Origin of the sequence: Psychrobacter sp. T6-5, from assembly GCF_052258485.2 — a bacterium.
Classification (GTDB): domain Bacteria; phylum Pseudomonadota; class Gammaproteobacteria; order Pseudomonadales; family Moraxellaceae; genus Psychrobacter.
In genome coordinates this window covers 2,133,846-2,364,531 of the sequence record NZ_JBQQEY020000001.1, presented here as the reverse complement: position 1 = coordinate 2,364,531, position 230,686 = coordinate 2,133,846, and the positions used below count along the sequence as shown (strand labels likewise).

General features: G+C 43.8%; 183 protein-coding genes (2 of these 183 only partly in view). 93 read left to right on the top strand and 90 right to left on the bottom strand.

The window, feature by feature from the left end; all coding sequences use genetic code 11:
* The 5 genes from ACTXGK_RS24700 to ACTXGK_RS24680 form a co-directional block, all read right to left on the bottom strand.
* Positions 1-597 carry the 5' portion of an ABC transporter permease gene (locus ACTXGK_RS24700; RefSeq protein WP_443515138.1) on the bottom strand. 594 nt of this gene lie to the left of the window's left edge, so the window shows 597 of its 1,191 coding nt (coding positions 1-597); it begins with the start codon at positions 595-597; its stop codon lies off the left edge, out of view.
* Positions 597-1,907: an ABC transporter permease gene (locus ACTXGK_RS24695; protein WP_443515140.1), complete on the bottom strand. Its 1,311-nt coding sequence runs from the start codon at positions 1,905-1,907 to the stop codon at positions 597-599. The genes ACTXGK_RS24700 and ACTXGK_RS24695 overlap by 1 nt, the downstream gene beginning before the upstream one ends.
* Positions 1,908-1,910: 3 nt before the next feature.
* Positions 1,911-3,110 carry an HlyD family secretion protein gene (locus ACTXGK_RS24690; RefSeq protein ID WP_443515142.1) on the bottom strand — a complete coding sequence of 400 codons (1,200 nt, stop codon included), beginning with the start codon at positions 3,108-3,110 and terminating at the stop codon, positions 1,911-1,913.
* A 48-nt stretch (positions 3,111-3,158) separates the two neighbouring features.
* Positions 3,159-4,025 carry a YihY/virulence factor BrkB family protein gene (locus tag ACTXGK_RS24685; RefSeq protein WP_443515144.1) on the bottom strand — a complete coding sequence of 289 codons (867 nt, stop codon included), beginning with the start codon at positions 4,023-4,025 and terminating at the stop codon, positions 3,159-3,161.
* A 165-nt stretch (positions 4,026-4,190) separates the two neighbouring features.
* The gene (locus ACTXGK_RS24680; RefSeq protein WP_443515146.1) at positions 4,191-5,858 is read right to left on the bottom strand and encodes a TolC family protein; all 1,668 of its coding nucleotides are present in this window, start codon (positions 5,856-5,858) and stop codon (positions 4,191-4,193) included.
* A gap of 498 nt (positions 5,859-6,356) precedes the next feature.
* Here ACTXGK_RS24680 and ACTXGK_RS24675 point away from each other — a divergent pair, with 498 nt between their 5' ends.
* The 4 genes from ACTXGK_RS24675 to ACTXGK_RS24660 all read left to right on the top strand — a co-directional run bounded on the left by ACTXGK_RS24675 (position 6,357) and on the right by ACTXGK_RS24660 (position 11,022).
* The gene (locus tag ACTXGK_RS24675; RefSeq protein ID WP_443515148.1) at positions 6,357-8,003 is read left to right on the top strand and encodes an FGGY family carbohydrate kinase; all 1,647 of its coding nucleotides are present in this window, start codon (positions 6,357-6,359) and stop codon (positions 8,001-8,003) included.
* Between the two features lie 248 nt (positions 8,004-8,251).
* Entirely contained in the window at positions 8,252-8,764 is a 513-nt protein-coding gene (locus ACTXGK_RS24670; protein ID WP_201599679.1) for a hypothetical protein, read from the top strand.
* A 308-nt stretch (positions 8,765-9,072) separates the two neighbouring features.
* Positions 9,073-10,092, top strand: a complete 1,020-nt coding sequence (locus tag ACTXGK_RS24665) for an endonuclease/exonuclease/phosphatase family protein (RefSeq protein WP_443515150.1) — start codon at positions 9,073-9,075, stop codon at positions 10,090-10,092.
* A 237-nt stretch (positions 10,093-10,329) separates the two neighbouring features.
* Complete coding sequence (locus ACTXGK_RS24660; protein ID WP_058025302.1) at positions 10,330-11,022, top strand: TetR/AcrR family transcriptional regulator; 693 nt, start codon at positions 10,330-10,332, stop codon at positions 11,020-11,022.
* Between the two features lie 73 nt (positions 11,023-11,095).
* On the opposite strand, the gene ACTXGK_RS24655 is transcribed toward ACTXGK_RS24660, so the two are convergent.
* The 5 genes from ACTXGK_RS24655 to ACTXGK_RS24635 all read right to left on the bottom strand — a co-directional run bounded on the left by ACTXGK_RS24655 (position 11,096) and on the right by ACTXGK_RS24635 (position 22,368).
* The gene (locus tag ACTXGK_RS24655) at positions 11,096-11,881 is read right to left on the bottom strand and encodes a hypothetical protein (protein WP_443515152.1); all 786 of its coding nucleotides are present in this window, start codon (positions 11,879-11,881) and stop codon (positions 11,096-11,098) included.
* Positions 11,882-12,004: 123 nt separating this feature from the next.
* On the bottom strand, positions 12,005-17,236 hold the full coding sequence (locus ACTXGK_RS24650) for a hypothetical protein (protein WP_443515154.1): 5,232 nt from the start codon (positions 17,234-17,236) through the stop codon (positions 12,005-12,007).
* Positions 17,237-17,435: 199 nt separating this feature from the next.
* Positions 17,436-19,538, bottom strand: a complete 2,103-nt coding sequence (locus ACTXGK_RS24645) for a hypothetical protein (RefSeq protein ID WP_443515155.1) — start codon at positions 19,536-19,538, stop codon at positions 17,436-17,438.
* 43 nt (positions 19,539-19,581) lie between these two features.
* Positions 19,582-20,046: a hypothetical protein gene (locus tag ACTXGK_RS24640; protein WP_058025306.1), complete on the bottom strand. Its 465-nt coding sequence runs from the start codon at positions 20,044-20,046 to the stop codon at positions 19,582-19,584.
* Between the two features lie 258 nt (positions 20,047-20,304).
* Entirely contained in the window at positions 20,305-22,368 is a 2,064-nt protein-coding gene (locus ACTXGK_RS24635; protein WP_443515156.1) for a hypothetical protein, read from the bottom strand.
* A 546-nt stretch (positions 22,369-22,914) separates the two neighbouring features.
* Between ACTXGK_RS24635 and aceE the strand changes: the two genes are divergently transcribed.
* Positions 22,915-25,728, top strand: coding sequence for a pyruvate dehydrogenase (acetyl-transferring), homodimeric type (aceE, locus tag ACTXGK_RS24630; RefSeq protein ID WP_371531271.1), 2,814 nt, complete (start codon positions 22,915-22,917; stop codon positions 25,726-25,728).
* A 25-nt stretch (positions 25,729-25,753) separates the two neighbouring features.
* Positions 25,754-27,451 (top strand): 2-oxo acid dehydrogenase subunit E2, encoded by a 1,698-nt coding sequence (locus ACTXGK_RS24625; protein WP_443515157.1) that lies wholly within the window; start codon positions 25,754-25,756, stop codon positions 27,449-27,451.
* Positions 27,452-27,613: 162 nt separating this feature from the next.
* Here ACTXGK_RS24625 and ACTXGK_RS24620 read toward each other — a convergent pair whose 3' ends face one another.
* A complete protein-coding gene (locus ACTXGK_RS24620) occupies positions 27,614-28,240 on the bottom strand; it encodes an OmpW/AlkL family protein (RefSeq protein WP_443515159.1) in 627 nt (208 codons plus the stop codon).
* Between the two features lie 751 nt (positions 28,241-28,991).
* On the opposite strand from ACTXGK_RS24620, the gene ACTXGK_RS24615 reads away from it, so the two are divergent.
* Positions 28,992-29,975, top strand: coding sequence for an ion transporter (locus ACTXGK_RS24615; RefSeq protein WP_443515161.1), 984 nt, complete (start codon positions 28,992-28,994; stop codon positions 29,973-29,975).
* A 133-nt stretch (positions 29,976-30,108) separates the two neighbouring features.
* Here ACTXGK_RS24615 and ACTXGK_RS24610 read toward each other — a convergent pair whose 3' ends face one another.
* The 3 genes from ACTXGK_RS24610 to ACTXGK_RS24600 form a co-directional block, all read right to left on the bottom strand.
* Positions 30,109-30,756, bottom strand: a complete 648-nt coding sequence (locus ACTXGK_RS24610; RefSeq protein ID WP_443515162.1) for a TerD family protein — start codon at positions 30,754-30,756, stop codon at positions 30,109-30,111.
* Between the two features lie 50 nt (positions 30,757-30,806).
* Positions 30,807-31,934, bottom strand: a complete 1,128-nt coding sequence (locus ACTXGK_RS24605) for a helix-turn-helix transcriptional regulator (RefSeq protein WP_443515164.1) — start codon at positions 31,932-31,934, stop codon at positions 30,807-30,809.
* Positions 31,935-32,128: 194 nt separating this feature from the next.
* Positions 32,129-34,864, bottom strand: coding sequence for an AAA family ATPase (locus ACTXGK_RS24600; protein WP_443515166.1), 2,736 nt, complete (start codon positions 34,862-34,864; stop codon positions 32,129-32,131).
* 410 nt (positions 34,865-35,274) lie between these two features.
* On the opposite strand from ACTXGK_RS24600, the gene rsmG reads away from it, so the two are divergent.
* The 10 genes from rsmG to ACTXGK_RS24550 all read left to right on the top strand — a co-directional run bounded on the left by rsmG (position 35,275) and on the right by ACTXGK_RS24550 (position 45,219).
* Complete coding sequence (rsmG, locus tag ACTXGK_RS24595) at positions 35,275-35,991, top strand: 16S rRNA (guanine(527)-N(7))-methyltransferase RsmG (protein ID WP_443515167.1); 717 nt, start codon at positions 35,275-35,277, stop codon at positions 35,989-35,991.
* A 261-nt stretch (positions 35,992-36,252) separates the two neighbouring features.
* Positions 36,253-37,032, top strand: a complete 780-nt coding sequence (locus tag ACTXGK_RS24590) for a ParA family protein (protein ID WP_443515169.1) — start codon at positions 36,253-36,255, stop codon at positions 37,030-37,032.
* A gap of 104 nt (positions 37,033-37,136) precedes the next feature.
* Positions 37,137-38,279, top strand: a complete 1,143-nt coding sequence (locus ACTXGK_RS24585) for a ParB/RepB/Spo0J family partition protein (RefSeq protein WP_371531278.1) — start codon at positions 37,137-37,139, stop codon at positions 38,277-38,279.
* Between the two features lie 101 nt (positions 38,280-38,380).
* Entirely contained in the window at positions 38,381-39,094 is a 714-nt protein-coding gene (locus ACTXGK_RS24580; protein WP_443515171.1) for a MotA/TolQ/ExbB proton channel family protein, read from the top strand.
* Positions 39,095-39,164: 70 nt separating this feature from the next.
* On the top strand, positions 39,165-39,596 hold the full coding sequence (locus ACTXGK_RS24575; protein WP_058024949.1) for an ExbD/TolR family protein: 432 nt from the start codon (positions 39,165-39,167) through the stop codon (positions 39,594-39,596).
* 76 nt (positions 39,597-39,672) lie between these two features.
* A complete protein-coding gene (gene msbA / locus ACTXGK_RS24570) occupies positions 39,673-41,460 on the top strand; it encodes a lipid A export permease/ATP-binding protein MsbA (RefSeq protein WP_443515173.1) in 1,788 nt (595 codons plus the stop codon).
* Positions 41,461-41,562: 102 nt separating this feature from the next.
* Positions 41,563-42,684 carry a tetraacyldisaccharide 4'-kinase gene (gene lpxK, locus ACTXGK_RS24565; RefSeq protein WP_443515175.1) on the top strand — a complete coding sequence of 374 codons (1,122 nt, stop codon included), beginning with the start codon at positions 41,563-41,565 and terminating at the stop codon, positions 42,682-42,684.
* 45 nt (positions 42,685-42,729) lie between these two features.
* Positions 42,730-43,542 carry a 3-deoxy-manno-octulosonate cytidylyltransferase gene (gene kdsB / locus ACTXGK_RS24560; RefSeq protein ID WP_443515176.1) on the top strand — a complete coding sequence of 271 codons (813 nt, stop codon included), beginning with the start codon at positions 42,730-42,732 and terminating at the stop codon, positions 43,540-43,542.
* An 86-nt stretch (positions 43,543-43,628) separates the two neighbouring features.
* The gene (locus ACTXGK_RS24555) at positions 43,629-44,759 is read left to right on the top strand and encodes a DNA polymerase III delta subunit-related protein (RefSeq protein WP_443515178.1); all 1,131 of its coding nucleotides are present in this window, start codon (positions 43,629-43,631) and stop codon (positions 44,757-44,759) included.
* Between the two features lie 112 nt (positions 44,760-44,871).
* A complete protein-coding gene (locus tag ACTXGK_RS24550; RefSeq protein WP_443515180.1) occupies positions 44,872-45,219 on the top strand; it encodes a PilZ domain-containing protein in 348 nt (115 codons plus the stop codon).
* 129 nt (positions 45,220-45,348) lie between these two features.
* Here ACTXGK_RS24550 and ppk2 read toward each other — a convergent pair whose 3' ends face one another.
* Both ppk2 and ACTXGK_RS24540 read right to left on the bottom strand, forming a co-directional pair.
* Complete coding sequence (gene ppk2, locus ACTXGK_RS24545) at positions 45,349-46,362, bottom strand: polyphosphate kinase 2 (protein ID WP_443515182.1); 1,014 nt, start codon at positions 46,360-46,362, stop codon at positions 45,349-45,351.
* Between the two features lie 268 nt (positions 46,363-46,630).
* Complete coding sequence (locus tag ACTXGK_RS24540) at positions 46,631-48,220, bottom strand: acetyl-CoA C-acetyltransferase (protein WP_443515184.1); 1,590 nt, start codon at positions 48,218-48,220, stop codon at positions 46,631-46,633.
* Between the two features lie 574 nt (positions 48,221-48,794).
* Between ACTXGK_RS24540 and ACTXGK_RS24535 the strand changes: the two genes are divergently transcribed.
* The 4 genes from ACTXGK_RS24535 to ACTXGK_RS24520 all read left to right on the top strand — a co-directional run bounded on the left by ACTXGK_RS24535 (position 48,795) and on the right by ACTXGK_RS24520 (position 53,667).
* Entirely contained in the window at positions 48,795-50,195 is a 1,401-nt protein-coding gene (locus ACTXGK_RS24535) for a 3-oxoacyl-ACP reductase (RefSeq protein ID WP_443515186.1), read from the top strand.
* Between the two features lie 306 nt (positions 50,196-50,501).
* Positions 50,502-51,413 (top strand): MaoC family dehydratase, encoded by a 912-nt coding sequence (locus ACTXGK_RS24530; protein ID WP_443515188.1) that lies wholly within the window; start codon positions 50,502-50,504, stop codon positions 51,411-51,413.
* A gap of 129 nt (positions 51,414-51,542) precedes the next feature.
* Positions 51,543-52,067 (top strand): protein tyrosine phosphatase family protein, encoded by a 525-nt coding sequence (locus ACTXGK_RS24525; protein ID WP_443515433.1) that lies wholly within the window; start codon positions 51,543-51,545, stop codon positions 52,065-52,067.
* Positions 52,068-52,221: 154 nt separating this feature from the next.
* A complete protein-coding gene (locus tag ACTXGK_RS24520) occupies positions 52,222-53,667 on the top strand; it encodes a serine hydrolase domain-containing protein (protein WP_443515189.1) in 1,446 nt (481 codons plus the stop codon).
* Positions 53,668-53,727: 60 nt separating this feature from the next.
* Here ACTXGK_RS24520 and ACTXGK_RS24515 read toward each other — a convergent pair whose 3' ends face one another.
* The 3 genes from ACTXGK_RS24515 to ACTXGK_RS24505 form a co-directional block, all read right to left on the bottom strand.
* Positions 53,728-54,975, bottom strand: coding sequence for a cation:proton antiporter (locus ACTXGK_RS24515; protein ID WP_443515191.1), 1,248 nt, complete (start codon positions 54,973-54,975; stop codon positions 53,728-53,730).
* A 256-nt stretch (positions 54,976-55,231) separates the two neighbouring features.
* Positions 55,232-57,118 (bottom strand): dihydroxy-acid dehydratase, encoded by a 1,887-nt coding sequence (gene ilvD / locus ACTXGK_RS24510; RefSeq protein ID WP_443515192.1) that lies wholly within the window; start codon positions 57,116-57,118, stop codon positions 55,232-55,234.
* A gap of 191 nt (positions 57,119-57,309) precedes the next feature.
* Positions 57,310-58,149, bottom strand: a complete 840-nt coding sequence (locus ACTXGK_RS24505; RefSeq protein ID WP_443515194.1) for a hypothetical protein — start codon at positions 58,147-58,149, stop codon at positions 57,310-57,312.
* 223 nt (positions 58,150-58,372) lie between these two features.
* On the opposite strand from ACTXGK_RS24505, the gene ACTXGK_RS24500 reads away from it, so the two are divergent.
* The 3 genes from ACTXGK_RS24500 to dusB all read left to right on the top strand — a co-directional run bounded on the left by ACTXGK_RS24500 (position 58,373) and on the right by dusB (position 62,337).
* On the top strand, positions 58,373-58,816 hold the full coding sequence (locus ACTXGK_RS24500; protein WP_443515196.1) for an HIT family protein: 444 nt from the start codon (positions 58,373-58,375) through the stop codon (positions 58,814-58,816).
* A gap of 322 nt (positions 58,817-59,138) precedes the next feature.
* Positions 59,139-61,184, top strand: a complete 2,046-nt coding sequence (locus ACTXGK_RS24495; RefSeq protein WP_443515198.1) for a BCCT family transporter — start codon at positions 59,139-59,141, stop codon at positions 61,182-61,184.
* Between the two features lie 121 nt (positions 61,185-61,305).
* Positions 61,306-62,337 carry a tRNA dihydrouridine synthase DusB gene (gene dusB, locus ACTXGK_RS24490; RefSeq protein WP_443515199.1) on the top strand — a complete coding sequence of 344 codons (1,032 nt, stop codon included), beginning with the start codon at positions 61,306-61,308 and terminating at the stop codon, positions 62,335-62,337.
* A gap of 76 nt (positions 62,338-62,413) precedes the next feature.
* On the opposite strand, the gene ACTXGK_RS24485 is transcribed toward dusB, so the two are convergent.
* Positions 62,414-62,821, bottom strand: a complete 408-nt coding sequence (locus ACTXGK_RS24485; protein WP_238037552.1) for a DUF1622 domain-containing protein — start codon at positions 62,819-62,821, stop codon at positions 62,414-62,416.
* A gap of 199 nt (positions 62,822-63,020) precedes the next feature.
* Here ACTXGK_RS24485 and ACTXGK_RS24480 point away from each other — a divergent pair, with 199 nt between their 5' ends.
* From ACTXGK_RS24480 to ACTXGK_RS24470, 3 genes are all read left to right on the top strand, one after another.
* The gene (locus ACTXGK_RS24480; RefSeq protein ID WP_201600931.1) at positions 63,021-63,908 is read left to right on the top strand and encodes an SDR family NAD(P)-dependent oxidoreductase; all 888 of its coding nucleotides are present in this window, start codon (positions 63,021-63,023) and stop codon (positions 63,906-63,908) included.
* A gap of 297 nt (positions 63,909-64,205) precedes the next feature.
* Positions 64,206-64,565 (top strand): hypothetical protein, encoded by a 360-nt coding sequence (locus ACTXGK_RS24475; RefSeq protein ID WP_443515201.1) that lies wholly within the window; start codon positions 64,206-64,208, stop codon positions 64,563-64,565.
* 320 nt (positions 64,566-64,885) lie between these two features.
* Positions 64,886-65,311: an immunity protein YezG family protein gene (locus tag ACTXGK_RS24470; protein WP_443515203.1), complete on the top strand. Its 426-nt coding sequence runs from the start codon at positions 64,886-64,888 to the stop codon at positions 65,309-65,311.
* 260 nt (positions 65,312-65,571) lie between these two features.
* Here the strand turns inward: ACTXGK_RS24470 and ACTXGK_RS24465 are convergent, their stop codons facing one another.
* The 3 genes from ACTXGK_RS24465 to lipB form a co-directional block, all read right to left on the bottom strand.
* On the bottom strand, positions 65,572-66,039 hold the full coding sequence (locus ACTXGK_RS24465) for a hypothetical protein (RefSeq protein ID WP_443515205.1): 468 nt from the start codon (positions 66,037-66,039) through the stop codon (positions 65,572-65,574).
* Between the two features lie 158 nt (positions 66,040-66,197).
* Complete coding sequence (locus tag ACTXGK_RS24460; RefSeq protein ID WP_057759479.1) at positions 66,198-66,728, bottom strand: inorganic diphosphatase; 531 nt, start codon at positions 66,726-66,728, stop codon at positions 66,198-66,200.
* Between the two features lie 193 nt (positions 66,729-66,921).
* A complete protein-coding gene (gene lipB / locus ACTXGK_RS24455) occupies positions 66,922-67,776 on the bottom strand; it encodes a lipoyl(octanoyl) transferase LipB (protein ID WP_443515435.1) in 855 nt (284 codons plus the stop codon).
* Between the two features lie 389 nt (positions 67,777-68,165).
* On the opposite strand from lipB, the gene ACTXGK_RS24450 reads away from it, so the two are divergent.
* From ACTXGK_RS24450 to pncB, 5 genes are all read left to right on the top strand, one after another.
* A complete protein-coding gene (locus ACTXGK_RS24450; RefSeq protein ID WP_443515207.1) occupies positions 68,166-69,650 on the top strand; it encodes a coniferyl aldehyde dehydrogenase in 1,485 nt (494 codons plus the stop codon).
* 361 nt (positions 69,651-70,011) lie between these two features.
* Complete coding sequence (locus ACTXGK_RS24445) at positions 70,012-71,943, top strand: glycine betaine ABC transporter substrate-binding protein (RefSeq protein WP_443515209.1); 1,932 nt, start codon at positions 70,012-70,014, stop codon at positions 71,941-71,943.
* 64 nt (positions 71,944-72,007) lie between these two features.
* Positions 72,008-72,901 (top strand): ATP-binding cassette domain-containing protein, encoded by an 894-nt coding sequence (locus ACTXGK_RS24440; protein ID WP_443515437.1) that lies wholly within the window; start codon positions 72,008-72,010, stop codon positions 72,899-72,901.
* A gap of 316 nt (positions 72,902-73,217) precedes the next feature.
* On the top strand, positions 73,218-74,963 hold the full coding sequence (gene msrAB / locus ACTXGK_RS24435; RefSeq protein ID WP_443515438.1) for a bifunctional peptide-methionine (S)-S-oxide reductase MsrA/peptide-methionine (R)-S-oxide reductase MsrB: 1,746 nt from the start codon (positions 73,218-73,220) through the stop codon (positions 74,961-74,963).
* Positions 74,964-75,266: 303 nt separating this feature from the next.
* Positions 75,267-76,493, top strand: coding sequence for a nicotinate phosphoribosyltransferase (pncB, locus tag ACTXGK_RS24430; RefSeq protein ID WP_443515211.1), 1,227 nt, complete (start codon positions 75,267-75,269; stop codon positions 76,491-76,493).
* Between the two features lies 1 nt (position 76,494).
* On the opposite strand, the gene xseB is transcribed toward pncB, so the two are convergent.
* The 3 genes from xseB to ACTXGK_RS24415 form a co-directional block, all read right to left on the bottom strand.
* Entirely contained in the window at positions 76,495-76,740 is a 246-nt protein-coding gene (gene xseB / locus ACTXGK_RS24425) for an exodeoxyribonuclease VII small subunit (protein WP_443515212.1), read from the bottom strand.
* 59 nt (positions 76,741-76,799) lie between these two features.
* Positions 76,800-78,332 (bottom strand): exodeoxyribonuclease VII large subunit, encoded by a 1,533-nt coding sequence (gene xseA / locus ACTXGK_RS24420; RefSeq protein ID WP_443515214.1) that lies wholly within the window; start codon positions 78,330-78,332, stop codon positions 76,800-76,802.
* A 227-nt stretch (positions 78,333-78,559) separates the two neighbouring features.
* Positions 78,560-78,928 (bottom strand): hypothetical protein, encoded by a 369-nt coding sequence (locus ACTXGK_RS24415; RefSeq protein WP_443515216.1) that lies wholly within the window; start codon positions 78,926-78,928, stop codon positions 78,560-78,562.
* 290 nt (positions 78,929-79,218) lie between these two features.
* Here ACTXGK_RS24415 and ACTXGK_RS24410 point away from each other — a divergent pair, with 290 nt between their 5' ends.
* The 11 genes from ACTXGK_RS24410 to purF all read left to right on the top strand — a co-directional run bounded on the left by ACTXGK_RS24410 (position 79,219) and on the right by purF (position 90,073).
* Positions 79,219-79,869: an alpha/beta hydrolase gene (locus ACTXGK_RS24410; RefSeq protein ID WP_443515218.1), complete on the top strand. Its 651-nt coding sequence runs from the start codon at positions 79,219-79,221 to the stop codon at positions 79,867-79,869.
* A 90-nt stretch (positions 79,870-79,959) separates the two neighbouring features.
* Positions 79,960-81,060, top strand: a complete 1,101-nt coding sequence (gene zapE, locus ACTXGK_RS24405; RefSeq protein ID WP_443515220.1) for a cell division protein ZapE — start codon at positions 79,960-79,962, stop codon at positions 81,058-81,060.
* Positions 81,061-81,194: 134 nt separating this feature from the next.
* Entirely contained in the window at positions 81,195-81,854 is a 660-nt protein-coding gene (locus tag ACTXGK_RS24400) for a nitroreductase family protein (protein WP_371531306.1), read from the top strand.
* Positions 81,855-81,977: 123 nt separating this feature from the next.
* Positions 81,978-83,294, top strand: a complete 1,317-nt coding sequence (locus ACTXGK_RS24395; RefSeq protein ID WP_443515222.1) for an NAD(P)H-dependent glycerol-3-phosphate dehydrogenase — start codon at positions 81,978-81,980, stop codon at positions 83,292-83,294.
* 60 nt (positions 83,295-83,354) lie between these two features.
* Positions 83,355-83,813 (top strand): SixA phosphatase family protein, encoded by a 459-nt coding sequence (locus tag ACTXGK_RS24390; protein WP_443515223.1) that lies wholly within the window; start codon positions 83,355-83,357, stop codon positions 83,811-83,813.
* 160 nt (positions 83,814-83,973) lie between these two features.
* Positions 83,974-85,269 carry a type II secretion system protein GspL gene (gene gspL / locus ACTXGK_RS24385; protein WP_443515225.1) on the top strand — a complete coding sequence of 432 codons (1,296 nt, stop codon included), beginning with the start codon at positions 83,974-83,976 and terminating at the stop codon, positions 85,267-85,269.
* A 33-nt stretch (positions 85,270-85,302) separates the two neighbouring features.
* Positions 85,303-85,872: a type II secretion system protein M gene (locus ACTXGK_RS24380; protein ID WP_443515226.1), complete on the top strand. Its 570-nt coding sequence runs from the start codon at positions 85,303-85,305 to the stop codon at positions 85,870-85,872.
* Between the two features lie 265 nt (positions 85,873-86,137).
* Positions 86,138-86,539: a DUF4870 family protein gene (locus ACTXGK_RS24375; RefSeq protein WP_071003577.1), complete on the top strand. Its 402-nt coding sequence runs from the start codon at positions 86,138-86,140 to the stop codon at positions 86,537-86,539.
* Between the two features lie 228 nt (positions 86,540-86,767).
* The gene (locus ACTXGK_RS24370; protein WP_443515228.1) at positions 86,768-87,802 is read left to right on the top strand and encodes a quinone-dependent dihydroorotate dehydrogenase; all 1,035 of its coding nucleotides are present in this window, start codon (positions 86,768-86,770) and stop codon (positions 87,800-87,802) included.
* A 30-nt stretch (positions 87,803-87,832) separates the two neighbouring features.
* Positions 87,833-88,330 carry a CvpA family protein gene (locus ACTXGK_RS24365; protein ID WP_443515230.1) on the top strand — a complete coding sequence of 166 codons (498 nt, stop codon included), beginning with the start codon at positions 87,833-87,835 and terminating at the stop codon, positions 88,328-88,330.
* 207 nt (positions 88,331-88,537) lie between these two features.
* Positions 88,538-90,073: an amidophosphoribosyltransferase gene (purF, locus tag ACTXGK_RS24360; protein WP_058024985.1), complete on the top strand. Its 1,536-nt coding sequence runs from the start codon at positions 88,538-88,540 to the stop codon at positions 90,071-90,073.
* A 122-nt stretch (positions 90,074-90,195) separates the two neighbouring features.
* Here purF and ACTXGK_RS24355 read toward each other — a convergent pair whose 3' ends face one another.
* The 6 genes from ACTXGK_RS24355 to yajC all read right to left on the bottom strand — a co-directional run bounded on the left by ACTXGK_RS24355 (position 90,196) and on the right by yajC (position 96,879).
* On the bottom strand, positions 90,196-90,555 hold the full coding sequence (locus ACTXGK_RS24355; protein ID WP_443515232.1) for a branched-chain amino acid transport AzlD family protein: 360 nt from the start codon (positions 90,553-90,555) through the stop codon (positions 90,196-90,198).
* Positions 90,545-91,276 (bottom strand): AzlC family ABC transporter permease, encoded by a 732-nt coding sequence (locus ACTXGK_RS24350; protein WP_443515234.1) that lies wholly within the window; start codon positions 91,274-91,276, stop codon positions 90,545-90,547. Before ACTXGK_RS24350 ends, ACTXGK_RS24355 begins: the two co-directional genes overlap by 11 nt.
* Before the next feature lie 141 nt (positions 91,277-91,417).
* Positions 91,418-92,827 carry an MATE family efflux transporter gene (locus tag ACTXGK_RS24345; protein WP_443515236.1) on the bottom strand — a complete coding sequence of 470 codons (1,410 nt, stop codon included), beginning with the start codon at positions 92,825-92,827 and terminating at the stop codon, positions 91,418-91,420.
* Positions 92,828-93,060: 233 nt separating this feature from the next.
* The gene (gene secF, locus ACTXGK_RS24340; protein WP_201600983.1) at positions 93,061-94,323 is read right to left on the bottom strand and encodes a protein translocase subunit SecF; all 1,263 of its coding nucleotides are present in this window, start codon (positions 94,321-94,323) and stop codon (positions 93,061-93,063) included.
* Positions 94,324-94,332: 9 nt separating this feature from the next.
* A complete protein-coding gene (gene secD / locus ACTXGK_RS24335) occupies positions 94,333-96,210 on the bottom strand; it encodes a protein translocase subunit SecD (RefSeq protein ID WP_443515440.1) in 1,878 nt (625 codons plus the stop codon).
* Between the two features lie 390 nt (positions 96,211-96,600).
* The gene (yajC, locus tag ACTXGK_RS24330) at positions 96,601-96,879 is read right to left on the bottom strand and encodes a preprotein translocase subunit YajC (protein WP_058024991.1); all 279 of its coding nucleotides are present in this window, start codon (positions 96,877-96,879) and stop codon (positions 96,601-96,603) included.
* Positions 96,880-97,409: 530 nt separating this feature from the next.
* Here yajC and ACTXGK_RS24325 point away from each other — a divergent pair.
* The 3 genes from ACTXGK_RS24325 to ACTXGK_RS24315 all read left to right on the top strand — a co-directional run bounded on the left by ACTXGK_RS24325 (position 97,410) and on the right by ACTXGK_RS24315 (position 102,642).
* Positions 97,410-98,708 carry a hemolysin family protein gene (locus ACTXGK_RS24325; RefSeq protein WP_443515442.1) on the top strand — a complete coding sequence of 433 codons (1,299 nt, stop codon included), beginning with the start codon at positions 97,410-97,412 and terminating at the stop codon, positions 98,706-98,708.
* 291 nt (positions 98,709-98,999) lie between these two features.
* Positions 99,000-99,494 (top strand): hypothetical protein, encoded by a 495-nt coding sequence (locus ACTXGK_RS24320; RefSeq protein ID WP_443515238.1) that lies wholly within the window; start codon positions 99,000-99,002, stop codon positions 99,492-99,494.
* Positions 99,495-99,639: 145 nt separating this feature from the next.
* Entirely contained in the window at positions 99,640-102,642 is a 3,003-nt protein-coding gene (locus ACTXGK_RS24315) for a LysM peptidoglycan-binding domain-containing protein (RefSeq protein WP_443515240.1), read from the top strand.
* Between the two features lie 145 nt (positions 102,643-102,787).
* Here the strand turns inward: ACTXGK_RS24315 and ACTXGK_RS24310 are convergent, their stop codons facing one another.
* Both ACTXGK_RS24310 and ACTXGK_RS24305 read right to left on the bottom strand, forming a co-directional pair.
* Positions 102,788-103,993, bottom strand: coding sequence for a transglycosylase SLT domain-containing protein (locus ACTXGK_RS24310; protein WP_443515242.1), 1,206 nt, complete (start codon positions 103,991-103,993; stop codon positions 102,788-102,790).
* A gap of 1,022 nt (positions 103,994-105,015) precedes the next feature.
* Positions 105,016-105,852, bottom strand: a complete 837-nt coding sequence (locus tag ACTXGK_RS24305; RefSeq protein ID WP_443515244.1) for a Nif3-like dinuclear metal center hexameric protein — start codon at positions 105,850-105,852, stop codon at positions 105,016-105,018.
* A 368-nt stretch (positions 105,853-106,220) separates the two neighbouring features.
* Here ACTXGK_RS24305 and ACTXGK_RS24300 point away from each other — a divergent pair, with 368 nt between their 5' ends.
* Positions 106,221-107,543 (top strand): S1C family serine protease, encoded by a 1,323-nt coding sequence (locus ACTXGK_RS24300; RefSeq protein ID WP_443515245.1) that lies wholly within the window; start codon positions 106,221-106,223, stop codon positions 107,541-107,543.
* A 120-nt stretch (positions 107,544-107,663) separates the two neighbouring features.
* On the opposite strand, the gene yfaE is transcribed toward ACTXGK_RS24300, so the two are convergent.
* The 9 genes from yfaE to ACTXGK_RS24255 all read right to left on the bottom strand — a co-directional run bounded on the left by yfaE (position 107,664) and on the right by ACTXGK_RS24255 (position 116,031).
* Entirely contained in the window at positions 107,664-107,933 is a 270-nt protein-coding gene (gene yfaE, locus ACTXGK_RS24295; protein WP_201600991.1) for a class I ribonucleotide reductase maintenance protein YfaE, read from the bottom strand.
* 156 nt (positions 107,934-108,089) lie between these two features.
* Positions 108,090-109,223, bottom strand: a complete 1,134-nt coding sequence (gene nrdB / locus ACTXGK_RS24290) for a class Ia ribonucleoside-diphosphate reductase subunit beta (protein WP_443515247.1) — start codon at positions 109,221-109,223, stop codon at positions 108,090-108,092.
* A 97-nt stretch (positions 109,224-109,320) separates the two neighbouring features.
* The gene (locus tag ACTXGK_RS24285; RefSeq protein WP_443515249.1) at positions 109,321-109,692 is read right to left on the bottom strand and encodes a hypothetical protein; all 372 of its coding nucleotides are present in this window, start codon (positions 109,690-109,692) and stop codon (positions 109,321-109,323) included.
* A gap of 33 nt (positions 109,693-109,725) precedes the next feature.
* Positions 109,726-109,851, bottom strand: a complete 126-nt coding sequence (locus ACTXGK_RS24280) for a hypothetical protein (RefSeq protein ID WP_443515251.1) — start codon at positions 109,849-109,851, stop codon at positions 109,726-109,728.
* Positions 109,852-110,156: 305 nt separating this feature from the next.
* Positions 110,157-110,819, bottom strand: coding sequence for a DUF4145 domain-containing protein (locus ACTXGK_RS24275; RefSeq protein WP_443515253.1), 663 nt, complete (start codon positions 110,817-110,819; stop codon positions 110,157-110,159).
* A gap of 246 nt (positions 110,820-111,065) precedes the next feature.
* Positions 111,066-113,342: a class 1a ribonucleoside-diphosphate reductase subunit alpha gene (gene nrdA, locus ACTXGK_RS24270; protein ID WP_443515255.1), complete on the bottom strand. Its 2,277-nt coding sequence runs from the start codon at positions 113,340-113,342 to the stop codon at positions 111,066-111,068.
* A 487-nt stretch (positions 113,343-113,829) separates the two neighbouring features.
* Positions 113,830-114,222, bottom strand: coding sequence for a YbeD family protein (locus ACTXGK_RS24265; RefSeq protein ID WP_443515256.1), 393 nt, complete (start codon positions 114,220-114,222; stop codon positions 113,830-113,832).
* Between the two features lie 168 nt (positions 114,223-114,390).
* On the bottom strand, positions 114,391-115,317 hold the full coding sequence (locus ACTXGK_RS24260) for a bestrophin family protein (protein ID WP_443515257.1): 927 nt from the start codon (positions 115,315-115,317) through the stop codon (positions 114,391-114,393).
* Between the two features lie 132 nt (positions 115,318-115,449).
* Positions 115,450-116,031, bottom strand: a complete 582-nt coding sequence (locus ACTXGK_RS24255) for a TetR/AcrR family transcriptional regulator (protein ID WP_443515259.1) — start codon at positions 116,029-116,031, stop codon at positions 115,450-115,452.
* Positions 116,032-116,212: 181 nt separating this feature from the next.
* On the opposite strand from ACTXGK_RS24255, the gene ACTXGK_RS24250 reads away from it, so the two are divergent.
* From ACTXGK_RS24250 to ACTXGK_RS24240, 3 genes are all read left to right on the top strand, one after another.
* Positions 116,213-116,593 (top strand): RidA family protein, encoded by a 381-nt coding sequence (locus ACTXGK_RS24250; protein WP_443515261.1) that lies wholly within the window; start codon positions 116,213-116,215, stop codon positions 116,591-116,593.
* An 84-nt stretch (positions 116,594-116,677) separates the two neighbouring features.
* Positions 116,678-117,676: a saccharopine dehydrogenase family protein gene (locus ACTXGK_RS24245; RefSeq protein WP_443515263.1), complete on the top strand. Its 999-nt coding sequence runs from the start codon at positions 116,678-116,680 to the stop codon at positions 117,674-117,676.
* 584 nt (positions 117,677-118,260) lie between these two features.
* Positions 118,261-119,760: a SulP family inorganic anion transporter gene (locus ACTXGK_RS24240; RefSeq protein WP_443515265.1), complete on the top strand. Its 1,500-nt coding sequence runs from the start codon at positions 118,261-118,263 to the stop codon at positions 119,758-119,760.
* Positions 119,761-119,830: 70 nt separating this feature from the next.
* Here the strand turns inward: ACTXGK_RS24240 and rpoD are convergent, their stop codons facing one another.
* The 3 genes from rpoD to bamD form a co-directional block, all read right to left on the bottom strand.
* On the bottom strand, positions 119,831-121,756 hold the full coding sequence (gene rpoD, locus ACTXGK_RS24235) for an RNA polymerase sigma factor RpoD (RefSeq protein ID WP_201600514.1): 1,926 nt from the start codon (positions 121,754-121,756) through the stop codon (positions 119,831-119,833).
* A 530-nt stretch (positions 121,757-122,286) separates the two neighbouring features.
* Entirely contained in the window at positions 122,287-124,479 is a 2,193-nt protein-coding gene (locus tag ACTXGK_RS24230) for a DNA primase (RefSeq protein ID WP_443515267.1), read from the bottom strand.
* Between the two features lie 138 nt (positions 124,480-124,617).
* On the bottom strand, positions 124,618-125,835 hold the full coding sequence (bamD, locus tag ACTXGK_RS24225; protein WP_443515269.1) for an outer membrane protein assembly factor BamD: 1,218 nt from the start codon (positions 125,833-125,835) through the stop codon (positions 124,618-124,620).
* A 725-nt stretch (positions 125,836-126,560) separates the two neighbouring features.
* Between bamD and ACTXGK_RS24220 the strand changes: the two genes are divergently transcribed.
* The 3 genes from ACTXGK_RS24220 to ACTXGK_RS24210 all read left to right on the top strand — a co-directional run bounded on the left by ACTXGK_RS24220 (position 126,561) and on the right by ACTXGK_RS24210 (position 129,627).
* Positions 126,561-127,802, top strand: coding sequence for an RluA family pseudouridine synthase (locus ACTXGK_RS24220; RefSeq protein WP_443515271.1), 1,242 nt, complete (start codon positions 126,561-126,563; stop codon positions 127,800-127,802).
* Positions 127,803-127,916: 114 nt separating this feature from the next.
* Positions 127,917-128,912 (top strand): purine nucleoside phosphorylase YfiH/LACC1 family protein, encoded by a 996-nt coding sequence (locus ACTXGK_RS24215; protein ID WP_443515272.1) that lies wholly within the window; start codon positions 127,917-127,919, stop codon positions 128,910-128,912.
* A gap of 103 nt (positions 128,913-129,015) precedes the next feature.
* On the top strand, positions 129,016-129,627 hold the full coding sequence (locus tag ACTXGK_RS24210) for a flavodoxin family protein (protein WP_443515274.1): 612 nt from the start codon (positions 129,016-129,018) through the stop codon (positions 129,625-129,627).
* Between the two features lie 89 nt (positions 129,628-129,716).
* On the opposite strand, the gene ACTXGK_RS24205 is transcribed toward ACTXGK_RS24210, so the two are convergent.
* Positions 129,717-129,842 carry a hypothetical protein gene (locus ACTXGK_RS24205; protein ID WP_443515276.1) on the bottom strand — a complete coding sequence of 42 codons (126 nt, stop codon included), beginning with the start codon at positions 129,840-129,842 and terminating at the stop codon, positions 129,717-129,719.
* A gap of 680 nt (positions 129,843-130,522) precedes the next feature.
* Between ACTXGK_RS24205 and ACTXGK_RS24200 the strand changes: the two genes are divergently transcribed.
* The 4 genes from ACTXGK_RS24200 to guaD all read left to right on the top strand — a co-directional run bounded on the left by ACTXGK_RS24200 (position 130,523) and on the right by guaD (position 137,489).
* Entirely contained in the window at positions 130,523-132,214 is a 1,692-nt protein-coding gene (locus tag ACTXGK_RS24200) for a xanthine dehydrogenase small subunit (RefSeq protein WP_443515277.1), read from the top strand.
* A 97-nt stretch (positions 132,215-132,311) separates the two neighbouring features.
* Entirely contained in the window at positions 132,312-134,885 is a 2,574-nt protein-coding gene (gene xdhB / locus ACTXGK_RS24195) for a xanthine dehydrogenase molybdopterin binding subunit (RefSeq protein ID WP_443515279.1), read from the top strand.
* The gene (locus ACTXGK_RS24190) at positions 134,878-135,921 is read left to right on the top strand and encodes an XdhC family protein (protein WP_443515280.1); all 1,044 of its coding nucleotides are present in this window, start codon (positions 134,878-134,880) and stop codon (positions 135,919-135,921) included. Before xdhB ends, ACTXGK_RS24190 begins: the two co-directional genes overlap by 8 nt.
* Before the next feature lie 137 nt (positions 135,922-136,058).
* The gene (guaD, locus tag ACTXGK_RS24185; RefSeq protein ID WP_443515282.1) at positions 136,059-137,489 is read left to right on the top strand and encodes a guanine deaminase; all 1,431 of its coding nucleotides are present in this window, start codon (positions 136,059-136,061) and stop codon (positions 137,487-137,489) included.
* A gap of 136 nt (positions 137,490-137,625) precedes the next feature.
* On the opposite strand, the gene ACTXGK_RS24180 is transcribed toward guaD, so the two are convergent.
* The 6 genes from ACTXGK_RS24180 to uraD form a co-directional block, all read right to left on the bottom strand.
* Entirely contained in the window at positions 137,626-138,153 is a 528-nt protein-coding gene (locus tag ACTXGK_RS24180; RefSeq protein WP_443515284.1) for an ureidoglycolate lyase, read from the bottom strand.
* A complete protein-coding gene (alc, locus tag ACTXGK_RS24175) occupies positions 138,153-139,271 on the bottom strand; it encodes an allantoicase (protein ID WP_443515286.1) in 1,119 nt (372 codons plus the stop codon). Before alc ends, ACTXGK_RS24180 begins: the two co-directional genes overlap by 1 nt.
* A gap of 102 nt (positions 139,272-139,373) precedes the next feature.
* Positions 139,374-140,354: an allantoinase PuuE gene (gene puuE / locus ACTXGK_RS24170; protein WP_443515288.1), complete on the bottom strand. Its 981-nt coding sequence runs from the start codon at positions 140,352-140,354 to the stop codon at positions 139,374-139,376.
* 82 nt (positions 140,355-140,436) lie between these two features.
* The gene (locus tag ACTXGK_RS24165) at positions 140,437-141,762 is read right to left on the bottom strand and encodes a urate hydroxylase PuuD (protein ID WP_443515289.1); all 1,326 of its coding nucleotides are present in this window, start codon (positions 141,760-141,762) and stop codon (positions 140,437-140,439) included.
* A 93-nt stretch (positions 141,763-141,855) separates the two neighbouring features.
* Entirely contained in the window at positions 141,856-142,224 is a 369-nt protein-coding gene (uraH, locus tag ACTXGK_RS24160) for a hydroxyisourate hydrolase (protein WP_443515291.1), read from the bottom strand.
* A 134-nt stretch (positions 142,225-142,358) separates the two neighbouring features.
* Complete coding sequence (uraD, locus tag ACTXGK_RS24155; protein ID WP_443515293.1) at positions 142,359-142,889, bottom strand: 2-oxo-4-hydroxy-4-carboxy-5-ureidoimidazoline decarboxylase; 531 nt, start codon at positions 142,887-142,889, stop codon at positions 142,359-142,361.
* Between the two features lie 471 nt (positions 142,890-143,360).
* Between uraD and ACTXGK_RS24150 the strand changes: the two genes are divergently transcribed.
* Positions 143,361-144,026, top strand: coding sequence for a TetR/AcrR family transcriptional regulator (locus ACTXGK_RS24150; protein WP_443515295.1), 666 nt, complete (start codon positions 143,361-143,363; stop codon positions 144,024-144,026).
* Between the two features lie 106 nt (positions 144,027-144,132).
* On the opposite strand, the gene ACTXGK_RS24145 is transcribed toward ACTXGK_RS24150, so the two are convergent.
* The 5 genes from ACTXGK_RS24145 to tolQ form a co-directional block, all read right to left on the bottom strand.
* On the bottom strand, positions 144,133-145,539 hold the full coding sequence (locus tag ACTXGK_RS24145; protein ID WP_443515297.1) for a nucleobase:cation symporter-2 family protein: 1,407 nt from the start codon (positions 145,537-145,539) through the stop codon (positions 144,133-144,135).
* A 489-nt stretch (positions 145,540-146,028) separates the two neighbouring features.
* Positions 146,029-147,321 (bottom strand): beta-propeller domain-containing protein, encoded by a 1,293-nt coding sequence (locus ACTXGK_RS24140; protein ID WP_443515299.1) that lies wholly within the window; start codon positions 147,319-147,321, stop codon positions 146,029-146,031.
* A 133-nt stretch (positions 147,322-147,454) separates the two neighbouring features.
* Positions 147,455-148,480 (bottom strand): cell envelope integrity TolA family protein, encoded by a 1,026-nt coding sequence (locus tag ACTXGK_RS24135; RefSeq protein WP_443515301.1) that lies wholly within the window; start codon positions 148,478-148,480, stop codon positions 147,455-147,457.
* A 57-nt stretch (positions 148,481-148,537) separates the two neighbouring features.
* Positions 148,538-148,999 (bottom strand): protein TolR, encoded by a 462-nt coding sequence (gene tolR, locus ACTXGK_RS24130; RefSeq protein ID WP_443515303.1) that lies wholly within the window; start codon positions 148,997-148,999, stop codon positions 148,538-148,540.
* Positions 148,996-149,718 (bottom strand): protein TolQ, encoded by a 723-nt coding sequence (tolQ, locus tag ACTXGK_RS24125; protein ID WP_201600559.1) that lies wholly within the window; start codon positions 149,716-149,718, stop codon positions 148,996-148,998. The genes tolR and tolQ overlap by 4 nt, the downstream gene beginning before the upstream one ends.
* Positions 149,719-150,273: 555 nt before the next feature.
* Here tolQ and ACTXGK_RS24120 point away from each other — a divergent pair.
* From ACTXGK_RS24120 to ACTXGK_RS24110, 3 genes are all read left to right on the top strand, one after another.
* Entirely contained in the window at positions 150,274-151,569 is a 1,296-nt protein-coding gene (locus tag ACTXGK_RS24120) for an NCS2 family permease (protein ID WP_058025341.1), read from the top strand.
* Positions 151,570-152,278: 709 nt separating this feature from the next.
* Complete coding sequence (gene putA / locus ACTXGK_RS24115) at positions 152,279-155,527, top strand: bifunctional proline dehydrogenase/L-glutamate gamma-semialdehyde dehydrogenase PutA (protein ID WP_443515306.1); 3,249 nt, start codon at positions 152,279-152,281, stop codon at positions 155,525-155,527.
* 11 nt (positions 155,528-155,538) lie between these two features.
* Positions 155,539-156,231: a 1-pyrroline-5-carboxylate dehydrogenase gene (locus ACTXGK_RS24110; RefSeq protein WP_443515307.1), complete on the top strand. Its 693-nt coding sequence runs from the start codon at positions 155,539-155,541 to the stop codon at positions 156,229-156,231.
* Positions 156,232-156,418: 187 nt separating this feature from the next.
* On the opposite strand, the gene ACTXGK_RS24105 is transcribed toward ACTXGK_RS24110, so the two are convergent.
* The gene (locus ACTXGK_RS24105) at positions 156,419-157,591 is read right to left on the bottom strand and encodes a JmjC domain-containing protein (protein ID WP_443515308.1); all 1,173 of its coding nucleotides are present in this window, start codon (positions 157,589-157,591) and stop codon (positions 156,419-156,421) included.
* Between the two features lie 130 nt (positions 157,592-157,721).
* On the opposite strand from ACTXGK_RS24105, the gene ACTXGK_RS24100 reads away from it, so the two are divergent.
* The gene (locus ACTXGK_RS24100; RefSeq protein WP_443515310.1) at positions 157,722-157,907 is read left to right on the top strand and encodes an NF038104 family lipoprotein; all 186 of its coding nucleotides are present in this window, start codon (positions 157,722-157,724) and stop codon (positions 157,905-157,907) included.
* Positions 157,908-157,911: 4 nt separating this feature from the next.
* On the opposite strand, the gene ACTXGK_RS24095 is transcribed toward ACTXGK_RS24100, so the two are convergent.
* Entirely contained in the window at positions 157,912-158,550 is a 639-nt protein-coding gene (locus ACTXGK_RS24095) for a DUF2238 domain-containing protein (protein WP_443515311.1), read from the bottom strand.
* A 32-nt stretch (positions 158,551-158,582) separates the two neighbouring features.
* Positions 158,583-159,974 carry an adenylosuccinate lyase gene (gene purB, locus ACTXGK_RS24090; protein WP_443515312.1) on the bottom strand — a complete coding sequence of 464 codons (1,392 nt, stop codon included), beginning with the start codon at positions 159,972-159,974 and terminating at the stop codon, positions 158,583-158,585.
* 312 nt (positions 159,975-160,286) lie between these two features.
* On the opposite strand from purB, the gene ACTXGK_RS24085 reads away from it, so the two are divergent.
* Positions 160,287-160,682 carry a hypothetical protein gene (locus ACTXGK_RS24085; RefSeq protein ID WP_443515314.1) on the top strand — a complete coding sequence of 132 codons (396 nt, stop codon included), beginning with the start codon at positions 160,287-160,289 and terminating at the stop codon, positions 160,680-160,682.
* A gap of 157 nt (positions 160,683-160,839) precedes the next feature.
* Positions 160,840-161,682, top strand: a complete 843-nt coding sequence (locus ACTXGK_RS24080; protein WP_443515315.1) for a hypothetical protein — start codon at positions 160,840-160,842, stop codon at positions 161,680-161,682.
* An 11-nt stretch (positions 161,683-161,693) separates the two neighbouring features.
* Here ACTXGK_RS24080 and mnmA read toward each other — a convergent pair whose 3' ends face one another.
* Positions 161,694-162,806, bottom strand: a complete 1,113-nt coding sequence (mnmA, locus tag ACTXGK_RS24075; RefSeq protein ID WP_443515444.1) for a tRNA 2-thiouridine(34) synthase MnmA — start codon at positions 162,804-162,806, stop codon at positions 161,694-161,696.
* 374 nt (positions 162,807-163,180) lie between these two features.
* On the opposite strand from mnmA, the gene ispF reads away from it, so the two are divergent.
* From ispF to ACTXGK_RS24050, 5 genes are all read left to right on the top strand, one after another.
* The gene (ispF, locus tag ACTXGK_RS24070; protein WP_443515316.1) at positions 163,181-163,684 is read left to right on the top strand and encodes a 2-C-methyl-D-erythritol 2,4-cyclodiphosphate synthase; all 504 of its coding nucleotides are present in this window, start codon (positions 163,181-163,183) and stop codon (positions 163,682-163,684) included.
* A gap of 118 nt (positions 163,685-163,802) precedes the next feature.
* Positions 163,803-164,153, top strand: coding sequence for a Grx4 family monothiol glutaredoxin (gene grxD / locus ACTXGK_RS24065; protein ID WP_201600586.1), 351 nt, complete (start codon positions 163,803-163,805; stop codon positions 164,151-164,153).
* A 266-nt stretch (positions 164,154-164,419) separates the two neighbouring features.
* Entirely contained in the window at positions 164,420-164,959 is a 540-nt protein-coding gene (locus ACTXGK_RS24060) for a hypothetical protein (RefSeq protein WP_443515318.1), read from the top strand.
* 260 nt (positions 164,960-165,219) lie between these two features.
* Complete coding sequence (gene mnmG, locus ACTXGK_RS24055; RefSeq protein WP_443515319.1) at positions 165,220-167,115, top strand: tRNA uridine-5-carboxymethylaminomethyl(34) synthesis enzyme MnmG; 1,896 nt, start codon at positions 165,220-165,222, stop codon at positions 167,113-167,115.
* Positions 167,116-167,354: 239 nt separating this feature from the next.
* Positions 167,355-168,314 (top strand): AEC family transporter, encoded by a 960-nt coding sequence (locus ACTXGK_RS24050; RefSeq protein WP_443515321.1) that lies wholly within the window; start codon positions 167,355-167,357, stop codon positions 168,312-168,314.
* Positions 168,315-168,446: 132 nt separating this feature from the next.
* Here ACTXGK_RS24050 and ACTXGK_RS24045 read toward each other — a convergent pair whose 3' ends face one another.
* The 5 genes from ACTXGK_RS24045 to katG form a co-directional block, all read right to left on the bottom strand.
* The gene (locus ACTXGK_RS24045) at positions 168,447-168,617 is read right to left on the bottom strand and encodes a hypothetical protein (protein ID WP_443515322.1); all 171 of its coding nucleotides are present in this window, start codon (positions 168,615-168,617) and stop codon (positions 168,447-168,449) included.
* Between the two features lie 30 nt (positions 168,618-168,647).
* Positions 168,648-169,667, bottom strand: a complete 1,020-nt coding sequence (locus ACTXGK_RS24040; protein WP_443515324.1) for an LLM class flavin-dependent oxidoreductase — start codon at positions 169,665-169,667, stop codon at positions 168,648-168,650.
* A 285-nt stretch (positions 169,668-169,952) separates the two neighbouring features.
* On the bottom strand, positions 169,953-172,481 hold the full coding sequence (locus tag ACTXGK_RS24035; RefSeq protein WP_443515326.1) for a membrane-bound PQQ-dependent dehydrogenase, glucose/quinate/shikimate family: 2,529 nt from the start codon (positions 172,479-172,481) through the stop codon (positions 169,953-169,955).
* A 203-nt stretch (positions 172,482-172,684) separates the two neighbouring features.
* Positions 172,685-173,614 (bottom strand): LysR substrate-binding domain-containing protein, encoded by a 930-nt coding sequence (locus ACTXGK_RS24030; protein ID WP_371531370.1) that lies wholly within the window; start codon positions 173,612-173,614, stop codon positions 172,685-172,687.
* A gap of 331 nt (positions 173,615-173,945) precedes the next feature.
* A complete protein-coding gene (katG, locus tag ACTXGK_RS24025; protein ID WP_443515446.1) occupies positions 173,946-176,129 on the bottom strand; it encodes a catalase/peroxidase HPI in 2,184 nt (727 codons plus the stop codon).
* A gap of 763 nt (positions 176,130-176,892) precedes the next feature.
* On the opposite strand from katG, the gene ACTXGK_RS24020 reads away from it, so the two are divergent.
* From ACTXGK_RS24020 to ACTXGK_RS24000, 5 genes are all read left to right on the top strand, one after another.
* Positions 176,893-178,521 carry an AmpG family muropeptide MFS transporter gene (locus ACTXGK_RS24020; RefSeq protein WP_443515328.1) on the top strand — a complete coding sequence of 543 codons (1,629 nt, stop codon included), beginning with the start codon at positions 176,893-176,895 and terminating at the stop codon, positions 178,519-178,521.
* Between the two features lie 52 nt (positions 178,522-178,573).
* Positions 178,574-179,470, top strand: coding sequence for a peptide chain release factor N(5)-glutamine methyltransferase (gene prmC / locus ACTXGK_RS24015; protein ID WP_443515330.1), 897 nt, complete (start codon positions 178,574-178,576; stop codon positions 179,468-179,470).
* Positions 179,471-179,548: 78 nt separating this feature from the next.
* On the top strand, positions 179,549-180,340 hold the full coding sequence (locus ACTXGK_RS24010; RefSeq protein ID WP_443515332.1) for a HesA/MoeB/ThiF family protein: 792 nt from the start codon (positions 179,549-179,551) through the stop codon (positions 180,338-180,340).
* 90 nt (positions 180,341-180,430) lie between these two features.
* Positions 180,431-181,774 (top strand): ABC1 kinase family protein, encoded by a 1,344-nt coding sequence (locus ACTXGK_RS24005; RefSeq protein ID WP_443515334.1) that lies wholly within the window; start codon positions 180,431-180,433, stop codon positions 181,772-181,774.
* Positions 181,775-181,900: 126 nt separating this feature from the next.
* Positions 181,901-183,157, top strand: coding sequence for a YbfB/YjiJ family MFS transporter (locus tag ACTXGK_RS24000; RefSeq protein ID WP_443515336.1), 1,257 nt, complete (start codon positions 181,901-181,903; stop codon positions 183,155-183,157).
* A gap of 23 nt (positions 183,158-183,180) precedes the next feature.
* Here ACTXGK_RS24000 and ACTXGK_RS23995 read toward each other — a convergent pair whose 3' ends face one another.
* On the bottom strand, positions 183,181-183,669 hold the full coding sequence (locus tag ACTXGK_RS23995) for an Lrp/AsnC family transcriptional regulator (RefSeq protein ID WP_443515338.1): 489 nt from the start codon (positions 183,667-183,669) through the stop codon (positions 183,181-183,183).
* Positions 183,670-183,889: 220 nt separating this feature from the next.
* Between ACTXGK_RS23995 and leuA the strand changes: the two genes are divergently transcribed.
* Together leuA and ACTXGK_RS23985 are read left to right on the top strand one after the other, a co-directional pair.
* Positions 183,890-185,674: a 2-isopropylmalate synthase gene (leuA, locus tag ACTXGK_RS23990; protein WP_443515339.1), complete on the top strand. Its 1,785-nt coding sequence runs from the start codon at positions 183,890-183,892 to the stop codon at positions 185,672-185,674.
* Between the two features lie 279 nt (positions 185,675-185,953).
* Positions 185,954-186,574, top strand: coding sequence for a hypothetical protein (locus ACTXGK_RS23985; protein ID WP_443515341.1), 621 nt, complete (start codon positions 185,954-185,956; stop codon positions 186,572-186,574).
* A gap of 151 nt (positions 186,575-186,725) precedes the next feature.
* On the opposite strand, the gene accC is transcribed toward ACTXGK_RS23985, so the two are convergent.
* From accC to ACTXGK_RS23965, 4 genes are all read right to left on the bottom strand, one after another.
* Complete coding sequence (gene accC, locus ACTXGK_RS23980; protein ID WP_075106156.1) at positions 186,726-188,087, bottom strand: acetyl-CoA carboxylase biotin carboxylase subunit; 1,362 nt, start codon at positions 188,085-188,087, stop codon at positions 186,726-186,728.
* A 125-nt stretch (positions 188,088-188,212) separates the two neighbouring features.
* Positions 188,213-188,641, bottom strand: coding sequence for an acetyl-CoA carboxylase biotin carboxyl carrier protein (accB, locus tag ACTXGK_RS23975; protein ID WP_443515343.1), 429 nt, complete (start codon positions 188,639-188,641; stop codon positions 188,213-188,215).
* Between the two features lie 242 nt (positions 188,642-188,883).
* Entirely contained in the window at positions 188,884-190,251 is a 1,368-nt protein-coding gene (locus ACTXGK_RS23970; RefSeq protein ID WP_443515345.1) for an MATE family efflux transporter, read from the bottom strand.
* Between the two features lie 354 nt (positions 190,252-190,605).
* On the bottom strand, positions 190,606-191,094 hold the full coding sequence (locus tag ACTXGK_RS23965) for an EVE domain-containing protein (RefSeq protein ID WP_443515347.1): 489 nt from the start codon (positions 191,092-191,094) through the stop codon (positions 190,606-190,608).
* Positions 191,095-191,477: 383 nt separating this feature from the next.
* Here ACTXGK_RS23965 and hemW point away from each other — a divergent pair, with 383 nt between their 5' ends.
* Positions 191,478-192,743, top strand: a complete 1,266-nt coding sequence (hemW, locus tag ACTXGK_RS23960; RefSeq protein WP_443515448.1) for a radical SAM family heme chaperone HemW — start codon at positions 191,478-191,480, stop codon at positions 192,741-192,743.
* Between the two features lie 107 nt (positions 192,744-192,850).
* Here hemW and ACTXGK_RS23955 read toward each other — a convergent pair whose 3' ends face one another.
* Complete coding sequence (locus ACTXGK_RS23955; RefSeq protein ID WP_201600641.1) at positions 192,851-192,991, bottom strand: entericidin A/B family lipoprotein; 141 nt, start codon at positions 192,989-192,991, stop codon at positions 192,851-192,853.
* A 262-nt stretch (positions 192,992-193,253) separates the two neighbouring features.
* On the opposite strand from ACTXGK_RS23955, the gene ACTXGK_RS23950 reads away from it, so the two are divergent.
* Positions 193,254-193,820, top strand: coding sequence for a tRNA (cytidine(34)-2'-O)-methyltransferase (locus ACTXGK_RS23950; protein ID WP_443515349.1), 567 nt, complete (start codon positions 193,254-193,256; stop codon positions 193,818-193,820).
* Positions 193,821-193,900: 80 nt separating this feature from the next.
* Here ACTXGK_RS23950 and ACTXGK_RS23945 read toward each other — a convergent pair whose 3' ends face one another.
* From ACTXGK_RS23945 to tusD, 4 genes are read right to left on the bottom strand one after another with little or no spacing between them, the layout of a single operon-like run.
* A complete protein-coding gene (locus ACTXGK_RS23945; protein WP_102092846.1) occupies positions 193,901-194,260 on the bottom strand; it encodes a TusE/DsrC/DsvC family sulfur relay protein in 360 nt (119 codons plus the stop codon).
* Positions 194,257-194,586: a hypothetical protein gene (locus ACTXGK_RS23940; RefSeq protein WP_443515351.1), complete on the bottom strand. Its 330-nt coding sequence runs from the start codon at positions 194,584-194,586 to the stop codon at positions 194,257-194,259. Before ACTXGK_RS23940 ends, ACTXGK_RS23945 begins: the two co-directional genes overlap by 4 nt.
* 53 nt (positions 194,587-194,639) lie before the next feature.
* The gene (locus ACTXGK_RS23935; protein WP_443515450.1) at positions 194,640-194,963 is read right to left on the bottom strand and encodes a hypothetical protein; all 324 of its coding nucleotides are present in this window, start codon (positions 194,961-194,963) and stop codon (positions 194,640-194,642) included.
* 52 nt (positions 194,964-195,015) lie between these two features.
* Positions 195,016-195,480 (bottom strand): sulfurtransferase complex subunit TusD, encoded by a 465-nt coding sequence (gene tusD, locus ACTXGK_RS23930; RefSeq protein WP_443515352.1) that lies wholly within the window; start codon positions 195,478-195,480, stop codon positions 195,016-195,018.
* A 399-nt stretch (positions 195,481-195,879) separates the two neighbouring features.
* Here tusD and glnE point away from each other — a divergent pair, with 399 nt between their 5' ends.
* The 6 genes from glnE to ACTXGK_RS23900 all read left to right on the top strand — a co-directional run bounded on the left by glnE (position 195,880) and on the right by ACTXGK_RS23900 (position 204,186).
* Positions 195,880-198,744, top strand: coding sequence for a bifunctional [glutamate--ammonia ligase]-adenylyl-L-tyrosine phosphorylase/[glutamate--ammonia-ligase] adenylyltransferase (glnE, locus tag ACTXGK_RS23925; RefSeq protein WP_443515353.1), 2,865 nt, complete (start codon positions 195,880-195,882; stop codon positions 198,742-198,744).
* Between the two features lie 309 nt (positions 198,745-199,053).
* Positions 199,054-199,983 carry a branched-chain amino acid transaminase gene (locus ACTXGK_RS23920; protein WP_443515355.1) on the top strand — a complete coding sequence of 310 codons (930 nt, stop codon included), beginning with the start codon at positions 199,054-199,056 and terminating at the stop codon, positions 199,981-199,983.
* A gap of 106 nt (positions 199,984-200,089) precedes the next feature.
* Positions 200,090-200,926 carry a glycosyl transferase gene (locus ACTXGK_RS23915; RefSeq protein WP_443515356.1) on the top strand — a complete coding sequence of 279 codons (837 nt, stop codon included), beginning with the start codon at positions 200,090-200,092 and terminating at the stop codon, positions 200,924-200,926.
* Positions 200,927-200,999: 73 nt separating this feature from the next.
* On the top strand, positions 201,000-201,866 hold the full coding sequence (locus ACTXGK_RS23910; RefSeq protein ID WP_443515358.1) for a glycosyltransferase: 867 nt from the start codon (positions 201,000-201,002) through the stop codon (positions 201,864-201,866).
* Between the two features lie 65 nt (positions 201,867-201,931).
* Complete coding sequence (locus tag ACTXGK_RS23905) at positions 201,932-203,011, top strand: glycosyltransferase (RefSeq protein WP_443515359.1); 1,080 nt, start codon at positions 201,932-201,934, stop codon at positions 203,009-203,011.
* A 65-nt stretch (positions 203,012-203,076) separates the two neighbouring features.
* Positions 203,077-204,186 carry a glycosyltransferase gene (locus ACTXGK_RS23900; RefSeq protein WP_443515361.1) on the top strand — a complete coding sequence of 370 codons (1,110 nt, stop codon included), beginning with the start codon at positions 203,077-203,079 and terminating at the stop codon, positions 204,184-204,186.
* Positions 204,187-204,252: 66 nt separating this feature from the next.
* On the opposite strand, the gene ACTXGK_RS23895 is transcribed toward ACTXGK_RS23900, so the two are convergent.
* The 4 genes from ACTXGK_RS23895 to ACTXGK_RS23880 all read right to left on the bottom strand — a co-directional run bounded on the left by ACTXGK_RS23895 (position 204,253) and on the right by ACTXGK_RS23880 (position 208,377).
* The gene (locus ACTXGK_RS23895) at positions 204,253-205,020 is read right to left on the bottom strand and encodes a hypothetical protein (protein WP_443515362.1); all 768 of its coding nucleotides are present in this window, start codon (positions 205,018-205,020) and stop codon (positions 204,253-204,255) included.
* 83 nt (positions 205,021-205,103) lie between these two features.
* Positions 205,104-206,117: an NAD-dependent epimerase gene (locus tag ACTXGK_RS23890; protein WP_443515364.1), complete on the bottom strand. Its 1,014-nt coding sequence runs from the start codon at positions 206,115-206,117 to the stop codon at positions 205,104-205,106.
* Positions 206,117-207,283, bottom strand: a complete 1,167-nt coding sequence (locus ACTXGK_RS23885) for a nucleotide sugar dehydrogenase (RefSeq protein ID WP_443515366.1) — start codon at positions 207,281-207,283, stop codon at positions 206,117-206,119. The genes ACTXGK_RS23890 and ACTXGK_RS23885 overlap by 1 nt, the downstream gene beginning before the upstream one ends.
* Before the next feature lie 83 nt (positions 207,284-207,366).
* Positions 207,367-208,377: a stealth family protein gene (locus ACTXGK_RS23880; RefSeq protein WP_443515367.1), complete on the bottom strand. Its 1,011-nt coding sequence runs from the start codon at positions 208,375-208,377 to the stop codon at positions 207,367-207,369.
* A gap of 312 nt (positions 208,378-208,689) precedes the next feature.
* Between ACTXGK_RS23880 and ACTXGK_RS23875 the strand changes: the two genes are divergently transcribed.
* On the top strand, positions 208,690-209,802 hold the full coding sequence (locus ACTXGK_RS23875) for a glycosyltransferase (protein WP_443515369.1): 1,113 nt from the start codon (positions 208,690-208,692) through the stop codon (positions 209,800-209,802).
* A gap of 11 nt (positions 209,803-209,813) precedes the next feature.
* On the opposite strand, the gene ACTXGK_RS23870 is transcribed toward ACTXGK_RS23875, so the two are convergent.
* The 4 genes from ACTXGK_RS23870 to aspS form a co-directional block, all read right to left on the bottom strand.
* Positions 209,814-210,671 carry a WaaZ-like lipopolysaccharide core biosynthesis protein gene (locus ACTXGK_RS23870; protein ID WP_443515371.1) on the bottom strand — a complete coding sequence of 286 codons (858 nt, stop codon included), beginning with the start codon at positions 210,669-210,671 and terminating at the stop codon, positions 209,814-209,816.
* Positions 210,672-210,776: 105 nt separating this feature from the next.
* Positions 210,777-211,571, bottom strand: a complete 795-nt coding sequence (locus ACTXGK_RS23865) for a glycosyltransferase (RefSeq protein ID WP_443515372.1) — start codon at positions 211,569-211,571, stop codon at positions 210,777-210,779.
* A 130-nt stretch (positions 211,572-211,701) separates the two neighbouring features.
* Complete coding sequence (locus ACTXGK_RS23860; RefSeq protein WP_443515374.1) at positions 211,702-212,682, bottom strand: lysophospholipid acyltransferase family protein; 981 nt, start codon at positions 212,680-212,682, stop codon at positions 211,702-211,704.
* A 67-nt stretch (positions 212,683-212,749) separates the two neighbouring features.
* Positions 212,750-214,576 carry an aspartate--tRNA ligase gene (gene aspS / locus ACTXGK_RS23855; protein WP_443515452.1) on the bottom strand — a complete coding sequence of 609 codons (1,827 nt, stop codon included), beginning with the start codon at positions 214,574-214,576 and terminating at the stop codon, positions 212,750-212,752.
* 374 nt (positions 214,577-214,950) lie between these two features.
* Between aspS and sohB the strand changes: the two genes are divergently transcribed.
* The 5 genes from sohB (at position 214,951) to ACTXGK_RS23830 (ending at position 220,747) form a co-directional block, all read left to right on the top strand.
* Positions 214,951-215,931, top strand: coding sequence for a protease SohB (gene sohB / locus ACTXGK_RS23850; protein WP_443515376.1), 981 nt, complete (start codon positions 214,951-214,953; stop codon positions 215,929-215,931).
* A gap of 270 nt (positions 215,932-216,201) precedes the next feature.
* The gene (locus tag ACTXGK_RS23845) at positions 216,202-217,449 is read left to right on the top strand and encodes an acyl-CoA dehydrogenase family protein (RefSeq protein ID WP_443515453.1); all 1,248 of its coding nucleotides are present in this window, start codon (positions 216,202-216,204) and stop codon (positions 217,447-217,449) included.
* 186 nt (positions 217,450-217,635) lie between these two features.
* The gene (locus tag ACTXGK_RS23840; protein WP_443515377.1) at positions 217,636-218,880 is read left to right on the top strand and encodes a phosphotransferase family protein; all 1,245 of its coding nucleotides are present in this window, start codon (positions 217,636-217,638) and stop codon (positions 218,878-218,880) included.
* A gap of 41 nt (positions 218,881-218,921) precedes the next feature.
* Positions 218,922-219,674: a histidine phosphatase family protein gene (locus ACTXGK_RS23835; RefSeq protein ID WP_443515378.1), complete on the top strand. Its 753-nt coding sequence runs from the start codon at positions 218,922-218,924 to the stop codon at positions 219,672-219,674.
* Between the two features lie 203 nt (positions 219,675-219,877).
* Entirely contained in the window at positions 219,878-220,747 is an 870-nt protein-coding gene (locus ACTXGK_RS23830) for an SDR family oxidoreductase (RefSeq protein WP_443515379.1), read from the top strand.
* A gap of 87 nt (positions 220,748-220,834) precedes the next feature.
* On the opposite strand, the gene ACTXGK_RS23825 is transcribed toward ACTXGK_RS23830, so the two are convergent.
* The 5 genes from ACTXGK_RS23825 to ACTXGK_RS23805 form a co-directional block, all read right to left on the bottom strand.
* Positions 220,835-222,535: an AMP-binding protein gene (locus ACTXGK_RS23825; RefSeq protein ID WP_371531401.1), complete on the bottom strand. Its 1,701-nt coding sequence runs from the start codon at positions 222,533-222,535 to the stop codon at positions 220,835-220,837.
* Between the two features lie 575 nt (positions 222,536-223,110).
* Positions 223,111-224,808 carry an AMP-binding protein gene (locus ACTXGK_RS23820; protein ID WP_443515381.1) on the bottom strand — a complete coding sequence of 566 codons (1,698 nt, stop codon included), beginning with the start codon at positions 224,806-224,808 and terminating at the stop codon, positions 223,111-223,113.
* A 572-nt stretch (positions 224,809-225,380) separates the two neighbouring features.
* On the bottom strand, positions 225,381-226,175 hold the full coding sequence (locus ACTXGK_RS23815) for an ABC transporter permease (protein ID WP_443515382.1): 795 nt from the start codon (positions 226,173-226,175) through the stop codon (positions 225,381-225,383).
* A gap of 75 nt (positions 226,176-226,250) precedes the next feature.
* The gene (locus tag ACTXGK_RS23810) at positions 226,251-227,087 is read right to left on the bottom strand and encodes an ABC transporter ATP-binding protein (protein ID WP_443515383.1); all 837 of its coding nucleotides are present in this window, start codon (positions 227,085-227,087) and stop codon (positions 226,251-226,253) included.
* A 6-nt stretch (positions 227,088-227,093) separates the two neighbouring features.
* Complete coding sequence (locus ACTXGK_RS23805; protein ID WP_443515385.1) at positions 227,094-227,666, bottom strand: thioesterase family protein; 573 nt, start codon at positions 227,664-227,666, stop codon at positions 227,094-227,096.
* Between the two features lie 231 nt (positions 227,667-227,897).
* Between ACTXGK_RS23805 and xthA the strand changes: the two genes are divergently transcribed.
* The 3 genes from xthA to ACTXGK_RS23790 form a co-directional block, all read left to right on the top strand.
* On the top strand, positions 227,898-228,722 hold the full coding sequence (gene xthA, locus ACTXGK_RS23800; protein ID WP_443515386.1) for an exodeoxyribonuclease III: 825 nt from the start codon (positions 227,898-227,900) through the stop codon (positions 228,720-228,722).
* Positions 228,723-228,893: 171 nt separating this feature from the next.
* Positions 228,894-230,117 carry a bifunctional glutamate N-acetyltransferase/amino-acid acetyltransferase ArgJ gene (gene argJ, locus ACTXGK_RS23795; RefSeq protein WP_443515387.1) on the top strand — a complete coding sequence of 408 codons (1,224 nt, stop codon included), beginning with the start codon at positions 228,894-228,896 and terminating at the stop codon, positions 230,115-230,117.
* Positions 230,118-230,514: 397 nt separating this feature from the next.
* Positions 230,515-230,686, top strand: the start of a protein-coding gene (locus tag ACTXGK_RS23790; protein WP_394210923.1) for a DUF4377 domain-containing protein. It continues 227 nt past the right edge of the window; 172 of the gene's 399 nt are visible here — the first part of the coding sequence; its start codon is at positions 230,515-230,517; its stop codon lies beyond the right edge, outside the window.

Genomic DNA, 230,686 nt, shown 5'->3' with positions numbered 1-230,686 from the left:
TTCAGTTTGATTATAAAGTGGCATGATTTGTAGTGGTACCGCTTGAGCACTCCGTGCTGCGGTGGGTGCATAAGCGCCTTTCGCGATATTTTTCTTTACCTTGATCCCCGCTGATACGGTACCAACTGCTTTAGAGAATCCCAATTGAACGTTCTTATTTAAAATAAAGTAGCCGCCATTGCCGAGGACGCTGACATATGCTTGCTGCCCTGACATGACTTGTTCTTCAAGGCCGCTTGGAATCACCATATAGCCTGCAATTTGATCGGACCATATGGCTTCTTTGGCCGCTTGTTCATTGATAAAGTGCTCAGTATCTAGATATGGGCTGGCACTTGCATAACGGGCGAGCGTGCGTGACAAGTTACTATTGTCATAATCAACAATACCCACTGGTACATGGTTGACCACTTCAGTTGAGTAGGGCCAAGGATAGAAAAACCCATAGATAATCGGGGCAATAATCAACATCAAAAGTACGCCTTTATCCCCAAAGACATCTTTGAAAGTTTGAATAAAGCTTGTCCAAAATGTTTGAGATGCTGGAGCGATGGCTGATTGAGGCTCTTTGCGCTTGATATTTGATTGTGCGGACATTAGCGTGCTCCCCAACGTTCAGGATGCGCCAATGCGCGTTTGGTCAATAAGGCTGCAAGTAGCATGGCTATCATGGTAGCAACCGCTAAACCATAGACAATGGGTAGAGATATAGCAAGCGGCGCTTGCATTTGTAACTGGGCAATATGCAGCTTGAGGTAATGTGTCAGTGGCAATGCATTCGACCAGTATTGCGCGCTATCACTGATTGCAATATAAGGAAAGGTCACACCAGCAAAGGCATAAGAAGGCGCTGAAATAAAACCAGTGGTTGACAAACCCATACGCAGTGAAAAGGAGTTCAAAGTAAAAATAGCACCAAGCCAGAATGACAGTATCATCAGGCATAACAGGCCGATATATACTGCGATGATTGACCCAATGCTTATATTTTGGTTCGACGTTACAAGCCACAACACCAAAGCTGACCATAAGCTATAGGCCAATATTGGCCAAAAATACTTGCCTAATAGACCGGATAGCAATACTGACATACTGACAGAATTGGGCGTTTTTGAGTCTGATGATGGTGCAGTGTTATTGGTGCTATCTTGTGTGGTATTCAGCGCAGCTGCTTTTTTAGAGGATTTAACCAAGGCTAAGTCAGGCGTACCTGTACTGATAAAGCGATACCAGCGACCAATATTTTTATCGCGCAGCTCGCGACCAATGGTAGTTGCCCCGACGACCATCGCTAATATATGTAGTAGTGCAGGTATGACGGTCGATGCCAAAAACTGCTGATAATTGGTTGCAGCATTGAACAAACTAATACGCTGGATACTGATAGGCGAGTAAGCAGTCATGGCTTGCGACGTCCCTACGCCTTGCTTTATTAATCGTTTGATCTCTACCCCTGCGGACAACGTGCTAGCGACTGCTTGGACAGCCGTTTGAATAATGCCAGAGTGCGTGCCGTACTGGGCGTTTACTTGTAGGACTAAAGGGGCAGGCTTGTTAGACAAAATATTACGCGAAAAGTCCTCAGGAATGATGACAACCGCATAAATATCACGTTGCAAGATTGCGGCTTCTGCATCCGCTTGTGAATAATAAAGCTGTCTAACCGTAAGCGTAGGACTGGCTTCTAAGTAACGTACGGTAGTATTGGCGACAGTACTATTGTCCTGATCGATCACTCCAATGGGTAAATCAGTAATCTGAGTCTGTGAAAATATCCACCAAATCAGCAGCACTGTGGCTAGTGGTATCCATACCACCATACTAAGGTCCCAATGGTTTTTGGCTAAAAAACGGCGCTCGTAAGCGGCGCTACGTAAAAAAGCCTCACTTAACTTAGTCAAGTGCATGGCTTACTCTTGGTTCTGATTGGTAGGATTAATATGCACAACCACACTCATTCCTGAGCGAATGCGAGTATCGGGCGTGGATGGTCGTGCTTTAACCTCAAAGGTACGCACATCAAAACCATCATCATTATTGGTCGGTCGCCAAGTAGCAAAATCAGATAAGGTTGATGTCGCATAAACAGTGAACTGTTTGTTATAAGGCTTATCTGCTGATGACAATGCGGGAATAGTACCTGTAAATGTCTGACCAATAGCGAACTGGTTTAAATAAGACTCAGTGACATTGAGCACTACCCATTGGTCACTGGTATCTACCAATGTCAGCAAAGGAACGCCTTGACCGATGACTTCTCCAGCACTAACAATGACATTGTCCACAATACCGGCAATAGGGCTCTTTAGATTGGCCTCTTCTTTTGCTGCTAGTGCTTCATCTAGCTGGGCATCAACTTGTGCGACTTGAGCGGTAGCCGCTGATTTGTCTTCACTGCGAGCACCTTCTAATGCCAAATCATATTGCAAACGTGCGGCTTCAGTTTGGTCTTGAGTGGCTAGGTATTGCGCGTAAGCCTCATCGCGTTTTTGCCGTGCCATTAATCCTTCTTCATACAGGCGATTGACACGTTGATAGGTGTTTTCTGCCAAATCAGACGCCGCCTTATTGGCTTGCCAAGCGGCTTTGGCTTGAGCGATCTCTTGCGGGCGTGCTCCGTTTTCTGCTTTGTCCAATTGGCTTTGTGCGATTTGCTTACCAGCACGTGCTTGGTTGATCTTGGCATTAATCTCAGGCGAATCCATTTCGATGAGTTGTTGACCCACCGTAACCGTATCACCTTCTGTCACCATAATGTTAGCAATGCGGCCTGCTACCTTTGCAGCGATAGAGGTTTGCTGCATTTGCATCTGCCCTTGAAGCGTAATGACTTCTGGCTCACTATGCTGATTGCTTTTATATAAACCGTATGCAATTGCACCAAGAACACCTAGTACAAACAGTATGAGCAATATCTTTTTCATACGAGCAGATTTATCAGCTTTTGCGTTACCACGACTATAAGCGGGTACAGATTGCTCTGGAGCGTCAGACCCACCAGATACATTTTCTACTGGATCGACGGAAGCTTTTGCATCTCGAGAGGTCACTGACTCGGTTGAATCAACTGATTTATTTAAGTTGTCTGATTCGTTTGGAAATTCAGTCATGACGGTGTGATTCCTAAAGCAGCAAAGTTGAGAACAAAGGATTTATGATTAGTACACTCGAACAGCATAAGGTTTGGCATTGTCTATGGCTTCAGAATTAAAAATCGCACCAAAAGCGACGATAAATGCCGAATAATACAGCCAAAGCATAATGACCACCGCCGCTGACAGCGCCCCAAATTCAGCACTATAGTTGTTGAAGTTTTGCACATAAATCGAAAACAATACGGACAATATAATCCAAAGAACGGTCGCGAGCGTTGCTCCTGGAACCAGTTTTTTTAGTGCAACGGCATCACGATTTGGTGCTAGGCGATAGAGACCTAAAAAGCTTAAAAAGATAATACCCGCTAATACAGGCCATCTGGCCCACAGTGCAACCGTTTCAGCCACTTGAGGGAAGGGGAAATAATTCGCTGCTACAGGGATAATAGCAATAGAAGACACCGCTATCATCAAGACGACTACCGCACCAAAGGTCAGGCTCACTGCTCGAATCGTGCCTTGTATGAAGCTGCGCTCTTGGGTGATATGAAAAGCGAGATTGACAAGGGCAATTAAAGATTTGATGCCTTTGGAGCCAGCATAAAGGGCAAGTAAGGTCGATACGATCAGACTAAACGTCAGCGTGGATTTGGTATTAGAGACCAACTCGCTTAGGCGCGAATTAAGGACTTCGTATACTGTATCAGGTATAAACGGACGCAAAATGGAGATGTGCTCCTGCATCTCAACAGGTGAAAATACGAGACCATAAATCAGCACAAACACCGCCATCGCTGGAAAGATGGATAAAAAACCAAAAAATCCGACACTGGCGCAATGTGCCCAAACATTAGTAGTATTCGCAATAGGCCACGTTTTTAGTAAAGTTTGTAGCCAGTTATTTATCGATTTGGACGTTGGTTTTTTCATAAAACAGTGATTCACTATAGTAATAGTATGGTTTATTGAGCGTTATTTTTTGGTAGCGTCATGCTGATTTGGTATATATCTTCGCACATTAGCCTTATAACACTTAAAATTGAAACGACGACATAGCGCTTATTCGTATACTTTATAAGCTTTCATATATAATCATCATTCAGTGTACAAGGTCGGCAGCTGGATATCAGCGGCATTAAGATAAGCGTTGAAAGCAAGCGGCGTACCGCAGCTTTGCATGAGTGCGGCCAATGACTGTACATAACTGTTGGCAGCTTGCGCTTGCTCAGTACGTGCTTTAAGCGATTGCGTTTGTGCTTGTACCACATCGACTGTGGTATTCACGCCTTCTTGCAATCCTAAGCGGCGCAATCTTAAAACTTCTGCAGCCAAATCAACGTTACTTTGTAGCGCTTGATAGCGTGATTGAGCATTATTAACATCGTGCCAGTTTTTTTCTACCAGCAGTAGCAGATTGTCGCTGACTTCAATCTCAGAAAGATCTGCCTGACGTATTTGAGCATTGCTTGATGCCAATGATGCGGTTTTATCAAGTCCGCCCCATAGCTTCCAACTGGCAGAGATACCAGCGACCCAGCTTGGGTCTTTTTCGAGCTGACTATAACCATATAGCAAGACTGTCGGCTTGTAGCCAGTATCTGATAATGCATGCAACTGCTGAGCCTGCGCGCGTTTGGCGGCGACCTTTTGTAATCCTGGATGATTATTCAGTGCCAAATCCTGAAAATAGCTAACGTCTGGTAGGGGGCGGCTAGAGACAAATAATGGCGTCGTCGGCTTAATACGGTAATCAGTACGTAACAATCGCTGTAGCGCAATCATAGCTAAGCGCGCATCATTATTGGCATTGACGGATTCGCTTTTGGCATCAGCAAGCGCAGACTGTGCTTCTAGTCTATCGACGCGCGAAATAAAGCCTTCTTCAAACAAGCGTTCTGCCATATGATCCGTTTGCTGCAAGGTATCGTAAGCATCCTCACGTAAGTAAGCAGCAATGATCGCCAATTGGGCCTTAAAATACCGTTCAATTAACGTATTATAGAGCTCGTTTTTATCAAGGATGCTATCGGCGACCGCTTCTTGGGTGCGTGCCTCTGAGGCGCCAGTCAATGCATCCGTACGCCCAGCGGTATAAATAGGCCAAACGACTCCAAGACCTGCGCCCGTTGTCGATCCTGAGCGCTTAACATTATAAGAGTCTGGAATTCGCTCACCGACCAACTCCCCAAAGTTTGGTAAATCTGGCAGGTCTGCAATCGGAGGAACCGCATTATCGACAGTATGATTTACTTCGTTGACGATACCGTTTCTGAGAGACGATAAATCTATATCCTCATCCAGATGGTATGCACTGGCAGAGACGCGCGCAAATACGAGGGGGTTGTCGATAGTTCTGAGGGCGTCAGTTTGGTATTCGCTGGCAGCGATGGCTGCTTGATTGGCCGCCATTTTGGGCGAGACTTGAACCAAAATCTTTTGCGCTTGTTCTAGGCTCAAAAAGCTAGAGACTTCTAATGGATAGCTATTATCCACGGCCTTGTGTGTGATTGGATCGATAAGGGTATCTAATGCGCTGTGCTCAGCATGAGTCTCTGCTAATGTATGACTAGGTGCCATTGCTGTCTGAGCTGTCTGATTATTAATCTGACCATCGGCATCTACAATTTTTGTCACAGTCACCGGTGTCATGTCATCTGATGATTCTATATTATCTGAGCCCGTACTCGCATAAGTCACTATAGGGCCGCTCATGAGTGCAACTGTCATCATAGCAGTCGGTAGCGCTGATAAAGTGAATTTCATAAGTCACATAAGCCATTAATTAGAATGTAAGGTATTATAAAATAACGGACAGCATCAATAGATTTTATTGCTCAAAATATAAAGCGGTCATACTATTATAAACGATTTGCTAGTAAGCGAATAAATGATGCTGAAATAAAATATTTGTACTGAAATATCAAAATGCTTGCTAATACGAAAGCGCTAAAAACGTATCGTGCAAAATAAGGCGTACACTGTAGAGCCACAATGGTGACGGGTCAATGCTCAGTATTCTGCTATTCTCTATTGTGTCATCCCTAGCGGTATGATAGAGGTTTGAGCTGTTTTTTAAATATTCGTTTATAAGTAATATCATAGCTTAGAGCTAACCAATTTAAATCAACGTGCTTTTATTTTTATCATTAAATAATTTAGCCAGTCATTTATAAAATATACAGTGATTGATTAACAGCAAATAATGAATGGCGACTGGTTTTCATCAAATAGAACCAACAATATCAGTAGAGGGTATGCGTAATGGCAGGATATATTTTGGCGTTAGATCAAGGGACAACATCAAGTCGAGCTATATTATACGATGATCATGCACGCCCTATTAAAATGGCACAACAGCCAACGACGCTCCAAACGCCAAAAGCGGGATTTGTTGAGCAAGATGCACAGCAAATCTGGCAAACTCAGATCAGCTGTGCGCATGATGTTATCAATCAGGCAGGATTGCTTGCGACTGATGTCACTAGTATCGCGATTACCAATCAGCGTGAGTCTATTGTCATGTGGGACAAGCAAACAGGAAAGCCGCTCGCACCCGCTATTATTTGGCAAGACAGACGCACGGCAAACTATTGCAAGACACTCGCTGCTGAAAGCGCCGATAACAGCATGAATAAAAGTGCCAATCAAAATACTAATCAAGGCACCAATCACAATGATGTTAACAATGACCTTCAATATGATATGGCAGCGGAAGTACAACGCATCACAGGTTTACGCTTAGATCCGTACTTCAGTGCCAGTAAAATTGCTTGGCTGCTCGAAAATAATCCCAAACTCAGCGTACGTGCCAGTAAAGGTGAGGTTGCCGTTGGCACCATTGATAGCTGGCTGATTTATAAGTTAACTGGCGGCGAGCACGTCATCGACGTGACCAATGCTTCTCGTACTTTGCTATTTGATATTCATAAATTGGCATGGTCAGAGACGCTTTGCGATCGGTTTGCCATTCCTATGAATATATTGCCTAAGGTACTGCCATCTGACGGTGATTTTGGCAAAACCAAAAAAGGCCTATTTGCAAAGCAAATACCCATTCAAGCGGTGCTCGGCGATCAGCAAGCCGCGCTCTTTGGTCAAGGCTGTCTTGATGCTGGCATGGCCAAAAACACCTATGGCACAGGGTGCTTTATGCTGATGAATATTGGTCAGCAGCCAAAACTGAGCGAGCACAAGCTGCTAACCACCATTGCATGGCAGCGAAAAATATCGCCAACTCGTCCAGACAATTTATCATTTGATCAAATCGTACAGTCAGGTAAGCGAATGCTACAGCCACCCAAAAAAGAAGTTACCTATGCTTTGGAGGGTAGCGTTTTTATGGCAGGAGCTATCATTCAATGGCTACGTGACAATTTAGGTATGATTCAACAAAGTAGCGATGTCGAAGATTTAGCTCGGCAAGTAGACAGTAGCGAAGATGTGGTGCTATTACCTGCTTTTACTGGATTGGGTGCGCCTTACTGGCGTTCCGATATCAGTGCCAGCATCACTGGCATGAGCCGCGGTACTACCAAAGCCCATATTGCCCGTGCTGCGTTGGAAGCAGTTGCCTATCAGACTTATGATGTGCTCATCGCCATGCAAAAAGACAGCCCTCATCCCTTGACTGAGTTGAGAGTAGATGGCGGCGCTGCAAACAATGATTTGCTGATGCAGTTTCAGGCAGATTTGCTAGATGTTCCAGTGCTACGTCCAAGAGATACAGAAATTACGGCAAAGGGTGCAGCACTACTTGCTGGTTTAAAAACTGGGCTATATGATGAATCGACCATGAAAGCCTCATGGCAAGTGGATCGTACTTTTGAGCCAAGCATGTCGATTGATGTTCGTGAGCAACACCTTGATAAATGGCAACGTGCCATTGCAAGGTCATTAATGCAGATATAGGGTTGATTTTTATAGTAAATTTATCAGTGCTAATCTCTTATGATTACCCAAAGTATGAGCGCACCGTACATGGTCGTCATAAAGATACAGGCTGTAACGCAATGCAATCGTAATACGGACACAGTTTACATAATCAGGCTATCTGTCTCTACCTATAAGTTTCTATACTTCAGTTGGATTTAGCAAGATCGCTAATCTTTTAGCAAATAAGTAATTCAACAAATAATAAATAATTTAGGGACAATACTATGAGTAACCATGACGCTATCGATCGCAGTGAAGTAAAAAACATGTCTAAAGAGACAAAAGAAGATTTGAATGCAGACATTATCACGGGTGAGCCAGGCTCACATCCAGTAGGTACAGGTATTGGCGGTGTAGGCGGTGCAGCAGCAGGTGCAGCCATCGGTACAATGGCAGGTCCATTAGGCACACTAATTGGTGGTGCTATTGGTGCTATCGTTGGTGGCGGCGCAGGTCATGCAGCAGCCGAAGCCATTGATCCAACACACGAAGAAGCTTACTGGCGTGCAGAATATGCAAACGCTGACTATCATAGAGAAGATTATGACTTTGATCGCGATATGCACCCAGCGTATGCGGTAGGCTATGCAAACCGCGCTCGCTATCCAGTAGATGCACGTTTCGAAGATCATGAAGCTGACTTAGAGCGTTCATGGCATGAAGTGAAAGGCGATTCTCGTTTGGCGTGGGATGAGGCGCGTCTAGCATCACGTGATGCATGGCATCGTGTATCGTAGTACGTGTTTTACAAAAAAGTTAGATGTTAAGAATATGACTACTGTTTACTCAATGACTTTAATAGATAGCCAGTTTGATAGGCGATCGGTCTTTTAAAAAAACTGACAAGAGATTACTATTTCGTTGCTGAAAATAGATTGATTGTACGATTGGTTCTATTAATGGCTTTGACCAGCAGTATTTATGTTATTTTAAAACTTCCAAAGTCAAACTTTGGGAGTTTTTTTTGGCATAAAATTTGCTATGAATCTATATGTATGAATATAATATAATATAATATAAGAAAAACAAGAATGACAGGGGACTTATGACTAATAATGACGGTAGTAAACAGTTTTATATTGCCACAGCTAATTTATTGAACTTTGCTAACCCTAATCGCATTTATTATGAGAATGCCCCAGCTTACGACAATAGAGCCTATGAGCATAAGCTAAGTGGTCTGACAGACCTACTGGCTAAAGCACACGCTGATATTATTGCCGTACAAGAAGTATGGGATAGCAATGCACTAGAAGCACTAGCTGTCTCACTAGGATTCAAACCAGAGCAGGTGGTCATTCCGCTTGCAAGTAATGATACTGCAAGCCCATATACTCAAGGTAGAGGCGCACAGGATACGCCAGCCGTTGGTATTATTAGTCGATTTGAGCAGTTAGAGACGACCTTATTAGAAGAGATTGCACCAAAAGCTGTGATTGATATCCCCGATATCGGGCCTCATCAGCATTTTAATCGTCCACCTTTGATATTGCGTGTTGACGCATATGGTCAACCAATAACGATCATCACGGCGCATCTAAAAAGTAAACGTGCGTTTTTCTTACGTGACGAAAATGGTCACCTATTAGAAGACATGGATGATCCAAATATCCGTATTCGTGCCAAGCTTCGTAGTTTGTGCATGCGTGCTGCAGAGGCGGCATCTATTCGTATGTCAATTATGGAACGTTTGCATCACACGCGTGAGCCATTGATACTGCTTGGCGACATGAATGATGTGACTGGTAGCGTAACGACCCAGCTGATGACTGAGACTGGCGAGGTTAATTATGATAAAAGTATGCGTGATGTCGCACTTTTTGACGCCGCTCGTATTCAAGCTCGCTATGGTTGGATGAAAGATGTGGCTTACACCCATATTCATCAAGGTATGCCAGAAGTGATCGATCAGTTGTTTGTCTCAGAAGAGTTCTTACCTGATAGTAAGTTTTCGCTCGGTCAGGTCGAAAGAGTTGATTATTTCAATGACCATCTTAAGTGGGATTATTCTGATAGGGTGACTGATCATGGTATTATAAGAGCGAAAATTAAACTGAATGATTAACTTCATAAAATTAGATAGTTAACTCTAGTAGAGTGTTAATCGATACATTAACTTTTAACCCATTCATGTCCCTTGCTTGATAGTGTACAAGCGTTTATGATGCCTCCTCATTGAGGTTAGTAGCGATAATATTGGCTTTGTATTGCAGTCGATAGCTCGTAATCCGGTCATTTAGGATAAATACTATTCGATGAAGATTATATTTATAAAATAGGGCGTAACATTAAGAGACTTATAATGAGTGATAACAAAGACGAAAAAATTGAAGATGTGTTGGTAGACTCGGAATTGGCAAAAAAACTTGTACCAAACAAGTTTAAATTTACCAGTCAGCAGGGCCGCGCACGTCGTCAAAAACTTTTGGCTGGTGCCAAAAAGTTGAGTGAAACACAAGCCATCAATGATATTACTTTGGCGGCTGTGTGTGAAGAAGCAGGCATACCAAGAGCTTCTGCTTATCATTTCTTCCCTAACATTGAAGCAATATTTTTAGCATTGCGTTTTTTGAATGCGATTGAAATATTAGAGATGGTAGAAACCGTTGATATCGGTAACTATGATAGATGGCAAGGATATCTAACCGCGCTGATTGATCAATGCGTGACGATATTCCACAACGATGAGACCAAAGCCAAACTCATTTATGACACCAATACGCCTGATTTTGAAGGTGATGAATTTGGCGAAGATATGGACCATCAAATTGTTGACTTGGTCTATAAGCGTTTATCAGAGCGTTATGAGATGCCAAATTTTGAGGATATCCAAAACACGTTATTGATTGCTTATAGCATTGTTAATGCGATATTTACCTTGTCTTATCGTCGTCATCAGAATATCACTGAAGACTATATTCAAGAAGCAAATACAGCATTTATCGCGTACTTACGCTGCTATCTACCAGAAAAACTACCACGTAAAAACCGCTAATTCTATTCATAGTAGACACAAAAAAGCCGACAAATCTGTCGGCTTTTTTACCTCCATCATTTAGTAAGGCGCTTTAATTATTTGGTGTTAGATCTTGTCCGCGGCAGATATCATCACTGGCATCTAAAGGCGCATACTGCTTGTAGTAGCTGACGATAGATTGTTCTAAAGCCACGTTAGTCTGTGAATCATGAGCATTCACATAAGCTTCGCGTGCTTGCTCAAGCCAGCGCTCTGCCATACGAAAATGTATGCCTGATTCACGCCACCCTCGCTTACATTGATTGGTTGCTGCCCAAATTAACGCCACTTCACTAAATGCCATTTCACGTGGCGCTGACTCTATACCATCGCTGTCTTTTAGCGCACTCAGCGTTGCCCATAGATCAGGTCGCATTAGAGCAGAAGTAGTAGGGATGTCTTGCTGTAGTTTGATGTTTTGTGCTGTATTATTTTTTAGTGGCTGTAATATATTCTCAGCCATTTCTACTGCTAATGGGCCCTCAGCTGAGCGGCTATTTATACTGTCTTGATGAATAGCATAAGTAAGCCATGCTTGTGCTTTGTAAGCGAGGTACTGCTGATGAGCGGTTTTGTCTTTTTGCTGATAGGGCTGTAGTTGCTCTACCATACAGTTGAGTACACGTTGCTGTGTGCTTTGATATTTATAAGAAGGCGCTTGAGTCTGAATATCATTACGACAGTCTACAACACTATTCGCATCAACGATTTGAGCCGTGTTGTTAGCGATGCTATCTTGTGCTGAAGCAAGGGATACGACACTCAAAAGTAACAGTGCCGAGAGTGCAGTATGTACTGGTTGTTTATAAGCAGTGGTTTTAATGGCAGCTTTAAACATGATGCAAACCTTATCTGAAGGTAATGAGTGTGGGTATTTACCATTATTAGGGCTGACTCTGCGACTCCTGTCTAATCGCTGATTATATTGCCATTAGACAGGAGTTAAGACGCTATCATTGGCTTACAAGGTAGTCGTATTAACTTGCGTAGAGTCACTGTTTAAACGCTTGTTCTTACGTGGGTCTTCACGCTTGAATAGATTTTCATCAAACTTAAAGCGCAATCTAAAGTAAGCCCCTTCTTGAGTACTGTCGTCGTAGGCGATGTCTTCATCTTCAAAGCCCATAAAATTGTAGCCAAGTGACAACCAAAGGTTGGTCATTGGGCTATAGCCCACTTCAGCACCTAACATATAAGACAGATCATCTGCTTGCTTATTCCAGTAAGTACCCGCTTGCAAGCCAACATCCCAACGTTCGCTAATGTCGTAGAGACCGCGACCATAAACAGCGTGAGCAGTGTTGTCACTGGTAATATTGTCTGCTTCATATTCTGTATACTTACCCGCATAGCGACCAGACAAGGTTAAGGCACGCGTTGGATGGTAGTTACCATTCCATGACCAAACGGTGGTGTCTTTTTGATAAGTATCATCACCCGTGTTATTGTCATCCAAACGATACTCAAGCTTTGCAAGCATGTCTAGTTGATTGCTGTCGTAATCACGATAAGCGGCACCAAGTTGGAAACGATTAATCGTGCGATCACCATCATTATAGTCGATGCGCGAATAGGTATCTTTGGCCAATAAGGTAATCTCATCGGTATAACGATAGGCAATACCTGCGCTACCCAGTAAAGTGTCGCTTGTTTCGCCCCAACGTTTCTCAACACGTCCTGATGCTTTGTAGTTTTCTTTGGCAAGATACTCAACGCCAAAACCTGCCGCAGTGGCGGTGTTGTTCTCTGCGCCTTCTAATGACTCAACGCGCTCAAGCAACGTGTTTAGAGTCAGGCCTTCTTGTACATACCACTTGTTTTTTAGACCGATAGCGGCTTCCGCTTCACGCGCACTGATCGCGTCACGCATGCGGTATTCGCTATATACTTTACCGTCTTTCATATAATTGGCGTCAAAGCCAACAACGGTACGTTGACGCTCATCAGTATCATCAAGACCATAGCTACCAGACAAGCTATTGATCAAATCATGACGTGCATACAGACGACCCAAGCCACCGATTGGCGTCTCACCACCGATGGACGTCGCGTTACGTGAACTATTCTCAATATCTTGCTCATACTCTGCAAATACCAAGCTATTATTTAGCTTTGGCAGGCGAGAGGTAATACGGGCACGAACCGTTGTGCCTTCGATATCTTTGTCCGCATCACTAACGCCATTCAACGCTGATTGGTTGATAATGTCGTCATTGAACAGCGTGTCATCAGTAACATCTACCACATCTGTGGCTGCTTGGTTATTGCGTGAGGCAGCAGTGGCATCTTGTTTGTAGTAACGCACACCGATTTCACCAACGACGTTTTCACTCAAACGTTGCTCGATACTGGCTTGTACGCCTTCACGACTCGCGTCAGTAGTATGATCCTTAGTACGTACACCTTCTAATTTCAACGCTGTTTTTTTGTCGTTGAATGTATGGATGACTTCTACGCCAGACTCCGTACGCCCAGCAGTAAGCGGTGACGCACCAGTGACAAATCCTTCATCTGCATCATTGTAATAAGCCTTGGCACGCGTGTCTTTCTTATTATCAAAGTCAAGCTCGACACGTAAGGCATTACCCTCAACATTGTTATCGTCTAATTCTGTGGTGTTGATCTGATTACTTGGCTGAAAATTCGGGTTATCAGCTTTGCTCATCGCATATTCAGCGACCAGCTTTAGCTTATCGTTGAACTTGATAACGCTATTGACACTAGCCAGCTCTTCTTTGTTCAGTGGGTCGTCGCTATTGATGTAGCTACCACCGATAGAGACTTTATTAGTCAGTTGCTGTTTGGCAGCGATACCACCAACCAGATAGTCCTCACCACCTTCGTCGACTTCTACTGTGACACGAATGTAGATAGGATTGCCTTCGAGATCTTGACTCGCAATCGGCGATTTTAAAAATAAGCTGCGGCTAATCGGGTCTATCTCATAATCAGCAAAACGAGTTAGCGTCTCACGGCTGATGATAAGACCGGGATTATTGGCATCACGAGTGATAACTTCGACGATTTCAGAATTTTCTAGTACCGCGTCAAAGTTCTCCGCCAGTGGGTAGGGACCTGAAATACCTAAGCCGCGAGTCTCATTAACGCGCTGACTAGTGCTGGTCTCTGCTAAAAATGCAGTTACGCGAGTATTGTTATCTTCAAATTGCGCTTTTAGACCAGTCAACGTACGGTTGTACTGACCCAGTTTGATGCCTTCATCATTGTCAATTTGTGTTTTTAGATCGCCATACATAGCAAACGAGCGGCCTTTGTCTAGACGGACATAGAGCTTACTGGTTGATTGCGCATCAAAGCCCTTAGCCGATGAGTCACCATAGACAGGATAGTATTCGCCAGGCTCGATATCACGGAATAATCGCTCACCTTTTTTGTCACTGTCATAAGCCAGCGTCAGCAAATAGTCGCCACGTACTTTGCCTTTCAAGAACATCGCCGCACGACCAGATGCTGTATAGTCATCGTTACCGGCAAAATCATTCAGCTCTTGTTCAAAGGCACCTTGAGCATCCGTAATACTGCTACCATCAAAGTCTTTGAGGGAGATAGCACCTTCGACGATACCCACAGCAATGAGTGGACGCAGCTTAGCCGTAAACTGTAGTGGAATTACTTGCTTATTGTTTCCAGTGTTGATGACCAGCTCCCCTTTGCCAGGTGCTGTTGGCGCAGTGATAGGAATGAGCAGCTCGCCGCCACTGACGGTTACTTGTATGCCTGCTTGGTCTTTGTTGGTGTCGGGTAAATTGATACGACCGATATTGGTATCTAAAGTGATGGGGGTATCGGCAATAAAGGGTAGGTTACCCAAATCTTTTAGGCTAATGACCACTTGATATTCGCTGAAGCCATCAGCCTCGACAAAGATGTCTTGGGTACGATAGTCAATGCGTTGCAGACTATCAGGGGCAATCACCTCGATACTTTGTTCGGAAATAATGCTACCTGTGACATCGGTTGCGACGCCGCGCAAAGTATTGCGGCCACGGTCGAGGGCCACGGCGTAATAGTCGAAAGCCGTGACTTGCTGTTTTTCTTGCTCAGCGGTCTTACCAATTTGACTATCAGATATGGCCTTGCCATTGACGTAAAGTGTGAAGCGACCCCCAAGCGGTGCCTGAACTTGTACCAACTGCTTATAAGTAGCCAGCTGTTGTCCGGATTGTAGATTGAGAAATAAGACCTCGTTATTAGGTACTTTTTTGAGGTATTCTTCAAGCTCGATGGCTTTTGGTGGCGTGATGGTGCTCACACTCATTTTTATACGCGGTGTGGTGCTGTTAGTATCTGCTACGATGGCTGAATCGCAATTTAAGCCACTATCTAGGTCATCGTTAGATTTGCAGCCACTAGCATCAATATTATCGTTATAGTCGCGGTTGTAGTCTGGCTCTAGGGTCAGATCACGCTTAATCGCCTGCTCTAAGGCATCGTTTTTGGCATCAACTTGCTTGCTACGTGCAAGAAGATTCTGGTTTAAAAGTTCTGTGCTGTCGCCCATGCCGCCAACGATAGCAAAATCAGCACGATGTAGCTCACCATATTTTAAATCGACAAAGCGGCTGCCTGCGTCACCAGTATTACGACTGCTTTGGGTAATCAGATGTGTACCAACAGGTAGTGTTGTACGGTCGACTTTGAGCACATGAGTTTTGGCGCTGACACCATAGAAGTTATATTTACCTTCAGGATCGGTCACAATGAAGTTACCGTTTTCCATGTAAATGCGTACGCCTGCCACACCTAGCTCGCCATCATCTTTTTGCTGGATGCCGTCGCGGTTGATGTCATGATATAGTTTACCAATGATGATACCGTCGGTATTCATTACGCCGCGATCGACATCGACATGCCATTGCGCCTCTCTTGAGCTTAGGATTTGGTTGTTATTCATGCGCGTGGTGGCAACAGCACGGTTGACTCCATCGCCACCCAGCGCTGATGACCCAATCAAAACGCGATAGGTAATCTCTCTGCTCGTGCCTTGAGGTAAGTCTCCCAAGTGCAGCACTTGGTACTTGCCTTCTGCCTGAAATTCTGTGGTTTGCATGCTATTGATAAGCAAATCGTTATCCACATAGCGTACACTGCCTTTCACATATTCAAAGCCGCGCGGTAGGGCATCCTTTAGTTGTACGTCATAAGCGGTAGCTGCGCCATTATTGGTAATATTAATAGTGTAATTGACATAGTCACCAAGCGCTGCCGATTTGAGATCGCCTTCTTTTTTGACTTGTAGGCTTGGGTTGTTATCGACAATACTAATCTCGCTGCTGTAACCACTGATATTGGTGGTAAAGTCGCTTTTGCTCGGCGTCTCATCTAAACCGACAGACGGATCGATACACGCAACCAATTTAGCTTGTAATGTATCGCCAGTCATCGTTTGGATAATGCTGTCTCTGATAGCATTGGCATTTTTTTCGGTCGGTGCTGACAGACGGTATTTGCCGGTATTATTGCCCGTCTCAATACCTTTCAATGAATAAGTGTCGCCCGTAGTAGGTGAGGTGATGGTCACCCAAATTTGATCAGGCTTATCCGCCTGCACATTACATTGCGCGTAACCAGCTTCAAGATATACATTATCATTGATTTGTGTGCTGCTTTTGTCAGATAAAAAATCTGGGGTGGTAAAGTTTACGCCTGGGGCAACAATGACGAAGCTATCTTTTACTGAGGCGGTTACTGAGCTGTCTTCTAATACTGTTGCGCCAACTTTAATGTCGGTGCTGCTACCATCACTGGCATTGCTATTGGTGACGGCTTGAATGATTAAATCAAGACGCTCACTTTGTCCCAATTTGATTTGGTCAAGACCTGTGATAAGGCGGTCACTTGCATCAATAATGCCGTTTTTATTAAGGTCTTGATAGACTTCAAAGTTCGATAGGCTGCTTGGGTAGTTAAAATTTAGGTTAATAGTAACCGCATCATAGCCTGTGTTGGTGATGGTGTTTTTCCAAGTAACTTTGCTACCTGCCATTACAGTTTGTTTGCTGCCAGCGTCAAAAGATATACTGTATTGGTCAGCATTGACAGTTTGTAGTTGGACGGTATTTGATGCCACGCTCAAAGTGGTTTGTGTGTCGTTAATAGTATAGCGCGCATCTGCAGTGTTATTGATAGTATCAATTATCACAGGTGCTGCAAATGCAGAATGTGATTGCATAAGCAACATAGCTACTGTCAAAACCGATAGCTTAGCTACTAAATGAGTAGACGGGACAATGCAGTTTGATATCATTATGCGTGCCTATGCAATCAAATCAGAGAATACAGCGACAATCATCATTATTTCATCGCTATGAGGTGGGTAGACTGTCCATAATCTATGCTATGGACAGTCTGATATTACAAATTATCAAGTCTTATGGCGTAGTACCATCTGGGTTGATTTTCACAGCAAATACCATTGCCGCGTATGTTTGTGGCGCTAGTGTGGTTACGGTACCATTTACTGCCGTACCATCATTATTGGCGGCACTGTATTTATTAGTTGCAGGTATCGCGGTAGCATTTGCCACATCGTCTAGCCTGATAGCGTATGCAGGAGTCGTGCTGCTGCTAAGCACCTGCGCTTTATTGTTAAAGCGGTCGGTGGTATCTTTAATCACGACATTGTCAAAGCTAAAGCGTGCATCAGTAGTTGCGAACTGGTTGAACGCTGTGATTTTGTACACAATGCAATCACCAGGTTTGGCCGCTACTGGTGACTGGGTAAAGGTCAATGAAGCTGTTGCTGAGCACGTGGTGTTCAATGCTTGTTCTTTGATCAGACCTAAGCCTTTGACTGTGGTGGTGTTTTGTACTGAGCGTTCACCGACAGCTGGCGCGTCTTGACCACCGACCACTAGGTTAACGGTTGTAGTTTCTGTTGAGTCAAGCAGTGCATTAGAGGATGAAACGTTGTACTGGATGGTTACGCTTGAATTTGGTGCCATACCTGTCCATGCTGGTGCGCCATCGACGGGCGTAGCGGTAGATAAGTCGTATTCACCATTACCATTTTTAACAAGAGTGTACGTTGCATTTGGCGTTGCTGGATTGTTATCCGCATCATAGACAATACGTACACTTCCATCAACTTGTGTAATCTTGTCGTTCGCACCCTCGGTGATGGTGAATTTGATTTCACCTGCCTGATCACCTTCAGTTTCTTTACCCGTGTTTTTAATCACAGCGGTTTGCGTGATTTGTGTACCTGTGGTGGTTGTGGTTGGGATTTGTTTACTACTTGGTGATTCGAGGTTTATGGCACGTTGGTTTGCCACCAAGGGTGCGGTCGAATCGCCACCGATCGCATTGTTCGCAGTACCGTTAATGACTTCACTGTCATCTGTTGATGGGTAGAAATTAGCAGTATTTTGATTGGTGTCTGTTGGATCAGTGGTATCATAAATGACCTGACCGCCACCCAAGTCAAGCGTTGCGACCGCATGATTGACTGTGCTCTTCAAATTGGCAAGGTTTTCTTCTGAGTCTTTTTGCACATCAAAGGTAATGATAGCTTCTTGACCTGGTGCTAGGTTAAGCAAAGTCACACGAATACTGTCTTGTTCAAAACCTGTGCCTGCACCATTAGTACCTGCAACGATGGTAGCGTTGTTGCTGGCGCTTAGGTTTGGCTGCTCGGCAAGACGTAAGCCTGCTGGCAGGTTGTCAATCACTACGATGTTATTTGCGGCTGTAGCATACGCAGCACGCTCGTCGTTACGAACTTTGATGGTGTACGTCACTTTCGAGGTTGGGTCGTTTAGGTTTAGCGTGCTGCTGACCGTGCTGGTAATCTTAAACACAGGTACTTTAGTTGTACTGTTATTGATGTTGGTTAAGGTCGCTTTGGTAGTGTCTGCACTACTGAAGAAAGTACTGACCGCAGATAGCGTTAGATTCTGGGTGTCGCCACCCACGTTACCCGAGGTTTTTGCCGCGACAGAGATGTCTGCATACTCGTTCGGACGTAATGTAATGGCGCGGCTTTGGAACTCAGTACCCGTAACCGTTGTCGTGCTCTTCGGCGTGCCATCAGCATTGTAGATGGTGTACGTGACGTTGCTCGTTGCCAAGTCATAAGCACCGCTGCCTTGTGGGCTACCTGGGATGTTGCCACCTTGAGCTAGGCTTAGAGTATAAGTGTCTTGAACGTTACCTGAGTTGGTCAAGGTGTGGTTAAAGGTCACAATACCTTTAGGAGTTACGGTAAGCCCCTTGTTATAGTCATCAGTCAAGTCGCCGTCATCATTCTTAGCAACTAAGCTGAACGCCGCGCTTTGGGTGATGTTTACGGTGACTTTGTTTGACTGTACAGGGCTCTGTGCGACACCAGCGATGCTGTAGGTCGCTGTTGCAATGTTGTCAATGGTCGGCGTCGAGTCAGCGGTAGACTTTGCCGCGTTTGCAGTACCAGCCAAGCCGAACGCGCTGATAACGCTGACGGCTAGTACGGATTGTTTGAATAAACGTTTACTCATGGGTTGGTTCTCCTAGGTGTCTGACACAAAATAACGGTTGGGTTTAGTTAACGACAGTATTTAGAGCAACGTCTGCTGACTTATTGGCAGGCAGCCATTTGATGTTCCAGCGAAGTGCTTTGTATTCTGACAATGGAACTTTCACCAGTTTGCCATTTACCTTGCGCATTAGCGGCATGTCGGCATAGTTTTTACCGTCTGTGCTTGCTTGTGCGCTGGCAGGAGACACTTCACCAGTAAAAGTCATATTCGCAGGAATAGGTAAGGTGACCGCAAGATCACTGATGTTTTGATTGGTAGTATTTGTATAGTTTGCTTTGTATTGAATCACTGTACCTGCTGGTGCATTACGTACCGAAGTGTAGCTGACTTTGCCATCTGCGTTTTTAGTAACCTTGTTGGCGGTCAGCTCCATCTGCAATGCGTCAGCAGCATAAGCACTATTGAGCAATACAGTAGAGGCGACAATCGCAATCAGAGCGTGGCGTAAACGATAAAACGGCTTCATACGAGATTCCTTGTTTAGTTCATTATTGTCAGACACAAGCCAGATAACTTCCTGTAAATATGGACAATCAATAAATAAACGTTGATTGATAGTAGTGAGCATTTATTATAGCTGGCATTATTACAAAACAATTACATACAGTCACTAAAAAAATGACAAAAGGTAGTTTCAGGTATGTAAATGGAAACACCTCAATAGTGCCTATTGAGGTGTTCTTATCAAAAAAATAAAATACTAAAATTAATTCATTAAGTTGACTTATGGGATGCTGGTCGTGGTGCCATACTTGCTATTAAAATAAAGCGAAGCTTTGGTCGGCATTGTTGTGGCTGTAGGCACTTTGACCAAATCAAACTTGTCTGACACGATAGTACCGTTGTTGCCCATAACAGCTGAAGTATTGCTGCTCTGATAAACATTGCTAGGATTACCTGTTGGTTTTGGCAACTGAAAGGTCGATATAACGGGTGCTGTTTGCAATATATCTTTAATCTGTACATCGACGATATCAATATGCCCACGGTTATAAGCATCAATCTTATAAGCGATACAGTTACCAGGTTTGACGTTGTTGGCAGCATTCATACTAAAGCCAGTATTAGGATCATTGGTGTCACCGATACTTGCATAATTGAGCGATGCGTTGCATTGATGGACGTACTGAGATTTTTTCAATACCAGCGTCGCGTTTTGTGATTTTAGCTCACCAAAATCAAGATTACGCGTAATAACCCCAGACGTATTTTTTTCTGTTTTGTAGTCGTAGACATTTGAGGCTAGCGTTACTTCTCTACTGTCTGCAGTAGTGTCTATCGGATATTCCCAAGTATTGGGCTCTGTCTCAATAATACAGACTTTGGTCTTATTCAATAGCACACTTGGTAATACCGTAAAGCTGTATTGGCCTAGTGTACCTGCAGCGTTTGAGACCGTTTGTGGGTTGGCAGATGTCGTAGAGAGATTGTTACCGCTACAATCAGTCAGTCTGACTTGTAAGCCACTGACATAAATGCCAGATTCGTTGCTATCAAATATGCCGTTAGCATAATTGCCATTGCCCGTAAAGGTCTCTGAAGTGTCATACTGAGTACTGCTACTAGCAGTAATCCCACCGTTGTCGTTAAAGACAAAGCCTGAGAAGTTATAATTGGATCTGTCATTTGTGATGATACATGTCCAATTATCCCCATAATTAAGTTTTAAGCTCTTTGGATCCAGAGCAGTAACGGTAGTACCATCCGATCTTTTACATGTATATAAGGCAGTATAATCTGCTAGATTTGTCGTTCCTGATACGGCTTCCGTCAATGTATAGGTCTTGGTAGGATTAACTTTGAAAGTCCCTGTAGTACCTGTACCAGTAGTGACAGTATTACTTGAACCCATCGTAGTGGTAGAAGTGATGCTGTTAGTAACTACTGAGTTGTCTGCGTTGTCCTTTATTTGGACAATAAATTGATCGGTATTTGCTTTACGAGGAGCTGAAAGCGCTTTCGTATATGTTAGACGTGGCTGCGGTTTGTAGCAGTAACTATCGAACTTAATATTCACAACTTGAATAGCAGGATCGTTATTAGCCAAATTATTAGATGAATAGTTTAGAGCTGGGTTATTTCCATAAACCACGTCTACGCGAACCACGGGATCAGTAAAAGTAACGGATAATTTACAGTTTTCATCTAAACCGTCACAAACAGCCGAACTCGTAACACTGTTCTGACGATAAGGTGCAGTACTGGTTATTCCCGCACCTTTAGATTCGACAATAGGAGCAACTGGAGCACCTGTGCTAGTAAAACCATTTATAGTAACTTGATCAAACCAGCTAAAATAACGTGTATTTTGTGAATCAAATCCTGCAATGGATGAATCTATATCATAGATACTCAAACTTAATTTATTTAGTGGTTGCGCTTGATCAGTAAACTTATTTTTAAAGGTGTATGAAACTGTACGAGAACTATTTTTATTAGCAAAATCTTGAGCGAGCTGAAAAACCTGAGTGTTCGCAACGGTGGCAGACTGATAAACATTAGTTGAATTTGGGGTCAAAGCGCCATTTAGGGCCAAACTATTAGATCCAATTAAATAACTTTCAGTACCGTTCCCATCAATAGCTTGGTTTGTTCTAGGAGCAGGTGGAGAAGAGATAGGTGCTAATCTAGTATAATCAGCTGCTGAGAAGCTATCAGTTTCAAACCCTGCATCACAAGTTACTGCTGCTAAAGCTAGATAATTGGGCAGCAATATTAATAGAGACGGTAGAGCTATCCAACGCGTTACCCTTGATTTTAGAGTCGATGATTTAACAAACGAGTCCATAATAGCTCCAATAAAAAAGATAGAATACAAATATAATTTTATAATAAGAATAATACCTAAATCACAATTAGTATACAAAAATTAGATGAACGTCCATTTATTAGGTACAGATAGAATGTGTGGGGAACGCTAAAGTCTAATAATCTCTTCACAGTTTTTATAAAAGAACAATAACGTTATATCCGATGTTATTTACCTAATCACTAATCATTATTTATTTAAAAAATACTTGTTATTTATCCATTTCTCTACAGCCATAAACAATTGCCTCGCAAACGCTTATAATAGAGTGTCAAAATCATCCATGACTGAATATACAGGGACAACAGTATGATCTGTTTTGCAGTTTCGTCCATTTGACGCATATGTCAGCTCTCAGTGGCACTATTTTGTATAATCTAGCTGTACCTCACCGTATGAAACAAGGGAATGCTTGGACATAGCAAGGAAGTCATAAGTAAACCGATATCTCACTTCACACCAGTATTTAACAAAGCCCTACCGTCTAAATAGGTAGGTATGACTGATATAAAAGGATCGACAACAATGAATTATTACAAGGATGCTGATAGCACCGAGACCAAAGAGTGGTTACAAGCCTTTGAGTCTGTTCTCAAACATGCAGATAAGGATCGCGCTCAGTTTCTTCTAAAAGCCTTGTACAATATGGCTGTTCAAGAAGGACTACCATTTAATAGATTGGATACCGCATATATTAATAGTATCGCTGTTGAAGACGAGCCAATGTATCCAGGCGATCTTGGTATGGAGCGTAAGATTCGTGCGTTGATTCGTTATAACGCTTTGGCAATGGTTATGCGTGCCAACAAAAACGATGATGATTTGGGTGGTCACTTAGCGTCATTCGCCTCTAGTGCCACGCTTTATGAAACAGGATTCAACCATTTTTTCCGTGCAGCAAGCGATCACTTCGGTGGTGACATGATTTATTATCAAGGTCACTCAGCACCAGGTATCTATGCACGTTCTTATTTAGAAGGTCGTCTAACCGAAGATCAGCTCGATAACTTCCGCCGTGAAGTGGGTGGTAAAGGCTTATCAAGCTATCCACATCCATATTTGATGCCTGATTATTGGCAGTTCCCAACGGTATCGATGGGCCTAGGTCCGATCATGTCGATCTACCATGCTCACGTGCATCGTTATATGGAAAACCGCAAACTGTTAGAGAAAGAAGGTCGTAAAATTTGGGCGTTCTTAGGTGACGGTGAGACGGATGAGCCAGAAAGCTTAGGCGCAATCTCTCTTGCTGGTCGTGAGAAGTTGGACAATCTGATTTGGGTCGTTAACTGTAATTTACAGCGTCTTGATGGCCCAGTACGTGGTAATGGTAAAATTATTCAAGAGCTAGAGTCGGTATTCCGCGGTGCTGGCTGGCGTGTGATTAAAGTCATTTGGGGTGGTAAATGGGATAGCCTGCTTGCCAATGATGATACTGGTGTTCTCAAACATCGTATGGAAGAAGTGGTCGATGGTGAGTACCAGCTATATGAAGCGCGTACGCCTGAATTTACTCGCAAAGAATTCTTTGGTAAATATCCTGAATTAAAAGAAATGGCTGATGCATTGACTGATGAAGACATTGCACGCCTAAACCGTGGTGGTCATGATCCACAAAAAGTGTATGCTGCGTTTAGCGAAGCGATGAAAACCAAAGGTCAGCCAACGGTCGTACTGGTCAAAACTGTCAAAGGATATGGTTTGTCCAGCACAACACAAGCGGTCAATAAATCGCATCAAATCAAGAAACTTGATCAAGAGGCGCTCGTTTATTTCCGTGATCGTTTTGATTTGCCATTTACTGATGAGCAATTAGAAACCCTACCATTCTACCGTCCTGAAGAAGGCTCGGCGGAAATGAAGTATCTAAAAGGTCGCCGTGAAGCATTGGGTGGTCATCTGCCAAACCGCCGTAGTGGACATATTCCACTGAATATCCCTGAGCTGTCGATATTTGATCGCGTACTAAAAGGCAGTAATGGTAAAGAACAATCAACGACGATGGTATTCGTGCGTTTGTTATCAGCTATGCTGAAAAACAAAGACATCCAAGATCGCGTTGTGCCAATCGTACCAGACGAAGCGCGTACCTTTGGTTTGGAAGGTATGTTCCGTCAATTGGGTATTTACTCTGCAGTTGGACAAAAATATACGCCAGAAGATAGCGAAGCATTGATGGGCTATAAAGAAGCCATCGATGGTCATATGTTAGAAGAAGGTATCAACGAAGCGGGTGCGATGAGTACTTGGATTGCCTTAGCAACCAGTTACTCTGTAAATGCGTTGCCAATGATTCCAATGTATATCTATTATTCAATGTTTGGTTTCCAGCGCATCGGTGATTTGGCTTGGGCGGCAGGTGACTGTCAGGCACAGGGCTTCTTATTAGGGGCAACTGCGGGTCGTACGACTTTGAATGGTGAAGGCTTGCAGCATCAAGATGGTCATTCACAGATTCTATTCAACGTGGTACCAAACTGCGTGACCTATGATCCTTGCTATGGTTATGAGCTGGCTGTTGTCGTACATGATGGCCTACGCCGTATGTATGGAGAAGGCGAGCGCGTTTATTATTACCTAACGCTAATGAACGAAAACTACGACCAGCCTGCCATGCCAGAAGGCGCTGAGGAAGGTATCAAGCGCGGTATGTATTTACTTGAAGATAATGGCTCAACTCAGGTACAACTATTGGGTTCAGGCGTGATTCTACGTGAAGTACAAAAAGCGGCTCAGATCCTAAAAGATGAGTTCAATATCACATCAAACGTTTGGAGTGTCACCAGCTTCAACGAGTTGACTCGTGATGGTATGGTTTGTGACGATTACAACCGTCTACATCCAATGGATGAAGAAAAAGTGCCATGGGTTACTGAGCAATTAGCACCGCACGAAGGTATCGTAGTTGCAGCGACTGACTACATGCGCAACTACTCAGAGCAGATCCGTGCTTGGTTACCAGACAACCGTCCTTATACCACACTTGGCACAGATGGCTATGGCCGTTCTGATACTCGTGAAAACTTACGCAGCTTCTTTAACGTTGATGCGGCTCACATCGTTGTCGCCACGCTTAAGCGCTTAGCGGATGAGGGTGAAGTCGAGATGCGTTTGGTTAAAGATGCGATTTCAAGCTTAGGCATCGATGCAGATCAACCACCTGCATGGCACCAACAGTCTTATTATGATCATTCTCCAGATGCACCTGCACCAGGCAAAGTCAACCCAAGTCCTGTACCTGAGTTCGTTGCTGAAGACGATGAAGAAATCAGCAATGAAGGCCGCGCCGAAGATCAAGCAGATGCGACCTTGCTCAATGATGGTGATGTCAAAGAATAATAATCATAAGACTAGGAGATAAAACATGGATATTAAAGCCCCCGATTTGGGTGTCGATAGTGCTGAAGTCAGCGAAATTATGGTAGCAGTGGGTGATGTAATCGCAAAAGATGACAACATCGTTCTGCTAGAGTCTGATAAAGCTTCAGTTGAAGTACCAAGCTCTGCTGCTGGTAAAGTCACCAAAATCAATGTTGCCATTGGCGATCAAGTCAGCGAAGGCATGGTATTGATCGAAGTAGAGAGTGCTGACGCAAGCGATGATAATGACGACACTGCCGAAGAAGCTCCTGAGGCAGAACAAGCAGAGGATAGTAATGAAGATGCACCTGTTGAAGATGACGCAGATGCAGAAGAAGCGACTGATGATGCTGGCGAAGGCGCATCGACTACCCATGCACTGCCAGACATAGGCGTTGATGAAGCGCAAGTGGCGGAGATTATGGTGAGTGTAGGCGACACGGTCAGTGCCGATGAGTCTATCCTACTGATTGAGTCAGACAAAGCATCAGTCGAAGTGCCTGCACCAGAAGCAGGCGTGGTCGAAAAAATCTTGGTTAATGCTGGTGACACTGTTGCCAACGGTCAAGACTTTATCGTTATTAAAGCGGCAGGTACTCCTAAGGCAAAACCGAAAGCGGATACTGCTAAAGCTGAAGATAAAGCGGACAAGCCTGCACCGAAAGCTGAAAGCAAGTCACAGCCAGCCCCAGCAGGTGAGCCGAAGCAAGCGTCTGCACCGACCTCAACTGCTGCACTTACAAGCAAAAAATTGAGCGAAGCGGAAGTGAATGAAAAGTTGGTTGATGTATATGCAGGTCCTGCTGTACGTAAACTGGCTCGTCAGCTTGGCGTGGATATCACACAGGTAAATGGTTCAGCGCTAAACGATCGCATTCTAAAAGAAGATCTGTTTGCGCATGTCAAAAATCGTTTGACCACCCAGCAAGCCGCGCCAGCTGCTCAGGGCGCTGTTAGCTCAGGTCTGCCAAAGCTACCTGATATGAGCAACGTTGAGATCTGGGGCGAAACAGAAACCCAAGATTTAAGCCGCTTGCAAAAAGTGTCAATCCCGCAGCTGAACTACAATACCTATCTACCGCAAGTGACACAGTTTGATTTGTCTGATATCACCGAAACTGAAAAACTACGCGGTGAGCTAAAAGGTGACATGAAAGCGCAAGGTATTGGCCTGACTATTTTGGCCTTTATTGTTAAAGCAACTGCGTACGCTTTGACTCAGCACCCACGCTTTAACAGTCATTTGAGTGATGACAATACGCAAGTAATTTTGCGTAAGAGCGTTAATATGGGTATTGCGGTTGCGACTGATGACGGCCTAGTGGTTCCTGTGATTAAAAATGCACAGGACAAAGGCATCAAGCAGATCGCCATCGAAATTGGTGAGTTGGCAGGCAAAGCACGTGACAAAAAGCTCACTACTAAAGACATGCAAGGTGCAAGCTTTACCATCTCAAGCCAAGGTATCTTGGGCGGTACAGCATTCACGCCACTGGTCAACTGGCCACAAGTGAGTATCTTAGGCGCCTCAGAAGCGACTATGCAGCCTGTTTGGAATGCGGCTAAGCAGACTTTTGAGCCACGCTTGATGCTGCCATTGTCATTGTCTTATGACCACCGCGTCATCAACGGTGCGGATGCAGCGGTATTTACGCGTTATGTAGCGACCTTGCTCGCTGATCCACGCCGTATTTTGCTATAGCTGATACGCTACTCTAAAAGCTAAAATCAAAAAAAGACTGCCTAAGGGTGGTCTTTTTTTTGAGCAGTACTGTATTTGAAATAAGCAAATGTTAGCCACAAAAAAGCCAGCATCAGCGCTGGCTTTTTATACTTAGATCATCGAGGTTAATACGGTTTGTGATTAAAACTGTTTAACAAATGCAACGCCATATACCCAAGGGCTGATATCGATTTCACCGATGTCACTGCCATCTAAAGTAGCATCTGTTTTGATGTCCATATAGCGCGCATCGATACGGAAAGCTTCAGTTGGAGCGAAAGGAATGTCTAAACCGACATGACCGGCCACACCAACGCTATCATCAAGATCTAAATCACCACCAGTAGAGATTCTTTCTTTAAAAAAGGTCGTATAGTTCACGCCAACACCAACGAATGGTTTGATATTCATTGGCATGTTGTCAGAGTCAAAGTGATATTGCACAGAAAGAGTCGGTGGTAAATGTTGGGTTTTACCTGTTAAAACTTGTGTGCCATCAGCACTATTTAGATCAAAATCATGATGAAATGGGAGTGCTGCGAGTAGCTCAACACCGACATTGTTGGCAATAAAATACTCACCACTGATAGTTGGTTGTATATCGCCGTTAACATCAACAGACAAACCATTATCTAGAGTGCCATTATCACTTTTAGGGTCAACATAATGTGCACCAGCCGCAATAGACCAAGTGCCAGCAGGTACAGCAAAAGCAGTAGTCATGGTAAGGGCAGTGGCAGCAGCTAAAACTAGGGATTGTAGTTTCATGATTTGGTTCCTTAATATATTAAAAGGCTATCAGTGCTAAATGAGGGATGACATTGCACACTGATACATAATGTTATAATGGATGATAAAGCGGTAACATTATGACTCTATTATAGTATAAAACCACAATTTCTGTAAGGTTTTAATTATGCTTTACTAAGTTTTATTTAATTATTTATAGTAAAGACGATAACTGTATAATTATTTTGATTATTTAAAAAAATGATTATTGTGATATTCTGAAAATAGGTAGCTAAGAATTATATTGATGATTGCTAATGTCTAAACGGTAGAATTGGAAATAAATGGTGATGGCTTACTGAATTGATATTCATAATATGACAAGAGGCGTAATATATTATGCTCGGTTATTGTAGCAACTCTCCACTACGCTGTGAGAATGCGCGTTCTGCAAAGATACTGAATCAGGTAGATTCTTGTTGCCCTGAATGTCATTTATTTTTGGTGCCTGCCCAAGACATAACCCAGCAATTGCTCGCTGATGAGCAGTTTTTACGATTTTCTGTTTTAGTAGTAGTATTGGTGCTATTAATAGCAGTCTATGTTCACTATTTGCATGTCACATGAGGGTTAATTGTGGTTGATGCTCAATGATCCAGTATTGGCAACTTTACACTACCTCTATCTTGATTAGGATGAGCTGTTTTGTGATAGAGCGTTCAAGGCATATCTTACGATAGTGGCTTTATTTTATTTATATAACATCGGTATTTCACCGAATAGGGATGGCATGCTACTCGAATCTATAAGGCGTTTACGTCATTTTGTTTATGATACTTTGCAAAATGATGAACATGACACTTTGTTTAGCCGCTATATTGATTATTTTCTCATATTCCTGATTATGACTAATGTGGCAGCTGTGATTGCCGAGTCAGTTGATAGTTGGTATTACCCTTATCAAGATTATTTTACTTGGTTCGAAAACTTCTCTATTGTGATCTTTTCTATTGAATATTTGCTGCGACTATGGAGTGTTGCTGAAGCCAAACCGGACAATACAACGTGGAAGCAGCGTTGGGATTGGGTGAGAAGTCCTTCCGCGCTTATTGATTTGGTAGCCATTGTTCCAGCCTTCTTAAACTTCTTCGTCAATATTGATCTGCGTTTCTTACGTATTTTGCGTTTGTTCCGTATTCTCAAATTGACCCGCTATTTTGCGTCCATGCGTATCCTGCTAGTGGTCATCAGTAAAGAACGGGGCTCGTTCCAAGCGGTTATTTTTATATTAATTATTATGATTGTGACTGCCTCGAGTGGTATTTATTTGGTCGAAAACCATGCGCAGCCAGAAGAGTTTGAGTCAATACCCAAGGCGATGTGGTGGGCTGTAGTAACGCTCACGACTGTGGGTTATGGGGATGTCACACCAATCACTAATGCTGGCAAGATATTGGGTGCTATTATTACGATATTGGGTGTGGGTCTAGCAGCGCTGCCTGCGGGTATTTTGGCAACGGGTCTTGCAAATGAGTTGGCGCAGCGCCGTGAAGAGTTAGAGCAGCATTTTCGTGAGCAACTGATCGATAGCGACTTTGATTTGGTACAAAATCAGATGATGATTGATAAGATTCGCCGAGAGCTAGGATTAGATAAAGAGCAAGCGCAAAATATCGTACTACAAGTACTGCGTGAACAAGAACTTGAGCGGCGAGAAAGAGAAGTAGAAGTGCGTCAAAAGAATTTTTGTCCACATTGCGGTGAGGTTTTATAGCTCAGTATCTATCAGGCAATCATAGAAATTTATGCTTAAGATTTCTAGAAACAAGTATGTTTGGCAGGAAAAATAAAAGGGTGCTGTGTGATTGAAACGCAGTACCCTTTTTAGATTTTATGATCGACTGACGCTATATTCCTTGAGGAATCGGTAGCGCCCGTGCCAATTCATGTGCGACTTCTTGCGCCGCGTTAGATAAGTCTTCAGCGCTCAGTGGTAAGTTTTGTAGGGTTAAATGCCAGTCATCAACGGATCGGCGCAAATGAGCCACCCAAAGCGTTTTACAATCACGTGGGAGCTGCTTTAGGTTGACTTCAAAACAGCGGTTACCCTCATCATCACTCAAATGAATCTCACCTTTTTTGACCCTAGAGAGTGAGTGTCCATGATAGGAGTTGGCAATCAAAGCGATATGAGTGATATGCGAGGGAATTTCCTCTAGCTCCAGTCTAATTTGTTCCTGATCAAGCGGAGCCAAATACATGGCTTGCTCCCCGCGATCCTTACCGTTTAGACTGTCTCCTTGGTGCTTGACGGATTCAGCTTTGTCACGTAATTGTTTGAACCAGACAATATCACTAATGATGCAATTGTCATCATACAATACGCAAGCCAAGTCGATATCTACCGCGCTTTTGTCCTTTTTAAAACGCTTCAACAACCCTTTTGGCTCGATCTTAGTAAATTCATAGTTGAGCGCAAAAAATAACGTTCCCGTATCCAAGCCCAGTCCTCTTAAACTGTCGGAAAGCAGCGGTGATGGGGCAGTGGTCGGCATAATATTCCTTTTTTAATTTTTAGTGGTTAACGATTATTATCATTTGAGTGTTATTCGTTATTTGTCATTGCAGGTTGGTCCAATACCGCTTGATAAAGGAGTGCAGGCTTGGCGTTTAACAGTCCACTGCCAAAACCGCGTAACCACCAAACCAGCTGTGAGGTCAAATTAACGGTCGCTTTTATCGTCAGGGTGTCGTCGTCGTTTGATGTGACGATTTGATCATCACTCAGCTTGCTCTCAGTGAGACTCCTGCCTGCTTGTTGCGTAAATTGTAGCTCAACAGCTGTATTTTTACCACGTTCAGCCAGCTCACCGAATAACGGATGGCTAAAGCCCATGCTGCCTTCATCCAAATAAGTATCGAGCTGAAAGTTATCTGGTGTTTGTGCTGCGCTCTCTAAAATCTCGACTCTATCAAATCGATGCAGCGCAAAAGTGCGGATGGTGGATTTTGGGTCATCGGTACGAGTTGCCAGTAGGTAAATAATCACGCCACGCTGGATAATGGCAATAGGATTTAGCGTGTATTCACTGGCCTCTGACTTATTGCTGCGAGTGTAGCAGGCATTGATCTGCAGCTGATAAAACAATGCATGGTAAATGTTGTCTTTGCTATCTAAATCTATATCTGGGGCAATAAGTGGCTGAGTAGCAGGTTCGATACGCACGCGGTCTATCCATGAATGCGTGACTTTACTGTTTTTGAGCTGTCGTCTTGCTAGATCAAACCACGGGAATAGCTCATCTAAAATCACAGGCGGCAATAGCTGAGTGAGATTGGCCTCGACCATATTAAAAGCAACTGCCTGCGATAGATTCATATGCGGCAAGCTTTGCAGCGGCGCATCCTCTTTCCAGCGCCAACCTTGTGGATTGGCATTGTTTTTTTCGATAGGAAAGCGTTTGGCCAATGCGTTCAAATCACGTTGCACGGTACGCAGGCTGATGTCAAAACCGGCCATCATGAGCTGTTCATAAATATGTGTCGTACCTACCCAGCGATTGCGCTGTAGCTGTGACAGTACTTGCCATTGACGAGCCGTTGTCGCTGCCCCGTGACGATTGTCTTGGGTCTCTTTTAACACATCATTTTCTGCCGCCTTTATTGCAATCGCTTGCTCATCAGAATCTGACTGAGCTTGGATGTTTTCGGCGTTAGTAGAATGTACAGTCATTAAAAAATACCCTTTATAAAGTCACAGGTTATTGTTCTACAGATTTTGGCTGGTTGTTTATCATCTCAGAAAAGCATCATAGCGTCTAGGGACGTTCGTATACATTTAGACATCGTTTAGGCACTGTTTAGGTGCTGTCTAAACATGGTCTAGACACTTCCTAATTATCATTTTGGTGTGTTGTCATTAACACTTTAAGCTTCATTTTGCTCACGGTTATCAGTGACGTCACTATCGTTATTTTCGCCTTTACGTTTTTCTTTTTTTATTTTGTCCTCTTTTTTTTGGCGCTTAGCTTTGCGTTTTTTCTTCTCTTTCTTTTTTGACTTTTTATCATCTACCTCACCGTCGCCGTCTTGGTTTTCATCCCATAGCATCAGACGATTTAGAACTTTGCCAAATAGGGTGTCTTTGCGGTAGCGACCTTTTTTATTCATGGTATCGATGGGTAGGCCTGTCATCAAGGTCAATGCTTCACTCAAGGTATAAACGCCATAAATATGGAAGTCGCCGTCTTTTACCGCAGCAATGATATCGTCACGTAGCATGAGTTGTTTGACATTGGCCATTGGAATGACCACGCCTTGAGCGCCCGTCAACTCTTGCTCACGGCACGCATCAAAAAAGCCAGCAATTTTGGCATTGATACCACCAACTGCTTGCACTTCGCCCAGCTGATTCATAGAACCAGTAATGGCAAAGGATTGATCAATGGGGACATTTGCTAAAGCGGATAGCAGCGCACAACCTTCGCTAACGGTGGCACTATCACCATCGATATGGGCATAGCTTTGTTCAAACGCGAGCGAAGCGCTGAAGTTTAGCGCATGGTGTTGGCTAAATAACGCACGCAAATAACTGGTCATGATCAACATACCCTTGGCGTGCAAGCTACCACCCAAGTCTACATCACGTTCGATATCAAGGATTTCACCTGCGCCAATATTTGGCTGGATGACCGCAGTGAGGCGTGCTGGCATGCCAAACTCACTATCAGCATAGCTGACGACGGTCAGGGCATTGACTTGCCCAACCGCACTGCCTTGGGTTTGAATCAGCTGCTGGCCGTTTTTGAGTTCGTCCCAGTATAGATCCCGCAAATATCCTGAGCGCTCATCCATGTCATCGATTGCTTGAATGACATGATCTGCTGTCACCATTGTCTCATCATTTAAACGAGCATGACGGTTTGATTCATGCAACAGTTTAATCAACAAATCACTGTGTAGGCTCAAACGGTCCTGCTCTTCAGCTTGCAAGCTTAAATGCTCAAGTAACGTGGCTTGGGCGCTACTATCGAATGGATAGAGATCAGCATAATCGATGATGTCTGCCATTTTCGCTACCAGTGCCAATTCATGTTCACTGGTGCGCGTCACATCATCATGAAAGTCCGCGCGAACTTTGAACACTGCATCAAACTCAGGCTCAAGCTCTAGCAGCTCATAATATAAGTCTGCTTCACCTAATAAGATCACTTTGATATCAAGATCAATGGGCGCTGGTGATAAAGACAAGCTACCTGTTAGCGTTAGCATTTGCTCAAGGCTTGAGAGCTTAATTTTGCGTGACTGTAGCGCGCGCTTTAGACCTTGCCATGCATAAGGATGCTCAAGTAAATGGCTGGCTTCTAGCAGCAGGTAGCCGCCATTGGCACGGTGTAGGGCACCTGCGCGAATCATACTGACGTCAGTCGTTACTGTCCCTAATTGGGTGATTTGCTCGACGTGACCCAACAAATTAAGGTGGGTTGGCAAGTCTTCAAAGACAACAGGCGCGCCACTGTCTGGTGCGTGACTGACAATGACATTGACCGCGTAACGGCTGGGTGTTGTGGTCAATACAGCTGTCACAAATTCTTCATCATCGCCGTTAACGATACGCTCTACATGAGTAACCATATCGGCGAATACCGCTTTGAGATAATCAACCACAAGCGGGTGCGTGGCAAATTGCTCATAAACAGGCGCAAACAAAGGCTGTAGTGCACGGCGCGCGATACTGCGATGCAGTGATTCTATCGCATCGTTGGCTTCGTCTTCTAACTGCTCTAACGCAATGGTCAGCTGACTGAGGCGCTTTTGCATATGGTTTTTCTGTACAAAGTTATTTAACTCAGCCTCGTACTCACTATTGCCATACTCAGAATTTTGAGCGTTGTTTTGATCTTCATCATGGTTAGTCTTATCGTTGTTCAGTATGTTGGGGTTTTCGTTATCATTTATTGGTGATAAATTTTCACTGTTGCTAGATGATTCTGAAGCCTTTACATGGTCGCTGCTACTGTCTGTCGTCAGTTGACTGGGATGGACAAAAACTGCCTTATTATCAAATGAGCGAAACGTCAAGGCTAGATCATACTGTTTACCTTCAGCGTTTAGCGCGTCGTAAGCATGACTCTCTTTTTGGTGCGTGCTGTTTTTGATTGCTTCGATTTTACTTTGGTATTGGTCACTACGAAAGCGTTGGCTTAGTCGCTTTTTCGCCTGTTGCCACAAGCTATTGACCTGCTGTTGTAGCAAAGCGGCTTGCCCCGCAGGTAGACGCAGAGCCAGTGGCGTACGTGGATCAGTAAAATTGTGCACATAAACCCAATCATCAGGCGTTGGTGCGTCGGCGGCAATACGGGCCAACAGGCGACTGATGACAGTACGCTTACCCAAGCCGTTCTCACCAGCAGCAAACACATGATAGCCACTTGCTTTAATATCTAACGCAGTGTGTAAGGCTTTGAGCGCACGCTGTTGACCGAAACCAACATCTAAGTCAGGCACAGTACGTGTGTCTGTAGGCAGCTCATCAGGGTCGCTATAGCGCTTTAGTTGCTCAGCTGAAATACGGCAACTTTTTTGAACCTCAGTAAAGATAGGGTTTGGGGCGTTAGATATTGTTTGTTCATCGTCTTGTGAGTCAGCGGTAGGTGGTACCATATTATTAGCGTCTTTTGATATTTGAGATATAGGGGTATAGGATTGTTCGGTCATAGGTTTTTGAGAGATCGTTTTAAAGGTATTGAAAGAGTATGAGGGATAATATATTTATTTTGGTCATGCGTGCATTGAACTTTTTATAATTAATAGTGACATCTTACAAGATATAGTCACATTTTAGCGAAGTCATTAAGCGCAGTTTTGTATCATATTTAGAAAAATCTTTGATCATGATAAACGAAAAATAAAGAAACTAGGCAAGGCGTTTTATGCTGTTAACGCAGAATAACGCGTCATGAACGGTGCAGATAGTATAAGATGTCCCACATTGGCGCAATCTGCAACTATTCAATGAGCAGACTGCATGATAAAATAGGCGGTTCACATGTCAAAACTGGATAACTCGTTGTATGTCAGCTTCCGCTAAAACCTCTTCGTCGTCTACTAGCATGGGTAATATCAATATTGATCCGACTGGCTTTGTGAAGCTTGGCTCACAATTGCCAAAGCTGGCCAGTATCTTAGCACAAGCCGTAAATGAGCTAAGTCTATCACTAAGTGAGAAACAGCAGCGCACGTTATTATTGTACTTAGACCAGCTTTTGTTGTGGAATAAGGCGTATAATCTGACCGCCATCACCGATCCAGAAGAAGCGCTGATCAAACATGTGATTGATTGCTTGTCTATTATAACGCATTTGCCGACAGGGTCGCTGCTCGATATCGGTACAGGTGCAGGGTTGCCTGCAGTGATTATTGCGATTTGTCAGCCTGAGCGCCCGTGTACAGCCCTTGATAGTAATCAAAAAAAGATTCGCTTTATTAAGCAGATCAGTAGTGAGCTTGGCTTACGTAATATGCAACCGATCGCTTCGCGTATCGAAGCGCACGAAGCCAGCTATGATGTGGTGACTTCTAGAGCGTTTGCCAGTTTGATAGATTTTGTGGAAGTAGCGCAGCCGAGATTGGCAGATGGCGGTTATTTGTGTGCTATGAAAGGCAAAACGCCGAGCGATGAAGAGCTGCAAGCGCTCGATAGTGATTGGCACATTAAGACGATTAAGCTGACAGTGCCGCGTCTGCATGATAGTCGTCATTTGATTGAAATGTCTGCTAAAAATGCCTGAATGGTAGATACTTCTCAGTCATGAAACAGCAGTCGTTTTTTGTGAAACGCAGTTTACGTTTGTACCTAAATGGCATAGTATTTAAAAGCACTGAAAATATACAAACGAAAATTGGGTAATTTATAAAAGAATTTTTTATAAATGGTTGCCCTTCATGAAGCGCTGAGTTAGTAGAAGCATATAAGATTGAGCGGCAAATTCTGCGTCAAATAAATTAAAAGAAAAAGTCAGTAACAGACCTTAATAAAATTGAGTGAGTGTATGGAAATCATAGCAATTGCGAATCAAAAAGGCGGCGTGGGCAAAACCACAACGGCGGTAAACTTGACCGCCAGTTTAGCTGCTAAGCGCAAGCACGTACTACTGATTGACTTAGACCCACAGGGCAATGCAACCAGCGGTACTGGTGTCGACAAAAACGATCTGACGCTTACCATAGCCGATGTTTTACTGGATGGTGTAGCGTTGTCCGAAGCAATTGTGACCAGTCCGGCAGGGTTTGATGTGATCGGTGCCAATCGTGATTTGGCTGGCATGGATATCACATTGATGGGTAAGACCGACAGTCATGAGTTGTTCAAAACGGCCATGGCAGATTTGGTTAGCGATCAAGCCACTACAAAAAAGCCGTCATACGATTATGTCATTATAGACTGTGCACCGAGTTTGAACTTACTAACGATTAATGCGTTGGTCGCAACTGATAGTGTGATTATTCCGATGCAGTGTGAATATTATGCACTAGAAGGGCTAGCAGATTTGTCGCAGACGATTGAGCGTCTCACTGAATTAAACCCTAAGTTATATATTCGCGGTGTTGTGAGAACGCTGTTTGATGCGCGTAACACACTTGCCCGTGATGTGTCTGCTGAATTAGAAGCGCACTTTGGCGATATCATGTATAAGACTCATATCCCAAGAAATATTCGCCTAGCAGAAGCACCTGCCCATGGTCTGCCAGTTATTGCGTATGAGAGATGGTCAAAAGGCGCGCGCGCCTATCAAAAACTGGCCGCTGAAGTGATGAAGCAAAGCAGCTAGTTTTTCTATAAAAGCTTTTGAACAACAAAGCACTTAACATTGTATTTAGTAAGCCGCAGCAGTAATCAATTGGCTTTTATTTTAGCGTTAGAGGATAGGTAATCATGGCGAAGAAAAGAGGGTTGGCTGCCAATCGAGGCTTAGATGCCTTATTGGGATCAATCAAAAAAGAAAAGCAAATCACCGCCTCTGCCTTGCAAGACGATATGGCTGCACGCGATATGGCCGTGCCAGCTGAAACGCTAGATACCAACATGCCTGTGAAAACTGCACCCGTCGATGCGGCTGCGCCCAAAGCCAGTAAAAAATCGGCTGCGAAATCCACTGATAATGACACTACTGTTAGTAACAGTACTCGTTCATCACGTGTGACGAACAAGACGGCTATTAACAAAACGCGTGGTAATAGCACAGACGTAAACGCTTCAGAGGATCAAATCAGCCTCGTGCAGATCGATGTCACGCGTCTACAAGCAGGTAAATATCAACCGCGCCGTGATATGAGTGAAACGGCGCTTGCAGAATTGGCATCTTCTATTGAGCAGCATGGCGTGATGCAGCCCATCGTTATCCGCCCATTGCTCGCCAATGAAGATAAGAGTGAAGCATTTGTCACTCATGAAATTATCGCTGGCGAACGTCGCTGGCGCGCGGCAAAAATGGCAGGAAAGTCGGTTATTCCAGCAATTGAGCGTGCGCTATCTGATGAGCTTGCCATTGCACTGGCATTAATTGAAAATATCCAGCGTGAAGACTTATCTGTGATCGAGCAGGCAGCGGCGTTGCAGCGCTTTCATACAGAGTTTGGTATGAGTCATGCCATGATTGCTGAAGTGGTGGGCAAGGCGCGTACAACGGTATCGAATTTACTACGTCTAAATCAATTGCATGATACGGTAAAAGATCATTTGGCAAATAGCGCGCTAGATATGGGTCACGCCCGAACGCTTTTAGCATTATCTTCTGAGCAGCAGCCGATCATTGCACAAAAAATCATTGATGGCGGTATGACGGTGCGAGAAGCGGAAAAGCTGGTCAAATCCATTTTGAACCCTGCACCCAAAGCCAACCGTGTCGAACAAGCACAGTCTCGTGATGAAGAACGTCTCACGCAAAGACTGACAGATATGCTGGGTGCTGAGGTAAAACTTAAGCACAAAAAAGACGGGCAGGGTAGTGTCGAGATCTTTTTTCACAGTCAAGACCAGTTAGCTGCTTTGATTAAGCACATAGAAGCACAGGCTTAAGACAATACGCAAGCTAGTAGGACTGATTTATTAATAACGACTATTTACGTATAAATCCATCTACGCAACAACTGTTTTCAAAAATATAGAAGAGAGCAAATATGTGGGAGTTAGTAAAGGCAGGCGGCTGGCTAATGACACCTATTGTCGTCTGTTCTATATTGGCGTTGGTTATCATTATTGAGCGTAGTCATACACTACAGTTTAGCAAGATTGTGCCTAGCAGACTGCGTGAACAGCTCATCACTCGTTTACGCGAAAATGGAGATATCGGCCGTACGCAATTGATGAATGTCAAAGAGAAGACAGCGCTCGGTGATATCTTGGCGACAGGTTTGCTCTATCGTCAGTATGGTCTAGAATCTATGACCATGCATATGCAAAATCGTGCTAGCGTACAAGTCCATCAGTTAGAAAAAAATATCAATATGTTGGGTACGATTGGTGCTATTGCACCATTGCTTGGATTATTAGGTACGGTATTAGGTATTATTTCTTCATTCTTAGCGATTACTGATGGTGCGATGCAAGATCCAACGATGCTTGCTGCTGGTGTTTCACAAGCGCTAATTACCACAGCTGCTGGTATGATCGTCGCTATCCCAGCGCTTGTCGCGTATAGATATTTTCAGCGCCGTATCATCGACATCAATGCACAGTTCGAGACTCAAGCAGGGCTGATGATTCAAGAGCTATACGACTACCAATTGCTCGACAATGCTCACGTAGCGGCACCTACTAATAGTATGACCACTATTGATGAGCGTGCTACTGATCGATTAGATGCAGATAAAACTAACATGGCAACAATATAATTATCATATTTTCTACCAAGTTTGATGCTCAAAGTACATTCGTAACAGCAGGTAAATATAAGAGATTCATATGCGTTTTAGAAAACCGACTGTTGAGCCGCTTGAAATTAATCTGACGCCGATGATTGATTGTTTATTGTTTTTAATCGTCTTTTTGCTACTGGCTACTTCCTTTAATCATTTTAGTCGTTTAAATATTATTCTTCCTGAAGCAGAAGGTGTGGCGCAGACAGAGCAAAAAAATAGCATAGAAGTGGCTGTGCAAGAAGATGGCAGTTACTTGGTCAATGGTATTACGCTCGCCAGTAGCAATGAGGCTGAACTGACCAGTATGTTGCAGCAAGAAGCAGGAAGCAATCGCGATATGCTATTTGTCATCGCAGCAGATGCCAACGCTACCCATCAATCTGTCGTACGGGTGATGGATGTTGCTGGTAAACTCGGATTTTTGAACTTAAATATCAGCACCGTTGTACCGCTTGGTCAAACTTTGCCGCAATAATATTTGCCGCATCATTATTATAAACTGTGTATCAAGCACAGCCCATTCATGTCATGACACCTACATTGAGGCTTTTATGAGCCAAGCTTATATACCTGACTCTACAAAACCTTCTGCTAAAAAACCTTCAGCAGTTCCTTCTAGTCCGCCAAAAAGTAAAACTTTACTGCGTCTACTAAAATATCTAAAGCCGTATTGGTGGGCTTTACTACTGACTGTTTTGGGCTTTGCTATCAACGCAGGAACTGAGATTTGGATTGCCAAGCTGTTGCAATACATTACTGATGCCATTAACCAAAGTGATCGAAGCAAGCAGGCGTTATTTCCATTACTCATCATTGCGCTATTTTTCGTACGCGGTTTGGGCAGTTTTTTGGGTAACTATTACTCTGCTTTGGTCTCACGTAACTTGGTTTATGAGCTACGGGTGGAGGTTTTTAATAAACTACTGCGCTTGCCAAGTTCATTCTATTTGGCCAATCCTGCTGGTACGATCTCATCCAAGCTGATATTTGATGTGGAGCAAGTCACCGCTGCCAGTACAGACTCAATGAAGACCTTGCTGCGTGATGGTTTGACGGTTGTGGCATTGATAGGGTTTTTGCTTTATAGCAACTGGCGCTTGACGCTCATTTTATTTGTCGTATTGCCGCCTATATTGTGGCTCATTCGCATCGCCTCTAAGCGCTATCTTAAGCTCTCTAAAGGTATTCAAAAAACGATGGGTAGTGTCAGTCATATTACCAATGAGGTCATCAGTGGCTATCAGGTAGTAAAAAATTATGGCGGACAAGCATATGAAGCCGAGCGCTTTGATAAGACTTCAAAAAAGAACTTACGTCAAGGCATGAAGGTGGTCGTCACCAATAGTATCAACACCCCAGCAGTACAGCTGCTGATGGCGATAGCCATGTCGGTGGTGGTATGGCTTGCATTGAGACCTTCAGTCATTAGTAATATCTCAGCAGGTGAGTTTATCTCTTATATTGCGGCGGCTGGTCTGCTCAGCAAACCGGTACGCTCACTGACTGATATCAATCAAAAATTGCAAAAAGGTATTGCCGCTGGTGAGTCGATTTTTGCATTACTTGATGAGCCAGAAGAAGAAGACACAGGCACTATTAGCAAGGCATTATCTGGTCAAATGTCGTTGGATAATATCAGTTTGGTATATCCAGACTCGACGGTTGCTCTGCGTGATTTTACATTAAATATAAAAGCAGGCGAGACAGTTGCATTGGTGGGACGAAGTGGGGCGGGCAAGTCCTCCTTAGTGAATCTTTTAACGCGTACTCTGGAGACATCCTCTGGGCAAATTACTTTAGACAATATACCAATTGAAGATATCAAATTAGAAAGTCTGCGTGCGCAAATTGCGATGGTGAATCAGCAAGTCGTACTATTTAATACGACAGTATTTAATAACATTGCTTATGGCGGCTTGGCTAATAAGAGCCAAGCTGAGGTCGAGGAGGCTGCAAAAGCGGCTTTCGCGCATGACTTTATCATGAAAATGCCAAATGGCTATCAAAGCGAGATTGGGGCAGAAGGGCTGCAACTGTCTGGAGGACAGCGTCAACGACTATCTATTGCTCGTGCGCTGTTGAAAGACGCTCCAATTTTGATTTTGGATGAAGCCACCAGTGCGCTTGATAATGAGTCAGAGTATTATATTCAACAAGCGCTCGATAATGTCATGAAAAACCGTACGACGCTAGTGATTGCGCACCGCTTAACGACCATTGAATCAGCAGATCGTATTGCTGTGATGGATGGTGGTCAAATCGTTGAGCTTGGAACACATGCTGAGCTGATGGCGCTGCAAGGGCACTATGCGCAAATGTATGCCCGAGATTTTGAATAGACTTTGGTAGAGCCGCTTTAATTGCTGGCATATTGAGATATCTTCAGATTGAACTATTTCTCATAATACAAAATCAAATCGATAGGTGAATGGCAATTATCCATGAGCATTGAGACAACAGTCACCCGTGCATGGCAGCGTAAGGCTGCTTGGTTATGGCTTTTGCTACCTATTAGCTGGCTTTATGGGCTTATCACATTGCTTCGTCGCCAAGCTTATAAAGTTGGGCTGCTATCAAGTTATCGCGCACCTATACCTGTCATGGTTATTGGTAATATTAGTGTGGGTGGTAGCGGCAAAACACCGTTAATTATCGCCTTGGTCAATCATTTGCAAAAACGAGGCATAAAGGTCGGAGTCATCAGCCGCGGTTATGGTGGTGATACTAGTCAAATGCCAGCATTGGTCAGCACGACCAGTTTGCCTAACGTGGTAGGCGACGAGCCATGTTTGATTGTTCATATGACAGGCGTTGCCATGGCAGTATGCCCCAATCGTCAGCAAGCGATTACTACCTTGTTGGATGCTGAACCTGATTTGCAATTAATTATCGCTGACGATGGTTTGCAACATTATGCGCTCAAGCGGGATATAGAGTGGATTGTGGTAGATGCCGCGCGAGGGTTTGGTAATGAGCAATTATTGCCAACAGGATTTTTGCGTGAGCCAATGTCACGACTAGAAGGTGCTCATGTTATTTATCATGAAAAACCAAATACAGACTCGACTAAAAGTAGTAATAAGCCACAGAATTCTGAGCGCTTGACCATGCGTTTGCAAGCTGATGAATTGCAACATTTATGGAGTCCTCAATCATCTACCAAGCAAATAGATAATGTTATCCCTGCCAGTAATAGTAGAGTACATGCAGTCAGTGGTATTGGCTATCCACAGCGTTTTTTTAATACGTTAGAGTCTCTTGGTTTTGACGTGATAGGGCATCCTTATCCTGATCACTATGACTTTAGTTTGGCTGAGCTTTTGCCATACAGCGATTATCCTATCGTTGTTACTAGTAAAGATGCAATAAAAATAAAAGCATTGTTGTCAGACTATACGGCAGAGCAAGCATCAAGCGATGAGTATACAGAACTCGTTAGCAGGTTGTGGGTTTTGCCTGTGACAGCCGTATTATCCGATAACTGTTATGATAATCTAAACCAGCAATTAAAAGCTTTGGGTATTGAGGCTGATCCTGATGTTAGTACAAAAACGCCATCATAGATAATAGTCAATACGTCAAACTGACACAATTTTTAGGAATAAATCATGTCGCTTGTCACCACACCTGCCAAAACCCATATTGTGATTCCTGCACGCTTTAAGAGCACACGATTACCTGGTAAGCCATTATTGAGCATTCATGGAAAACCGATGATACTTTGGGTGGCTGAAAAGGCAAAAACAGCAACCTTCGCTGACGATATGTGTATTGCGACTGATGATGAGCAAATTGCAAAAGTCTGTATCGATGCCGGCTTTGATGTCGTGATGACAAGTAGCGAGCATGCGTCAGGCACTGACCGCTTGGCGGAAGTGGCTGCTATTAAAGGCTGGGCTAACCATGATATTGTGGTCAATATGCAAGGTGATGAACCTCTTGTACCGCCATTACTGTTAGAGCAGGTGCAGACGCTTTTGATAGAGGATGAGGATAGCGTCATGGCGACACTATGTGAGCCTATCGATGATTACGATACATTCCAGCGACCTTCTGTGGTAAAAGTGGTCAGTCAATATACTAATAATCTACAGCGCGCGCTTTATTTTAGTCGAGCACCGATTCCTTGTGATCGTGATATCGTATTGGCGGATGACAATCAAAGACAGCCACCAAAAGATGCGTATCGCCATTTGGGTTTATACGCCTATCGCGTCAGTCTATTACAGCAGTTTGTGCATTGGCCACAGACGCCACTTGAGCTACTCGAAAGTCTAGAGCAGCTACGTATATTAGAAAATGGTGAGCATATCGCTATTACAGAAGCTGCTTGTCAACTGCCGGCTGGTGTCGATACACAAGAAGATCTAGACCGTTTAAATGCCATGAGCTTAGCTGATTTTCAAAACCCCGCTAAATAATGGTTTGAGCAAGCGCTCGCACATTATCCAGAACATCGTTAGCGTGCCGCATCCTAAATATCTAAAAACGTGATAGAGCCATTGTTATGAATGATCTGACAGCAAATGTAGGCACGCAAGAGCGTTCAGACAGTATCTATTTTGCGCCCTTATTGCCATGGCAACAGACGTTGTGGTCGCAATTGACGCAGCGAGTATTGACGCAGCAATCCTTGCCGCATGCATTGCTCGCTGCTGGTATGCAGGGAATGGGTAAACGCGCCTTTGTATGGCGGTTGGTGGCTTGGTTGTTATGCCGTGAGCGTGATACCAATCCATTAGGGGCGTGCGGCGTGTGTGAAAGCTGTCAATGGCTCAAGTCGGGCACTCACCCAAGCTTGCAAGTGCTGCCAATCGTGAGTATGCCAATCAATGCGGATAGCGACACCCTCCAAGACAAATCAAGCAGCGCAAAAGACAAAAAAGCCACCAAGAGCGCAAGCAACAGCGCGCTTAAAATCAAAGTGGATGACATTCGTGCCTTGCAGCCTTTTATTTATCAAGGCGGGCAAGGGATGCGCATCTGTGTGTTAGATCATGCTGAGCAAATGACCGTCGCCGCTGCCAATGCGTTACTTAAAACATTAGAAGAGCCGCAAGCACAAGTCCACCTATTTTTGATTAGTGATACGCCTGCTCAGCTACTTCCAACGATTAAGAGCCGTGTACAACAGTTGGCATTACAGACTATTGAGCCTGCTGTTGCTATCGATTATGTGACAAAAGCACTCGGTCATACGATCAATCGTGAAGCCGTTGGCAAAATGGCGATTGAGCAGCTGATACAGTTAGCAAACGGAGCGCCACTCGCTGCGATAGCGCTGGCACAGGCACCGTGGTATGGCAAGCGTGCTCTATGGCTGACCACATGGCAAGCGCTACGTAGTGGTAAGCGTAGTAGTGTGGCAGCAAGTGACTATTGGCAAAGTCAGTTAAATATAAAAGAGTTTATTCAGCTGTCTGAGCTGATGCTTCTTGATATGCGCCGTGTTTGTTTGGGGCTTGGTGAACTACAAAAAGATATCAAACTATCGGCTGCGCTAGAATCTTATCAACCTACCGATAGCGGATTAGAGACTTTTGCCACCAGCTTGCAGCAGACCAAAGTTGCTTTGCAACAAAATGTGCAAGAAAAATTTGCCTATGATAAGCTAATGCAAGAGTTAGCTGACTTGTAAAAGTCGTGATATAGCACTTCATTATCGCTTATTCACTCACAATCGCTTTTATTTATAACCTCTCAATAACTCATAAAAATATATTAGACCCAGTTGATAAAGGAAGCTGACTATGGCAATGCCAGGACGCGGCGGGATCTTAACCTGTCACATTGAAAGTATCGACACACTGTATGCCAGCTATTTATCCTTTGTGAATAACGGCGCATTGTTTGTGCCTTCTGATCAGCCGCAGCAGCTGGGTAACGAGGTGTTTATCGCTATCACATTACCCAACTCTAGCGAGCGCTTGCCAATGAATGGTAAGGTTGTTTGGATCAACTCCAAGACCCAAGGTGGTCGACCAGCAGGCTTTGCGGTGCAAATTGGTAGTGATATCGCTGGACAGAGAATTAAAAACGAAGTTGAACGCTTGCTGGCTGGAAAAATTGATAGCTTACAAGCGACTTATACCATGTAGTTCATATCACTTAATTCAAAAACCTAGGCGTCTCTATCGATAGCCATCATGGTGATACTTTATAATCGATAAAAAAGCCTTATAACTTTATAAGGCTTTTTTTAGGACATATGTTTGTATCAGTTAGTGCTAGTAGCGCGGCGGTACATACATATCGTCAGGAATAGGTTCGCGGTAATATTCATCATCACGTTTGCGGTTGGGCAGCTCAATCTCGTCACGAGGTATTTCTTTATAAGGAATTTGCTCTAGCAGATGTGCAATACAGTTGAGCCTAGCGCGCTTTTTGTTATTACCTTCGACGACCCACCATGGCGCTTCAGGGATATGAGTGCGCTCAAACATGGTTTCTTTTGCTTTGGTGTAGTCTTCCCAGCGCCTGCGTGACTGCAGGTCCATTGGTGAGAGCTTCCACTGTTTTAGCGGATCATATATCCGACTCATAAAGCGTGCATGCTGCTCATCGTCGGTGATAGAAAACCAGTATTTGACTAAGCGAATGCCTGATCTCACGAGCATGCGTTCAAACTCTGGCACCGATTGAAAAAACTCCTCATACTGCGCATCGGTACAAAAACCCATAACGTGCTCAACACCGCCTCGGTTGTACCAACTGCGATCAAACAGCACAATCTCACCTGCGGCTGGTAAATGCGCGACATAGCGCTGAAAATACCACTGTGTCTGCTCGCGTTCCGTTGGAGCAGGTAAGGCGGCAACACGGCAAACTCGCGGATTGAGCCGCTGAGTGATACGTTTAATGGCCCCACCTTTACCAGCAGAGTCTCGCCCTTCAAAGATAACGACGATACGCTCACCATTTGCGACCACCCAATCTTGCAGCTTGATAAGTTCTCGCTGCAATCGTACCAATTCATGGAAGTAGGTACGCCGATCCAGTTTTTCTTGCTCGCTCATCTCACGTCCGTTAAAACGAAAGTCACGCGCATAATCATCTATTTCATTTTCTAGTTCTTCATCATAGGTATCGATTAAATCTTGATGCATTTTTCGACGCAGTTCATCATCTAGAATGTCTTTTTCGATACGTTCAGACAGGATGGCTTGCTCCTGATTGTACCGATCTAAATCCTCCTTAGTGGTTAGAGACTGAAAATCACTGGTTGTAATGGGTTTTGTCATTACCAATTTTTCAGAGCCAAAAATGATTTGCCTCATTTTTCTTAATAGAAACTTTTTTTTAAGTAGAAATTCTGTCTTACCCATAAATATTACCTTTGTTTGGCGTATCGGCTTTTTTAAGAGGCTACTATCTAGGTCGGTTCTATCATAGCAAAGTACAGACAATAAAAAATGCCCTTTAAATAGTTAAAGGGCATTTTTTATGGATAGATATATGCTGATTAAAATAACTAGTCAGCATATATTTTAAATTCACAATTTATGGAACTTATTTTTCTAAGATGCAAGTCACGCCTTGACCACCAGCGGCGCAAATAGAGATTAGCGCACGGCCTGAGCCTTTTTGATCCAGTAGTTTCGCAGCGGTGGCTAGGATTCGACCACCGGTCGCGGCAAATGGATGACCTGCTGCTAGTGATGAACCATTTACGTTTAACTTGCTATGATCAATCGATCCTAGTGGTGCATCAAGACCTAGGCGCTCTTCACAGAATGTCTCATCTTCCCAAGCAGCCAGTGTCGATAATACTTGTGAGGCAAACGCTTCATGAATCTCATAGAAATCAAAGTCTTGTAGCGTTAGGCCAGCACGCTCAAGCATACGTGGTACTGCATAAGCGGGTGCCATGAGTAGTCCTTCTGTCGTGCCAGACTTACCGATGAAGTCTACCGCTGCTGTTTCTTGATGAACAATATAAGCCAGTGGTTTTAAGCCGTGCTCTTTTGCCCACTCATCCGTACCCAATAGGACACAAGAAGCACCGTCAGTCAGTGGCGTCGAGTTGGCGGCAGTCATGGTTGGGTTGGCGTTCTTTTTGCCAAACACTGGCTTTAATTTGCCCAGCTTCTCTAGCGTGGTATCTGGGCGTAAGTTGTTATCACGAGTCAGGCCTTTGTATGGCGTAATCAAGTCATCAAAGAAACCTTCATCATAAGCACGTGCTAGGTTTTTGTGACTGTTAAAGGCAAGCTCATCTTGAGCTTCGCGAGTGATGTTCCACTCAAGCGCGGTGATGGCTTGATGTTCACCCATTGATAGACCAGTACGCGGCTCGCCATTCTGCGGTGAATCAATCAAATCTTTTGGATTTAGACCCATCAATGCTTTTAGACGTTGCTTGTTGTCTTTGGCGGCACCAAGTTTGATCAATACTTTACGCAAGCCGTCGCCAATAGCGATAGGCGCATCAGAGGTGGTATCTACGCCGCCAGTGATTGCTGAATCAATAAGTCCAAGTGCGATCTTGTTGGCAGAAGCAAAGGTCGCTTGCAAGCCAGTACCGCAAGCTTGTGAGATATCATAAGTTGGCGTGTGTGGGTTCAGTGCGGTATTCAATGTTGCTTCGCGAGTCAGGTTGATATCGCGGCTTAGCTTCATAACAGCACCAGCAACCACCTCACCGATGACTTCGTCTTGCAAGTTGTAGCGCTCAACCAAACCGTCTAGGGCAGCTGTCAGCATATCTGTATTGCTAACGTCAGCGTATGAACCGTTAGAGCGCGCGAACGGGATACGGTTACCACCTAGGATTGCCACACGATTCTGGTTTGAGGCAGGTTTGGTCTTACTGGCTTTTTTAGCAGCAGTCGCTGGTTTTTTAGCCGCTGTGCTTTCTACTTTTTCATCATCTGATTTTTTGCTAGTGGTGTCTTTAGTTTCTGAGCCTTTGGTATCAGTTTCTTTAGCATCAGATTTTTTAGTAGCTGGCGCTTCTTTTTTTGTGTTTTCAGCTTGTGCGCTATCAGCCTTGGTGTCGTTGGCCTTAATATCAGCAGTTTCTTGTGGTTTTGCATCGCTGGCTTTAACGACAGTACTTTCGACAACTGGACTATCAGGGTGGTTGTTTTTATTACTCATAATATTATCCTTAAAAAGTATGGGCAGAAAAATTAAAATTGAAGGGTAAACATAAAAAAATTGGCAAAGTCATGTTAAGCAAAAATCAAATATTATCATTTATCACCTAGTATCGCTGTGTATGATAAGTCGTTTTGTGCTCGTTTAATGTATATCTTTAGCAAACGATGTGTCGCTTATATAAGTTCAATGACAGCTTTAAGCGTACTGGTCAAGGCGCTAATAGACTGGCGAGTACCAACGAGTATCAGATAGTAGCATTGCATAACGATACGTTTGATAATATATTGTTATCAATAATTATGTTTGCCATAACTTATAGGTCGGATTTTAACATGTTATGATGGTCAGTAAGTTGGTAAAAAGTCGTCAGCTTGTATACTGACTTGTTTACAGATTGTTGTAGACATTGTCTGTTTTTGGACATGTTTCTAATGGCAGTGTATAGTTAGGCTAGTTTTAAGATGATTTACCAAATATCAATAATTACAATGTTGATGAGCCTATATAATAGGCGTATTACATTTAGTGTTTACTATTATTTCAACCATTCATTATTTATAGGGAATATATTATGTCAGACCGTTATGGTGATTTTGTTCAATCTTCTATTGGTAAAAAAGTCGCAAAGAACTTAGGTTTGCCAATGCCAGCGACGCTTGATCGTTTTGAAAGCGGTGAGCGTTTGGTTCGTGGCAGTGTACTAGTTGGCCGTGCTAATGGTAAGGACAAAAGCATTAGTGAATCTGTTGCACGTATTTTGTTAGATGTGCATGCTGATGTATATGTAAACAGCCGTGATGATGTTAAAGACTCTCTTGCTGATGCAGGCGTTGAAGCAAAAGCCAATACAGGTGGTGACGATCAGTTCAAAGTGTTGCTTTTTGATGCAAGTAATATCAGCAACGCGGATCAGTTAAAAGAAGTGTACGAGTTTTTTCATAGCGTTGCGCGCCGCGTAGAAAAATCAGGCCGAGTGATCGTTATTGGTCGTACGCCAGAGGACATCACTGATATTGAAACTGCCATGGCACAACGTGCACTTGAGGGCTTTGTAAAATCAGTAGGTAAAGAATTCAAACGCGGCATTACAGCCCAGCTTATCTATGTAGAAACAGGCGCTGAACAGAACCTAGACTCGACCTTGCGCTTTTTCACCTCAGCACGTTCAGCTTATGTCTCAGGACAAGTGGTACGCGTGAGCAAGGGCGACTCAGTTGATGTCGACTGGAACCAGCCTCTAGGCGGCAAAACGATGCTAGTGACGGGCGCAAGTCGTGGTATCGGCGAAGCAATCGCTCGTGTCTTGGCTCGCGAGGGCGCGCATGTGATCTGTCTTGACGTACCGCAGCAGCAAGCTGACCTACAAAAAGTTGCTAGCGAAATCAGTGGCTCTGCATTGACAGTAGACATCACTAGCGATGACGCTGGCGCAGAAATCGCAGATGCGGCGCAAAAGCGTGGTGGTTTAGATTCAGTTATCCATAATGCTGGCGTGACTCGTGATAAGACATTGGCCAGAATGGATGAGAAAAAGTGGGACATGGTCATTGATATCAACTTGGGCAGCATTGCTAAACTGAATCGCTACTTGCTAGACAATGATGTGCTAAAAGAAAATGCCCGTATCGTATGTGTGTCATCTATTTCAGGTATCGCTGGTAACATGGGTCAGACCAATTATGCCACTTCTAAAGCGGGCGTTATTGGCTTGGTTGATGCGACTGCCAAGCAGTTAGAAGACAATGCCAAAGGCATGACCATCAATGCAGTGGCGCCAGGATTTATCGAAACACAAATGACGGAAGCAATTCCATTTGCTATTCGCGAAGCTGGTCGTCGTATGAACTCAATGAGCCAAGGCGGCTTACCAGTTGACGTGGCTGAGACCATCGCATGGTTGGCTTCACCTGCGTCTGGTGGCTTAAATGGCAACACAGTTCGTGTTTGTGGTCAAAGCTTACTTGGCGCATAATACTGATTTATTGGTGAGAGTATGTGGCAAACAATGAGAGGGTAGTGTGATGGTATCATCCCTTGTTTTTGATTTGCCTCACATATGCTTACGAAATATTTGCTGATAAATTGTAATAAAGCTGCCCACGGGTGGCTTTTTTATGATAAAAACACAAGAGCCATCAGCCAAACTATTTTTTGCTATTATAGATACTTGCAAAATTGATTGAATATAGTGCTTATTCATAATAGGTATCAGTCAATGACTGCTTAATGTCTTTAGATACGTTAAAAATCTTGTTCAAGCCACATTTAGGATTTACTTATGTCAGACACCCATTATGACGCGTTGCCAAAAGCGCACACTACCTATGCCAATATCGTCAAAAGCTTACTACCTATTGGTAACAGTGGCAAAGTCAGTAAAGATCAATTGCCACAGGCCACCTATTACGTCGATGATTTGCATATCGATCATGATAATCTAAACGACTATCGTAAAATTTGTGGCTTTGCTGATAATGGTAAAGTTCCAGCGACTTACTTTTCAGTACTATCACAGACTCTACAGATGAATATGATGGTCAAAGAGCCGTTTCCATTTGCGATGTTAGGTCTGGTACACGTAGACAATAGCGTCACGCAGCATCGTCCTATTGGTGAGCGTGAAACGGTGTCCATGTCAGTCACTTTTGATAACTTGCGTGACCATGCTCAAGGTCAGCAATTTGACTTTGTCACCACGGTAAAAGCAGAGGACAAAGTGATTTGGGAAGGGACGTCAACTTACCTATCACGCAGCAAAAAAACGGCCAGTAGCAAAGATAAAAAAAGCACGCCGCGTCCAGTTGCTGTGAAGCCAGAAGTAGGTAAAAAAGACGTACACAGTATTTTTGAAGTACCAGAAGATATCGGTCGCCGTTATGCTTTTGTTTCAGGTGACTTTAACCTGATTCATTTGCACCCACTATCAGCGCGCGCGTTTGGCTTCCCTAAAGCGATTGCACACGGCATGTGGTCAAAAGCTAAATGTCTTGCTCTAATGGATGAGCTGCCTGATGCTTATACAGTCGACGTCTCATTTAAACTGCCTATCTTTTTGCCAGCTGAAGTAGAGCTTATCGCTCAACCAGTAGCAACGCTTGAGAACGCAGGAGATACCTGTGATTTCGGACTATATAGCTCTAAAAATAGTAAGCCACATTTGGCGGGTGTCGTGACATTAAATAGCAAGTAGCAAGTATTGTACGACGTATCAGAACCTATATCTTAATAGCCATATTTAACCAACACATTTATCATTATGACTGCACAAAACATGAATTCACAAAATAGCGTGACAAGTACGGATCAAGCTGACAGATCAATGACTATTGATACAGCAGCTGCTAATGACAACGTTGTCACTGATATCTCAAGTGATGGCCATAGCGATTCTGATAATGGCGTTGATTTGTCCGCTGTCTTTGAGCCTTATTTTCGTCCAGATGCCAATACCATTGTGTGCGGCGCGTTAAATGAAGAAAAAGTCGCCGCTCTAGCAAAAGCTGGTGTTGAGTTGGTGATTAATTTGCAGCCAGAGGATGAGTTGAGTTTCAATGAATCAGCTGCCGTTGAGCGCGCAGGAATGAGCTACGAGCACTTGCCTATTAATGGCGCTGAAGAGCTAAAGCAGCTTAAGATATTGGCGTTTGATAATATATTGCGTCAGTATCATGGTAAAAAGATGGCCATGCACTGTGGTTCAGGCAACAGGGTAGGGGCTGCCATTGCACTACGTGCAGGTTGGTTGCGTGGGCGCAAGATGGATACTGCTATGGAGCGTGGACGTAGTCACGGCTTGACCAAGCTTGAACAAGAAGTCCATAATCGCTTGTTAGTGCCTCGCTAAATTATCATAATAATTGATGCATAAAAAGGCGACCAATAGGTGGCCTTTTTTATTGGTTATCAATACATTTATACTGATCTCCAATATCTCTATAACGTATGCACCCAACTGATTTTAATACTAGGACAGTTCACAATACTGGAGCAAGGTAGCAATGATGGACGACAATAAGCAAAACAATGATCAAAATAATAAAAATATCGATACATCTATGAGCATAGATTTACAACGCCGCTTACAGCAGTTATTGACAGATTTGCAACTTGATGACGCGCCAGCTGGTGGTGCTGTGGTTGTGTATCAGGCAGGTGAATGTATTGCGCAGGCAAGTACAGGTATGGCGCGTTTGTATACGTCATGGCAGTCTGATACGCTCGCCATTAATTTCTCTACTGGTAAAGGCATCTTAGCGACGTTAGCGCATGTATTGGTGTCACAGCAACTGCTTGGTTATGACGTACCCATTGCTCACTATTGGCCAGCGTTTGCCGCAACAGGTAAGGACAGCATTACCTTGCGACAGGTGATGTCACATCAGGCTGATTTGTTTTCGATCACCAGTATCGATGTCGATAGTGAAACGGTGCTCGATTGGCGCGTTATGCTGAGTCATATTGAAGGAATGCCTATCACAGCACCTGAGGACGCCGCTGCATATGGCAGTGCTTATAGTGCGTTGATATATGGTTGGGTACTTGGCGGTGTGATAGAAGCCGTGACGCATATGTCATTAGCCGAAGCATTACGTCAGTATCTAACTGAGCCTTTAGGTATTGCAGACAGTTGCTATTTTGGTGTGCCAGATAGCAAAGTAGATCAAGTAGCAAAACTTGCCAAAGACTTTGAGTCATCAAATGAGGATAGCGTACAACTGCGTAACAAGCGCCAAAAACCAACCTTAAAATCCGACTCACCAAGCACCTTACGTACTTATGCAAGTCTGCCTAGCTATCATTGCTGGCAACAGAAAATGCTAGATGATAAGCGTACAGCTGAAACGCAAAGTAGCCTTGATGACGATTTAGATAACAAAAATATTGATAACATACAATCTGTATTAAATACTGCGCGTATTAATAGCCTATATTTCAATACCAGCCAGCTCAATCTAAAAAATTACAAGGCAGCGCTCATTCCTGCCGGAAAACAAGCACTTGATTATCACACTCGCAACACACTACAGGCAATCATTCCCGCTGCTAATGGCGTCGCTTCAGCGGATGCGCTAGCCACTATCTATGCTATGTTGGCCAATGGTGGGGTTTGGCAAGGGCAGACGTTAATTGATAGTGCTACGTTTAAGCAGCTCTCCACAATTCAAGTCACAGGCCTAGATGCCGTCATGCCAGCGCCTATGCAGTGGCGATTGGGCTACCACAGATTATTCAGTATATGTAGTAAAGACACTATCGATAATAGCATTGATCCAGCATTATCAGGGTTTGGGCACATGGGATATAACGGCTCAGTCGCTTGGTGTGATCCTACGCGTCAACTGTCATTTTCCTTTATCCATAACTTTGATACCACCATGCTCAATGATGTCCGTCAGTTCGCATTGACAGAAGCAGTTTTGAGCTGGGTTGATGAAGTACGCTAATAAATGCAGTTCTATAAATGAATTCACTTTATCAATGATAATGGCAGCATAAATGATTAATTAATGATGCTTTTTTGGTGTCATTTTAAGTAGCCTTGTTGCGCTTAGACCATGGATGAAGATGGAGGTCAGAATCACAATCGAGCAGACAATCCACAGTTTGAGCGCATCATCCTCAGCAAAGAAATCTGTGTTGAGCGCATAAGATAGATAATACAAAGTACCAATACCGCGAATACCTAGTGCTGAAATTGCGTATTTTTCAGCACGGGGTAAATGGAGTCCTGATAACGCGATAAATCCACCAATTGGGCGTATGAGTAGTAGGAAAGTAAAGCTGACGACATAGACACGCCATGTTAGCTCAACCCCAGATTGCAAACCTTGACCTAAGAACATACCAAAAATAACCAGTACTAATGACATCAATAAACCTTCTGATTGCTCAGCAAAATCGTGTAGTTTTTGATGATAAGTGTGCTCACATTCTGAACGCCTAAATGCAAATGCAGCGACGAAGACAGCGATAAAACCATAGCTGTGCACATACTCTGCGACACCATATGCCACCAAAGTCAGAGCAATAACTACGTATCCTTGCGATATCGTGGTCTCACGGGTGTGTTTAGAAAATACCACTTTGGCCATCGCCTTACCAACCAGCACACCAACCAATACCCCTGCGCCAACCTTCCATAAAACATCATGGGTGAACCATGACCACAGCATCTCACTGGTAAAAGCGTTTCCTTCACTAAAAGCTTCCGCAATTTTAATCGCCAAGTAGACAAAAGGAAAAGCCAGTCCGTCGTTCAACCCTGCTTCTGAAGTCAACGTGAAGCGGGGTGTGTCTTCTCTTCCTGTATTAGGTGGCCCCACCTGAATGCTAGAGGCCAGAACAGGGTCGGTAGGTGCCAATACCGCACCCAGCAAAATAGCAGCGCCGAGGCTCAAGCCAAAGGCATAATAGCCTAACCCTGCCATCGCAAAAATACCGATGGGCATCGTGATGAGTAAAAGCATCACCGTGGGTCGCCACAGCCGCCAAGAGAATTCGGTATCAATTTTGATACCCGCACCAACCAATGAGACTAAAATGACAATTTCAGTCAGTTTTTCGATGATTACTCCATTATTGATAGGGTCCAAAAACGATAGAGACGTCCACCAGTAACCCATCATTAGACCGAAGCTCACTTGTAGCATCGGTAATGATATCGAGGTGCGTTTAAAGATAACAGGAAACAATGCCCCCAATAAAAAGGCGATACCGCAGATTAATAAAAATAAATTGTAGTTTTCAATCATAAGGTTTTCGCATGTTGTTATGTTTTAAGGGCTGGTTTTGAGAGGTTGGCTTTCGATATTGATAATGGTTGGTATGGATGCTTAATATCTAGTCTGCAATATGACTTATCATGACGATAAAAAAGAATTATTACCGAAAAAAATAGTTATCAGAACGACAGATGCGTTGTTTTTTGGTGAAAAAAAAGCCTGCATAGCGCAGGCTTGATAGATTTTTATAAGTAAGTTATGAAAACGAAGGGTTTAGATAGAATTATTAACGCTCTACTTGGCTTACGTCGCGCACAGCACCAGTGTCCGCACTGGTAGTCATAGCTGCATAAGCACGTAATGCTGGAGAAACGTGACGATCACGGCTGACGGGTTTCCATGCATCGCGACCGCGTGCTTCCATAGCTTCTCGGCGTGCGGCCAAGTCTGCATCACTGACTTGCATGTTGATAGTACGATTTGGGATGTCGATGTGGATGCTATCGCCTTCTTCAACCAGACCAATGGCACCGCCTTCAGCAGCTTCTGGGCTAGCATGACCGATTGATAGACCGGATGTACCACCAGAAAAACGACCATCAGTGAGTAGGGCGCATTCTTTGCCCAGTCCTTTTGACTTCAGATACGTCGTTGGGTAGAGCATCTCTTGCATACCAGGACCACCCTTAGGGCCCTCGTAGCGGATGATGACCACATCGCCTGCAACGATTTTGTCGTCTAAAACTGCAGCAACCGCATCATCTTGTGATTCAAAAATACGTGCGCGACCAGTAAAGGTTAAGATACTCTCATCGACACCAGCGGTTTTGACCACGCAGCCACGCTCGGCAATATTGCCATACAGTACAGCCAACCCACCATCTGCAGAGTAGGCGTGTTCGGCACTACGGATACAACCTGATTCACGGTTGACGTCAAGGTTTGACCACTCTTTTGATTGTGAAAATGCCTCGGTGGTACGTACGCCACCCGGTGCGGCAAGGAAGCGCGCGCGTGCCTCATGGTTATCATGATTCATGATATCCCACTTATCAATCGCTTCTTTCATTGTCGGACTATGGATAGTCGGCACGTCGGTTTTTAATAACCCCGCGCGATCAAGTTCAGCCAACAAAGCAAAGACACCGCCCGCACGATGCACGTCTTCCATATGGAATTTTTGTGAGGCAGGGGCTACTTTTGCTAGGCAGGGCACACCGCGGCTTAGACGGTCAATATCAGCCATTTTAAAATCAATCTCAGCTTCATTGGCCGCAGCAAGTAGATGCAAGATCGTATTGGTTGAGCCGCCCATGGCAATATCTAAGCTCATTGCGTTCTCAAAAGCTGCCTTGGTCGCGATTGAGCGTGGTAATACTGAATCATCATCTTGCTCGTAGCGGCGTTTCGCAAGCGAGACAATAGTGCGTCCCGCTTCTAAGAACAGCTCACGACGTAGTGAATGAGTAGCGAGTAATGAGCCATTACCCGGTAATGCCAATCCTAAAGCTTCGGTCAAGCAGTTCATCGAGTTGGCAGTGAACATCCCAGAGCATGAGCCACAAGTAGGGCAGGCTGAAGCTTCGATAGCGGCCACATCTTCATCACTGATGCTGTCATCAGCCGCGTCCATCATTGCATCGACAAGGTCAAGTTTGCGAACAGCACTGCTGTCATTACTATCGGTGTTGTGGCTCTTACCGACGGTGCTGGCTAGGATTTTGCCCGCTTCCATTGGGCCACCTGAAATAAATACCACGGGTATGTTAAGACGCATTGCCGCCATTAGCATACCGGGGGTGATCTTATCGCAGTTGGAAATACACACTAGCGCATCCGCACAGTGAGCATTGACCATATATTCGACCGAGTCAGCAATCAGGTCGCGACTTGGTAGCGAGTACAGCATGCCGCTATGACCCATGGCAATACCATCATCAACCGCAATAGTATTGAATTCTTTTGCAACGCCGCCTGCTTGCTCAATCTCACGCGCGACTAGCTGTCCAAGATCTTTTAGATGCACATGGCCGGGTACGAATTGAGTAAAAGAGTTGGCAATCGCAATGATTGGCTTGCCAAAGTCGCCGTCAGTCATGCCGGTGGCACGCCATAATGCGCGCGCGCCTGCCATATTACGACCGCCAGTAGAGGTTTTTGAGCGATAATCCATGTGATATTCCTTACAAATAGGCGAGATTTTTTTGAGTGTGAACTCGCAAGTGTGATGCTTATAGTTTGCTTTTTATCTGATATGAAGACTAGTGAATAATACTAAGTCTTTACCATACCATTAGATATGAATAATTGAAAATAGCTTAGTAATGGTAATGGGTTTAATATTATAAAAGTACAATTGAGGCACTATTCAATGCGAGCTAAAATCGCCTTATCAAACCAAGGTAGTTCAGCTTTGTTGGCTTCTAGCTTCACAATAACTGCCAGCGCATGAGTAGCTAGTAGCTGTTGATAGTCACTACTCGCGTCAATCGTCAATAGCGATTCGGCAGGTAACGCTTGAGTGTTGGCATTTTGCGCATCAATACTGATTAACGTCTGCTTATTATTTTTATAAAGGACGTCGACACGACCAAAAAACTGCCAGTCTTTAAAAGCGGCAATAATAGCGTCGGCGGCATCCTTAGTATAGATTTGCTGTGTCTCTTTGCCGGTATTGGTCCAATGCATCCGAACGGCTAACTGCAATGCTTCACTAAACACCACCAAGGAACCAATGACTTTCACATGCCAAGGACTGGTCAATAAGGCGTCATCAATGCCAATCAATTTAGCCGCTTCGTGAGCTGACATAGGAGTATTGAATTGCAGTAGTAGCTCAGGGGTGAGAGGATGTGTCTGTTTGATAGCACCATCTAGGCTATCGTAATGATAAAGAAAAGGCAGTGGCAAATCTTGCGTGACCGTTTTTTTGATGATTTTACAATTATGTATCTGCCAGCTGATAGCTTTGTCAGTCAAGGCCTCTGCTAAGATAATAGCGCTTGGATCGATAGTTTGAGCACTATTGTCAGGCTCAGTACTAAGTTGCTCTAAGCCAGTACTATCAGGCACAGAGACATTTGATTCAGACGTTTGGGCAATGTCATTGGTTTGGGCATTGTCATTGAGTGTCGAAGACGGGCCGCCGTTATCTAGGCTATCTGAGTTGTCTGATGTATTGGTCGGCAAAGTAGGCAAATCCATAAACATAGCGTTGTTAAAATAGAGGGTTAATATAACATTTAAAAGGCATGAATCGCCAATAAATTAGTGGGATAAGCTAGGGAGTATACAGCTTGATTTTATCAACGACGGAAATGATAGCAACTTGTACTAAACTTATATTTCGTCCACTATATGACAAGCGCTCTAAACCATTTTAAAAGCTGTTAAGCATCCAACAATCAAATAACCAAAGGAAAAAATAATGACTGACGTGAATCAACAAACTGCTTATGACGACAATAATATTTTTGCCAAAATGCTGGACGGTGATATTCCTTGTCACAAAGTCTATGAAGACGATAAGACGCTTGCCTTTATGGATATCATGCCGCAAGCCGAAGGTCATGTATTGGTGATACCCAAGCAAAAAGCAGTAGATTTGGCAGATCTTGAACCAGAGTATGCCGCTGCGGTATTAATGACGTCTAAAAAGGTCATGCAAGCACAGCGTCAAGTGTTTGAGCGTGAAGGCGTTATTCAGATGCAGTTGAATGGCTCACAAGCCGGTCAAACGGTTTTTCATTATCATGTGCATCTGATTCCATCGAGCATTCATGAGTTAGGACGTCATGCAGTAACGCAGGCTGATCAAGGTGAGCTTGCAGATATTGCTCAGCGACTTGCTACGGCTATTAGTGCCGCCTGATATCGAGGCATAAATTGCTAGGATGATAGGTATATAAGATTGAAGGGCAACTAACAAGTTGCCTTTTTTATTGCCCAGTAATAATTGTGTAAGAATCGTTAAGTTATTGTTATAAATACGCGCCCGTTCTAGGGTTTAGGCAAAGATTATGTTACACAGTATCCTTGTTTAACACTACCAAACATATGACTTGGCTGTCATCAGTCGGTATTACCACCGCTATGATGATTTAGCAGTCTCTATATTGATAGTTCTATGTTGATTATGTTTAGGGATATCGTTTTTATCTCCTATTTTCTTGGCTTTGAGGATACCACTGCTTATGAGTAACGGTTCACGCTCCACCATTTTATTGCCGGTTTTTATACCTGCAGCGGTCATTATGCTGCTGCTAGTCATCGGTACCGCGATCGATCCTGAGGCAGCAGGTGCTCTGTTTAGTGATGTGCTTAGTTTTACGACTGAGACATTCGGCTGGTTTTATATGCTGGCAGTGGCACTGTTTTTGATGTTTATTATTGTACTGGCGTTTTCGTCTTATGGCAGTATCAAGCTAGGCCCTGATCATGCTGAGGCGGAGTACGGATTCCTTGAATGGTTTGCCATGCTATTTTCGGCAGGTTACGGGATTGCGCTACTGTTTTATGGGGTAGCAGAACCAGTGATGCACTTTTCTAGTCCGCCAATGTCGGATCCGCAGACTATTGCTGCGGCAAAAGAGGCGATGCAAATTGCGTATTTTCATTGGGGTTTTCATATTTGGGCAATTTATGGTGTCGTTGGTTTATCACTGGCGTATTTTGCGTTTCGTCATGGTCTACCACTATCAATACGCTCGACGCTGTACCCGATTATTGGTGACAGGATTCATGGCCCTATCGGTCATACGGTCGATGTGTTTGCGATATTGGGTACGATGTTTGGTATTGCTACCAGTCTTGGCTTGTCAGTGTCGCAGATTAATGCGGGACTCAATTATCTGTTGCCAGATATCATTCCAGTGAATACGACCGTACAGGTGATTGCCATTGCCTTGGTGACAGCCGCGGCATTGGTATCGGTATTGGCGGGAATGGATAAAGGCGTAAAACGCTTATCTATTTTAAATATGCTGTTGGCAACTGCGTTGATGCTGTTTGTATTTGTTGTCGGTCCGACCATTTTTATCTTGAACGCCTTTATGGAAAATACGGGTAGCTATTTGGGTAATATTGTCGAGCGTACCTTTAGTTTACAAGCGTACGAAAATAGCGATTGGATCGGTAGCTGGACCTTGTTTATTTTTGCATGGACGATTGCATGGGCGCCTTTTGTGGGTCTGTTTATCGCCAAGATTAGCCGTGGTCGTACCATCCGTGAGTTCGTATTGGGTGTGATGCTGGTACCGACTTTCTTTACGTTCTTTTGGTTTTCGGTGTTTGGTGATACCGCGCTACACATGATTATGGTCGATGGTTATACCTCATTGATCAGTGAAGTACAGAACAACCAAGCGATTGCTCTGTTTAAATTGTTAGAGAACTTACCATTTACTGAATTTGTGTCGTCATTAACCATTTTATTGATTATTACCTTTTTTGTGACGTCATCGGATTCTGGCTCATTGGTGATCGATTCGCTAGCAGCTGGTGGTCGCAGTGATACGCCATGGTGGCAGCGTAGCTTTTGGGTAGTGACCGAAGGTGCTGTGGCTGCGGTTTTACTGATTGCTGGCGGTTTAACGGCGCTACAAACGGCAGCTATCGTCAGTGCGTTACCATTTGCGATTATTATTCTGATCTCAATGTTTGGCATGTGGCGTGCGCTGCGTATCGAAGGACATCGTAATCAGAGCCTTGGTAATGACAACAGACTACCGCCGCATCTACTCAAACCGTCTGCATGGCGTGAGCGTATTGATTATATGACCGACAAGCCGACGCGTGAAAAGGTCTTGAATTACATCAAAGAAGTGGTGATACCATCAATGATGGAAGTGTCGTCTAAATTTGCAGAAACTGGCTGGACGACTGAGGTCAATTATGACGCGGTCAATAACCGTGCGGTGCTTGAGTTGCAACGTGGTGATGATGTCGAGTTTTGGTATGAAGTGCGCTTATCTGAGCATGATGCGCCCGATTATTATACTGAAGACAGCGCAGATACCTTGCCACAAGAGCACCATCATCGCGCTGAGGTGTATCTACGCCGTGGTGGTCAGACCTATGACTTATACGGCTACAAATCTGAATCAGTAATTAATGACATCATCGATCAGTTTGAGAAGTATTTACATTTCCTCAATGTATCGCCTGATAGTCTACCGTGGCGCATGCAAGAGCATGATGACGACATCACGCTAGAGCAGGGTAGTGTGCTTGATAAATAATGCATGGCATGTATCAAAAATGACCAATGCTTATGCAAGCTATTCACGTTAATCGCTTGCAATATATCCATGAATGCTTAGAATAACGGCTTGTTTTCCTTACCAATCAAGCCGTTTTTTTATGTCTATTGATTCTCCTGTGTTACCTTCGTCCTCGACTTTGTCCGACCATCCCTTGTTGCAGCCATTGAACATAGGTGGCCTGACGATTGAAAACCGTTTGATGGTCGCACCGATGGCAGGCGTGACGGACAACCCTTTTCGCCGATTGTGCAAATCATTTGGTGCAGGTCATGCGGTCAGCGAGATGATCATCGCTGATACGGCGCTCTATGCACGCAAAAAATCTCTGTACCGTGCCAACTTTGATAATGAGATTGCGCCTATTTCAGCGCAAATTGCGGGGGCTGAGCCAGATAAACTGGCTGAAGCGGCTCGTTATCAAATTGATAATGGCGCGCAGATTATCGATATCAATATGGGCTGTCCTGCCAAAAAGGTTTGTCGTAAGCTGGCAGGCTCAGCGCTGCTACAAGATGAGGATCTAGTAGCAAGACTGCTTGATGCCGCTGTAAATGCTGTTGATGCGCCTGTCACGCTAAAAACACGATTGGGATTTGAAAATGGTCGCGAGAATATTCTGAGAGTCGCCAAGCGGGCAGAGCAAGCAGGTATTGCCGCGATTGCCATCCATGGGCGTACGCGCGAGGATATGTATACGGGCGAGGCGCGTTACGAGTTAATACGCGAAGTCAAAGACAGCATTAGCATTCCTGTCATTGCGAATGGCGATATCGATAGCGCGCAAAAAGCCCAGCATGTTTATGAGATGACAGGCTGTGATGCGGTGATGATTGGGCGAGCCGCGCAAGGGCAGCCGTGGATATTTCGCGATATCGAGCATTTTTTGCGTACTGGCGAGCGTCTAGATGCCCCTAGTGTCAGTGAGATAAAGGAAATCGTACTGTCACATTTGCAAGAGCTGTATGACTTTTACGGTGAGTACTCTGGCTGTCGTATCGCTCGCAAGCATATTGCGTGGTATACGACAGGCATTCCCAACTCCAACGCCTTCCGTCAAGCGATGTATGGCGAGGAGAGTACCGCCGGACAGTTCCGCGTGGTTGAGAGTTTTTTGCAGACGCATGAGTAGTAATGGTCTGCACAGTTTCATCACGCTTATCATAAGCATAAATCACTGCTACCTCTTTCAGCTCTAGTGATTCAAGCTATGTTTTATCAATAGGGGCGGCTTCATTGAAAGGCATAGCATCAGGATTTTTCTCAGGTGTGGGCTTTTCTTTTTGCCAGGGGAATCGGCCTTCTAGCTCAACTTGTAGCGATAAGCTCAAAAACGTACGAATAAGCACGATAATACCCAACACCAAGACGCTGCGTAATGTCGGCTCTGTCACCACTGTTGCCATAATGTCTGCGGCAATCAGTACCTCAAGTCCCAAAAGAATGGATTTGCCAACGGTTTGCCTGATCTCTACGTAGGTATTGTGGTTCAGGCCGCCCGATATCCGAAATGCTTTATAAAAAGCAAAGAGGAGTCCAAAAAACATAATCAAGACACCAATGACTTCGACTATCTTGGCAATCAAGTCAATATAGTGGGTTAAGTTTCCGATCAAAATAAAGTCTCCTCTGTATCAGTCAGCAAAAAGTATGGCGCTAAACATCGTCACTATTATATGATGATATATCACTATAAACCTCTAAAACCGTCAAATTAACTATCAGCTACTGGCGTTTTGTTCACTGTATGCGATATTTTTTTGCTATGCTGTAAACGAATATTCATCGGCATAGGACAGACAAAAAGGACTTTTTATGGCTAATCCCTCGAAAAAAGCAATAACCAAAGCAGTAAAAGGTAAAAATATTATCATTACAGGCGCGTCAAGTGGTATTGGCGAGCGTACGGCTTTTTTATTAAGTGAATGCGGGGCGCATGTTATTTTGTTGGCGCGTACCGAAGACAAACTAAAAACCGTCAAAGAAAATATTGAAATATTGGGTGGCAGGGCCAGTTATTATCCATGTGACCTTACCAATATGGATGAGATTGAAAAAACCAGCGAACAAATTCTTGCTGATTTTAAACATGTGGATGTATTGGTCAATAATGCTGGTCGCTCGATTCGCCGTTCAGTGCATGAGTCGGTCAACCGTTTTCATGACTTTGAGCGCACCATGGAGATTAATTATTTTGGCGCGGTCAAAATTATTCTTGGTTTCTTGCCGACGATGATTAGCCGCCAAACGGGCCAAGTCGTCAATATCTCTTCGATTGGTGTATTGGCCAACAGCCCTCGTTTTGCTGCGTATGTGGCGTCAAAATCTGCGCTAGATGCGTTTAGTCGTTGCTTAGCCGCGGAAGTCAAAGGCGATAATATCAAGGTCACCAATATCTTTATGCCCTTGGTACGTACCCCTATGATCGCCCCAACCAAGCTATACCGTTATATGCCAGCTTTAATGCCTGATGAAGCTGCATTAATGGTCGCAAAAGCGATTGTCCATAAGCCAAACAGTATCGCCAGTAATATGGGCAAATTTGCCTCAGCCACTTATTCGTTGGTGCCAGCATTTAACGTTGGTATTCAATCAATTGGTTATCGTATCTTCCCAAGTTCCACAGCGGCGCAAACTACTGATAGCAAGCCTAACTTTGCTCAGCGTGCCTTTGCCAGAATTCTCCCTGGTGAGCATCACTAAAATTGGTTTATTCTTAATTATTACGAAAACAAAAAAAGGATACGATGGTATCCTTTTTTAATGCTCTATCTATTTGTATTAATGTTCCTATAATATAGATAGGTAAGGCGTTAGTAGCCTTCTGTCCTTAGCAACTTACTTCGGTTAAAGTCCATTTACCATAATGCACCTTTGTGCGAACATGTTCCGTTTGCCATAAAGGTAGCGAAGCATTGGCTATATAATTAGCATTCTTTCGTCTATCATCCTAAATTGTACGAAATTAATTGACCACAGACTTTGATCATAGGAAAGAAAATGTCGTTCTTTTATCCTAAAGATGTAGATTTTATGGAGATGTTTGGATGCGAGAGTCATATAGATAAGGATGGTTTGCTAGAATCCACATTCATTGATACACAAAATAAAAAAATGGTTTTTTCTATCAGTGATATGCAGAACTCAATATCTGCTTATGTATATCAAGATGAAGCAATAATATTTAAGATATATGAAGAAGGAGCGATGAGGGTCATGATATATGAAAATCAGATCATTATAGAATATCTGAATTATCAGGATTTATACGCTAAAAGACTTACTATTATTGATGTGTATCCAATATTTAAAATTGACCACTGTACTCTGATAGACAAGAATATGAGCCAACTAAACTAAATGCCTTACAGGTATTTTTATATTAAGATATACCTACACCGAACCAATCAGTCCTTCACTGGTTCGGTACCCTAGTGAGGACTTGAATATTCTGCTATAGGCTAATGGTATCAACGTTTTAACTCGCTGAAATAGTCACAGTGTACTTCATGGTGTACTTACCATACATATTCTATCTGTAATCGATGCGCTATACAGGCATCGAGCTTCTAGTGTTAGATGCAACTTTAGTAATTATGAAATAATCAGCGGCAGTCTTAATAATAAATCATTTATCAATTGCTAAGGCATCAAAAAAAATACTGATACAGGAAAATGACATGAAAACAGATGATCAAATTATTTATCAAAAAATAGGTGAATTGCTATGGTCAGTAATGTCTCTGAAAGATAATAATATTGTTTTTAGAGGACGTATTTATTCTGAACATCAAGATTTTCAGTTACTATGTGAAACAAATGAAGGGCCTAAATATGTAGAAATGACAAATGATCTTTTCTTTGATTTACGAAAGCTGATGGAAGACTTGAAGCAATGCTTAATTTTCAATAAAGAACCTTGGACACAGTTTAAAATTGTCTTAAATGAAGATCGTAATTTTAAAATTGATTTCGCTTATATTTCTGAAGAAGATAGTTGGCCTGGTTTATATATGAGGTCAGTTAGCGACTTAGATCAGACTGAGCTTGATGAATACTATATCCCTATGAAGGAATGGGAAAGATGTGTGAGTTCTAAAAAGTAAAAATGCAGCTCGAATTCTCTATAAATAAAGCATAGGGTTTTTATAGGGTATACCCTAGCAGAACCACCTATCTCACCCTTCAAACCTATTAATAGACTACTTAAAACAGACCGCTATCATGGAACCACTTATAACAGACTAGCGAAACCAGCAGACCTTGTTAGGCTTTTCTATTGTCCAGCCTGTAAGTAACAATACTCGCAGGCTACAGTATCAGCGATAAACGGTTCTATAAAAAGTATCGCGATTCAGTATTTTACTTAACCAAATACTCGCCACAATATCCAAAATATACCTATCATCAATACCGCAATGACAAGCAACCGTTTTAGCCAATAAGGGAGTAAAGGTTTTTTATAACCCAAGTCATTGAGTTGACTGTCGACACCCGCTTGCAAGCTTTTAAACCCTTGTCCTGACTGAGTGGTTTTGACACGATTTTTTACCAATGGTCCAGGCCCGTCATCAATCTCTTGCTCTCTATCGAAGCTAATGGCTTGATTGGGGATACCTTGTTTGCTAGCGATGGTATTGAGCTTTTGCTGTTGTTTTACCTTTAATGCTGTCTCATAGGCATCAATCCTAGTTTTGGCTTCATCCATACTGATGTTTTCGTCTGCCGCCAACGTTTTGATGGCCATTACCAAGTTGTTTTTTTCGACCATCATGATGACGTCTTTTGGCAACTTGGTATTGACCGGCTTTTTGCTAGGGTCGGGGTTAAACATGGCTGTCCTTATTACGGCGTATGCGTGTGAATGAATAATAGGGTTTATTATAACCATTTTACACAAGCGATATTCAAACAAAAAAATACCGCGATCACATTGCGATCGCGGTATTTTAGTATTTATCTATTATTAGCATTTATGCCAATTTTGATAAATTATAGGTCTTTCCAGCGTTGGATAGATTCTTTGATGACTTCTTTCGCTTCCGCAACATCACCCCAAGACTCAACCACAGTAGTGCCCGCTTTTTTCAGGTCTTTATAGTGGCTGAAATGGAACTCTAGTTGGTTGATGAGCTGCTTTGGTAGGTCTTCTAGGCTGTTGTAAGCATTACCTGTGTCACGGTCGTCAGCAGGTACGACAACGATCTTGTCATCTACTTCGCCATCATCAACAAACTTCATCACACCGATGACTTTTGCTTTTAGGAAGATACCAGTCGGTAGTGGCTGTTCAGTCAATAGCAATACATCAAGCTCATCACCATCTTCGTCAAGCGTTTGTGGGATAAAACCATAGTTACATGGCTTAGCAAAAATCTGTGGATCAATACGGTCAAGCTCAAATACGGCCAATTCGCGATTCCACTCAATTTTATGGCTGCTGCCAGCTGGGATCTCTACGACTACGTTGATGATACCGCCGTCTACATCGCCTGCGTCCAAAATTTTATTAAAATCTGCCATGAAATACTCCAATTTGCTTTTGTTTTAGAGGTTTGAATGATTGATTTAGCTGGGGATACTGCAAAATTTTTGCCGCACCCGATTTGTACTGGGTGCGATTATAACAAGTTTGGTCTAAATTTTCTCTTAATGCTTAAGTCTAAGCGTGCAAGATATTATGCAAAAAAAGATTATGCAAAAATGGACACAAAACTCACTTTGGCGCGATAGCTCGTAATTCAATTAGTCCAGCATGTCGCTTGGCGATATTATCGATAAGTTTTTTGGTAACGACTTTGTAGCTTAATGCGTCGCTGATTTGTTGAGTCGTTTGTGTTTCTGATTCTTTTTGCTCTGAATCTGTCTGCATGGTTACAAAATCAGACAGGCGCAACATCTGCATCCCTGCGTAACCGCAAGGATTGATAGCATTGAATGCTGACAAATCACAGTTTAAGTTAATCGCGATACCATGATAGCTAAAGCCATGCTTAATCTTGAAGCCCAACGACGCTATTTTTCCAAGCATAATCTTGTTATCAAGAGATTTGTCATTTAGCGAGTTGCTATTAGCCTTGCTACTGTCATCCGCTACAGTGGGGTCAGAATACATGTAAACACCAGGTGCATCACGGCGGGCATGAGCACTGATATTGTCACGACTAGATGGCGAGCTATGCAGACAGTCATTAACGACGTCTTCGATCGCTTGCTCAGCGTGGGAGACCAGATGGCGCACACTCCAGCCCAAACTGTTTAAGTCAAACAACCAATAAAGGACCAGCTGTCCGTGACCATGCCAAGTTACCTGACCACCGCGATCGGTCTTGATGATAGGCGTGTCGGTGCGCTGCAATATGTGTTCTTCTTTGCCTGCTTGTCCAAGCGTATAGACATCGTTATGATCAACGATCCATAACTCATCAGGCGTGCGCAGTCCTTGCTGCTTTTTTAGATCGATACGTTCGAGAGTGCGTGACAGCATGGCATCGAGAGTGGGAACATAATCGGCTGCTGACAGAGATTTACTGATCAGCATGTCATTGAGCGGTTGTGTGTCGTTTTGCATGAGCGTGTCTGTCTTATTATTGTCTGGTTTAAAGATAGATAATGTCGATAGGTAGTGTAGCAGTTTTGGCATCTATCGCCCAAAGTTTATCTGCAGTCTAGCATCGGATTTGGCATATAAGTACCAATAGAAAACGCACTAGAAAAAAGTAAAACCATTTTAATATCATGGCTTTAGTAGGCGATTACAAACGCAGCAGTCAGTGAAAGGAGCTGTTCATTGCACAGTTGATGCGCTACATTAAAGTATAATGAATGGAATCTGATGAAATTGACAGTCAGGGCAGGTTATTAAAGCGCGCACCTGACTAGAAAGATAGCGCCTATAACCCAATATAATGTAGTGACTACACGACATATGAGTACATGTGACTACGACAAGGAAGACAAATGACAGATAGCAACCAACACGCCCATGAGCACGCACCAACCGATGCAAGTTTTGCGCTGCAGCGTATGCCTGAAGCACTGAGTACCGCAAAAACCATCGATGAGATGAAATCTCAATTCTCACGTCTACAAACATTGAGCCGTACGCGGCCGATCAATGACTGGGGCACTCGTGAGACTCAGCTAGATAATCTAGAAGTGATGCTGAGCGACAATCAAGAGAGCTTTGCAAAAGCAATCAGCGCAGACTTTGGATATCGTAGCCAATCAGAGACTCAGTTTGCTGAGCTGTTTCCGAGCTTCACAGGTATCAGTCACGCCAAAAAACACGGCAAAAAGTGGATGAAAGCACATCGCGCGCCTATTTCAGCACTGTATATGCCAGCTCACAATGAGATTCAGCCGCAGCCATTGGGTGTGGTCGGCATTATGGTGCCGTGGAACTATCCGCTGTTTTTAGCCATTGGTCCGATGATTGATGCAATCACCGCGGGCAACCGAATCATGGTCAAAATGAGCGAAGCCGCGCCGCAGTTTGCTCAGACATTCGCTGATGCCATTTCTCGTTATTTTTCGCCAGATATGATCTGTGTGGTACTGGGCGAGGTTGATATTGCTGCCGCCTTTAGTGAGTTGCCATTTGACCACTTGCTATACACGGGTTCAACTGTTGTAGGCAAAAAAGTGATGGCTGCCGCCGCGCCTAACTTGACACCAGTGACGCTTGAGCTTGGCGGTAAGTCACCGGTGATTGTATTGGATGATGCCAATCTAGAGTCGGTGGTCAACCGTGTCATGATGGGCAAAACACTAAATGCAGGTCAAACGTGTATTGCCCCAGATTATGTATTGATTCAGCGTCAATATCATGACCAGTTTATCCATTTAGCAAAAGAGTGGATGGCCAAGCACTATCCCAATATCGAAAACAATCCAGACTATTCACGCATTATCAATGGTGAGCAGTTTAAACGGGTTAAGGGCTACCTAGATGCGCTAACAGGTGATGAGATACACGCACTGACTGCGGTTGAGCCCAATATAGAAACGCGTCTGATGCCACCTGTGATTGTGAGCGAGCCTGCGCCTGATAGCGATCTGATGCAAAATGAGATTTTTGCCCCGATTTTGCCGCTGATGCACTATGAGACACTCGACGATGCGATCTATTTTGTGAACTCGCGTCCACGACCACTGGCGCTATATGTCTTTAGTGACAACTATAGCAGCATCGAAAACGTGCGTAACAATACGGTCTCTGGTGGTCTATGTATCAATGAAGTCATCATGCATGTCGCCCAGCATGACTTACCGTTTGGTGGGGTAGGTGACTCTGGTACGGGTGCATACCATGGCAAAGCGGGCTTTGAGCGCTTGAGCCATATGAAACCTATCTTTGTACAGACCAAGCTAAATGGTCTCAATTTCTTATTGCCGCCTTATGGTGGGCTGTTTAAAAAGGCGATGGCATTGTTCTTGAAATAATTGCTCTATGGGAGTTATTCAAAAATTGATTTTGAACTCTCTTCATTCGATACCATAATCTATAGTACCTATATCTGTAGCATCTATCAAAATAGGTGCTATTTTTTTGCCAAAAAATCAAAGGTTAGCATTGGGAAAAGATCTATTAATGATAGCGTTTATATCTGCATGGCCTGAGGTTCAATCATCTCAGCAATCGACAAATAAGCATTTGTTATTACTCCTATAAGTCGCTACACTTTGTAGTAAGTCTAAACAACAGTAGATGATTCATAGATGTTGTGAGTCAATATGGCATCGTGAAGCTCTGTAGTTTTGATACTTCTCTGATGCCAGTACAAAACAATAAATAGGACAGAACATGCGCCAATGGATTGCATTAAGCTTACTGTGTATGAGCGCGTTGTTGCTGCCTGTATCAGCATCCGCAGCTTGTGAGTCACCGATCAAGTTTGGCGCACTGACGTGGGAGAGCGGACAGTTTACCTCTGGGGTGCTTAAGTACATTGCTGAAGATGGTTACGGCTGTACGGTGGAAGAAGTGCCAGGAGCAGGGCCTGCGCTTGAGACCGCATTGTCACAAAACGATATTCAGATCATCGGTGAGCAGTGGATTGGACGCTCGCCAATCATGGAAGATGCCATCGAGCAGAACAAAGTGGCCGTCATTGGCGATACGCTCAAAGGCGGCGCGACTCAAGGCTGGTATGTCCCAAAATACGTGTTGGAAGAAAACCCAGGACTGCGCAGCTATCAAGACTTGCCTAAATATGCCTCGTTGTTTACAGACCCTGAAGATCCGAACAAATCTCGCTTTATGAACTGTCCCTCTGGCTGGACCTGTGAGATATTTAATACGCGTCTGCTAAAAAATACGGGGCTGGGTAGTATTTTTAACAATGCTCATCCCGGTACGGGCGCTGCGCTCGATGCCGAAATTGCCTCCGCTTTTGAGCAGCACAAGCCACTATTGTTTTATTACTGGCAGCCGACGGGCCTAATGGCAAAGTATGACTTTGCTGCTTTGGAGTTCCCGGATCACAAAGATGCCTGCTGGCAAGACCTATTACTCGCTGACGGTACATCTGATTGTGTGTCTGGCTTTCCAGTATCGCCGCTAGGTATCGCAGTATCTACCCCATTTATCAAATCCAACCCTGAGCTAGCAGAGGTCTTCAAAAAGGTACAGTTTACGCCTGATGAGCTGAACGGTGCAATCTTAGAGATGAGTGAAACGAAGCGTAGTGGCGATGAGCAAGCGTTGGTATTTTTGCGTGATAACCCAAATGTTTGGAAAGGATGGTTGTCTGAAGACGCTGCCACTAATCTTGCGACTAAGCTCGGCATTAGCTTAAACGGTGCTGTTATCAGTGCTGATCCAGCTGCCTCTAGTAGTGATCAGTCAGCACTCTCATCCAGCTTCCCTTCATGGTCGCTTGAGACTCCGCTCAACAATGCGTTATCAAGCGTCGTCCAAAACTATGGAGACGTATTTCGCACTATTAGCACGGTGACACTTACGTACTTGCTCTTACCCATTGAGCGATTATTAACGATTATTCCACCTTGGCTCATTATCGCGTTTGTGACGGTGCTTGCATGGTTTGGTGTACGCAAGATTTGGTTCGCGTTGGCATGCGGTGCGGGGCTGTTTTTGATTGGTGCTTTTGGATTATGGGGCGCGCTGATTGATACCTTGGCGTTACTCATCGTGTCAGTATTGGTCACGGTGGTGATCGGTATTCCTATCGGTATTGCCATGTCAGGCAGTAAGCTTCTGCGCAAGATTGTGACGCCAGTACTCGATGTAATGCAGACGATGCCAAGCTTTGTGTATCTCATACCGGTGCTAATGCTGTTTGGTATTGGTAAAGTGCCTGCACTCTTTGCAACGGTTATCTATGCGCTGCCACCACTGATTCGCCTGACAACGTTGGGTATTACCCAAGTTAATCATGAAATGGTCGAAGCAGGACGCTCTTTTGGTAGTACGCATTTACAGCTACTTATTTGGATCAAACTGCCACAAGCACTGCCTAGTATCATGGCAGGTATTAACCAAGCGGTGATGATGTCGCTTGCCATGGTAGTACTGGCGTCGATGATTGGGGCCCCGGGCCTTGGTGAAGATGTCTTGCAATCTATCCAAACGCTTAATATTGGGCAGGGCTTACAAGCAGGTACGGCTATCGTTATCGTCGCCATTATCATTGACCGCATTACTCAAGCCTTTGGTCAAGGGAAGCGTGCTCGTCAAAAAACGATCAAAGCAGGCAGGCGTCCGATTGGGTAGTAATGCGTCCAGTAGTCAATGAGTAAAGTCAGCATAAAAAATTAGGCAAATAGTGAGAGTAATGATGAATCATATCCAGCTAAAAAATATCAGTAAAATCTATAATGCCAATAGTACGCAAGCCCAGTCTGCATTGACATTATTGGCTGAGGGTATGGATAGCGTTGCGGTCAAAGAACAAACGGGCTACTCGGTGGGTCTCTACGATATCAACTTGGATATCAAGGCAGGCGAGCTACATTGCATCATGGGGTTGTCAGGCTCTGGTAAGTCGACCTTGATACGTCATCTCAATCGCTTGATTGATCCAACCAGCGGTGAGATATGGGTTAATACTACGGTCAATACCAAAATGCACGCCAAGGATAATCCGCAGGCAAACACTGTGCCAGTAGACAAACGCTCATCTAACGCTATTAATATTTTAGAACTCAATGATAAACAGTTGCAGCACTACCGCCAGCAAACAGTCAGCATGGTTTTCCAGCATTTCGGCTTAGTGCCGCACATGACAGTCATCCAAAATGTTGCTTATGGTCTGCGTGTCCGTAAAATGAGTGTGAGCGAGCGTCATGAGGTCGCGCGTCACTGGCTCAATGAAGTGGGCCTTACCAATTTAGAGCACAGTTATCCTGATGAGCTATCAGGCGGTATGCAGCAGCGAGTTGGGCTGGCTCGAGCCTTAGCAACGGACAATCCCATCTTATTAATGGATGAGGCGTTCTCTGCGCTTGATCCACTCATCCGCGCCCAGTTGCAAGATCAACTGCTTGCATTGCAAGATCGACTCAATAAAACCATTGTTTTTATCACCCATGATATTGATGAGGCAGTCAAAGTTGGTCAGCGTATCAGTATATTAAATGGTGGACGCTTAATACAGACAGGAACGCCAAGCGACTTAAGGCACAATCCTGCCGATGACTATGTTGAGCAATTTATGAGTGCAAAAGCTTGATATGCACTGATTATTGTATTGAAACGCCCTCTATATCAGGACTCTTACTATCCTGTTAAATAAGTGTAGCTATCGACAGCTTACTATTAAAGTAGGCTCCAATAGCGTTGTATACTATTAAGACAAACTAATGCGTCTCAACGATCCGAAACACTGTGTCTCCACTATTTTTCAAAGTCTTATCTCTTTAACTTAAGTTCCCTCATAATAGAATTCTGAGCTATTTATCGCTCATGGTTGCCAAAACTCGCACCATCCGTAACAAGGACACGTCATGTCATATAAAAACAATCACAAAAATAGTAATCATGAAGAAATTAAGAAACCTCGCTCATCAAGCTGGCTAAAAAACGTTAGCGCCTTTAGCATGACGACAGTGCTAAGTGCAGGCATATTAGTCGCCTGTGGCCAGATGAGCAATGCAGAAAGCAGCGCAAGCAGCAGTACCAAATCAGGTAGTCAAAATACTGGCGTCACCAGCTCGCGTGACATGTTGCCTTCTGATATGCTCAAACAAATGCAAGCATTGCCGCAGCTAACAAAAGGCTTAGGCGACACAGGTGCGGCAGTGATTGATCCTAATAAGCCGACCTTGGTAAAATTTTGGGCGAGCTGGTGTCCGCTATGCTTGGGAACGTTAGAGGAGACTGAGACGTGGCGCACTGATCCTAAATTTTCAGGCTTAAACGTGGTGACAGTCGCCAGCCCCGGTCATCTTAATGAAAAAGCTGATGGTGAGTTTAGTACTTGGTATGCGGGCGTACAATCTGACTACCCAAACTTGCCTGTCTTGACTGACCCCTCAGGTGAACTCATCAATAAGCTTGGCGTACAAGTTTATCCAAGCTGGGCTATCCTCGATAAAAATGGCAACTTGGTACACTTGGTAAAAGGTAATATATCAGCAGAGCAGGCTTACGCACTTGCCGAAAATGCAGATAATGGCTTCGCTGAGCTCAAAGCAGGTAACGCCAAACCTGCCAATGCACAAGCATCAGATAACAATAAAGTCGAAACCATCAAGCAAAAAGATGGTGTGTATTACAATGAAACCGGCAAACCAATCAACACACGCTCAATCTACCTTGCAGGGGGCTGTTTTTGGGGTGTTGAAGCTTATATGGAGCGCGTCGAAGGGGTTGTTGATGCCGTATCAGGTTACGCCAATGGCGATACAGCCAACCCAAGCTATGAGCAAGTCATTCGTGGCTCAGGGCATGCAGAAACCGTAAAAGTCACCTATGATGCGGACAAAACAGACCTCGATACCATCTTAAAATACTATTTTCGAGTGGTTGATCCAACGAGCTTAAATAAGCAAGGCAATGATCGCGGTGTGCAGTATCGCTCAGGTGTGTACTACACCGACAAAGAAGATAAAGCCGTGATTGATGCTGCGCTCAAGCGTGTACAAAGCAAATACGAGCAAAAAGTCGTGGTCGAGAACGAGCCCTTAGATAATTTCTATTTGGCTGAAATGTATCATCAAGATTATCTAGCAAAAAATCCCAACGGCTATTGTCATATTGATTTGAGTCTTGCTGATGATAAGCCTGAAGGGGCAGCTCGTACCAAACTTGCACCAGCTAATACGGTCGCTGAGACGTTAGATCCCAAGCGCTATGCTAAGTTTGACAAAGATGCGCTAAAGAACACATTGACCAAAGCGCAGTACAATATCACGCAAGAGGCTGGGACGGAGCGTGCCTTTAGTCATGAATATGATGATTTATTTGCGCCTGGTATTTATGTTGATGTGGTCAGTGGTGAGCCGTTGTTTTTGTCGACTGATAAATACCAATCAGGATGCGGCTGGCCAAGCTTTACTAAGCCCATCGATATGCAAGTGATTACCCAGCATCAGGATAATACCTTTAATATGGTACGTACTGAAGTTCGTTCCCGCGTGGCTGACTCGCATCTGGGTCATGTCTTTCCTGACGGTCCAAAAGACCGTGGTGGTCTGCGTTATTGTATCAATGGCGGGGCGCTACAGTTCATCCCAGTTAGTGTGATGCCGCAATCAGGCTATGCACCATTGGTAAAACTGGTCAAATCATAGTCGTTTTATTGCCACCTTTGAATAAACAAAAAAGACGTTAAGTTCAATCTTAGCGTCTTTTTTGTTTCATGTAGCTATTAGATATTTGATTGTCATTTTCGCTAGTTGTACGAATTTTGCTGCAATCTAACGCGAATTCTGAAATAAACCCCAAACTTCGTTATACTTGATGGTTTATTGGTGATGCACACTCTATGAGTGTCTATTATTTATTAACCAGATATCACTTATTATTCAGACATAAGGTCGCTTGGTTGTTTCGGTGACACTTGTTTCTCATTTCTGCACTTTTAAGGCCATAGCATGACTGCTACCTATTCACCCATTATTACCTCACTGCTTGATAATGATTTGTACAAATTTACGATGTTACAAGCCATGCTGCATCAGTTTCCACAGACACATGGCGTGTATCGTTTTCGCTGCCGCAATAATAAAGAGTCGGCCTATCCATTGGCCGATATTCAAAAAGATCTAGAGCAGCAACTAGACAGCCTGTGTGAGCTGCGTTTTTTGCCGGATGAGCTGGACTACCTACGTGGTTTGCGCTTTATGCGTTCAGACTTTGTCGATTACCTTGAGTTATTTAAGTTAAAACGCCGGTTTATTACAGTCAGTACCGATGAGAAAGGTCGTTTATCTATCGACATCGAAGGGCCGATGATTCAGGCAATGTTCTTTGAAGTATTTGTGCTGGCTATCGTCAATGAGCTTTATTTTAATGCGTTATCGAACGATAGTGTGATTGAAGAAGGGCAACGTCGCCTTGACGAAAAAGTGACACTGCTGCATCAATATGCCCTAGAGCAGGCAAAGTATGGGCGTGATATACCGCCGTTTATTGTCGCTGATTTTGGGACACGTCGACGCTTTAGTAAACGCTGGCAGGCACACGTGGTGGAGACACTACACAAGGCTGAGTCAAAAATCGTGGGCGGTACATCCAATGTATATCTGGCAAAACAGCTAGGAATGACTCCGATAGGCACGATGGCACATGAGTTTATGCAGGCATTTCAGGCATTAGATGTGCGTTTGCGTGATTCACAAAAGGCCGCGCTTGAAGCATGGGTGCATGAGTATCGTGGCGATTTGGGTATTGCATTGACAGACGTGGTCGGTATGGATGCGTTCTTGCGTGACTTTGATTTGTATTTTGCCAAGCTGTTCGATGGGCTGCGTCACGATAGTGGTGACCCTTATATCTGGGGTGATAAGGCAGTGGCACATTACGAAAAATTGAAGATAGACCCAAAGACCAAGATTTTGACCTTTAGTGACGGGCTAGATTTAGAAAAAGCGTGGGAGCTGCATCAATACTTTAAAAGTCGTATCAGAACCAGCTTTGGTATCGGTACCAATTTGACCAATGATATGGGCATTACACCGATCAATATCGTGCTCAAATTAGTGGAGTGCAATGGTCAGCCAGTCGCCAAGCTATCCGATAGCCCAGGCAAGACCATGATCAATAATGACACGTATCTTGCCTATCTTCGTCAAGTATTTGAGGTTGATGAGCCAGAGTAAACTAACTATCAATGCTGCTAGTAGATTTTTCTTCGGCAAAGGCTGCATCCAACGCTTGTTGTACCGCATTAATACGGGTTTCGCACACGCGGTAAGCGGCAATAGACTCTTCAACCGTGGTCATCAGATTATCAATATCAGGCTCGTCTTGCTGCTGTAGTTCAGCTGCATTGGTTTTTAAAATATCATAGGCCGCCTTAAAGGTTTTTGGGGCGGCTTTTTTGCGTCTGCGAGTCGGGGTTGTCATAAAATTTCCTAATTTTTAAAGGTAAGTAGATAAGTAATTTTTAGATAATTATTATGTAATTAAATGGGCATGTCTGAGATTTCTGTCACTTTCTTATCTATATTGACATCTATAATCTGTGCTGCTGCGCTACCATCTTTTAGAATAATATGGACGGTTTGCTCAGGATACAATTGGGTGCTGCTCGTGAGTGTTTGGTTTTTTTTGGCATCCGTTAGCATGGCATAGCCTTGCTTAAGCACGCGAGATGGTCGATGTAATAGCACAATATCACGTAGGTGCTCGCTATCGCGCTGTGCTTGTATGATTTGCTGCTGCGCGTTTTGCATAATCGATTCTTGATGACTTTTGCTATTGGTCACGGCTTTCGTTAGTTGTTGATGCGCTAAGGTTTGCGTTTGCGTATATCGCTCAGCTGTTAGTCTGACTGCTTGCTTTACTTGACGCTGGGCACTTTGTTGAATGCTGCGCCATGCATAGTCACTGTCTTTTTGCAAAGCCGTTAGCTGACCGATAGTTTGCGACTGTATTTGGCTCAACTGGCGCACAGTTTGTTGCTCAGCAGTATTGAGTTGGCGCTGAGCGGCTTGCTTGATTTGCGCTTGATATTGTAGTGTCTGAGTGACGAGCTGGGCTAAATGGCTATGGATAGCGGCAATCACTTTTGAGGGCGTATCAAAGCTGGTATGCGCCACTTCATCTAAAATAACTTTGTCACGCTCATGACCGATACCCACCCAGATAGGCACAGGCTGCTCAGCAACCAACGCTGCCAGCTCATAATCATTAAGATAAGCCAAATCACCAACCGCACCGCCACCACGAATAATGACCAATAAATCAGGCAAACGCCGATAAGTGTCGTAAAACTGCTGCTGTGCATTAACGATGGCTTGACGGATTTCAGCGGGCGCATGATTGCCTTGAAAAGTCGCATTATGGTAGTGGAAATGACAAGCACCTGTACTGGCTAAGCGATCCGCATCTGCTTGAAAATCACCCAATCCGGCCGCCTTTTCAGGGGCGATGACCAGCACATGCTCGATATCAAAAGGAGCAGGCAGCTGCTGATTGAGATGCAATAGCCCTTCGCCTGTTAAGCGATCGACCATTTCTGCATACTGCCGTGCCAAATCGCCTAGCGTATAGCTGGGATCGATATCTTCAATCGTGATTGAAAAGCCATACTGGGCATGGAATCCTGCCGATACTTTGAGGAGTACGGTCAAATCACGCTCAAGCGGCATACCAGTCGCGCGCTCAAACTTGGCTAATACGCGAGCCGCTTTAAATCGCCATAGATTGCCGCGGCAGCTGGCGACTACTTTGCCATCATCGTCTTTTTCTGCCAATTCAAAATAATAGTGACCACCCTTGCTAGATAAGTTACGGATTTCTGCTTTTACCCAGACCCGGTGGTCAAAGGTTTGTTTGATGACCATCTCAACCGCGGATAAATAGTCACTAAGGCGTAAAACGGTATCTTCTAGCTGGTCTTCTTGCTCAGCGAGTTCGGCCTCTAGAGTGGCCAAATCTTTGGCAGGTGCGAGTACTTTGGCCTGTTTGATATTTGAAAGATTGGGTTTGCGCATGATATGAGACCAAAGATAATATAAATATAAAGACTGATGCGGAGGTGCTGAATACGATAGCGGATAGTTTAACCCAAAAGGGCGCACACAAAAAGCAAAGCCAACAAGCTTTGACTGATATATTATCTATATCGCAGCTTGTTGGCTATTTCATAAATCACAGTATGTCAGGTGATGCTAGAGAAACGCAAATGGCGTCGCTCATTTAGAGAGTTGCTGATAGAGAGTTACTGGCAACGAAAGTTGATCTTATACTCATAATCATCATTGCGTGACAAATCTGGCGTACCCGTGCCAAAGATTGAGCCGACCACGGAGCCCACTTGTCCAACCATACGGCCAGTACGTTCATTTAAGATACCATTATATTTGACATTGTCATCAACGATAATGACTTGTTTGCTTCGACAGGTTTTTTGCGCACTATCAATTGCATTTTGCTGTGCTTTGACTTTGCTATCGGCGATGCCAGTGGTCTCATAAATAGAGTTGGCGCGTTGTATCACTGGCGATGATGGCGTGCTTTGACAAGCGCTTAAAGCAAGCGCACCGGCCAATATTGCACCTAAACTGGCAGTTTTGTTAAAGGTATTCATAAATAATTCCTAATGTATATAAATAGAACATCTTAGCGATAGGCAAAACTTCATAAATGTAGCGTATCTAGATATTACCTGTCTAGACGCTTATTGTGTGCGGTATTGCAGCAGTATTGCCTATCCAATCTATGACAAGCAAAGCGTGCTTAAATAAATAATATACTCAGCTGCTGAGCATTAATTTTGGCCCAAAATAAAACAAGTCGCACCCGTACACAGCAAATCACTTGAAATAAAAATCATATCTAGGATAATTGAGCCATTCATTTTTATTAATAAGTAATACTATGCAATTGATTCCTGCTCCTGCTGGTGTGCTCGAGGTCGACGCACTATGGCAAAATGACAATCCTAATGACCCAAATACGGATACCGTCGCGCTGCTGTGCCATCCCAATCCGTTGTTCGATGGGACAATGAACAATAAAGTGGTCACGACTATGTACCGCTTTGCCCGTGACAATGGCATGCATGTGGTGCGTTTTAACTTTCGAGGCGTTGGTCAATCGACAGGCGAGCATGATTATGCGGAAGGTGAAGTGGTCGATGCAATGACCGTGCTACAATGGATTGCTGAACAAACCAATGCCCGAAAGCTATGGCTGGGCGGTTTTTCTTTTGGTGGGTATGTCACGGCCCGCGTGGCTGAGCAAGTACTTGAAGCCGCGCATATATGGGGGTTGGATGATTTTGACGTGTCAAAAATCGCGCTTATCGCACCCTCAGTCGAAAAAAATGACAGCAGCGATATCGATTTGCCTGCGGATAAAACCTTTGAGATCTATGGCAATGCGGATGAAGTAATCGCGCCTGAAAATATGCAGGCATTTGCAGATCGCTTAGGAATTGTAGTAAGCGTCGTCGATGGTGCCGGTCACTTTTTTCACGGTCGCTTGTCAGAGCTCAAAAAGTTATTAGAAACGCATAGTAACGCATAGTTTTAACCCTAACCGCTAATTCATGTTTTAGGGTAGCAATTAGCCACTCCAATATTTTGATATTTATTTAATCCAACGATGAGTCGTATTATGAGTTTATCTCCATTGCAACGTTACGATAAAGCCGTCAGTACAGATGAGTTTACTCGGGATGAGCAGCAGTTTCAGGCCATGAGTTATCTTGATGAGATCTACCATCAGCTCATCAATAGCGCGCCGCAAAAGAAAGGATTCTTTGGATTTTTGAAATCCAAGCCTGTCGCGCCAACTGGATTATATATGTGGGGCGGTGTAGGCCGTGGCAAAACGTGGATGATGGATATGTTTTATGATTCATTGACCATTGAGCGCAAAATGCGTCTGCATTTCCATCATTTTATGCAGCGTGTTCATCAAGAGTTGAATAAACTGCAAGGCGAAAGTGATCCACTCGAAAAAGTCGCCGATATTATTTATAAAGAAGCGGTCATTATCTGTTTTGATGAGTTTTTTGTCTCTAACGTCTCTGATGCCATGATTTTGGGTGATTTATTTACCATGCTGTTTAATCGCGGCATTACCTTGGTCGCTACGTCAAACATTGAGCCATCTGGTTTATACAAAGATGGTTTGCACCGTGACCGTTTTTTACCAGCCATTGCAGAGGTTGAGAGCCATACGACAGTGATGAATATCGACTCCGGTATTGATTATCGTCTGCGCGTGCTTCAGCAAGCAGAATTGTATGAATCACCAATGACTAAAGCCAATCATCATTGGTTAGCCAACCGTTTTGCCAGCTTGTCCAATAATCAAAAAATCAGCAATGAGCCAATTACTATCAATGGCCGCGAAGTCAAAGTCAACGCGCGTACCGAAGATATCTTGTTTTGCGATTTTCGACATTTATGCATGGCGCCGCGCTCGGCATCCGATTTTATTGAGCTTGCAAAACAATTCAGCACGGTATTAGTTGATTCAGTACCCGCCTTAAATGATGATTTGCGTGATCCAACGCGCCGTTTTATTTATCTGGTCGATGAGTTTTATGATCGCCGTGTAAAACTGTTGGTACGCGCAGAGCAATCGATTTTGGACTTGTATCAAGGGGAAAAGCTAGCGTTTGAGATTGAACGTACCCGTTCGCGCTTGCTTGAGATGCAATCAGAAGACTATCTACGCATGGATCACCGTGTCGAAGATGCTGCATAGTTGATGTTTTTTAAAACGGTATTGCTAGAGCTCAAATGTTTTTTAGTATTCGGTACTTAGTCTTTTCAATGACAAGTAGCAAATTTAAAAGTAGTTCGTAAAAAGAAATAAATAATAATAAATAAGGACAGACAATGACTACAACAGATGAAAATAACCAAGCGCCACAGGACAATAAACTGCCTGTTAAGAATGTAGCCGCAAATGATGTCTCAGCTAGCAGTGAAGAGCTGATTGGTTGGATTAACTCAAGACGCAGCATGGGTAATTTGGATGCACCAGCCCCAACGCGGGATCAAATCGAGTCTGCTATTGAGTGTGCAGCGACAGCGCCCGATCACAAAAAACTGCGTCCATGGCGCTTTATTGTGACGCAAGGAGAGGCACGTCATGAGCTAGGTAATGCTTTGGTAGCCGCAGTAAAAGAAAAAGCGCTCAAAGATGGCGAAGAGTTGTCTGAGAAAACTATCAAAAAAACCCATACCATGCCGCTCCGAGCGCCTGTTATCATAACGGTCGTGACGCAAATGCAAGAACATAAAAAAGTGCCACCCTTTGAGCAAATGCTAAGTGCGGGTGCTGCTGTGCAAAATTTGATACTGGCACTCAAAGCTCAGGGATTTAGTACAGTTTGGCGTACTGGGCTGTTATGTAACGAGCCTGCGGTAAAAGCCTATTTTGATGTGGGTCCAGATGATTATGTGACCGCTTTTGTTTATACTGGCACTAGTCCAAAAGATGAATCCAAACGCAAACCTATTGATATCGAGCCGTTAGTACGCTTCGAGTCATAATTTGACTCGGTGTTGTCTCTTGGTAAAATTATTACCTCAAAAAGACCGCGGGCCCGAGTATCGGAAATATCTGGGAACAGTAGCTCCTATTGAGAATAAGTCAGTCAACATGGATAAAAGAACATGACAAGTCCTAACGATAGCAATAAAGATAACAACAGCGCTAACAATGAGGCGGGCAACAATACGTCTGAAAAACAAAACGGTATGTTGGCAGGTATCTTAGAGCGTGCAAGTAAGTCAGGCATCGGTCGTAAAAAATCAACGCCCAGTCCAGTTGAATCAGCAGTCGCAAAAGACATGGCAGAGATTCACAGCAATCCTACCAAGCTGCGTTTGGCGTTTTTAGGTGGTGGTAGCTTTGGTACGGCAATGGCAAATTTGGCTGCGCGTAATGGCTGCGATGCTACGCTGTGGGTACGTAATAAACGTACTGTAAAAGCGATGGCAAAAAATCAGACCAATAAAAAATATCTGCCTGGCTACAAGCTTGATGACCGTCTGAAATACAGTCATGATCTGGCGGCTACCGTCAAAGACAAAGATATTATTTTTATCGCTGTGCCGGGCTTGGCTTTTCGCGAAACGGTAAAAAACATTGCGCCTTTGATCAGCGGGCAGTCTATCGTATCGTTGACCAAAGGAATGGAGAAAGATACCTTTGCCATGATGAGCGACATTATTAAAGAAGTGTTGCCTGAAGTGAATTTCGGTGTCATGTCAGGGCCAAACCTTGCCATAGAAATCATGAAAAACATGCCGTCTGCCACGGTGATTGCAAGTGAGTCTGAGCCATTGCGTCATGCGGTACAAGCGGCCTTACACAGTGCCTTCTTTAGAGTGTTCGCGAGTGATGATGTACGCGGTGTCGAGCTTGGCGGCGCGCTCAAAAACATCTATGCCATCGCCATGGGTATGGCAGCTGCTTATGAAGTGGGTGAAAATACCAAAGCAATGATCCTTACTCGTGCCTTGGCAGAAATGAGTCGTTTCGGTGTTGAAGAGGGGGCCAATCCGCTGACCTTTTTAGGTTTGTCAGGAGTGGGGGATCTATATGCCACTTGTAGCTCAGAGCTAAGCCGCAACTATCGTATTGGTAATATGCTCGGTCGCGGCATGAGTATTGATGCCGCAGTCAAAAAGCTGGGTCAAACTGCTGAAGGGGTCAATACCATTCAGCAGGTCCACGAAAAAGCCACCAAAGCGGGCATCTATATGCCTATTACCCATGCGCTCTATGCCGTGATTTATGAAGATAAAGCAGCACTAGGCGTCGCGCTACATCTGATGGAAGCGGGATTCCGTAGTGATGTTGAGTTTGTGATGGCGCATGATCATAGCAATGCTGCGCTTACCGCTCATATGAAAAACTCAAGTAACAGCGCTAAAGACAATACCAAAGCCGAAGCAAAAAATAAAAATAGCGATGCTGATAAGTAAGATATTTTATTAAAAAGCACTATTGAGAGACAGTGCTAACTCAGCGCACCAAGGAAGGTTATGAAAATTATATTAGTACGTCATGGTCAAGCCGAAGATGAGACGCGTCCAGATAGTGCGCGTCAGCTGACTGACTTTGGTCAACAGCAAGCGGCACAGACGGCAGAGTATGTGACCACACACTATCATCCAGATCGTTTTATCGTCAGTCCTTATGATAGGGCGCAGCAGACGCTGGCTGCATTCCAGTCACGAATGCCAAACGTACCTTCAACAGTACAGGACAATATCACCCCCTCTGATGATGCCCGTCAGGCTTTAATTGATATTGCGAATATTGATGCAGAATGTCTGGTCGTTGTTTGTCACATGTCTATCGTCGCTTATATCGCAGGCTTGTTGACCGGTGATTATCCTGAGTCATTTTCTTTGGCAGAAGCCAGAGTGTTTGAAATGGAGTTTGTCATGACTGGGATGGCCACTGAAGTGGATCGTTTTGTACCTGACCAACCATACTAGGCTGACCTAGCCATTTTTTAGATAGGGTGAATTCAGAGTGAGGCAATCATACCAATTAAGCGACTGGCTCAGCAGATAAAATGACTCAATCCTTTTTGAATAGTAGCGCTGCTTCATCACAGTACTTTTATAACCGCAGCAATAATCGAGGACACGTTTAGTGTTACATGTTTGGTTACGAGCGCAGCATAGCCCGCTAGCTGTCTGGCATGAAGATGTACAGCAATGGCAGACGGTTGATGGTTGGCAACAGCTACAAACTCTCTATGGTCATCATAAACCCAATGGTCAAAAGGCAATTTGTTTATATTTCCCCTCAAGTCATGTATTGCAAGTAGATACAGCGCTTAATACTGCTCAGCTCAAGCAGCTGGGTAATAGTGGTAAGCAGTATTTGTTTGAAGAAACCTCCCTAACGCCAGTTGAGCAATTGGTTATCCGCCAGTTGAGCCATGCTGATACGACGCAGCTGTACGCATTGGCACAAAATGATATTGAGGCATGGGAGCAAAGTGCTCAGCTCGTGGGTATGAATATAGTGGCACTACTGCCAGACTTCCTATTACTGCCACCGCCAGAAGAAGGTGCAGGTCAGCAAGTGACATTGTATCAAGACGAGCATACTCTGCTATTGCGCCAATCATTGCGCCAAGGCATGGCTGTCAGCTATTTACCGTTGATTTTTGAGCGCTTTCCGCATTTAAGCGAAGTGATGTTGCTGAATTCTATTGAAACCAATAGCCTTGCTATCAGTGATTTAGCCGCTAACGAAATAGATAGTATGGGTATCAATGATATCCCAGCAACATCAGCGATAACCAGTTCTATGGCGCAAACGAAAGCGCTGATCGCCGATCACCAGCTGTTATTAACGAGCTTGCCCACGGCACCAGCGCCCATTGACAACCCAGAACGTCATGCGCTGAACTTCTTTATCAAATCAACCGACTCACAGTTATCACCGTATTTACGGGTAGCAATGATGGTTGCGTTATCGGCTTTAGTACTACAGATGGCAACCGATGGGGTGCAGTGGTACAAGTATAATGAGGCAACAGCTGCAACCAAGACTGAAATAGCAGCGCAATATCAATCTTGGTTCACTGATGAGCCTCTGAGTACTCGAACTAAGCTCCAAGTACAATTACAGCCAAAACTGCTTAGCGACAGCCAAGCACCTGCATCACACATGGCAGCGCTGTCAAAGATATCTCCTTTAATCAAGCAGTCTTCATTGCGTGCGCAGACGCTCGTGATGCAGCCATCTGCACTTAGTTTTACGCTTATTGCCCCTGATCGTGGCAGTCTCGATCAGTTTACCAGCACGCTGGTCGCCCAAGGGTTAAATGCCAAGCTTGCGCAAGTGAGTAGTAATGATCAAGGTCAATTTAGTGCTCAAGTCACTGTGGATGTGGTGGAAAATAGCGATACGGCGAACACTCCAGCAGCATCATAATTCATCAGAGTATTGGTAAGAAAAGGTCAAAACATGAAACGATTACAGCGCCGTACCAAACGCAGTGCAGCTGTCTCTGCAACCAATACCGAAACGCACGCATTCTCAGAGCGTATGAGCAGTTACCAAAATGTGCTATCAACGCGCTGGCAAGCGCTACCTCCACGTGATCAATTAGCGTTAGCCATCTTGTCCGTATTTTTGCTGTTGTTTATCGGTGGTTATGGTGGTTATAGCATTCATCAAGCGGCAAAAGAGAGCAAAAATGATTATCAGGAACAAGTGGCTGATTATTTTTGGTTGCGGGCGCAAGCAGGTAATATCGATAGTAATGCATTAAGTACTGGCAATAACGCTAATGGAGAGGCTGACATGCCGCCTGCCAATCGCATTAGTGCGCTGCTAAATACCACAGGAATTACAGATGCTCAGGTCGTTGCGGCTGGTGATTCGGTGCAGTTAAGCTTTATCCACCCCAGTCAAGCTGTCGTGAGTACCGCTCTTGGCAAGTTAGAGCAGCAAGGTTGGCAATTCACGCAATTGTCCATGCAGCAAGACCTAACGAATAAATCGATCCAAGTGCAAGCCACTGTCACTTTATAACTCGATACTGTTAGTAGTAGCAAAGCATAAGTAACAAAACATGATATGTTCCAATTCAATTTATCGGTAACTTGCTTTTCAAATGGTATTTTGAGTTAGATGTCATTGAAAAGCCTTTTATCTGTCACCATTAAACATTTATTAGCCACTGCTAACGATAGATATTTAGCATAAAGCACTTTCTTAATAACGATACTGATGAGCATAGCTTTCAGCAGACAAGATTACTGACCAGCAAGGACAACGCAAACCAATGAGTGACAGTATGAGCAACGATAAGCGCCGTTCTTTAACCATTTATAATCACATCACTTATTTCTTATACGTGATTAGCTATTTTACAGCTGGTCTGCTGTGGATCGTGCCGATTGTGATGAATTATGCCAAGCGCCACGATGCTGATGGTACATGGTTATCCACGCATTTTGATTGGCAAATCAAAACGTTTTGGTACAGTATCGTTTGGTTTATTATTGGTATTGTCATCACTGCTTTTGCTTTAGGTGGTTTTGGTGTAAGTATGCTAGCTGATAGTGGCAATATCGCTATTGGTTCGACGTTACTGGCTGGCTTTGGTCTGTTGATTGTGACATTCACCTTTATCTGGCATTTATATCGAATCATACGTGGTTGGATTGCACTCACTGACGGCCGCCCAGTACCTTGATATAATATATTAGTTGTCTTTCGCTGTTGATTCAGTTGAGCTTAAAAGATAGTGAATTATTATTGCTATCTAATAAATGCTGATTGATATGCGCTGACGGCGGGTTAAATGTGGAAATTTACCGTGTGAAACTTTGCTCTTGTTTCTGTTAAGCTGATATAATCGCTTCGCCTGATTTTATTCATATTCTTTATCCACTATTTCTTTCGAGCAGGGTCCGCCATCACTATGTCTTATGCCTTACTTCGTCCTTTTTTGTTTAATATGGATCCCGAACACGCCCATGAGATGACTCTGTCGTTATTGGATAAAGCACATAAAGCGCGTGTTTTAGGTTTGGCGTATGGTCAGTCGATGCAGCCTACTGATTGTATGGGATTGCAGTTCTCTAATCCAGTAGGTCTGGCAGCAGGACTGGATAAAAACGGTGACTATATTGACGCGCTGGCTGAGCTGGGTTTTGGTTTTATCGAAGTAGGTACGGTCACGCCAAGGCCGCAAGCGGGCAACGATAGGCCAAGACTGTTTAGAATCAAGCAAGCAGACGCCATCATCAACCGTATGGGTTTTAATAATGAAGGCGTTGATTATCTGATTAATAATGTCAAACGCTGCAAATACAAAGGCAATATCGGTATCAATATTGGTAAAAATGCTGATACACCAGTTGAGCAAGCCGCAGACGATTATGTCTATTGCTTGGAACGTGTATACCCACATGCTTCATATATCACGGTAAATATCTCATCACCGAACACCAAAAATTTACGTGACTTGCAAAGCGGTGAGGCCTTGACCCAGCTGATGGATACGATTAAAAACCGTCACAGTCAACTAGCCACCGAATATGGTTTTTATGTGCCATTGGTGCTCAAGGTTGCGCCTGATCTAGAGCCACTGCAAGTTGACTATATCTCACAGCAATTATTAGACTTTGAAATTGACGGTTTGATTGCAACCAATACGACACTGAGCCGCGTGGGTGTCGAAGACTTGCGTGATGGCGATCAAATGGGTGGCTTGTCAGGTCGTCCGGTGAGCCACATTAGTACCCAGATTTTACAACAGTTCTCTGATCAGCTAGATGGTAAAGTTGCTTTGATAGGGGTGGGTGGCATCGATAGTGGTGCCAAAGCCGTCAAAAAAATCGAAGCAGGTGCGGACATGGTACAGCTCTATACAGGTCTTATATATAGAGGACCTGGGCTAGTACAGTCTTGTATTCAAGCAATCGGTGGCTATTATGATGCCATGGAAAGCTAGTCAAATGAATGAGATGGTGAGGCGCAAAATATGAGCGGTCTAGATATTGTGATTGCTATTGTTGTCTTGATTGGTCTGTGGCGCGGCTTTCAAGTTGGCCTGATCAAAACAGCCGTGGGCTTAGCAGGCTGGTTTATCGCTCTTATCGCTGCGACTCGGCTCGCAGGATCGGTGTCGCCTCAATTATCTGGTATCGTGCAAAGCCCAGTGCTACAAATGGCGATGGCCTTTTTGCTGGTGGTGATTGTGATATTAGCGGTTATGCACTTGGTGGCTTTTGTATTCTCAGGTGTGCTCAAGACCCTACGGTTGAGTGTGGTTGATAAAATGGCAGGCGGGGTGCTTGGTGCTGCCAAAAATGTACTGATGGTATTGGTTGTTTTAAGTGTGAGTGCGCCACTACTAGTACAAATGCCGCAATGGCAAACCTCAGTCCTTGCCCCTGAGTTGCTACCTTATGCACCCATGGGTAAAGCATTGGTATCAGATATGTTAGGTATGGCTTGGGATCAAGTCAATCAGTCGTAATTTTCTATTGTTTTAATTCTTTTTATACTTCTAAACGTTTGCATGTGTCACTGATCATTGAAAGCAGATGATCAAAAATTATCATGAAGTTTCTTAAAAAATCATCAGGTTAGCGGTGGACGACAGTGCGTGATTTTAGCCACATACTGTCAGCAGTTTTGCCGTTATTGTCGTACTAATGTATGAGTTAAAATAGGATATAGCTATATGTGTGGAGTCATTGGAGTTGCAGCTCATGAGCCAGTCAATCAGATACTTTATGACGGTTTAACGATGCTACAGCATCGCGGGCAAGATGCAGCAGGTATTGTCACTTTGCAAGATGGTCGACTTTACCTACGTAAAGAAAACGGTATGGTACGTGACGTATTTATGAATCGTCACATGATGAAGCTGGTCGGTAAGTTTGGTATCGGTCACGTTCGTTACCCAACCGCTGGTACTTCTAGTAGCGCTGAAGCTCAGCCATTTTATGTTAACTCACCTTATGGTATTACGCTTGCGCACAATGGTAACTTGACCAATGCTGAGAGTTTGGCCAAATCTTTATATATCGAAGATCGTCGCCATCTCAATACCGACTCAGATTCTGAAGTACTGCTGAACGTACTCGCACATGAGATGCAAAACCTAGGTAAGACGCATCCAACAGCCGATGACATCTTTGAAGCGGTAAAAGCCGTCTATAGACGCTGTGAAGGTGCTTATGGCGTTGTGGCCTTGATTACTGGTCATGGATTACTAGCGTTCCGCGATCCAAACGGTATCCGTCCGCTTATCTTTGGTAAGCGTATGGCAGAAAACGGCGGCACCGAATATATGGTCGCCTCTGAATCGGTCGCATTGACTGGTTCTGGCTTCACTATCGTTCGTGATGTGAAGCCAGGCGAAGCTATTTTTATTGATTTGAACCATAAGCTGCATACGCATCAATGCGTAGCGCCGAAAGAATATACGCCTTGTATCTTTGAGTATGTTTACTTTGCCCGTCCAGATTCTATTATGGATAATATCTCAGTTTATAAATCACGCTTACGTATGGGTGAAAAATTGGCTGACAAAATCCTTGCAGAGTGGGGCGAAGATCATGATATTGATGTGGTTATCCCGATTCCAGATACGTCACGTACTTCAGCGATGGAGCTGGCGCTAAAAATGAACGTCAAGTACCGTGAAGGGTTTATGAAAAACCGTTATATCGGTCGTACGTTTATCATGCCAGGTCAGCAGCAGCGCAAAAAATCCGTTCGTCAAAAGCTAAGCGCGGTGCCGTTAGAGTTTAAAGGTAAAAACGTACTATTGGTTGATGATTCAATCGTTCGTGGTACGACGTGTCATGAGATCATTCAAATGGCACGTGATGCAGGTGCTAATAAGGTGTTTTTTGCGAGTGCTGCGCCACCAGTGAAGTTTCCAAACGTATACGGCATTGACATGCCAGTGCGTACCGAGCTGATTGCTTCAGGCAATAGTGTTGAGGAAGTACGTGAGATCATTGGCGCTGACCGTTTGATCTTCCAAGACCTAGATGATTTGATCGATGCCGTCAAAGATACCAAGCACAGCAGAGTCGAGGGGTTTGATTGTGCTGTATTTAATGGCTGCTACATCACAGGTCAAATCAATGAAGCGTATCTTGACCATTTGCAAGAGCAGCGTAATGATACGGCCAAGACTGGCAAAAAAGGCGTACAGATAGTGGCTGATACCCCAGTTGATATGATGGGTGTTGAAGAGCTTTAAGCCAAATCGCAATAAATATATTGCTTGAAAATAAAAAGCTGGATTCTATTAAGAGTCCAGCTTTTTTGTGTCCAAAATACAAGTAAAATCAATACTGAATGTTAGCATTAAATAGGCTGCTGTCAGGTCAAAAAGTTGGCAAATATCCAGACAAAACCATTGATCGCGGCAATACCAACGACCATACTAACCAATAGCTGCCTGCTAATATGGTAAATAAAAAGTACCAGTATAAGTGCGCAAACCTGTGCCATCAATAGATGTAACTTAGGATCATTTAAAGCAATGTCTGCTGGCAGGTTTTGATAAGACAGACTGGTCAAGATAAGTAGCACCATCAATGACAGCGGTAAGCTCTCATTCAATCGATGTAGCCAAGGCGTATCTAAAACTTTTCTAGGGATTAATGCTGGCAATGCACGAGTGATGAACGTCACCGCTGCCATGGCAAGCGTCGCAAAAATAAGATAACTACTGGTCATGAGGTTCTCCTATTTCATGACGCTGCATCCAAAATCCACGTACCAAAATCATCAGCATACAGATAGTGATAGCCACCAATAATAACCAATCGCTAGTAAATAAAGACGCGACAATCAAGCCAATCACAGCGATGCCAATAGGAAAATAACGTTTAATACTTTGGAATTGTTCATATGCCAAAATCGCAAACAGACAAACCAAAGCAAAATCCAAATGTGGAATTAAGTCACTAAGCGTACTTCCAATCATCACACCAATGGCACTCGCGAGCACCCACCAGCTTTGGTTAAATAAGCTAATAGGAAGTATGAGTGCTTGTCGTGCCTCGTTTGGCAAACTGGTCATGACTGAAAAAGTCTCGTCAGTCAGGGCAAATAAGCAATACGTTTTTGCCAGTTTATGTTTTGGTAGATACTGCAATAACGGCATACCATAAAACACGTGGCGTAAATTAATGGCGGCGATATTGGTCGCGATGTTACCGATCGGCAGGCCAGCGCTGAGCATTGGCAAACAAGCATATTGAGCCGCTCCAGCATAGAGCACAATGCTGAGCATAATCGTTGCCCATATAGGGATGCCAGCAACTTGTGCCAGTACACCAAAGGCAATACCGGCAGGCAGATATCCCATCGCAACGGGCAAGCTTTTTTTGAAGCCCTCAGCCCAATCGTGAGTGCGTTCTTGTTGATGACTGAGTTCGTTTGAATGAGTGGTCACATGGCATCCTAAATTTTCTTACACTATTTTTATAAACGGATTGTTTTATATTTAAAAATAAACACTGTATTGCATCAAAATGGTATGTGATGGCTGTATGATAAATGACTGTGTGATCAGTGGCTGTACAATAAAAAATGCTTAAGCCTCTGGTTGTAGCCTCTCATAACTGCCTGATTGATGAGCACGGTACAAAAATCCGCCCAATATAATTAGCCTCAATAGCAGTAGGCACCATACACTCAGCCAAATACCGGTCATATCCCATTGCTGATAAAGTAGCCAGCTCAATGGAAAAAAAACAGCAGCTAATATCATGGCAGCATTACGAATCACATTGCCTGCTGTCAAACCAAAAAATATACCATCTAACCAGTAGGCTCCAACACCCACAAGGGGTAACAATACGGCATATAGATGGTACTCATAGGCGAGGGCAAATACCGATTCAATATTGGTCATAAAATCTAGATAAGTTGGCATTGCAAGCCACCAGATAGCACTCAACATAATGGCAAGCCCATAGCTGACGACGCCTGTACGCTTGATGATAGTACGAAAGCGCGGCCAATCACGTCGACCAGCAGCTTGTCCGCTCAAGGTCTCAGCAGAGACTGCGACGCCATCAAGCGCAAAGGCTGAGATGCTTAGTACTTGTAATAAAATAGCATTGGCTGCCAGTATGACATCGCCACTTTGGGCAGACAGTCGAGTAATCCAAGCAAAACTGAGCGTTAAAATAAGGGTGCGTACGAAAATATCTTTATTTAAAGAAAATAGCCTAAGTATTTTTTCTTTTGTAAAATGTTGTCTATCAGCTTTAAATAACACGGCCCAAGATATTTTTAAATGATGACGACTGAGCCACAATGCCAATAATACACCTAACCAAAATGCAATGGTCGTACCCAGCGCTACACCGACCAATCCCATTTGCATGATAAACACAAAAAACAAGGTCAGCATAATGTTGAGGATAGCGATAAACCCTTGCTGGTAGAGCATGTATCGCGTTTTACCTTGTCCTGCAAACCAACCAATAAACGCAAAATTCATCAGCTCGGCTATGACGCCCCAGAAGCGGACATCTAAGTAAGTTTTGGCAGCAAGACCACTCTCAGGATTGGCAGATAATGCCTGTAAACCAACATCGATCAGCCACGGTTTGGCCAGTAGCAAAACTGCGCCTATTAAGAAAGCTAATAACAAAGCGCGCTGCAAAATAGACAGTAACGGTGATGCTGTTGTCGCAGTGCGGTCGTTGTTATCAGCATGATTGGTCAGCTGTCCTAATGCTTGCGCGGACAGTCCAGACGAGGCGTATTGCAGAAAGTTAAAGCTGACAAGTAACAAGGATAGCAGCTGTATCGCCAAGCCCATACCAGCGAGTTTGGCAGTCTCATTCATATTGCCCACAATGGCCGTATCGATAACACTTTGTAATGGCATGGCGAGATTGGCGAGTAGTACAGGCAGAGCAATCGCAATGATACGCTTATAGCTTGTATCGATAGGCGGCATGGCATTAGGTATTGAAGAATTCGCTGACATTGTTGGCTCGTTTATACTGAGGCGATAAAGAGGGCAAGATATTATTTAATCTGTGGCAAAACAGCAGTGCAATACAGTTGATATGTGAGACAAAATAGCTATAAAGACAAAAGCACCTAGACTCACTATTCACGAGTCAGGTGCCTTTGTTCAATCATCATTCGCATTCAACAAGTAATGATTTTAAGCTTCATAGCACACTAGGTTAGTGCATTATTTTTTAGTAACTTCTATTAGACATTGTCTTGTTCAAACATCTTTGGATCATTAAAAGTGACAATCTCTTCTTCGAACTCTGGTTTCACTTTTACAATAAAGTCGTCACGTGATAGACCCATACGTAATGGAATCGAGCTTGCGATGTAGGTCGATGAATAAGTACCTGCTAGCAAACCAATAAATAATGCGACCGAGAACCAGTATAGTCCTTCACCGCCCAAGAATAACATGGCTAAAACGACCAGTAAAACCGTTGAGATGGTCATAATAGTACGACGTAGGGTTTCGGTCAAAGACAAGTCAATCGTCTGCTCTGGGGTAATACCACGGACACGGCGGAAGTTTTCGCGGATACGGTCATAAACAACAATCGTATCGTTCAATGAATAACCAATCAATGCCAAAACAGCAGCCAATACCGTTAAGTCAAACGGGAAGCCAAATAGCGCAAATACACCAATGGTAACCACTGCATCGTGAAATAGCGATAATACGGCACCTAGTGATAGTTTGAACTGGAATCGTAAGGCAACATAACCAAGCATAGATACCAATGCTAGCACGAGTGCCATGACTGAGTTGAGGTAAATCTCATTACCCACTTGGCTACCAATGATATTGACGTTACTGATAGTAGCGGTATTGTTAGGCAATGCTAATGCTTGAGTTAGGTCAGTATTCAGCCCATCCACGTTATCAGACTGGGGCGGCAAACGTACGAGTAGCTCTTCACGCGTACCTAAATACTGTACAACCGCATCATCAAAACCATTGTCTGCCAATGCTTGTACTACGGCAACCTGTTCGACAGGCTGCTCATAACGAATGTCTGCTGAGACACCACCAGTAAAATCAAGACCTAAGTTCAAACCGTTGACGGCAATAGCAATGATACTACCGATCACCATAAATAAAGATAGCAGCGCCATTGGCTTTTCTATCTTCATAAATGGAATGATACGTTGATTGCCAACTGCTTTGATGCCACCTTCAGCGACTGCAGCCGCATCATCAGCGGCATCGCTTGATACTAGATTAGGATCAACAGTGGTCGCGAGTGCTTGATTGTCTTTACCAGCTTGGCCTTTACCGCCACGACGGCTACTACTTTTACCAGATTTCGCTGTAGTCGGGTTGTTGGTTTTGGTATTGCTACCTTTACCATCACGGCGTGGTTTGTTACGGCGGCGGGTACTTGTAGTAGTCGCATCACCGTTTGAGCCATTTCGATCAGGGTTATTCTGCTGTTCTAAAGGGTTATTATTTTCGATCGCCATAATGTTCTCCTAACCGATGCTCAGACTTTTGATGGATTTACGCTTACCATAAGCAATTTGTACCAGGGCACGCGTCACCAAAATAGCGGTGAACAGTGAGCTGACAATACCAATAGCTAGCGTAACCGCAAAGCCTTTAATCGGACCCGTACCAATCGCAAATAGGATAAACGCGACCAATAAGGTTGTAATGTTGGCATCAAAAATACTACTAAATGCCCGGTCAAAACCTGCCACGATGGCGGATTTTGGCCGTACACCATTGGCAATCTCTTCTCGTATCCTCTCAAAGATCAGTACGTTGGCATCAACGGCCATACCGATGGTCAAGACAATACCAGCAATACCAGGTAGGGTCAGTGATGAACCCAAAATTGACATAATAGCAATGATAATAATAACGTTCACGGCGAGTGCCACATTGGCAATCACACCAAATAGGCGATAAAAGATTATCATAAACGCAAAGACTAGTAGATAGCCGACCTGCGTAGAGAATAAGCCTTTATCGATATTTTCTTGACCCAATGATGGGCCGATAGTGCGTTCTTCTACAAAGTACATCGGTGCGGCAAGTGCGCCTGAGCGTAGCAACAGCGCAAGCTCAGCGGCTTCAGCAGTGCTATCAAGACCAGTAATACGGAATGATGAACCCAGTACTGCTTGAATATTGGCGCGGTTGATGACTTTGGTTTCAGCGTAAGGTGTGCGTACTTCAGTCGTCTCGCCAGTGGCTGGATCTTCTTCGTAAGTGATTCTTTGCTTGTTTTCAATGAACAGGACAGCCATCTGTTTACCAACAGCGGTACGAGTGGCGTTTTGCATCAGCTTGCCGCCAGCACTGTCCAAGGTAATGCTTACTTCCGGTAGACCACTTTCATCTAAGCCAGTCTGTGCATTGGTCACTTTATCACCCGTGACGATCGCTTGGCGATCTAGCAATACTGGTGGACCATCGAGTGTCTCAAATGGGAATGCTTCAGTACCTGCTGGAGGAATACCGCCTGTGTAGGTATCAGCATCTTCTGCTACCATACGGAACTCAAGGTTGGCAGTACGGCCAAGGACACGTTTTGCCTCAGCAGTATCTTGTACACCAGGCAGCTCAACCACGATACGGCTTGAGCCTTGAGATTGTACTAGTGCTTCAGTCACACCCAGCTCAGCAATACGATTACGTAGCGTTGTTAAGTTCTGATTGACCGCATAGCTATTGATCTCGTCAAGCGTGGCATCGTTATATGACAACACCAATGCAGGACCTTGGTTATCAATAGAAGACTGCAAGTTGAAACTGTTACTCATCGAGCCTTGCAAGATGTTTTGCGCGCGATTACGGGTATCTGTATCAGCAAAATGTAATACGACGCCGCGATCTTCAGTTTTTATACCTTTAATCGCCACTCGCTCAGCACGCAAATCACGTCGCATATCGCGACTGGCACTGTTCAAGCGCTGTTCAAGTGCCTTGTCCATATCGACTTCTAGTACAAAACGTACACCACCGCGTAAATCAAGGCCAAGTTTCATCGGTCTGGCACCGATATCACGCAGCCACTGCGGGGTCGTTTGTGCTAAGTTGAGAGCGACCACATAGTCCTCACCCAAGTTTTGACGTAGTACTTCTTGCGCTTTTAGCTGATCGACTGGGTTGTTAAGACGTACCAGTGCACTGTTGCCCTCAAACGTACCATTATGATTTTCTAGACCTGCCTCTTCGAGTAAGCTTTGAGACTGGGTCAAGATACCTTCAGACAATTGCGTACCGGCTGCTGCGCTCGTAATCTGTACGGCAGGTTCGTCAGGGTATAAGTTAGGAGCAGCATATAGACCGGCAATGATGAGCACGACGGCAATAAGTAAGTATTTCCAAGCGGGATATTGCATAATCACTTCTTTAAGTTGATAAACGACTGGCGACGTGAGCCACAAGTTAGCAGATGGGAAGTTAGCGACAGCAATGGTCGACTGCCACATTCAGCAGACTCCATTGCGATCATCCGCGGTGATAGTAAAACATAAAACAGTAAAGCAAATAATACAGACGTATCTTTATCGAGTCACCAAAAATATCATTGGTGAAACAGGCAAAGTCGATATATCTACAGGCTAGGCTAGCTTATATAGCAGCCGTACCTTACTACCTTAATAGCGACTACCTTAATAGCGAAAAATGACCGTAAATGATATACGGTCATTATTTGGTCATTGCACCCAGTGGTGATACGACCATTAAGTTAATACCGATTAAGCTCAGTAATAATTAAACGTTTTCGATTAAACGCTTTCGATTGTGCCAGCAGGTAATACTGAAATAACAGAAGCACGTTGTACTTTTACATCAGTGTTGTTGTTTAAGCTTACGACGGCGTAATCGCCTTCTATCGCTTTAATACGACCCATCAAGCCACCAGCAAAGATGATTTCGTTGCCAGCAGTCAATGCATTGACCATTGCACGGTGCTCTTTGGTACGTTTAGACTGTGGACGGATAACCAAAAAGTAAAAAATGGCAAAAAAGGCAACAGGCAATATAAGTTGACCGAACTGTTCCATATTTCTCTCTCAATAAAGGATAGGTAAAAATAAAATTAAACGCATAGTAACAAAAAATCCTAGACTTGGTAACTGTTAATCATAGACGGGGCACGTTTTTCTTAGTGCTATGTCATGCTAACTTGACGTTAAATGTAGTCAGATACCACTCAGCCAAGGATTCACGCTTCAATAGATTCATATCAGCAAAGATAAAATACGAAATGATAAGCCGAAGAGAGGCGTTGACTAATAATGAGTATGGAGGCAAAACGCAACAATAAAAAGTGTCAAAAAATAAAAACTTAAAAATAGCGACTTATTGTGCATTGGTATCATCAATGCTACTATCAAATGGCAATGATTGCCTGCATTTAGTATGCTGTCTATAGAAGCATAATATCGCTGTAGAACAGTGACTAAGTCAGCTTTGAGCGACTATGAATATTGATTAATCGATACTCTATATCACATTGTCAATCGACATGGTTTGCTCGTTACAATATATTCCCTTTTCTCTTTTTAGGTTACCTAACTTGTTCACCACTTTTATGTTTGTACCTCGTTTATGTCGTCCGCGTGCTCATCGTAAAGACGCATCTGCAGAACCTCCCCCGAGAATGACTACTAGTTCTCGATTTGGTTATACTTCTTTGTCAGCACTATCTGCATTGGCAATTCTTATGCTACCGCAGGCAGTGTGGGCAGTTGGTGCTGTAGCAACACCAACTGCTGTAGCAGCACCAACCGCACTTAGCGTAGCATTATTGATATTTTTTGTGGCTGTTGCTATCGGTATCTCATTTGTGTGTTCTTTATCAGAGGCCGCATTACTGAGCATGACACCATCCTATATTGCGGATGTGCAAGAAACGAATCCAAAAAAAGCAAATATGCTAAGACGCTTAAAGGTCGATAATATTGATCAATCGTTAGCCGCTATTTTAACGTTGAATACCGTTGCCCATACACTTGGCTCTATCGGAGCGGGTGCTCAGGCTACGATCGTGTTTGGTAGTGCTTGGTTTGGGCTATTTTCTGCCATTATGACGTTGGCTATCTTATTCTTATCTGAGATTATCCCAAAGACACTAGGCACTGTCTATTGGCGTCAGTTAAGTGGTATGGTTGCTTATTTCGTGCGCGGTATCATCTTGCTGCTTTATCCGCTTATTTGGGTGTCGGAGCGGCTAACGAAACTGCTTGTACGTGGCAAAGAACCACAAGCATTTAGCCGTCGTGAGTTTGCTGCGCTTGCTAGTATCGGTGAAGAGTCGGGTCAAATCGACCCATTAGAATCTCGTATCATTCGTAACTTGCTTGCATTTGGCGCGATTAAAGTCGAAGACATCATGACCCCGCGTTCGGTGATGCTCGCATTTGAAGAAAACAAAACAGTGGCTGAGTTATTGGTTGATCGTCCAAAGCTCACGTTTTCTCGATTGCCCATTTATGATGGCGATCTAGATAACATTACTGGTTTTGTTTTAAAAACTGACATGCTGTTGGCAAAAGTCAACCACGCCATGCACAAGCCTTTGACGCAGTTCAAAAGAGACATTACGTTTGTATTCTCTAAAATGAAACTGTTTGATCTGTTGGAGCTTATGCTAAAAAACCGTATTCATATCGCAATTACGGTTGGCGAATACGGTGAAGTCAAAGGGTTGGTCACATTAGAAGATGTCTTTGAGACATTATTAGGTCTTGAGATTGTCGATGAAATAGATCGCGTGGAAGACATGCAGGCTTTAGCTCGGCAAATGATGGACAGACGCGTAGAGCGTTTGGGTATGAAACTCAGTGATGATGAGCAGTATGAAGACAGCAATAGCGAAAACAAATTCTAGCGTTATCGATTGAATGCTATTGCTATTATCACGACCAAAGTTGTTGAAATCAGAGGATATAATAACCTTCGATTCAAAGAACGGCTTTTGTGAGCACCCTGTGCTTTTATATTCGCAATAATTACACAGGGTGTCACACGGCTGTGAGAATTCAATGATAGGCTCGGCCTATTATATGAATACGCTTATACCAATATACTGCTAAACTAGATGTTATAAAAACGCTCACTGTCAATATATGACGATAACCAATATATGACAATAACGAAAATAGCATCGCTAAGGACTATCATGAAACGACTATGGGGAAAGAGCTTAATGGCTCTATTACTGAAGGGCGCTAGCATAACTGCGATAGTAGCAGTGGCCAGCACAGTGAGTATCAGTGCGCAAGCTGCCACCATGACCGAAGCTTTGGTGCAAAACTACGCCGCAGCAATGAAATCATCTGCAAATAGTCAGAGTATCAATCAAGTCGCGCGTCTGGTATCTGACGATGCGTTGATTTCGTTATCTAGAAAAGGAAAATCTACCAGCTTAGACAAAGATGCATATTTGAAACTACTGCAAAACAGCTGGAATGATACGTCCAATTATCGCTACGATATTTCTGTAGATAACATTGTTATTACAGGGGATCAGGCAAAAGCCAATGTAACGACAAATGAGAGCTGGACGAAAGACGGTCAGCAAACATCATTTGTTACGACATCTCGTGTAACGCTAACAGTATCTACTGGTAACGCCGTATTACTACGCGCAGTATCACAAATAGCCATTAACTAAGTACTGGTCAATACAATATAAAAGATACTAATAAAAATGATTATTAGTATCTTTTATATTAGGCTGGTCTTTACTTTACGTTGCATACTATACTATCTCTCAACTTTGTCTTATCACTTTCTGTCGTTAGGAAACTTCCAATATCATGTCTACTGTGCTATCAAAATCTCGCTCGTTTGTTGCGTTACCATTGACGCTTGCGGTATCAACTTTACTTATCAGTGCGTGTAGCAACACCTCAACAGTAAAAAATAAAGGTGCAACCAATAGCTCAGCTGTTATTACCAAGCGTCCTGCTAATCAAGGGGCGACTACAAGTAGTGCAGATTATTCAACTGCATTTTTGGATGCAGAGAGCTTGGATGAATTGGCAGATCTATTAGAAGCCACTGACATGACGATGGTGGAGGGCAACCAACTTGCTATTCAGCAGTATGGTGACCTATGGAATCGTTTACGTGCTGGCTATCGTATGAACGGTGGTAAGCCGATTTATAATCAGCGTATCGAAGGGCAAAAGAGTTGGTTTACCAGCAGACAAGACTATCTAAACCGTTTGACGGCGCGTGCCAGTCGCTACATTTACCATACGGTACGAGAGGCTGAGCGCCGCAACATTCCAACAGAGCTGGCGTTGTTACCAGTTATCGAAAGCTCGTACGATCCAAGTGGTACCAGTAGTGCAGCAGCGGCAGGTCTATGGCAGTTTATCCCAAGTACAGGTCGTATCTATGGTCTGAATCAGAGCAGCACCTATGATGGTCGCCGTGATGTTATCGAATCAACGCGCGCCGCTTACGACTTTTTGACCGCGCTACACAACCAGTTTGGTAGCTGGGAGCTGGCGCTAGCCGCCTACAATGCAGGACCTGGTCGTATTCAAAAAGCGATTGATGCCAATGCCGCACGTGGACTACCAACAGACTACTGGTCACTACAACTACCAACTGAAACCATGAATTATGTGCCTCGCTTTTTGGCAGTAGCCGAAATTGTGGCGAAACCTGAACAGTATGGCGTATATCTACCAGCTATCGCTAACCGTCAGCATTTCCGTAGTGTGCCGGTCAACTACGGTGTGAGCTTGTCTGAAGTATCACAGATTACAGGCGTGAGTTATGATGAGTTAGAGCGACTCAACACGGCATTGACTTCAGGTCGTGTGGATTCCTCTGGTCCACAGCGCGTCATTATTCCTAACGATGTTAACTTGAATGCTGATGCCAAACTGAGTCTATTGCGTGGTAATGGCACAGGTAATGTATTGGCCTCTAGCAATACAAGTACCCCAACCACAACGACGCCAAGCTACAACAGTAAGCCATACACTTCGTCGTCATTGCCATCCAGCAGTAGCGCATTGGCTGATTATGCTGCCAGCGCAAGCGTACCTCAGCAAACAACGAGCTATATCTCACCGTCCGCTCAAACGACTAGCAGCTCTGTCTATAGTGGTAATGCCTCAGTACGTAATGAGCCGCCAATAACCAATGCAGAAACCAAAAAAATCAATGCTGAGCTCAAGAGCAGCAACAGTCTACCGACTACCTCAGCTCAGATTACTCAGAATAATACGATTGTTCAAGAGCCACCGCTTAGCAAAGAAGAGCGCGACTTCATTGCCAACCAAATCCGTAGCAATACATCTGAGACCAATGTTATTAATGCAGATGGTAACATCAACCTATCAGCTGTACAGACGCAGCAGTCTATCTTAGAAGCAAGCGGTGAAGAGAAAAAGCTGAGCTTTGCTAAAACCTCAGTTAGTAAACCAAAACCACAAGGTACGCGTACCACTTATACAGTCAAACGTGGCGATACTCTATCGAATATCGCGAGCCGTGCAGGGGTAAATTGGCGTGATATCGCAGAATGGAACCAAATAGATGCCAGTGCCAACCTACTATCTGGCAGCACGTTGTATCTATACAACGCCAAAACTATCGAGCCGCTAAGCGCTGCCAGTAACCCAGCCGCCAGTCAGCCTGAAAGCTATGTTGTGCAAGGTGGCGACACGCTTATCGGTACGGCTAACCGCTTTGGTTTATCGGTCACACAGCTTGCCAGCTACAATAATCTCAGTAGCCGTGCTGATCTGCTCAGAGGACAAAAACTCTGGCTAGTACCTGGTAAGGTAAAAGCGCCCGCCACAACACCTGCAGCACCATCTACCAGACCGAGTAAATCAAGCACTGCGACTAAGAACTATAAAGTAAAACCGGGTGACGGTCTTATTGCATTGGCGCGTCAATTTAACGTATCGACAGACACGTTAGCTAGCCTAAATGGTATCAATAGCACAAGCTCACTGTATGTGGGTCAAACACTAAAAGTACCTGCCAGCGTTGATTTTGATGCAGCAAGCACTACAAGCTCTAGCAGTGCTAGCAACGCTAGTAATACAAGCTCAGTAGCGACCACCAGCTATAAAGTAAAATCAGGTGATACCCTGATCGGTATTGCCAATAGCGTGGGTGTTAGTGCAGCAGAGATCGCTGCTGTAAACAGTAACTTTGATGCAAGAGCGCGCCTACAACGTGGGCAGACGATTAAAGTACCGGTTTCAAAAGAGTTAGTTGATCGCCAACTGAATGATAAAGCCGTCAGTTATAAAGTCAAATCAGGTGATACGCTAACGGGTGTCGCCAAACGCTATAATATCGGTTTGAGCGATTTAGCCTCAGCAAATAACCTGAGCACGACTTCTAACTTGATATTAGGTCGTACCATCACTATTCCTGCGAGCGGTAGTGTGGCAAGTACTTCGGCTTCTAACAGTAGTCAAAGTAGCAGCTCTGCTAGTAGCACCAATACCAGTAGTCCTGCAAGCAGTGGTAAAAAGCTAGGAAATACTGAAAGTTACAAAGTCAAATCTGGCGATGGCTTGATTGCCTTAGCACGTCAGTTTGGTATCTCTGTAGAGGATTTGGCAGCGACCAATGACTTGGCAACAAATGCTCAACTACAGCGTGGACAGACCCTAAAAGTGCCAAAAGCGACGGTGAGCTACACGGTTGGCTCAGGCGATAGCTTGATTGGTTTAGCTCGTAAATATGGCGTATCAACCCAAGAATTGGCTGAGATGAATAATATCGCTGCTGATACTATGTTGCAGCGTGGTCAGCGTCTTACGGTACCCAATCGTTAAGCAATAACGTATTATCGAATGATGTATATATAAATATCGCCCACATAAATCGTAACGCATAAAAAAGCTGCTCTATATAAGAGCAGCTTTTTTTACGTAAAAATTGGGTGTCTTAATATATCTGATATCTAATGGAGTCTATTAACTAGACAGTTTGAGTTTTGATAGATTCAAGATAACTTCTGATGTTGCTAACATAGTGCATTGCTTGACCATAACGGCTGTTTGATGCTTTGTTGTCCGCCAAGTACGCATAAACGTTCGCCCAGCTCTTGTCATCAATGCCTTGGTCGCGCAATTTGCGCTGAATGCTTTTTACCGCATTTGGACCCATATTATAACCAGCAAGTGCAAACCAGACACGATCAGTCTTAGGAACATCGGCGAAATCTGCTTTCATTTGCTCTAGATAACGAGCGCCGCCGCCGATACTTTGATAAGGATCAACGCGATCTGACACGCCCATCGCTTTTGCAGTATTATTGGTCAGCATCATTAATCCGCGTACGCCAGTCGGAGATACCGCATTGGCATCAAGATGTGACTCTTGATAACCCATAGCAACCAACAATTCCCAATCATGATTGTAATTGCGCGCTTGCTCTTCAAACGAAGACTGATAATCAGGCAGTTTTTCTGTCAGTGTTTTTTGGAAATGATCCTGACTATAAGCGTCTTTTAGCAAATTCTGATTGTAGAATGCCGCTAATTTCTGTGTGTTTTTTAGCTTGATGCTATCGCACAAGAAGTAACTGGCTTTTTTGGACAGTGGATCATTAGGTGAGCTGAACGTCCAGCTGACTTTTGGATGCAGACCATTTTTAGTCAAGCTTGAGTCGTAGCCACAGCTGACATTAATAGATGACAGATTGAGCTGGCTTTTTAGTTTGGTACTAGCCGTGGTCAACGCCATATCAGCGTCACCTGATCTCAAGGCCCTGAGTGCAGCCTCTTCATTGGCATAGGCTTTTAGATTGATATCCACACCGAGCTCGTCTGCATAGGTGCGCACGAGATCAAAACCAAAGCCATGTTGGAAGCCATCAGTGGCAAAATAAGTACTATCACCTGGGACAGCGGCAATGGTCAAGGTGTTTTCCAGCATGACATTGGCATAGGCTGGTACCTTTGTATTCATTGTCGTTAGGCTCTGTGCAGGCAAAGAGAGCAAAGCGATACTGGATACTTGTGCCAGCTTCTTGGTTCTGGCAAAACGACCCGACGCAGTAGGGGTAGATGAAACGATGTTACTTTTGGTGTTAAGTAGGCGTTTAGATGGACGCAGTAAATGAGAAATACGGCGTTTGGCACCTTGCGCAGATCCTTTGACACGATAAGTAATACGTTGCATGGATGTCTCCTGATTTTAGCCATCCTTCTTACCGCAAAAACGCGTAAAAATACATGCACATCATTTGGCATGTATCAATACAGCATTTCAGACGACATCATACTTTGAATAAAATAAGTATCAGTCATCCTGCTTGATTATAGCGCCACTAGCATGCTCTCTCTAAGAGTTAGCGATGTGGATTTATGGGTCAGCCCGCTATCGATGTGTCGCTTATATGCTCAAAATAAAAGCATAAAACAGTCGTCTCAAAATCTGGACGCACGACTACGCGAAGGATGTAAATCAGATGATTCCTTCATCGATAACGCAATATGGCTAATGGCCAAACAACTATATATCAAACATAGGTAAGGTCATGAGTAAGTTATTGAGACAACGACATCAAGCAAAGCGGTGAGATAATGATTGGCCATTGAGACCAATATATCCATTTGCTTTGGTAATGCTAACTTTAATAGCTAACGACACCTTGAGCGATTAGTAGTAAGATGTCTAGCTGTTAAAGTTAATTGTCCAGCAATGAGGGTAAGCAACCCAGCCATATTTGGTAGCTGATAAAAGTATGCTATCAAAAAGGTGGTGCAAAACTGTCATCGCGACACTAAAAATGAAAACACGCTATAAACCAAATATCGAGTGTATACATCGTGTTGTGACTGGCGACGTTCCAAAATTTCATTGCTCATAGAGCATAATAAAGTTTCAGATAACCGCCAGCATTATTTTAGCGCCATAACCGGAAGCTGTAATAATGGGAAGTTTCATGACAAAACGTTCTTTCTTACAGGTAGTAATATGCGGTTACTGCTTGCATTATTCAAGTGGAGTTAAGAAAAAAGCGATAAAACTTAACAATTGCGATATAAACGGTTAAATTTAGCCATGTTATACGCGTGCCGATCACAAACTTATCAATGACTCTTGCAATAACTGCCAAAATCGCGCCTAGAATCGCTACTTATTCAGCCCATTACTTTTGTCCTAATTATGGCTATGTAATTGGCGATACATTGGCAATACTAAGCTGGATTTTCAATATCAATAAAGGTCACTGGCAGTCCATATTCTTGGGCGACTATCTCTCCTAATGCCTGAATGCCACCGCGCTCTGTCGCATGATGACCGCAGGCAAAATAATCAATACCCAACTCACGAGCAATATGCGTAGTACGCTCAGAGATCTCACCAGAGATGAATGCATCACAGCCCATGACTGCGGCTTGTTCAATCATATCTTGCGCGCCGCCTGTACAGATACCGACACGTTTGATCACTCTCTCGCTATTGGCAGTCGTTTTCGCATTATCGTCAGCATGATTCTCATAATTGGACGAAATATGTAGTGGGGTACGACCGAGCGCTTGGGTAATCTTTGCGATGAGGCTATCAGCACTCTGCGGTGTGCAAGTGGCGATATTACCAACAGGGTGTGATTCGTTGGGATAGAGCGCGCCAGTAATCGTCATATCTAGCACGTCTGCCAGTTTTGCATTGTTACCAATCACGGGGTGTGCATCAAGCGGTAAATGATAGCCAATCATAGAGATACCATGTTGCATCAATTTGCGGATACGTCGACCTTTCATGCCTATGATAGGCGCAGGTTCGCCTTTCCAAAAATACCCATGATGGACCATAATCGCATCGGCATTGTCAGCGATAGCCGCATCAATCAGCGCCTCGCACGCTGTCACACCTGTGACGATACGCTGTATTGGACGACCGCCATCTACTTGTAGGCCATTTGGCGCGTAGTCTTTGAACGCACTAGCAGATAGATACTCATCACAAAATTGCGTCAATGCTTGTGCGCTGATGCTGTTGGTTGAGGGTTCAATAGTCGTGTTTTGGGTCATTAGGTTTCCTTATTGTTATTGCCTTGCAGTAATGCATTATTATTCAAATATAGTTGTTTAAAAAAGTCACTTAAAGACAGAGACTCATAAAAGATAAATAATTGACCATTATCTATCGCAAATATCTGATAGCGGTGATTTTAACATGGCACTGTAAAAGAGTAGACAAGATGGATAACTGAAATGGTACACGATACGTTACTATTTCACGGCATTGCGGTTATAATTTATACATGTGAGTCTGCCTAGCTCTGGCTATCAATTACCTAATCAAGCAATTGCCTAATCAAGCCATGATGGCCGAATAGTCGCAGTTTTCTCACCTTATTTCTCACTGTCCGTCTGCATTAAATTTATAGAGGTTCTATATGTCGTCATCCCAGAACACCAATAACAAGGCGTCTTTATTAAAATGGTTACCTTGGGTCTTATTGCTGCTAGTGTTAGTGGCATTTATCTGGTTGTTCACGAGTATGAAGTCGACGTCGGAGGCCACGTGGGAGCCGCCGAGAACCCCGCCTGCGGAGCAGCAAGCGTCAGAACCTGTTGCGGATACACCAGCGCCCATCTCTTCTTATCATAATGCAGTTGCGCGTGCGTCGCAGTCGGTTGTCAATATCTACACCACACAAACGATGACCGAGCATCCTTATATGGATGATCCTGTACTGCGCCGGTTTTTTGAATATCATGGTGGCCCATCACAAGAGCAGGGTAATACCAATTTAGGCTCTGGTGTGATTGTATCAGAAGACGGTTATATCGTGACCAATGCGCATGTCATCGAAAAAGCGGATGAAATTACAGTCGCATTTAACGACGGTCGTAAGAGCCGCGCCAAAATCATCGGCACTGACCCAGATAGTGACCTAGCAGTGATCAAGGTTGATATGACAGGGCTGACACCGCTTGGTTTCCGCGAAAATCCAATACGTGTGGGCGATTTGGCATTGGCTATCGGTAATCCATTTGGGGTCGGTCAGACGGTAACTCAAGGAATTATCTCAGCGACTGGGCGTACTGGACTGGGCGTCAATAAGTTCGAAGACTTTATCCAGACGGATGCGGCGATTAACCCAGGTAACTCAGGTGGCGCGCTGGTCGATGCTCGTGGTGAGCTAGTCGGTATCAACACGGTGATATTCTCGCGCTCTGGTGGCTCGATGGGTATTGGCTTTGCGATTCCTACATCATTGGTCGAGCAAGTAATGAATGCGCTGATCAAAGATGGTCGTGTCAGTCGTGGTTGGCTCGGTATCGAGATTCAGTCACAGCTACGTGACCCAACGCAGCTAGAGACGTCAACTGGCGTGGAAGTGCTAAACGTCATCGAAGGCAGTCCTGCTGCCAAGAGTGGTCTGCGCGTTGGCGACATCATCCTAACCATCGATGGTGTCGAGATGACTGATGCCAATACCTTGATTCAGTATGTCGCTCGCAAGCCACCAACGACAGAGCTGAATGCACAAATATTGCGCCAAGGTAAAAACGCTCAAGTAAAAATAATGCTAGAGGAGCGTCCCGTACAAGAACCTATTGATCGTCCTGTCGTTCTACAGGGTGAGAGCATGGATGGGATGGGCGGCAGTATCCAAGGTGATCAACAAGCACCTATGATGTCAGAAGCAGAGCGTGATCGCATGCGCGAAGAACTGATGAAACTGTTTGAGCAAGACTCCGTAACACAATAAAGTGTACTGCTAAATTGCACAAAAAAGCGCGCTTCTTCTCTAAAAGGGGCGCGCTTTTTGTTGGGGCTGATGTTTTTGAAACTAGAAGTAAAAGGCTAGCTTTATCTATACATAACTTTGCTAAGGCTTTTCAATAAATTCATGATTGATATAGATAACCCCTCGTACACGGCAACAGCAGGGCAGGATCTCATCGTCCTCAATCATCGCTAGCGGGTCAAATGGATAATCGACCGTATGCGAGCTAGCAATACGTTTGACTCGGCAGCTACCACAATAGCCTTCGCGGCATTGATAGTTCACATCGTGTCCGGTGCGTAGCAGTCCATCTAGCAGACTTTCATCATCATGCAGATAGAACTGCTTTTTACTGGTCATTACCCAAGTCATTGTCGATCCTATTGGGATATGTCTGTGCTATTACTATCCCTACTATTAACCCATAAGACGATTACAGCGGTAGAAACTCTATAGCGTCAAATTTCTACCGCTCAAACCTTTGTAGCTCAAAGCTCTTATAATTTAGATTTTTATAGCTCAGAGCTTTTATAATTCAAAGTCATCAAAATCACTGTCTGATAAGTCAGAGTCAATCTGACCAACCAAGTACGAGCTAATTTCAGTCTCTTGCGGAGCGACCTGCACATTGTCAGACGACAACCACGTGTTGATCCACGGGATTGGGTTTGATTTTGAGTTCGGGAACGCTGCTGGCAAGCCGACGGTTTCCATACGCAAGTTGGTGATGTATTCGATGTATTGGCACAGGATGTCTTTGTTCAGACCAATCATTGAGCCGTCTTTGAACAGATAGCCTGCCCATTCTTTTTCTTGCTCAGCAGCTTTACGGAAGATCTCGATACTTTCTTCATAACACTCTGCGGCAATCTCGACCATTTCAGGATCGTCACGACCATTACGCATGAGGTTCAGCATATGCTGTGTACCCGTCAAATGCAGCGCCTCATCACGCGCGATCAGTTTAATAATTTTAGCATTACCTTCCATCAATTTACGCTCAGCAAAAGCAAACGAGCAAGCAAACGATACATAGAAACGAATGGCTTCTAGGACGTTGACTGCCATGATACACAGGTACATCTGCTTTTTGAGTGATCTTAGATCAACCGTGACTTCCTCGCCATTGATGTTGTGCGTACCTGGACCGTACAGGCTATATAGCTGTGAGTTGCGGTACAGCTCATCATAGTACTGGGCGATATCAGAGGCACGGCCTAAAATGTGCTCGTTTTGCATAATGTCATCAAAGACAATATTTGGGTCATTGACGATATTACGGATGATATGCGTATAGCTGCGTGAGTGAATGGTCTCAGAGAATGACCATGTCTCAATCCACGTCTCAAGCTCAGGGATAGACACCAGTGGCAATAGCACCACGTTTGGACTACGACCTTGGATCGAGTCGAGTAGGGTCTGGTACTTGAGGTTGCTCAAAAATATGTGCTGCTCATGCGAGGACAGATTACTAAAGTCGATACGATCGCGTGATACATCGACTTCTTCTGGACGCCAAAAGAATGATAGCTGCTTTTCAATCAATTGTTCAAAGATCGGGTGTTTTTGTTGGTCATAGCGTGCCACGTTGACGGGCTGACCAAAGAACATCGGCTCTGTTAGCGCATTGTTTGGCGTTTGAGAAAAAATCGAGTAAGTCATGGGACTGCCTTTATAATTGATACGGTTATTAATTTATAGGGGTTTGACTGGTTTTGATTTGAGGTTATGGCACGTTTTTGGATTATAGCGTTTTAGCTTAGAGGTTCTCTAGCGATATCTGTGACGACTCTTGTCCATCGTTCATATAGGCTTTAAATATCTCGCTCAGCTCACTATCATCGAGTGCTTCTAATTCATCAAGTGCGCTTTTGCGCAGGGTGCTCACATCCGCATCTTCTGCTGCTGTTTTTACGTCTTTTTTAGCTGCTCTTGATACTGGTTTTTTGGCTGCTTTTGCCACGCTTTTTTTGGCGACAGTTGTCTTTGGTGCTTCATCCACACCTAACTGCTGACGCACCGCTGCAATATCAACCTCGACTTGTACGATATGCGAGCCACCATCGTTTAGGTCTGAAAATACGTTTGGGATAAACAAACCACCGTCTTTGATGATTGCGGTATATTGCACATGACCTCCGTCGTTTTATTCTGTTTGTATGTTTTAATTATAACAGTAGCCAATCCCGCCTACCGCTTGTATCTGCTTTGCCGCTGGCGTGCAGTCTATCGTGTCTGACCGCATTCCTGTGGTCTCGATACTACGCTCAGTCACAGACCGCATCGCCATCGTCGTCAGCAGGATACCGCTATAGTCGGGCGTCTTTCTTTTTTATTAACAACTCTTCTGAATTGGGCGCACCCTACAAAATATCCGCTTCCTATGCTTTTGAGTAGGTTGGTGTCGAGGTACGAGACCCAACAAAGACTCAAGCCGTTGGGTTTCCTTCGTCAACCCAACCTACGTGCTGGGCACACCCTATAATTTAATCTCATTAAGGTTTTAGAGATTGGTGTCAATAAACAGAAATTTAACAAATTATTTATTTAAGGTGGTTGGTTGTCACAAGCTTAACCCAACTTACATTTGCTTATTTAGTCTTGCCTTGATTTAGCATCTTTGGCTTCTGCACTCTTCCTAGGGCCTTCTGGTGTAAGTTGATATAATCTCTCAAGTTCTTTAGGTTCTGAGATACCTTTTTTTACTATGAAGTTTAAAAGATCAAACATTTTAGAAGCTACATTATCAAAATCTTCATTCGACATTGTGCCAGGATGAACTGCGTTATTGCCTGTTATACGAACTGTATCTGCAACTTTGACAACCATGGGTGGTAATATGTTTTTAGAAGCGAGACTACGAATATCTTGATCTATATTCTTTCCATCCTCACCTAAATGCTTACATAATTTTTGTAACCCTAGTCTCAATAAAGCTGCTGAACCACGAGGCGATTTAGAAAAGATTTTAGCAGCTTCTTCATAGTCAGTTTTTACGTCATCGGGCATGTCATTATCAGGCAGTGAGGCAAAACCGAAATCTGGGTATATTAATTCAGCGTTTGTTGGTTCATTATGAATTCCTTCAAATTTAGTTATTCTCCATAGACTGTTTTTACTACAGTATGCGCAATTAGATATAAAATAGTTAACAAATGTAGTTGATTCGTGTAGCCTTTTCCAGTCCATATGCGCAAATGTTCCACATAGAGGACAGTTAAAACTTTTTTTCTTAAACTGTGGTTCAGTAAAGTTCATAAAATCATCCTGTATTAGTACCGTCTGTACAATTCCAATATGCTATTTACACTAAATATAATATTATTGGATATAACACATTGAATTAATAATTATCGCAATGTTAGATATTTTTATACATTCTAAAATTTAGATAGTGCATCAGTGTACTAATCAAGTGGCAGAAAAAAGGCGAGCTTAACCTAGAAGCCAAACCCGCCATCCATCAGAAATGCAAATACTCCTCAAAAAGAATTTCTTACAATCCTAAATCTTACAAGCCCCGCCAGCACAATCATCTTCCATATCCGCTTGGGCATCGTTCGCACCATCACGCGTGTTATGGTAGTACAACGTCTTCACACCCATTTTATAAGCGTTTAGCAAGTCTTTTAGCAATATCTTCATCGGTACACGGCCACCAGCATAACGAACTGGGTCGTAGTTGGTATTGGCAGAGATACTTTGATCGACGAATTTTTGCATGATAGCGACCAGCTTTAGGTAACCGTCATTGTTTGGCATTTGCCATAGTAGCTCGTACTGATCTTTTAGCTTATCAATCTCAGGCACGACTTGCTTTAAGATGCCGTCTTTTGACGCTTTGATAGAGACCAGACCACGTGGTGGCTCGATACCGTTGGTCGCGTTGGCGATCTGACTTGAGGTCTCAGACGGCATCAAGGCGGTTAGGGTAGAGTTGCGTAGACCGTGCTCAGTGATCTCGCCACGTAGCGTTTCCCAATCGAGATGTAGCGGCTCTTGACAGATTTTGTCCAAGTCGGCTTTGTACGTATCAATCGGCAAGATGCCTTGTGAGTACGTGGTCTCATTGAACGCAGGGCATGCGCCTTGCTCTTTTGCCAATTTATTTGACGCTTTTAAGAGATAGAATTGCAATGCTTCAAACGTTTGATGGGTCAGACCAAGCGCGCTGTCATCAGAGTAGCGTGCGCCATTCTTAGCTAAGTAGTACGCATAGTTGATTACGCCCACACCTAGCGTACGGCGACGCATGCTGCCGTTTTGAGCCGCTTTGACTGGATAGTCTTGATAGTCGAGCAGGGCATCAAGCGCACGAACAATTAGCTCAGCTGGCTCTTCGATGTCGCTGACGTTTTCGACTTTACCCAAGTTGACCGCTGATAGCGTACAAAGCGCGATTTCGCCTTCTTCGTCATTGATGTTATCCAGTGGCTTGGTCGGTAGCGCGATTTCCATACATAGGTTTGACTGGCGAATCGGGGCAACCGTCGCGTCAAATGGGCTATGCGTGTTGCAATGATCGACGTTTTGGATATAGATACGACCCGTACTGGCGCGCTCTTGCATCATTAGGCTGAACAAGTCTGCTGCTGGGATTTGACGGCTACGAATAGCAGGATCATTTTCGTACTTGGTATATAGCTCTTCGAATTTGTCTTGATCTTCAAAGAACGCATCATACAAGCCTGGGGTGTCGCCTGGTGAGAATAGCGAGATGTCTTGGCCTTTGATCAGGCGCGTGTACATTGTTTTGTTTAACTGGACGCCGTAGTCCATATGACGGACACGGTTGTCTTCGACGCCGCGGTTATTTTTCAGTACCAGTAATGACTCAACTTCTAAATGCCATAGTGGGTAAAATAGGGTCGCTGCACCGCCACGGACGCCGCCCTGTGAGCAGCATTTCACAGCAGTCTGAAACAATTTGTAGAATGGGATACAGCCAGTATGCTGTGCTTCACCGCCACGGATCGGGCTACCAAGGGCACGGATACGACCTGCGTTGATGCCGATACCAGCACGCTGCGATACATAGCGTACGATGGCGCTAGTGGTCGCGTTGATTGAGTCTAGGCTATCACCACATTCGATCAGTACGCACGAGCTGAACTGACGCGATGGGGTACGCACACCAGACATGATAGGCGTTGGTAGTGAGATTTTGAATTCTGAGGTTGCATCATAGAAGCGTTTGACGAAATCAAGACGATCTGACTTGTCGTATTGGCTAAACAAGCACATACCAACGAGCATGTACAAGAACTGCGGGCTCTCATAAACCGTTTTGCTCACACGATCCTGTACCAAGTATTTACCAGCCATTTGCTCAACAGCGGCATAAGCAAGATTCATATCGCGCCAGTGATCAAGATACTCTTCTAACTCATCAAATTCAGCACGGCTATAGTCCGCTAGGATATGCTCATCATATTTGCCAGCATCAGTGAGTTTTTTAACATGGTCATACAGATGCGGCGGGGTAAATCTGTTGTACGCAATCTTACGTAGGTGGAAGATAGCCAAACGCGCAGCCAGATATTGATAGTCAGGCGTGGTTTCAGAGATTAGGTCGGCGGCAGATTTGATGATGGTTTCGTGAATGTCACGAGTCTTGATACCTTCATAAAACTGGATGTGCGACTTTAGCTCAACTTGAGACACAGACACGTTGTCCAAGCCGTGAGCTGCCCACGCTATTACCTTGTGAATTTTGTCTAAATCAATAGGCTCTAAACGTCCATCACGTTTGGTTACTTGGATTTTGTCAATATGTGTCATGCTGGCCTCTATTTGATTGCTTATTGTGATGTCGCGCGCCAAAGCAGCGGCAGACATTCTTTATAACGCTATTATGCGGGGTTGTGCTAGCTGTTTTTTGGACAAAAGACTACCACTACTCATAGTGATGGTTAAAATCACTGAGTACTACATATAGCGTGTTTGTTAATTGGTAGGCACAATATAGCGGGAAAATTCTGAAAATACTATATTGATTTTAGAATAAAACTATGTTGCTACAAGGTTGTAGGCAGTCCAAATTTTGGCAAAGGACGATGGGATAAGGGTTAGACGCAAATGCGGTTAATAATAAAATTTTTGTAAAAATATCGTGAGATTTACTTTTCATTCTCTCGGTTATTGTCGACCAATAACACTAATCATGGTAGCAATAATTCGGGCGCAGATTGTACATCAAACCACAAAAAATCGCCACCCGTAAGAGTGACGACTTGGACCAAAAAGGTGCTAAAACTGACTGAACGATTTACAAAACCATGCGAACGGTTTTAGCATTGTCGAGTGACGCATAAAGCGTATTGACTTGATCAGCGGCTGTCAGGTACAGATTGACCCGTGCTGAATGAAAACGACCCGTTCTAGAAGGTTTCACTTCAATAGACGCCAAATCAAAATCAGGGAATTGGCTACCCAAGATCAGCTTGATTTCATTAAGCAAACTCTCGTGCTCGCCTTCATGACCAATGATGCTGAGTGGGTAGTTCATTGGGAACTCCCAAAGCTCTGGGTTTTGAATGTCTGTTTTTTTTCCTTTCAGAACGCCTTTATTTGGCGTCAAATCAGTGACTTTCACTGATGGCTGATTGCTGGTTAGGTTATTTGCATTGTTGTCGTTGTTGTCTTTTGAATCATCACTCATGATATGAGCCTCGCTTTTATAGATAATATTTTTGAATAGATCAGCTGGTTAGAGTAGAGGTTCTTACCTACGGTATCTTTGTCTGCTATTTATAGTGGCGTGCGGTGGATTATTCAAGTTGCCTTTGCCTCTAGTTTGCCTTGTTACGCTTGGAGATGACTCAAACGCTTACGGTAAATAGCCATCAATAGGCGTGATATCAGGTGGGATGTTGGTTTCTCCTAACGCTTCTCGCAAGTTGATCTCGATCGTACGTGACAAGGCGGTCAGAGGTAACTGATTAGCCGCTAACCCAAAAGGCTCTTCTAGCTCTTCACTCAATGCATCCAACCCAAAAAACGTATAAGCGATTACCGCGCAAATCAACGGAGTCGCCCAGCCGAGTGAGGCTACTAGGCCAAAAGGTAACATGATGCAATATAGATAGGTCGTACGATGTACCAGTAGCATATAAGCAAAAGGTAGCGGTGTGTTGAGAATGCGCTCACACGCTGCCAAGACAATCGTCATGGATGTCAGGCGCTCATCCATGTTCTGAACCATTTGCTCTGACGTGAGCGCTTGACGCCGAATATCGCCGAGTTGCTTGCCCATAAGGCGCATTAAATAATCTGGCAAATTTTTCGCTTGGCGCATGCTGGCATGATGTATAGGGTCTACAAAGCGTTCGATATCTTGCCAAGGCTCAGTGCCACGTAGTCTGTGGCGCACCGCATGAGCAAATGCAATAGTCAGGTAAATCATGTTTCGCTGTGCTTGTTGTCCAGCCTCGTCTTTTTCGTCTATAAAAGAGAGTACTTGACGGGTTAAGCTACGAGAATCATAGACCAACTGACCCCACAGTCCGCGCGCTTCCCACCAACGCTGATAGCTGGCGTTATTGCGAAATCCCAAAAATAAGGATAACGCGATCCCTAACAAGGTAAAAGTCGCGATACCATAATAAGGGAAAGAGTCAGGAAGCCAGTGCTGAATAATTGTGATAAGCGTACTAAGTATGGTAACTAATAGCAGCTGCGGATATATTTTTGGAATGATTGAACCGCGAAGGGCGAAAAATATCTTAAAAGGATGGGGTGTTTGCCGGACAATCATGGGTTTTCCTAGCGATAGAGATATAGCTAATCTAGAATAAAAGAGATGCAGGTTAAATAGCCTCTTGCTGAAATAGGTTTTGCTCAGACACAGTCATGCTTCATGTCAATCGGGTGCCACAAACCCTTAAAGTCACGCTCTAAACCCAGATAACATGGTGCTAAAGGCAGCCACTGTATTGGGTAAAGCAACTTCTGGATCAGTACTCGCTGCAATCCAAAGGGCAGCATTCATAGCAGCACCATTGATGAGCATGGCAGTGGCTTCCGGATCTACCTCCTTCATCTTACCTTCTGCAATTAACTGTATCACAATCTGCTTGGTAGACAATAAGCAGCGATTTTGACTGGGCCAAAGAGAAGGGTCGCCCAATACAGCAGGTCCGTCTAATAAAATAATTCTCTGAATTTCTGGATCAAGCGCACTTTCAATGTACGTTTGTGCCTCAATGAGCAATCCTTCCCAAAGATTCTCGCAACCTGCTGCTCTAGCCTTTGCATTTTCTACCATTTCCAAATCTATTTGTTCAACAACCGCTGAAAACAGTCCTTTTTTATTTCCAAAGTTATGGTAGAGCGCCCCTCTAGTCAAATTGACATCGGCTGTCAACTTATCCATTGATGTCTCTGAATAACCATATTCGGCAAATGATTTTCTCGCCGCAGCGATTATATTTTTCCTAGTTTCAGCCATTTTTAATGCACGTTTTGACATAGTCTTGCCCTAAAAATTGAATGATAAAAATTACATACGTCACGTATATTAACTTGACATACGCAACGTATGTGTTAATTTTACATACGCAGTGTATGTTAACTGACAATAAGCACCATTATAAGGGCTATATGTCTTTTAATCCTCAATATATATCAATTCAAACATTTCGGAGCAAATTATGTCTCAAAGAAAAGCAGTATTTCCAGCGGGTAGACACTCTCTTTATGAGAAACATGGTTATTCTGCCACCATTCAATCGAAAGATTTACTATTCGTTTCAGGTCAAGTAGGCAGCCTTCAGGACGGCAGTGCAGAGCCAGATTTTGAGAAGCAAGTAATACTCGCTTTTGAAAATTTGCGTCATACATTAGAGGATATTGTAGATGTGACAACTTTTCATACGGATCCTGAAAATCAACTTGATTCAATAATGAACATAAAAAACACTATTTTTAAAGAAGCGCCTTATCCAGCTTGGACCGCAATTGGTGTGACTTGGCTTGCTGGTTTTGATTTTGAGATAAAAGTGATTGCAAGAATACCAGATGACAAGCGTTAGATAAAAAATTAGAGATGAATGGAGTGGGCTTGTGTTGTCTTAAAAGCTCAAATGAGTTTTGTTACTTATGAAAGGAGAAAAATTTTGAATACTAAACATCCTATACTCTTTGCAGGCGCGACAGGCGTTGTTGGTCAACAAGCGATAGAGTGGTTTCGCACGATCAATCCTGAGCAAGCCATTTATATTGGTGGTAGAAATATGGCGCTCGCTGATGAACTCGCTCTCAAAGTAGGAAACGCATCTTCACTCGCCATTGATGTAGAACGGCCCAACTTGGGGATAGACGATCGTATCGAGATTGGTGCTGTTTTGATGCTTGCTCCAGATTCTGGTATGCATGGTTTACGCCTTGCACAAAATCGCAAGATACCTTATATAAATGTTGTGACTGGCATGGTTGAGATTGGTGCTGAGTTAGCAGAATATGCATTGACCAACTCAGGCCCAGTACTACTCGCTAGTCATTGGGCTGCAGGTGCTGCAACATTTTTAGCACTACACTTGGCAGAGCAGTTTGATTCAGTTTCTACACTTAATATCGGTGTGGTGCTCGATCCAGAAGACACCTATGGTCCTGCTGCATTCGAGGATATGGAGCGATTACAATCAGGTGTTCCCTCAGCATTTTCTTATGAGAATGGAAAGAGAAAATGGTTAATCGAGGATGCTATACATCATAAAATATCTACGATTGATGGTCGAGAGGTCATAGGAACGTCCTTTGCTTCACTTGATACAGTGAGTTTACGAGCCGTAACAGGTGCAAAAAATATTAGGTTTGATATTGCCAGCGAGGCCTCTTCTTTTAGAAACACACAAGATAAGGCTGCGGCCGAAATCATTGTATCCATAACGGGAAGTCATGCCGGAGTAGAGCGTACTCGCAAGCTAGCCATTGAGTTTCCTAAAGGTCAGTCTGCGCTAACCGGGCTGTGTTCGAGCTTATTACTCAATGAGTTTATTAAAAAATGGCAGTCAGACAATCAGGCGACATTGTACACACCCGAAAGTTTGGGGATAAAGCCAGCAGAGTTTTTGGGTTTACTTGTGGATTTTGGTGCAAGGATTGTTAAACTATAATGTTAATAAGGACTTGATGGTTTAGCCATAGCCGAGAAAAACAAAGCGGCTCATTATCTTTACGGTTGAGACAATCGTAAAGATAATTTAGTAAAAATAAAACAGTAAATGTTTAATGATGAATTTGATTATTCGAATTCAAGTTGATTTAGGATTTCATGAACTGAACTCACCTATGTTAAAATGGCAAAAAATCTCACTTCATAAACCCATAAAAGCTGTCCACTATAAAGATGACTACGCCACCCTAGTTCTACCTCTCCTCAGTAAACATTGCTCTTGACAGCAATGAATCTCATAAAGCGTCTGACGCTTTTTCTTGTGCATATGCACTGCTTTAACGTTTGTATCATTATTCGATGTATCGATTAGATCATTAATATCAAACTACTAAAGTAAGTTATGACAATAACTCGCTAACGATAACAGTTCACATTTTTATATTCATTATCTGATGGGCAATATGCCCAGATAGAGATGTGTCAGACTTTTCATGTTAGATATTCCTTATATATCTCCTAGAGATTTGTTAGATACGTTGTTTATTGGCAGACTAAAGCAGTTCCTAAAAAACTGAGTTAAACATGTTAAATAAGATTAAAGAACATTGGCTAGCCAATATGAGAAGCGATGTCCTAGCTGGCATGGTCGTCGCTTTAGCGCTTATTCCTGAAGCCATCGCTTTTTCCATTATCGCCGGTGTTGATCCCCAAGTAGGCCTTTACGCTTCGTTTTGTATCGCAGTGGTCATTAGCTTCGTCGGTGGACGTCCAGCGATGATTTCAGCGGCGACTGGCGCGATGGCGCTACTCATGGTCACACTGGTCAAAGATTACGGCTTGCAATATTTGCTAGCAGCTAGTGTGCTGACAGGTGTGATACAGATTATTTTTGGCTTCTTAAAGCTGGGTAATCTGATGAAATATGTGTCTCAATCGGTGGTGCTAGGTTTTATTAATGCTTTGGCCATTTTGATTTTTATGTCGCAGATTCCTGAGCTGATGCCGCAAGCAGGCTCAAACCTAGTACACGTTTATGGTCTTGTAGCACTAGGCCTAGTGATTATCTATGGCTATCCATACATACCAAAAATTGGCAAAATCATTCCATCGCCACTGGTCAGTATTGTGCTGGTAACGGCTGTAGCCATTCTATTAGGCGCAGAGGCTCGAACCATCAATGATATGGGTCAGCTACCTGATACCTTACCGATATTTTTGATACCCGATATCCCATTGAACTTAGATACATTGATTATTATTTTTCCGTACTCTATTAGTCTGGCGATAGTTGGCTTACTTGAGTCTATGATGACCATGACCATTGTGGATGATTTGACCGATACCAAAGGTGATCGTACGCAAGAATGCAAAGGTCAAGGTATTGCCAATGTTATAAGCGGTTTCTTTGGTGGAATGGCGGGCTGTGCGATGATTGGTCAATCTATCATTAATGTGAAGTCTGGCGGCTATACGCGCCTCTCGACCTTAGTGGCAGGCGTATTCTTGTTATTAATGGTTGTGTTTTTAAGTGATTGGTTAAAGATTATCCCAATGGCTGCGCTTGTCGCTGTGATGATTATGGTATCTATTGGTACCTTTAACTGGGGCTCTTTTAGAGAGCTAAAAACCAAACCGCTACAAAGTAACGTCGTGATGCTGACGACGGTTGCTGTGGTAGTCGCGACGCATAACTTGGCATATGGGGTGTTGATAGGTGTGCTGCTGTCAGCACTGTTCTTTGCGAATAAAATTGAACGTTATATGAGTGTGCATAGTCATATGGATGAAGCAGAACGAACACGTTATTATCACGTTGATGGTCAAGTATTTTTCTCATCAGCAGAGCGTATGATGGAATCTTTTGACATCAAAGAATCTGTCTCTAAAGTAGTTATTGACGTGTCGCGAGCACATTTCTGGGATGTGACAGCAGTTGCTGCTATAGACAAAATCATTATTAAGTTTCGCCGTGAAGGCACTGAGGTAGAGCTTATCGGTTTGAACGAGGCAAGCCAGACGATGATAGACAATTTCGGTGTGCATGATAATCCCGATGCTGAGCAAAGCTTAGGGGCGCATTGATAACATAGATTAACAGACACAAAAAAGCCGAGATAAACTCGGCTTTTTTTATACTTAACTAATTAAAGGCTTAGTCATTTTCTAAGAAAGAACGTAGGTGCTCAGAACGTGATGGATGACGCAACTTACGTAGTGCTTTTGCCTCGATCTGACGAATACGCTCACGCGTGACATCAAACTGTTTACCGACTTCTTCCAAAGTATGATCCGTTGGCATATCGATACCGAAACGCATTTTTAGGACACGTGCTTCACGCTCAGTCAGGTTACCCAATACATCACGAGTCGCTTCTTGTAGACCAGCCGCCGTTGCATCGTCAACAGGACTTGAGATGGTACCATCTTCGATGAAATCACCTAGGTGTGAGTCTTCATCATCACCGATAGGAGTTTCCATAGAGATAGGCTCTTTGGCAATCTTCAGCACTTTACGGACTTTGACTTCGTCCATCTCTAAGCGTTCGCCTAATTCCTCAGGCGTTGGCTCGCGTCCCATTTCCTGTAGCAACTGACGTGAAACACGGTTGATTTTGTTGATGGTCTCAATCATATGCACAGGAATACGAATGGTACGCGCTTGGTCAGCGATAGAACGGGTAATCGCCTGACGAATCCACCATGTAGCATAGGTGGAGAACTTATAACCACGGCGATATTCAAATTTATCAACCGCTTTCATCAGGCCGATGTTACCTTCTTGGATAAGATCCAAGAACTGTAGACCGCGGTTGGTATATTTTTTGGCGATAGAGATAACCAAACGTAGGTTGGCCTCAACCATTTCTTTTTTCGCGCGGCGAGCTTTTGCTTCACCAACAGCCATACGACGTGCCACATCTTTCATGTCGTGGATTTTCATATCGAGCTGCTGCTCGTAGTCACGGATACGGCGCTGGAGTAAAATAACGTCGTCAGTAACTTTTTCTAGCGTGCCGGCAAATGCAGGCTTACCTTTAATACGTTCAATCAACCAATCCACATTGGTTTCATTGCTAGGGAAGGTTTTACGGAACTCTTCACGCGGCATACGACCACGGCGAATCACCAAACGCATGATTTGACGCTCTTGCTTACGTACGTCGTCATAGACGTCATGCATAATCGCCATAACTTGGTCTGACAAGCGATTGTTTAGCTTTAGCATCATAAAGCGTTCAGCAAGTAGGGCATACGCGGTATCAGCCTGTACGCTACCACGGCCATAATCAAGCAAGGCTTGCTTGGCTTTAATAAATAGATGCTCGATCTCTTCTAGACGCAAACGTACTTCTTCTGGATCGAGACCGCTGGTTTCTTCTTCAGCTTCTTCTTCCACGTCATCTTCGTCTTCGTCTTCATCATCATCAAGTGCGGCTGCTTTGGCATTCACTTTAGCTTTGATGATAGGTGGGTTTTCTTTTTCTTCTTTGATGCGCTCACGCTCTTCTTTTGCCGCATCTTTGGCTTCTTGAGCGGCGATTTTGTCTTCTTCGGTTTCAGGATCTAAGAAACCAGTGATGACGTCAGATAGCTTCTTTTCGCCATCTTGTACTTTTTGGTATTCATCAAGGACGAACTGTACGGTGCCAGGCCAATAAGACATAGCATGCTGCACATCACGAATACCTTCTTCGATACGCTTAGCAATGGATATCTCACCTTCACGGGTGAGAAGGTCAACCGTACCCATCTCACGCATATACATACGGACAGGGTCAGTGGTACGACCAGGCTCAGTCTCAACAGAGGCGAGTACCGCCGCTGCTTCATCTGCTGCCATGTCATCATCACTTGAATCATCGTTCATCAAGATGTCATCGGCATCAGGAGCTGATTCAAAGATTTTGATACCAACATCGGTTAGCATCTGCACAATATCTTCGATCTGATCGCTTTCGGTAATAGAGTCGGGCAGCTGGTCATTCACCTCAGCGTAGGTAAGATACCCTTGCTCTTTGCCCATTTGGATTAAGGTGGCCAGTTGAGATGTGGACTTAGAAACTGACTTATCGTTCATAAATACTCGCTTACTTGCATCGGACATTTTTATATTGTGACTCGCTATCGCTCGCTCTTTGCGTTGATCTTATCAATCGATTGATCAAAATATGGCGTAGAGGTTGTCAATAATATCAAAAATGAGTTGATATGAATAAAGGCTCAAAACACTACAATAACAATGCTAAAAAACAGCTAAAAATTAGAAAAACTAAAAAGACTTCAATACAGTACCTAAAAGAATGTAGTACTTAAAATTTAATACTCAAAAATAGTATCTAAAAGCTGATACGTAAAATAATACCTAAAATTTGTGCTTAACGATGCATGCTCACAATCATTCACCAAGCAGTGCTGTCAATATACAGCGACACAGTTTAACACAGACCGCAGTCGTCAAGCACGAGCTAGTGATAGCTACCGACCATTTTTTGCCGATTATTTGCCATCCGCTAAATGATTTAGGAGTGACTCATGCTACTGGGCATAATCATTAGTAGTGGGGGCAGTGGCTAGAATTTTAAAGGGGCATGATTTGATAATTAAAAATTAAGACTGCACAGTGACCATCTGTGCCGATTGCTCTGCCTGCTGTGCCCGTAGCCAATCGTTCAACAATTGGGTTTGCTTGCGGACGATCGCAAGCTTAATATGATCAGGGTTTTTTATCAGCTCTTGTATTTTTTTCTTCATGTTGCGCTCAAGCAACTGGCTGACTAGCTCTTCGATTAGGCCATCAAGCCCCAAAATATTGCGTGCGGTTAGCGCTTTATAAAAACTGCCCCAATTACGGCTCAGCATATCCTGAGTGGCAGGCTTCACATTTGATAAAATAAAATGCGCCGCTGCGTTGGCATCTTTTGGCAAATAATTGAGGCAGCGCTTGATAGTGCTCACGATATCAAGCAGAGCAGCATCTTGCAGGTCTTCCCAAGCAAGCGGACGCAGCGTATCGGGTGAAGCCTTTTGTTTGATATGCGCAGGTAGATGTAAGCCATTAATCCCTGACTGTTGCCAAATCGACTCAATAGGGTCGTCGATTAACGCGCGCGGCTGAAACAAAAAACAAAGCTGCAATTGCTGACTGATGGTCATGTCACCATCAAAATCTAGCAGCGCATCTTTGGCCTCGACATTTTGACTGCGCCTACCGCCAAGCTTTTGATAAACGTCATTATTGAGCAAATAGCGAAAGCTACTGCCTTTAGGCAAAGCGGTCGTCAACGAGCGTACTTGGGACATGAGCTTGGCTTTGCCTTCAGCCAGACTCATATCGTAACGCTCACTTAAGTACGCAAAAATATACTGTGATAGCGGCATGGCTTGGCTGATTTGCTCACGCATGGCATCGCTACCTTGACTCTTAATAAAGGTATCAGGATCATGATTGTTAGGTAGGGTTAAAAACCGCAGCTCTTTATCATCAGCAAGCACAGGCAGGGCAACTTCAAGCGTACGCCAAGCGGCTTTTTGTCCGGCACTGTCGCCATCGAAGCTCAAAGTAAGCGTCGGATTAAGTGTCAATAGCCGCGATATTTGACTCTCATTGATCGCCGTACCCATCGAGGCGACCGCCCCATAGATGCCTGCTTGATAGAGGGCAATGACATCCATATAGCCTTCGACTACTAGCCAGTCGTTAGCACGCTGCTGCCGTGATTCGTAATAGCCATAGAGTACGTGCTGCTTATGAAAGACGGGCGAGTCTGAGGAGTTGATGTATTTGGGCTTGACCTCATCATCGAGCGCCCGACCACCAAAACCAATGGTGCGACCTTGGTTATCACGAATAGGAAAAATAACCCGATCACGCAGCAGATCATAGTCACGACCAGACTCTGATTGGCGCACGAGCCCTAGGGCCTTAAGTCCTTCAATATCTTGCGGAAACTGGTGCTCAAGATGTTGCCAGCCAAATGGCGCGTAACCTAAACCAAAAGTCTCAAAAGTCTCTTCAGTGAGTCCGCGTGACAAAAAGTATTGCTTGGCATGAGGGTGAGTGTGTAGATTATGCTGATAGAACTGCTGGATCTGCTCTAGCAATTCGTACAGGTTGCCATCTTGATCAGCGTTCTGATCAATGCTAGCCATACTTGCATCGTTATCTGTCAGCCACACTGGCGGATAGCCATCATCGTCTGCCTGGTTTGACGAATACGGCTCTGAAGAATAAGAGTCCATCGAATAAGGCGCTGACTCGTAAGCGTCTAGCGGCGGGAAATTATCGTAACCCTGAGCGTCATCATAAATTGACTGGTCTATGTGATTTTGGTCGCTTTGGGCAGCATTGTTTTGATGACTGTCTTGATGGTTGTGTTGATAGTTGTCTTGGTTTGCACCGTCTTGATTTACTTTGCTGTGTTCTATCGTTGGGCTAGGTACATTGTGAACTGGCGGCGGTGCAATAGGTTTGGGTGCGCGGCGTTGATAACTGACGTTCTGTTGCTCTTCTTTTGGTACTTCAATGCCTGTTTGTTTAGAGAGTTCATTGACTGCTTCGATGAAGGTGAGATTCTCGTAATCACGCAAAAAACTGATGGCATTGCCACCGACGCTACAGCCAAAACAGTGATAGATGTTTTTTTGTGGATTGACATAAAAGGATGGGGATTTTTCACCGTGAAAAGGGCAACAGCCCTTAAACTCACTACCAGCGCGTTTGAGCGTGGTATGTCGACCAATGATGCTGATCAGGTCAGCTTGGCTATTGAGTTGTTCAAGAATATGGTTAGGAATGCTCATACAAAAAACAGTTTACCATAGGTCAATTATATTGGGGCAGAGCGAATAGCATACCACTAGAAAAATAAGGCCAACATAGTGTTGGCCTTATTATTAATCATATAGACGGTGTTGACTCAATCAAGTCACTGAACGTGATTATTCGTCGTCCATATCTGATGGCGCTAGTAGGATACTATTGCTGTCGTTCTCAAGCGTAGTGCGGCGTGTTGGGTTAACGTTTTGTGGATCAACATTGGCTTCTCTCGCTGTCGAGCCAGTACTTGATTGACTGGTCACTCGCTCAGCTGACGCTTCCGGTAGACCCAAACCAATATTGATGCCGTTACTGTTATTACTGCTAAAAGCTGCAGAAGTATTGGCAGTGGTTGCACGAGCAGCACTAGCAGTATTGTCACTTGGCAATCTTAGTTGATTTGCGTTGCGAATCATTTGGGTTTTGGTCGCGCCGTTATATTCGCCAGTTGCCACTGATGTATCCGCCGTATTTGAGCGACCAAGCTGTCCAAAGGTAATCTTATTGAGCCAAGTGCGATCGCGTTTGGTGCTCAGTTTGACTTTGCCGTTGCTAGTCAGCATGTTTGGATAGTTGATTTGCAATAAGGTTTTATATTCATTTGCCAAATCTGTCAAACCAAGTTTTTCGTGGCTATAGGCTAGGACTGCGATAGCATCTGGTACTGATTCACTCAGTGGATAGTACTGGAAGACCCATTTGGCACGGTTGACAGCTGCCACATAAGCTTCACGCTCGATATACCAGTTGGCTGCGCTCATCTCGCTTTCAGCAAACTGATTATAGATAAATGTCATGCGCTGGGCGGCATCTGGTGCATAGGGGCTGTTTGGGTATTTGCTAATAAGCTCTTGGAAATTGGCAAAGGCAATACGTAGATACGCAGTGTCACGCTCCGCTTGGTTTAGTTTAAACAGCTTCAAACTCTCAGACGAGCCTTCCATGTTGGCAACGCCGCGTACATAGTAGGCGTAGCTGACTTGCGGATTAGAAGGATATAGACGGATGAATTGCTCAGCACTCGCTGCTGCCATCTCGTATTTATCGCCTTGATACTGTGCGTACATCATATCAAGTAATGCTTGTTCGGCGTATTGCCCAGTTGGGTAGAAGGTACGCAAATTGGTCAACTCTTCAACACCTTGAACATAGCGACCTTTATCGATTTGGGCGATGGCATCGTTATAGTAACCTTGCTCTGATTTTTCCGCTGTTTCTACCGCGTCGACATCTTTGGCGCCAGTCAAGTTTTTGAATGTCTGGCAACCTACTAGATTGACGCTAAGCGCAAGTAAGGTTATTGAGGACAGTTTGATAAACGTATTGCCAACAGCTTGCATACTTCTTCTCCGACACAAGACGCATAATAGCAGCAGTGCTATCATGCTATATAAAAGGTTAGTGATAAAAAACGATGCTGAGTATTCAGCGATGCACAAGCAACACGTTTTTCATCGAATGCAGTTTTTGTTATGACGTATTGTACTGGTAGATTGGGTCTGATACATAGAGCTTTTATAGTAAGCCTGTAATAGATCAAATGCATTTAATCATATTCAAACGGTTTAAATGGCAAACACTGTCAATAAAACCCAATGGTATTTTCATACTGTATTTGAATATGGCATAGGAATACAGTGCCATAGCATACAGCAAAACATGGCTATACTTTATAGAATAACGTTTGCTTCGTCTATTTTTTCGCTATCTATATTTTACAGGCAGTTTAACATGAGCGGCTATCGCGAGCGATATCGAATATCGCTGGCAGGAACAAATATACAGTAAATTACAGCAATGTTATGTTCTAGAGAGCTAAGCAGTAAGGCTTGGCAACTCAGAAAGGCTCAAAAATTCACAGATAGTATGCACTTTTATAGGGCTTGAGCGCGTGACATGATACACTAGGACGGTATTGTCTCCGCTTTTTTGACCTGCACTGCTCTCTATTATCGGCTAAAGGTCAAAAAACGACAATTTTTTATCATTTTATCTTTGAAGTCACCTGACAAAATATAATTAGTAACTTTATATAGTTAGAAACTTTGCTAGGTATCAATCCGCTATGAATAATGATGCCATGACTACCCATTTATCACCGAATCAATCGCTAGAGACTGATTCATCAGCACAAGAGTCACCAATGCCAAATAACGTTTTAAATAATGACGAGCCTGACAATCAAGAAATGATGGATGAGCAGGAAATAATGGACGAGCACACTGATGCTCTTGATAACGACGACTTGCTCGAAGCAGATAACGATATTGATGAAGAACTTGACGATGGCGATATGGATGAAGGCGACGACGATGAAGCGCCAGTAGCTGGCCAAGCAGTGCCAGTAGTGGTCGATATGACGCATGTCGTTACAGAAGATCAGTCTGGCCTACGCATCGATAAAGTCGCTTCACAGGTGTTTGCAGACTTTTCACGCGTGCAATTACAGGGTTGGATCACGGACGGTAGCTTACTCTATAACGGCAGCGTGCAAAAACCAAAAGTCCGTGTCAAAGCAGATGATGTGCTACATCTATCGACAACGTTGCAGCAGCATAGTGAAGACCAGCCAGAAAATATAGATATTGATGTGGTCTATGAAGATGATGACGTATTAGTGATCAACAAGCCTGTCGGTATGGTGGTTCATCCGGGCGCTGGCAACCAAACAGGCACTTTGGTCAATGCCTTGCTATACCATTATCCGCAGCAGCATCACTTGCCGCGTGCAGGTCTGGTACACCGTATTGACAAAGACACCTCTGGGTTACTGCTCATTGGTAAAACCAAGCCGGCTCAGATGGCGTTGATGGAGCAGCTAAAAGACAAATCTGTTTATCGTCATTATCAGTGTGTGGTAGCAGGCGATCAAGCAAGCTTGCTGCGTCATCGCCGTATTGATGCGCCGATTGGGCGACATCGTACTCAGCGTACCAAAATGACAGTTATGACTGCCGGCCGTGAAGCGGTAACCCATCTATTAAATGTCACGCCGCTGAATGACAACTACTGTCTGTTAGATGTCGGGCTTGAGACGGGTCGTACGCACCAGATTCGCGTGCATTTGAGCCATGTGACCTATCCGCTCGTAGGGGATCGCATCTACGGTGGTCGTCGTCAACTGCGTGCAGGATTGACAGAAGCACAGCGTCAAGCCATCAATAATTTCCCTCGCCAAGCATTGCATGCTTATACCCTTGGGTTTGTGCATCCAACGACTGGTGAGGATATGGAAGTGACGACGCCACTGCCAGAAGACATGCAAAAGCTAATAGCCGTATTAAGCGACGGTTATGATGACGAGTAAACGCTATTGAGAAAAGCGGCTGTCTAAAGGTGTTTACGGCAATTGCCAAGTTTATAGTAGTGATTTAGTGATGCTAATTTTTAGACAGTCAGTAGATAAAAGGATGGGGCAGTCGTGACAAACGAATTTGCGATAACAAATAATTTTCCAATGACCATGCTCGCGCAAATGGATGACGTGGCTGTTTTCCAAACCGCTGCTTTTGCGCTGAATAATACTGACGAACCTGCTGCCGCAAGCCAGAAAAGAGAGCTTGACAGTCAAGCAACCCATCAAGCAAATTATGGCGCGCTAAATCTAGGCCTGCATGTCAACGATGACGCGGCAAAGGTATTAGATAATCGTATGAGTCTGTTGGCTGCGATTAATACACAGATGGCAAATGAGTCATCACAAACTGAGCAACATACTGCTATTCACAGCTTACATTGGGTGAGTCAGGTTCATGGTAAACAGATCCATGATATTGATACGACGCCTTTGAGCATGGCACCGATGGCGGCTGACGCCATAATTAGCAAGCAAAGTGGTCGTGGACTGGCGATCATGACGGCAGATTGTGTGCCGATTGTTTTATACCAGCCCGCCAGCGGTAAAATCGCTGCCATTCATGCAGGCTGGCAAGGATTGGCGTGCGGCGTGATTCGAGAGACTGTTGAGCGCTTTACCGATTCAGGGCCCGTACAAGCTTGGATAGGGGTTTGCATTAGTCAGGCCAATTATGAAGTTGGTCATCAAGTCCGTGACCAATTACTGACTGGCTGCTTAGACAATCACTTATTGACTGCGTCAGATAGTGATAATTTTGACAGTCTATATGTAATGCGCTCAGATAGTGCTCTTGAAAATCATAGCGATACTCAGCATTTACATAAGACAGTTGATAAACTATCGAATTGCGCTACAGTACACACGGATAAAATTAAGCTAAACTTACCAAAACTGGCTGCTGATCAATTAACAGCCGCTGGCGTGTCGATAGATAGTAAAGAACCTATCAGCTGTAGCTATGCAGATCGGCATTACTATTCTTATCGTCGTCAAACGCATATGCAGCAGCCTGCAACGGGACGTATGGCGCTTGTGATTGTGCGCCGCGCCGCTACGTAGATGTCAGCTCACAACTAACAAACCTATTGAGTGCGCTGAGTCGTTTTGCACTCGTACACTATATTATTTTTATTTAACCATTATTGTCATTATTAGAGTCTGTATGAATACAACTAGCGAATCCTCAAAAACATCTCCTAATAGTACGCCTAACGTATCGATCGCCGTTATTTTTCATAGCAATTATGGTCATACCAAGCGTGTCGCTGAAGCAATTGTACAAGGCGCGCATCAGCAGTTACCAGAGGCGCAAGCAAAAGCTGTCGATATTTATGATATTGATTGGGATTATTTAGATCAGGCAGATCTATTGGTTTTTGGTAGCGCGGTATATATGGGCAGCGTGACTGCTGAATTCAAAACCTTTATGGATGAAACCTCAAAGCGTTGGTACAACCGCACGTGGGAAGGCAAATGGGCCGCGGCTTTTGCCAATTCTGGCGGCCTAAGCGGTGATAAGCTTGCCGTGTTGCAGCAGATTTCTTTATATGCCATGCAGCATGGCATGAATTGGATTGGTCTGCCACTCATGCCGACAGGTCATGAGGCGCACGACTTGAACCGTCTATCTAGCTTTTTGGGTTTGATGACGCAATCTCTTGACGGACCACCTGAAGAAACGCCAGGGAAAGGAGATATTGATACCGCTATTTGGTTTGGTGATCATTTGGCTAAAACCATCATTAAGCATCAGCCAGCGGATAGTAAGCACTAGATAACACAGTAGGTGACAGGCTAATCCAGTAAAAAAGCAGACACTATTGATGTCTGCTTTTTTTATGTCAATGTTATGGCGTGACCAGTTTATGGAGTAACCAGATTAGTCGGTACAGGCTTAACAGGAATAGGGTTGTCAACAAATTGGAAGTATTGGCAACCGGTTAGCATCAGCGTCGCTATCAGCAGACAAATAGAGGTAGGTGACTTCATAATAGTATCTCAGAGACGATATATTACCCAATAATATATCTTGTCTGTCTATCGTCAGAAGCGATGACAGTCAAAAGTAAGGTTTATTTTTAGGTATTATATATAAAAACAGGTCGGCTATATAAATTTAAAAGCGGTGCATGTGCTTATCTTTGTTTTTAAAGAGATTATTTATTCAATCATGACGTAACTTGTCTACTGTGCGTTTGCATTAGCTATATCAATGACTAACATGACGAGTCTTATAAATTATCTCTGCTGTTAGGATTGATAGCGGTTATCAGATAGCGGCTTGAGGTTCAATTATTTGGCAGTATCGACAGATATTTGAAAGGGTTGTGTTATAAATAAGAATAGTGATAATATGTTGAAAGCTGACCAAATAGTCAGGTATATTCTAGTGCTAATTTTTGGCAAAAGCTCCTGACAATTACTGCTACTTATGGTCGATTTATTTGCTATAAAAGAGTGTGCGACATCCTACTTATCGACATGCTACAAATGCGACATAGAATAAAATAGCAAGGATATTAAAAACTAAAAAACCCATAAATGTACTTGCCGATAAACTTACTTGAGCGGTTGCAGCAGAATAAAGATTAAGCGTTTACCTTTCGTACCCAAGCCACTAATGCTTCTCAGTCTTATACTCACTTTCATTATTTTAGCCGAGCCTTGCTATGATTAGTTTTTATCTCAATGGAAAATACCATGAGCTAACCCAGCTTAACCCCAATACGACAGTGCTTGAGTATCTACGATTGCATGAAGGCCAGACTGATACTAAAGAGGGCTGCGGCAGTGGTGACTGCGGTGCTTGTACGGTGATGGTTCAGCGCCTGTCACAAGCGGGTCAAATGCGTGATGCCAAACATAATGATAAAAAAAATGTCATACCTCCTTTCTATACGATCAACTCCTGTATCACGCTAGTGTCGCTGATGGATGGTCATCACCTGATGACAGCGTCCTACTTGGCGGACAATCCTGAGCATCATCCAGAGCGTGCCCTTTTACATCCAGCACAGCAAGCGCTGGTTGAATGTCACGGATCACAGTGCGGTTTTTGTACCCCTGGGTTTGTGATGTCGCTCGCTTGTGTTTACGAAAACAATCGTATGCAGACAAGTCCAGAAGCAGCAAGTCAGAGTGATGCTAAGCAGTTGAGCTATGATGAAGTGGTCGCGTCGATCTCTGGCAACCTATGTCGCTGTACAGGCTATCGACCGATTATTGAGGCGGGCCTACTGATGAGCGATATCGGTCAGAAAAGAGAGGCAGAGCATTCAGCGGTGAAAGACTTGACTATCAGTCTAGCCACAGACGCGATGGGTCGTACAAAAAAGTCAGCAGTATCTGCAAATGTGCCAGCTGAAGCCGAGTCGGACAATGTAGAGTCAACAGCTATTAAGCCTGCATTGACTGATGCTGGGCGACAGTTATACATGCCTAAAACACTAGACGAGCTTAATCAGGTATTAGCTGCCAATCCAAAAGCAACGATTTGGGCAGGTGGTACGGACTTGGGATTGAGTGTAACCCAGCATCTAATCGATCACGAGGTCATTATTCAGCTCTCAGGTATTGAGGCGCTAAAATCTTGGTCGCTATCAGACGCAACTAGCGACATATCTACTGACGAACAAACTAAAAGTCAGTCGCTAGTGCTAGGTGCTGGTATGAGTTACCAGCAAATGCTACCAGTACTTGAGCAATATTTTCCACGCTTTGCGCAAGTGTTTGAGCGTATTGCTTCTCCACAAATTCGCAATATGGGCACCATCGGCGGCAATATAGCCAACGCGTCCCCGATTGGTGATCTGCCACCGATTCTCTTGGCGTTAGATGCGTCAATTCATTTGCGTCATTGCGCGCCGAATCGTGAAGAATCAGATAATAGCAATGAGATTTATACGGATGAAATCATACCTTTATCAGCATTTTTCTTGGATTATAAAAAGACCAAGCTGCAAGCAGGCAGTTATATTGTCGCTATTCATATTCCTTTGATGCAAGATCATCAGCATTTATTTATCCATAAGATTAGCAAACGCTACGAAGATGATATCTCAGCGTGCTTGCTTGCGGCGCGGCTTGATGTGTCAGCAGATGGTGCAATTATCGAGAATGCAAAGCTTGGGCTCGGCGGCATGGCAGCGATACCACTGCTTGCAGTGCACTGTCAGCAAACGCTTATTGGTCAAGCTACTGATGTTGCAAGTTTTGAGCAGGCGGCACAGGTGTTATCTGCAGATGTCACACCGATGACGGATGTCAGAGCCAGCCGCGAATATCGCATGCATGTGGTGCAGCGTCTACTGGTGAAGTGCGGTAAACAATTGGTAGCGGATATGCAGGCTGAGAGCATTTGAGTGCCAGCGTGATTGAATATCAATATTGCTTCATGAGTATATTTGTCAGAAATAAAAAAGCGCATCAGTAAATGCGTACTAATAGAAGAGATTTGCTATGAGCCATCATTCGTCTTTATTTGACAGTTATAGTATCCGCCGCGTGCGTCCGCCAAAAAACAAGATCGGCACGTCAGCCAAACACGACAGTGCGATCACCCATGTAATGGGAACGGCGACTTATGTGGATGATATTGCAAAACCGCAAGGCACGCTACATTTGGCCGTGGGTAAAAGTAGTCATGCTCATGCGCGTATATTAGGTATGGATTTGAGTGCTGTCAGAGAGGCTGATGGGGTCGTTGATGTTTTAAGTTTTAAAGATTTACCGGCGCAGACAGATATCGGTGCGGTATTTGATGGTGAGCCACTGATGGTGGACGATATTACAGAATATGTCGGACAGACGCTATTTGTAGTGGTGGCGACCAGCCATCGCGCCGCCAAAAAAGCTGCCACCAAGGCAGTAGTAGAATATGAGCCATTGCCAGCGGTACTTAGTATTGATAAGGCGTTAGAGCAAGAGTTATTTGTGCGTCCGAGTCATTTTATGAAGCGTGGTGACGCGGCGACTGTGCTTGAGAACGCACCGATTCGTATTGAAGGTCATATTCATATGCGCGGGCAAGAGCACTTTTATCTTGAAGGTCAAGTGTCTTATGTCGTGCCTTGTGACGATGGCGGACTAGAAGTGTACACGTCGTCACAGCATCCAAGCGAAGTACAGCAGCTCGTCGCCGAAGTGACGGATTTGCCCTTTCATGCGGTCAATACAGTTGTGCGCCGTATGGGTGGTGGCTTTGGTGGTAAAGAAACGCAAGCCGCTGCATGGGCGTGTCTGTGCGGTATCGTTGCCAAACGTCACAATGTCCCCGTCAGTATGCGGTTAGATCGCCAAGACGATATGGTGGTGACTGGTAAACGTCATGAGTTTGCCAATCGTTATGAGGTTGGCTTGGATGAATCTGGGCGTATATTGGGCGTCGATATGCAATTGGCTGGCTTATGTGGCTATGCGCCAGATTTGTCTGATGCTATCGTCGATAGAGCGATGTTCCACTGTGATAATGCCTATTATTATCCAGCTGCTCATGTAGCAGGTCATCGCTGCAAAACGCATACGGTATCCAATACTGCTTATCGAGGGTTTGGTGGTCCACAAGGGCTGATGACCGCTGAATATATGATGGATCATATTGCTTATACCTTGGGTCAAGATCCGCTACAAGTGCGTTTAGCAAACTTATATCAAGATGGTCAAAGCACCCATTACGGTCAAACTATTGAGCATTTTGATTTAGCGACCATCATGAGTACACTGGCAGAAGATTGCGATTATGACAATCGTCGTCAGAAAATTATAGAAGCCAATCAAAAAGCTGCCGCTGAAGGCAGTGATAAACGTTTGGGTCTTGCTTTAACGCCAGTAAAATTCGGTATTTCATTCACGGTGCAGACGCTTAATCAGGCAGGTGCATTGGTACATATTTATACTGATGGCAGTATCCATCTCAATCATGGTGGTACGGAGATGGGACAAGGGCTATATATCAAAATTGCCCAAATTGTTGCCAATGAATTTGATGTTGATCTGGACACGGTCAAAGTATCAGCGACCCGTACGGATAAAGTGCCTAACACTTCACCAACCGCCGCGTCGTCAGGAACAGATATTAATGGTAAGGCAGCTCAAAATGCTTGTTTAAGCATTAAAGCTCGCATACTTGAATTTGCAGCTGAGCATTTTGAGGTGGCACAAGAAGACATACGTTTTGAAAAGAACCATGTCTATATCGGTGATAAAGAAACGCTAACCTTTGCTGAAATGATTCAACTGTCGTACCAGAACCGTATCAGTCTGTCGTCTACTGGCTACTATAAAACGCCTAAGATATTTTATGATCGCTCTAAAGCATGGGGACGTCCGTTCTTCTACTTTGCCTTGGGCGCTGCCTGTGCTGAGGTTGAAATTGATACCTTGACAGGTGAGTACCAAGTACTACGCTGTGATGTGCTGCATGATGCAGGACAATCGATTAACCCTGCCATTGATATTGGCCAGATTGAAGGGGGTTTTGTACAAGGAATGGGTTGGCTCACAGCAGAAGAGCTGATTTGGAATGATAAAGGTAAGCTGGCATCTGACAGCCCTGCCAACTATAAAATCCCAACCGCGCATGACTTGCCTAAGCAGTGGAATGTCAAATTGTACGATCGCAAAAACGAAGAACAAACTATCTATAATTCTAAAGCTGTGGGCGAGCCGCCGTTTATGTTGGCAGCCAGTGTCTGGTGCGCCATCAATAATGCGGTTGCAAGTCTCGGTGAGTATAAAAAGAATCCAGAACTGACCATGCCTGCAACACCAGAAGCTGTACTAAAAGCAGTGATGCGTATGGAAGGTTCGTCTTGGGATCTAGAGATGAAAGCGGACAAGGATACAATGGATAGCCTTGTTGAAGGTGTAGAAGAAAAGGGCGATCTCTATAATGATAAAGTCATGCCGCAAGATGTGCGCCATGCCAAAGATATTGATCCAAAAGAGGTAGCAGGCAAACAGACTGATGAGCAGCCAGAAGCGATAGAGCACCCAAATGTCGCAGGGGCAAGAGGTCCTGCGCACAGTGAGTGAGTCATTGGCACCGCCAGTTATCTGGTATGAAGGTCTGGCACGATATCAACAGCAAGGCATGGCTCATGTGTTGGCAACGGTCGTGGCTGTGAATGGTTCGGCCCCGCGTGCACTACAGGCAAAGATGATCGTCACGCAGGATGGTATCGTAGATACGCTGGGCGGCGGCGGTCTTGAGCACGATGTGATTACCACTGCTCGTCAACTGCTAAACGGTGAGATAGCAGCGACCATATCAAAAGAAGTCAAACCAAAAGTTTCTGAAGCTAATGAGACAAGCGCGTCAGCTCCTTCTAAAGCAGTACGCCGAGACGCGGTTTATACCAAGCATTACCCGCTAGGTGCGAAATTGGCCCAATGCTGCGGTGGTAGCGTCACTGTTATGTTCGAGTGCTTTAATGTGACACCGCCGATGTCAGTACTGGTATTTGGGGCAGGGCATGTGGCCTCAGCACTCATGACCATCCTTGTTGAATTGCCATGTCAGGTAGATTGGGTAGACAGTCGCCCAGAGATGTTTGAGCGTTATTTGACTGATAAATCTAGCGCTGATCAATTGAGTACTAATAAGTCTAGTCAGATATGTACGCCTCATCAAAGTGCAGAACAGCAATCAGTAACAAACCAATCTCCAGCTTATAAATTACCAGCGCATATTCGTCCGCAGATTGATGATGAGCCTGTAGATTTTGTGCGTCCATTTATAGAGCAGGGTGGCAAGCGCTTTATTCTGGTTATGACCCATGATCATAGCGTTGACTTTGAACTGGTACGGGCGGCACTAGATACTATCTCTGATAGTAGCTCAGCTGATGATAAGCGCTCAGACATCTCAGCACCTTATATCGGCTGCATTGCCTCGGCAACCAAAGCCAAGCGCTTCAGAGATCGGCTTATTCAGCGTGGTTATAGCGAGTTATTAGTGAATCAGCTCGTCATGCCCATTGGACTGCCAGTTGGTGGTAAAGAGCCGATGGCGGTGGCCGTGTCTATCGTGGCACAGCTACTACAGCAGTATCATCAGGCTGAACGCTGAGTTTTTTATACTCAATATAGCCCCGTTTTAGCATCGTTATTTTCCGTCGAATTATTAAACGCTCAGCACTATTTATCAAAATGTTCAGCATTATTTATTAACATGCTCCGCATTACCAAGCCATGTGAGACCACCTAATGACCCTACATATTTATCAAGCTCATTTATTACATTATATTAGCGAAGATGACCTTGCTAAGCGTACGGCTGCTGAATTATCCGATACTAGAATTCCTGACTTTTTCGTAAATCTGACCGTTGATAAAGATACAACGTTGCTTCCAGTAATTGCAGGCGTGCGTGTTTACCCTGAGTATATTGCCGACGGCGCACTTGTTATTGATGATGAGACTGGACTGATTATTAATTATGGCAGTCGAGAGGCGATGTTAGCAAATTATGTGCTGACCGCTACTAATGACAGTCAAGAACCGGTACAGATTCATGACCATCGGCACAAACTCATCATGCCGGGTTTTATCGATACCCATGTTCACTATCCGCAGATAGATATGATCGCCGCTTATGGTGAGCAACTGCTCGACTGGCTCAATAATTATACCTTTGTGACGGAAGCCAATTTTGGTGATCCAAAAGTGGCGCATGATACCGCGCAGTTTTTTTTGAACCAATTACTTGCCAATGGCACGACCAGTGCGATGGTTTTTGCGACCAGTCATCCATTATCTGCCGAGGCGTTTTTTACAGAAAGCCACAGGCTCAATACGCGTATGATCACGGGTAATGTCTTGATGGACCAAAATGCGCCTGAGCCGCTATGTGTGCCTGCTGAGCAAAGTATCCGTGACACTCAAAATATCATTGATAATTGGCATGAGCGCGGGCGTCAGCATGTGGCCATCACGCCGCGTTTTGCGATTACGTCGAGCCCTACACAATTACGTCTGGCAGGTGAGTTATATGCCAGCTATGACAGTGTGTATTTACAGACGCATCTGGCAGAAAACCGTGATGAGGTGGCTTTTGTACAGGAGCTGTATCCCAATCATAAAGGTTACCTCGATGTCTATGATGATATGGGGTTACTGGGCCGCCGTACCACCTTGGCGCATGGTATCTACCTTGAGACACCAGAATACGAGCGTCTACGCGAGACTGGCACGCAGATATCACATTGTCCGACGTCCAATCTGTTTTTAGGTAGTGGACTGTTCGATTTACCCAAGACCTTAAGTTATACTGGGGTCAGTATCGCCACTGATGTTGGAGCAGGCACGAGTTTGTCTATGCTCACGACGTTATCAGAGGCGTACAAAGTACAGCAATTACAAAGTAATCAGTTGTCAGCGCACCAAGGGTTATATCAGATTACCTTAGGTAATGCACAGTCGCTGCTATTGGATGATAATATTGGTAACTTTATGCCCAATAAAGAAGCCGATTTTGTCGTCATCGATATGAAGGCGACCGAGCTGCTTGAGCGACGTATGGCGCAGACCAAAACCCTTGAAGAGCAATTATTTGTGCTGATGATGCTGGGTGATGATAGAGTGATTGAGGAGACGATAATTGCCGGTCAGAGCCGCTATCGAAAATCTACAGCCTGATAAACTAGCGAAAAACATGAGTCACAAAAAAGCCCCATTTATATATCATAAACGGGGCTTTTATCGGTTTGATCTGTTTCTTTTGTTCTGTACTTTTTTGTCTGTGCTTATGAGATAACTTGTCGGTGTTTATTTTCTAACTGACGTCTTCTAGCTCAACAAGCACACCCCAGTCCGTAATATCTATCTCATGACAGTTGTTACCTTCGCCATTGATACGATCAATCACCAAAAAATCACTGTCACGCCCAAGAGCGAGTAGAGGGTGATGCCAGACATTAGCATCGTACTGTACGCCTTGATGCGACTTGGCATAGAACACGACCAGATCATCTGCCGACTGCGGCGGCGTGCCCGCTTTGGCAACGACGATGACATAATCCTGACCCTCCATCGACACAAATGCTTGCGTGCCAAATGGATGATATTCCATGACGGAGAGGGCGATAGGGTTCTCGCGTTTTTTGGCTTGAAAGATACTCATGCCAACAGTACCACCCTTAAGCTGACTCTCAGCAAGCGCATGATGGCGAACCGCATAACCATTATTGATCTCGTAAGTGTTGTCAGCGGTTTGCTCCTCCTCACTATAGCGCTCGATAACCGAGCCGTAAGGGGCAAAGTCGGCTTTGGTCAAAGGCTGAGCCGTTAGGATGACACTCATTATTTGACCTCTGCATCAGCAGTAGTACCCGCCTGATCTGCTACTTTGCCAAACACGCGCACGCGGCTGATACCACCATCAGGGAAGATATTGACTCGGATATGGGTGATAGGCTGGTCTATCTGGAGCTTGTCGTTACCGAAGGTATGGACATCATCCGCATTGGTTTTTTGCGGCTCAAGCAACGTGTCCCAAAACATACTTTGAGTGACCAAGGTTTGCTCTGGGGTATTTGGTGAATAGACGGCTTGAATGGAGACTTTATCAGGGTAGTTGCCTTTAAAATGAGCGGTATCGATTTCGATAGAATCGACAATACCTGCTTGACCTAAGGCAATAATACACCAGTCATTACCGGGCTCACGGCGACGACGCGTCTCCCAGCCATCACCCATATTAGGCGCTTTGGTCGGTAACAGTAAATTGCTTGCCGCCCCGAAGTGTGCATCATTACTGGCAATCGCACGACCGCCATTTAACGCACCTGCCAAGTCAATCGTCTCGCCTTGTTTACTCAGGCTGGCATCGAGCTGGATATCACCATAGACACGCAGTCGAGCCACGCCGCCATCTGGATAGATATTCAAACGAATATGGGTGATCGTTTGCTTGTTATCAATTTCAACAAACTCATGGTGATTGCCCTGTAGTGGGGTCATATCGACAAGCGCCTGCCAGTTTTTACTGTTCCAGTCTTCTTTGCTTAGACTGGTAAGTTCAGTATCAGTCTGCTGCAACAGCTCTGGCGCGTATAAGGCATCGACACTGGCAGAAGAGGGGAAGTTACCGGTAAAGTGACTGGTATCGATATCAAGCCCCGCGATTTTGGTTGGGCGGGCGAGTTGGATGATTAAATAATCATATCCCAAATGACGCTTGCGGCGTGTCTCCCAGCCGTCCATCCATTTACCGTTGTCGTCGAATTTGCCGACCACAAAGATAGGCGCATCAGGGTTTAAAATGCGGCTTTTATCTGCAAAAAAGTCATCGGTCGCAAATAGCGCTTTTGCACCCAAACGACTGTCAGCCACGTTTGATTTTTTAGTAAAAGCTGGCAGGCTCTCAGGTAGGTTGTTTGCTGAAATAATTTGTCCCACTTCTGAAATATTTTGACTCATCATGGTTCCTTTATTTACTATTAGGTTTGATTGATCGTGTGCCGCTTGTTTTATTTATTCGACACACTAAAGCGTATTCGACAGCCGTGGTAGTGGCAAAAGCTACATCCAGTTGGCTGTATTGTCTGGCGTTGCTGGATGATTGTCATACCAGTGCTTGGCGATCTCATCACGGCGACATATCCAAACGTCAGGCTTACTAGTGATATAGTGCAAAAATTGCTTCAACGCTTTGATACGTCCTGCCCGTCCGATAATGCGGCAATGCAAACCTATCGTCAGCATTTTGGGGGTGTGCTCGCCTTCTTCGTACAGGGTATCAAAGCTGTCTTTGAGGTATTGATAAAACGGCTCGGCGTGAGTAAACCCTGGGCTAGAAGAAAAACGCATATCGTTGGTCTCTAAACTATAAGGGATGACCAAATGCGGTTTGCGTATGATTGTATTGCCATCTTGGGCTTTAACATTGAGCCAGTAGGGCAGCTCATCGCCGTATGAGTCGGAATCATAGTGATAGCCACCTTGTTCGACGACCAGCTCGCGCGTGTTTGGGCTATCGCGTCCCGTGTACCAACCGAGCGGCTGTTTGCCCAGCATGCGCTCAAATATGTTGGTTGCACGGCGAATGTGCTCACGTTCAGTCTCGCGATACATGTTTTGATAAGTAATCCAGCGCAGGCCGTGACTGGCAATCTCATGACCGTCTTCTAATACGCGCTCGATAATATGTGGTGTTTTTTCGGCAGCGGCGGCACAGGTAAACGTGGTGATGGGCACACCGTACTCTTTAAAAGTATCTAACACACGCCATACGCCGACACGGCTCCCGTATTCAAATGCTGACTCGATAGACTGGTGACGATTATTAAATTCTGGCGTACCCAAGATATCCGACAAAAAGCGCTCGGACTGTCCATCGCCGTGGATGACGCTATTTTCTGCCCCTTCTTCGATATTCAAGACAAACTGTACAGCGATTTTTGCACCGCCCGGCCAGTTGGCTTTTGGTGGCTTGCCACCGTAGCCTTTTAGGTCGCGTGGGTATGTATTTTGATCAAAATCACTGATGATTTTTTTGCTCATTGTTTATGTTCCTATATCTCGTAGAGCCTTAAATATTTAATTGAATATTGCTCGCCAAGGAAAGTTTTCTATTGATAACAAACTACAGGGATGATGCGTACGCTACAAGCTGCTGACGTTCTGTATCTGTTAACTGAGTGATATTACCAAGTGGCATATAGCCAGTTTGTACCGCAGTAATGATTTTTGCTTTATGTATTTTTAGATCTTCTGGTGTTTGCAAGATGATACCTGCTGGCGGCGCGGCAAACCCTTGCTGTGTTGGTTGTACCGCATGACAGGTGCTACAGCGTGTATGCACGACATCCATCATAGCGTCATCTGCTGAGGCGCTCACTGGCACCGCTTCAGCAGTAGCTGCATCATTGCTAACACTGTTATTATTAACGTTATCAGTGTTTGTGTTAGTAGTCGCGCTTGTAGCTGTTGGGGCGCTATTAGTTGTCGTAGGTGCTATTGTGGCGGTAGCAGGCATTGCAGGCGCTGGATCAATCGGTTCAGGTCGCATCCAAATAATCAACAATACTGTCAATATGGCTGGAATAACTAAGTAGCGTGGTTTTTTATGACCTAAATGTTTTTGATTAAAATAATGACGTGCCGTTGCAGTGATCACGCCAACGAAGACCAATACCAACCAACCTTTTTCATGGGCATACATCATCGGATAATGGTTGCTAATCATGGTAAAGATGAGCGGTAGGGTAAAGTAGTTATTCATCAGTGAGCGGTTTTTGGCTTGCAGTGCCAATTCAGCGACTTCTTTGCCCGGTTTTTCACCGCGCCGCACACAGTCTACGAGCGCTCGCTGCGCTGGCATGATACCGAAGAATACGTTACCCACCATCACCGTACCCAAGATAGCACCGATATGAATGAATGAGGCGCGATCACTAAACAGTTGATAAGAGCCCCAGCTTGCGATGACCAGTAAAATAAAAATCAGAGTACTAAAGATAAAGGCATTTTTACCCAAATGACTGCGCACAATGACTTCGTAAATAAAGTAACTACCAAATAAAAACAGCAAGCTTGTCGCAATGGCACCGATACTGGTAAAAGGCACTTTGCTTGGATCAATCAGGTAGGCAGTTGCATTGGCATAATAGACAATCGACATCATCGCCGCACCCGTCAGCCACGTGGTATACGCTTCCCATTTAAACCAATGTAGTGTCTTTGGCATTTCCTCTGGTTCGAGTTTGTATTTGGCAATCTCATAAAACCCGCCGCCATGAACGGCCCACAGATCACCTGAGATACCTTTGTCTGCTTTCCACTGTGGCGGTTTGCGTAGGCTCAAATCCAGCCACACAAAATAAAACGATGCACCAATCCATGCCACCCCTGCGATAACATGAAACCAGCGAAAAAATAAACTCAACCATTCGAGAAGGTAGGCGCCCATGTGGTAAGTGTCCTTTAATATGACAGTGTCTTAATAAAATATTTGTGAGCGGATAACGACGATTGCTCACATTTTTTTGATAATAAGGTTCAGTTATGATCCGCGATAGGTACTATAGCCATGCGCACTCAGAAGTAATGGCACGTGATAGTGGCTTGCGTCTTTTATCACAAAGTCGATAACCACTTGCGGGTAAAATGCTGTCAGCTGCTGGGCATCAAAATAAGACTGAGTATCGAACGTCACTGTATAGCGCCCGATAGCGAGCTTGCCTTCATTGTCATCAATGGCTGCATCAAACTGCCAAGCATCTGGTGTCACGCGGCCATCGCTATTGGTCGTCCCATGCGCTAGTAGTGTAGCGACACCGTTGTCTTGTATACGATGTAAGGTAACGGCGATATCAGCGGCAGGCGTGCCCAAATGAGTATCTAAGATATGTGATGATAGAGTGGCAGACATAATGCTTCCTTTGTATTCAGTAGAAACGTAAATAGGGTGGTAAGGCTAGCGCAGCTTATAATTAGGGTGTTGTATGAGCACTGATAATACGGTGTACTGTTGACTAGCTATCAAACAGCTAATTAACAACTGGTTTAAATAGACGAAGCATTGCCTAATAGTTTGCTTAAACGCAAACGTGTGATTTTATTTTGTTCCGCAGCGGCATTGGTCAGCTCTGTGTCACGATCATTTGGCAGCCGGGCGAGTAATAGATCAAGCATTTGCTGTGCACTTTTACCGGTCGCAAAGACAATAAAAATAAAACCAAATTTGTTTAGATAGTCTTGATTGCCTTTGGCGAGGGCTTCGAGCACTTCATCTGCAGCATCGTTAGCGCCAGACTGCTCATGGGCGGCGCTACTTTGCGTGTTGCGATATTTCTTTTTTAAAGAAGCCACATTACCGATTTGCGGATGTCCATCAAACGCTTCTAATAGATTGACCTCATCGGTTTGCACATCATGCCAAATAGCATCACTACTCGCTAGGAGCGCATCAACATCTGAAAAAGGGCGGTCAGCGGCAAGCTTATTTGCCCAAACGCTACTGGTACAGCAGATTAAAAGCTGGGCAACGGCTACTTCCTGAGACAAATCATTAAATTGCGCTAAGGTTAAGCTCATGGTGATATCCTTTTTTTGTGATATGACAGTCCATTATGTGTACTGGATAACTATTGTTTAATAAAGGTTTATACATGGTGGTTTTTTGCTTAAACTTAGCGATATTAATCGATATTTTTATGGTTCATTTTTTAGTTTTTCGACGTTTGCATTTTTAGCTAGGCAAGTCCACAGGCCATATTTAAGTTGCTATCTATCCAATCATGATAAATTAACGATACAGAACGTATTTTTTGAGGAAATACTGATAATTTAGCCGCAAAAATGACATGGCAGTATAGTTTTGGTCGTAATATGTTTGATTTATAACTACCATTCTGCTAAAACCTGACTAATTGGTCAACTGTTTTATAAGAAATATTTTTATTCAGTGGTTAATAATGCGAAAATTTGTGCATTGATATATAAAAACATTCAAAAATATAGCGACTATTTTGTCGAACCAGCCACTTGGAGTGAGATACCATTGTTATGACTCAAGATAATCAGAAAGAAAATGTCCTGACTACTGACGCGCCATCGCATCGTAGTCAACAAGTTACGCGCGCGCACAATCAAGCTCTAATACTGGCAGCGGCTGAAGAGGAGTTTGTGCTCCAAAGCTATCGCGGCGCTACGATGCAAGGGATTGCTGATCGAGCAAGACTGCCTAAAGCTAATGTTCACTATTATTTTAAAAACAAAAAAAACCTATATATGGCTGTGCTACGTTCAATTATTGAAGAATGGAATGACGGCTTGGTGACGATGACAGTGGACAGCGATCCAAAAACCGTCATTGAAAAGTTTGTCCGTACTAAGTTGCATCAAGCTTTTGTCAATCCTAGTCGTCATAAGTTGTTTGCCATTGAAGTCATCGGCGGTGCGCCTCACTTGCACGAATTTATGTCCACAACGATGAAAGATTGGGTAAATGATAAAGCGCAAGTCATGAAAGAGTGGCATAAGCAAGGCAAGATTGGAATTACAGATCCCTTGCAACTACTAATTTTGATATGGGCGACGACCCAGCGTTATGCTGAATTTGAGATTGAAATTGTCGGCCTGATGGACAAAACAGCTTATGATGCAGAAGATGAAGCACGCGCAGCAGATTTTTTAGTACCTTTTATTTTACGAGGCTGTGGACTTGAATGACTATACATAGTCAAGTAATGGCGATTAAGCGATTATAGCGGACGAGGTGCATAAACAGATTTTATGGCACCTCGTTTTACTTTTAGACAGGGCTAAATATTTAAATTTATGCCACTTTTTGCGCTGGTTTTAAGCCATCTTCGGCATGTTGTTCCGCAGTATCAAATTCCACACCGTAGTTTTTTGGTAGGATCATATCAAGCGTGATTGCCACAATACCGGACATCGTCACCGCTGAGCCAAAGATGTTTTGGAAAAACTGCGGTGTTTGTGAGAGTACGTCAGGAACGAATGCAATACCCGTTGCTAATCCTAAGGATGTGGCGATAATCAAGACATTACGATGGGTAAAATCTACGGTGGATAGTATACGAATTCCCGCAGTTGCGACAGTGGCAAACATCAGTAGCGTGACCCCGCCTACGACAGGCTTGGGCAGCTGCGTGAAAATCGCACCGAGGATAGGAAATAGACCCATTAGGCACAAGATACCGCCAACATAAAAACCAACATAGCGACTGGCAATACCTGTCATTTGAATCACGCCGTTATTTTGGCTAAAGGTTGTCACAGGGAAAGTATTAAATACCGCCGCAATCAGAGAGTTGACACCATCTCCTAGTACGCCGCCCTTGATGCGTTTTTCATAGAGAGGGCCTTTGATTGGCTCACCTGAAATCATGGAGGTAGCGGTCAAATCACCCGAGGTCTCAATACTGGTAATGATGTACATAAAGGCAATAGGAATAAATGCCTGCCAATCAAAACCAAAACCATATTTGAAGGGAATGGGAACGGTAAAAAATGCCGCTTCAGACACCAATGAAAAATCAATACGTCCCATAAATACGGCAGCGAGCAAGCCTAACATCAGACCGATAAAGATAGCACTTGAGCGAATAACCTTATTATTAATAATGCTAATGAGCACCACACTCACCAGTACGCCACCACCTAAGAGTAGATTTGGAATACTACCAAAATCCTCAGCACCAAACCCACCTGCCAAATCAGTGAGACCTACCTTTGTTAGGGACAAACCAATCGTGACAATCACACAGCCAGTAACAATAGGGCTCATAAATGATTTGAGTTTGGTGATAAATTGACTCAAAAATATCTCAACAAATGCACCGAGAAACGACACACCAAAGATAACAGACAGAATCTCTTCAGGACTACCACCACGGTTTTTGACCACAAATCCTGCGGTCAATACAGCCGCCAAAAAACCAAAACTGGTGCCTTGTAATGCCATAAGACCAGAGCCGATTGGCCCTACTTTTCGAGTTTGAATAAAAGTCGCTACCCCAGATACGATCAAGGACATGCTAAGAAGATAAGGAATATGTTCCCCTAGGCCTAAAGTGCCACCTATGATTAATGAGGGAGTAATAATACCAACGAAAGCAGCAAGTACGTGCTGTATAGCACCTAAGAATGCTTTGATGGGGGTGGGGCGGTCATGAAGTCTATACAGTAAATCGGTATTTGCTGCAACGTTTTCACTCATGGTGGTTTCCTCCTAGAATAACTGCTTAGCACCCAATCAACTGTAGCCATCAGACAACGTAACAGATCATTAGGTAAAAGTTAAAACCCAATCCTTGACCTGTTTTTTATCGATTCAAGTAATAGGGGTAAGTTCCCGACCTTAAAATAGCCAATGATAATAGTTGATATTTGTTGACCATTATTAGAATAACCTGACCAATTAGTCAGACCCATTTAGGATATAGGTAAAATTAAAGTTAATGCAATGTTTTTTTTGGTACTAACGAGTTTACGGGTTTGTTACTAGTAAAAAATAAAAATGAGTTCGAATGAAGAGTGCCTAAGAAGAGTGCATAAGATGGCGAGCAGGTTTTACTAACAGTAGGCTTTATTATTTTTCTTCTAGCAGCTTATGACGCAAAAAAGCCTCAATCATAATGAATATGATTGAGGCTTTTTTGTATGAGTAAATTCTAACGTTGTGACTCAGTTGCCTAAGCTGCCTAAATTACTTTGGACTTGATGACCATACGGGTGAGCGGATGATGCCTTGTCCTGATTTACCGAACGCTTCGCCACCATTCAATGATTTAATCGTTAGGACGCCTTTGCCGCCTTGAGTTGACGCATAGACCACGCGCTTGCCATTGGGAGAGAAGCTTGGGGCTTCATCGATACCCGTGTTGCCAAGGTTGGTCGTTACCGCACCATTACTATTCATGATAGCGGCTGAGCGTCCACTTAAAAAGGCGATTTGTGTTCCGTCACTACTGAACTGCGGGCTAGTCGCATAGCCACCATTTGATACTTTGGTTGTGCGTCCTGAGCCAAATTCATAACGATAGACTTGTGGTTTGTTAAAGCCAGTTTTGTCACTGACAAATACAAATGACTTGCCATCAGGGGCGTAGCTTGGTTGCACTTCACTGCTTGGCAAATTAGTGAGTCGTCTAGGGGTACCGCCGCTTGCACTCATCTCATAGATATCAGCACTGCCCTCAAAGCTACTAGAGAATAGTATCTTGCTACCATCAGGAGAGAACGACGGACTCATGTTGCTACCAGCGAAAGGTGTGAGCGCACTTGCGCCGCCGCCACTGACGTTTTGAATATAGATGACGGGATATGATTTTTCACGTTGTACCGAGTAGGCAATGCGATTGCCATCAGGTGACCATGCTGGTGAGAAGATAGACCCTGCCACTTCAGTGATGGTTTTGGCATTTTCGCCATCAGCATCCATCACTTTTAGACGAGAGATTTTTTGTTTGCCAGTCCCTGTTTCTTCAATATAAGCAATGCGCCCTGAGAAATCCCCTGGAATGCCCGTAATCAGCTCATAGACTTTATCTGCGATGACGTGACCGGCGTAGCGCATGCTTTCTCTGTTATTGTCAGCGGTTAGGCTTTGCTTTCCTTCTATCAGGCGGCCAGACTTGATATCGATGACCTCGTAGTCGGTGACGATTTTGCCGCGATTGGTACGTGTACTACCGACGACCAAATAAGGTATGCCCATGCTTTGCCATACTGGCAGTGTGCCTGCCAGCTCGCTACTGCTGCGTGGCTGCTGCGGTAAGTTTTGGCTGGTGACTTTTAGTTCTGTATTACTCAAATCATTTAAAATAATAGGGGACAAAACAGAGTCACCTGCGAATGGTACAAACGCGACTTGGTTTTGTTGGACAGGAATCTCATAGTCCAATTCTAATACGACAGGGGCTGCGAGCACGCTTTGCGAGATAAGTAATGCTGAACTACCCGCAAGTAAAGAGGCTAGTAGTTTTTTATGAGTATACATGGGTCAATGGCGCTCCTAAAATTAATATGATAGTCATTTTTATAGTCGATAAGGCAAGTATTTAGATGAAAAAACAATGCGATAAAAGCCACTTAACATCACGTTATCAATAATACAAGACGCTAGCAACTGATTAATTGCTACCTTTAAATTGTATGGTAAAGGTAGGGTATTTAGGGTCATCAGCATCGATTGGTAGGCTACCTGTATTGAGCACTGCTTGTCTGGCAGCTTCATTGACGACGCTATCAGGACCAGACGCGCTAACATTGACCACGTCACCATTGGCATTGACGGTGATGGTTAAGGTGGCACGCTGGGTAGAGCCTTTCGCTGCGGTAGGCGGCGTATAGTTGCGCTTGATTAGATTGATGATTTCACTATTGCTGGCTCCGCGACTACCACTTGAGGCAGAGCGACTACTACCTTTGGATGTTCTAGAGGTTGAGGTGTCGCCTGAGAGGGTTGATTGACCATCTGAGAGACTAAAGGTTCGTCCTGCATTACCAGAGCCATCTGTATCAATCTGTATATTACGATCGTTAGCCGTGGGGCGTCTAATCTTGGGTGGGTTGTTTTGCTTTTGACGAAAATCTCCAAGCCGTTTTTGCTCTTCGATCATCTGTTCTCTTTTGTCTTGCTCTACTTGATCAAGCTCCTCTATCGCGGATTCGTCTAGCTGCGCTGCCCACTCTGCCATTCTGCGCTCATATTCTTGGTTTTGTTCACGCAAGCGTTGATGTTGCTCTTCGCTCATAAGCATAGGCTGACTGGCAGGCTCGTCAGATCGCGTAAATACAGGGACACGCTGAGAGTTCGGCTGGCTTGGATTTTGAGCGCTTGAGCTACTACTGCTTGAGGTTTCTTGTTGAGCGCTACTGGCGGATTCGCTGGCGCTGCTATCCATTTGCATGGCGCTGGCTGCTGCACGATTGGCCAATATCTGTCCTTGCATTTCAGCGAGCTGCTCAGGAGATACCATGACCGTCTCGATGCTACCAGCAGTCTCAACCTCAGCGGTTTGATAGTTATAAACCAGTATGCCGATTATAAGACCATGTGCTAGCAAACTGAGTAATGTAGGCAGTGTTAGCCCATTGCCTTCAGGTTCGGTGGGGACATAGACGGCAGGCGCATTATGCATGGTATGGATACTCATGAACGTGGTTTATCGGATTGGCTGTTATGATGTGACATACCTATATAGAAGGTATAGCTATTGAAGCGATGGCGTCGGTAGAGGCGCACCAGTCAATAACCCTACTTTTTCAATATCTGCCTGCTGCAAAGTTGCCATGAGCGTCATGATAGCGCCATATTGGTTATTTTGATCAGCATTAATCATCACTTGCAATGGCTCGGCATCAGTATTACCGCTCTGAGATTGTAAGTTCGACAAAGTGTTAATTAGCTCAGGCTCACTAATAGGCAAGTCGATGTTGTTTTCATAACTGATAAAAATCTCACCACTGTCAGTCAATGAGACAATGACGGGCAATTGGCTCTGACTCATGGTATTGGTTTGCTCTTTTGGCAAATCAACATCAACACCCGTAATGAGCATGGGTGCGGTCACCATAAATATCACCAATAGCACCAGCATAACGTCGATGTAGGGAACGACATTCATCTCTGCATTCAGCGCTTTTTTCTCACGGCGATAGGGATTTGGTTTCATAGCCCATTCACCTGAGTGGCACTCACTTGAGTCTCTCTAGCAACTGGGCTTTGCACACTGGTCTCGCGCTGTAGCATGCCGGTCATCTCGTCACAGAACAGTGCTCGTGAATCATAAAGACGGCTAGATTTTGCCGTAAAATGATTGTATGCCAATACAGCAGGAATAGCGGCAAATAAGCCCATGGCCGTCGCAATCAGCGCCTCAGCAATACCAGGCGCGACAGAGGCTAGGGTGGCTTGCTCGGTTTGCGACAGTCCCAAAAACGCATTCATGATGCCCCAAACTGTACCAAATAATCCGATGTACGGAGCTACCGAGCCGACACTCGCTAGTGTCGTCAGTCCTGACTCGAGTAATTGCTGCTGACGGCCCAAGCCGACGCGCAGTTTACGCTCGACACCGTCGATGATGTCATCTTTAGGTTGACGCTTTTTATGCATCCTTAGATATTCTGAAAAACCCACATAAAAAATCTGCTCAAGTCCTTGGCGATCAGGTGAGCCTTGTACGCCTTGATACAGCTTTGCTAAATCTTCGCCCGACCAAAACCAAGTTTCAAATTGTTGATCAAAGTTTTTGGCCGTACCGAGTCGCGCACTCATACGGAAAATAATGACCCAACTGAACAAAGAGGCTAACAGCAATAACGCCATCACAATCTGTACCAATAGACTGGCTTGGGTAATAAGATCAATAATATTTAATGATTCAGGCATGTAATGGACTCACGGATAATTGACAACAGCTGGTTTAAATACAGACATCTAAACCAAACGAACCCTAAAAATAATACGTATACTTTATCGTTGAATTTTAAGCGAAGTACAGATCTCGATAATCTGGTTTAGTAAGAGACCATTTGAGACCGCGCTCAATCACTGGAACATGAATATAATAACCTGTTAGTTTACTTCTAAATGAAAGAAACGTCATTATTAATGTGTTAACCAGACAAAAAGTACGATATAGCAAATATTAAGTATCTTAACGATATAGTGGTAACTCATTACTAATATATATAAATGATTTGGTCTAGAGACTATAAGAAAATCCAAATTTGTATAGACTTTTAGTCGTTATAAAAGGGGTGTTTTTAATTGCTTTTTTGTACGAGTTAGACATTATCAGCGATTGAGTTTGTAAGACAACTCGTCTAATATGTTACGCTTTGTTACTACATTATTCTTACTGCGGCATCGCCATTTTGCTGAGGTCATGTTTAATTTTAGGTAGTGGTGACTTTTTATTAGCCAGTCGGGGGCGACACACTTATGAATGCAATTGAACGCTATTTTGGGATTAATGGTGACAATACCACGATCAAAACAGAAATCGTCGCTGGTATAACCACGTTTTTGACGATGGCTTACATTATCTTTGTTAACCCTAATGTCTTAGCCGATGCAGGTATGGACAAAGGGGCCGTATTTGTTGCAACCTGTGTGGCCGCAGCGGTCGGTTGTTTTATTATGGGTATCTATGCCCGACTACCAGTAGCGTTAGCGCCAGGCATGGGATTGAACGCTTTCTTTACCTATGGCGTGGTCTTAGGAATGGGGTATGCATGGCAAACTGCGCTGGGAGCAGTGTTCTTGTCAGGTTGTATCTTTGTTCTATTAAGCCTCTTTAAGATTCGTGAGGCAATCATCAATGCGATTCCAAACTCTCTCAAAAACGGCGTAGTCGCTGGTATTGGTGCATTCTTGGCTTTTATTGCTTTGCAGAGTGCAGGTATCATCGTCAATCATGATGCGACCTTGGTTGCTCTTGGCGATATGACGTCATTTGGTCCTGTATTGGCATCTCTAGGTTTTGTCGTCATTATTGGTCTGTCTTATAAAAGAGTTCCAGGCGCGGTAACCATTGGTATTTTGCTGGTTGCTCTGATTAGCTTGCTCATGGGCTATACACAGTTTACCGGTATCATATCGGCACCACCTTCAATCGCGCCGACACTGATGCAGCTCGATATCGCTGGCGCATTCGATGTGGGTATGATCAGTGTGATTTTCGCTTTCTTATTTGTGGATTTATTTGATACTGCAGGTACGCTCATTGCGACCACTAGCCAAGCCAAGTTGACTGACAAAGATGGCAATATCCCGAATATGGGCAAGGCGCTATTAGCAGACTCAACAGCGACGGTCGCAGGCTCTTTACTTGGTACGTCTTCAACCACCAGTTATATTGAAAGTATCTCGGGCATCGCCTCAGGTGGCCGTACAGGATTGATGGCAGTCACTGTTGGTGTGTTATTTTTACTAAGTATTTTCTTTTCTCCATTAGCTGGTATGATCCCAGCCTATGCGACGGCCGGTGCCATATTTTATGTTGCTGTACTGATGATGGGCACCTTAAAAGACATCGACTGGAGCGACTTAACAGAAGCGGCGCCTGTTGTGGTTGTATTGCTGTTCACACCGCTGACATACTCTATCGCTGATGGCATCGCGCTTGGTTTTATCACCTTTACTGCGGTTAAAGCAATCGCTGGCAAGTTTGCTGATATCAGCATTGCTGTATGGCTTTTGACCCTTGTGCTATTGGTTAAAATTATCTTTTTGTAAGGCGTATAGCGCTAGGTATGAGACCTAACAATAGAACCCTCTTTATCACTTGATGGTAAAGAGGGTTTTTATTATTTGGAGACAGTACTTAGCTTACTAGTAGGCCTAAAATTTGTGCGATTAGAACCCAAAATTTTGGTAATAATTAATCAGCAATAGTAAACTAAAAAATATAACCAAAGCGTCATGACTGACAAAGTGCTTGTAAGTCTTTGTTATTTAAAGGCAAATTAATTTATAAAAATAAAAAAAATCGTTAGTTTGAATTTTTTTTTCATGATATTATAGCCGAGTTAAGCGCATCACCTCAATCAACGCCGTAGAGGTTTTTCTTACAGTGAATTTGCACATTTAAGATGGTATGTTTGGGCTTGTTCCAGTGATTTTTTGTCACTTCATTCAAGCGATATTTGTCCATCACACTCCTTTCACTACTAACAAGAAGAAGGCACTAATGCCGCTTAATTTTTCGTTGTTGCCTTTGTATTGTTAACGTAGCCCGTTTAACAGTTGAACGACCTACTTAACCATCTCCAGCATGTGCTGGATTTTCTAGTTTTGTGATGGCGCCGTTTGGTCTTTTGATTATTGCTGTGAATATCCGTCAATAACCTCTATTTTGATAGCGGTTACGAGCAGTTATGCAGGACGATCAGACTTCCTAAAGCACCATTTATTATGGTTTTTAAACGATAGTTATGGAGTTGTTATGAACCCAGTAGACCAGTTTACCCCGCAAGAGCCGATTTTGTTCAATCCTGTTGATATGCTGTCGCCAGAGTATCTTGCCCAGCCAATAGAAGAGCTATATAAGCGTATTTCACCATTATATAGCGTTGATGAACAGCGTTGGTTGTCTGATTTATTGCCACTTGCCAAGCCTAGTACCCAAGAGCGTGATGCTGCCGCTGAGCAGACTCGCAAGTTGGTTGAGCATGTGCGTAACGATGGCAAAGCCGTCAAGATGGTTGACTCATTATTGCTTGAGTATAGCCTTGATACCCAAGAAGGTATCTTGCTCATGAGCTTGGCAGAAGCGTTGATTCGAGTGCCGGATAACTATACGGCTGATGCATTGATTCATGACAAAATGAGTGTGGCTGATTGGAAAAAGCACATCAAAAATGACAATGGTTTCATGGTCAATGCCTCTACTTGGGGCATGATGATGACAGGCCGTGTCGTCAGTATTGATAGCAGCACCACTGCATCAGGTTTCTTGGATCGCATGACCAAAAAGATGGGTGAGCCTGTCATTCGTAGTGCCATGCAAAAAGCCATGCGTATCATGGGTCATCAGTTTGTATTGGGCGAAACCATCGAAGACGCCAATAAAAACAGCCAGCCATATCGTAATAAAGGTTATACCTATTCATTCGATATGCTAGGTGAAGCGGCTATCACGCATAGAGATGCTGAAAAATACTTCAATGACTACTTGCATGCGATCAAAGCGACGGCCAACGTCAAAGTCAAAGAAGGTATGCCAAAGCCGTCAGTATCTATCAAATTGTCTGCGCTGCATCCTCGCTATGAAGCGACGCAAGAAGCTCAGGTCATGGGTCTATTGCGTCAACGCTGTTTGCTTCTTATTGAAGCGGCACGTGAAGTCAATGTTGATCTTAGTATTGATGCCGAAGAAGCCGATCGTCTTGAGATTTCTTTAAAACTGTTTGAGTCTCTGTACCGTGATAACTCAACAGCTGGTTGGGATGGCCTAGGTATCGTTGTACAAGGTTATTCTAAACGTGCTATCGCTGTATTGGCTTGGCTTGCCCGTTTGTCTTCTGAAGTCGGTGATCGCATTCCAGTACGTCTCGTAAAAGGCGCTTATTGGGATACTGAGATCAAACTTGCTCAGCAAAAAGGTCTATCAGGCTATCCAGTGTGGACACGCAAAGAAGGTACAGATACCGCATATCTTGCTAGTGCGCGTTTCTTATTATCAGACCATCTGCGCGGTCTTATCTGGCCACAGTTTGCGACGCATAATGCGCATACACTGTCTTCAATCATGACCATGAGTCAGCATAAAGAGTTTGAGTTCCAGCGTTTGCATGGTATGGGTGATGCACTTTATGACCATATTTTGCAAGCTTATGAGATTCCTGTACGTATCTATGCACCAGTTGGCGCGCACAAAGACTTGCTACCATATTTGGTACGTCGTTTGTTAGAGAACGGTGCCAACAGCTCGTTTGTCCATCAGTTATTAGACAAGTCGTATCCGATTGAAAAACTAACTGTGCATCCATATGACAAACTACTTGCCAACCCAACATTGCACAACCCAGATATCCCGCTACCACTAGAGATTTATGGTTCGCGACGTGCAAGTTTTGGCCCTAACATATTTGTAGAGTCACAGTGGTTGCCGTTTAAAGCAGCTATTGATAGCCATCTCAATAAAAAATGGTCAGCGACACCTATCATCAACGGCCAAGCAATTAATGAATATGAAGTAGATGGCGTCACCCATCAGCTTGATGCTCAGCCTGTACTTGCGCCTTGGAATCATGACGTAAGCGCTGGTGAAGTCAAATATGCCAATGCAGAACTGGCTCGTCAAGCGATTGATGTCGCTGTTGCGGGTCAAAGTACGTGGCAGAACGTGACAGTAGCCAAACGTGCAGCAATCTTGCGTAAGATGGCTGAGCTATTTGAAGAAAACTACGCTGAGCTAATGGCATTATGCCAAGTCGAAGCTGGTAAGACCATGCAAGATAGTATCGATGAAATCAAAGAAGCCGTTGATTTCTGTCGTTTTTACGCTGATGAAGCAGAGCGCCTAGACGATGTTGTGCATGAGTTTACAGATTTGTCTGGTAAGCAATCTCGTCAAGTTTATAAACCACGTGGCACTTTTGTGTGTATTAGCCCATGGAACTTCCCATTGGCCATCTACACGGGTCAAATCGTGGCGGCACTGGCAGCAGGTAATACGGTGGTCGCTAAGCCTGCTGAACAAACCAGCTTGATTGCTCATTTTGGTGCGCAACTCATGTATCAAGCGGGTGTACCAGCAGAAGCACTACAATTGGTGACAGGTGCTGGTGACGTGGGCGGAGCGCTAACGGCTGCTGATAACATAGCAGGTGTGATATTTACTGGCTCAACCCAAACTGCTCAGCGTATCAATCAAAGCTTGAATGATCATGCACAAGCGAGCGGCGAGCTGCCTGTATTTATCGCTGAGACTGGTGGTCAGAACGCGATGATTGTTGATTCAACAGCACTGCCAGAGCAAGTCGTCAAAGATGCTGTTCTATCTGCATTTGGTTCAGCAGGTCAGCGTTGTTCAGCTTGCCGTATACTATGTGTACAGGAAGAGATGGCTGATGATTTGATCGAGCTATTGCAAGGTAATATGGCTGAGCTTTCTGTTGGCAACCCGCTATACGCTGCCACAGATGTAGGTCCAGTCATTGATGCTGATGCCAAAAATGGTCTTGAGGCGCACATCGCGCGTATGGATGCTGAGCCAACTGCGACTATCTTGGCTCAAACACCAATGAGCTCAAGCTCGGTTGTCAGCCAAGAAAACTCTACCTTTGTACTGCCAACAGCGATTGAAGTGCAAAGCATAGACGTTATTGGTGGTGAGCATTTTGGCCCAATTCTACATGTATTGCGCTATAAAGCACGTGATCTAAATAAGCTTATTGATTCTATCAATAACACAGGCTTTGGTTTGACTATGGGTATCCATAGTCGTATCGAAAAAACTGTTGAGCATATCGAGCGTCGTGCTTTTGTAGGTAACACTTATATCAACCGTAACCAAATCGGCGCGGTCGTAAACGTCCAGCCATTCGGTGGTTGTGGCCTGTCTGGTACTGGTCCTAAAGCTGGTGGCCCGCACTATGTTGCGCGTCTGATGCAGCTTAGCTCAGAATCAAATGGCAGCAACCAAGCAAATGCTAACACCCAAACAACCACTCAAACAGAACTCGCATAAGGAGTAGCAACATGGCGACTGAATTCAAAAAAAATCATGCCCAGGTTTGTGAATCTTGGCGACTACTTGGCGCGGTCAATCGCGCAACGTACCTAGAGGCGGCAATTCCAAAGTTGTCTCTATTGACTGGTGATGCTAACAAAGCAAAGCGTTTGTTCAATCACTTATTGAGCGCGGCTCCTAGTTTGGATGAGACGCATCGTATGACTGGCGCCACTGGTGAGTCAAATGACTTATATGTGACTGGTCGTGGTAAGACAATGGTCATTGGGGAAGAGTCTGCCAGAGCAATGGCAGTGCTAGGGCAGCTGATAGCCGCATTATTGACTGGTAATGAAGTCATATTGCATTGCCCAAGCCAAGATGAGATGTGCAATGAAGCTGCTAAGATATTGTACGATACAGGTATAAGCGAAGATGTATTGAGTGTGGCTAATGATTCTCAGACCACCACGCTTTTGTATATTGACCGTCTTGCCCAAGTGGCCGTTTCTGGTAACCACAGCGAAGTACAAGCCATCAGTCAAGAGCTTGCTAAGACAGACGGTATCTTGACGCAAGTGATCAGCGTCACTGATATGGAAGGCTTAACAGAAATGTTAACGCCTGATTATCTGCATCGTTTTGTTACTGAGCGCGTTAAAACTATTAACACCACAGCAATCGGTGGTAACGCGAGCTTGCTTGAGCTTGGTACAGAATAATAGTATGAATGACCAACCCGTTTAGTGTTTATAGTGGTTTTAATAAATACTAAGCGGCGTTTGATACATCATCATGAGTATTGAACGAGTAATTGTATAATATGCATAAGAAAAAACCGCTATCTGAGTAATTGTCAGATAGCGGTTTTTTTATTTGCGTGATTTAACTGAAAACAATTACGTGGTCTTATTCAGCCATTTCAATCCATACCCAACCGTTCTCTAACCATTCGCTTAAATCATCTGCATCGATATCCTTCACATCATGATATTGTAATGGCTCTCCATCAGCCAAACGTACCAACACTGCTATTGCTGCATCATCAAGTCCATCGAGACGCTGCCCATTGGCATACAGCACAATGCCATCATCAGTTTTGCCATAGAGTAGGCGATTGCTATAATCTGCTTGTAGTGTCGCACCCTCAGACAATGCTTGCATAAGCTCATCCGTCTCCAGTGCTTCCTCTGGCATCAGCGCATCATATTGACGCTTACCAACCACTTCAGAGACAGCTTGGCGAATCATATCATCACCGCGCTCAGATTGTAGCATCTCTAGCAATTGCGCTTTGATCGCAGCGATGCTGTCCGCTTGCAGCTCACCTGAGTTCTGTAGCGTTTGTGGCAGTAGCATAGGGATGAATAACTGGCTGTCATTGGTTGCAATATCTGCCACGCTATCGATAATTTGCATCAAATTTGGACGACGACAGCCAAAAGAGAAAGTGAGACAGTCATCTTGTGCCACCCCAAAGTGTGACAGCTTTGGTGGTACATAAAGCACATCACCCGCTTCTAGTATCTCATCAAAAATAAGCTCACCCATGTCATCAAATAAACGAAGAGGCTCATCAGCAACAAATTCTGTCTGCTCATCGCAAAATTTGCCCAACTGCCAGCGCCTAGAGCCATAGCCTTGTGCCAAAAACACATCGTAGTCGTCATAATGCTTACCGACAGACCCACCTTTAGGCGCATAGGAGACCATGATGTCATCGCGCTGCCACTGCGGAATAAAGTCAAAGGCTTGCCACAACTGACCGAGCTCTGGCGACCACTGCTCTAGGTTCTGTACCAGTACAGTCCACTGTTCTGGGAGGTTATCGAAGTCAGTTTCAGTTAGCGGACTTTTCTTGAGTTGCCACTGTGCCTGACCTTCTTTTTTACTGGCTGCTTGGGTTAGCAAGCGTGCGCTGGCATCTTCCTCAAGGGCAAGACCAATCATATCATCTGGCTCAAACATGTCGATCAATTGTGGCAACCCTTGCTTGATAAGTAAGGGTTTCTTTTGCCAGTATTCAGCCAAAAACTGCTCAGGCGTGATAGAGTCGGGTAGACAAAGAGGAATAGAAGTCATGGGTAAATCCATATTTTAAATGCGTATGAGATTGATAGTAAGAGAGGCTTTATGGAAAGGTTTTAATCGTTTATGATTGTCACCTATCTGATGGCTATCATCAGAGCAGCCACCGAATCGTAGGAAAGTTATGAGAAAATTACATTTTATCGTCATTATCGCTAGCGTGTTTTTATTACAAGCCTGTGTCCATAAGATTGTCACCGTACCTGCCAAAATCGCTTATAAAACTACCAAAGGTGTGGTCAAAGGAACCGTTGCTGTCGGTAAAGCCATCATACCGGGCGACAGTGATGATGATAAAAAAGACGATTAATCACTTAATTAGACACCACTTGGTTTTGACGAGTTTGAAATAGCACAATACCTGCCGCAATTAGCCCACCGAGTAATGCTAAAGCCATATCTTTGTGGGCGTCCCAAATATCACCCTGTTGACCGTTATAAGCTTCAGCAGCTTCTGGTGATAACGTCATTGCAATGCTCCATTCGAGTAATTCGTAGAGCAGACTTGATGACATATTAATCATGAGAGCAAGGGCGATGAGTAGTTTGACAGATTGGACTTTGAAGATAGACTTTGAGACATCTACCATTGCATTGAACAGTAAAAGCCCGTAGCTAAAATGGACAAGACGATCGTACATATTGCGCTGCCAACCAAACAATTCGTCTAAACGTATACCGAATAGGTGCTGTGTCCAATCATTGTAGGGCACGTAAGAGTATAGATAACGCGCACCAATAATATGGATGATCAGAAATATCGATGCGAGCGCATAGGAGCGTGAGCTAACGTAGCGATAGCGATAAGCACCTAGCATTAATGCTAAAAAAAGTAGCGTACCGAGCTGATGCAGCAGGTAGCTCGACCACTCTAGAGGCTTAATGCTTGCCAGTACCATGACGACAAATACCGCAATCGTACTAGCAAGCACATATTTTTTATTTTGATGCATAGTGCTCGCTGGCTACTATCAATAGTTAGTAGTTACAGCTTGGCAATCCATTCTTTAATAGCGCGTGCTTGCTCGGCGGCATTACCGATATAAGTAGCAGGCGTCAATGCACGTAGGCGTTCTTTATCCGCATCGCTAACCGCCGATAGCTCGTCACTTTCGACAAACGTCAGCATGGCTTCACGAGTCATGGCATTACCACGAGTCAAAGCTTTGAGCTTCTCATACGGGTTTTCAACACGGTAGCGACGCATAACGGTTTGAATCGGCTCTGCCAACACTTCTTGCGCTTGATTCAAATCGTCATTTAAACGCTGTGCATTTAGCTCAAGTTTACCCACGCCTTTTAGGCAAGCATCAAACGCAATCATGCTCTGTGCTAGACCAACACCAATATTACGCAACACAGTTGAATCCGATAGGTCACGCTGCATACGTGAAATTGGTAACTTCTCACCCAAATGTGCCAGCATCGCATTGGCAACGCCTAAGTTACCTTCAGAGTTTTCAAAGTCAATTGGATTAACTTTATGCGGCATGGTAGAAGAGCCAACTTCACCGTCTTTTAGGCGCTGTTTAAAATAGCCTAAGCTGATATATTGCCAGATATCACGGTTGAAATCGATCAGGATCGTATTGAAGCGTTTAACGGCATCAAACAATTCAGCGATATAGTCGTGTGGCTCAATTTGAGTGGTATAAGGATTGAATGTTAGCTCTAAACGCTGATTGATAAAGGCTTCAGCATGAGTCTGCCAGTCGACGTCAGGATACGCTGAAAAATGCGCATTATAGTTACCGACTGCACCGTTGATTTTACCTAATAGCTCTACTTGATTAATTTGCTTGATTTGGCGAGCTAGGCGGTAGGCGACGTTTGCCATCTCTTTACCAAGTGTCGTTGGGCTGGCTGTTTGACCATGGGTGCGTGATAGCATCGGTTGATCAGCGTGAGCAATAGATAAGTCAACGATGCTATCAGTCACTTGCTGCATTTTGGCAACGACTAGCTCGCGGCTGTCTTTGAGCATCAACGCATACGATAGGTTATTGATGTCTTCACTGGTACAGGCAAAGTGAATGAACTCAAGTGAGTCAATCAAGGCATCCTGACCACGGAACTTGTCTTTGATAAAGTACTCAACCGCTTTTACATCATGATTGGTCGTCGTTTCGATGTCTTTGATAGCTTGAGCATCTGCTTCGCTAAAATCATCAACGATTGCGTTCAAAAAAGCGTTGGTCTGGTCATCAAATGCTGCTAATTCACCAATCGCGTCATTATCAGCCAGCGACTGTAACCAACGAATCTCTACTGTAACGCGGGCTTTGATTAGACCAAATTCAGATAAGTATGGACGCAAGCTGTCTGCTTTGCTGGCATAACGGCCATCGATTGGGGAGAGTGCGGTAAGTGGGGTCATGGTATCGCCTTTGAGTGAACAGAAAGTAAATGAATGCTTACTACAGTAGTAAATTCTGGTGGCGCAATTATAGCAAAAACTGATAAAAAAAGTGAATGTTTACCGTATTTCGCGTTTATTGTTGGGAATAAAAAGATAAGGCTAAAGGACAAACAGGGCATTGTTGATATTGCTAGAGGAATAATAATAATGTGATATACACATTTTTTATAAAAACCAATAATTTATATTTGTAACGGTATTGTTTTTCTAATGTAAAAGTGATTTAATGTCTCTTTTGTCGTCAATAGTTCACTAAATGGAAATCAATACATGAATAAATTCTTTAGCGTTTTAGTGTTAGGCTCAGCATTGGTGCTTAGCGCTTGCGGCGGTGATAGTGATAGCAGTGGTTCATATGGATCTTCTGAGCCTGTTCAGTTTCAAGGCCTATCAAATTGTGCAATCAGTGGCAATACCATTACAGTCAATGAGATTGGTAGAGGTTGTTTAGTTAAGAAATCTAATATCAACAATGGTAAGAAATTCTCATTAAGCTGTCAGATTGTAGGTACGCCACCTCGTGGCTATGCAAACTTTAGTATCATAACTACGAAAGATGGTGATGGTGATGAGATTAAGCGCGATATAGAAAGTGCTAATGGTAAATATGATTATGTTTGTAAACCTATGAGCAGTCAGTTTCCAACGAGTGGGCTCTCTGGTTAAAACAGGTGTTTTAAAATAAAAAAGCCGTTTTTATTAAAGATAAAAATGGCTTTTTTCATAAAAAATGAAAACATCTTAAAAGTAAAGGCTGTCCATATTAATAGCGCTTATTGAACCAAACTCTATTACTCAAGTATCTTATCTCTAGAATATAACTATGAAAGACAAAACTTTATTTTTCTCATCCATCCTTATTTCTTTTATCCTTGGTAGTCTAGGCACTTACTTATTGATGACTAAGCAACAGATGGATCAAGTTATGCAGGGCAGGCAGCAGCCTATATCATCGCTGAAAGATAATACTGATTCAGGGTTTGAGAAAAAAGAAAGTATGGTACCTGCAGAATTGCAAGCGCTTGAACATCAAAATGGTAGCAATATACCAGCGATAGGATCGCAACCAGTAGGTTCTATGCATGATTACTCAGAAGAACAAGCGATGGATATTGTCAATAAAATGCCAGACTATATGTTGGAACAATATATTGATAAATTCATGACCCAAGGTGCAGGTGAAGCGCTCTCTGATAAACGTCAATTTGCGCAGCGTGCAGTTGAGGAATTGTACAAAAAAAATGACAATCAGCCACTCGTCGGTGATGTTAAGTTGTCACTAACGCCTGTGATGCCATCAATATCCATGGATACCTCAACAATAGAAAAAAATGCCACTATATTCGCGCATCTCGATACTGCGGGCAAAGTGCCAGCCAGTCCTTTTGTGTTTGTGAAATGGGTCAATAATCAGACAGGACAAGTATTACTGTTTGAGAAAAAAGATATTGTTGCTAACAGCAATCAAAATTGGGTTAGCTTTAAGCCAGACGATGGCTGGCTTAAAGGCAGTTATGACATTCGTTTTTATCAATTTACATCAGAGCTGCAGCCTGTTGCGCAGCTGACTTATCAAATATATACAGTTGATGATACTAATTCAAATACAGACGAGGGTATGACAAGCAGTACAGTAACGGTTACTACTTCCGCTGTCAAAAACTAAATTAATTCTCTCTAAAATCCACATGGCGCATCGATAGATTCAATCACGCCGCCGCCTAGACATACCTCATCGATATAAAATACCGCTGATTGTCCAGGGGTGACAGCGCGCTGTGGCTCATCAAATACCACGCGCACTTCGCTGCCATCAGCATTGGTCGCAAACACGCGACACGCTTGATCTGGCTGGCGATAGCGAGACTTTTCCATACAGGCTAGACCTTTGTCACTAAACACATCCGCAGGTGGTAAACCGTCGATCCAATCGAGCTTATATGCTTTTAGCTCGTTGCTCATTAGCATGGGATGTTCATGCCCTTGACCGACGATTAAGCGGTTTTTGTCCAAGTCTTTTGCCAATACAAACCATGGTTCTTCAGGACGGTCTTTGACACCGCCAATACCGATGCCACCGCGCTGACCCAATGTGTAATACATGAGGCCATCATGCGTACCGATGACTTTATTGTCATCAGTAAGTATCTCGCCTTTTTGGGCAGGTAAGTATTGCTGTAAGAAGTCTTTAAAACGGCGTTCACCAATAAAACAAATACCCGTAGAATCTTTCTTTTTAGCCGTCGCTAGGTCATGCTCTTCAGCAATCTGACGTACCACTGGCTTTTCGAGCTCACCAACTGGGAATAACGTTTTGGCGATTTTGTCACCGCCAACCGCATGTAAGAAATAGCTTTGGTCTTTATTGTTATCAAGACCGCGTAAGAGCTGAGCAACCTCAGTGCCGTCATTATTTTTGTAATTCACACTGCGGCGCGTATAGTGACCTGTAGCGATATAATCTGCACCAAGCGTCAACGCATAGTCCAAAAACGCCTTGAACTTAATTTCTTTGTTGCACAAGATATCAGGATTTGGCGTACGTCCGGCTTTATATTCTGCCAAAAAATGCTCAAATACGCGATCCCAGTATTCCATAGCAAAATTGGCCGTGTGTAGCTTCATACCGATTTTGTCACATACGGCTTGCGCGTCTGCTAGATCATCCATCGCCGTACAGTATTCGGTGCCGTCATCTTCTTCCCAGTTCTTCATAAACAGGCCTTCAACCTTGAAGCCTGCCTGTTGAAGTAATACGGCTGATACAGAAGAATCGACCCCACCTGACATACCGACAATCACATGCTTGGTGCTAGGATTTTCGACATCAGCAAGTGTCAAAGGGCGATGAGTATTAAAAGACTCAGAAACGGGTGTGCTTGAAGTATCTTGTATGGCTGACATAAAACGGCTCAACTATTTATACGTTATCCAAAGTACATGTCGACGCCAAGTGTTATACAACCACTACAATAGGTAGTCTCAGTACAACAACGTCAGCTTGTCTTTTGGATCTGGTATTATGATAAAATAAACATCATATTATACCAGTTAATTGAAACTGGTGGCGACCGATGGCGTCTGGCTATTCGTAAAACCACTTTGAAAATTCAGATAGTGGTTTTGAATTATTTTAATCACGTTTAATGCATCTTGGAACAACAATGATAAAAATTGGTCAAGGTATCGATGTTCATGCTTTTCATAATAATGGTCAGCAGCAGCAATATGTGGTGCTAGCGGGCGTGCCGATTGAGCATTCTCATAGTTTGCTCGCACACTCTGATGGGGATGTGGTCTTGCATGCATTGGCTGACGCGCTGCTGGGCGCACTTGCACTTGGTGATATCGGGCAGCATTTTCCTGATACCGATGCGGCACATGCCGGATTGGATTCAAGGATTTTGCTGCGTTATGTTTATAGTAAAGTGCAAGAGGCTGGTTATAGCCTAGGCAATGCTGATATTACCGTGATGTGTGAGCGTCCGAAGTTGGCGCCACATAATCTAGCCATGCGCGCCAATATCGCCAGCGACTTGCAAACGGATATTAGCAATATCAGTGTGAAAGCGACCACGACTGAAAAATTGGGATTTACGGGTCGTCAAGAGGGCATCATGGCCAATGCCGTGGTATTATTAGTCCCTAATGCTATCGAACCTACATAGATCGAAAATTCGTGCTTGTAATACAGCGGCAGTCGCCCCATGTATCAGACACGTCTTTACACAATTATTTTTATATAAATAATCATTTTAATGAACCGCTTTATCAATAGGAGCTTTTATGAGTGAGCAAACCCCAAACACTGCTGCAAACGACGTTGAACAATTGATCCGTGATCAAATCCGTGACAATAAAGTTATTATCTACATGAAAGGCACACCGCAATTTCCGCAGTGTGGCTTTTCTGCGCGCTCTATCGAAGTGTTGACTCAAATTGGTCGTCCATTTGCGTTTGTAAACATTTTAGAAAACCCAGAAATTCGTGCAACGTTACCAAAGGTTGCTAATTGGCCAACGTTCCCGCAATTATGGATTGATGGCGAGTTGATGGGCGGATCAGACATCATCTTGCAAATGTATCAATCAGGTGAGCTAAAGCCATTGATCGAAGCAAACAGCCCAGCTGCTTAATACTTAAAAGTGTGAATTGGATGTCTTTAATGTCCAATTAGCCTTTGCAAGACACGAGCACAGCAAACCCAGATAGTCATTTGATGGCTATTTGGGTTTTTTATTGTCGCTATTAGTGTTGTTAGTACCGTATTTATTATTGTTCCTATTATTATTTCCACGCGCCTATGTCATTAGGCTTCGTTGTTTTTATAGGATTTACCCCCATATAGTGTCCAAGATACCAGCGATATAAATAATAATTATCAGATGAATAAGAGAGCTTTATGAATAACCAAACCAGCGAACAGTTAAATGAGCAAACAGAAGCGGCTGAGCAAGCAGCGATTGAAAAGCGCCGTGAGCGTCTAAAGAATGAATCGACACGCATTATTGAGATTGCTAATAATGAGTCATATTCAGCACTCAAGTGTATTCATCAGCTTAGTGTGGCAGGCGGTGCAACTGAAGCGACCTATATCGCTATTGAACAGCGCATTGTTGTGGACCAAGATCCGGCAGGTGCTTATCATTTGGCATTGTTGGCTCAAAACACGCCAGATTTGCCAATCGATGCCCGTCAGCTTATCGAATTGGTAGTTAATAAGGGTGATAACCACCAGCGCTTGGCCTTGCTCAAAAACTTACCATTACCGCCAGTTGAGCTCATCAAAGCGCAGATTTTGGCGAGTGATGATGGTGAAGCGATTGGTCAAATGAATGCCTATCTACAGATCAATCCAGAAGGGTATGGTAGCCATCATATGCTGTCTAGTGGTCAATCGGATCAGATCGTACCCTTGAGCCGTGGAAACAGTAATAACTAAGACATCATCACGAACTCAAAAGCTAATAATCAAAGTGATGCTGGCGTAAGTATCTTTGCGCTTAATTATAATAGTTTTTATGCTAGCGTTTTTTAAGCGTGAAAAAATTGTTATAATGATGGGTTATTCAACCAATTATGAACGACTTATCTGAGTCGTTATCTTTTTTATAAATACGACTGACGTTTATTTGTCGATGGCAGTGTTCTTTACTAATAGAATATGACCATCGGCAGCGTTATGAGTCAAGTGAGGCAAACATGCAATACCCAAAACATTACGACGTGATAGTGATCGGCGGTGGTCATGCTGGTACAGAAGCTGCTCTAGCGGCTGCACGTATGGGCGCACAGACCTTGTTGTTGACGCATAACATTGAGACGCTTGGGCAGATGAGCTGTAACCCTGCGATTGGTGGCATCGGCAAGTCGCATCTGGTGCGTGAGATTGATGCGTTAGGCGGTGCGATGGCGCTGGCAACGGACAAAGCGGGTATTCAGTTCCGTGTGCTAAACAGTCGTAAAGGCGCTGCTGTGCGTGCCACACGTGCGCAAGCAGACCGTATTTTGTATAAAGCGGCGATTCGTCACACACTAGAGAATCAGCCAAACCTAGATATATTTCAGCAGGCCGCTGATGATATCTTGGTAGAGAATGGGCGTGCTACAGCTGCTGTGACCTCTACAGGTATTGTCTTTAAGACCGAAACAGTCGTATTAACCTCAGGGACTTTCTTGGGCGGCGTCATTCATATTGGTATGGAAAACTCGAATGGTGGACGTGCAGGAGACCAGCCTTCTATTAAGCTTGCGGATCGTTTGCGTGAGCTTAAGCTACCAGTCGGTCGTCTAAAGACAGGTACGCCAGCACGTATCGATGCACGTAGCGTTGACTTTAGCGTAATGACGGTACAGCCAGGTGATACGCCATTGCCAGTGATGAGTTATATGGGTGACGTCTCTATGCATCCTGAGCAAGTCAATTGCTATATTACGCATACCAATGCGCGCACTCATGACATCATTCGCGAAAACCTTGATCGCTCGCCAATGTTCTCAGGCAAAATCGAAGGCGTAGGCCCGCGTTATTGTCCATCGATTGAAGATAAAATTCATCGTTTTGCGGATAAAGACAGCCATCAGATATTTATTGAACCAGAAGGCTTGACCACGCATGAGCTATATCCGAATGGTATTTCGACCAGTCTGCCATTTGATGTGCAGTTAGACTTCATTCACAGTATGAAAGGCTTAGAGAACGCGCATATTACTCGCCCAGGTTATGCCATCGAGTATGATTATTTTGATCCGCAAAATCTCAAGCCAACGCTTGAGACCAAGTCGATTGATCGTCTATACTTCGCTGGTCAAATTAACGGTACAACGGGCTACGAAGAAGCGGGCGTGCAGGGCTTGCTAGCAGGAACCAATGCGGCATTGGTGACGACCAATAACAGCGAGTTTGAAACGTGGACACCGCGCCGTGATGAAGCCTATCTTGGCGTACTTGTCGATGACTTGATTACTCATGGTACGACCGAGCCATACCGTATGTTTACGAGCCGCGCAGAGTATCGCTTGCTCTTACGTGAAGACAACGCCGATCAGCGTTTGACTGAGATGGGTCGTAAATTAGGACTGGTAGATGATGTACGCTGGCAGGCTTACCAAGAAAAAATGGAAGCGATCTCAACAGAAACGTCACGCCTAAAAGATATGTGGGCCACGCCTACCAACGCACTAGGTAAGCAAGTGACTGAGCAGACGGGTGAGGTACTCTCTAAAGAATCGACTGCCTTTGATTTGCTCAAGCGTCCGCAAATACATTTTGCTGATATTGCTGCTATCACTGACTCAACCGTTGATGCGCAAGTAGGCGAGCAGATCGAGATTTCTGTTAAATATGCAGGCTATATCGATCGTCAACAAGAAGATATTGATCAAATGAAGCGCCTAGAAAACACAGCGCTACCGCTAGACTTTGATTATAGTGTGGTATCAGGGCTATCGAACGAGATTGTACAGAAACTCACGCAAGTTCGTCCTGCGACGCTTGCTCAAGCTGGACGTGTCAGCGGTGTCACACCTGCGGCTATACAGTTATTGGCGATGACGGTCAAAAAACACAAAAAAGCAAAGGCTGCGCTCGACTCGTAACGGTAGTATACTAAAGCCTTTTATAACAAAGTATCCATGAAATAAAAAGCCCGTAATAAAATGTTATTACGGGCTTTTGTTTATTAAAATCCACTCTATTATCGAAATAAAGTCTCATTCAAACTTGTCTTACTTGCTGCTTTGTCTCTATACTAGGTCATAAAATCTGATTATTACTTACTAAATTTTCTTGTTGATGCTCATATCATGATGGGCCTGTCACCGAATTGAGCCTATTTATGATTGATGCTATTGTTTTTGCTATTACTATTGTATTCCCCAACCTTGCTTTGATGTGGTTGGGTTTTTTTATGCAAAGACGTGGCGAGGCAAGCCAAAGTTTCATTGATCAGGCATCCAGCTTTGTTTTTAACTACTGCCTGCCTTGCTTGTTATTTTTTAGCGTGGTTGATAGCGATGTTGATTATGGTCAGCAAGTTAAGCTAATTTTTGTTGGTATTTTGGTGACATTTGTCCTATTCTTTGGGGCGGAGCTGTATGCCAAGCGTTTTGTCAAACGTCCTGCCGATCAAGGCGTGTTCGTACAAGGTATTTTCCGTAGCAACATGGCTATTATTGGCCTCGCAACCGTTGCTAATGCTTATGGTGAGCGTGGTTTAAGTATTGGTGCCGTTTACATGGGCGTAGTCACTATATTGTTCAATATTTTAGCGGTCATTACGTTAAGTCGTGTCTCTAAAAGTGTGGATGATACTTTGATCAGTCGTAGTATTATGATCATTAAAAAGGTATTTACTAATCCACTGATATTGGCATTGCTATCAGCATTTGCTTATAAGGCGCTGCCACTGCCACCACTCACGGGTGTGATTCACACGACTGGTGATTTGTTGGCAGCGGTCGCATTGCCATTGGCATTGATTTGCGCTGGCGCCAGTATTGATTTGAAGTCGATGCTGAATGCGTCAGGTTTATCCATGCAGGCCAGTATTGGTCGTATTGTTATTGCACCAATCGTCGCCATTGCGATCGGATTAGCATTCGGTTTATCAGGCGTACACATGGGTGTGCTATTCTTGATGGTGGCATCACCAGCCGCTGCGGCCAGTTACGTGATGGCAAAGGCTATGGGTGGCAATGATGTGCTCGCGGCAAATATCTTGGCGTTTACGACGGTGGTAGGGATGTTCGGAATGGCATTCGGTGCGGCAGCATTACGTGCGCTTGGTTTAATGTAGCAAAGAAGCTAGGAAGAAGGTTTACTACATTTATTCTAACAGACACTACCATTTTTAATATATTAAGTCTTAATACGTTTTACTGCATTAAAAAAGCCCCTTTTTCAAAAAAGAGAAAGGGGCTTTTTTATATTAATTCAAATTGTCTTGATTGCGCTTATCTTCTCGACGTCGTTTTTGCTTTGGGCTAGTACGATAGGTCAGATATCCACCGATGGCCATGACTGCAAGAAATGCCAAGATATACATAAATATCGACGAGCCAATCATCAATGAGGCGCCAACAATAGCAGTTGCTTCCATGTTAAAAATCCAGTTAAGGTTTAGCAATAATTATGCAAGTGTCTCATTTGATTGTAAAGTAAATAAGTTTAGCTCCGGTGTAAGTTCAAGTGAACGAATACGCGCTGCTTGATTATGTACATTAGCAGTCACAATCAATTCATCTGGTTGATGGGTTGCCAAAAACGCAGCCAATTTTGGTTTGACTGTTTCGACAGATCCAATAAATGAAACTGACAGTGCATTATCTACCATCATTTTTTCTGCTTGGCTCCAGATACTGTCCATATCGTGCGTAGGCTTTGGCATCTGACCTGTCTCACCACGGCGCAAGCGTACAAAACTCTGCTGTGCTGAGGTAAAGTGATATTGAGCAGTTTCATCGTCGTCAGCCAATAACAAGTTTGCAGCCAGCATGACATAAGGCTTATCTAAATAGGCAGACGGTTTGAACTGCTCACGATAAGCTTTAATTGCTTGTCCTAGCATTTGCGGTGCAAAATGTGAGGCAAATACATAGGGCAGTCCTAAATGCGCGGCTAAGGTCGCGCCAAAAAGGGACGAGCCTAATATCCAAATAGGGATGCCTGATCTGGCACCAGGAAACGCTTGTACAGGGCTGCCATCTGTATCATTGCCCAAGAAGTACATCAGTTCTTGTACATCTTGTGGAAAACGCTCGGCGTCTTTCATTTGGCGGCGCAGTGCCTGAAACGTCGCCCCATCAGTGCCAGGTGCGCGTCCTAAACCCAAGTCAACGCGGTCACCATATAATGCTTGTAATGTACCGAATTGCTCAGCAATCACAAGAGGTGCATGGTTCGGTAGCATTACACCACCAGCCCCAATACGGATGCTCTCGGTTTGGCTACCGATATGTGATAGCAATACTGAGGTTGCTGCACTAGCGATACCCGGCATATTGTGATGCTCAGCCATCCAATAGCGGTTTAGACCAGACTTTTCAGCTTGCTGTGCGGTTTCAACCGTTTGGGCGATGCCTTCAGCGATGGTGTTACCTTCAGGTACAGGGGCTAGATCTAAAAAAGATAAAGGGATTTTGTTGCTCATAAATTATCCAGTAGAGTTATTAATTATTTTCTCTTGATATGCTGGTCACCACTATCGATTTCAAGCGGTGTTACCGAGTAGTAATAAATCATAACAAAGACAGATTATCGATGGTTAAGGGGCGTGGTTAGCAGCAGCATCCGTTGACAAACAAGCCTATCATCATAAAAATAACTGCATAATAAAAAGCGTCAGCACATAAAAAAGCAGGTAACCGAAGTTACCTGCTTTCTCAAAATGACGTTATTTAACTGAGTGGTTATTGCAGTCGATCACTTAGACCGATTATTTAGCTTGGTCGCCAAGCTTATAAGCCACAACATAATCACCAATCTTCGTACCTACTGAACCATGTCCACCAGCTACCAGTACCACCATTTGCTCACCTTTAGAGTTCAAGTAAGTCATAGGTGTAGCCTGACCACCTGCTGGAATACGAACATTCCATAGCACATCGCCATTCTTTAGATCATAAGCTCGGAAGTTGTTTTCGGTTGCAGCAGACAAGAAGGCCACGCCACCTTTGGTGATGATAGGGCCACCGATACCAGGCACACCCAGCTCAAACTTCAACGGTAGAGGAGACAAGTCTTGAACCGTGCCATTTTTGCGTTGATACGCAATCTCACCTGTGGCTAGGTCAGCTGCAGCGACCGTACCCCATGGTGGCTGCTGACAAGGTACACCTAAAGGAGATAAGAAGGGCCCAAGCTCTACTGCATAATCGGCCCCTTCATTGGCATTAACGCCTTGTTCACCTTTATTGGTCTCAGCATCACCTAGTGACTCTTTAGGAATAAGCTTTGAGGTAAATGCCAAATAGGTCGGCATACCAAACATCACACCATTTTCAGGGTCAACAGCGAGGCTACCCCAGTTAAAGGTACCGAAGTTACCAGGATAAACGATGCTGCCATTCGTTGACGGCGGTGTATAACGACCATCATAGTTAAGTTGATTAAACTCAATACGGCACATCATTTGATCGATAAGGCTAGCGCCCCACATGTCTTTTTCTTTCAACATCGGTGGCTCAAAGCTCAAGCCAGAGTAAGGTTGCGTCGGAGCGGCATGTTCACCCGCCACCAAGTAACCTTGCGGCGCATCACGTTCTTTAATTGGTACGATTGGTTCGCCTGTTTCGCGATTCAATACGTACACGTCGCCTTGTTTGGTAGGAACAACAAGTGCAGGCTGAACGCCGCTATCAGTATTCAAATCAATCAGACTTGGTTGAGCAGGTGTATCCATGTCCCATAGGTCGTGGTGTACAAATTGTTGAACCCAACGTGCTTTACCTGTTTGAATGTCTAAAGCGACAACAGAGGTTGCATATTTTTCTTCAGCTGCGTTTCGATAGCTACCCAATTGATCCGGTACACGGTTGCCCATCGGGAAGTAGACCAAACCAAGCGCTTCATCCGCACTGGCTGTTGACCATGAGTTTGGTGAACTGGTTTTGTACGTTTGAGTGGGATCATTGACATCGAAAGGAGCTGTGTTGTCAGGATCGCCTGAATCCCAGTTCCACAATAGCTCACCAGTATTGACACTATAAGCACGGATAACACCAGAAGGTGAGTTCACATCGTAGTTATCATTAACTGCACCGGCCACAACAATCGTGTCGCCGACGACAATCGGTGGAGAGGTCGAATAGTAATAGCCATCTTGTTTATATGGCATATTGTGCATCAAATCTAATGAACCATCTTTACCAAAATTCTGGCAACGTTGCCCAGTATTTGGATCAAGTGCGTATAGTTTGGCATCAGAAGTTGGAATGAATATCTTAGCATCACATTGTTTAGATGCTTTTTCAAAGGTATTACCATCCACCTTCTGTGCCATCACAGTGCTGGTCGCAGCTACTGTATTGGCAACAGCTACTTCATTATCACTGCTTACCTGATCATTAACTGCTGGAGTGGTAGTATCTGTACTAGCTTGACCAGCATAGTAGGATACGCCGCGGCAAGTTTGATGTTGACGTTGCAGGTCTCCTGATATTTTAGGATCAAATTTCCATAGAGTCTCACCAGAGTCAGCGTCTAGCGCCATGACCCAATTGTGCGGCGTACAAAGATACAGGGCGTTACCAATTTTTAGAGGCGTTACCTCATAAGTGGTCTCGCCAGTATCATCAGGACCTTTGACATCCCCGGTTTGGATTTGCCAAGCAACTTCCAAGTCTTTGACATTATCAGTATTGATCTGAGTCAGAGGAGAGTAGCGCTGTCCATAGTCAGTACGACCATACGCGCTCCATTCACCATCTGGTGTTTGCTCGCCATTTGATAATGGGTCGCCAAGGTTTGCAGAAGTGCCGGTTTGATCGCCGTCATCTTTGGCAGTTAAATCGAGCTCGCCCAATTTGTCGGTGGCATTATTGGCCATACTACCGAAAGAGAGTAGTGCACCCACAACCACACTGGCCATTAGTCCCCAATAATAAAGAGGACTTTTCTTAGCGTTGTTTGTGGTTGCTACTTGAGCGTGTTGCCCGTGCATCTTCTTAGAGACCCACGGTAAAAGCATTAATAAACCAAATATTAGCGGGAAGCCCAAGCGAGTTGCCAGCGCCCACCAATAAAATCCAGATTCCCAAAGCGACCATACTAGTGTCACAACGATAAATATCGCGTACACCCCGTAAGCGCTCCAGTGTTTTTTGAACAATAAAAATGCTGTCGTTAACATCATAACGCCAGCAAAAAGATAGTAAGGACTACCGCCTAAAGAGAGCAGATAAGCGCCGCCAATAAGCAAGGGGGCGGCAAAAACTGCCATAATGATCGCTACGAGTTTTTCCATGAGCGGTATCACCTGTTACATAGAAGCAAATGGACATGCAGTGATCGACACCCAGTACAATTAAATGTCTAGGCGTCCAGCAATACATGCAGAAATAAAAACGAAATAAAACGTTGAATAACGTTCTAGACTGTATTTTATCACTTATACATAAGCTCGGTAAAGGTGGGGTAAGGTAAGACCAGCGGTTTAGACCCTTTGTTTTAGTTGTCGAATTGTTTCTGACACAGCTCCATAAAGGCACGACCGTATTGACGGATTTCGGCATCATCGCGTACCGCCATCCAACTGGTGAAGCGCCCGAAGTGATCGACTGGGATGGCAGTTAGGTTCTGATAGTGGCTCGGCTCAAATGCCATTTCGGCAATAATACCAATGCCTAAGCCAAGTCCGACATAGGTGCTAATCACATCAGCATCCAGCGCCGCTAGTACGATATCTGGCTCTAAACCTGCTTCTTCAAAAGTTTTATCAATGGCACCGCGTCCAGTAAAGCCGCCGTGATAGGTCACAATGGGATAGCTGGCAAGGGTAGGCAGATCAATAGAGTCTTGCGTGGCAAGTTCATGATCGCTCGGTACGATGACCCGATGCGTCCAGTCGTAATAGCGGTAGCACCTGAGATAGTTGTTGTGCAATAAGGACTCGGTTGCGATACCGATATCAGCCTGACCACGAATCACCATCTGTGCGATGGTCTCAGGATCGGCCTGTTGCAAGATCAAATTGACTTTAGGAAAGCGATCTTTAAATTCTTTAACCACTTTCGGCAAGACATATCGTGCCTGCGTGTGAGTCGTCGCAATCGTTAGTGTACCGATATTAGGATTATTAAAATCTAGGCTTAAATTTTCAATCGTACGGATTTCAGCAAAGATGGACTCGATATGTGGCATAAGCGCCGTACCCATGGTGGTCAGCCCTGTTAGACGCTTTCCTTGACGAATAAATACTTCGGTCTTCAGTTGGTTTTCAAGTGCCGCGATATGCTTTGACAAACTTGATTGGCTGGTGTGTAGCACAGTCGCTGCTTGACTTAAGTTATAGCCATTAATCACCGTATGCCAGACTGTTTCCAGCTGCTTGAGCTGAATTTGCAAATGTCGCTGATTGACTACTACATCGATTGCCATCACTGAATCCTATTGTGTAACAATACAAACCTTATCTATATTTGAAAGATTTATATATGAAAGTAAAAACGTACAAATTTGCCATAAGAGCGTAGTGTAAAACAAAGCTATTATTCTTGTATATAATAAATAGCTATCAATTTATGATAATTATGAATATAGGAAGTCTTTTATAGTCCTCTTGCTTTTATGGTATTTCTTATAGTCATTTGATTTATTTAGGTAGGGTGTGTAACTCAGAATATTTAAGACTGTTGAATATCTAAATTTTAGGTATAAAAAAACAGCTACCTTCTAAAAGATAGCTGTTCATTAATCTAATCAATAACGCTTATTCAGCAACATCATAACGATCAGCATTCATGACTTTACTCCAAGCGCGAACGAAATCACGAACGAATTTCTCTAAGTTATCATCCTGCGCATACAGCTCAGCATAAGCACGCAAGATAGAGTTTGAGCCAAATACCAAATCTACACGGCTGGCTTGCCATTTGACGTTGCCTGTACCACGCTCACGTACTTCGTAGTTATTAGCAGTATTATCTGCTGCATTCACAGGATGCCACGTGTAGTTCATATCTGTTAAGTTGACAAAGAAGTCATTTGTCAATACGCCAGCACGTTCAGTGAAAACGCCTTCTTGGCTCTGTCCATGGTTGGTATCAAGGACACGCATACCGCCAATCAATACGACCATCTCAGGCGCGGTCAAACCCATCAACTGAGTGCGATCAAGTAGCATCTCTTCAGGAGAAACTGCGTAGTATTCTTTGACCCAGTTGCGATAACCGTCGTGTAGTGGCTCTAAGTCTGCAAAAGATTCTGCATCGGTCATTGCCGCTTCGGCATCACCGCGACCTGCGGTAAACGGTACGGTAACCTTTACGCCTGCATCTTTTGCTGCTTGCTCAATAGCGGCATTACCAGCGAGCACAATCAGATCGGCCAAACTTACGTCTTTATCAAAATCAGACTGAATGCTGGTTAATGTCTCAAGCACACGTTGCAGCTGCTCTGGCTCATTGCCTGCCCAGTCTTTTTGTGGGGCTAAGCGGATACGTGCGCCATTTGCGCCGCCACGATAGTCTGATGCGCGGAAGGTACGCGCGCTGTCCCATGCGGTAATGATTAATTCACGGCGGCTCAAATCACTGTCCAGTATTTGCGATTTTAGCGTCGCAATATCATCAGCATTCAAGTCTGTATTGCCTGCTGGAATAGGATCTTGCCAGATAAAGTCTTCGCTCGGTACGTCTGCTCCTAAGTAACGAGATTTAGGCCCTAGATCACGGTGAGTCAGTTTGAACCATGCTTTGGCAAACACCTCATCAAAATACGCTGGGTCGTTATGGAATTTCTCTGAAATCTCGCGATAAACAGGATCTTTAATCAACGCCATATCAGCATCGGTCATGATTGGGTTGCGGCGGACACTTGGATCATGAGCGTCTAATGGACGATCTTCTTCTTTAATATCCGTGGGTTCCCACTGCCATGCACCTGCTGGACTTTTGGTTAATGCCCAGTTGTGATTTAAGAGTAGCTCAAAATAGCCATGATCCCATTGGGTTGGATTGGTTGTCCACGCGCCTTCAATACCACTTGAGACGGTATCACCTGCATTGCCATTACCTTTAGGATTGCGCCAGCCTAGGCCTTGCTCTTTGACATCCGCCGCTTCTGGCTCGTCTTCTAGTGTGGTCGCATCGCCATTACCGTGACACTTACCAACGGTATGACCACCCGCGGTCAAGGCAACCGTTTCTTCATCGTTCATCGACATACGCGCAAACGTCGTACGCATATCTTGAGCGGTTTTTAATGGGTCAGGGTTGCCATCGACGCCCTCAGGGTTGACGTAGATTAAGCCCATTTGTACGGCTGCTAGTGGGTTTTCAAGCGATTCACGCTCGCTGTCATCATCATAGCGATTTTTAGTAGCCGCGAGCCATTCACGCTCAGAACCCCAATAGATGTCTTTTTCTGGATGCCAGATATCAGCGCGACCACCAGCAAAGCCTAGCGTTTTAAAGCCCATAGATTCATAAGCCATGTTGCCTGCCAAGATCATCAAATCAGCCCAAGACAATTTATTGCCGTATTTTTTCTTGATGGGCCACAGTAGGCGACGCGCCTTGTCTAGGTTGACGTTGTCCGGCCAGCTATTTAGCGGGGCAAAGCGTTGATTGCCAGTATTAGAACCGCCGCGACCATCGGCACCGCGATATGTACCCGCCGAGTGCCATGCCATACGAATCATCAAGCCACCATAATGGCCCCAATCTGCTGGCCACCATTCTTGTGACTCGGTCATCAAGTTTTTCAAATCCGTTTTGACGGCTTCTAGGTCAAGTTGTTTAAAAGCTTCAGCATAATCAAAGTCTGCTCCCATTGGATCAGTCTTTTTGTCTTGCTGATGCAATATGTCTAGGTTTAAGCTATTTGGCCACCAGTCGGTCGCAGCAGAGGCTGTGGTAGTATGCGCTTGATGCATGACAGGACAACCACCCATACTAGAGCGCTGCGGTGCGTGTGTCTGATCAACGTTTTCACTATGAATCGTCGGTCCCTTATCATCACCTTGATCGTAAGTTGTGTTAGTCGGTGCACTGTTATCGCCGTGGTTCACAGGACAACCGGCAGTATCTTGCGCTGTGTTTTTATCAGTTGGGGCTTTGGTTGAGTCGGACATGGTAAAACTCCTAGGCTATGATAATAAAAAGAACGAGTAGTCAATCGAGATAATCATTGTTGATATAGAGAGCATAACGAAGCACTGTGTATTTATAAAACTAATATATAAGAATTATAAGTTTTAAATTATTAATCATTAAGTCTTGGTGTAGTACCTCATCTAGCTTACCATTAACGCCATTGCTCTTGTTACTAGGTAGGACAGTAATAAGCCGATCAAGTTTGTATTGATCCTACCTCTATCTACATATTACCGATAAATGAAAGCGTTGTCAGACATCTTTGATGAGAGCAAGTAGTAATAAAACTAAGGACTGGTTTAACCATAGTGAAAGATTGCTATAATCTGCGTTACTATCGCGAAATATAAGCTGTTGTGAAAGTGCCAGAATCAATGAGTTAATGCAAAAACATCTAGTCAAGGTAGAGGTTCTCAAGTACCATAACTGAATTTTGTTGTAATGATCATATTGGTGCAACGTAGAGCAATTTTTATCGATCTTTTTATGGATAACTGATTCTAAAGATTGATAAAAATTGTGCGCAGTTGTGTTATTTGTCTCAATTGTTGGTGAGTTATTATGTCTGCTGTCAAATCTGTACCACCCAAACCTCCCATCGCCAAAAAATCATGGGGCGAGGCGGCGAAAGCCTATCTTGATCGGCGTGCTATGATCATGCTGTTTTTGGGTTTTGCAGCTGGTATCCCTATTTTGCTTATTTTCTCCAGCTTGTCGTTATGGCTGCGTGAGGCTGGATTTGATCGCAGTGTGGTGACAACCTTTAGTTGGGCAGCATTGGGTTATTCGTTCAAGTTCATTTGGGCGCCCCTAGTAGATGCGGTGCCGCTACCGATATTAACTAGATTACTGGGCCGCCGTCGTAGCTGGATTTTGATTGCACAGCTCTTGATTATTTTGGCGATTTATATGATGGCCAGCATCAATCCGACCGATGAGAGCAGCTTGCACTATATGGCAATGGCAGCCGTGCTATTGGGCTTTTCATCCGCCACGCAAGATATTGTGGTCGATGCTTATCGTATTGAGCTTGCCCCTGCAAGTTTTCAATCGGTATTGTCAGCGATGTATACGGCAGGCTACCGTTTAGGGATGATTTTTGCAGGCGCAGGTGCGCTCTATTTGGCAGATTATTTCGGTTCGACCGAAGAGTTTTATAGTTATGAAGCATGGCGCAATACTTATTGGATCATGGCAGCAGTGATGGGCGTAGGTGTGGTGACCACGCTGATAATTCGGGAGCCTGTGAGCGAGCAGATACGTATTGATCGTCCCGCCTCGGACTATTCTCGCTTAGTACTGGTATTTGTATTGTCGGTCGTCGCTTTTATCATTGCTTTTGTCAATGTTGGTGCGTTACTGCCAGAGACAGACAGTGTGATGTTTGCTTTTTTACTTGAAGTGGTTCACCTCTTAGCAAGCTTATTGGTGGCATCGGTTGTGGGTTACCTGTCTGTCAAAGTAGGCGTGGTCAAACAAGAAATGGCCTATACCACTTGGGTTGAACCCGTGGTTGACTTTTTTCGCCGTTATGGCAAAAAAGCATTATTGCTACTGGCCTTGATTGGTTTATACCGCATTTCTGACATCGTGGCAGGGGTGATTTCTAATGTCTTTTACCAAGACATGGGTTTTAGTAAAACAGATATTGCTAATGCAGTGAAGTTAGTCGGTGTCATCATGGTCATTGCAGGTGGTTTTTTGGGCGGTATTTTGGCTCAAAAGATGCGCATGATGCAGGCGATGATGATCGGTGCCATATTAGCTTGTGTGACGAATTTATTATTTGTCCTGCTTACTTATCATCCTGGTAGCTTACCGCATATGTACGTGGCAGTGATTTTTGATAATCTGGCAGCAGGTCTTGCCAGTGCTGTATTCATCGCGTTCTTATCTGCCTTGACCTCGATTCGTTTTACGGCGGTACAGTATGCTATCTTTTCATCGCTAATGACGCTGATACCGAAAGTGATGGGTGGTTACTCTGGTGCTGTTGTAGACAATATGGGCTATCCGTTTTTCTTTATTTTTACCTTTGCGATTGGCGTGCCAATTTTGATATTGATTTACTTGGTCGATAAACACATTGTCATTGGTGATAATGACGATATATACGGTGATAATGACAAACTAACAAAGGCAAATCCAAACCTGACCGATACCAATGAGCCACCTCGCGCGTCAGAGTAGCGTCGGCAGTACTTTCGCATTTATATATCCACAATATCTTTAAGAGTCACTTATGACAGTATTGACCATTCGTCAAATCAAGCAGCAAATTGGGCAACTGACGAATGGTGATACGAGTAGTCAGATACCATCGTTTTGGCTAACGGACTGGTTGTTGCATGTCATTGATAAGCCGAAACTGTTTTTGATGACGGATGATGACTATCAGCTAACCGATAGTGAGCTTGCACAGTTCAATGCTGGTGTAGTAAAGATGCAGCAAGGAATACCGCTGGCTTATTTAATCGGACAGCAGGAGTTTTGGTCGCTGAATTTTAACGTCAATGAGTACACCTTGATCCCTAGGCCTGATACTGAGGTATTGGTCGAACAAGTATTAAATTGGATAAATACTCAGCCAGTATTGAGAAATCATAAGCGCTTGCTGGACTTAGGTACGGGGTCAGGTTGTATAGCGATTAGTCTGGCTCATGAGTTAAAGCACGCTGATTGGCAAGTGGTGGCGGTTGATCTATCGCTTGATGCGCTCAAGGTTGCTCAGCATAACGCTGTGAGTAATGATGTTGCCCATGTTGAATTTATCCAAAGTAGCTGGTATCAAGCGCTACCTACTGGTGATGAGCAACGGTTTGATGTGATTGTCTCAAACCCGCCCTATATTGATGAGGCAGACGAGCATTTGGCGGGACTAACCGCTGAACCGATTAGTGCGCTCAGTGCACCCAATCATGGTTTGGCTGATATCGAGCATATCGTTGTGCAAGCAACAACCTATCTGTGCGCAGGTGGGCTACTGGCTATCGAGCATGGCTTTGACCAAGGTGCTGCGGTTCGGCAGCTATTTTTAGACAGCGGATTTGAATCAGTACATACGGTACAAGATTATGGTGGTAATGAGCGTGTAACGCTAGGGTGTGTCCCTAATTCAAACGTTTATCACCGTTTTTAAAATAGGAACACGCCATATGGCAACGCCCATAGATAGGTTTTATGTGTCAGCTTCTTTAATGATAGGTTATGAACAAATATGGCAGAAGAGTTAGTACAGCTATCGGATGACGAGCTGCTCCGTTATGCACGGCAAATACTATTAGACGGTTGGGATATGGATGCTCAGCTGCGACTAAAGTCAGCACGCGTGGTGATGATAGGGGCAGGTGGACTTGGTTGTCCGGCGTCTGAGACACTAGTACGTGCAGGGGTAGGATCTGTTCATTTGATTGACGATGATGCGATTGAGGCAAGTAACCTGCAGCGCCAAACACTATTTTTACCTGAAGACATTGGTCAGCCTAAAGCGCTGACAGCAGCGACTATGCTGGCGCGCATCAATCCTTTAATAAAAGCTCGCGGAACAGTGGCAAGGTTAAATGAAGACAACGCTTATGAGTTGCTCGATATGGCTTCGGGTAAGCCAAACTTATTACTAGATTGTACGGATAACTTTGCGACTCGTGACGTCATCAATCGCATTAGCGTACGCTATGAAATTCCATTACTCTCTGCCTCGGCAATTGCGATGCAAGGGCAGCTGGCACTGTTTGAGCCACATCTGGACACAGGTTGCTATCATTGTGTGTTTGGCTCAGTCGAGCTTGATGAAGCCGCTGATGAGCGGACTTGTGCCAATTCGGGCGTGCTTGCGAGTACCACTGCTGTCATGGGTAACCTGCAAGCCAATACCGCCTTGCATTATCTGGGATTAACCAAAAATCCACTGACAAACAAGCTGCTCATATGGGATGGTAGTCAGATGCAGCAACGGCTGATGGGTTATAGAAAAGATCCAGAGTGTCCTATCTGTAGCAGTCCCAATTGAATAATGTGCTTTTGATGTATCTTTAGATTGTATTGTCTATTTTCAGAATTATCTATTTTCAAATCCTTTCTATTACCATAGTTGTTTTTTATGAAAATTCATCGTCCGCATTTATTAAAGCATACCTTTAATGTCGTCAACCGTGTTCGCCAAACCGCGAGTGTGGCAGGTCTGTCTGCGCTTAGGGTCGCAAAAGGGGAAAAACCTGATGCAATGCTACTCAAAGAAACCTTTGAGCAGTTAGGCACGACTTATATCAAAATTGGTCAGTTTATCGCCAGTACGCCGTCGTTGTTTCCACGTGATTATGTCACCGCTTTTCAAAGTTGTTTGGATCAAACTACGCCATTATCTTATGCTTATATCGAGCAAGTGCTAAAAGAAGAACTAGCGACTGATGGCATGAGTCTTGATGATAAGTTTGCGCATATTGACTCAGAGCCGCTAGCCTCTGCCTCTATCGCTCAGGTTCATGCTGCCCGTCTGCATAATGGTGATGAAGTGGTGCTAAAGGTACAGAAGCCTGGCGTCGAGACGATTATGCAGACCGACTTAGGCGTATTGCATGGCGTGACTAAGCTGATTGAAATAGTGATGCCATCAATGAAATTTGCGAGTATCGCACCGATTATCGATGAGATTCGCCTGCGTATGCTTGCCGAGACTGATTTTATCGCTGAAGCACAAAACATCCGCGATTTTCAGCAGTTTTTAGCCGTATCAGGCAATACTCGGGTCGTGGCACCAACCGTGTATGAAGAGTTGACCACTAAGCGTGTATTGACGATGAGCCGTCTATATGGGGTTTCTATGGTTGATGAATCTCTCATGCGTCAGTACTGTAGCGACCCTGCACAAGTCATGGCAGATACGCTAAACACATGGTTTGCCAGTCTTATGCTGTGCAATAGTTTTCACGCTGACTTACATGCTGGTAATTTAATGCTATTGACCGACGGCCGTATTGGTTTCTTAGACTTTGGTATTGTCGGTAAACTCAAAGCTGAGAGCTGGCGCGCGTGCATGGGTATGATGCAAGCGATGCAAGATAGTGATTACCAGGCGATGGCACGCCATATGATTGATATGGAAATGACGCATGGCGGTAATAAAGTTGATGTGGTTGCCTTAGGTAATGATCTAGAGCGCATGATGATAACGATCATGGCAGAAGATAAGACCTTTACTAGCGGCGTGCCTTTTAACAGTAAAGAGCAAGCCGACGAGCTCAATAAAATGATGCTTGAGATTGTCGAAGTTGGCAAACGTCATGGTATTCATTTCCCACGTGATTTTGCCTTGCTGACCAAACAGATGTTGTATTTTGATCGGTTTATGCGTATGCTAGCGCCTGATATGGATATGTTTAGCGATCAGCGTGTACAAATGCTAGGGCAAGATACGACAGAGACAATAGCGTTAGATGTATCGTAGCGTTTGTTTTTATCTTATGCCGTTTGAATAGCTCTAATAACTGTTTGACTCCTACTTATTTTACTATTGCTTTTAATTATCTAACACAAAGGATTGTGTGCGAATTGCCACAAAAATGGCGCTGTCATGATGACTGCTATTAAAAGCCGTATCGCTCCTACCATCACCAATGAAGCTGCCATTGCCTGTATCGGTATGTACTGCATGGCAGTTGTCATGGGCTATGGACGCTTCCTCTTTACCGCCACCTTACCTGATATTATGGTGCAATTGTCGCTATCAACGACGATTGCTGGTTGGCTAGCATCAATCAATTATATCGGTTACTTTATCGGTGCCCTCATTGCTATGTTTGTGCCTCAGCGTGCGACATGGCAAGCGATGACGCTTTGGGCGATTATAAGTGTTGTCACAACGATGCTACTCGTTGTACCAAATATGTCGTTAACTTTATGGTATATCATTCGTCTAATTGCGGGAATTGCAAGCGGGGTAGCGATGATATTAAGCTCATCGTTTGTGATCCAAAACCTGAGTCCCGAGCGCCGTTCCGTACTATCGGCCGTACATTATGCAGGCATTGGCGTCGGCATTAGTGCTTCTGCTATCGTGACATGGTGGCTATTAAAATTAGGCTATCACTTTGATGTGATTTGGCTGGTCGCAGGCTGCACTAGTTTACCGCTGATATGGCTCCTCTACGCTATAAAACCCAAACAGGTAAATAGTTTGGAGTCACAGCAGAACGATTCGAAACAGCACGTCTCAGTGCATCAGAGTTATTTGAACTTCAAACGCTCTTTATATGAAGCCATCTCTGGACACCATAAAGCGCTTGCTTTACTTTTTATGAGTTACATATTGGCAGGATTTGGCTATATCAGCTCAGCAACTTTCCTGCCTGTTATGGCAGCGCAGCGCTTAACGACTCAGACTTATGCTGGGTTGATGATTTGGTTGGTCGTCGGTATTTTTGCGATGTTGTCAAACCCACTATGGGGTGCGCTTGCTAAACGTATCGGTGAGATAAAAACCTTAATGGGTCTCACGGTATTACAAGCGTTTGGCATGTGCTTGCCTATATGGTTTGATGGTGCGTTTGGATTATATGGCAATGCAGCTATTCTAGGGTTGACCTTCGTCGGTATGGTAGCAATGACACTCACGTTGTTTAAAAACATCAATCCTGCTTATTCTAATTTGCTGATTGCATTGGCAACGCTCGCCTATGCGCTAGGGCAGTTCTTGGGACCTTTGGTGACGGTAGCATTGGCAGGAGAGGATGGCAATTTCAATGCAGGGTTACTGGTCGCTGCTATTGGATTGATAATTGGGTTGATCCTAATCATATTATTCCGTAGACAATCACCAATGCTCGCTTAGCGTTTTTAGCGCCCTCAATGCTTTTATACGACGCTACGGCTAAATACCTCTCGCAGCTCAAAACTGGTATGCACTTGAGCAACACCCTCAATACGATTGAGACGATGCAATAAAAACTCCTCATAATGCGCCATATCACGCACTCTGACTTTAATCAGATAGTCCTCTGTACGTCCTGTGACAATACTACAGCTCACGACTTCCTCAAAGCTCTGAACTTTGCGTTCAAAGTGTTCGAAACGCTCAGCCGTATGACGGTCCATACTGATAGCGATAAACACGGCAAGCGGATAGCCAAGTTTTTGCGCATCGGTTTTGGTGTAGTAACCCGTGATAATGTTTGCATCTTCCAAGCGTTTAATACGACGTGCGCAAGGGGTAGCAGAAAGGTTAACGCGCTCAGCCAGCTCTGTGATACTCATACGTGCCTGCGTCTGCAACAAGCGCAATAATTGCTTATCGATGTCATCTATATTTGCTGTATCTGCACTTCCTATGTAATTTTCTGGCATTTTGCCACCTTGATAGTGAATTTGTTCGATTATAATAAATAAAATAGGTTTTTCCACTAAAAATATAGAAAATAAAATAAAAAATAGCAGGTTTCTATTTGCTAAACTTTGCTATTATTATAGTGTAACTACTCGTTACCTCGTATGATAAATACAAATTTAACCAACAGCTAATCGCCTAGCTAAATATACAAATAACCATATCATCTAAGGATTGATTATGTCTGACCAAGCCACGCATACTGCAGCCACTGGGACTGCAAAGATCACACCGAAAAATGCCGCTTTCGACTTCCGTAAATACCGTCCATTTGCCTTTGCGCCATTGCTGCCAGATCGTACGTGGCCAAGCAAAACAATTGAGAAGTCGCCAATATGGGCAAGTGTGGATCTGCGTGATGGTAACCAAGCACTGATTGATCCGATGACGATTGAACAAAAAATGCGTTTCTTTGAAACACTAGTAGAGGTTGGCTTTAAAGAGATTGAGATTGGTTTTCCATCAGCGGCGCAGGTTGAATTTGACTTTACCCGCAAACTTATCGAAGAAAACCACGTGCCTGATGATGTGACGCTACAAGTATTGGTACAAGCGCGTGAGCATTTAATTGCTCGTACTTTTGAATCATTAAAAGGTGCAAAACGTGCCGTCGTCCATGTCTATAACTCAACCAGCCGTGTACAGCGCGAAAAAGTCTATGGCAAAGATAAGGCCGAGATTAAAGAGATTGCCATTACAGGCGCCAAACTATTGAAAGAGTATGCGGCCAAATACCCCGAGACTGAGTGGGTGTTTCAGTATTCGCCAGAGAGCTTTAGTCAAACAGAGACTGAATATGCAGTAGAGGTTTGTGATGCGGTTTGTGATGTGTGGCAACCACAACAAGGCCAAGAGGTGATTTTTAACTTGCCAGCGACTGTTGAAGCATCTATGCCTAATGTCTTTGCGGATCAAGTAGAGTACTTCTGCCGTAATCTTCCCCAGCGTGAACATGTCATTATTAGTCTTCATACTCATAATGACCGTGGCTGTGCTGTAGCCGCGGCCGAATTGGGTGTGTTGGCAGGTGCAGATCGTATCGAGGGCACATTGCTTGGTAATGGCGAGCGTACAGGTAACATGGACATTATGGTCATGGCCATGAACTTGTTTAGCCAAGGTATCGATCCTGAGCTTGATTTTAGCAACATGAGTGAAATCGTACAGGTCGTGAGCGAGTGCAATAACTTACCGCTACACCCGCGCCATCCTTATGTGGGAGAGCTTGTCTTTACTGCCTTTAGTGGCTCACATCAAGATGCCATCAAAAAATCACTCGATTACAACGAAAACAACCAAACTGAGACTGACAACGTTTGGGATGTGGCTTATTTGCCGATCGATCCGGCGCACATTGGTCGTAGCTATCAAGATGTGGTACGTATCAATAGCCAGTCGGGCAAAGGTGGTGTTGCGTATATCTTGCAACGTAATTATGGCTTTAACCTACCACGTTGGATGCAGATTGACTTTAGCCGTGTGGTACAAAAGCAGGCCGAAGCGGTTGCCCGTGAATTGCAAAATGATGAAATTTTACAAACCTTTGAAAATACCTATTTGCAGCAAGGCAAGTTTGAGTTACTAGATTATAGTGTCAATAACAAAGGCGGTGAGGTGTATTTCAGCGGCCAAGTACAGATGAATAACGATACCATTGACATCGATGGTACGGGCAATGGTCCATTATCATCGTTTATAGATGGACTTGCACAGCACACAGGTAAATCATTGCATATTATTAACTATGCAGAGCATGCCATTAACCCACATCACAACAGTGGTAACGGTATCGATGATGATACCAATAGTGATAATAAAACCAATGCAAATGCCGCTGCTTATATTCAGCTGAATGTAGATGGCGAAGTGTACTCTGGCATCGGTACATGTAGCAGTACAGTATCAGCCATGCTAAAAGGGGCGTTATCAGCCTTTGCTCAAGCATTGAGTGTAGAAGCGGCTTAGTATTAAATAACTATATCGTGATACTTTACTGGTCTTAATTTTATAAATATGTAACATCGTAGCTCCTTGTACTCAACAAGCAAAGCTACGGTGTTATTTTTTTATGAGTAGAAAGTGGCTAGATTATCAGGCATTATCTTATTTCAACGTCATTACTGACTAAGGTTTTGGTTGTCGTTTGGATTAGAGTATTTTACCCAATAGCATAATGTTACTTGTGTTTTTGGTGTCTACGACTTACGCTAATGTATATAAAATATTATAAATAAAAGGTTAATCATGGAACCTATATCATTTGCTTCATTTACATTAGCATCTATTCTGGCTTCATTGCCGGTGAATGGTGAGACGGTTACTGAGCCGACAATCACTACGCATATCAGTCCAGCCATTGCAGGACAGTGGGAGATAGATTTAAACAGTTCTATCACCATGACCAAAGACGCGAAAGCTCAGCAAGCGGAATCATCGAATAGTCTGCAAAAAAACAGTGCAGAGCCTAAGGTGGTAGCTGATATGGATGGTGGCATAATCACTCAAAGTGAAGCGCGCATACTAAACATTAAGCCGACTACCAGTAAAGACTTAATGGCGTCAGTTAACAAGTCGAATCAGTGCCGTGAGCTATATAATTTTGGTGCGGACAATGAAATGTGGGCGGTCAGTGGCAAAGAGTGGACATACGGTCGCTATCTAGTCACACATCGTGAAGAAGGGCTGCCAGTTATCGCTATCAAAACGGTCTATGATAACAATGAAGTAGATTGCTCAGGCAATCAGATTGATCAAACTGATGAAGCGTTGATCGCATTTTTGTACCACGACGGCAATCAGATGCAGTGGTGTGCTGATCCTGACGGTACAGAGTGCTTCATGACTTTTAATAGAGTATTGCCATAATAAGTGGTTTTTATTATATTGCGCGAATTATTTAACATCTACTAATCACAAAAAAGCCGCTATATCGATAGGGGCTTTTTTATAATTAGCTTTTGGTACTGCTATTCAAACAAGAGTTGATAAAATTTTTACGATTTATAATCGTTTTGTTCTACGCTTCTTTCTTAGCTTTATTCGCAGTCAACATTTCTCGCTCAAGATAGTGAATATTTTGTGCTTCTTTGGCAAAATTCTCATCTGCCAAAATCACATCACGATGTAGCGGTATATTGGTTTTGATACCTTCAATGATCAACTCATCTAAGGCATGTATGGTCTTAGCAACGGCTTGCTGGCGAGTCTGACCATGGCAGATAAGCTTACCGATGAGTGAATCATAGTAAGTCGGTATCTCATAGCCAGGGTATAGATGGGAGTCGAATCGTACACCTGCGCCACTTGGCGCAAATAGTTGATTGACAGTACCAGGACAAGGAACAAAAGTTGCTGGATCTTCAGCATTGATACGACATTCAATCGCGTGACCTTGGATTTCAATCTCACTTTGACGATAAGATAAACCATAGCCGGCTGCAATTTTTAGCTGTTCAACAACGACATCGATACCAGTGATCATCTCGGTTACTGGATGTTCAACTTGCACGCGAGTATTCATTTCAATAAAGAAAAATTCATTATTCTCAAACAAAAACTCAAACGTACCAGCGCCGCGGTATTTCACAAGCTCACAGGCTTTCACACAGGCTTTTAAGATAGGTTCGCGGACATCATCTGGGATATCTGGAGCAGGCGCTTCTTCTAGTACCTTTTGATGACGACGCTGCAATGAGCAATCACGGTCATATAGATGGATAGCATTACCATTACCATCACCTAATACCTGTACTTCTACGTGACGCGGGTTTTGTAGGTAGCGTTCCATATATACGGTGTCATCACCGAACCAGAGCTCAGCTTCTTGCTTAGCAGCCTGTACTTGACCGACCAGCTCATCAAAGCGCTCAACGACGCGCATACCGCGCCCACCGCCGCCAGAAGCCGCTTTAATCAATAGCGGAAAACCAATATTGCGGGCTTGTTCTTCAGCATTATGTAGCGTAACGGCACCCACAGAACCGGGTACAGTTGGTACGCCCGCTTTTTTCATGGCATTGATGGCAGAGACTTTATTGCCCATCAAGCGAATATGATCTGCATTAGGGCCAACGAAAGTCAATCCTGCTTCTTCTACACGCTCAGCGAACTCAGCATTTTCAGACAAAAAACCATAACCCGGATGGATAGCATCCGCGCCAGTGATTTCAGCGGCAGTTAAGATAGTATTAATATCAAGATAACTTTGATTGGCATTAGGCTTACCAATACAAATTGCCTCATCAACAAAGCGCAGGTGCATCAAGTTGGCATCAGCAGTAGAGTAGACGCCTACCGTTTCGATACCTAGCGCTTTGCAAGCTCGAACGATACGCAGGGCAATCTCACCTCTATTGGCAATGAGCAATTTTTTTATCATGGGTTCATCCTTGTCGAAGCATCAGTTATTGACTGAGTTTTGATATATAGCATCCTATTATTTGACTTTGATGCGATACGTATATCAAAAACCAGCCATAATGAAATAAAGTATGGCAAATATCGTTACGCTTTATAACGTATGACAGGTTGGCCGAACTGTACGACTTCAGAATTATCTACCAAGATTTCGTCAACAATACCACTTTGAGTCGCTTCAAGAGGGTTCATGATTTTCATAGCTTCGATAATACCTAGAGTATCACCCGCTTGAACTTTTTGACCAACTTTTACAAATGGAGGATCGTTAGGCGTTGGCGCTGAATAGAAAACACCAACCATTGGCGAGTTTTCGACGCTACCCGCTTTTTCCGCAGGTTTTCCTTCAGCAGCAATAGGCGCTGCGCTAGCAGTTGGCGCTGCCATCATGGCTGGCGCAGGCACATCATAGTGACGAGTTAAGCTGATATGCTCGTCGTCTGAACTGATTTCCAAGTTAACCAGTTCACTTTCTTCCATAAGGGCGATGAGGGTGCGTATTTTTTCAATATCCATAGTTTTTATCTGACCTTGTACTAAATTCGAGAAATAGTGTAACTAAATATTGTCTAATTAGTTGCTAATGATACCTAGATTCAGAGCAATGAGCAATCAATGTACAGTTGTTAACTGAGATTTTTTACATATTTTGACGTAAGCCATGTTTTCAGTAAGAAATCATCTACGATTCATCATAGTCTATGTGACTAAGTATCGCTAGCAATGGTTATGAGATGTGACGTTTTAATCAATCAGTTTCAACCCCAAAGCGCTGTTAAACGTCTTTGTTGATAGCGCAGCCGAAGGGTCAATAGGATAGAAGATAAGAATAGGCCAGTGATTAATGCCATCCAAAAGCCTTGAGCACCAACATCAGTGAAACGCACTAAATAGATACCCAGTGGTAGCGCCACTAACCAATAGCAAAAAAGCGTTACCCACATCGGTATAGTGGTGTCTTGCATACCCCGTAATATACCAGCGACATTGACCTGCCAGCCATCAAATAACTGATAAGCAAGGGCAAAGATGAGCAAATGCATAGACTCCGCTCTAACCGCTGGATCATCAGTAAATGCTGCTGCCAGCTCTGGTCTAAATAGCCATATGCCAAGCATACAAGTGAGCGCAATCAATACTGTCCAGACAAGTCCAGTGGCTTGTACTTGGCGAAGTGCTAAGAGGTTTTTTTGACCATAACGATTTGAGACCATAATGGTGAGTGCCATCGCGACGGATATCGGTATCATAAATAGCTGTGACGTTACTGATAACGCCACTTGATGCGACGCTGTTGCAAGCTCTCCTAGCGGACTGATAACAAGAGCGCCCAAACTGAATAAACTTGCCTCAAAAAAGATAGAGACACCAATAGGAATACCCAATTTTAGAAGTTTTTTGATCTGTGTGCGATTTGGGCTAGTAAAACCATAAAAAAAGCGAGTACTAGCAAACTCTTGTCGCTTAGTAAAGCTGGTATAAATAGCCAGCAACAGGACGTTGATCCATAATACCAATGCTGTCGCCACACCGCAGCCTGCGCCGCCCATCTCGGGCATGCCAAATAAACCATGGATAAAAATATAGTTCAGAGGAATATCGGCGAGTAGACCGACAATACTAATAACCGTCACCGGCTCAGGTCGACCAAGCGCTTCGCAATAACTGCGTAACACAGCATAGACAGCTAATGCAGGGAAACCAAAAGACACACCATGCAAATATTGTGTTGCTATAGGCTGAATATTCTCAGGCACACCCATGATGCCAAGGACATTGGGTGCCAAATTGACAACAATAAAACCAATAAGGCCAAGAGCGCCTGCTGTCCACAAGGACTGCTGAGTAATATGAGGAACCTGATGATGCTGGTCTTGACCGACAGCCTCACCAATGAGAGGGGTAGTGGCAATCAACACACCTGTTGCTAACAAAAACAGCGGTAGCCAAATGCCAGATCCAACTGCTACGGCCGCCAAATCAAGCGCGGATACTTGGCCTGCCATAATGGCATCGACTACCCCAAGCGCTGCTTGGCAAAACTGAGTAATCAAGATAGGTAGGGCGAGTACCCCTAAGCGTAAACTGTAGCTTTTGAAGTCTCTGAAAGATAATGGGAAAACCATGGTAAGCAACTTTTTATTCTTTGCGATAATTGTTATGAAAGTAGTAACGGTGAACAAGCAAATACCGTCGTCAATTTAATATTGACACAGTATGAGAAGAGTCGTGCCGACGATGATACTCCGATAAATAATATGAGCAAGCTTATACAGACGGAGTAAGAAAATAAAAGTGAAGGCACTGAAATAAAAATAACCCGTCAATCCAAGCAGTAGATTGACAGGTCATATACACATAAGATGGTAAAGAAGCCAGACTATGATGTCAACGATTTAGAGACACTATGTGAGCATTCATCTTAAGCTTATTTTACCTTGATATTTATAATCAGTAGATTCAGTAGATAGAGGATCGAGCTAATCGGTGTGTTCTGGCAGTAGTTCGAGTGTCTCGGCCATGTCCATAATCGCGTGCCAGTGTTTGGGCTCTAATGGAATGACCGTTAATTGCTCGCAGCCTTTTCTCAGCAGTAATGAGTCTTCAAGCGTAGGCAAAAATTTCAGCTCTGATAACTGTAACACCTCTGTAAACGCTTGCTCAAAAGTGAGATCCACCATATACCAGCGTGGCTCTTCTTCGGTTGCAATAGGATCATAGTGACGATGCTCGGGGTGGAATTGAGTGGGGTCAGGGTAGCCTGCTTGACTGACCGTCATAATACCAGCCACACCAGAGGGCCTTGCACTAGAATGATAAAAGAACACTTTATCACCGACTTTCATATCGTCACGCATGAAGTTGCGAGCGCGGTAGTTGCGGACACCATCCCAGCTATCTGTATCCAATCGTTGTAAATCGTGAATACCAAAAAACTTTGGGTTTGATTTCATTAACCAATAAGCCATATGTCTTATCCTTTGCTTCATTTTTACATTTAATCTTTAACATTGTCAGGGTGCGTTTTTTATTAATCAGCTTTCAAGCGCGCCGCAAATTTAATGGTTATATTCTGAATACAGCGCTGCGCTTTGGATGCTGTACTGGTAATATCTCTTTATATACTGCCTGCAAGTTACCATGGTGAATAGGGGATTTGTACGTGGCTTTATGCGTGGCTTTGTTAATAGTTTTACGTTAGTTAGGCTTTTCTTTATATCATCTAGCCGTTATCCTAGCGATACTTTTGATACTGATCATCATTTCCCATTACACAATAAGTTTATTTATGTCCAAAATGAATGCTGATAGCTCGCCGAATAACCTTGATACGTTGCAACTCACAGAAAAGATGACAGATACTAGCGTTGTAGAGGTGACGAGCATTCCACTGTCGCTCTATATCCATATCCCATGGTGTGTGAAAAAATGTCCTTACTGCGACTTCAACTCGCATGAGCTTCCTATAGACAGTCAGTTGTCTATGTATGATGACTATGTCGATGCGCTCCTTTTGGATGCGAATATGCAACAGTTATTAGCGCAAGGGCGTCAAATCAGCTCAATATTTATTGGCGGTGGCACACCATCACTATTGCCAATTGCTCAGTATCAGCGACTGTTTTCTGGTTTGCGGTCATGTTTTGAATTTGCAGAGGACATCGAGATTACGATGGAGGCCAATCCAGGGACACTCGAGCATGCGCCATTTGCTCAGTATCTAGAGGTTGGTATCAATCGATTATCTATCGGCGTACAGAGCTTTGACGCTGATAAGCTCAAAGTGCTTGGACGTATCCATGATCCTGTACAAGCGTTATCAGCGATTCGTGCTGCTAGGGCTGCTGGATTTACGCGAGTCAATGTCGATCTCATGCATGGTCTGCCGCAGCAAACCATGAACGAAGCATTAAATGACATTCAGATGGCGCACGATGCTGGCGCAACGCATATCTCATGGTATCAATTAACGATTGAGCCCAACACGGTGTTTTATCGTAGTCAACCTATTTTACCCGATGAAGACAACTTGGCAGATATCGAACAAGCGGGGCAAGCGCTGTTGCAGCAATTGGGGTACCGCAACTATGAGGTGTCTGCGTGGGCGGGCGAGTCAGATAAGCCTTGCCGTCACAATATCAACTATTGGCAGTTTGGCGACTATCTAGCAATAGGTGCTGGTGCACATGGTAAAGTGACGATTGATTGTCACGCAGACAGGGGTTGCGCTCCGTCAAAGGAAAGTGATAAATCAGAAAACGATTTGTTAGCAGAATCTGGCATTTATCGTTTTAGCAAATCACGTTTGCCAAAAGATTATGTAGGAAACATAGAGACAGAAAAATCCAAGACCACTCAAAATGTACCAAAAATGGTTGGTTGGCAAGCAATCGATACAGATGAGCTCGTTAGCGAGTTTATGCTAAATGTACTGCGCTTACATGGCGGTATCGCTTGGACGTTGTTTGAGCAGAGAACAGGGCTTGAGCTTGAAAGTGTTACCACACAAGTAGACAATTTGATTAAGCAAGGGCTACTGGTAGATAGTAAAACTCAGTTACAACCAACATTGTTAGGTCAGCGTTATCTCAATCAAATACTGCGTGCTTTTTTATAGCATCTGATAAAGTGAATGTGCAATAACTACTTAAGATAAAGAATCCGTGACCAAAAAAAGGACTTACAAAATAGTAAGCCCCTCAAAAAATCTAAAACAATCAAACCTTAGATTTTGTTTTGTACTTCTTGTGCGCTGCCAGATACAGCATTACCAGCGCTTGATACGTCTTGGCCCAAGCCTTTGAACGTGTTGCAACCAGTTAGAACAAACATAGCAGCTAAAGATGCGATGATTACTTTTTTCATAATAGTATCCTCAAAGATAAATGGATGGTTTATAAATAACAACAGTGAGGCTAAACGGCAGGTTTAAGCATCACTGAAGGGGTATTGGATGAGGCAGTCATACATAAATGCTATCTCGCTATCCATTACAGACATCATAGTGAAAGTTAAAAACCCTGCACAGTATCAAAATGTAATTATTGGCAGTAAACTGTAACTTTTAATTACCTATCGCTCATAAATTTAAATAATAGAGCATCGACCATTTGTGGAGTAAACAAGTATGACCATTCATATCGTGTTGGTCGCCCCCAAAATGCCGAGTAATACGGGCAATATCATTCGACTGTGTGCCAACAGCGGCGCACAGCTGCATTTAGTCAGACCGTTAGGGTTTGAGCTTGATGATAAGAAACTACGCCGCGCAGGTCTTGATTATCATGAATACGCACATTTGCAGGTGCATGATGATTGGACAGCCGCACGGCAGGCGTTGCGAGCAGCCGACTGCTATACTGTCACGGCTTTAACAACCAAACTGAGCAAACCATTCTATGATTATGATTATGATTTTGGCGGGCAAGTAGACAGTGAAAAACCTGAAGATAAAGCCACGCCCAATATTGCGCTAGTATTTGGTTCAGAGACAGCAGGACTGGCAGATGATATCCGTGAAGATATCGGTGCTGATAATTGGTTGAGATTACCAATGTTGGCTGATTCGCGCAGTCTGAATTTATCCAATAGTGTCGCCATATGCTTGTATGAAATATGGCGACAGCAAGGATTCTTGGGTGATGAAGGTCGTAGTATCGGCTATGAGACGCTGACAGTCTACGATCCAAAATAGTGATGTATCAAATGAGCCGAACTATATGACTCATTCATCAGTGCTCACTTGGTAAGCAGCTACAGTTAACAAAAACACTTTTATAGGCAGTTGGGCGGCTTTGGCAGTCCAGCTAGACGGTTGACATGGCGCGCCACCAAACCTGTATTAAATAGCTGCTGTAGCTTTTGATTGCTGATGTCGTGCTCAGGCAGGGTTTTCTGTAGCCACTTAATCAATGGGCGTGTCGCTGGTGCATGATTAAATTTGACAAAGAATGCGCGCACTTGCTGCAAGATTTGTAAGTGCTCACTCGTTAGGCTGACATCTAGTGTGTCTGCCAGTTGTTGTGCGATATCAGGTGTCCAAATTGTATGGTCACACAGATGCCCATCTTGATCTAATGCAATATCGGTCGATGCTGTGGCAGTATGAGTTGTCGTAGAGGTATGAGTCGTCATAAGGCAATCGTCACCACTTTATCAAACTGACTATCCTGAGATAGGCTAATCCATTCTTCATCCGTTAAAATACCAGTCAATTTGCTCTCTAAATTTAGCTTGCCAGTAGTGTTAACTGTCAGCTGCGATATATCATCCGCTAATGCATAAATACCTGCAATACCATCTATTTCACTATCATTCAAATAAGCATTGAGCCAGTCAATAAAAGCGGCTGTGGTGCCAAGTAAGATAATACTGTCGCCAGTGCGCCAAGTGCGAGACATCTCCTCAGTGCTGCGCCTGAGGGTATCCATCGTGCTGTGTAATTGATATAAAGTTGCCATAACTGTGTCCAAGTGTGTGCTTTATTATTTTATAAGTTTGATTATATTGCCAATTAAAAGGTTAAAATCTGCTCAAAATCTTGCGAGCGGATTATTTCTGGCACCAGCATGAGCTGTGAAGTCAGATCTACTGGCAGCATCCCAATCACCCAACCACTAAAGACATCATCAGGTAGCCAAGCCGCTGGCATGTCGTAAAGATCAAGCGACTGAATCATACCGTGCAAACGTGATTCAGGCTGCATCAATATGCCAAAAACAGGTGCATCTAAGTACAGCTGCACTTCATGACCGAATGTCGCTAATGTCAGTGCCAATGCACAGCCTTCATAGCTTGTTGCTTCGGTGGGTGTATGCAGCTGGATTAATAATCTCATCATGTATTCCTAAATATATTTGTCGCAGGCTAATGTCGTAATAGATGCGCTATCAAAACTGTATTAAGCGGCAGCCATCCTGCATCATCAGAGCGAGCTCACTGAGTCCCACCAACGTAAACCCGGTCGCCAGATTGTCACCATCAAGCTGATGGCGGGTACTGTTATCTGCGTCACTCACACCGCGGCTAAGAGCTGTGCTGACACAAACAGGCAGTGACAACTGATATTGTTCAGCCAACATTTGCCATTCTTTGGTCAAATTCATTTGATCAGCGGACTGCCAGCGTAGCCGATTCGCCAGATGCGCCGAATCCCCATAAAAAAAGACATTGAGCAACGCCCGTTTGGTGTTAGGATTGTCGATGTCTTCTTTGTTGACGATATCGTCTGTATTACTATCGATATTATGATCAGCCGATGCGTTTTTAAGATATGCGCGCGCATAACGTAATGCTAAATGCGCTAATGGGTGACTAGGATCAGCGGTAATGAGTAGTAGCGGGGTAGTAGTCATAGGGGGCAGTATCACATATTATAAATAAGCGTTTAAAGAGTGTTATAAGGGTGAGACAGTATTATTGAAAGGTTATAAATTTTTTGTGTAAAGCAGTCTAATCGATTTAGAGTCGAGTTTTAATATTTCTTAATACCATTGAGCCAAAACGCTATTTTTATTGAGTATAAAGGTGCGCTGCAATGAAGCTGTCTCAAAGCATTTTGATTAAAGACGTTTATGCTACCATAAAGCGGCTCAAAGCAAATAGAGTCACTGTTACTAAACAGGGCTTTATGTTTTGTAATGATATATTGAGTATGTTCATCTGATGCTGTGACTGCCTCGTAAGAAAAAACAATAAACTTATGAGTTGGGTTCACGTAGTCTTACCATTCTATGTAAGGAGTTTTTGTCACTATGTTACCTGCTATGCCCTCACGTATGAACAGTGGTACAGATTATCAGCCGACAGCAGAGCAACTGCAAGTACTGCAAACAGCCAGTGAGTTTGCTTATCAAATTTGGGAGAGCCGAACGGTTTCCTGCCAAACGTTTTTGCGTAGCTACCCACTGAACAGCACACTGACTCGTCAGCAAATCGATGATCTGATACAAGATTATACGCTAGATGAAAACTATCAACTCGCCGATGAAACGAAAGTCATGAGTGGCTTACGTAATTTGCGTAAGCTGTTAATGATGCGCTGGATTTGGCAAGATGCCTTGCAGATGATTAGTCTTGAGCAATTGACTGATGAGCTATCAGAGTTTGCAGGCGGTTGTATCTCCTTTGCCAAGGACTATACCTATCAGCATTTGATTGCTAAATACGGTGAGCCAACCTTTATCAATGAACAAGGCAATGTGCAGATCGATGATATGGCTATCATGGCCATGGGTAAGCTTGGTGCTCAGGAACTGAATTTATCGAGTGATATTGACCTGATATTTGTACATCAAGCGCGCGGCGAAACCAATGGTGACAAGGCAAAGGGCACGCGTAGCATAGACAATAAACGTTTTATGACTCGTCTTGGTCAAGGGATTATTAAGCTGCTTGATAATAAAACGGCTGACGGTTTTGTCTTTCGGGTTGATATGCGCTTGCGTCCATGGGGTGATGGCAGTGATTTGGCCATTCATCTCTCAGCGTTACAGAAGTATTTTGCGTTGCATGGACGCGCGTGGGAGCGTTTTGCTTGGCTAAAAGCACGAGTCGTTGGGCAGATAGATCAGCCATTTTATGATGCCATTCAGGCGCTAATCAAACCATTTGTCTTTCGCTATTATGTGGATTACAGCGCGTTTTCAGCACTCAGGGAGATGAAGTCTCTCATTCAAAATCAAGTTGCACAGCGTGAAGATCTAGACAATATCAAGCTTGGCGCGGGCGGTATCAGAGATATTGAGTTTATTGTACAAGCGTTTCAGCTGATCTACGGAGGTCGGCATCCTCAGCTACAAGTAAAGCCTTGTTTGGAGGCGATGCAAGTGTTGCGTGAGCTTGGATACTTAGAGCAGATTACCTACGATAATCTACAAGCTGCGTATCGGTTTTTGCGTCGACTTGAGCATGCGATTCAAGCCATTAACGACCAGCAAACCCAAAGACTGCCGCATGATGCTCATTGGCAGCATAATCTCGCAGTGACACTTGGGTTTAATGATTGGCAGGCATTACTAACTCAGCTAAATGCTCATCGAGACAACGTTAATGTGCCATTTGAACGTATGGTGACAGAGCGTCAAGTGCCTGATAATGATGACACTGACTTGGAACCAGAACATTTAGAAGCGCAAATTGCGCGTCTAAACGAGGTACTAACAGAAGAAAATCGCGAGTCATTGCAGAGTTTTTGGCAATCAAAGATGGTCGCCAATCTCAGCGAGGAGGCACGAGAGCGCTTAGATGATGCGTATCCTGTCATTGTCCACGCGCTATTAGCCCATCAAGAACAGCAAAAGCTGGCTAATACTGCCTTACCGCGATTGATTGCATTGCTTGAAGCCATTTGCCGACGTTCAATCTACTTGGTCATGATTGCAGAAAACCCCAATGCAACGATTGAGCTGATTCCGATGCTATCGGCGAGCCCATGGATTGCAAAAGAGTTGGCACAGTATCCTGTATTGTTAGACACCTTTTTACAGCAGCACTATCGCCACCTGCCAGATAAGCCTGAGCTGCGTGACATCCTGCGCCAACAGCTATTGCGTGTCGAACCTAATGACGAAGAAGAACTGCTAAGCGTATTGCGACTGTTCAAGAAAAACCAAGTATTGGCTGTGGCTGCCAGTGATGTGTTGGCTGAGCGCCCGATCATGAAAGTATCAGACTCATTGACCTATATTGCTGAAGTGGTACTAGAAGCCGCACTAGAGCGTGCGTTTGCAGAGATCGTCAACCGCTATGGCTATCCGATTGGTCAAGATGGTGATCCAGTGACTGAAGCGGAATGTGGCTTTGCAATTATCGGTTATGGCAAGCTTGGTGGACTAGAGCTCTCGTACTCTTCCGACTTGGATTTGGTATTCTTGCATAAGATAAAAGAGCAGGGCATGACCACTGGTGAAAAGTCAGTGAGTGGAATGAAGTTTGCCGCGCGTCTTGTACAAAAGCTGATGAATTATCTCAATACTCAGACACGAGATGGTAGGGCATACGAGATCGACATGCGTCTGCGTCCGTCGGGCAACGCTGGCATGATGGTGGTATCTTGTCATGCTTTTGAAACCTATCAAATGGACAAAGCGTGGTCATGGGAGCATCAAGCATTGGTGCGTGCTCGCGCGATTTGTGGTGACAGACGAGTAACCGCACTGTTTTGTGATATTCGCCGAGATGTGCTCGCCCTACCGCGAACACTGGATCAAGTGCGCTCTGAAGTCACCAGTATGCGTATCAAAATGCAAAAGCATTTGGGGACCAGTCAATGGCAACAACAAGCCGGTAAATTTCATCTCAAGCAAGACGCGGGCGGTATTATAGACATCGAGTTCTTGGCACAGTTTGCGGTATTGGCCTATTCGCACGAGTACCCAAGTTTGACCAAATGGAGCGACAATGTTCGTATCTTCGAAGAAGTTGCCTTGCTCGGTATTTGGCAGGAAAACGTCTGTCGGGCATTGACCGACGCGTATTTAAGAATACGGGCAGCGACCCATCAATTGGCATTATCAGAGCAATCATTGTTGGTCGATGAGTCCCTCTGGCAGGAGACACGTACATTGGTGCAAGCGCAGTGGCAGCATCTCATGGGTGTTGAGTTTACCGAAGAGTAATATCGAACGTTGCTTTTGCTAAAGCCTTGCTGATTATTAAAGCGATGTTTAAACTGTAGGGCCCTATGATAATTAGAAAGCATAATTAAAAACCATGTGGCTTCAAACCAAAAGATTGCAATTTCTGACATGGCCAGTGATATAATCGAGCACACATCGTCGTAACACCATCAGTCATTTAGCATAATGACACTATGTGTTGAGCAATAAATAGGGATGTTACAGTGTTATCATACGATGTTAATTAAGACTATTAAATAAAACCTACCTAAAAAAGTTAGACGTCAGTGCTAACGTAAGGAATACAAAATGAATATGGCAACACAAGATGGTAAGCTTTGGATGAACGGCACAATGATTGAGCAGCCGGATGCCAAGGTGCACGTGCTGACTCATAGCCTGCACTATGGTATGGCGGTGTTCGAAGGTGTGCGCGCTTATCAAACTGCTGACAATCGCACGGCTATTTTTCGCCTAAAAGAACATACTGAGCGCCTACTGGGTTCGGCAAAAATTTTCCAAATGGACGTGCCTTTTGATGCGGCCACGCTAGAGCAAGCACATAAGGATGTGGTCAAGCAAAATAACTTGGCAGAAGCGTATATTCGCCCACTAATCTGGGTTGGCGCAGAAAAGCTTGGTTTATCGTCACGAGAAAACAGTATCAATGCTATGGTTGCCGCTTGGCACTGGGGTGCATACCTTGGTGAAGAGGGCATCAAAAACGGTATCCGTGTAAAAACATCTTCATTCACGCATCATATGCCAAACGTTACCATGTGCAAAGCAAAAGCCTCAAGTAACTATCCTGTGTCTATCATGGCCAACCAAGAAGTCACTCGTAATGGTTATGACGAAGCTATCTTGATGGATCCGCAAGGATATGTGTGCCAAGGCGCTGGCGAGAACTTATTCTTGGTAAAAGATGGCGTGTTACATACGCCAGATTTAGCGGGCGGGGCTCTTGATGGTATTACCCGCCGTACTATCCTCCAGTTTGCAGCTGATCTAGACATCAAAGTCGTTGAACGCCGTATCACTCGTGATGAGTTTTACTTAGCAGACGAGATCTTTATGACAGGTACCGCTGCTGAAGTGACACCTATCCGCGAATACGATGATCGTACTATAGGGAATGGCGGCCGCGGACCATTGACTGAGAAACTCCAAACCCTATACTTTGATGTGGTTCATGGTCGTAACGAGCAATATATGGATTGGCTAAGCTTTATTGACTAACAATAGCGTTACTTTAGAGTCCAAAAAGGCTGAACATAATTGTTCAGTCTTTTTTTTATGCTAATATAGCCATCATATTTATTTATAATATTAAAGTGAGCAGTTCATGCCAATAGATTCTAGCACCGCGGATAATAATAATATTAAGCAAATCATTTGTATTAAATGGGGCACAAAGTACGGGGCAGACTATGCCAATAAACTATACGGTATGGTGTCTCGTAATATTACGCCGCCCTTTCGTTTTGTTTGTTTTACCGATGATACCACCGATGTGCGTCCAGAGATTGAGTGTCAAGAGTTACCACCACTTGATGTTAGTATGCCAACCAATACACTGGGCAAATGGCCAAAATCTCGTTTGTGGGGCGAAAAGCTAGGTGATTTGACAGGCACAGTACTGTTTGTAGATTTGGATGTCATTATAGTAGACAGTCTTGACCCTTTCTTTGAATATGGCAAGCCAGATGACGTTATTTTGTCTTATAATCCCAGTAATCCATTGGAGCGCTTAGGTCAGACGTCTTGCTTTAGGTTTCAGGTAGGTTCACTTGTGTCATTACAAGAGAAGTTCAAAGCGGATCCGCAAGGTATCGCTGATGAGTATCGTTTTGAGCAGCGCTTCGTCACTCGTAATGCGCCAGGCGGTGTCAAGCTGTTTCCAAAGGCATGGGTGGCACACTTTAGACGCAAATGCCGTCAACCATTCCCACTTAACTACATCAAAGAGCCAAAGATTCCTAAAGGTGCTCGCATCGTTATCTTCCCTGGTGACTTATATCCTACACATGCGATCGAAGGTAGATATAATAAAAATGCTGCTAACAATGCCAAAGATCACTTAAAAAGATTAACTGAGCCCGAAAATCTAAAAAGACCGCTACGTCATTTGCGTCATTTTATCTTGCCAGTAGGGTGGATCGAAAAGTACTGGAAAGAATAGGTTCCATTATATAGTTGAGTATTATCGCATTGCATTAGCAGAGATAAATATTAGTCAGTGAACGGATAAAATTATGAATACAGAAGATGTTATTAAAGTCTTTGTTGGTTGTGACCCAAATAACTGTGATCTAGAGCAGATGATGGTATTAGATTATAGTATTCATAAACATACCAGTGTACCCGTTGAGATAGTATGGATGCAGCTGTCACGCGATCCTAATAGCTATTGGTATTCTAATCCTGAGACTGGAGAGGGTTGGAATACCACTAAATGGTCAACGCCTTTTTCAGGCTTTCGCTGGGCAATTCCAGAGTACTGTCAATACTCTGGTCGTGCCATCTACATGGACGCTGATGTCATTATTTTAGATGATTTGGCAAAGCTGTGGCACCATCCTATTGAAGGACAGTCTGTTGTAGCTGCTAAGACTAATGCGGATATGACTCGGTTGTGTACATGCGTATGGGATTGCAAGGCGGCGAAAAACATTGTCCTATCAATTAAAAAACTTAAGAAAGATCCCAAAAGCCATAAAGAAATGATGGCTGTATTCAAACATAATAATCAGCTCATTGAGCCTTATCAGGATAGTTACAACTGTATAGATGGCGAAAACTTAGCGTTAGAAGATATTAGGATTTTGCATTATTCAGATATGGGTACACAGTTCAGTCATAAATATTCATTACCTAGAGTCAGTGAAGAAGGTATTGAGCATTGGTTTGACGGTGAAATAATGTCGCACCCAAGGCAGGATTTATCTGAGGTTTTTGATGAATATTATAACGAAGCACTTGCTGCTGGATACGATTTAGACAGTTATAGGGTAGAACCTTTCGGTCATTTTCCTAAAAAATCTCAAGAAGGTTATACCGGTAATAAGGTGACTCGTCCACACGCTTCTAAATCATTTTTTTCGAAGCTATTTAAACGCTAGTTTTTTAATGAAGCAATGATAAGCCTTTTTAAGAAGGTGAAAACTTACTCCATAGGTTATCGTGTATGAAGCAGCATAAAAAAACAGTGTTACTAGTTATTAATTGTCTACAAGGCGGTGGTGCGGAACGTGTCGTATTAACATTGGGGCAAGGGTTTTATGAATTGGGCTATGAAGTACATATTTTAAGATTTAAGCCGTTAGTACAGTATGACTTAAGTCCAAATCTTAATTACCATGTACTTAAGTTTAAGCCGTATAAACTTATACCAGGGGCACAAAGACGTGACCAGATTTTTGCACGTGCTGTTGATAAATACGTGTCGAAAAATATCGGTCAGCCTGACATTATACTGTCCAACCTAGATCGTGCCGATAGTATTCTAAGTAATAGTAAATTGCCTAATATCACTTATATTATTCATAACACAGTATCACTGCTCTATAAGTTTAATAAAAACCACGACGCTGAGCAGTTAAAGCAAAGAATGATAGATATATATGCCAAGCACCCTTGTGTGTGCGTCAGTGAAGGCGCTCAAAAAGACTTTATCAAAAGCTTTGGTAATATTACGCCAACCACTGCCATTCACAACCCAATTGATAAAAACAGTATTCAGCAACAAGCTGATGCTTTTGTCCCTGACTATCAGAACTATATTATCCATGTCGGGAGTTTTAAAGATGCCAAGCGTCACGATGTATTAGTAAAGGCTTACGCAAAAACAGATCAATCTATGCCCTTACTACTCTTGGGTCAAGGGAAGCATAAAATTGAAATAGAGCGACTGGTAACAGAGTTAAGCCTAGAAGACAAAATAATATTTTTAGGATTTCGTGATAATCCCTTTCCTTATATCAAAAATGCGCAGTTTAAGATATTGACCTCTGACTGGGAAGGATTTGCTCTGGTCATTGCCGAAGCTCTCGTGCTAGGTACTCCTGTTATTAGCACCAACTGTCCATCAGGCCCAAGTGAATTACTACCAGAACGTAACTTAATGCCGATGGGCGATGTTGATGCCATTGCCGCAAAAATGCAGCAGGCGATGAGTAATCCGCAAGCGTTTCATGCGCCATTCGATGAAGCACTGCTACCAGCCAAAATAGCAGAAAAATACGTAGAATTTACCCAAAATCTTTAGCTGGCAAAACAGTTGGGTCGCCACATCTCTAAATTAGAATATTTACTTTTAAGAATTTTTAATAAATGATTGATAATACTACAGAAAAAAAAGAAAATTTGAATAGTAAAGAAAAAGTGCTATTGGTTATTAACTGCTTGCAAGGCGGCGGTGCAGAGCGTTCTGTCTTGACGCTAGGACAAGGTTTTCATGAGTTAGGTTATGACGTCCATATTTTACGCTTTAAATCTAGAGTAGCTTATGAGCTCAGTAATGATATTTCTTATCATCAACTGGACCTAAATGATTATAACTCTATACCTACTAAACGTCTTAGGTACTGGTATTTTGCAAAAATATTAGATAGATACGTGCGCAAAGAGATTGGTACTCCAATATTGACGCTAGCGAATTTAGATAAAGCCGATATGGTCTTGCGCCATAGTAGTCTGCCCAATATCGCACACGTAATTAGAAATACTATTTCTAAAAAAATTGAATTGTTTAGAAGCCAAGGCAAAAAAGCAAATGATAAAAGATTAAGCAATATATATTCTCGGCATCCTTGTATATGTATTAGTAAAGGAGTCGAAAAAGACTTTCAAGCTACATTGGGTGTGACGAATACAACGACAATATACAACCCGATTGACCAAAGACAGATTGTGCAATCGGCGTCAGAGTTTGAGCCAGAGTTTGACAGTTACATTATTCACGTTGGTAGTTTTAAGACTCAAAAAGCTCATGAAGTGTTGATTAGAAGTTATGCAAAGACTCGGAAAACATTGCCACTTCTATTATTGGGTGAAGGTGTATTGCTAGAGTCAATGAAAGAGCTGGTTACTTCTTTAGGTTTGGAGAACCGTGTACATTTTTTAGGTTTTCAAAAAAATCCATATCCTTATATCCAAAAAGCACAGTTTATGATTTTGTCATCAGTATTTGAGGGGTTTGGACGGGTTATTGCTGAATCACTGGCTTTAGGGACACCTGTTATCAGTACAGACTGCCCATCGGGTCCAAGTGAGTTGCTACCACCACACAACCTCGTCCCTGTGGGAGATGTGGATACATTAGCTAAAAAGATGGATGAAGCAATGGAGAATGCTGATACATATCAGTCCTCGTTTGACATGGAGTTATTACCAATTAATATTGCTCAACAATATATAGATTTTATGGCAAAAAATGGTTAGGCCTCACTTAGTTACAGCATTGATGAAAAGTGCAGGTCGTAGTCGTGTAGTAATATATGAGATAGACTAATCCAACCACCATTTAGACCAATCATCTCTGTGCAACTGCCGTAGAGTAGCAAAAGCACTGTCATTATTCTGCAGTTTTTCAAACACTGCCAGTAACATGGTCGTGGCCAATTTATCAACTTTCTGAAATTTATTATAGCGTTTTCGCATATTTCTCAAGCTATCATCGGTGCCGATACGAAAATAAGTAAGACCATCGTATAGGGGCAGGTCACCAGCATAAAGCATATCTGTTTTTTCAGTTAGCAATGGCATAGATTTAGCATTAGTGGATAACTGCAGAAAGTTTTTGGTTTCATAAGTACGTAAAGTATTCATTAGAGTTACGACATTCATCAAGATAGCTGCTCTATGAGTATTGTTTGAATGATCAATAAACGTATCGCAAGCAGAGACAATCCAGCGCAACGACAGATGTATCAATAAATAGTCGCTCTCTGCCTCCCATAGTCTTTCAAATTCAGCGAATGTTTTATCTATTTTGTACTTACGGCGCATTAGTATAATAAGCGTGTTGTGATAAAAGCAGAGCTCAGACTCACCAAGCGATTTGTATTTCAAGTTATTTAAATGGTTTTCTAAATCTGTGCTTTTACGCTCATTGGTTAACGCTTCAATATCACACATTGATTCAGTAATGGTTGTTGCTTTCATCTCATCAAAGCTTCTATCATTATAGGTTTTGATAATCTTACCCGCGTTCAATCTTTTTTCGCTTCGAAATACTAATAGTAATTTTCTTTGCCAATTTGAATGTGTGGCCATGTCATCAAAATCCTTTGAAAATATATAAAGATATTAGCGCCTTAATCTCTATAATATAAGTCTTAAAGAGTATTGTCGCTTATCTAAACTGGATAATACTGTTTATACCAATCGACAAATTGTTTGATACCTTCTTCGATACTGGTTTCAGGCTTAAAGCCAATACCTTCTATTAACTCATCTATATCGGCGTAAGTAATCGGTACGTCGCCTGCTTGCATAGGCAATAAGTTTTCCTGCGCTTTCTTACCACAAGCGTCTTCAATGGCAGTAATAAAACGGCGCAAAGTGACTGGCTGATTATTACCAATGTTGTAAATCTTGTAGGGAGCAGCTGCAGTCGTAATAGTAGAATGCTGGGGCGAAGGGGCTTTATTAATAATGCGAATGATACCGTTGACGATATCATCAATGTAGGTGAAGTCACGCTGCATAACACCATTATTGAATACATTAATTGGCTCGCCAGCCAGAATTTTCTTTGTGAACGAAAAATATGCCATATCAGGTCGACCGTAAGGACCATAAACAGTGAAGAACCTTAATCCTGTTGTAGGAATATTATATAAATGGCTATAGCTATGTGCCATAAGCTCGTTCGATTTTTTGGTAGCGGCATATAGGCTGATAGGAAAATCAACACAATCAGTAGTAGTAAATGGCTGCTTTATATTCATACCATAAACAGAGCTAGAGCTTGCGTAGATTAAGTGCTTAATATCGTGGTGACGACAGCCTTCTAGAATATTAACAAAGCCAACCACATTTGAGTCGATATACGCATTTGGATTTTCGATAGAATAGCGCACACCTGCTTGGGCACCTAAATTAACAACCATATCAAATTGATAGGTTGCAAAAAGCTCAGACATGGCTTCACGATCAGCCAGATCTAACTTAATAAATGTAAAACTTTCTGGATCTGATATCTCACCTAATATTCTCAAACGCGCTTCTTTTAGATCTGTATCATAATAATCGTTGATATTGTCGATACCAACGATACAGTAATCCTTAGCAGATAGATCTGTTTCTAGTATTGCCTTGATTAAATGAAAACCAATGAAACCTGCCGCACCAGTGACCAGTATTTTCATTAGTCGCTCCCAAATAGATCGCGAGTGAATACTTTGTCTGCGACATCTTTTATATCATCAGATAGGCGGTTTGCGACAATGACATCACTCATTGATTTAAAGGTTTCTAAATCTTGAATCACACGCGAATTAAAGAAATTGTCTTCTTTTAGCACAGGCTCGTAGACAACAACCTCGATACCTTTTGCCTTGATACGTTTCATGATGCCTTGTATCGCAGATGCTCTAAAGTTATCTGACCCACTTTTCATCACTAGGCGATGTATTCCTACGATTTTTGGCTGTCTTTCGATGATTTTATCTGCAATAAAGTCTTTGCGAGTTCTATTAGAATCGACAATGGCCTTTATAAGGTTGCTTGGCACTTCATCGTAATTTGCTAATAACTGTTTAGTATCTTTGGGCAGACAGTAGCCGCCATAGCCAAATGAAGGGTTATTATAATGGTTGCCAATGCGCGGGTCTAAGCCAATACCTTCGATGATTTGTTTGGTCTCAAGTCCAAAAGTTTGCGCATAAGTATCAAGCTCATTAAAATAAGCTACGCGCATCGCTAGATAAGTATTAGAAAATAATTTGATCGCTTCAGCTTCAGTAGACTCTACAAATAATAGCGGTGCATCTTTTTTGACTGCGCCCTCAAGTAATAGGTTGGCAAATATTCGAGCCTGCTCAGACTGTGCGCCTACAATGATACGTGAAGGATAAAGGTTGTCATGTAGTGCCTTACCTTCTCGCAAAAACTCAGGCGAAAAAATAATGCGATCAGTTGCATAACGTTCTCTGATATTGGTTGTATAGCCCACTGGCACTGTAGACTTAATAATAATGGTTGCTTGTTGATTCACTAACAGCACTTGCTCAATGACGGCTTCTACTGTGGAGGTATTGAAATAGTTGGTCTTGGTATCATAATCAGTCGGCGTGGCAACGATGATGAAATCTGCATCTTTGTAGGCTTCTTTGGCATTCAGCGTTGCAGAAAAATTGAGCTCTTTATGCAATAAAAAATCTTCGATATCTGTATCTTCGATAGGAGACTGCTTGGCATTTAACAAGGCTATTTTTTCAGCGATGACATCGACAGCAACGACTTCATTATGCTGTGCTAACAGCATTGCATTTGATAAGCCTACGTAGCCTGTACCTACTACTGCTATTTTCATAATATATCCAAGTAATTTTTGAGCTTTTATTGGTTTAAATCAAGAATGAGTAATCATCATTATAGTTCAAGCTTAGTTTGAATTCATTTGGGGACAGTATTTGTGTTATCTAACACGGAATTAGGCAGGTAATTCAAGAATTTGTGCCTCATGGCTTGGCTAATTTTTTGATATAAATCTGACTCAAGAAGATCCAAACTTTGCATACAACCATATTTAATAGTTTTATCTTCTAAGGCAATGATAAAGTCCTCTACGCTATGCTCATTTTTTAGATAGTTGATAGAGGTGTTAGGTTTTAAACTTGCTTCACCTTTTTGAATTTTTAGATGATTCATTAGCGTTATAGGGTTAACTTGGGCAACATCTCTGAATTTGTATTTTATCTGCTCGGTCAATAATTGCGGATGATTCAACAAATGGGACTTTAAGATGTTTTTATCGACAATATGAGGGTAATGATGAATTTCAAAAAACTGATTCATGCCTAGTATTTTAGCACTTAACATTTGCGCGATAGTATGCCTTGGCTGTATCGGTGTGCCAAACAATTTAAAGCGTGATTTTCGAAAATTAAGCTTGGCATTCAAAGCAGTACTTTTACGCCATTCACCGTGAACGATTAGCTTCTCACTGTCTAAAAAGTCATTTATCGTCACAGATTGATTAAAAAAGAAATCATCATTCATATAGATAAAATAGTCAGACAATCCTTGGATATTCCAAATCATCGTCTCAATTGATCGGGTGTTGAATGTCGGTAAAAATTCTTCATAATCCGAAAATATTTCCTTGTGATCGACAATACGTATTTTATCTGCTGAACAGATATTTTGCTTAGCAAATTCATCAATGAATGTGGGTCGTTGTTGGTCGGTCACAACATAAATGTGACGGCAAAAAGGCATGTATTTGATGATAGAGGCAATATTATAGTATATCTCATCATCACTTGCGAAACGTGTGGCAGTTACTGCATCTGACGCCACTATTTTGCCTGACTTATAGTTTTCTCTTTTTTGTTTGAGTATAGGGTCTGCGCCATCCACCCAAGCGATGACAACGTCTAATGTTTTCTCGTCAGGTTGCTGCATGATTGATCCTATTTTCTGTGAACGTATTCTATTAATAGATTGATAGTTTCAATGGTGACATTAGTTCAGCTATGATATTTACTGGCATCGTTATTAGCAAGATCTAACTGATTTATAAAATAAAGTTTGATTGCGATTTTACTATGGGTAGGCAAACCAATCCGGTTTATACTTCAGCAAGTAAAGGCTGGGCCATAAAAGTAGATGAGACTAGCACATAAAGCCAGAACGCTGCAATAATTAAGACCTTTGGTACCCTTATCTGGCTAAACCCTTATACCTATACCGACATATAATTAAGCTGAGACACTAATGCCACCTATGATTTTATTTATTTTAAAAGCCCTTGAAGGCCGAGGTGCTGAGCGTATGGTAACAACGTTAGCAAGTGCTTACGTGAAAATGGGTCATAGCGTCCATATTTTATGTCTGGAAGAAACACAGGATATGCCGCTAGATGCTGACATTCACTATCATATCTTGCCATACGATGAGGTGTTTTCTGAGCAAAATCTTGAGCCAAACTCTAAGCAGGCACAGGCTTATGAAGCTGTCGCTAAGCGTATTGATGAGTATGTGCTTAGCCAAATAGGGACGCCAAATCTGATATTGGCTAATATTTATAAAGTGAATTGGATCATGGCTTACAGCCAATTACCCAACATCGTGAATGTGCTGCATACAGCGCTATCTAAGCAATTTGAGCATCAATTATCCGATATACCAATGCAAACTATCAATCATTTGAAAACGGTCTATAGTGCCCATCCCTGTAGTTGTGTAAGCGATGGCGCTCGCAAAGATTTAATCTCACTTTTAGGAGACATCACTAAAACTACCACAATTTATAATCCTTGCGATGCCACTTGGATCCAAAGCAAAGCGTCACAAAAACCACATATCGAACAGTTAGGCTTAGCAGATAAACAGTATATTATCCATGTCGCCTCGTTCGATACCATGAAGGGTCATCGAGACTTGCTACAAGCCTATGCGGAAACAGAGCGAAAGCTGCCATTAGTATTGGTCGGTAAAGGTAAGCTTGAAGCAGAGATTAAAGCGCTGGCGCTTCAACTTAATATTAGTGACTGTGTTAGGTTTCTGGGTTTTCAGACCAACCCTTATCCGATCATTGCCTCAGCGGCATTGATGGTGCTTACCTCCAAATTCGAGGGTTTTGGCTATGTCATCGTAGAGGCGCAAGCACTTGGCGTACCAGTGATCAGTACCGACTGTCCATTTGGTCCAAGAGAGTTGCTACCTGTCAAAAACTTGATACCTGTCGGTGATATTGAGGGATTGGCGATACTCATCGATCAAGCAGTAAACAATCTGACGAATTACATAGTGCCGCTAAATCAGCAGCTCTTACCGAATCATATCGCGCAGCAATATTTAGAATTTGGTGTAGCGTTGAATTCATGAGTTAAGAATGACTAAAGATCATCAAATAGAGATTTGGAGACAGGGGAGTGATTGATCACAGCGACACCATGTGCCTTATAGCTCCTACTCAATAAATTGAAAGAAGGCACAATGCGCTCGTTCATGACTTTGTTCAGCGTGCTTGGCGCGCGGTTGTGGTTATTTTCGTAAAATCGCGGCTCATCGCTATTGAGTAAGTCAATTCCGTATAGATGAATGGCCGCTGCATGGCGTGAGAAAGCCAGCTGTGTGGCTACGTAAGCAACCGTACCCGCCTCGACAAATCCATGAGTAACATTGAGTGAGACCCCGATCTCAGTAGAGCTATGACTGCTATCAATAACAAAATTCGGATGATTAATAAAGTAGGATAAGGGCATTTTCTTATTCAGGCGTTTTTTCTTAAAAATTAGCTTATTAAATGATAGCTTATTTGATTTAACACCCCACGGTCTGTCTACTGGATACAATACCCGCATGGCGTGATGATACGTACGCATGATATCAGGGTGAGTCGTGGCCATCGCCTCAAAGACGGCTAATGTTGCATATAAAGGTTGACCCGTATAATACTGACGTAAAATTTCAGGTTGATGATTGACAAAGCGCGCATCACTAATGACATAGCCGACGACATGAGTAAATTGATGCCGTCCGGTAAGGCTAAGACTACCATTAACAAAAATAGTGGGCGTGTCTAATAGTTCTGACAACGCTAATTGTTGTACAGATGGGCCTGAGGCAATAATATTGACGTCTTTTCCAAGCAAACTTTGCTCTGCTTCATTGGCATTAAAAGCGTCAATAACGATGAGCTCGTTATCGATGTTGAACCCAGCGGTAGCAGGTAACCTTAAATATAACGCCATACTATGTTCCAGTCGTTGACCTCAAATAACTTGTATCCTAATGCATTACCTGTAAATTGTTTGGACTATTGGTGAACTATATAGACATGGCTCATGTCTATATATTTACTGCCAGTATTGCTTTAACCATGGGCTTGGTTTCACATGTCGATACCATTTGCCGCCGCTACCAGCAATCGCATCGGGCGGGTTAATCTCGCCATGAAAAATCACAATTTTTGCCTCATCTGGCAGTGTAGGTGCCTGCACAAAGTTAAACGGAATGGGCGCGATACATTGATACTTGAAGCTCACGCACCATGTCTTATCCCAATATTCTAGGTGATGATACTCGCGCAAATAGTTAGAGAGGTAAGCCTGCTCGTGACGCACTTGGGTACGAATGGTTTCAAAATTGCGCTCAAAGTTTGCCAGCAAATCAGGATAGGTATTCATGCCAATATTGAAGCGATACACGGAGCTATTACCAATCATACGCCACGGCTTTTTCCAGTCGCGGATGATAACCACACTGTCTTCGTGCTTCGCTTGATAAGTGAAAAACGCATCAATATTATCAACAATGACAATATCAATATCTAAGAATAGTGCCACACCTTTTAAGTCATATAGCTCAGGTTTAAAGGTCGTGAGCTTTTTCCAACCACGTTCAGGACCTGCTGGTAGATCCATGTCAGGTATGGGATAACAAGCAATAGCAGAATCAATACCTGTGCTGTCATCGGTCAAGCAAACCATTTGAAAGTCCAATGTCAGGTGACGGCTCACCATATTGTACAGACGATTGACGTATTCAGGACCGTATTTATCACCCCATTTCATACAAATGATATAACGCTGTTCAGCAGTATTGCTTTGTGTTGGTTTTATAGGTAAGGTTTTAGTTACGTCAGATGTCATAATGCACTCGTAGTGAGATAATAGTGAGGTAAATGAAGGACTAATAAAAATGAGAGGGTACAGAACTTAGCCAATATTAGCATAACTGTGATTGATGGTATGTCTAAATCAATAAACGATAGTACAGTTATTACTTGCGATTATCGATATTAGTGTCACCAGTAACAGAACCACTTACACCGTTACCAGAACGACTACCAGTAGCGTGATGAGACCGAATAAAGGCTGCTAAAGTGGCTTTATCTTTTCGGTAAGGGTTGCCTAGATTTGGTATGCGCTTAAAACGTCGATAGCCCCACATGTAGTGACTATAGTTGTCCTTAATCATATGCTCCATGGCTTGATTGAGTGCGTGAGTCGCTGTTTCGGTATTACGGTCATATAGCGCTGGATCGTCAAGCTTATAGCAGTAAATATCAAAACCGCGTCCATCATTACGACGAATACAAGACAAGCCAACCAAGGCACATTTGGTTTTACTCGCCAGTTTTGAGGCAAGGGTACTGGTTAATGTTTTGATACCAAAGAAGGGAACGACTACGCCGCCTGACGGATCTGGGACGTGGTCTGGTAATACAATACTAAAGCCGCCTTGCTTGAGGGTTTTAAACACGGCTTTAACACCGCTACCATCGGTAGGCACCAACGTTGCATTGAGACGCGCACGCCCTTGAAGAATAAACTCATTAGCGAATCTGCCGTCTACAGGCTTGTACATAATAGTTGGCGAACCAAACTGATTGAGCCACGCGTTCATCATCTCCCATGTACCGAGATGAGGGACGATAGCAAGCATGCCATTGGGATTAGCAAGACCTTCTAGTAGAATGTCTTTATTATGGACGTCACAGATTTGAGCAATACTCCATTCAGGTGGCATTGCCCAGCTTTTGATAGATTCAATACTGGTCAAACATTGATGGTAGATGATGTCTTTGGTCAGCGCTCGTTTTTGCGGCTCAGACAATTTGTCCGTAATCAGCGCCATATTAATATGAATGGTACGCATGATGCTGAGACTCGGTATTTTGACGATCACCCAAGCGACAAAACGTGCCAGCATCTGTAGTACAGACAATGGCACGAATTTAAAAATATGATACGGATTCATAACCACTCACACGGCGATGAATCGCGTAACAAGTACTGTAGACAGCAATAGTACATCATCAAATGTTTTATTGAACAGGTTTGTTGGTATCGGCATGTGCTTTTTCACGAACACGGATACCAAGATCACGTAACTGTTTGCTATCCACTCCAGCAGGAGCTTGAGTTAGTGGGCACTCAGCCGTTTTGGTTTTCGGGAAGGCGATCACATCACGGATAGAGTCTGCGCCTACCATGAGCATAATCAAGCGATCCAAACCAAATGCCAAGCCACCATGCGGTGGCGCACCGAATTTTAGGGCATCAAGTAAGAAACCAAATTTGTCTTCTGCCTCTTGCTCGCCGATACCTAACGCCTCGAGGACAGCTTGCTGCATATCATAAGTATTGATACGTAAGCTACCACCACCAATCTCAGTGCCGTTCAACACCATGTCATAAGCGATAGATAAAGCCGCTTCTGGGTTGTTTTTCAGCTCCTCAACTGAGCCTTTAGGCTTGGTAAATGGATGATGCATCGACGTCCATTGACCGTTATCAGTTTCTTCAAACATTGGGAAGTCAGTCACCCAAAGCGGCGCCCACTCACAAGTTATCATTTCAAGGTCTAAACCGATTTTTTGGCGTAATGCGCCGATTGCGTCGTTCACGACACTGGCTTTATCTGCACCAAAGAAGATAATATCGCCATCTTCTGCAGCAGTACGCTCGATGAGGCTAACGAGCACATCATCAGTCATATTTTTGATGATTGGTGATTGTAGGCCAGACTCTTGATCCACGCCATTGTTGATGCTGCTTGCGTCATTGACTTTGATGTAAGCCAAGCCGCGTGCGCCATAAATACCAACAAACTTGGTATAAGCATCGATTTGCTTACGGCTCAACGAAGCGCCACCAGGAATGCGAAGGGCAGCCACACGACCTTTAGGATCGTTAGCAGGACCGGCAAATACTTTGAAATCAACGTCTTTCATCAAATCTGCCACGTCAACCAGTTTCAATGGAATACGTAAGTCAGGCTTATCTGAGGCATAGTCACGCATTGCTTCAGCATACGTCATGCGAGGGAATTGCTCGAACTCAACATCCATCATGGTCTTGAACAAATGCTTGATCAGACCTTCGTTGATGTTCATGATCTCTTCTTCGTTTAAGAAAGACGTCTCAATATCGACCTGAGTAAATTCAGGCTGACGATCAGCACGTAAATCTTCATCACGGAAGCATTTCGCGATTTGATAATAACGGTCAAAACCTGACACCATAAGCAACTGCTTAAACAGCTGTGGTGACTGCGGTAGGGCAAAGAAGTTACCAGGACGCGTACGTGATGGTACAAGATAATCACGCGCACCTTCAGGCGTTGCACGAGTCAAAATAGGTGTCTCAACATCCAAGAAACCATGATCGTCTAAATAACGACGAATTGCTGACGTTGCCTTGGCACGGAATACCATACGCTCTTGCATTTGCGGACGGCGCATATCAAGATAGCGATATTTTAGACGCAAGTCTTCTGATACGGTCGTTTTTTCGTCATTCAATGGGAATGGCGGCGTTTCAGATTTGGCCAGTACTTCAATTTCTTTGCCCAATAGCTCAATTTGGCCACTGGTCATATTGTTATTTTCAGTACCTTCATAACGGCGACGTACGCGGCCAGTGATCTTTAGCACGTATTCAGGGCGTACGGCATCAGCAGTTGCAAAAGCTTCTGGTGTATCAGGATCGACTACTACCTGCAAGATACCAGCGCGGTCACGCATGTCTAAGAAAATCACGCCACCGTGATCGCGACGACGATGTACCCAGCCTACGATACTAATGGTTTGCTCAAGCAAGCTCTCGGTTACAGCTCCGCAATATTCGTCTCGGTATTCGCTATGCGTCATAGTGCTTTGCGTCATAATATTGTTATCCAGTTATCAGCCCAATTCGAAGTACAATAATGCAGCCATTGCTGTGCGTTTCAAGCGATTTGCAAAAAAAACACACAAACAACGCGATTAAGACAAATGGTCATCACGTTGGCTGCAGAAAATTTGATATAAACGCATATTATGCCTAATCTACCTTTGTTATACAACCGGCTGAGTTCAATCAAAGCGCAGCCATGCATTGGTATCGGCTGTATTAAGTGAGCCATACCTAGATTGGGTTAAATATTGTCATTTTGCTTGAAAATATCAGCGAGCGTGCGCATATCAACCGCACCTGAATAAAAACATCTATGTTGATATATCTACTGACTTGAGGATTTGTAATCATGCTATTTCATCCACCGAAAAACCCTGTTGAGCTAAAAGTAAGACATTTGAATGAAGCTCAAAAACAGCGCCGTGAAGACTTAATGGAAGCCACCCAAGGCAAAGCCGCGCTTAAAGCATTCAAAAAAACAATGGCGAAAAAAGCCAAGCAAGCCCTAAAGACAAAAAGCAAAAAGCAGAAAAAAAATACTGATACTGTGTCACAAGTTTTTGTTCTGGATTTTGAAGGTGACATCAAAGCAACTGCCGTTAAGCATTTGCGTGAAGAAATCAGTACGCTGATTAGTACCGCCAATAAAGGCGATGAAGTGATTGTCCGCCTTGAGTCAGGCGGCGGTTTGGTACATGGTTATGGATTGGCAGCCGCGCAATTGGTGCGCTTAAAGGACGCTGGTCTAAAGCTAACGGTCTGCGTCGATAAGGTAGCGGCGAGTGGTGGCTACATGATGGCTTGCGTGGCAGACAATGTGGTGGCAGCGCCATTTGCGATTATTGGCTCAATCGGCGTGGTGTCACAATTGCCAAACTTTCACAAATGGCTCAAAAATCATGACGTCGATTATGAGATGTTTACCGCTGGCGACTATAAACGTACGGTGACTGTATTTGGCGAAAACGATGCCGAAGATCGTGCCAAATACCAAGAAGAGCTAGAGCAAACGCACGAGCTATTCAAGCATTTCGTCAACACCTACCGCCCAGAATTAGATGTTGCCAAAGTGGCCACAGGTGAGCACTGGTATGGTGAAGATGCCTTAAAGCTTAATTTGATTGACAGCTTGCAAACCTCTGACAGCTACATTCTAGAGCGTATGGAAAGCAGTGAAGTGTACGCATTACATTCACGTCAGAAGCCGACGCTGGCAGAGAAACTAGGCCTTGCGCAAGCAGCAGAAGCAACGCTCAGTATGGCAGTGGACAAACTGCCAGACGCGCTCGCACGCTTTGAGCTAAACAGCCGCTTGAATATTCTAAAATAGTGTTAGATATCATTATGATGTCTGATAGCTAGTATTTTAGCGGTCATATGTTCAGCAATACACTGTTTGTATTTTGTAAAAGGCGTGTCCTAACGGGTCGCGCCTTTTTGCTGTTTAATCATAACTGCTGTGTTATAAATGGTGGATACAGAAAACAGTATACGTCCGTACACTAAAGCTCATCTTAAAGATCTAGCAGAGCTTTTTGTCAAAACCCGATTTAGACAATCAATAAAGAAAAGGAAGTCATTTATGTCTAACGACAATTTAATGTTTACCGCAACAGAACATGGTCAAGCCATGCATGCCAAAGTCAAAGCGTTCATCGAAACGCATATTGAGCCCATCGAAGCCCAATTCTGGGAAGAATGTCATAAGAAAAATCCTGATGGTAACTGGGAAAACTGGGAGTGGCCAGACGCTTATGACAACCTACGCAAACAAGCACGCGAAGAGGGTTTATGGAATTTATTCTTACCTGATGACACCTTAGGCGCAGGGCTTTCAGTCACTGATTATGCGCCGATTGCGGAGCTGACTGGGCGCAGTTTACTGGCGCCTCATGTGTTTAACTGCAATGCGCCTGACAGCGGCAATATGGAGCTACTGTGGCGCTACGGTACGCAAGAGCAGCAAGATAAATGGCTCACGCCACTATTAGAAGGTAAGACACGCTCAGTGTTTTGTATGACTGAGCCTGATGTGGCCTCAAGCGATGCCACCAATATGCAAGCAACCGCCGTAGTCGATGGTGATGAAATTGTCATCAACGGTAGCAAGTGGTGGTCATCGGGCCTTGGTGATCCTGCGGTTGATATTTTAATTGTGATGGCCTATACCGCGGATGAAAGCGCAGATCGTCATCACCAGCATTCAATGGTATTGGTACCAGTCAATACTGCGGGTGTAAATATCAAGCGTATGCTTAAAGTGTTTGGCGATTACGATGCGCCGCACGGACATGGTGAAATCAGCTTTGACAATGTACGTGTGCCAGTCAGTCACTTTATTGGCGGGGCAGGTAAAGGCTTTGAGATTGCGCAAGGTCGCTTAGGGCCAGGTCGTATTCATCACTGCATGCGTTGTATTGGTGCGGCTGAAAAATCTTTAGAGTTGGCAGTGAAACGCGGTATGTCACGTACTGCTTTTGGTAAGCCGCTACTACAATTGGGCGGGAACTTTGAGCGTATCTCTGAGGCGCGTATCAAGATTGACCAAGCACGTTTGCTAACCCTTTATGCGGCGCAAAAAATGGACGCTCAAGGAACCAAAGCGGCACTCACTGAAATCTCTGCGATCAAAGTAGTTGCACCAACTGTGCTACAAGAAGTGGTCGATATGGCGATTCAGATTCATGGCGGCATGGGCGTGTGCCAAGATACCTTGTTACCGAATTTCTACGCACAAGCGCGTGTGCTGCGCTTGGCAGATGGTCCTGATGAAGTACATAAAACGATGATTGCCAAGCTAGAGCTAAAACGTCAAGGTTTTAGCCGATCTAAGTCTAACAAAGCCTAATATTAATCAATGGGCGTGAGTCTTAACTTGCTCATACCACTGTTGTTAAAAACAAAATAAATTGAAAATTCACTATTAACGATTTAGTAGTGAATTTTTCATCACTAATACTATTTCATTGTTATTAAATATTTTAATACTACTAGATGTTATAAAAATAAATAATCACACGATAAGGAATGTCTCATGGCAACTGATAATAAAGTACTCGATAAAGGCGGTGCCGTACGTGAGGGCGAGGAGCTTGATACCAAAGCAGTAAGCGCATGGCTGCGTAGTCAAGGTGTCGATGTCGTAGGCGAGCCTACAGTCACTCAGTTCTCAGGCGGGGCATCAAACTGGACGTATCGCTTGCAATATGAAGGCGATGATAAAAACCAAGACCTCATATTACGTCGTCCGCCAAAAGGTACCAAGGCAAAATCTGCGCATGACATGGTGCGCGAATATACCGTCCAAAAGGCATTAAAAGATGCCTATCCTTACGTACCTGAGATGATTGCGCTATGTACAGATGAAGCCGTCATTGGTGCTGATTTTTATGTCATGGAGCGTATGGAAGGGATCATTCCCCGTGCCAATTTACCAAAAGGTGTCGATCTGGATCCTGAACAAACCCGTCTACTTTGTACCAATGTTTTGGATGCGTTGGTAGAGCTGCATCAGATAGATTATACCGAGCATCCTGATTTGGTTGATTTGGGTCGCGGTGATGGCTATTGCGCGCGCCAAATTAGTGGTTGGGACAAGCGTTATGTCAAAGCGAAGACACCTAACGTCCCAAGCTTTGCCTTGGTCAGACAGTGGCTCAAAAAGCATACCCCTGCTGATAGCAAAACGTGCATTATTCACAATGACTGGCGCTTTGACAACGTCATACTCGATGCAGACGAGCCGACTAAAGTGATTGGCGTGCTTGACTGGGAGATGGCAACCCTTGGCGATCCATTAATGGATTTGGGTAGTGCCTTGGCTTACTGGATTGAAGAAGACGATAATATTGTCATGCAGCAGTTTCGTCGTCAGCCAACTCATTTAGAAGGTATGATGACGCGTGATGAAGTGGTTGCTTATTATCTAGAAAAATCTGGACTTAAGATAGATAACTGGACCTTTTATGAAGTATTTGGTCTGTTCCGTCTATCAGGTATCATTCAGCAAATCTACTATCGCTACTATCATAAGCAAACCACCAATCCAGCATTTAAGAACGCCTGGCTCGCTATACACGTCATGCACGCCAAATGTCTCAAACTGATTGCGCAATATGAAGGCGAAGCGCTGTTCAATGCACACGTTCAGCCGCATTTGGAAGACAGAGGAGTCGATGCGGCGACGATTGAGAAATTGCCAAGCCCTGTTCAAAAAGTGGTGAAAGGTATCTTACCAAAGGGCTATTTTGCAAAATCCTCTGATTCATCTGAAATATAAAAAAATAGTATTTTGGATAAAATAATAAAAGGCAGTATTTTATGACTACCATACTTTTAGCCCGTCATGGTCAGGCCTCTTTTGGTCAAGAAAACTACGATCAGCTTTCAGAGCTAGGTGAAACTCAGGCCAAAATGCTGGGTCAGCATTATGCAAATACCCAGCGCCGAATCGATGCGATATTTACGGGTAATTTGATCAGGCAACAAGACTCTGCGCGCCATTTTTGGGAGGGCTATCAACCTCTCGTTCATGCTAATCACGGTGATGGTACACCAACTGTATCAGCCATCAATTTTGATGAGCCTGATAGCTATATTTTGCCGCAATTTGATGAGTTCAATCATAAAGACGTATTTGTGAAGTCAGCTAGTGATTTTGGCAATCGAGCTGAAATTGCCAAAGCAGAATCACCGTCCACGCGTTTGGCTGAGCTGTTTGACCAAGCGATGCAGCGCTGGCATGCGGGCGACAATGATCAAGACTATATTGAAAGCTGGCCGCAGTTTAATGACCGAGCACAGCAAGCCCTTGAACAAGTACGTACAAAAATAGCCAATACGAGCCTAGATCAGGACAGTACGGTGTTGGTCTTTACCTCAGGTGGTGTCATCGCTGCCATTACCGCGCAGCTCTTAAAACAAGGTAGCCAAACCGCTTATCAGTTAAATAAAAGCTTAGTAAATACAGGCGTTACCTCTATCACCCTAAAAAATCAGAGTACGCGTTTGTTGTCTTTGAACGAATACAGTCATCTATTCTCTGAAGGTAAGCGTTTTGTGACGTGGCGTTAGGCTGACAGCACATCGTAGTGATATATTAAAGCCGTGATAAAGTAGCTATTTTAAATATGTGACCGCTACGTATATCGTTAACGTCAGTCATTATATTTGTTGAGTATTTTTCGTTTATTTTTACAACTGACAAGCTCCATCTATCGATTTGCGATATTATAGGCTATCGATTTTATCTAATATTGATATAAACAGGATTGTCTATGAAAAATAAATTGATCAATTTAGTAACCAAAAGTGCTAAACAAAGTAAAAATCAGGTGTTTAGTGCGATTCAGCCGTCGCGATATCTAAAAGATTTAAATGAGCAGCAAGTAGGAAAAAACAAGACTGTATTGATTACTGGTGCCAGCTCAGGTCTAGGCGAGGGCATGGCAAGATTATTTGCTAAGCTTGGTTACAACCTCGCCATCTGTGCGCGCCGTACGGATCGTTTAGAAAGCCTGCAGTCAGAGCTGGTAGCAGCATATCCTCATATACGCGTTGAGTACCGAGCGCTAGATGTCAGTGATTATGATGCTGTTTTTGAGGTATTTGATGCATTTGCTGCTGACTTTGGCACGATTGACCGCATAGTGGTCAATGCCGGTATTGGCGATAGCCGCCGCATTGGTAAAGGGCGCTTTGATACCAACCGCCGTACCGTTGAGATTAATTTTATCTCGGCATTAGCGCAATGTGAAGCTGCGATGAATATCTTTCGGGCTCAAAATAGCGGTCATCTGGTGGCAATGTCGAGCATGTCAGCAATGCGTGGCCTGCCTAAGCACTTGACGGCTTATGGTGCTAGTAAAGCAGGTTTGGCGCATCTTGCAGAAGGTATTCGTGCTGATATGCTATTGACTAAGCTACCTATCAAGGTGTCTACCATTTATCCTGGTTACATCCGTACTGAGATTAATACGAATGCCAAGCCATTGCCGTTTGAAGTAGATACTGATACCGGTACCAAAGCGATTGTTGCAGCGATTGAAGCAGGTGTGGAAGAAGCGTGCGTACCAAGCTTGCCATGGTCGATTGTAGGTCAGGCAATGAAGCGTTTTCCGTTACAAGTGATGAGTCGATTGAGCTGATACGAGAGGTTTATTCAACAAAAACAAAAAGCCCACTTTAATGATAGTGGGCTTTTTTGTCTCTATGGCAAAATCATAATATATAGATTACAACGTTTGCGGGTTGTCTGATATGTGCTGCTCACGTAGCTTTTGACGCAATACTTTACCCACATTGCTTTTTGGTAGTTCGCTGACAAACTCAATGTGACGCGGGCATTTATAACCCGTTAAATTATCCAGTGCAAACTCTTTGATGTCTTCTTTGGTGACATTATTGTCTGCAGGGACAATATAGATTTTGACGGCTTCACCTTGGTTTTCATCAGGGATGCCAATAACGGCGCAATCAACGATACCCTCGTGGTCAAGCATAACGGCTTCGATTTCATTTGGGAACACATTAAAACCTGAGACCAAGATCATGTCTTTTTTACGGTCTAGTAAAGTAAAGTAGCCTTTCTCATCCATGCTCACGATATCACCAGTACGGAAATACCCATCGCGAGTAAAATCGGTCGTGTTGTCTCTATTAAAATAGCCTGACATGACGTTCGGACCTTTGATGCACATCTCACCTGCCTGATGCATGGCGACACGTTCACCATTTTCGTCGACGACGATGATATCGACACTAGGAACTGGTATGCCAATAGAGCCATTGAATTTGCGGTCAGTGATGACATTAGCAGTACCGCCAGCGACACCTTCAGTCATACCCCAACCTTCGACCATAGGGCATCCAGTCACTTCTAACCAACGTGCTGCGGTTTGTTCAGTTGCTGCCATACCGCCCGCCTGAGTGATACGTAGGGCGCTAAAGTCCAAATCTTTAAAGTTTGGCTGATCAAGCAATCCTTTAAATAGGGTGTTGACCGCAGGGAAAATATGGAACGGCTGCTTGGATAGGGTCTTAACAAATCCCGGCATATCGCGTGGATTGGGTACTAATATAAAAGTATAACCTGAGCGCATACCAAGTAGACTGAGCATAAAGGCGAAAATATGATAAAGCGGTAATGCCATGACCATATTGATGTATACCTCGTTGATGCCTGAGGTCACAGGGCGATACCACGCTTCTGACTGCATCGCCGCCGCGACGACATTACGCTGGGTTAAAACAGCCCCTTTAGACAGACCAGTTGTACCGCCTGTGTACTGCAGAATTGCCTTTTGTTGCAACGTGGTTTTGGGAGCTTGAAGCGGTAAGTTGCGCCCTTTTTTGAGTACTTCAGGGAACTTGGTAACATTGTACTTTGGGTCATTCAGGTTATATTTGGGCACCAAGCGTTTGACCTGACGGATAACGGTATTCACCAAAATACCTTTTAGGCCCATCATATCGCCCATTTTTGATAGGACAATGCGTTTGATATTGGTCTCTTCGATGACCTGCTCAAGCGCTTGAGCGAAATTGTCCACCACAAAAATTACCTGAGCGCCTGAATCATTTAATTGATGACGTAGCTCACGACCTGTATACAGTGGGTTAATAGGGGTGCAGACATAGCCTGCGCGTAAGATACCAATCATGATTGGCAAATATTGTGGGACATTTGGCATCATAAGTGCCACGACGCTGCCTTTAGGTAAGCCTTGAGCTTGTAACCATGCTGCTACTGCCAGTGACGCCTTATCAACATCATCATAGGTATGAGTCACACCCATACAGATAGTCATCGGATGCATACGAAAACGATTGAAGCACTCTTCATATAGTTCTATGAGGCTTTCATATTGATCAGGGTTAATGGTTTTGGGTACGTTTTCTGGGTATTGAGCAAGCCAAGGTTTATCTGCTGTCATGCCTAGCGTCCTTAAATTAAGATAAGTTAAGGTTCTATAAAAAAGTAGTCACATCCATGTCGACGATATACATCAGTGCCTTTTGAGCGATGAATTGTCGAGTGCTATCCTTTGTTTTCACATACTGCTAAAGTACAGAGTCCTTTATAAAATTTGATTTAACTACCAAGAATGAGCTACTAAAAAATAAGCATCTAAGTAGATCAAAGGGCTGATTACTGTTTTTAAAATTAAAATCCTTATTCAAATCAACAGTAATAAAGTGTCCTAAATTAAATATTCAATTAATCTAAATTGATAGAAAACTTAGTGACACATTTCGGCATTACATTAACATAACTACAACTAAATTCGTTACGGCCAACCAAGAACTCAATAGTTTATATTTACGTTTGATATATTGAACAATATGTGTTGAAAGATAAAAGAGACAAGAGGTTCACGCTAATGAATGGCATTTATCATTTATACAATCATTGGTAAAAGTTATAAAAATGACAATTAAAGAGGAATATATAGAATGAAAAAAGCGCCTTATAGTTAAGATAAGGCGCTTTTTTATTGAGAGAATTTGCTTATTGTTGAGGATGTTCTGCGTGATGTTTTTCACGTAATTTTTGGCGTAATACTTTACCGACATTGCTCTTTGGTAGGTCACTCACAAATTCAATGTGACGAGGGCATTTATAACCAGTCAGATTGTCTAGGGCAAACTCTGTAATGACTTCTTTAGTCACGTTATTGTCTGCAGGAACAATATAAATTTTAACCGCCTCACCTTGACGCTCATCAGGAATGCCAATCACTGCACAGTCAATAACACCATCGCAGTCTAGCATCACAGATTCAACTTCATTTGGAAAGACATTGAAGCCTGAAACCAAGATCATGTCTTTTTTACGGTCTAATAAGGTGAAGTAGCCCTTTTCATCCATGCTAGCGATATCGCCAGTACGGAAATAACCGTCACTCGTAAAGTCATTAGCACTGTCCCTATTATAGTATCCTGAGGTCACATTAGGGCCTTTGATACACATTTCACCCGCTTGGTGAGTACCCACACGCTCGCCATTTTCATCAATGAGGATAATGTCAACGTTCGGTACTGGGATGCCGATAGTACCGTTGAATTTGTCATCGGTTACGAGGTTGGCAGTACCACCAGCGACGCCCTCAGTCATACCCCAGCCTTCAACCATAGGACAGCCTGTGACCTCTAACCAACGCTCTGCTGTTTGTTTGGTGGCTGCCATACCGCCCGCTTGAGAGATGCGTAGGGGGGCAAAATTCAAGTTTTTGAAGGTTGGTGTATCAAGCAGTCCTTTAAACAACGTATTGACCGCAGGGAAAATATGGAACGGCTGCTTGGATAAGGTTTTGACAAATCCTGGCATATCACGCGGGTTGGGTATCAATATAAAGGTGTAGCCCGAGCGCATACCCAGTAAGCTCAGCGAAAAAGCAAAAATATGATAGAGCGGCAATGCCATGACCATATTGATATATACCTCATTGATATCTGAGGTCACTGGGCGATACCATGCTTCTGCCATCAATGCAGCGGAGACAATGTTGCGCTGGGTCAGTATCGTGCCCTTAGACAGTCCTGTGGTACCGCCTGTGTATTGTAAGATAGCCAATTGATCTAAAGTCATTTTTGGCGCATGAAAAGGTAAGTTTTTACCTTGCTTGAGCACATCAGGGAACTTTGTGACTTCATGCTTTGGATCGTTGAGCTCGTATTTGGGTATCAAGCGTTTGACTTGACGGACAATGGTATTCACTAGCATACCTTTTAGGCCCATCATATCGCCAAGTTTAGATAAGACGATACGTTTGATGGCAGTCTCATCGACTACTTGCTCAAGGGCTTGCGCAAAATTGTCCACCACAAAAATTACCTGAGCACCTGAATCATTTAGCTGATGACGTAGCTCACGACCTGTATACAGTGGGTTAATAGGAGTACAGACGTAGCCTGCACGCAAGATACCAATCATCGTTGGTAGGTATTGCGGTAGGTTTGGCATCATCAATGCAACGATACTACCTTTAGGTAGCCCTTGCGCTTGTAACCATGCGGCGATGGCAAGAGAAGCGTTATTGACATCATTATAAGTATGCGTAACACCCATGCATATACTCATTGGATGCCCGCTAAAACGCTCAAAGCACTCCTCGTACAACTCCATCACGCTGCCATAGGTATCAGGATTAATCGTCTTTGGTACACTTGCCGGATATTGGTCAAGCCAAGGTTTGTTTGGCATCATAGTCAGCGTCCTTGCAGTTTGATATAGGTGAATGTTTTTTAAGAAAGCAGTCATATGCATGTCAATATCACAAATCAGCATCAATGTGATTAACCTGCTATTGGATGCAATAACGTCCGTGTCTGCTTGCTTTTGTTGCCGTTGTTCAATTTTAATTAACTACTGATGGGTGAGTTAAATGAATCAAACAATTAGATAATCCAATGACAGAAATAACTTGTATTTCAATTAGATATTATCTGGTTTTTGCAACTACGGTATCAAAAAAACGATACATTTAAGCAATACAGTAGCATGAATAATGTTGAAGACAATAATAGAAAGCAAGACTGAGCAGTACATAGATAAAGCTGAAAAATTTGAGACATCTATGATGTTTAAGAAATGAGCCATAGTAAGGCATATTTTTGAGCTGGTAATGAATATAAAGACAGGGCAGGCTATTTATTAATGATGAGTAAAGTAATTGACTGTTTAGATGAGTGAACGAGCTTATGTAGATAAACAACGGTCTGGTTTTTTAGAATGATAACGCTTGATCGTCAACATGAGGGATAAGATCAGAGGAAAAACTAACGAGGTAAAATAAACTGCTGATTTTTATTAAAAAAGCGTCGATAAATCAGCAAAGCACTAATCGTACAGCCAAGCGTACTACTTACACATATCAAAAACATCGTCACTATCTGATAGCGTACCGCTTGAGTGGGATCGGCGCCTGCCAATATTTGCCCCGTCATCATGCCGGGCAAGCTGACAATACCGACGACCAACATAGAGTTGAGCGTTGGGGTCATCCCATTGGTAATCGCAGCACGTATCTGCTCATGCACAGCTTCAAATGGTCTAGCAGAAAGGCTCAACATCATCTCGATACGCCCTTGCTGCTCGTGAAAAGCTTCGATCAGCTGATTGCTCGTTAATGAGATGGCTGTCAAAGAATTGCCCAATATCAGCCCCAATATAGGAATAATGAATTGCGGGGTATACCAAGGCTGTACTCTTAGAATAACGATCATCGCTATTGCAGTGACCAGTGTCGCTGAGGTGCCGACGGCTAGTAGCGTGTCGGTTAGCAACTCTTTATAGCTGCGCTTGACACGATTTGTGGCGGCACTCCCTGCAATCAGAGTCATGATGGTCAAAATCAGCAGAACTTCATACCACTGCTCACGGGCAAAAATCCATGCCAGTATCAGACCAATAAAGCTAAGCTGCACGATGGTGCGAATAGCAGCTATCAAGAGCGTTTTTGTCAGTTTTAAGCGCAGTTGCCATGAGATGAGTAGTACGATGATAATCATACAACTGGCGAGGGCAATATCACCGTAAGTTAGAAATACTTGCATATCATCCATACCATTCATGGGTGCTCATGATAAAAAGGTGAAAAAAGATGGGAGTATAATGAACGCAATCTACTCAAGGTTTTGGGAAAACTTTTACAATACCTCAGTTAGTACACCTGCTTGTATACGCCAATGTCTATGAGCCAGCGGCATGATATCTTTGGTATCATGAGTCACCCATAACAACGTGCGCTGAGTATCTGCTTGTAACCAGCTCATCAGCAGGTTCACTAGCTGCGCTGAGGTATCGATATCTAGCGCAGCGGTTGGTTCATCTAGCAATAGTACTTGTGGGTTTAATTGTAATAGACGCAACGTATTCACCAGTTGACGCTCACCGCCAGATAAATGATGAGCCTCTTGTTGCAAAAAGTCTGAATGTCTATTGAGCGTCTCAAGCTGGGATATATGCCAAGCCATATCAAAACTCTGAGTCCGATGTGCTTGTAGGTCATAAGGCATTTTTAGGTTTTCAAGCACACTCCCTCCCAACAACTGTGGATGCTGAGCAAGTAAAGCAACGTGTCTACGCCAGTCCGTAGGTGAAGCGGTGTGGACGCTTTCATGGTTCTGATTTGGCGTGGCATCACTGCGCAGATGGATGTCGCCAGTGGTCATCGGCAATAATCCTGCCAGCACCCGCAATAGTACTGACTTGCCACTACCAGAAGCACCAGTCAAAACAGTGACTTGCCCTGATAGTAGCTTGCCACTCGCACCGTTTATCAATATGCGACTATGAGGCGATAGGCCATCAGATAGCACATTTTTTTTTCGCTTATTTGACCATCTTTGATAGAGTTTATGCGGTACAAAGGTTTGTGTCTGTTCACCACTACTATGCTTAGGATTATCGCTACCGACTACCGGTCTACCATGTACCCAGAGATTATTAAATTCAAGCAAGGGTCTATCAGGATCAATGCGCATAGCGTTCTACAGTCGCTCGTTTATTTGCTCACTAATTGACTGCTCAATGGCATCTCGTAATTCTTTTGGTACACGGATAGGGCGCATGGGTGTGGTATTCACTGCGTTGTCAGGTTGATCATTATTTGTTTCGTTATTGGCCATTGGCTCTGGCTTAACGAGGTTTTGTACACAGGCAATGACGATTTTGGTGCTACTTAATAGTTGGCTACTAGCTTTGTCTGATGTGCTGCGATGAATGCTTTGATAAAATATGATGCTGGCAGGCTTTAACTCTACTTTATCGATGCGTACAGAAATGACCTCATCTAAGAGAATGGCTCTCTTGTATTGTAAATCTGCCTGACTCACGACAAAATGCTGTATGTCGCCATCATCAGTTCGTAAAAAGTAACCGTTTAAGCCCAGTTTGGTAAACCAATCACGGCGGCAGTTTTCGAAAAACACCAGATGGTTGGCATGATAAACTATGCCGCCAGCATCCGTATGGTTGATGTAGACGTTATAATCTTTAGCAAATAGCGGTTCCATATTATTATTCGCGGCTGTATTTTTATTTTTATGCTCAGTTGTCGTCATAAGGGTGCTCAGTATTTTGATAAAGGTTGTTTGGCGAACGTAATTTATATATGCGGGTAAATAAGAAACCCAACAAAAAATAGTCTCTATTGTATTTATAATAAGCGCTACTCTAGCTCAAGATATAAGGCCATGCAACAGCTAGGACAGCCTAGGTCTGTTATCATAGACATTTGCATCGCATACATCTATATCAGCATCGTATTTTAATCAATCAGTATAGGACAGTTTATGACCCGTTTTGTCAGTTTTAATATCAATGGTATCCGCGCTCGCCAGCATCAGCTTGAGGCAGTGCGCGAGGTAATCGATCCTGATGTCATGGGTCTACAAGAGACCAAAGTCCATGACGATCAATTTCCACTTAATGACATAGAAGGTCTAGGATATCACGTAGAGTATTTCGGGCAAAAAGGACATTATGGCGTGGCATTACTGTCGAAAGTGGCGCCTATATTTGTACAAAAAGGTTTTCCTAGCGAAGATGCTGAAGCACAAAAGCGTTTTATACATGCACGCTATGAGTTTGAAGGGCGTGAAGTGGATGTGCTCAACGGTTATTTTCCACAAGGAGAGAGCCAAGACCATCCGACCAAGTTTCCAATGAAGCGTGCGTATTATGCAGATTTGACGGCTTATATTGACACGCTAAAGGCAGAAGGTCGTTCGATCATTGTCATGGGTGATATGAATATTGCACCAGAAGACATTGATATCGGTATCGGTGAGGTCAATGCAAAGCGCTGGTTGAAAAATAGAAAAACCTCATTTTTGCCAGAGGAACGCGAATGGTACTCAGCATTAATGTCGCGTGAATTGACCGATACGTACCGTTTGCATTATCCAGAGAGTACTGAGTTATACAGCTGGTTTGATTATCGCAGTCGCGGCTTTAATGATGAACCCAAGCGCGGTCTACGTATCGATCATATCCTATGCACCTCAGACCTCGTTAGTGAATGTATCGATGCTGGAATTAGCTATGAGCTGCGTGCTATGGAAAAACCCTCAGATCATGCGCCAATCTGGTCGGCATTTGATTTAAAAAAACCGTAATATTCAGATATAGTCAATCCACTATAAAAGCGTTACGGCGTTAACCTCGCTTGAAGTATGACATATACATCTGCACTCGGTTGCCTTGTACCACCTTTAAATTGGATCAACTATAGTGCTTATTACATCACCTAAAAACAACGATAAAAATTGAAAAATAAGGATTTTATTATGACTGTTGGAAACGTAGCAGTACCTGATACTATTTATCCCATTGATGGCATTAAGCTGAGCGCAACTGCCGCGGGCGTACGTTATAAAAATCGTGATGATTTGGTCGTGATTGAAATCGCTGAACAGGCCACGACCGCAGTTGTCACGACTAAAAACACATTTTGCGCCGCGCCTGTACGTATATTACGTGAGCACTTTGCCAACGCCAGTCCGCGATATTTGGTAACCAATACAGGTAATGCAAACGCAGGCACGGGCGCTGATGGTAAACGCCGCGCTACTGAAATCTGTACTGCCTTGGCTGACAAGGCTGGCGTAGAGGCTAATACAGTACTGCCATTTTCTACTGGCGTGATTGGCGAGCCATTAAATAGTGACGCGGTCATTGCAGGTTTAGACGATGCGCTGGCGAACTTGGCTTCTGACAGCTGGCTGGCTGCTGCTAATGGTATCCGAACGACAGATACTATCCCTAAGCTTGCTAGCCAAAAAATCGATGTTGCAGGTACTAGCTGTCATATCACTGGCATGTCAAAAGGCTCAGGCATGATACGTCCAAATATGGCGACTATGCTGGGTTATGTTGCAACTGATGCCAATATCGCCGCCGATTTATTGCAAGAGATGCTCAGCGCTATCAATGAGCAATCTTTTAATCGTATTACCGTTGATGGTGATACATCGACCAATGATTGCTGTGTATTGATTGCGACAGGCGCTGCCAGCTCAGATATGATTGATAGCCCAGAACATCCGCATTATCAACCTGTTTTTGATGCATTGACCGAAGTATTTGTACGTTTGGCACAGCTAATTGTGCGTGATGGTGAAGGCGCTACTAAATTCATGACCGTCAAAGTGACTGGTGGTCAGACCACGCAAGAATGTTGCGATGTGGCTTATGCAGTGGCGCATTCGCCACTGGTAAAAACGGCATTCTTTGCGAGTGATGCAAACTGGGGACGCATCTTGGCGGCAGTCGGTTATGCTGGTATTGACGACCTAGACACCGAGCAAGTCGATGTATATTTGGATGAGGTGATGATTTGTCAAAATGGCGGTGTCGCGCCCAGCTATACAGAAGCAGCAGGTAAGAAAGTCATGAGTCGCGCGGAGATTACCATTCATATTGATCTTGCTCGTGGTGATGCTAGCGATACGGTGTATACCTGCGATTTGTCATACGATTATGTCAAGATAAACGCTGACTATCGCAGTTAGAAAAGGGCTTGAAAGTTTCAATCCCAATAGATTTTTTTAAATCTATTTACAAAAAGCCAGAGTAAATATTGCTCTGGCTTTTTTGTGTCTAACACTAAGCTGTTATCAAATTACTCTGTCATTCAATACGCTTTATTAACATCAGTTGCAAAAGCTGACGTTACTTTACAAAGCAGTCATAGAGAGTAAGGTAAGTTGAGGCCTATACTTGCTCGGGTAAACAGATGATATTTACTACACCGCTAGTAAAGCTGGCTAGAGATTTCAATTAGCGTGACTCTAAATATCATCATGATAGAAAGAAGCTCTGTTGCATAAGAAAATGCAATAAGGTTTTTAAAATAATAAATTTAGATAGAAAACGAAGAATTATTACTAATTATCTGAGGATTGAATAATGAAAAAATTAGCACTTGCAGCATTGATGACAACTTTTGCTCTTACTGGTTGTTCTACTATGGACATGGACAATGAGCGTACAATGGTTGTAGAAGGACAGCCTATGAACGTCAAAGTGGTAAATATTCCAAGTTTTGAAGTAGAAATTGCACCGCGTAAAGCAGTTTGTG

What these genes read in the sequence shown, in the direction of transcription:
- ACTXGK_RS24695 (WP_443515140.1), bottom strand. Translation starts at nt 1,907, where the DNA reads ATGCACTTGACTAAGTTAAGTGAGGCTTTTTTACGTAGCGCCGCTTAC.
- ACTXGK_RS24690 (WP_443515142.1), bottom strand. Translation starts at nt 3,110, where the DNA reads ATGACTGAATTTCCAAACGAATCAGACAACTTAAATAAATCAGTTGAT.
- ACTXGK_RS24685 (WP_443515144.1), bottom strand. Translation starts at nt 4,025, where the DNA reads ATGAAAAAACCAACGTCCAAATCGATAAATAACTGGCTACAAACTTTA.
- ACTXGK_RS24680 (WP_443515146.1), bottom strand. Translation starts at nt 5,858, where the DNA reads ATGAAATTCACTTTATCAGCGCTACCGACTGCTATGATGACAGTTGCA.
- ACTXGK_RS24675 (WP_443515148.1), top strand. Translation starts at nt 6,357, where the DNA reads ATGGCAGGATATATTTTGGCGTTAGATCAAGGGACAACATCAAGTCGA.
- ACTXGK_RS24670 (WP_201599679.1), top strand. Translation starts at nt 8,252, where the DNA reads ATGAGTAACCATGACGCTATCGATCGCAGTGAAGTAAAAAACATGTCT.
- ACTXGK_RS24665 (WP_443515150.1), top strand. Translation starts at nt 9,073, where the DNA reads ATGACTAATAATGACGGTAGTAAACAGTTTTATATTGCCACAGCTAAT.
- ACTXGK_RS24660 (WP_058025302.1), top strand. Translation starts at nt 10,330, where the DNA reads ATGAGTGATAACAAAGACGAAAAAATTGAAGATGTGTTGGTAGACTCG.
- ACTXGK_RS24655 (WP_443515152.1), bottom strand. Translation starts at nt 11,881, where the DNA reads ATGTTTAAAGCTGCCATTAAAACCACTGCTTATAAACAACCAGTACAT.
- ACTXGK_RS24650 (WP_443515154.1), bottom strand. Translation starts at nt 17,236, where the DNA reads ATGCAATCACATTCTGCATTTGCAGCACCTGTGATAATTGATACTATC.
- ACTXGK_RS24645 (WP_443515155.1), bottom strand. Translation starts at nt 19,538, where the DNA reads ATGAGTAAACGTTTATTCAAACAATCCGTACTAGCCGTCAGCGTTATC.
- ACTXGK_RS24640 (WP_058025306.1), bottom strand. Translation starts at nt 20,046, where the DNA reads ATGAAGCCGTTTTATCGTTTACGCCACGCTCTGATTGCGATTGTCGCC.
- ACTXGK_RS24635 (WP_443515156.1), bottom strand. Translation starts at nt 22,368, where the DNA reads ATGGACTCGTTTGTTAAATCATCGACTCTAAAATCAAGGGTAACGCGT.
- aceE (WP_371531271.1), top strand. Translation starts at nt 22,915, where the DNA reads ATGAATTATTACAAGGATGCTGATAGCACCGAGACCAAAGAGTGGTTA.
- ACTXGK_RS24625 (WP_443515157.1), top strand. Translation starts at nt 25,754, where the DNA reads ATGGATATTAAAGCCCCCGATTTGGGTGTCGATAGTGCTGAAGTCAGC.
- ACTXGK_RS24620 (WP_443515159.1), bottom strand. Translation starts at nt 28,240, where the DNA reads ATGAAACTACAATCCCTAGTTTTAGCTGCTGCCACTGCCCTTACCATG.
- ACTXGK_RS24615 (WP_443515161.1), top strand. Translation starts at nt 28,992, where the DNA reads ATGCTACTCGAATCTATAAGGCGTTTACGTCATTTTGTTTATGATACT.
- ACTXGK_RS24610 (WP_443515162.1), bottom strand. Translation starts at nt 30,756, where the DNA reads ATGCCGACCACTGCCCCATCACCGCTGCTTTCCGACAGTTTAAGAGGA.
- ACTXGK_RS24605 (WP_443515164.1), bottom strand. Translation starts at nt 31,934, where the DNA reads ATGACTGTACATTCTACTAACGCCGAAAACATCCAAGCTCAGTCAGAT.
- ACTXGK_RS24600 (WP_443515166.1), bottom strand. Translation starts at nt 34,864, where the DNA reads ATGGTACCACCTACCGCTGACTCACAAGACGATGAACAAACAATATCT.
- rsmG (WP_443515167.1), top strand. Translation starts at nt 35,275, where the DNA reads ATGTCAGCTTCCGCTAAAACCTCTTCGTCGTCTACTAGCATGGGTAAT.
- ACTXGK_RS24590 (WP_443515169.1), top strand. Translation starts at nt 36,253, where the DNA reads ATGGAAATCATAGCAATTGCGAATCAAAAAGGCGGCGTGGGCAAAACC.
- ACTXGK_RS24585 (WP_371531278.1), top strand. Translation starts at nt 37,137, where the DNA reads ATGGCGAAGAAAAGAGGGTTGGCTGCCAATCGAGGCTTAGATGCCTTA.
- ACTXGK_RS24580 (WP_443515171.1), top strand. Translation starts at nt 38,381, where the DNA reads ATGTGGGAGTTAGTAAAGGCAGGCGGCTGGCTAATGACACCTATTGTC.
- ACTXGK_RS24575 (WP_058024949.1), top strand. Translation starts at nt 39,165, where the DNA reads ATGCGTTTTAGAAAACCGACTGTTGAGCCGCTTGAAATTAATCTGACG.
- msbA (WP_443515173.1), top strand. Translation starts at nt 39,673, where the DNA reads ATGAGCCAAGCTTATATACCTGACTCTACAAAACCTTCTGCTAAAAAA.
- lpxK (WP_443515175.1), top strand. Translation starts at nt 41,563, where the DNA reads ATGAGCATTGAGACAACAGTCACCCGTGCATGGCAGCGTAAGGCTGCT.
- kdsB (WP_443515176.1), top strand. Translation starts at nt 42,730, where the DNA reads ATGTCGCTTGTCACCACACCTGCCAAAACCCATATTGTGATTCCTGCA.
- ACTXGK_RS24555 (WP_443515178.1), top strand. Translation starts at nt 43,629, where the DNA reads ATGAATGATCTGACAGCAAATGTAGGCACGCAAGAGCGTTCAGACAGT.
- ACTXGK_RS24550 (WP_443515180.1), top strand. Translation starts at nt 44,872, where the DNA reads ATGGCAATGCCAGGACGCGGCGGGATCTTAACCTGTCACATTGAAAGT.
- ppk2 (WP_443515182.1), bottom strand. Translation starts at nt 46,362, where the DNA reads ATGACAAAACCCATTACAACCAGTGATTTTCAGTCTCTAACCACTAAG.
- ACTXGK_RS24540 (WP_443515184.1), bottom strand. Translation starts at nt 48,220, where the DNA reads ATGAGTAATAAAAACAACCACCCTGATAGTCCAGTTGTCGAAAGTACT.
- ACTXGK_RS24535 (WP_443515186.1), top strand. Translation starts at nt 48,795, where the DNA reads ATGTCAGACCGTTATGGTGATTTTGTTCAATCTTCTATTGGTAAAAAA.
- ACTXGK_RS24530 (WP_443515188.1), top strand. Translation starts at nt 50,502, where the DNA reads ATGTCAGACACCCATTATGACGCGTTGCCAAAAGCGCACACTACCTAT.
- ACTXGK_RS24525 (WP_443515433.1), top strand. Translation starts at nt 51,543, where the DNA reads ATGACTATTGATACAGCAGCTGCTAATGACAACGTTGTCACTGATATC.
- ACTXGK_RS24520 (WP_443515189.1), top strand. Translation starts at nt 52,222, where the DNA reads ATGATGGACGACAATAAGCAAAACAATGATCAAAATAATAAAAATATC.
- ACTXGK_RS24515 (WP_443515191.1), bottom strand. Translation starts at nt 54,975, where the DNA reads ATGATTGAAAACTACAATTTATTTTTATTAATCTGCGGTATCGCCTTT.
- ilvD (WP_443515192.1), bottom strand. Translation starts at nt 57,118, where the DNA reads ATGGATTATCGCTCAAAAACCTCTACTGGCGGTCGTAATATGGCAGGC.
- ACTXGK_RS24505 (WP_443515194.1), bottom strand. Translation starts at nt 58,149, where the DNA reads ATGGATTTGCCTACTTTGCCGACCAATACATCAGACAACTCAGATAGC.
- ACTXGK_RS24500 (WP_443515196.1), top strand. Translation starts at nt 58,373, where the DNA reads ATGACTGACGTGAATCAACAAACTGCTTATGACGACAATAATATTTTT.
- ACTXGK_RS24495 (WP_443515198.1), top strand. Translation starts at nt 59,139, where the DNA reads ATGAGTAACGGTTCACGCTCCACCATTTTATTGCCGGTTTTTATACCT.
- dusB (WP_443515199.1), top strand. Translation starts at nt 61,306, where the DNA reads ATGTCTATTGATTCTCCTGTGTTACCTTCGTCCTCGACTTTGTCCGAC.
- ACTXGK_RS24480 (WP_201600931.1), top strand. Translation starts at nt 63,021, where the DNA reads ATGGCTAATCCCTCGAAAAAAGCAATAACCAAAGCAGTAAAAGGTAAA.
- ACTXGK_RS24475 (WP_443515201.1), top strand. Translation starts at nt 64,206, where the DNA reads ATGTCGTTCTTTTATCCTAAAGATGTAGATTTTATGGAGATGTTTGGA.
- ACTXGK_RS24470 (WP_443515203.1), top strand. Translation starts at nt 64,886, where the DNA reads ATGAAAACAGATGATCAAATTATTTATCAAAAAATAGGTGAATTGCTA.
- ACTXGK_RS24465 (WP_443515205.1), bottom strand. Translation starts at nt 66,039, where the DNA reads ATGTTTAACCCCGACCCTAGCAAAAAGCCGGTCAATACCAAGTTGCCA.
- ACTXGK_RS24460 (WP_057759479.1), bottom strand. Translation starts at nt 66,728, where the DNA reads ATGGCAGATTTTAATAAAATTTTGGACGCAGGCGATGTAGACGGCGGT.
- lipB (WP_443515435.1), bottom strand. Translation starts at nt 67,776, where the DNA reads ATGCAAAACGACACACAACCGCTCAATGACATGCTGATCAGTAAATCT.
- ACTXGK_RS24450 (WP_443515207.1), top strand. Translation starts at nt 68,166, where the DNA reads ATGACAGATAGCAACCAACACGCCCATGAGCACGCACCAACCGATGCA.
- ACTXGK_RS24445 (WP_443515209.1), top strand. Translation starts at nt 70,012, where the DNA reads ATGCGCCAATGGATTGCATTAAGCTTACTGTGTATGAGCGCGTTGTTG.
- ACTXGK_RS24440 (WP_443515437.1), top strand. Translation starts at nt 72,008, where the DNA reads ATGAATCATATCCAGCTAAAAAATATCAGTAAAATCTATAATGCCAAT.
- pncB (WP_443515211.1), top strand. Translation starts at nt 75,267, where the DNA reads ATGACTGCTACCTATTCACCCATTATTACCTCACTGCTTGATAATGAT.
- xseB (WP_443515212.1), bottom strand. Translation starts at nt 76,740, where the DNA reads ATGACAACCCCGACTCGCAGACGCAAAAAAGCCGCCCCAAAAACCTTT.
- xseA (WP_443515214.1), bottom strand. Translation starts at nt 78,332, where the DNA reads ATGCGCAAACCCAATCTTTCAAATATCAAACAGGCCAAAGTACTCGCA.
- ACTXGK_RS24415 (WP_443515216.1), bottom strand. Translation starts at nt 78,928, where the DNA reads ATGAATACCTTTAACAAAACTGCCAGTTTAGGTGCAATATTGGCCGGT.
- ACTXGK_RS24410 (WP_443515218.1), top strand. Translation starts at nt 79,219, where the DNA reads ATGCAATTGATTCCTGCTCCTGCTGGTGTGCTCGAGGTCGACGCACTA.
- zapE (WP_443515220.1), top strand. Translation starts at nt 79,960, where the DNA reads ATGAGTTTATCTCCATTGCAACGTTACGATAAAGCCGTCAGTACAGAT.
- ACTXGK_RS24400 (WP_371531306.1), top strand. Translation starts at nt 81,195, where the DNA reads ATGACTACAACAGATGAAAATAACCAAGCGCCACAGGACAATAAACTG.
- ACTXGK_RS24395 (WP_443515222.1), top strand. Translation starts at nt 81,978, where the DNA reads ATGACAAGTCCTAACGATAGCAATAAAGATAACAACAGCGCTAACAAT.
- ACTXGK_RS24390 (WP_443515223.1), top strand. Translation starts at nt 83,355, where the DNA reads ATGAAAATTATATTAGTACGTCATGGTCAAGCCGAAGATGAGACGCGT.
- ACTXGK_RS24380 (WP_443515226.1), top strand. Translation starts at nt 85,303, where the DNA reads ATGAAACGATTACAGCGCCGTACCAAACGCAGTGCAGCTGTCTCTGCA.
- ACTXGK_RS24375 (WP_071003577.1), top strand. Translation starts at nt 86,138, where the DNA reads ATGAGCAACGATAAGCGCCGTTCTTTAACCATTTATAATCACATCACT.
- ACTXGK_RS24370 (WP_443515228.1), top strand. Translation starts at nt 86,768, where the DNA reads ATGTCTTATGCCTTACTTCGTCCTTTTTTGTTTAATATGGATCCCGAA.
- ACTXGK_RS24365 (WP_443515230.1), top strand. Translation starts at nt 87,833, where the DNA reads ATGAGCGGTCTAGATATTGTGATTGCTATTGTTGTCTTGATTGGTCTG.
- purF (WP_058024985.1), top strand. Translation starts at nt 88,538, where the DNA reads ATGTGTGGAGTCATTGGAGTTGCAGCTCATGAGCCAGTCAATCAGATA.
- ACTXGK_RS24355 (WP_443515232.1), bottom strand. Translation starts at nt 90,555, where the DNA reads ATGACCAGTAGTTATCTTATTTTTGCGACGCTTGCCATGGCAGCGGTG.
- ACTXGK_RS24345 (WP_443515236.1), bottom strand. Translation starts at nt 92,827, where the DNA reads ATGTCAGCGAATTCTTCAATACCTAATGCCATGCCGCCTATCGATACA.
- secF (WP_201600983.1), bottom strand. Translation starts at nt 94,323, where the DNA reads ATGGCGATCGAAAATAATAACCCTTTAGAACAGCAGAATAACCCTGAT.
- secD (WP_443515440.1), bottom strand. Translation starts at nt 96,210, where the DNA reads ATGCAATATCCCGCTTGGAAATACTTACTTATTGCCGTCGTGCTCATC.
- yajC (WP_058024991.1), bottom strand. Translation starts at nt 96,879, where the DNA reads ATGGAACAGTTCGGTCAACTTATATTGCCTGTTGCCTTTTTTGCCATT.
- ACTXGK_RS24325 (WP_443515442.1), top strand. Translation starts at nt 97,410, where the DNA reads ATGTTTGTACCTCGTTTATGTCGTCCGCGTGCTCATCGTAAAGACGCA.
- ACTXGK_RS24320 (WP_443515238.1), top strand. Translation starts at nt 99,000, where the DNA reads ATGAAACGACTATGGGGAAAGAGCTTAATGGCTCTATTACTGAAGGGC.
- ACTXGK_RS24315 (WP_443515240.1), top strand. Translation starts at nt 99,640, where the DNA reads ATGTCTACTGTGCTATCAAAATCTCGCTCGTTTGTTGCGTTACCATTG.
- ACTXGK_RS24310 (WP_443515242.1), bottom strand. Translation starts at nt 103,993, where the DNA reads ATGCAACGTATTACTTATCGTGTCAAAGGATCTGCGCAAGGTGCCAAA.
- ACTXGK_RS24305 (WP_443515244.1), bottom strand. Translation starts at nt 105,852, where the DNA reads ATGACCCAAAACACGACTATTGAACCCTCAACCAACAGCATCAGCGCA.
- ACTXGK_RS24300 (WP_443515245.1), top strand. Translation starts at nt 106,221, where the DNA reads ATGTCGTCATCCCAGAACACCAATAACAAGGCGTCTTTATTAAAATGG.
- yfaE (WP_201600991.1), bottom strand. Translation starts at nt 107,933, where the DNA reads ATGACTTGGGTAATGACCAGTAAAAAGCAGTTCTATCTGCATGATGAT.
- nrdB (WP_443515247.1), bottom strand. Translation starts at nt 109,223, where the DNA reads ATGACTTACTCGATTTTTTCTCAAACGCCAAACAATGCGCTAACAGAG.
- ACTXGK_RS24280 (WP_443515251.1), bottom strand. Translation starts at nt 109,851, where the DNA reads ATGGCGATGCGGTCTGTGACTGAGCGTAGTATCGAGACCACAGGAATG.
- ACTXGK_RS24275 (WP_443515253.1), bottom strand. Translation starts at nt 110,819, where the DNA reads ATGAACTTTACTGAACCACAGTTTAAGAAAAAAAGTTTTAACTGTCCT.
- nrdA (WP_443515255.1), bottom strand. Translation starts at nt 113,342, where the DNA reads ATGACACATATTGACAAAATCCAAGTAACCAAACGTGATGGACGTTTA.
- ACTXGK_RS24265 (WP_443515256.1), bottom strand. Translation starts at nt 114,222, where the DNA reads ATGAGTGATGATTCAAAAGACAACAACGACAACAATGCAAATAACCTA.
- ACTXGK_RS24260 (WP_443515257.1), bottom strand. Translation starts at nt 115,317, where the DNA reads ATGATTGTCCGGCAAACACCCCATCCTTTTAAGATATTTTTCGCCCTT.
- ACTXGK_RS24255 (WP_443515259.1), bottom strand. Translation starts at nt 116,031, where the DNA reads ATGTCAAAACGTGCATTAAAAATGGCTGAAACTAGGAAAAATATAATC.
- ACTXGK_RS24250 (WP_443515261.1), top strand. Translation starts at nt 116,213, where the DNA reads ATGTCTCAAAGAAAAGCAGTATTTCCAGCGGGTAGACACTCTCTTTAT.
- ACTXGK_RS24240 (WP_443515265.1), top strand. Translation starts at nt 118,261, where the DNA reads ATGTTAAATAAGATTAAAGAACATTGGCTAGCCAATATGAGAAGCGAT.
- rpoD (WP_201600514.1), bottom strand. Translation starts at nt 121,756, where the DNA reads ATGAACGATAAGTCAGTTTCTAAGTCCACATCTCAACTGGCCACCTTA.
- ACTXGK_RS24230 (WP_443515267.1), bottom strand. Translation starts at nt 124,479, where the DNA reads ATGAGCATTCCTAACCATATTCTTGAACAACTCAATAGCCAAGCTGAC.
- bamD (WP_443515269.1), bottom strand. Translation starts at nt 125,835, where the DNA reads ATGCAAGCTGTTGGCAATACGTTTATCAAACTGTCCTCAATAACCTTA.
- ACTXGK_RS24220 (WP_443515271.1), top strand. Translation starts at nt 126,561, where the DNA reads ATGAATAATGATGCCATGACTACCCATTTATCACCGAATCAATCGCTA.
- ACTXGK_RS24210 (WP_443515274.1), top strand. Translation starts at nt 129,016, where the DNA reads ATGAATACAACTAGCGAATCCTCAAAAACATCTCCTAATAGTACGCCT.
- ACTXGK_RS24205 (WP_443515276.1), bottom strand. Translation starts at nt 129,842, where the DNA reads ATGAAGTCACCTACCTCTATTTGTCTGCTGATAGCGACGCTGATGCTA.
- ACTXGK_RS24200 (WP_443515277.1), top strand. Translation starts at nt 130,523, where the DNA reads ATGATTAGTTTTTATCTCAATGGAAAATACCATGAGCTAACCCAGCTT.
- xdhB (WP_443515279.1), top strand. Translation starts at nt 132,312, where the DNA reads ATGAGCCATCATTCGTCTTTATTTGACAGTTATAGTATCCGCCGCGTG.
- guaD (WP_443515282.1), top strand. Translation starts at nt 136,059, where the DNA reads ATGACCCTACATATTTATCAAGCTCATTTATTACATTATATTAGCGAA.
- ACTXGK_RS24180 (WP_443515284.1), bottom strand. Translation starts at nt 138,153, where the DNA reads ATGAGTGTCATCCTAACGGCTCAGCCTTTGACCAAAGCCGACTTTGCC.
- alc (WP_443515286.1), bottom strand. Translation starts at nt 139,271, where the DNA reads ATGAGTCAAAATATTTCAGAAGTGGGACAAATTATTTCAGCAAACAAC.
- puuE (WP_443515288.1), bottom strand. Translation starts at nt 140,354, where the DNA reads ATGAGCAAAAAAATCATCAGTGATTTTGATCAAAATACATACCCACGC.
- ACTXGK_RS24165 (WP_443515289.1), bottom strand. Translation starts at nt 141,762, where the DNA reads ATGGGCGCCTACCTTCTCGAATGGTTGAGTTTATTTTTTCGCTGGTTT.
- uraH (WP_443515291.1), bottom strand. Translation starts at nt 142,224, where the DNA reads ATGTCTGCCACTCTATCATCACATATCTTAGATACTCATTTGGGCACG.
- uraD (WP_443515293.1), bottom strand. Translation starts at nt 142,889, where the DNA reads ATGAGCTTAACCTTAGCGCAATTTAATGATTTGTCTCAGGAAGTAGCC.
- ACTXGK_RS24150 (WP_443515295.1), top strand. Translation starts at nt 143,361, where the DNA reads ATGACTCAAGATAATCAGAAAGAAAATGTCCTGACTACTGACGCGCCA.
- ACTXGK_RS24145 (WP_443515297.1), bottom strand. Translation starts at nt 145,539, where the DNA reads ATGAGTGAAAACGTTGCAGCAAATACCGATTTACTGTATAGACTTCAT.
- ACTXGK_RS24140 (WP_443515299.1), bottom strand. Translation starts at nt 147,321, where the DNA reads ATGTATACTCATAAAAAACTACTAGCCTCTTTACTTGCGGGTAGTTCA.
- ACTXGK_RS24135 (WP_443515301.1), bottom strand. Translation starts at nt 148,480, where the DNA reads ATGAGTATCCATACCATGCATAATGCGCCTGCCGTCTATGTCCCCACC.
- tolR (WP_443515303.1), bottom strand. Translation starts at nt 148,999, where the DNA reads ATGAAACCAAATCCCTATCGCCGTGAGAAAAAAGCGCTGAATGCAGAG.
- tolQ (WP_201600559.1), bottom strand. Translation starts at nt 149,718, where the DNA reads ATGCCTGAATCATTAAATATTATTGATCTTATTACCCAAGCCAGTCTA.
- ACTXGK_RS24120 (WP_058025341.1), top strand. Translation starts at nt 150,274, where the DNA reads ATGAATGCAATTGAACGCTATTTTGGGATTAATGGTGACAATACCACG.
- putA (WP_443515306.1), top strand. Translation starts at nt 152,279, where the DNA reads ATGAACCCAGTAGACCAGTTTACCCCGCAAGAGCCGATTTTGTTCAAT.
- ACTXGK_RS24110 (WP_443515307.1), top strand. Translation starts at nt 155,539, where the DNA reads ATGGCGACTGAATTCAAAAAAAATCATGCCCAGGTTTGTGAATCTTGG.
- ACTXGK_RS24105 (WP_443515308.1), bottom strand. Translation starts at nt 157,591, where the DNA reads ATGACTTCTATTCCTCTTTGTCTACCCGACTCTATCACGCCTGAGCAG.
- ACTXGK_RS24100 (WP_443515310.1), top strand. Translation starts at nt 157,722, where the DNA reads ATGAGAAAATTACATTTTATCGTCATTATCGCTAGCGTGTTTTTATTA.
- ACTXGK_RS24095 (WP_443515311.1), bottom strand. Translation starts at nt 158,550, where the DNA reads ATGCATCAAAATAAAAAATATGTGCTTGCTAGTACGATTGCGGTATTT.
- purB (WP_443515312.1), bottom strand. Translation starts at nt 159,974, where the DNA reads ATGACCCCACTTACCGCACTCTCCCCAATCGATGGCCGTTATGCCAGC.
- ACTXGK_RS24085 (WP_443515314.1), top strand. Translation starts at nt 160,287, where the DNA reads ATGAATAAATTCTTTAGCGTTTTAGTGTTAGGCTCAGCATTGGTGCTT.
- ACTXGK_RS24080 (WP_443515315.1), top strand. Translation starts at nt 160,840, where the DNA reads ATGAAAGACAAAACTTTATTTTTCTCATCCATCCTTATTTCTTTTATC.
- mnmA (WP_443515444.1), bottom strand. Translation starts at nt 162,806, where the DNA reads ATGTCAGGTGGGGTCGATTCTTCTGTATCAGCCGTATTACTTCAACAG.
- ispF (WP_443515316.1), top strand. Translation starts at nt 163,181, where the DNA reads ATGATAAAAATTGGTCAAGGTATCGATGTTCATGCTTTTCATAATAAT.
- grxD (WP_201600586.1), top strand. Translation starts at nt 163,803, where the DNA reads ATGAGTGAGCAAACCCCAAACACTGCTGCAAACGACGTTGAACAATTG.
- ACTXGK_RS24060 (WP_443515318.1), top strand. Translation starts at nt 164,420, where the DNA reads ATGAATAACCAAACCAGCGAACAGTTAAATGAGCAAACAGAAGCGGCT.
- mnmG (WP_443515319.1), top strand. Translation starts at nt 165,220, where the DNA reads ATGCAATACCCAAAACATTACGACGTGATAGTGATCGGCGGTGGTCAT.
- ACTXGK_RS24050 (WP_443515321.1), top strand. Translation starts at nt 167,355, where the DNA reads ATGATTGATGCTATTGTTTTTGCTATTACTATTGTATTCCCCAACCTT.
- ACTXGK_RS24045 (WP_443515322.1), bottom strand. Translation starts at nt 168,617, where the DNA reads ATGGAAGCAACTGCTATTGTTGGCGCCTCATTGATGATTGGCTCGTCG.
- ACTXGK_RS24040 (WP_443515324.1), bottom strand. Translation starts at nt 169,667, where the DNA reads ATGAGCAACAAAATCCCTTTATCTTTTTTAGATCTAGCCCCTGTACCT.
- ACTXGK_RS24035 (WP_443515326.1), bottom strand. Translation starts at nt 172,481, where the DNA reads ATGGAAAAACTCGTAGCGATCATTATGGCAGTTTTTGCCGCCCCCTTG.
- ACTXGK_RS24030 (WP_371531370.1), bottom strand. Translation starts at nt 173,614, where the DNA reads ATGGCAATCGATGTAGTAGTCAATCAGCGACATTTGCAAATTCAGCTC.
- katG (WP_443515446.1), bottom strand. Translation starts at nt 176,129, where the DNA reads ATGGGTGGTTGTCCTGTCATGCATCAAGCGCATACTACCACAGCCTCT.
- ACTXGK_RS24020 (WP_443515328.1), top strand. Translation starts at nt 176,893, where the DNA reads ATGTCTGCTGTCAAATCTGTACCACCCAAACCTCCCATCGCCAAAAAA.
- prmC (WP_443515330.1), top strand. Translation starts at nt 178,574, where the DNA reads ATGACAGTATTGACCATTCGTCAAATCAAGCAGCAAATTGGGCAACTG.
- ACTXGK_RS24010 (WP_443515332.1), top strand. Translation starts at nt 179,549, where the DNA reads ATGGCAGAAGAGTTAGTACAGCTATCGGATGACGAGCTGCTCCGTTAT.
- ACTXGK_RS24005 (WP_443515334.1), top strand. Translation starts at nt 180,431, where the DNA reads ATGAAAATTCATCGTCCGCATTTATTAAAGCATACCTTTAATGTCGTC.
- ACTXGK_RS24000 (WP_443515336.1), top strand. Translation starts at nt 181,901, where the DNA reads ATGATGACTGCTATTAAAAGCCGTATCGCTCCTACCATCACCAATGAA.
- ACTXGK_RS23995 (WP_443515338.1), bottom strand. Translation starts at nt 183,669, where the DNA reads ATGCCAGAAAATTACATAGGAAGTGCAGATACAGCAAATATAGATGAC.
- leuA (WP_443515339.1), top strand. Translation starts at nt 183,890, where the DNA reads ATGTCTGACCAAGCCACGCATACTGCAGCCACTGGGACTGCAAAGATC.
- ACTXGK_RS23985 (WP_443515341.1), top strand. Translation starts at nt 185,954, where the DNA reads ATGGAACCTATATCATTTGCTTCATTTACATTAGCATCTATTCTGGCT.
- accC (WP_075106156.1), bottom strand. Translation starts at nt 188,087, where the DNA reads ATGATAAAAAAATTGCTCATTGCCAATAGAGGTGAGATTGCCCTGCGT.
- accB (WP_443515343.1), bottom strand. Translation starts at nt 188,641, where the DNA reads ATGGATATTGAAAAAATACGCACCCTCATCGCCCTTATGGAAGAAAGT.
- ACTXGK_RS23970 (WP_443515345.1), bottom strand. Translation starts at nt 190,251, where the DNA reads ATGGTTTTCCCATTATCTTTCAGAGACTTCAAAAGCTACAGTTTACGC.
- ACTXGK_RS23965 (WP_443515347.1), bottom strand. Translation starts at nt 191,094, where the DNA reads ATGGCTTATTGGTTAATGAAATCAAACCCAAAGTTTTTTGGTATTCAC.
- hemW (WP_443515448.1), top strand. Translation starts at nt 191,478, where the DNA reads ATGACAGATACTAGCGTTGTAGAGGTGACGAGCATTCCACTGTCGCTC.
- ACTXGK_RS23955 (WP_201600641.1), bottom strand. Translation starts at nt 192,991, where the DNA reads ATGAAAAAAGTAATCATCGCATCTTTAGCTGCTATGTTTGTTCTAACT.
- ACTXGK_RS23950 (WP_443515349.1), top strand. Translation starts at nt 193,254, where the DNA reads ATGACCATTCATATCGTGTTGGTCGCCCCCAAAATGCCGAGTAATACG.
- ACTXGK_RS23945 (WP_102092846.1), bottom strand. Translation starts at nt 194,260, where the DNA reads ATGACGACTCATACCTCTACGACAACTCATACTGCCACAGCATCGACC.
- ACTXGK_RS23940 (WP_443515351.1), bottom strand. Translation starts at nt 194,586, where the DNA reads ATGGCAACTTTATATCAATTACACAGCACGATGGATACCCTCAGGCGC.
- ACTXGK_RS23935 (WP_443515450.1), bottom strand. Translation starts at nt 194,963, where the DNA reads ATGAGATTATTAATCCAGCTGCATACACCCACCGAAGCAACAAGCTAT.
- tusD (WP_443515352.1), bottom strand. Translation starts at nt 195,480, where the DNA reads ATGACTACTACCCCGCTACTACTCATTACCGCTGATCCTAGTCACCCA.
- glnE (WP_443515353.1), top strand. Translation starts at nt 195,880, where the DNA reads ATGTTACCTGCTATGCCCTCACGTATGAACAGTGGTACAGATTATCAG.
- ACTXGK_RS23920 (WP_443515355.1), top strand. Translation starts at nt 199,054, where the DNA reads ATGAATATGGCAACACAAGATGGTAAGCTTTGGATGAACGGCACAATG.
- ACTXGK_RS23915 (WP_443515356.1), top strand. Translation starts at nt 200,090, where the DNA reads ATGCCAATAGATTCTAGCACCGCGGATAATAATAATATTAAGCAAATC.
- ACTXGK_RS23910 (WP_443515358.1), top strand. Translation starts at nt 201,000, where the DNA reads ATGAATACAGAAGATGTTATTAAAGTCTTTGTTGGTTGTGACCCAAAT.
- ACTXGK_RS23905 (WP_443515359.1), top strand. Translation starts at nt 201,932, where the DNA reads ATGAAGCAGCATAAAAAAACAGTGTTACTAGTTATTAATTGTCTACAA.
- ACTXGK_RS23900 (WP_443515361.1), top strand. Translation starts at nt 203,077, where the DNA reads ATGATTGATAATACTACAGAAAAAAAAGAAAATTTGAATAGTAAAGAA.
- ACTXGK_RS23895 (WP_443515362.1), bottom strand. Translation starts at nt 205,020, where the DNA reads ATGGCCACACATTCAAATTGGCAAAGAAAATTACTATTAGTATTTCGA.
- ACTXGK_RS23890 (WP_443515364.1), bottom strand. Translation starts at nt 206,117, where the DNA reads ATGAAAATACTGGTCACTGGTGCGGCAGGTTTCATTGGTTTTCATTTA.
- ACTXGK_RS23885 (WP_443515366.1), bottom strand. Translation starts at nt 207,283, where the DNA reads ATGAAAATAGCAGTAGTAGGTACAGGCTACGTAGGCTTATCAAATGCA.
- ACTXGK_RS23880 (WP_443515367.1), bottom strand. Translation starts at nt 208,377, where the DNA reads ATGCAGCAACCTGACGAGAAAACATTAGACGTTGTCATCGCTTGGGTG.
- ACTXGK_RS23875 (WP_443515369.1), top strand. Translation starts at nt 208,690, where the DNA reads ATGCCACCTATGATTTTATTTATTTTAAAAGCCCTTGAAGGCCGAGGT.
- ACTXGK_RS23870 (WP_443515371.1), bottom strand. Translation starts at nt 210,671, where the DNA reads ATGGCGTTATATTTAAGGTTACCTGCTACCGCTGGGTTCAACATCGAT.
- ACTXGK_RS23865 (WP_443515372.1), bottom strand. Translation starts at nt 211,571, where the DNA reads ATGACATCTGACGTAACTAAAACCTTACCTATAAAACCAACACAAAGC.
- ACTXGK_RS23860 (WP_443515374.1), bottom strand. Translation starts at nt 212,682, where the DNA reads ATGAATCCGTATCATATTTTTAAATTCGTGCCATTGTCTGTACTACAG.
- aspS (WP_443515452.1), bottom strand. Translation starts at nt 214,576, where the DNA reads ATGACGCATAGCGAATACCGAGACGAATATTGCGGAGCTGTAACCGAG.
- sohB (WP_443515376.1), top strand. Translation starts at nt 214,951, where the DNA reads ATGCTATTTCATCCACCGAAAAACCCTGTTGAGCTAAAAGTAAGACAT.
- ACTXGK_RS23845 (WP_443515453.1), top strand. Translation starts at nt 216,202, where the DNA reads ATGTTTACCGCAACAGAACATGGTCAAGCCATGCATGCCAAAGTCAAA.
- ACTXGK_RS23840 (WP_443515377.1), top strand. Translation starts at nt 217,636, where the DNA reads ATGGCAACTGATAATAAAGTACTCGATAAAGGCGGTGCCGTACGTGAG.
- ACTXGK_RS23835 (WP_443515378.1), top strand. Translation starts at nt 218,922, where the DNA reads ATGACTACCATACTTTTAGCCCGTCATGGTCAGGCCTCTTTTGGTCAA.
- ACTXGK_RS23830 (WP_443515379.1), top strand. Translation starts at nt 219,878, where the DNA reads ATGAAAAATAAATTGATCAATTTAGTAACCAAAAGTGCTAAACAAAGT.
- ACTXGK_RS23825 (WP_371531401.1), bottom strand. Translation starts at nt 222,535, where the DNA reads ATGACAGCAGATAAACCTTGGCTTGCTCAATACCCAGAAAACGTACCC.
- ACTXGK_RS23820 (WP_443515381.1), bottom strand. Translation starts at nt 224,808, where the DNA reads ATGATGCCAAACAAACCTTGGCTTGACCAATATCCGGCAAGTGTACCA.
- ACTXGK_RS23815 (WP_443515382.1), bottom strand. Translation starts at nt 226,175, where the DNA reads ATGAATGGTATGGATGATATGCAAGTATTTCTAACTTACGGTGATATT.
- ACTXGK_RS23810 (WP_443515383.1), bottom strand. Translation starts at nt 227,087, where the DNA reads ATGCGCATTGATCCTGATAGACCCTTGCTTGAATTTAATAATCTCTGG.
- ACTXGK_RS23805 (WP_443515385.1), bottom strand. Translation starts at nt 227,666, where the DNA reads ATGACGACAACTGAGCATAAAAATAAAAATACAGCCGCGAATAATAAT.
- xthA (WP_443515386.1), top strand. Translation starts at nt 227,898, where the DNA reads ATGACCCGTTTTGTCAGTTTTAATATCAATGGTATCCGCGCTCGCCAG.
- argJ (WP_443515387.1), top strand. Translation starts at nt 228,894, where the DNA reads ATGACTGTTGGAAACGTAGCAGTACCTGATACTATTTATCCCATTGAT.